Annotated in this window: 212 protein-coding genes and 9 tRNA genes (1 of these 221 only partly in view); 90 read left to right on the top strand and 131 right to left on the bottom strand. The window is 66.2% G+C overall.

Going from position 1 to position 227,097, the window contains the following annotated elements:
• Window positions 1-37: 37 nt before the first annotated feature.
• Window positions 38-247: a cold-shock protein gene (locus ABR323_RS14850; RefSeq protein WP_135274436.1), complete on the bottom strand. Its 210-nt coding sequence runs from the start codon at window positions 245-247 to the stop codon at window positions 38-40.
• A 235-nt stretch (window positions 248-482) separates the two neighbouring features.
• On the opposite strand from ABR323_RS14850, the gene ABR323_RS14855 reads away from it, so the two are divergent.
• The 3 genes from ABR323_RS14855 (at window position 483) to arsC (ending at window position 2,583) form a co-directional block, all read left to right on the top strand.
• Window positions 483-968, top strand: coding sequence for a DUF456 domain-containing protein (locus tag ABR323_RS14855; protein ID WP_439449873.1), 486 nt, complete (start codon window positions 483-485; stop codon window positions 966-968).
• A 119-nt stretch (window positions 969-1,087) separates the two neighbouring features.
• Window positions 1,088-2,242 carry a phospholipase A gene (locus tag ABR323_RS14860; protein ID WP_439449874.1) on the top strand — a complete coding sequence of 385 codons (1,155 nt, stop codon included), beginning with the start codon at window positions 1,088-1,090 and terminating at the stop codon, window positions 2,240-2,242.
• The gene (gene arsC / locus ABR323_RS14865; RefSeq protein WP_439449875.1) at window positions 2,242-2,583 is read left to right on the top strand and encodes an arsenate reductase (glutaredoxin); all 342 of its coding nucleotides are present in this window, start codon (window positions 2,242-2,244) and stop codon (window positions 2,581-2,583) included. The genes ABR323_RS14860 and arsC overlap by 1 nt, the downstream gene beginning before the upstream one ends.
• Before the next feature lie 71 nt (window positions 2,584-2,654).
• Here the strand turns inward: arsC and ABR323_RS14870 are convergent, their stop codons facing one another.
• The 4 genes from ABR323_RS14870 to ABR323_RS14885 form a co-directional block, all read right to left on the bottom strand.
• A complete protein-coding gene (locus ABR323_RS14870; protein WP_439449876.1) occupies window positions 2,655-3,290 on the bottom strand; it encodes a glutathione S-transferase family protein in 636 nt (211 codons plus the stop codon).
• A gap of 57 nt (window positions 3,291-3,347) precedes the next feature.
• Entirely contained in the window at window positions 3,348-3,683 is a 336-nt protein-coding gene (locus ABR323_RS14875) for a hypothetical protein (RefSeq protein WP_439449877.1), read from the bottom strand.
• 75 nt (window positions 3,684-3,758) lie between these two features.
• Window positions 3,759-4,154 carry a hypothetical protein gene (locus ABR323_RS14880; protein WP_439449878.1) on the bottom strand — a complete coding sequence of 132 codons (396 nt, stop codon included), beginning with the start codon at window positions 4,152-4,154 and terminating at the stop codon, window positions 3,759-3,761.
• A gap of 117 nt (window positions 4,155-4,271) precedes the next feature.
• Window positions 4,272-5,789, bottom strand: a complete 1,518-nt coding sequence (locus ABR323_RS14885; RefSeq protein ID WP_439449879.1) for a fumarate hydratase — start codon at window positions 5,787-5,789, stop codon at window positions 4,272-4,274.
• A gap of 117 nt (window positions 5,790-5,906) precedes the next feature.
• On the opposite strand from ABR323_RS14885, the gene ABR323_RS14890 reads away from it, so the two are divergent.
• The 5 genes from ABR323_RS14890 to ABR323_RS14910 all read left to right on the top strand — a co-directional run bounded on the left by ABR323_RS14890 (window position 5,907) and on the right by ABR323_RS14910 (window position 10,898).
• Complete coding sequence (locus tag ABR323_RS14890; protein ID WP_439449880.1) at window positions 5,907-6,803, top strand: RNA polymerase sigma-70 factor; 897 nt, start codon at window positions 5,907-5,909, stop codon at window positions 6,801-6,803.
• 36 nt (window positions 6,804-6,839) lie between these two features.
• Window positions 6,840-7,289, top strand: coding sequence for a carboxymuconolactone decarboxylase family protein (locus tag ABR323_RS14895; protein WP_135274445.1), 450 nt, complete (start codon window positions 6,840-6,842; stop codon window positions 7,287-7,289).
• Between the two features lie 208 nt (window positions 7,290-7,497).
• Entirely contained in the window at window positions 7,498-9,369 is a 1,872-nt protein-coding gene (locus tag ABR323_RS14900) for an ABC transporter ATP-binding protein (protein ID WP_439449881.1), read from the top strand.
• Between the two features lie 80 nt (window positions 9,370-9,449).
• Window positions 9,450-10,229, top strand: coding sequence for a ferredoxin--NADP reductase (locus tag ABR323_RS14905; protein ID WP_439449882.1), 780 nt, complete (start codon window positions 9,450-9,452; stop codon window positions 10,227-10,229).
• A 135-nt stretch (window positions 10,230-10,364) separates the two neighbouring features.
• Window positions 10,365-10,898 carry a TlpA disulfide reductase family protein gene (locus ABR323_RS14910; protein ID WP_135274516.1) on the top strand — a complete coding sequence of 178 codons (534 nt, stop codon included), beginning with the start codon at window positions 10,365-10,367 and terminating at the stop codon, window positions 10,896-10,898.
• Window positions 10,899-10,928: 30 nt separating this feature from the next.
• Here ABR323_RS14910 and ABR323_RS14915 read toward each other — a convergent pair whose 3' ends face one another.
• Complete coding sequence (locus ABR323_RS14915; protein WP_439449883.1) at window positions 10,929-11,408, bottom strand: glutathione peroxidase; 480 nt, start codon at window positions 11,406-11,408, stop codon at window positions 10,929-10,931.
• Window positions 11,409-11,538: 130 nt separating this feature from the next.
• Here ABR323_RS14915 and ABR323_RS14920 point away from each other — a divergent pair, with 130 nt between their 5' ends.
• Window positions 11,539-13,707 carry a M3 family metallopeptidase gene (locus ABR323_RS14920; protein WP_439449884.1) on the top strand — a complete coding sequence of 723 codons (2,169 nt, stop codon included), beginning with the start codon at window positions 11,539-11,541 and terminating at the stop codon, window positions 13,705-13,707.
• A 240-nt stretch (window positions 13,708-13,947) separates the two neighbouring features.
• On the opposite strand, the gene cfa is transcribed toward ABR323_RS14920, so the two are convergent.
• Genes cfa through ABR323_RS14935 form a run of 3 tightly spaced genes read right to left on the bottom strand, consistent with a single transcriptional unit; the run spans window position 13,948 to window position 16,304 of the window.
• Window positions 13,948-15,063: a cyclopropane fatty acyl phospholipid synthase gene (gene cfa, locus ABR323_RS14925; RefSeq protein WP_439449885.1), complete on the bottom strand. Its 1,116-nt coding sequence runs from the start codon at window positions 15,061-15,063 to the stop codon at window positions 13,948-13,950.
• A 19-nt stretch (window positions 15,064-15,082) separates the two neighbouring features.
• Window positions 15,083-15,964 carry a DUF3298 domain-containing protein gene (locus tag ABR323_RS14930; RefSeq protein WP_439449886.1) on the bottom strand — a complete coding sequence of 294 codons (882 nt, stop codon included), beginning with the start codon at window positions 15,962-15,964 and terminating at the stop codon, window positions 15,083-15,085.
• Between the two features lie 37 nt (window positions 15,965-16,001).
• Entirely contained in the window at window positions 16,002-16,304 is a 303-nt protein-coding gene (locus ABR323_RS14935) for a GNAT family N-acetyltransferase (RefSeq protein ID WP_006377679.1), read from the bottom strand.
• 209 nt (window positions 16,305-16,513) lie between these two features.
• On the opposite strand from ABR323_RS14935, the gene ABR323_RS14940 reads away from it, so the two are divergent.
• Window positions 16,514-16,675, top strand: coding sequence for a hypothetical protein (locus tag ABR323_RS14940; protein ID WP_167796827.1), 162 nt, complete (start codon window positions 16,514-16,516; stop codon window positions 16,673-16,675).
• Between the two features lie 43 nt (window positions 16,676-16,718).
• On the opposite strand, the gene ABR323_RS14945 is transcribed toward ABR323_RS14940, so the two are convergent.
• Window positions 16,719-17,345 (bottom strand): rhomboid family intramembrane serine protease, encoded by a 627-nt coding sequence (locus ABR323_RS14945; RefSeq protein ID WP_135274452.1) that lies wholly within the window; start codon window positions 17,343-17,345, stop codon window positions 16,719-16,721.
• Between the two features lie 7 nt (window positions 17,346-17,352).
• Window positions 17,353-18,918 (bottom strand): POT-type proton-dependent oligopeptide transporter, encoded by a 1,566-nt coding sequence (locus ABR323_RS14950; RefSeq protein WP_135274453.1) that lies wholly within the window; start codon window positions 18,916-18,918, stop codon window positions 17,353-17,355.
• 162 nt (window positions 18,919-19,080) lie between these two features.
• Between ABR323_RS14950 and ABR323_RS14955 the strand changes: the two genes are divergently transcribed.
• On the top strand, window positions 19,081-19,923 hold the full coding sequence (locus ABR323_RS14955) for an endonuclease/exonuclease/phosphatase family protein (protein WP_439449887.1): 843 nt from the start codon (window positions 19,081-19,083) through the stop codon (window positions 19,921-19,923).
• 130 nt (window positions 19,924-20,053) lie between these two features.
• Here the strand turns inward: ABR323_RS14955 and ABR323_RS14960 are convergent, their stop codons facing one another.
• A complete protein-coding gene (locus tag ABR323_RS14960) occupies window positions 20,054-20,665 on the bottom strand; it encodes a superoxide dismutase (protein ID WP_135274455.1) in 612 nt (203 codons plus the stop codon).
• 218 nt (window positions 20,666-20,883) lie between these two features.
• On the opposite strand from ABR323_RS14960, the gene ABR323_RS14965 reads away from it, so the two are divergent.
• Both ABR323_RS14965 and ABR323_RS14970 read left to right on the top strand, forming a co-directional pair.
• The gene (locus ABR323_RS14965; RefSeq protein WP_135274456.1) at window positions 20,884-21,333 is read left to right on the top strand and encodes a ribonuclease domain-containing protein; all 450 of its coding nucleotides are present in this window, start codon (window positions 20,884-20,886) and stop codon (window positions 21,331-21,333) included.
• The gene (locus tag ABR323_RS14970) at window positions 21,333-21,746 is read left to right on the top strand and encodes a barstar family protein (protein WP_135274457.1); all 414 of its coding nucleotides are present in this window, start codon (window positions 21,333-21,335) and stop codon (window positions 21,744-21,746) included. Before ABR323_RS14965 ends, ABR323_RS14970 begins: the two co-directional genes overlap by 1 nt.
• A 226-nt stretch (window positions 21,747-21,972) precedes the next feature.
• Here ABR323_RS14970 and ABR323_RS14975 read toward each other — a convergent pair whose 3' ends face one another.
• Together ABR323_RS14975 and ABR323_RS14980 are read right to left on the bottom strand one after the other, a co-directional pair.
• Window positions 21,973-23,739 (bottom strand): hypothetical protein, encoded by a 1,767-nt coding sequence (locus tag ABR323_RS14975; RefSeq protein WP_439449888.1) that lies wholly within the window; start codon window positions 23,737-23,739, stop codon window positions 21,973-21,975.
• Window positions 23,740-23,749: 10 nt separating this feature from the next.
• Window positions 23,750-24,349: an NfuA family Fe-S biogenesis protein gene (locus ABR323_RS14980; protein ID WP_006377738.1), complete on the bottom strand. Its 600-nt coding sequence runs from the start codon at window positions 24,347-24,349 to the stop codon at window positions 23,750-23,752.
• 90 nt (window positions 24,350-24,439) lie between these two features.
• Between ABR323_RS14980 and ABR323_RS14985 the strand changes: the two genes are divergently transcribed.
• The 3 genes from ABR323_RS14985 to zupT all read left to right on the top strand — a co-directional run bounded on the left by ABR323_RS14985 (window position 24,440) and on the right by zupT (window position 26,111).
• Window positions 24,440-24,790: a 4a-hydroxytetrahydrobiopterin dehydratase gene (locus ABR323_RS14985; RefSeq protein ID WP_439449889.1), complete on the top strand. Its 351-nt coding sequence runs from the start codon at window positions 24,440-24,442 to the stop codon at window positions 24,788-24,790.
• Window positions 24,787-25,203 (top strand): energy transducer TonB, encoded by a 417-nt coding sequence (locus ABR323_RS14990; protein ID WP_135274459.1) that lies wholly within the window; start codon window positions 24,787-24,789, stop codon window positions 25,201-25,203. The genes ABR323_RS14985 and ABR323_RS14990 overlap by 4 nt, the downstream gene beginning before the upstream one ends.
• Before the next feature lie 98 nt (window positions 25,204-25,301).
• Window positions 25,302-26,111, top strand: a complete 810-nt coding sequence (gene zupT / locus ABR323_RS14995) for a zinc transporter ZupT (RefSeq protein WP_135274460.1) — start codon at window positions 25,302-25,304, stop codon at window positions 26,109-26,111.
• 114 nt (window positions 26,112-26,225) lie between these two features.
• Here zupT and ABR323_RS15000 read toward each other — a convergent pair whose 3' ends face one another.
• The gene (locus ABR323_RS15000) at window positions 26,226-27,200 is read right to left on the bottom strand and encodes an RluA family pseudouridine synthase (RefSeq protein ID WP_439449890.1); all 975 of its coding nucleotides are present in this window, start codon (window positions 27,198-27,200) and stop codon (window positions 26,226-26,228) included.
• A gap of 407 nt (window positions 27,201-27,607) precedes the next feature.
• Between ABR323_RS15000 and ABR323_RS15005 the strand changes: the two genes are divergently transcribed.
• A complete protein-coding gene (locus tag ABR323_RS15005) occupies window positions 27,608-30,883 on the top strand; it encodes an Rne/Rng family ribonuclease (protein ID WP_439449891.1) in 3,276 nt (1,091 codons plus the stop codon).
• A gap of 179 nt (window positions 30,884-31,062) precedes the next feature.
• Here the strand turns inward: ABR323_RS15005 and ABR323_RS15010 are convergent, their stop codons facing one another.
• From ABR323_RS15010 to ABR323_RS15055, 10 genes are all read right to left on the bottom strand, one after another.
• Window positions 31,063-31,950, bottom strand: a complete 888-nt coding sequence (locus ABR323_RS15010) for an endonuclease/exonuclease/phosphatase family protein (RefSeq protein ID WP_439449892.1) — start codon at window positions 31,948-31,950, stop codon at window positions 31,063-31,065.
• Between the two features lie 2 nt (window positions 31,951-31,952).
• Window positions 31,953-35,120, bottom strand: a complete 3,168-nt coding sequence (locus tag ABR323_RS15015; protein ID WP_439449893.1) for a discoidin domain-containing protein — start codon at window positions 35,118-35,120, stop codon at window positions 31,953-31,955.
• Window positions 35,117-35,953 (bottom strand): carbohydrate ABC transporter permease, encoded by an 837-nt coding sequence (locus tag ABR323_RS15020; protein WP_006378064.1) that lies wholly within the window; start codon window positions 35,951-35,953, stop codon window positions 35,117-35,119. Before ABR323_RS15020 ends, ABR323_RS15015 begins: the two co-directional genes overlap by 4 nt.
• Window positions 35,950-36,831, bottom strand: a complete 882-nt coding sequence (locus ABR323_RS15025) for a carbohydrate ABC transporter permease (protein WP_006378065.1) — start codon at window positions 36,829-36,831, stop codon at window positions 35,950-35,952. The genes ABR323_RS15020 and ABR323_RS15025 overlap by 4 nt, the downstream gene beginning before the upstream one ends.
• Window positions 36,828-38,168 carry a sugar ABC transporter substrate-binding protein gene (locus tag ABR323_RS15030; RefSeq protein WP_439449894.1) on the bottom strand — a complete coding sequence of 447 codons (1,341 nt, stop codon included), beginning with the start codon at window positions 38,166-38,168 and terminating at the stop codon, window positions 36,828-36,830. Before ABR323_RS15030 ends, ABR323_RS15025 begins: the two co-directional genes overlap by 4 nt.
• A gap of 4 nt (window positions 38,169-38,172) precedes the next feature.
• A complete protein-coding gene (locus ABR323_RS15035) occupies window positions 38,173-39,777 on the bottom strand; it encodes a glucoamylase family protein (RefSeq protein WP_439449895.1) in 1,605 nt (534 codons plus the stop codon).
• A gap of 251 nt (window positions 39,778-40,028) precedes the next feature.
• Window positions 40,029-43,109, bottom strand: a complete 3,081-nt coding sequence (locus ABR323_RS15040) for a TonB-dependent receptor (RefSeq protein ID WP_439449896.1) — start codon at window positions 43,107-43,109, stop codon at window positions 40,029-40,031.
• 75 nt (window positions 43,110-43,184) lie between these two features.
• Window positions 43,185-44,222: a LacI family DNA-binding transcriptional regulator gene (locus ABR323_RS15045; protein WP_135274469.1), complete on the bottom strand. Its 1,038-nt coding sequence runs from the start codon at window positions 44,220-44,222 to the stop codon at window positions 43,185-43,187.
• A gap of 148 nt (window positions 44,223-44,370) precedes the next feature.
• Window positions 44,371-44,646: a BolA family protein gene (locus ABR323_RS15050; RefSeq protein WP_439449897.1), complete on the bottom strand. Its 276-nt coding sequence runs from the start codon at window positions 44,644-44,646 to the stop codon at window positions 44,371-44,373.
• The gene (locus ABR323_RS15055; RefSeq protein ID WP_032129789.1) at window positions 44,643-44,942 is read right to left on the bottom strand and encodes a YciI family protein; all 300 of its coding nucleotides are present in this window, start codon (window positions 44,940-44,942) and stop codon (window positions 44,643-44,645) included. The genes ABR323_RS15050 and ABR323_RS15055 overlap by 4 nt, the downstream gene beginning before the upstream one ends.
• A 361-nt stretch (window positions 44,943-45,303) precedes the next feature.
• Between ABR323_RS15055 and ABR323_RS15060 the strand changes: the two genes are divergently transcribed.
• Genes ABR323_RS15060 through ABR323_RS15070 form a run of 3 tightly spaced genes read left to right on the top strand, consistent with a single transcriptional unit; the run spans window position 45,304 to window position 48,797 of the window.
• Complete coding sequence (locus ABR323_RS15060; protein WP_439449898.1) at window positions 45,304-46,209, top strand: segregation and condensation protein A; 906 nt, start codon at window positions 45,304-45,306, stop codon at window positions 46,207-46,209.
• Window positions 46,210-46,222: 13 nt separating this feature from the next.
• The gene (gene scpB / locus ABR323_RS15065) at window positions 46,223-47,098 is read left to right on the top strand and encodes an SMC-Scp complex subunit ScpB (protein WP_135274472.1); all 876 of its coding nucleotides are present in this window, start codon (window positions 46,223-46,225) and stop codon (window positions 47,096-47,098) included.
• Window positions 47,091-48,797, top strand: coding sequence for a pseudouridine synthase (locus ABR323_RS15070; protein ID WP_439449899.1), 1,707 nt, complete (start codon window positions 47,091-47,093; stop codon window positions 48,795-48,797). The genes scpB and ABR323_RS15070 overlap by 8 nt, the downstream gene beginning before the upstream one ends.
• A 125-nt stretch (window positions 48,798-48,922) precedes the next feature.
• Here the strand turns inward: ABR323_RS15070 and ABR323_RS15075 are convergent, their stop codons facing one another.
• Complete coding sequence (locus ABR323_RS15075; RefSeq protein ID WP_439449900.1) at window positions 48,923-49,711, bottom strand: AraC family transcriptional regulator; 789 nt, start codon at window positions 49,709-49,711, stop codon at window positions 48,923-48,925.
• A 90-nt stretch (window positions 49,712-49,801) separates the two neighbouring features.
• Here ABR323_RS15075 and ABR323_RS15080 point away from each other — a divergent pair, with 90 nt between their 5' ends.
• Window positions 49,802-50,929 carry an MFS transporter gene (locus ABR323_RS15080; protein WP_439449901.1) on the top strand — a complete coding sequence of 376 codons (1,128 nt, stop codon included), beginning with the start codon at window positions 49,802-49,804 and terminating at the stop codon, window positions 50,927-50,929.
• Between the two features lie 139 nt (window positions 50,930-51,068).
• Here ABR323_RS15080 and ABR323_RS15085 read toward each other — a convergent pair whose 3' ends face one another.
• Window positions 51,069-51,476, bottom strand: coding sequence for a hypothetical protein (locus tag ABR323_RS15085; protein WP_135274476.1), 408 nt, complete (start codon window positions 51,474-51,476; stop codon window positions 51,069-51,071).
• Between the two features lie 354 nt (window positions 51,477-51,830).
• Between ABR323_RS15085 and ABR323_RS15090 the strand changes: the two genes are divergently transcribed.
• Window positions 51,831-52,124: a hypothetical protein gene (locus ABR323_RS15090; protein ID WP_135274477.1), complete on the top strand. Its 294-nt coding sequence runs from the start codon at window positions 51,831-51,833 to the stop codon at window positions 52,122-52,124.
• Here ABR323_RS15090 and ABR323_RS15095 read toward each other — a convergent pair.
• The 3 genes from ABR323_RS15095 to ABR323_RS15105 form a co-directional block, all read right to left on the bottom strand.
• Entirely contained in the window at window positions 52,111-52,545 is a 435-nt protein-coding gene (locus ABR323_RS15095; protein ID WP_135274478.1) for a hypothetical protein, read from the bottom strand. The genes ABR323_RS15090 and ABR323_RS15095 overlap by 14 nt on opposite strands.
• Window positions 52,546-52,635: 90 nt before the next feature.
• On the bottom strand, window positions 52,636-53,442 hold the full coding sequence (locus ABR323_RS15100; RefSeq protein WP_135274479.1) for an amidohydrolase: 807 nt from the start codon (window positions 53,440-53,442) through the stop codon (window positions 52,636-52,638).
• A 14-nt stretch (window positions 53,443-53,456) separates the two neighbouring features.
• On the bottom strand, window positions 53,457-54,605 hold the full coding sequence (locus ABR323_RS15105; RefSeq protein WP_439449902.1) for a pyridoxal phosphate-dependent aminotransferase: 1,149 nt from the start codon (window positions 54,603-54,605) through the stop codon (window positions 53,457-53,459).
• 102 nt (window positions 54,606-54,707) lie between these two features.
• Here ABR323_RS15105 and ccmA point away from each other — a divergent pair, with 102 nt between their 5' ends.
• From ccmA to ABR323_RS15160, 11 genes are all read left to right on the top strand, one after another.
• A complete protein-coding gene (ccmA, locus tag ABR323_RS15110; RefSeq protein WP_430544049.1) occupies window positions 54,708-55,451 on the top strand; it encodes a heme ABC exporter ATP-binding protein CcmA in 744 nt (247 codons plus the stop codon).
• Window positions 55,448-56,143 (top strand): heme exporter protein CcmB, encoded by a 696-nt coding sequence (gene ccmB / locus ABR323_RS15115; RefSeq protein WP_439449903.1) that lies wholly within the window; start codon window positions 55,448-55,450, stop codon window positions 56,141-56,143. Before ccmA ends, ccmB begins: the two co-directional genes overlap by 4 nt.
• Before the next feature lie 43 nt (window positions 56,144-56,186).
• Window positions 56,187-56,957: a heme ABC transporter permease CcmC gene (ccmC, locus tag ABR323_RS15120; protein WP_135274482.1), complete on the top strand. Its 771-nt coding sequence runs from the start codon at window positions 56,187-56,189 to the stop codon at window positions 56,955-56,957.
• Window positions 56,954-57,142 carry a heme exporter protein CcmD gene (ccmD, locus tag ABR323_RS15125; protein WP_019660476.1) on the top strand — a complete coding sequence of 63 codons (189 nt, stop codon included), beginning with the start codon at window positions 56,954-56,956 and terminating at the stop codon, window positions 57,140-57,142. Before ccmC ends, ccmD begins: the two co-directional genes overlap by 4 nt.
• Complete coding sequence (ccmE, locus tag ABR323_RS15130; protein ID WP_135274483.1) at window positions 57,139-57,600, top strand: cytochrome c maturation protein CcmE; 462 nt, start codon at window positions 57,139-57,141, stop codon at window positions 57,598-57,600. The genes ccmD and ccmE overlap by 4 nt, the downstream gene beginning before the upstream one ends.
• Window positions 57,601-59,520, top strand: coding sequence for a heme lyase CcmF/NrfE family subunit (locus tag ABR323_RS15135; protein ID WP_439449904.1), 1,920 nt, complete (start codon window positions 57,601-57,603; stop codon window positions 59,518-59,520). It abuts the gene before it with no gap.
• Window positions 59,521-59,528: 8 nt separating this feature from the next.
• Window positions 59,529-60,146 (top strand): DsbE family thiol:disulfide interchange protein, encoded by a 618-nt coding sequence (locus ABR323_RS15140; protein ID WP_093999914.1) that lies wholly within the window; start codon window positions 59,529-59,531, stop codon window positions 60,144-60,146.
• Between the two features lie 4 nt (window positions 60,147-60,150).
• Window positions 60,151-60,600 carry a cytochrome c-type biogenesis protein gene (locus tag ABR323_RS15145; RefSeq protein WP_439449905.1) on the top strand — a complete coding sequence of 150 codons (450 nt, stop codon included), beginning with the start codon at window positions 60,151-60,153 and terminating at the stop codon, window positions 60,598-60,600.
• The gene (locus tag ABR323_RS15150) at window positions 60,594-61,583 is read left to right on the top strand and encodes a tetratricopeptide repeat protein (RefSeq protein ID WP_439449906.1); all 990 of its coding nucleotides are present in this window, start codon (window positions 60,594-60,596) and stop codon (window positions 61,581-61,583) included. Before ABR323_RS15145 ends, ABR323_RS15150 begins: the two co-directional genes overlap by 7 nt.
• 185 nt (window positions 61,584-61,768) lie before the next feature.
• Window positions 61,769-62,881 (top strand): homoserine O-acetyltransferase MetX, encoded by a 1,113-nt coding sequence (gene metX / locus ABR323_RS15155; protein ID WP_439449907.1) that lies wholly within the window; start codon window positions 61,769-61,771, stop codon window positions 62,879-62,881.
• Entirely contained in the window at window positions 62,882-63,226 is a 345-nt protein-coding gene (locus ABR323_RS15160) for a DUF1294 domain-containing protein (protein WP_135274489.1), read from the top strand.
• An 86-nt stretch (window positions 63,227-63,312) separates the two neighbouring features.
• Here ABR323_RS15160 and cydC read toward each other — a convergent pair whose 3' ends face one another.
• Entirely contained in the window at window positions 63,313-64,986 is a 1,674-nt protein-coding gene (gene cydC, locus ABR323_RS15165) for a thiol reductant ABC exporter subunit CydC (protein WP_439449908.1), read from the bottom strand.
• On the bottom strand, window positions 64,983-66,728 hold the full coding sequence (gene cydD, locus ABR323_RS15170) for a thiol reductant ABC exporter subunit CydD (RefSeq protein ID WP_439449909.1): 1,746 nt from the start codon (window positions 66,726-66,728) through the stop codon (window positions 64,983-64,985). The genes cydC and cydD overlap by 4 nt, the downstream gene beginning before the upstream one ends.
• A gap of 228 nt (window positions 66,729-66,956) precedes the next feature.
• Between cydD and ABR323_RS15175 the strand changes: the two genes are divergently transcribed.
• The 10 genes from ABR323_RS15175 (at window position 66,957) to pgaD (ending at window position 77,620) form a co-directional block, all read left to right on the top strand.
• Window positions 66,957-68,540 (top strand): cytochrome ubiquinol oxidase subunit I, encoded by a 1,584-nt coding sequence (locus ABR323_RS15175; protein ID WP_439449910.1) that lies wholly within the window; start codon window positions 66,957-66,959, stop codon window positions 68,538-68,540.
• Between the two features lie 15 nt (window positions 68,541-68,555).
• Window positions 68,556-69,710 carry a cytochrome d ubiquinol oxidase subunit II gene (cydB, locus tag ABR323_RS15180; RefSeq protein WP_439449911.1) on the top strand — a complete coding sequence of 385 codons (1,155 nt, stop codon included), beginning with the start codon at window positions 68,556-68,558 and terminating at the stop codon, window positions 69,708-69,710.
• 58 nt (window positions 69,711-69,768) lie between these two features.
• Window positions 69,769-69,882, top strand: coding sequence for a cytochrome bd-I oxidase subunit CydX (gene cydX, locus ABR323_RS15185; RefSeq protein ID WP_135274494.1), 114 nt, complete (start codon window positions 69,769-69,771; stop codon window positions 69,880-69,882).
• Between the two features lie 56 nt (window positions 69,883-69,938).
• A tRNA-Pro gene (locus ABR323_RS15190) sits at window positions 69,939-70,015 on the top strand.
• A 140-nt stretch (window positions 70,016-70,155) separates the two neighbouring features.
• Window positions 70,156-70,232 (top strand) — tRNA-Pro (locus tag ABR323_RS15195).
• A gap of 202 nt (window positions 70,233-70,434) precedes the next feature.
• Window positions 70,435-71,640 (top strand): CynX/NimT family MFS transporter, encoded by a 1,206-nt coding sequence (locus tag ABR323_RS15200; RefSeq protein WP_439449912.1) that lies wholly within the window; start codon window positions 70,435-70,437, stop codon window positions 71,638-71,640.
• Window positions 71,641-71,979: 339 nt separating this feature from the next.
• Complete coding sequence (gene pgaA / locus ABR323_RS15205; RefSeq protein WP_439449913.1) at window positions 71,980-74,007, top strand: poly-beta-1,6 N-acetyl-D-glucosamine export porin PgaA; 2,028 nt, start codon at window positions 71,980-71,982, stop codon at window positions 74,005-74,007.
• A gap of 1 nt (window position 74,008) precedes the next feature.
• On the top strand, window positions 74,009-75,895 hold the full coding sequence (gene pgaB, locus ABR323_RS15210) for a poly-beta-1,6-N-acetyl-D-glucosamine N-deacetylase PgaB (protein WP_439449914.1): 1,887 nt from the start codon (window positions 74,009-74,011) through the stop codon (window positions 75,893-75,895).
• Window position 75,896: 1 nt separating this feature from the next.
• Window positions 75,897-77,153 (top strand): poly-beta-1,6-N-acetyl-D-glucosamine synthase, encoded by a 1,257-nt coding sequence (gene pgaC / locus ABR323_RS15215; protein WP_439449915.1) that lies wholly within the window; start codon window positions 75,897-75,899, stop codon window positions 77,151-77,153.
• On the top strand, window positions 77,150-77,620 hold the full coding sequence (pgaD, locus tag ABR323_RS15220; RefSeq protein WP_135274499.1) for a poly-beta-1,6-N-acetyl-D-glucosamine biosynthesis protein PgaD: 471 nt from the start codon (window positions 77,150-77,152) through the stop codon (window positions 77,618-77,620). The genes pgaC and pgaD overlap by 4 nt, the downstream gene beginning before the upstream one ends.
• 140 nt (window positions 77,621-77,760) lie before the next feature.
• Here the strand turns inward: pgaD and ABR323_RS15225 are convergent, their stop codons facing one another.
• From ABR323_RS15225 to ABR323_RS15275, 11 genes are all read right to left on the bottom strand, one after another.
• Window positions 77,761-79,032, bottom strand: a complete 1,272-nt coding sequence (locus tag ABR323_RS15225; protein ID WP_439449916.1) for a glutamate-5-semialdehyde dehydrogenase — start codon at window positions 79,030-79,032, stop codon at window positions 77,761-77,763.
• Entirely contained in the window at window positions 79,029-80,186 is a 1,158-nt protein-coding gene (gene proB / locus ABR323_RS15230; RefSeq protein WP_439449917.1) for a glutamate 5-kinase, read from the bottom strand. The genes ABR323_RS15225 and proB overlap by 4 nt, the downstream gene beginning before the upstream one ends.
• Before the next feature lie 10 nt (window positions 80,187-80,196).
• Window positions 80,197-80,460 (bottom strand): YciI family protein, encoded by a 264-nt coding sequence (locus tag ABR323_RS15235; protein ID WP_135274502.1) that lies wholly within the window; start codon window positions 80,458-80,460, stop codon window positions 80,197-80,199.
• Entirely contained in the window at window positions 80,460-81,755 is a 1,296-nt protein-coding gene (gene argH / locus ABR323_RS15240; protein WP_439449918.1) for an argininosuccinate lyase, read from the bottom strand. Before argH ends, ABR323_RS15235 begins: the two co-directional genes overlap by 1 nt.
• A gap of 20 nt (window positions 81,756-81,775) precedes the next feature.
• A complete protein-coding gene (gene argC / locus ABR323_RS15245) occupies window positions 81,776-82,729 on the bottom strand; it encodes an N-acetyl-gamma-glutamyl-phosphate reductase (protein WP_135274503.1) in 954 nt (317 codons plus the stop codon).
• On the bottom strand, window positions 82,726-83,325 hold the full coding sequence (locus ABR323_RS15250) for a GNAT family N-acetyltransferase (protein WP_126927502.1): 600 nt from the start codon (window positions 83,323-83,325) through the stop codon (window positions 82,726-82,728). The genes argC and ABR323_RS15250 overlap by 4 nt, the downstream gene beginning before the upstream one ends.
• A gap of 5 nt (window positions 83,326-83,330) precedes the next feature.
• Window positions 83,331-84,659, bottom strand: a complete 1,329-nt coding sequence (locus ABR323_RS15255) for an acetylglutamate kinase (RefSeq protein WP_439449919.1) — start codon at window positions 84,657-84,659, stop codon at window positions 83,331-83,333.
• A 74-nt stretch (window positions 84,660-84,733) separates the two neighbouring features.
• Entirely contained in the window at window positions 84,734-85,822 is a 1,089-nt protein-coding gene (locus tag ABR323_RS15260) for an acetylornithine deacetylase (protein WP_439449920.1), read from the bottom strand.
• An 87-nt stretch (window positions 85,823-85,909) separates the two neighbouring features.
• Entirely contained in the window at window positions 85,910-87,106 is a 1,197-nt protein-coding gene (locus ABR323_RS15265) for an argininosuccinate synthase (RefSeq protein ID WP_439449921.1), read from the bottom strand.
• 117 nt (window positions 87,107-87,223) lie between these two features.
• Window positions 87,224-88,234, bottom strand: coding sequence for an N-acetylornithine carbamoyltransferase (locus tag ABR323_RS15270; protein ID WP_108769376.1), 1,011 nt, complete (start codon window positions 88,232-88,234; stop codon window positions 87,224-87,226).
• A 334-nt stretch (window positions 88,235-88,568) separates the two neighbouring features.
• Window positions 88,569-89,138, bottom strand: a complete 570-nt coding sequence (locus ABR323_RS15275) for a hypothetical protein (protein WP_135274517.1) — start codon at window positions 89,136-89,138, stop codon at window positions 88,569-88,571.
• 188 nt (window positions 89,139-89,326) lie between these two features.
• Between ABR323_RS15275 and cysS the strand changes: the two genes are divergently transcribed.
• The 3 genes from cysS to ABR323_RS15290 are packed head-to-tail and all read left to right on the top strand — an operon-like array spanning window position 89,327 to window position 92,454.
• Complete coding sequence (cysS, locus tag ABR323_RS15280) at window positions 89,327-90,703, top strand: cysteine--tRNA ligase (RefSeq protein WP_135274510.1); 1,377 nt, start codon at window positions 89,327-89,329, stop codon at window positions 90,701-90,703.
• A gap of 54 nt (window positions 90,704-90,757) precedes the next feature.
• Complete coding sequence (locus tag ABR323_RS15285; protein ID WP_135274511.1) at window positions 90,758-91,210, top strand: SufE family protein; 453 nt, start codon at window positions 90,758-90,760, stop codon at window positions 91,208-91,210.
• Complete coding sequence (locus ABR323_RS15290; protein WP_135274512.1) at window positions 91,207-92,454, top strand: MFS transporter; 1,248 nt, start codon at window positions 91,207-91,209, stop codon at window positions 92,452-92,454. The genes ABR323_RS15285 and ABR323_RS15290 overlap by 4 nt, the downstream gene beginning before the upstream one ends.
• 145 nt (window positions 92,455-92,599) lie before the next feature.
• On the opposite strand, the gene dksA is transcribed toward ABR323_RS15290, so the two are convergent.
• Entirely contained in the window at window positions 92,600-93,829 is a 1,230-nt protein-coding gene (dksA, locus tag ABR323_RS15295; RefSeq protein ID WP_439449922.1) for an RNA polymerase-binding protein DksA, read from the bottom strand.
• A 271-nt stretch (window positions 93,830-94,100) separates the two neighbouring features.
• On the opposite strand from dksA, the gene yidD reads away from it, so the two are divergent.
• Genes yidD through ABR323_RS15310 form a run of 3 tightly spaced genes read left to right on the top strand, consistent with a single transcriptional unit; the run spans window position 94,101 to window position 96,551 of the window.
• Entirely contained in the window at window positions 94,101-94,355 is a 255-nt protein-coding gene (yidD, locus tag ABR323_RS15300; RefSeq protein ID WP_005414016.1) for a membrane protein insertion efficiency factor YidD, read from the top strand.
• Window position 94,356: 1 nt separating this feature from the next.
• Window positions 94,357-95,703, top strand: a complete 1,347-nt coding sequence (locus ABR323_RS15305; protein WP_439449923.1) for a dihydroorotase — start codon at window positions 94,357-94,359, stop codon at window positions 95,701-95,703.
• Window positions 95,703-96,551 carry a M23 family metallopeptidase gene (locus ABR323_RS15310; RefSeq protein ID WP_439449924.1) on the top strand — a complete coding sequence of 283 codons (849 nt, stop codon included), beginning with the start codon at window positions 95,703-95,705 and terminating at the stop codon, window positions 96,549-96,551. Before ABR323_RS15305 ends, ABR323_RS15310 begins: the two co-directional genes overlap by 1 nt.
• 104 nt (window positions 96,552-96,655) lie before the next feature.
• Here ABR323_RS15310 and ABR323_RS15315 read toward each other — a convergent pair whose 3' ends face one another.
• From ABR323_RS15315 to efp, 5 genes are all read right to left on the bottom strand, one after another.
• A complete protein-coding gene (locus ABR323_RS15315; RefSeq protein WP_439449925.1) occupies window positions 96,656-97,360 on the bottom strand; it encodes a squalene/phytoene synthase family protein in 705 nt (234 codons plus the stop codon).
• An 11-nt stretch (window positions 97,361-97,371) separates the two neighbouring features.
• Window positions 97,372-98,067 (bottom strand): phosphoglycolate phosphatase, encoded by a 696-nt coding sequence (locus ABR323_RS15320; protein WP_439449926.1) that lies wholly within the window; start codon window positions 98,065-98,067, stop codon window positions 97,372-97,374.
• Entirely contained in the window at window positions 98,064-98,780 is a 717-nt protein-coding gene (gene ubiG / locus ABR323_RS15325; protein WP_439449927.1) for a bifunctional 2-polyprenyl-6-hydroxyphenol methylase/3-demethylubiquinol 3-O-methyltransferase UbiG, read from the bottom strand. The genes ABR323_RS15320 and ubiG overlap by 4 nt, the downstream gene beginning before the upstream one ends.
• Before the next feature lie 23 nt (window positions 98,781-98,803).
• The gene (locus ABR323_RS15330) at window positions 98,804-100,147 is read right to left on the bottom strand and encodes a TRZ/ATZ family hydrolase (RefSeq protein ID WP_439449928.1); all 1,344 of its coding nucleotides are present in this window, start codon (window positions 100,145-100,147) and stop codon (window positions 98,804-98,806) included.
• Between the two features lie 201 nt (window positions 100,148-100,348).
• Complete coding sequence (gene efp / locus ABR323_RS15335; RefSeq protein WP_135274522.1) at window positions 100,349-100,915, bottom strand: elongation factor P; 567 nt, start codon at window positions 100,913-100,915, stop codon at window positions 100,349-100,351.
• Window positions 100,916-101,012: 97 nt separating this feature from the next.
• On the opposite strand from efp, the gene epmB reads away from it, so the two are divergent.
• Window positions 101,013-102,053, top strand: a complete 1,041-nt coding sequence (epmB, locus tag ABR323_RS15340; RefSeq protein ID WP_439449929.1) for an EF-P beta-lysylation protein EpmB — start codon at window positions 101,013-101,015, stop codon at window positions 102,051-102,053.
• Window positions 102,054-102,121: 68 nt separating this feature from the next.
• On the opposite strand, the gene ABR323_RS15345 is transcribed toward epmB, so the two are convergent.
• The 3 genes from ABR323_RS15345 to ABR323_RS15355 form a co-directional block, all read right to left on the bottom strand.
• Window positions 102,122-104,248, bottom strand: a complete 2,127-nt coding sequence (locus tag ABR323_RS15345) for a putative bifunctional diguanylate cyclase/phosphodiesterase (RefSeq protein WP_439449930.1) — start codon at window positions 104,246-104,248, stop codon at window positions 102,122-102,124.
• Window positions 104,245-105,147: a phosphate/phosphite/phosphonate ABC transporter substrate-binding protein gene (locus ABR323_RS15350; protein WP_430544050.1), complete on the bottom strand. Its 903-nt coding sequence runs from the start codon at window positions 105,145-105,147 to the stop codon at window positions 104,245-104,247. The genes ABR323_RS15345 and ABR323_RS15350 overlap by 4 nt, the downstream gene beginning before the upstream one ends.
• A gap of 76 nt (window positions 105,148-105,223) precedes the next feature.
• Window positions 105,224-105,994, bottom strand: a complete 771-nt coding sequence (locus ABR323_RS15355) for an RNA methyltransferase (protein ID WP_135274526.1) — start codon at window positions 105,992-105,994, stop codon at window positions 105,224-105,226.
• Window positions 105,995-106,114: 120 nt separating this feature from the next.
• Between ABR323_RS15355 and ABR323_RS15360 the strand changes: the two genes are divergently transcribed.
• Window positions 106,115-106,942, top strand: coding sequence for an inositol monophosphatase family protein (locus ABR323_RS15360; RefSeq protein ID WP_439449931.1), 828 nt, complete (start codon window positions 106,115-106,117; stop codon window positions 106,940-106,942).
• A 245-nt stretch (window positions 106,943-107,187) separates the two neighbouring features.
• On the opposite strand, the gene htpX is transcribed toward ABR323_RS15360, so the two are convergent.
• Entirely contained in the window at window positions 107,188-108,054 is an 867-nt protein-coding gene (gene htpX / locus ABR323_RS15365; protein ID WP_439449932.1) for a protease HtpX, read from the bottom strand.
• Window positions 108,055-108,147: 93 nt separating this feature from the next.
• On the opposite strand from htpX, the gene gluQRS reads away from it, so the two are divergent.
• The 3 genes from gluQRS to phaR all read left to right on the top strand — a co-directional run bounded on the left by gluQRS (window position 108,148) and on the right by phaR (window position 110,570).
• Complete coding sequence (gene gluQRS / locus ABR323_RS15370; protein ID WP_439449933.1) at window positions 108,148-109,083, top strand: tRNA glutamyl-Q(34) synthetase GluQRS; 936 nt, start codon at window positions 108,148-108,150, stop codon at window positions 109,081-109,083.
• Between the two features lie 17 nt (window positions 109,084-109,100).
• Window positions 109,101-109,841, top strand: coding sequence for a beta-ketoacyl-ACP reductase (locus ABR323_RS15375; RefSeq protein WP_439449934.1), 741 nt, complete (start codon window positions 109,101-109,103; stop codon window positions 109,839-109,841).
• Window positions 109,842-110,024: 183 nt separating this feature from the next.
• A complete protein-coding gene (phaR, locus tag ABR323_RS15380; protein WP_439450015.1) occupies window positions 110,025-110,570 on the top strand; it encodes a polyhydroxyalkanoate synthesis repressor PhaR in 546 nt (181 codons plus the stop codon).
• A gap of 74 nt (window positions 110,571-110,644) precedes the next feature.
• Here phaR and ABR323_RS15385 read toward each other — a convergent pair whose 3' ends face one another.
• From ABR323_RS15385 to ABR323_RS15410, 6 genes are all read right to left on the bottom strand, one after another.
• Window positions 110,645-111,598: a TraB/GumN family protein gene (locus ABR323_RS15385; protein ID WP_439449935.1), complete on the bottom strand. Its 954-nt coding sequence runs from the start codon at window positions 111,596-111,598 to the stop codon at window positions 110,645-110,647.
• Window positions 111,599-111,600: 2 nt separating this feature from the next.
• The gene (locus ABR323_RS15390) at window positions 111,601-112,530 is read right to left on the bottom strand and encodes a DUF1684 domain-containing protein (RefSeq protein ID WP_439449936.1); all 930 of its coding nucleotides are present in this window, start codon (window positions 112,528-112,530) and stop codon (window positions 111,601-111,603) included.
• An 11-nt stretch (window positions 112,531-112,541) separates the two neighbouring features.
• On the bottom strand, window positions 112,542-114,446 hold the full coding sequence (gene mutL / locus ABR323_RS15395; protein ID WP_439449937.1) for a DNA mismatch repair endonuclease MutL: 1,905 nt from the start codon (window positions 114,444-114,446) through the stop codon (window positions 112,542-112,544).
• 98 nt (window positions 114,447-114,544) lie between these two features.
• Window positions 114,545-116,119, bottom strand: coding sequence for an N-acetylmuramoyl-L-alanine amidase (locus ABR323_RS15400; protein WP_439449938.1), 1,575 nt, complete (start codon window positions 116,117-116,119; stop codon window positions 114,545-114,547).
• 82 nt (window positions 116,120-116,201) lie between these two features.
• A complete protein-coding gene (gene tsaE / locus ABR323_RS15405; RefSeq protein WP_439449939.1) occupies window positions 116,202-116,684 on the bottom strand; it encodes a tRNA (adenosine(37)-N6)-threonylcarbamoyltransferase complex ATPase subunit type 1 TsaE in 483 nt (160 codons plus the stop codon).
• Window positions 116,681-118,165 carry an NAD(P)H-hydrate dehydratase gene (locus ABR323_RS15410; RefSeq protein WP_439449940.1) on the bottom strand — a complete coding sequence of 495 codons (1,485 nt, stop codon included), beginning with the start codon at window positions 118,163-118,165 and terminating at the stop codon, window positions 116,681-116,683. Before ABR323_RS15410 ends, tsaE begins: the two co-directional genes overlap by 4 nt.
• Before the next feature lie 23 nt (window positions 118,166-118,188).
• On the opposite strand from ABR323_RS15410, the gene queG reads away from it, so the two are divergent.
• Both queG and xseA read left to right on the top strand, forming a co-directional pair.
• The gene (queG, locus tag ABR323_RS15415) at window positions 118,189-119,259 is read left to right on the top strand and encodes a tRNA epoxyqueuosine(34) reductase QueG (RefSeq protein ID WP_439449941.1); all 1,071 of its coding nucleotides are present in this window, start codon (window positions 118,189-118,191) and stop codon (window positions 119,257-119,259) included.
• A gap of 44 nt (window positions 119,260-119,303) precedes the next feature.
• Entirely contained in the window at window positions 119,304-120,635 is a 1,332-nt protein-coding gene (xseA, locus tag ABR323_RS15420) for an exodeoxyribonuclease VII large subunit (protein WP_439449942.1), read from the top strand.
• Window positions 120,636-120,815: 180 nt separating this feature from the next.
• Here the strand turns inward: xseA and ABR323_RS15425 are convergent, their stop codons facing one another.
• Window positions 120,816-121,712 (bottom strand): M48 family metallopeptidase, encoded by an 897-nt coding sequence (locus ABR323_RS15425; RefSeq protein ID WP_439449943.1) that lies wholly within the window; start codon window positions 121,710-121,712, stop codon window positions 120,816-120,818.
• Window positions 121,713-121,800: 88 nt separating this feature from the next.
• A complete protein-coding gene (locus ABR323_RS15430) occupies window positions 121,801-123,687 on the bottom strand; it encodes a formylglycine-generating enzyme family protein (protein ID WP_439449944.1) in 1,887 nt (628 codons plus the stop codon).
• Between the two features lie 84 nt (window positions 123,688-123,771).
• On the opposite strand from ABR323_RS15430, the gene rnd reads away from it, so the two are divergent.
• Both rnd and ABR323_RS15440 read left to right on the top strand, forming a co-directional pair.
• Window positions 123,772-124,851, top strand: a complete 1,080-nt coding sequence (rnd, locus tag ABR323_RS15435) for a ribonuclease D (RefSeq protein ID WP_439449945.1) — start codon at window positions 123,772-123,774, stop codon at window positions 124,849-124,851.
• A 418-nt stretch (window positions 124,852-125,269) separates the two neighbouring features.
• On the top strand, window positions 125,270-126,325 hold the full coding sequence (locus ABR323_RS15440; RefSeq protein ID WP_439449946.1) for a serine hydrolase domain-containing protein: 1,056 nt from the start codon (window positions 125,270-125,272) through the stop codon (window positions 126,323-126,325).
• Between the two features lie 146 nt (window positions 126,326-126,471).
• Here the strand turns inward: ABR323_RS15440 and ABR323_RS15445 are convergent, their stop codons facing one another.
• Together ABR323_RS15445 and ABR323_RS15450 are read right to left on the bottom strand one after the other, a co-directional pair.
• On the bottom strand, window positions 126,472-128,802 hold the full coding sequence (locus ABR323_RS15445) for a TonB-dependent receptor (protein WP_135274542.1): 2,331 nt from the start codon (window positions 128,800-128,802) through the stop codon (window positions 126,472-126,474).
• A 222-nt stretch (window positions 128,803-129,024) separates the two neighbouring features.
• On the bottom strand, window positions 129,025-129,603 hold the full coding sequence (locus ABR323_RS15450; protein ID WP_439449947.1) for a TetR/AcrR family transcriptional regulator: 579 nt from the start codon (window positions 129,601-129,603) through the stop codon (window positions 129,025-129,027).
• Between the two features lie 102 nt (window positions 129,604-129,705).
• Here ABR323_RS15450 and ABR323_RS15455 point away from each other — a divergent pair, with 102 nt between their 5' ends.
• The 5 genes from ABR323_RS15455 to ABR323_RS15475 all read left to right on the top strand — a co-directional run bounded on the left by ABR323_RS15455 (window position 129,706) and on the right by ABR323_RS15475 (window position 134,313).
• Window positions 129,706-130,761 (top strand): sugar phosphate isomerase/epimerase family protein, encoded by a 1,056-nt coding sequence (locus ABR323_RS15455; RefSeq protein WP_439449948.1) that lies wholly within the window; start codon window positions 129,706-129,708, stop codon window positions 130,759-130,761.
• Between the two features lie 21 nt (window positions 130,762-130,782).
• Complete coding sequence (locus ABR323_RS15460; RefSeq protein WP_135274545.1) at window positions 130,783-131,676, top strand: alpha/beta fold hydrolase; 894 nt, start codon at window positions 130,783-130,785, stop codon at window positions 131,674-131,676.
• Window positions 131,666-132,592: an alpha/beta hydrolase gene (locus ABR323_RS15465; protein ID WP_439449949.1), complete on the top strand. Its 927-nt coding sequence runs from the start codon at window positions 131,666-131,668 to the stop codon at window positions 132,590-132,592. The genes ABR323_RS15460 and ABR323_RS15465 overlap by 11 nt, the downstream gene beginning before the upstream one ends.
• 87 nt (window positions 132,593-132,679) lie before the next feature.
• A tRNA-Ala gene (locus tag ABR323_RS15470) sits at window positions 132,680-132,755 on the top strand.
• Between the two features lie 409 nt (window positions 132,756-133,164).
• Window positions 133,165-134,313 carry an acyltransferase family protein gene (locus ABR323_RS15475; RefSeq protein WP_439449950.1) on the top strand — a complete coding sequence of 383 codons (1,149 nt, stop codon included), beginning with the start codon at window positions 133,165-133,167 and terminating at the stop codon, window positions 134,311-134,313.
• 174 nt (window positions 134,314-134,487) lie between these two features.
• Here ABR323_RS15475 and ABR323_RS15480 read toward each other — a convergent pair whose 3' ends face one another.
• Complete coding sequence (locus ABR323_RS15480; protein ID WP_439449951.1) at window positions 134,488-134,661, bottom strand: hypothetical protein; 174 nt, start codon at window positions 134,659-134,661, stop codon at window positions 134,488-134,490.
• A 104-nt stretch (window positions 134,662-134,765) separates the two neighbouring features.
• Entirely contained in the window at window positions 134,766-135,521 is a 756-nt protein-coding gene (locus ABR323_RS15485) for a hypothetical protein (protein ID WP_439449952.1), read from the bottom strand.
• Between the two features lie 128 nt (window positions 135,522-135,649).
• Here ABR323_RS15485 and ABR323_RS15490 point away from each other — a divergent pair, with 128 nt between their 5' ends.
• A complete protein-coding gene (locus ABR323_RS15490) occupies window positions 135,650-136,135 on the top strand; it encodes a hypothetical protein (RefSeq protein ID WP_439449953.1) in 486 nt (161 codons plus the stop codon).
• Between the two features lie 6 nt (window positions 136,136-136,141).
• On the opposite strand, the gene ABR323_RS15495 is transcribed toward ABR323_RS15490, so the two are convergent.
• Window positions 136,142-136,903, bottom strand: coding sequence for an SDR family oxidoreductase (locus tag ABR323_RS15495; RefSeq protein ID WP_439449954.1), 762 nt, complete (start codon window positions 136,901-136,903; stop codon window positions 136,142-136,144).
• A gap of 132 nt (window positions 136,904-137,035) precedes the next feature.
• Between ABR323_RS15495 and ABR323_RS15500 the strand changes: the two genes are divergently transcribed.
• Window positions 137,036-137,878, top strand: coding sequence for a bifunctional transcriptional activator/DNA repair enzyme AdaA (locus ABR323_RS15500; RefSeq protein ID WP_439449955.1), 843 nt, complete (start codon window positions 137,036-137,038; stop codon window positions 137,876-137,878).
• 73 nt (window positions 137,879-137,951) lie between these two features.
• Here ABR323_RS15500 and ABR323_RS15505 read toward each other — a convergent pair whose 3' ends face one another.
• On the bottom strand, window positions 137,952-138,977 hold the full coding sequence (locus ABR323_RS15505; protein ID WP_135274551.1) for an NADP-dependent oxidoreductase: 1,026 nt from the start codon (window positions 138,975-138,977) through the stop codon (window positions 137,952-137,954).
• A 333-nt stretch (window positions 138,978-139,310) separates the two neighbouring features.
• Here ABR323_RS15505 and ABR323_RS15510 point away from each other — a divergent pair.
• The 7 genes from ABR323_RS15510 to dxs all read left to right on the top strand — a co-directional run bounded on the left by ABR323_RS15510 (window position 139,311) and on the right by dxs (window position 145,750).
• Window positions 139,311-139,386 (top strand) — tRNA-Phe (locus ABR323_RS15510).
• Window positions 139,387-139,459: 73 nt separating this feature from the next.
• Window positions 139,460-139,535: transfer RNA gene (locus tag ABR323_RS15515), tRNA-Phe, on the top strand.
• Between the two features lie 241 nt (window positions 139,536-139,776).
• Entirely contained in the window at window positions 139,777-140,328 is a 552-nt protein-coding gene (locus ABR323_RS15520; RefSeq protein ID WP_439449956.1) for a lipocalin family protein, read from the top strand.
• A gap of 162 nt (window positions 140,329-140,490) precedes the next feature.
• The gene (locus ABR323_RS15525; protein WP_135274553.1) at window positions 140,491-140,967 is read left to right on the top strand and encodes an LEA type 2 family protein; all 477 of its coding nucleotides are present in this window, start codon (window positions 140,491-140,493) and stop codon (window positions 140,965-140,967) included.
• A 65-nt stretch (window positions 140,968-141,032) separates the two neighbouring features.
• Window positions 141,033-142,823, top strand: a complete 1,791-nt coding sequence (locus ABR323_RS15530) for an acyl-CoA dehydrogenase C-terminal domain-containing protein (RefSeq protein WP_439449957.1) — start codon at window positions 141,033-141,035, stop codon at window positions 142,821-142,823.
• Window positions 142,824-143,071: 248 nt separating this feature from the next.
• Window positions 143,072-143,737: an HNH endonuclease gene (locus ABR323_RS15535; RefSeq protein ID WP_006380400.1), complete on the top strand. Its 666-nt coding sequence runs from the start codon at window positions 143,072-143,074 to the stop codon at window positions 143,735-143,737.
• A gap of 105 nt (window positions 143,738-143,842) precedes the next feature.
• The gene (gene dxs, locus ABR323_RS15540) at window positions 143,843-145,750 is read left to right on the top strand and encodes a 1-deoxy-D-xylulose-5-phosphate synthase (protein ID WP_439450016.1); all 1,908 of its coding nucleotides are present in this window, start codon (window positions 143,843-143,845) and stop codon (window positions 145,748-145,750) included.
• Window positions 145,751-146,107: 357 nt separating this feature from the next.
• Here dxs and ABR323_RS15545 read toward each other — a convergent pair whose 3' ends face one another.
• The 3 genes from ABR323_RS15545 to ABR323_RS15555 form a co-directional block, all read right to left on the bottom strand.
• Window positions 146,108-146,311 (bottom strand): hypothetical protein, encoded by a 204-nt coding sequence (locus ABR323_RS15545; protein ID WP_005417823.1) that lies wholly within the window; start codon window positions 146,309-146,311, stop codon window positions 146,108-146,110.
• Between the two features lie 168 nt (window positions 146,312-146,479).
• Entirely contained in the window at window positions 146,480-147,040 is a 561-nt protein-coding gene (locus ABR323_RS15550) for a DUF3011 domain-containing protein (protein ID WP_439449958.1), read from the bottom strand.
• Window positions 147,041-147,173: 133 nt separating this feature from the next.
• Entirely contained in the window at window positions 147,174-147,377 is a 204-nt protein-coding gene (locus ABR323_RS15555; protein ID WP_135274557.1) for a hypothetical protein, read from the bottom strand.
• A 396-nt stretch (window positions 147,378-147,773) separates the two neighbouring features.
• Here ABR323_RS15555 and ABR323_RS15560 point away from each other — a divergent pair, with 396 nt between their 5' ends.
• From ABR323_RS15560 to ABR323_RS15575, 4 genes are all read left to right on the top strand, one after another.
• Window positions 147,774-148,064: a hypothetical protein gene (locus ABR323_RS15560; protein WP_439449959.1), complete on the top strand. Its 291-nt coding sequence runs from the start codon at window positions 147,774-147,776 to the stop codon at window positions 148,062-148,064.
• 12 nt (window positions 148,065-148,076) lie between these two features.
• On the top strand, window positions 148,077-148,310 hold the full coding sequence (locus tag ABR323_RS15565; RefSeq protein ID WP_439449960.1) for a DUF1653 domain-containing protein: 234 nt from the start codon (window positions 148,077-148,079) through the stop codon (window positions 148,308-148,310).
• A gap of 85 nt (window positions 148,311-148,395) precedes the next feature.
• Complete coding sequence (locus ABR323_RS15570; RefSeq protein WP_439449961.1) at window positions 148,396-148,968, top strand: TetR/AcrR family transcriptional regulator; 573 nt, start codon at window positions 148,396-148,398, stop codon at window positions 148,966-148,968.
• Window positions 148,969-148,981: 13 nt separating this feature from the next.
• Window positions 148,982-149,314, top strand: coding sequence for an SMR family transporter (locus ABR323_RS15575; RefSeq protein WP_135274561.1), 333 nt, complete (start codon window positions 148,982-148,984; stop codon window positions 149,312-149,314).
• A gap of 22 nt (window positions 149,315-149,336) precedes the next feature.
• Here the strand turns inward: ABR323_RS15575 and ABR323_RS15580 are convergent, their stop codons facing one another.
• Window positions 149,337-149,510: a DUF1328 domain-containing protein gene (locus ABR323_RS15580; RefSeq protein WP_006380555.1), complete on the bottom strand. Its 174-nt coding sequence runs from the start codon at window positions 149,508-149,510 to the stop codon at window positions 149,337-149,339.
• A gap of 94 nt (window positions 149,511-149,604) precedes the next feature.
• Window positions 149,605-150,246, bottom strand: a complete 642-nt coding sequence (locus tag ABR323_RS15585; protein WP_439449962.1) for a LysE family translocator — start codon at window positions 150,244-150,246, stop codon at window positions 149,605-149,607.
• A 155-nt stretch (window positions 150,247-150,401) separates the two neighbouring features.
• On the opposite strand from ABR323_RS15585, the gene ABR323_RS15590 reads away from it, so the two are divergent.
• Window positions 150,402-151,094 carry an aspartate/glutamate racemase family protein gene (locus ABR323_RS15590; RefSeq protein WP_439449963.1) on the top strand — a complete coding sequence of 231 codons (693 nt, stop codon included), beginning with the start codon at window positions 150,402-150,404 and terminating at the stop codon, window positions 151,092-151,094.
• A gap of 24 nt (window positions 151,095-151,118) precedes the next feature.
• Here the strand turns inward: ABR323_RS15590 and ABR323_RS15595 are convergent, their stop codons facing one another.
• Window positions 151,119-151,514 carry a hypothetical protein gene (locus ABR323_RS15595; protein WP_439449964.1) on the bottom strand — a complete coding sequence of 132 codons (396 nt, stop codon included), beginning with the start codon at window positions 151,512-151,514 and terminating at the stop codon, window positions 151,119-151,121.
• A 240-nt stretch (window positions 151,515-151,754) separates the two neighbouring features.
• Between ABR323_RS15595 and ABR323_RS15600 the strand changes: the two genes are divergently transcribed.
• A complete protein-coding gene (locus ABR323_RS15600) occupies window positions 151,755-152,264 on the top strand; it encodes a DUF3011 domain-containing protein (protein ID WP_439449965.1) in 510 nt (169 codons plus the stop codon).
• 85 nt (window positions 152,265-152,349) lie between these two features.
• On the top strand, window positions 152,350-152,787 hold the full coding sequence (locus ABR323_RS15605; RefSeq protein WP_439449966.1) for a GNAT family N-acetyltransferase: 438 nt from the start codon (window positions 152,350-152,352) through the stop codon (window positions 152,785-152,787).
• A gap of 68 nt (window positions 152,788-152,855) precedes the next feature.
• Here the strand turns inward: ABR323_RS15605 and ABR323_RS15610 are convergent.
• The 9 genes from ABR323_RS15610 to thrS form a co-directional block, all read right to left on the bottom strand.
• Window positions 152,856-152,932 (bottom strand) — tRNA-Pro (locus ABR323_RS15610).
• 68 nt (window positions 152,933-153,000) lie between these two features.
• Window positions 153,001-153,357 carry a MerR family transcriptional regulator gene (locus ABR323_RS15615; RefSeq protein ID WP_005410431.1) on the bottom strand — a complete coding sequence of 119 codons (357 nt, stop codon included), beginning with the start codon at window positions 153,355-153,357 and terminating at the stop codon, window positions 153,001-153,003.
• Complete coding sequence (locus ABR323_RS15620; protein WP_005410432.1) at window positions 153,338-153,637, bottom strand: integration host factor subunit alpha; 300 nt, start codon at window positions 153,635-153,637, stop codon at window positions 153,338-153,340. The genes ABR323_RS15615 and ABR323_RS15620 overlap by 20 nt, the downstream gene beginning before the upstream one ends.
• Before the next feature lie 27 nt (window positions 153,638-153,664).
• Window positions 153,665-156,061, bottom strand: a complete 2,397-nt coding sequence (pheT, locus tag ABR323_RS15625) for a phenylalanine--tRNA ligase subunit beta (RefSeq protein WP_439449967.1) — start codon at window positions 156,059-156,061, stop codon at window positions 153,665-153,667.
• Window positions 156,062-156,182: 121 nt separating this feature from the next.
• Complete coding sequence (locus tag ABR323_RS15630; protein ID WP_135274569.1) at window positions 156,183-157,178, bottom strand: phenylalanine--tRNA ligase subunit alpha; 996 nt, start codon at window positions 157,176-157,178, stop codon at window positions 156,183-156,185.
• A gap of 193 nt (window positions 157,179-157,371) precedes the next feature.
• On the bottom strand, window positions 157,372-157,731 hold the full coding sequence (rplT, locus tag ABR323_RS15635; protein WP_006380762.1) for a 50S ribosomal protein L20: 360 nt from the start codon (window positions 157,729-157,731) through the stop codon (window positions 157,372-157,374).
• Between the two features lie 11 nt (window positions 157,732-157,742).
• A complete protein-coding gene (rpmI, locus tag ABR323_RS15640; protein WP_002811096.1) occupies window positions 157,743-157,940 on the bottom strand; it encodes a 50S ribosomal protein L35 in 198 nt (65 codons plus the stop codon).
• Between the two features lie 284 nt (window positions 157,941-158,224).
• Entirely contained in the window at window positions 158,225-158,767 is a 543-nt protein-coding gene (infC, locus tag ABR323_RS15645) for a translation initiation factor IF-3 (protein ID WP_089236282.1), read from the bottom strand.
• 49 nt (window positions 158,768-158,816) lie between these two features.
• Window positions 158,817-160,718: a threonine--tRNA ligase gene (gene thrS / locus ABR323_RS15650; RefSeq protein WP_439449968.1), complete on the bottom strand. Its 1,902-nt coding sequence runs from the start codon at window positions 160,716-160,718 to the stop codon at window positions 158,817-158,819.
• 429 nt (window positions 160,719-161,147) lie between these two features.
• Here thrS and ABR323_RS15655 point away from each other — a divergent pair, with 429 nt between their 5' ends.
• Genes ABR323_RS15655 through ABR323_RS15665 form a run of 3 tightly spaced genes read left to right on the top strand, consistent with a single transcriptional unit; the run spans window position 161,148 to window position 163,277 of the window.
• On the top strand, window positions 161,148-161,444 hold the full coding sequence (locus tag ABR323_RS15655) for a hypothetical protein (RefSeq protein WP_135274571.1): 297 nt from the start codon (window positions 161,148-161,150) through the stop codon (window positions 161,442-161,444).
• The gene (locus ABR323_RS15660; RefSeq protein WP_135274572.1) at window positions 161,444-161,707 is read left to right on the top strand and encodes a hypothetical protein; all 264 of its coding nucleotides are present in this window, start codon (window positions 161,444-161,446) and stop codon (window positions 161,705-161,707) included. Before ABR323_RS15655 ends, ABR323_RS15660 begins: the two co-directional genes overlap by 1 nt.
• 10 nt (window positions 161,708-161,717) lie before the next feature.
• A complete protein-coding gene (locus ABR323_RS15665; RefSeq protein ID WP_439449969.1) occupies window positions 161,718-163,277 on the top strand; it encodes a PepSY-associated TM helix domain-containing protein in 1,560 nt (519 codons plus the stop codon).
• 36 nt (window positions 163,278-163,313) lie between these two features.
• On the opposite strand, the gene ABR323_RS15670 is transcribed toward ABR323_RS15665, so the two are convergent.
• Window positions 163,314-164,504 (bottom strand): glycoside hydrolase family 18 protein, encoded by a 1,191-nt coding sequence (locus tag ABR323_RS15670; protein ID WP_439449970.1) that lies wholly within the window; start codon window positions 164,502-164,504, stop codon window positions 163,314-163,316.
• Between the two features lie 205 nt (window positions 164,505-164,709).
• On the opposite strand from ABR323_RS15670, the gene ABR323_RS15675 reads away from it, so the two are divergent.
• Window positions 164,710-165,717 (top strand): hypothetical protein, encoded by a 1,008-nt coding sequence (locus ABR323_RS15675; RefSeq protein WP_439449971.1) that lies wholly within the window; start codon window positions 164,710-164,712, stop codon window positions 165,715-165,717.
• A 142-nt stretch (window positions 165,718-165,859) separates the two neighbouring features.
• Here the strand turns inward: ABR323_RS15675 and pnp are convergent, their stop codons facing one another.
• The 27 genes from pnp to ABR323_RS15810 all read right to left on the bottom strand — a co-directional run bounded on the left by pnp (window position 165,860) and on the right by ABR323_RS15810 (window position 193,677).
• The gene (pnp, locus tag ABR323_RS15680) at window positions 165,860-167,968 is read right to left on the bottom strand and encodes a polyribonucleotide nucleotidyltransferase (RefSeq protein ID WP_135274576.1); all 2,109 of its coding nucleotides are present in this window, start codon (window positions 167,966-167,968) and stop codon (window positions 165,860-165,862) included.
• Window positions 167,969-168,119: 151 nt separating this feature from the next.
• Window positions 168,120-168,380, bottom strand: coding sequence for a 30S ribosomal protein S15 (gene rpsO, locus ABR323_RS15685; RefSeq protein ID WP_005410445.1), 261 nt, complete (start codon window positions 168,378-168,380; stop codon window positions 168,120-168,122).
• Between the two features lie 173 nt (window positions 168,381-168,553).
• A complete protein-coding gene (gene truB, locus ABR323_RS15690; RefSeq protein WP_135274577.1) occupies window positions 168,554-169,462 on the bottom strand; it encodes a tRNA pseudouridine(55) synthase TruB in 909 nt (302 codons plus the stop codon).
• A gap of 86 nt (window positions 169,463-169,548) precedes the next feature.
• Window positions 169,549-169,932 carry a 30S ribosome-binding factor RbfA gene (gene rbfA / locus ABR323_RS15695; RefSeq protein WP_012511702.1) on the bottom strand — a complete coding sequence of 128 codons (384 nt, stop codon included), beginning with the start codon at window positions 169,930-169,932 and terminating at the stop codon, window positions 169,549-169,551.
• Between the two features lie 124 nt (window positions 169,933-170,056).
• Window positions 170,057-172,708, bottom strand: a complete 2,652-nt coding sequence (infB, locus tag ABR323_RS15700) for a translation initiation factor IF-2 (protein ID WP_439449972.1) — start codon at window positions 172,706-172,708, stop codon at window positions 170,057-170,059.
• Window positions 172,709-172,800: 92 nt separating this feature from the next.
• On the bottom strand, window positions 172,801-174,312 hold the full coding sequence (nusA, locus tag ABR323_RS15705) for a transcription termination factor NusA (protein ID WP_135274579.1): 1,512 nt from the start codon (window positions 174,310-174,312) through the stop codon (window positions 172,801-172,803).
• 4 nt (window positions 174,313-174,316) lie between these two features.
• Complete coding sequence (gene rimP, locus ABR323_RS15710) at window positions 174,317-174,907, bottom strand: ribosome maturation factor RimP (protein WP_006381060.1); 591 nt, start codon at window positions 174,905-174,907, stop codon at window positions 174,317-174,319.
• 379 nt (window positions 174,908-175,286) lie between these two features.
• Window positions 175,287-175,363: transfer RNA gene (locus ABR323_RS15715), tRNA-Met, on the bottom strand.
• Window positions 175,364-175,445: 82 nt separating this feature from the next.
• Window positions 175,446-175,522 (bottom strand) — tRNA-Met (locus tag ABR323_RS15720).
• 128 nt (window positions 175,523-175,650) lie between these two features.
• Window positions 175,651-177,111, bottom strand: coding sequence for an NADH-quinone oxidoreductase subunit NuoN (gene nuoN / locus ABR323_RS15725; RefSeq protein WP_135274580.1), 1,461 nt, complete (start codon window positions 177,109-177,111; stop codon window positions 175,651-175,653).
• Window positions 177,112-177,126: 15 nt separating this feature from the next.
• Window positions 177,127-178,635: an NADH-quinone oxidoreductase subunit M gene (locus tag ABR323_RS15730; RefSeq protein WP_135274581.1), complete on the bottom strand. Its 1,509-nt coding sequence runs from the start codon at window positions 178,633-178,635 to the stop codon at window positions 177,127-177,129.
• A 23-nt stretch (window positions 178,636-178,658) separates the two neighbouring features.
• Window positions 178,659-180,827, bottom strand: a complete 2,169-nt coding sequence (nuoL, locus tag ABR323_RS15735) for an NADH-quinone oxidoreductase subunit L (protein ID WP_439449973.1) — start codon at window positions 180,825-180,827, stop codon at window positions 178,659-178,661.
• 7 nt (window positions 180,828-180,834) lie between these two features.
• Window positions 180,835-181,140 (bottom strand): NADH-quinone oxidoreductase subunit NuoK, encoded by a 306-nt coding sequence (nuoK, locus tag ABR323_RS15740; protein ID WP_006381125.1) that lies wholly within the window; start codon window positions 181,138-181,140, stop codon window positions 180,835-180,837.
• Complete coding sequence (locus tag ABR323_RS15745; RefSeq protein WP_135274583.1) at window positions 181,137-181,793, bottom strand: NADH-quinone oxidoreductase subunit J; 657 nt, start codon at window positions 181,791-181,793, stop codon at window positions 181,137-181,139. The genes nuoK and ABR323_RS15745 overlap by 4 nt, the downstream gene beginning before the upstream one ends.
• A 9-nt stretch (window positions 181,794-181,802) precedes the next feature.
• Window positions 181,803-182,291: an NADH-quinone oxidoreductase subunit NuoI gene (gene nuoI, locus ABR323_RS15750; protein WP_006381128.1), complete on the bottom strand. Its 489-nt coding sequence runs from the start codon at window positions 182,289-182,291 to the stop codon at window positions 181,803-181,805.
• 3 nt (window positions 182,292-182,294) lie between these two features.
• Window positions 182,295-183,389: an NADH-quinone oxidoreductase subunit NuoH gene (nuoH, locus tag ABR323_RS15755; RefSeq protein WP_135274584.1), complete on the bottom strand. Its 1,095-nt coding sequence runs from the start codon at window positions 183,387-183,389 to the stop codon at window positions 182,295-182,297.
• Window positions 183,386-185,620, bottom strand: a complete 2,235-nt coding sequence (gene nuoG, locus ABR323_RS15760) for an NADH-quinone oxidoreductase subunit NuoG (protein ID WP_439449974.1) — start codon at window positions 185,618-185,620, stop codon at window positions 183,386-183,388. The genes nuoH and nuoG overlap by 4 nt, the downstream gene beginning before the upstream one ends.
• Window positions 185,617-186,957: an NADH-quinone oxidoreductase subunit NuoF gene (gene nuoF, locus ABR323_RS15765; protein ID WP_012511708.1), complete on the bottom strand. Its 1,341-nt coding sequence runs from the start codon at window positions 186,955-186,957 to the stop codon at window positions 185,617-185,619. Before nuoF ends, nuoG begins: the two co-directional genes overlap by 4 nt.
• Before the next feature lie 4 nt (window positions 186,958-186,961).
• Window positions 186,962-187,489, bottom strand: coding sequence for an NADH-quinone oxidoreductase subunit NuoE (gene nuoE, locus ABR323_RS15770; protein ID WP_012511709.1), 528 nt, complete (start codon window positions 187,487-187,489; stop codon window positions 186,962-186,964).
• A gap of 97 nt (window positions 187,490-187,586) precedes the next feature.
• Window positions 187,587-188,894, bottom strand: coding sequence for an NADH-quinone oxidoreductase subunit D (locus ABR323_RS15775; RefSeq protein WP_100435050.1), 1,308 nt, complete (start codon window positions 188,892-188,894; stop codon window positions 187,587-187,589).
• On the bottom strand, window positions 188,891-189,640 hold the full coding sequence (locus ABR323_RS15780) for an NADH-quinone oxidoreductase subunit C (protein ID WP_006381134.1): 750 nt from the start codon (window positions 189,638-189,640) through the stop codon (window positions 188,891-188,893). Before ABR323_RS15780 ends, ABR323_RS15775 begins: the two co-directional genes overlap by 4 nt.
• 33 nt (window positions 189,641-189,673) lie before the next feature.
• A complete protein-coding gene (locus ABR323_RS15785) occupies window positions 189,674-190,228 on the bottom strand; it encodes a NuoB/complex I 20 kDa subunit family protein (protein ID WP_005410463.1) in 555 nt (184 codons plus the stop codon).
• Complete coding sequence (locus ABR323_RS15790) at window positions 190,219-190,575, bottom strand: NADH-quinone oxidoreductase subunit A (RefSeq protein ID WP_005414075.1); 357 nt, start codon at window positions 190,573-190,575, stop codon at window positions 190,219-190,221. Before ABR323_RS15790 ends, ABR323_RS15785 begins: the two co-directional genes overlap by 10 nt.
• Before the next feature lie 111 nt (window positions 190,576-190,686).
• Window positions 190,687-190,771 (bottom strand) — tRNA-Leu (locus tag ABR323_RS15795).
• 51 nt (window positions 190,772-190,822) lie between these two features.
• Window positions 190,823-191,260, bottom strand: coding sequence for a preprotein translocase subunit SecG (gene secG / locus ABR323_RS15800; RefSeq protein WP_439449975.1), 438 nt, complete (start codon window positions 191,258-191,260; stop codon window positions 190,823-190,825).
• Window positions 191,261-191,291: 31 nt separating this feature from the next.
• A complete protein-coding gene (gene tpiA / locus ABR323_RS15805; protein ID WP_439449976.1) occupies window positions 191,292-192,047 on the bottom strand; it encodes a triose-phosphate isomerase in 756 nt (251 codons plus the stop codon).
• A 694-nt stretch (window positions 192,048-192,741) separates the two neighbouring features.
• Window positions 192,742-193,677, bottom strand: a complete 936-nt coding sequence (locus tag ABR323_RS15810; RefSeq protein ID WP_439449977.1) for an isopenicillin N synthase family dioxygenase — start codon at window positions 193,675-193,677, stop codon at window positions 192,742-192,744.
• Window positions 193,678-193,872: 195 nt separating this feature from the next.
• On the opposite strand from ABR323_RS15810, the gene ABR323_RS15815 reads away from it, so the two are divergent.
• Genes ABR323_RS15815 through ABR323_RS15825 form a run of 3 tightly spaced genes read left to right on the top strand, consistent with a single transcriptional unit; the run spans window position 193,873 to window position 197,765 of the window.
• A complete protein-coding gene (locus tag ABR323_RS15815; protein WP_439449978.1) occupies window positions 193,873-195,750 on the top strand; it encodes a DUF3413 domain-containing protein in 1,878 nt (625 codons plus the stop codon).
• 19 nt (window positions 195,751-195,769) lie between these two features.
• Window positions 195,770-196,915, top strand: a complete 1,146-nt coding sequence (locus ABR323_RS15820) for a glycosyltransferase family 4 protein (protein ID WP_135274594.1) — start codon at window positions 195,770-195,772, stop codon at window positions 196,913-196,915.
• Window positions 196,908-197,765, top strand: a complete 858-nt coding sequence (locus ABR323_RS15825; protein WP_439449979.1) for a polysaccharide deacetylase family protein — start codon at window positions 196,908-196,910, stop codon at window positions 197,763-197,765. Before ABR323_RS15820 ends, ABR323_RS15825 begins: the two co-directional genes overlap by 8 nt.
• Before the next feature lie 75 nt (window positions 197,766-197,840).
• Here ABR323_RS15825 and glmM read toward each other — a convergent pair whose 3' ends face one another.
• From glmM to trpB, 5 genes are all read right to left on the bottom strand, one after another.
• A complete protein-coding gene (glmM, locus tag ABR323_RS15830; protein ID WP_135274596.1) occupies window positions 197,841-199,202 on the bottom strand; it encodes a phosphoglucosamine mutase in 1,362 nt (453 codons plus the stop codon).
• Window positions 199,202-200,077, bottom strand: a complete 876-nt coding sequence (gene accD, locus ABR323_RS15835; RefSeq protein ID WP_439449980.1) for an acetyl-CoA carboxylase, carboxyltransferase subunit beta — start codon at window positions 200,075-200,077, stop codon at window positions 199,202-199,204. The genes glmM and accD overlap by 1 nt, the downstream gene beginning before the upstream one ends.
• Before the next feature lie 260 nt (window positions 200,078-200,337).
• Window positions 200,338-201,147 (bottom strand): tryptophan synthase subunit alpha, encoded by an 810-nt coding sequence (gene trpA / locus ABR323_RS15840; RefSeq protein ID WP_439449981.1) that lies wholly within the window; start codon window positions 201,145-201,147, stop codon window positions 200,338-200,340.
• A 1-nt stretch (window position 201,148) separates the two neighbouring features.
• The gene (locus ABR323_RS15845) at window positions 201,149-201,829 is read right to left on the bottom strand and encodes a hypothetical protein (protein ID WP_439449982.1); all 681 of its coding nucleotides are present in this window, start codon (window positions 201,827-201,829) and stop codon (window positions 201,149-201,151) included.
• Complete coding sequence (gene trpB, locus ABR323_RS15850) at window positions 201,826-203,043, bottom strand: tryptophan synthase subunit beta (RefSeq protein ID WP_439449983.1); 1,218 nt, start codon at window positions 203,041-203,043, stop codon at window positions 201,826-201,828. The genes ABR323_RS15845 and trpB overlap by 4 nt, the downstream gene beginning before the upstream one ends.
• Before the next feature lie 97 nt (window positions 203,044-203,140).
• On the opposite strand from trpB, the gene ABR323_RS15855 reads away from it, so the two are divergent.
• Entirely contained in the window at window positions 203,141-204,028 is an 888-nt protein-coding gene (locus ABR323_RS15855; protein ID WP_439449984.1) for a LysR family transcriptional regulator, read from the top strand.
• 77 nt (window positions 204,029-204,105) lie between these two features.
• Here ABR323_RS15855 and ABR323_RS15860 read toward each other — a convergent pair whose 3' ends face one another.
• From ABR323_RS15860 to prmB, 14 genes are all read right to left on the bottom strand, one after another.
• On the bottom strand, window positions 204,106-205,215 hold the full coding sequence (locus ABR323_RS15860) for a toxic anion resistance protein (protein ID WP_439449985.1): 1,110 nt from the start codon (window positions 205,213-205,215) through the stop codon (window positions 204,106-204,108).
• A gap of 44 nt (window positions 205,216-205,259) precedes the next feature.
• The gene (locus ABR323_RS15865; protein ID WP_439449986.1) at window positions 205,260-205,967 is read right to left on the bottom strand and encodes a hypothetical protein; all 708 of its coding nucleotides are present in this window, start codon (window positions 205,965-205,967) and stop codon (window positions 205,260-205,262) included.
• Window positions 205,964-211,354 (bottom strand): DNA repair ATPase, encoded by a 5,391-nt coding sequence (locus ABR323_RS15870; protein WP_439449987.1) that lies wholly within the window; start codon window positions 211,352-211,354, stop codon window positions 205,964-205,966. The genes ABR323_RS15865 and ABR323_RS15870 overlap by 4 nt, the downstream gene beginning before the upstream one ends.
• Window positions 211,355-211,435: 81 nt before the next feature.
• The gene (locus ABR323_RS15875; RefSeq protein ID WP_439449988.1) at window positions 211,436-213,454 is read right to left on the bottom strand and encodes a hypothetical protein; all 2,019 of its coding nucleotides are present in this window, start codon (window positions 213,452-213,454) and stop codon (window positions 211,436-211,438) included.
• Window positions 213,451-214,125, bottom strand: coding sequence for a hypothetical protein (locus tag ABR323_RS15880; protein WP_439449989.1), 675 nt, complete (start codon window positions 214,123-214,125; stop codon window positions 213,451-213,453). The genes ABR323_RS15875 and ABR323_RS15880 overlap by 4 nt, the downstream gene beginning before the upstream one ends.
• 167 nt (window positions 214,126-214,292) lie before the next feature.
• Entirely contained in the window at window positions 214,293-214,949 is a 657-nt protein-coding gene (locus ABR323_RS15885; protein WP_135274607.1) for a phosphoribosylanthranilate isomerase, read from the bottom strand.
• On the bottom strand, window positions 214,946-215,716 hold the full coding sequence (gene truA, locus ABR323_RS15890) for a tRNA pseudouridine(38-40) synthase TruA (RefSeq protein ID WP_439449990.1): 771 nt from the start codon (window positions 215,714-215,716) through the stop codon (window positions 214,946-214,948). The genes ABR323_RS15885 and truA overlap by 4 nt, the downstream gene beginning before the upstream one ends.
• Window positions 215,717-215,748: 32 nt before the next feature.
• A complete protein-coding gene (locus ABR323_RS15895; protein WP_439450017.1) occupies window positions 215,749-216,111 on the bottom strand; it encodes a VOC family protein in 363 nt (120 codons plus the stop codon).
• Between the two features lie 26 nt (window positions 216,112-216,137).
• A complete protein-coding gene (locus ABR323_RS15900) occupies window positions 216,138-218,183 on the bottom strand; it encodes a FimV/HubP family polar landmark protein (RefSeq protein ID WP_439449991.1) in 2,046 nt (681 codons plus the stop codon).
• 167 nt (window positions 218,184-218,350) lie between these two features.
• Window positions 218,351-219,379, bottom strand: coding sequence for an aspartate-semialdehyde dehydrogenase (locus ABR323_RS15905; protein ID WP_135274611.1), 1,029 nt, complete (start codon window positions 219,377-219,379; stop codon window positions 218,351-218,353).
• A gap of 92 nt (window positions 219,380-219,471) precedes the next feature.
• Complete coding sequence (locus ABR323_RS15910; protein WP_439449992.1) at window positions 219,472-220,509, bottom strand: 2-hydroxyacid dehydrogenase; 1,038 nt, start codon at window positions 220,507-220,509, stop codon at window positions 219,472-219,474.
• Complete coding sequence (aroC, locus tag ABR323_RS15915; RefSeq protein WP_439449993.1) at window positions 220,502-221,605, bottom strand: chorismate synthase; 1,104 nt, start codon at window positions 221,603-221,605, stop codon at window positions 220,502-220,504. The genes ABR323_RS15910 and aroC overlap by 8 nt, the downstream gene beginning before the upstream one ends.
• Window positions 221,595-222,050, bottom strand: a complete 456-nt coding sequence (locus ABR323_RS15920) for a hypothetical protein (protein ID WP_135274614.1) — start codon at window positions 222,048-222,050, stop codon at window positions 221,595-221,597. The genes aroC and ABR323_RS15920 overlap by 11 nt, the downstream gene beginning before the upstream one ends.
• Window positions 222,051-222,102: 52 nt before the next feature.
• Window positions 222,103-223,029, bottom strand: coding sequence for a 50S ribosomal protein L3 N(5)-glutamine methyltransferase (gene prmB / locus ABR323_RS15925; protein WP_439449994.1), 927 nt, complete (start codon window positions 223,027-223,029; stop codon window positions 222,103-222,105).
• Between the two features lie 122 nt (window positions 223,030-223,151).
• Here prmB and ABR323_RS15930 point away from each other — a divergent pair, with 122 nt between their 5' ends.
• On the top strand, window positions 223,152-223,802 hold the full coding sequence (locus ABR323_RS15930; protein ID WP_439449995.1) for an SCO family protein: 651 nt from the start codon (window positions 223,152-223,154) through the stop codon (window positions 223,800-223,802).
• Window positions 223,799-224,641 (top strand): archaetidylserine decarboxylase, encoded by an 843-nt coding sequence (gene asd / locus ABR323_RS15935; RefSeq protein ID WP_135274617.1) that lies wholly within the window; start codon window positions 223,799-223,801, stop codon window positions 224,639-224,641. The genes ABR323_RS15930 and asd overlap by 4 nt, the downstream gene beginning before the upstream one ends.
• Before the next feature lie 91 nt (window positions 224,642-224,732).
• On the opposite strand, the gene ABR323_RS15940 is transcribed toward asd, so the two are convergent.
• The gene (locus ABR323_RS15940; RefSeq protein WP_439449996.1) at window positions 224,733-225,080 is read right to left on the bottom strand and encodes a ribonuclease E inhibitor RraB; all 348 of its coding nucleotides are present in this window, start codon (window positions 225,078-225,080) and stop codon (window positions 224,733-224,735) included.
• 24 nt (window positions 225,081-225,104) lie between these two features.
• Entirely contained in the window at window positions 225,105-226,709 is a 1,605-nt protein-coding gene (locus tag ABR323_RS15945; RefSeq protein WP_071228772.1) for a transglycosylase SLT domain-containing protein, read from the bottom strand.
• Between the two features lie 122 nt (window positions 226,710-226,831).
• Here ABR323_RS15945 and ABR323_RS15950 point away from each other — a divergent pair, with 122 nt between their 5' ends.
• Window positions 226,832-227,097: the 5' end (the start) of a helicase HerA-like domain-containing protein gene (locus tag ABR323_RS15950; RefSeq protein ID WP_439449997.1), read on the top strand. It continues 1,240 nt past the right edge of the window; the window shows 266 of its 1,506 coding nt (coding positions 1-266); it begins with the start codon at window positions 226,832-226,834; the stop codon falls past the right edge of the window.

Genomic DNA, 227,097 nt, shown 5'->3' on the forward strand with positions numbered 1-227,097 from the left:
TTGCGCGGGCCTTTTTCATGCCGACTGGCGGCCTGTATTACACCGGCTGTACCTTGTCAGCCTGCAGACCCTTCTGGCCCTGCACGACTTCAAAGCTCACAGCCTGGCCTTCCTTGAGGCTCTTGAAGCCCTGGGTCTCGATGGCACGGAAGTGCACGAACACGTCCTCGCCATTCTGCCGGCTGATGAAGCCGAAGCCCTTCGCATCATTGAACCACTTAACGGTACCGTTCTCGCGCTCAGCCATCTCACTAACTCCCTTTGACTCTCTCTTGTTGTTGGAAACGCCTGTTGGGCGGCTGACAAGCAAGGGGGAAGCGAGGTGCATCGATGCAGCGGATCGGGAAGATCTTGCTTCATCAGGCCACGATCCACGGTGACCTTGCCAAGCTCAGCGACTGCAACTTAACCCGCCCAAAACGAAAAATCAACTGGCAAAATCTTTCACTGTCAACCCCAAAACGGCGACCATACGGGACAGCATGGGACTCTCATTCATCTTATATCTGCTAGCGGTCATTTTTGTCCTGATCGGCATCGCCGGGATCATCCTGCCGGCCCTGCCTGGCATCCCGCTGGTGTTCATCGGCCTGCTGCTGGCGGCCTGGGCCGACGGCTTCGCGCACGTCGGCTGGCCCACGCTCGTGGCTCTGGGCGTACTGACCCTGCTGTCTCTGCTGGCCGACGTGCTGGCCACCGTGGTCGGCGCGCAGCGGGTCGGCGCCAGTCGCAAGGCGTTGTGGGGCACCTTCGTCGGCAGCATCGTCGGCATGTTCTTCATGCCGATCGGCCTGTTCGCAGGGCCATTGATCGGCGCGCTGCTGGGCGAGTACTGGCATACCCGTGAACTGGGCCGGTCAACCAAGGTCGGTCTGGCCACCTGGCTCGGCATCCTGCTGGGCCTGGCGCTGAAACTGGCCGTGGTGATCGCGATGCTGGGCCTGTTCGCCTTCGCCTGGTTCCTGTGACCGCCGCCGCCTTCACGCCCCGCGCACGCGGTGGCCGTGCATAAACCGTGGGGGCTGGCCGCGATGCGGTACAGCCGCCACACTGTGCGATTCCCGTCTTCACCGAAGGGCCTGCTGCAATGACCCTCCCCACGCTGTTTCCCCGTCTCGCACCGCTGGCGCTGGCCCTGGCCAGTGCCCCGCTGGCTGCGCAGGAGTTCGCGCCCGGCGCCGACACCTCGCCGGCCGCCTGTGCGGCCATCAACACCGACGCCGCGCGCCTGGCCTGTTATGACCGTCTGTTCGCGCACACCCCGCAGGCCACGGCCGCTGCCGACGCCGCTGCCGAAGCCGCCGCACTGGCACGCCGCGAAGAGCGCCAGACCGCGCGCGTAAGCCAGGGCGAGGAAAAACTACGCGAGCGGGTCAGCGACCTGTTCCGTCCGGCAGCACCGGACAGCGCGCTGGCCAACGCTGGCCGCGGATCGCTGCTGGACAGCCGCTGGGAACTGGCCGAAGACTCCAAGCTGGGCCCGTTCCAGTTGCGCGCCTACAAGCCGGTGTACCTGCTGCCCGCCTTCTGGACCAGCGACCGCAACACCACGCCGCATTCGCCGAACCCGGCCAACACAGTCACCACCCCGCAGGTGCTGGACAGCGCCGAGCTGAAGTTCCAGATCAGCTTCAAGACCAAGATTGCCGAGAACCTGTTCGGCGACAACGGCGATGTCTGGGCCGGCTACACCCAGAGCTCGCGCTGGCAGGCCTACAACGGCGAGGATTCGCGCCCGTTCCGCGAAACCAACTACGAGCCGGAAGTAATGATGGTGTTCCGCAACGGCTACTCGATCGGTGGCTGGCGCGGGCGCATGACCGGCATCGCCCTGAACCACCAGTCCAATGGCCGCGCTGATCCGCTGTCGCGCAGCTGGAACCGGGTGATGCTCAACATCGGCCTGGATCGCGAGAACTGGGCACTGGTACTGCGCCCGTGGTACCGCATTCCGGAGACCCGCAGCGACGACAACAATCCGGACATCGAGGACTACATGGGCCGCGGTGATGCGACCCTGACCTGGAACCGCAACGGCCACGAGGTCTCGCTGATGGCGCGCCATTCGTTGCGCACCGGCAGCCGCTCGCACGGTGCCCTGCAGCTGGATTACGGCTTCCCGATCAGCAACCTGCTGCGCGGCCATGTGCAGGTCTTCGACGGCTACGGCGAAAGCCTGATCGACTACAACCACAAGGCTACCTACGTGGGCGTGGGCGTGTCCCTGCTGGAGTGGTTCTGATGCAGGTGACGATCTGGCACAACCCGGCCTGCAGCAATTCACGCGGCGCACTGAAGCTGATCCGTGATGCAGGCTTCGAGCCGGAGGTGATCGAGTACCTGGGCGCCCCACCCGACGTGGCCACGCTGCGCCAGGTGCTGCTCGAATCGGGCCTGAGCGCGCGGGAGCTGGTGCGCAGCAAGGAAGCGCAGTTCGCCGAACTGGGCCTGGAAGATTCGGACGAGGGCACGCTGCTGGCCGCGATGGCCGAACACCCGCGGCTGATCAACCGCCCCGTGGTGCGCACGGCCAAGGGCACACGGCTGTGCCGCCCACCGGAAACGGTGCTGGAGATCCTGTAACGGAAAAGGGGACGGAGGGGATCAAGTCGTTTGTGCACAAACGACTTGATCCCCTCCGTCCCCTTTTCTGGTTATCGCCAGTCGGTGATGCCTTCGCGGCGGTACACCTCGGCGAACGCCGGGCGTGCCTTCATTGTGGTGGCATGCGCCTTGAGCACCGACCAGGTGTCGCTGGGCTTCGGCATGTTGCGCGACCAGCGCATCAGCATCACCAGCATGTAGTCAACCACGCAGGGCGTGGCGCCCAGCAGGTAGGGACCGTGCGCCTGCAGGTGCGTGGCGGCATGCTGCCAGGCCGCTTCCAGCCGCTGACGTGCCATCTCGCGGCTCGCCTCGATATTCGCCTCGCCCGCCACCTCATGCGGGTAGAACCAGGCACGATAGGCCGGCTGCAGCGTATTGGCACACCAGAACATCCAGCGGTAGGCATCGGCACGTTGCGGTGTACCTACCGGGGGCAGCAGGTTGGCTTCCGGATGGCGATCGGCCAGGTACAACGCAATGGCCGCCGCTTCGGTCAGTACCAAGCCATCGATCATCAGCGTCGGCACCACACCGGCCGGATTCAGTGCCAGGTACTCCGCCGACTTCTGCTCGCGCGCGTCAAAATCCAGCAGTACCAGTTCATGCTCGATGCCCAGCTCGATCAGCAGCCAGTGCACCACCAGCGCGGCGGTACTGGTTGAACCATACAGCGTGGTGCTCATGCGCGGATCCTGTGTGGATGGATCGGCCGATTATGCGCCCACACGGGCTGTCGCTGCTCAGCCGCAACTGCTCATGCAGGTATCGCGGCTTTCGCTACAGGACATGATCGGTGTGCGGATCGCGCAGTCGTGCGTCTTCAGTTCACAGGAGCGCCGCAGTTCGGGATTGGCAACGTCCTTGCAGCGCTTGTCCGGCGCCGGCACCATCTGTTGTTCACAGCTGAAGTCGCTGCTGCCGATGCTGCCCTTCGCCATGCAGCTGCGGTAGCTGGCCTGGCACTGCATGCGGCACTGCGAGGAGGCGGAGAAATCCGCACCTTCGTAGGACGACGTTGTGCTGCAGCCGGCCAGGACCAGCAGGAACACAGCCGCGAGGGATCGATGCAGGCGCATGCGCACATCCTAGTGCAGGGGGTGTGTCGACCCTAGCAGACCACGGTTGCTCCTGCATGCACCGGTGCGCCCCGATCAGTACACGGGAATACCGGTGTCGGTGCGGACTTCATTCACGGTGCCGCCGCAGGAGAGGAGGCACTGGGCATAAGGAGCACTGCATGAAGGAAGCGCCGGGGGACCACAGTAGTTGCCGGCACCGTTGCCTCCTTCGCAGTTGTGCCGCTGCTTGTCGTCGGCGATACCACTGCAACGGCTGATGATCCGGCTCTTCTCGCGTTCGCAGCTCCGCTGTTCCGACTCGCCGCGGGCGCGGTTGTGGAAGTCGCACGTCGCCTTCCGGCTCTCGCAGACCGACGCGCAGATCTTCCCCGCTTCGTGGGTTGGCGGTTCAACGAAGTAACGCGGCCCGCAGGCGTTGCACGCCAGCGCAGCGACCAGCAACACGAAAACACGCGACCACTTCAGCACGATGGACTCCCTTCCAATGCGTCAGCCAGCACGTTAGCAGAGCACGTCGCCCACGGGCAGGCCGCATACAACAACGGCGCCACGAGGGCGCCGTTGTCCGAACTGGAACGGGAGCAGTTACTCCACCACCACCGGAATCTTGCCGATGCGGGCCTGCCATTCGCGCGGGCCGGTCTTGTGCACCGATTCACCGGTGGAGTCGACCGCCACCGTCACCGGCATGTCTTCCACGGTGAACTCGTAGATCGCTTCCATGCCCAGGTCAGCGAAGCCGACGACCTTGGCCGCCTTGATCGCCTTGGACACCAGGTAGGCCGAACCACCGACGGCCATCAGGTAGGCCGACTTGTGCTTCTTGATCGCCTCGATTGCCGCCGGGCCGCGCTCGGCCTTGCCGACCATGCCCAGCAGGCCGGTTTCGCTCAGCACCTGTTCGGTGAACTTGTCCATGCGGGTCGCGGTGGTCGGACCGGCCGGGCCCACCACTTCGTCGCGCACCGGATCGACCGGGCCCACGTAGTAGATGAAGCGACCCTTCAGATCGACCGGCAGCGCCTCGCCCTTGTTGAGCATGTCGACCATGCGCTTGTGCGCGGCATCACGGCCGGTCAGCAGCTTGCCGTTGAGCAGCAGGGTCTGGCCCGGCTTCCAGTTGGCCACGTCTTCCGGCGTGATCGTGTCCAGGTCCACGCGGGTGCCCTTGGACGCGTCGTAGGTCAGCTTCGGCCAGTCTTCCAGCGACGGCGGGTCCAGCATCACCGCGCCGCTGCCATCCAGAGTGAAGTGCGCATGGCGGGTGGCCGCGCAGTTCGGAATCATCGCCACCGGCAGGTTGGCCGCGTGGGTCGGGTAGTCGTTGATCTTGATGTCGAGCACCGTGGTCAGGCCACCCAGGCCCTGCGCACCGATGCCCAGCGCGTTGACCTTCTCGTACAGCTCCAGGCGCAGCTCTTCGATGCGGTTGGACGCACCACGGGCCTGCAGTTCGGTGATGTCGATCGGCTCCATCAGCGCTTCCTTGGCCAGCAGCATCGCCTTTTCGGCAGTGCCACCGATGCCGATGCCGAGCATGCCCGGCGGGCACCAGCCGGCGCCCATGGTCGGCACGGTCTTCAGCACCCAGTCGACGATGGAGTCGGACGGGTTGAGCATCGCGAACTTGGTCTTCGCTTCCGAACCACCACCCTTGGCGGCGACGATGACGTCGACGGTGTTGCCCGGCACCACCTTGACGTTGACCACGCCCGGAGTGTTGTCCTTGGTATTGATGCGCTTGCCGGCCGGATCGGCCAGCACCGAGGCGCGCAGCTTGTTGTCCGGGTACAGGTAGGCGCGACGGATGCCCTCGTTGGCCATGTCCTCAACACCCATGGTGGCGTCATCCCAACGCACGTCCATGCCGATTTCCAGGAACACGGTGACGATGCCGGTGTCCTGGCAGATCGGACGGTGGCCTTCGGCGCACATCCGCGAATTGATCAGGATCTGTGCGATCGCCTCCTTCGCGGCCGGCGACTCCTCGCGCTCGTAGGCGGCGGCAAGGTTCTTGATGTAGTCGACCGGGTGGTAGTACGAGATGTACTGCAGCGCGTCGGCGACGGACTGGATGAGGTCTTCCTGCTTGATCGATGTCACGGATTGCTCGCTTGCTGAAGGCTGGCGGGGTAATCCGCTCATTTTACCCCCTCTGCCACCGGGGGTGCCGTTGTACATTCGTGTCACGTCCCTGCCCGCTGCGGCGTCCTTGCCCACATGAACGCCGAAATTGCCTTCCAGACCCACCGCCCGCGCCTGATGGCCCTGGCCTACCGATTGCTCGGCAGCCGCGCCGACGCCGAAGACGTGGTCCAGGATGCCTGGCTGCGCTGGTCCGGCGCCGACCCGGCGGCCGTCCGCGACCCCGAGGCGTGGCTGGTCACCACCACCACCCGGTTGGGCCTGGACCGGCTGCGCGCGGCCAAGCGCGAGCGCGTGCACTACGTAGGGCCGTGGCTGGCCGAGCCGCTGGCGGTCACCCTTGAACCCGATCCGGCGCCTGGCCCGGCGCAGCTGCATGCGCTGGCCGACGATGTCTCGGTGGCCTTCCTTACACTGCTCGAACAGCTCGGCCCCGAAGAGCGAGCCGCCTTCCTGCTGAAGGAGGCGTTCGACCACGACTACCGCGAAATCGCCGACCTGATCGGCCACAGCGAGGCCAACTGCCGGCAGCTGGTGCACCGCGCCCGGCAGCGCCTGCAGGCCGGACGACCGCGCTTCAACGCCGACGCCAGCCAGCACCGGCAGTTGCTCACCCGCTTCATGGACGCCTCGCAGCGCGGCGACAGCGAGGCGATCCAGGCGCTGCTGCACGCCAACGCGCTGCTGGTCTCCGACGGTGGCGGCGTGGTTACCGCGGCCATCCGCCCGCTGCTGGGCGCCGAGCGTATCGGCCGCCTGTTCTGGGCCATCGCCCGCCGCGGTGCGGCACATCCGGCGCAGCTGGGCTATGTCAACGGCGAGCCGGCGATCCTGCGCTTCCAGGGCGATCGCCTGCACTCGATCACCACCATCGAAGTGGTCGATGGCCGCATCGCCAACGTGTACAGCCTGCTGAATCCGGAAAAGTTGCCGGACGTTGTCACGCGCGGCGACGCTGCGGCGTCCTTGTGATGAAAGGCGGCCATCGTGGCCGCCGTGGAGCTGAAGATGTCCAACCATGCCTCTCCCCGCGTTCCCTATACCCGCCTGGCTGCCGAGGCCTTCAAGGGCCTGCTGGCCACCAGCAAGGCGGTGCACGAAAGCTCGATCGACCCGACGTTGATGGAGCTGCTGTTCCTGCGTGTTTCCCAGCTCAATGGCTGCGGCTACTGCATGGACATGCACGCCACCACGCTGCGCAAAGGCGGCATCGAGCCGCGCAAGCTGGACACCCTGCCCGCCTGGCACGAAAGCCGCTTCTTCGATGCCCGCGAGCGTGCGGCGCTGGGCTGGGCCGAGGCACTGACCCGGCTGACCGACGGTGCGCCGTCGCAGGCCGCGTTCGATGCACTGGCACCGCACTTCGATGAGAAGGGCATCAGTGACCTGAGCATGGGTATTGCGGTGATCAATGCCTGGAACCGGCTGGGCGCGGGGCTGCTGCCGCCGCTGCCGTAAAGGTGCCCCACCCGATCGCCACGATCTGCGGTAGATCCACGCCATGCGTGGATGGGCCGGGCCGGATCCCTTCGCTTCGCGAAGGGCTCTGACCCGATGTAGGTCGCTGGGGTCAGAGCCCTTTGCCGCGCAAAGGGATCTGACCCCGGTGCCGGCCACACGGCTGCACTGACCCCATCTGCACGTATCAGGCGCGCACAATACGGGCATGCCTGCTACCCCCACCGCTGGCGCTGCCGCCGCGAAGAAACCCAGCCTGCGCCAGCGCTTCAAGGCGATGCGCAACCTGCCGCCGTTCCTGCGCATGGTCTGGAAGACCAGCCCCGCGCTCACCCTCGCCAGCCTTGGGCTGCGCCTGATCCGTGCGCTGCTGCCAGTGGCGATGCTGTACGTCGGCAAGCTGATCATCGACAGTGCCCTGCACCTGAGCCAGCACGATGCCGGCTTCCCGCCGCTGGGCGAGGCGCTGTCGAGCGGCGTGCTCAATCCGCTGCTGGGCCTGCTGGCGCTGGAGCTCGGCCTGGCCATCGCCTCGGACCTGCTCGGCCGGCTGGTCAGCTACGCCGATGCCCTGCTCTCGGAACTGTTCGCCAACGTCACCAGCATCCGGCTGATGGAACACGCGGCAACGCTGGATCTGGAGGACTTCGAGGACCCGGACCTGCAGGACAAGCTGGACCGTGCGCGGCGCCAGACCATGGGCCGGATGAACCTGATGAGCCAGCTGTTCGGCCAGGTCCAGGATGCGATCACCGTGGCCAGTCTGGCCATCGGCCTGCTGGTGTACGCGCCGTGGCTGATCCTGCTGCTGGTGCTGGCGCTGGTGCCGGCCTTCATCGGCGAATCGCACTTCAACGCGGCTGGCTACAGCCTCAACTTCCAGTGGACCCCCGAACGCCGCCAGCTCGACTACCTGCGCCAGCTCGGTGCCAGCGTGGAAACGGCCAAGGAAGTGAAGATCTACAACCTGCATCGCTTCCTGGTGGAACGCTATCGCAGGCTGTCGGTGGCGCTGTTCCAGGCCAACCGAGCGCTGGCCCGGCGCCGCGCGTTCTGGGGCACGCTGCTGGCCGCGCTGGGCACGCTGGGGTACTACACCGCCTACGCCTACATCGCGTGGCGCACGGTGCGCGGCGACTTCTCGATCGGCGACCTGACCTTTCTCGCCGGCAGCTTCCTGCGCCTGCGCCAGCTGTTGGAGGGCCTGCTGATCGGCTTCTCGCAGGTGGCCAGCCAGGCGCTGTACCTGGACGACCTGTTCTCGTTCTTCCAGATCCAGCCGGAAATCCATTCGCGCGAGGGTGCGGTCCGGGTGCCACAGCCGATCCGCCAGGGCTTCGTGTTCGAGAACGTCGGTTTCCGCTACCCCGACGCCGAGCACTGGGCTGTCCGCCATCTCGACTTCCAGCTGCAGGCCGGCGAAGTGCTGGCTCTGGTCGGCGAGAACGGAGCGGGCAAGACCACGCTGGTGAAGCTGCTGGCGCGGCTCTACGAACCGGACGAAGGCCGCATCCTGCTCGATGGCCGCGACCTGCGCGATTACGACCTGGACGACCTGCGCGCCAACCTTGGGGTGATCTTCCAGGACTTCGTGCGCTACAACCTCAGCGCCGGCGAGAACATCGGCGTCGGTCAGGTCGAGGCAATGGACGACCAGTCACGTATCGCTGACGCCGCACGGCGCGGCATGGCCGAGGAAGTGATCGACGACCTGCCCGGCGGCTACGACCAGTTGATCGGCCGCCGCTTCAAGCAGGGCGTGGACCTGTCCGGCGGCCAATGGCAGAAGATCGCCATCGCCCGCGCATGGATGCGCAATGCGCAGGTGATGATCCTGGATGAGCCAACTGCGGCGCTGGATGCGCGCAGTGAGTTCGAGGTGTTCCAGCGGTTCAGGGAACTGGCGGATAATCGCACCGCAGTGCTGATTTCCCACCGTTTTTCCTCGGTACGCATGGCTGATCGCATCCTGGTGCTGGCCGATGGACGGATCGAGGCCAGTGGCACCCACGCGCAGCTGATGGCGCAGGGCGGCCGTTATGCCGAGCTGTTCGAGCTGCAGGCGGCCGGTTACCGCTGAGAACGCCTCTCGTTCCGCCCAATGAGAACTTGTCTCATTTGAGATAGAATCACCCCCGACGACTTTCGATAGATACGCTCATGTCCTCCGCTTTTGGCGCCGAAACGGTGCTTGAGGTCCGTCACTGGACCGATGCCTACTTCAGCTTCACCCTCACCCGCGACAGCGGTTTCCGCTTCGAGAACGGCCAGTTCGTGATGATCGGCCTGGAAACCGAGGCGCGGCCGCTGCTGCGTGCGTATTCCATCGCCAGCGCCAACTGGGAAGAGCATCTGGAGTTCTTCAGCATCAAGGTGCAGGACGGCCCGCTGACTTCGCGCCTGCAGCACATCAAGCCGGGCGACAAAGTGCTGGTCGGCAAGAAGCCCACCGGTACCCTGCTGATCAGCGACCTGCATCCGGGCAAGAACCTGTACCTGCTGGGCACCGGCACCGGCATGGCACCGTGGCTGTCGGTGATCAAGGATCCGGAAACCTACGAGCGCTTCGAGAAGGTGATCCTGTGCCACGGCGTGCGCTACGAAAAGGACCTGGCCTACCGCGACTATTTCGAGAAGGAACTGCGTGAGCACGAGTTCCTCGGCGAGATGGTGGGCGACAAGTTGCTGTACTACCCGGCCGTCACCCGCGAGCCGTTCGCCAACCAGGGCCGCCTGACCCAGCTGATGGAAAGCGGCGAGATGCAGCGCACGCTCGGCCTGCCCGAGCTGAACCCGGAGAACGACCGCGCGATGATCTGCGGCAGCCCGCAGATGCTGGCCGACCTGCGCAGCGTGCTCGATGCCCGTGGCTTCCAGGTCTCGCCGCGCATCGGCCAGCCGGGCCACTACGTGTTCGAGCGCGCGTTCGTCGAGAAGTAAGACGTGGGGCAACCGCCCCACCCTTTTTACGCGGCCTGTTGCGTACCTTGCGTATTACCGGCATCGTCCTCCTCACAGGGGCCGATGGCCCTGCTGGGGAATTCACGGATGATGAACACATGGATCCCGCACTGGATGCGGGCCTTGGCAATTGCCAGCCTGCTGCTGGCGGCCGTTCCGGCATGGGCCGCGCCGCCCGCCCGCGGCGAAGTGCCGCCGCAGGCGCTGGGCAACGACCGCAAGGGCAATCCGGTCAATCTGGCCGAGCAGCGCGGCAAGGTGGTGATCGTGACCTTCTGGGCCTCCTGGTGCGGGCCCTGCCGCAAGGAACTGCCGATCCTGGCCCATCTGCAGCAGGTGGTCGGCGAGGACGCATTGAAGGTCTATGCGGTCAACTGGGGCGAACCGCGACTGGAAGTCAGCCGCCTGATCCGCCAGCGTGACTGGCCAAAGCTGGAATACCTGCATGATCCCGGCGGCGCGCTTGCCGAGCAGTTCGGCATCGTTGCCGTACCCCACATGTTCGTCGTCGGCCGCGATGGCACCATCGCTCACGCGCACCGTGGCTACAGCGAGGCCAGCCTGCCGAAGATCCTGGAACAGGTGATCGAAGCACTGCCCGAAGATGTGCGCAACCGCCAAGCAGGAGCGGCGGCGCTGGGGCGCTGAGCACAGGCACCCGGCACGAACGGCGGCATGTCACAGCAGCGCTTCGATCTCTTCGCGCAGCTGCTTCGGCTTGGTGGTGGGCGCATGACGCGACACCACCCGTCCCTGGCGATCGACCAGGAACTTGCTGAAATTCCACTTGATGCGGGCACTGCCGAGCAGGCCACGCTTCTCGCGTGACAGCCATGCCCACAGCGGATCCGCACCCTCGCCGTTGACCTCGATCTTCTCCGACAGCGGAAAGCTGACCGGGTAGTCCAGCGAACAGAACTGGCGGATCTGCGCAGCGTCACCCGGCTCCTGCGCGCCAAACTGGTTGCACGGGAAGCCGATCACCATCAGCCCGCGTTCGCGGTAGTCCTGCCACAGCTGTTCCAGCCCGGTGTACTGCGGGGTGAAGCCACAGCGACTGGCGACATTGACCAGCAGCAACGGGTGGCCCTGGTACCGGGCCAGCGCCTGCGGCTGGCCGTCGAGGTCACGGAAGCTGAAATCGTAGGCGGTGGTCATGGCGACGGGCCTTGGAGGGTCGTTGCATGGTACCCGGGCCCGGCTTCGGCAACATGCCTTTTGACACAAGTGCAGCCGCGCCGGACCGGGTTACCCTCGGGCCCTTGTTTGCCTTACCGGAGCTACTACCTTGACCACTCGCCTTGCCCTTGCCGTGGCCATGACCCTCGGCCTTGCCCTGCCCGCCTACTCGGCCGGTGCCGCCACCCCGGCTGCCAGCAGCGCCGCGCAGCAGGCCAACCCGTTCTTCGCCGACAGCCCGCTGCCGCTGCACTTCCCGCAGTTCGACAAGATCAAGGACAGCGACTTCGCCCCGGCCTTCGACGCCGGTATGGCGCAGCAGCTGAAGGAAGTGGAGGCCATCGCCAACACCAAGGCCAAGCCGACCTTCGACAACACCATCATCGCCCTGGAAAAGAGCGGTGACACCCTGGACCGTGCGACCACCGTGTTCTTCAGCCTGGTCGGCGCCGATACCAACGACACCCGCAAGAAGCTGCAGGCCGACTACTCGGCGAAGTTCGCCGCGCACAGCGATGCGATCGCGCTGAACGGCAAGCTGTTCGCGCGCATCCAGGCACTGTATGACAGCCGCACTACCCTGGGCCTGGACGCAGAAGGCGTGCGCCTGGTCGAGAAGTACTACGACAACTACGTGCGCGCCGGCGCCAAGCTGTCCGAGGCCGACAAGGCCAAGCTGAAGGAAATGAACGCCGAGCTGGCCAACCTGGGCACCAAGTTCAGCCAGAACGTGCAGTCGGAAGTGAACGCCTCGGCGATCACCGTCGACGACGTCAAGGAGCTGGACGGCCTGTCCAAGGAGCAGATCGCTGCCGCCGCCGAAGCCGCCAAGGCCCGTGGCCTGGACGGCAAGTACGTGATCACCCTGCTCAACACCACCGGCCAGCCGCCGCTGACCAACCTGGCCAACCGCGCCCTGCGCCAGAAGATCTACGAAGCCTCCACCACCCGTGGCAGCCGTGGCGGTGAGTTCGACAACACCGCGCTGGTGTCGCGCATCATGCAGCTGCGTGCCGACAAGGCCAAGCTGATGGGCTTCCCGAACTTCGCCGCCTACAACCTGACCAACCAGACCGCCAAGACCCCCGAAGCGGTCAATGCGATGCTGGGCAAGCTGGCCCCGGCCGCCGTGGCCAACGCCAAGCGCGAAGCCGCCGACCTGCAGGCGATGATCGACAAGGAACAGAAGGCCGCACGCAAGCCGACCTTCCAGCTGGAACCGTGGGACTGGGCCTTCTACAGCGAGAAGGTGCGCCAGGCCAAGTACAACTTCGACGAGTCGCAGCTGAAGCCGTACTTTGAAATGAAGAACGTGCTGGAGAACGGCGTGTTCTACGCGGCTGGCCAGGAATTCGGCCTGACCTTCAAGCAGCGTACCGACCTGCCGGTCTACCACGATGACGTCACCGTCTACGACGTGTTCGACGCTGACGGCAGCCAGCTGGCGATCTTCATCTTCGACCCGTATGCACGCGCCTCCAAGCGCGGCGGTGCGTGGATGAACTCCTACGTCTCGCAGTCCAAGCTGACCGGCTTCAAGCCGGTGGTGGCCAACCACCTGAACATCCCGAAGCCGCCGGCGGGCCAGCCGACCCTGCTGACCTGGGATGAGGTGAACACCACCTTCCACGAGTTCGGCCACGCCCTGCACGGCATGTTCTCCAACGTGAAGTACCCGTACTTCTCGGGCACCTCGGTGCCGCGTGACTTCGTCGAGTTCCCCTCGCAGGTCAATGAAATGTGGTCGGACAACCCCGCCATCCTGAAGAACTACGCCAAGCACTACCAGAACGGTTCGGCGATGCCGCAGGCGCTGCTGGACAAGGTGCTGGCCGCGGCCAAGTTCAACCAGGGCTTTGCCACCACCGAATACCTGGGCGCAGCCATGCTTGACCAGCGCTGGCACCAGATCGGCCCGGACCAGGTGCCGGCCGCCAAGGACGTGATGGCCTTCGAGCGCGCCGCGCTGGAGAAGGACGGCATCTACTACGCGCCGGTTCCGCCGCGCTACAAGACGCCGTACTTCAGCCACATCATGGGCGGCTACTCGGCCGGCTACTACGCCTACATCTGGTCGGAAGTGCTCGACGCCAACACCCAGAAGTGGTTCAACGACAATGGCGGCCTGAGCCGCAAGAACGGCGACCACTTCCGCGCGACCCTGCTGTCCAAGGGTGGCAGTGTGGATGCGATGCAGCTGTTCCGCGATTTCGCCGGCCACGAGCCGCAGATCGAACCGCTGCTGGAAAAGCGTGGCCTGACCGGCACCGGCAACTGATCGGCAATGCAGTAGCCTGAAACGAAAACCGCCCGGGAAACCGGGCGGTTTTTTTGTTGGGTCATCCACGCATGGCGTGGATCTACTCGTCCATGCATCGCGTGGATCCATCCATCCACGCATGGCGTGGATCTACCCGTCCACGCATCGCGCGGATCCGTCCATCCAGGCATCGCGCGGATCCACCATACGATTGCGTGGTCGCAGTAGATCCACGCCATGCGTGGATGCTCTTCCGGATCAGCGCGGCGCCACGTACCCACCCGGCACGCCTTCCGGCGACAGCACCAGCTGCCACAACTGCGCATGCCGGCAACGGAAGGTCGCCATCGACCCGGCCAGGTAGAAACGCCACATGCGGCGGAAATGCTCGTCGTAACCCGCGTCCAGCCGTGGCCACGCTGCTTCCACATTGCGCCGCCAGGCCTGCAGGGTCAGGTCGTAGTCGGTGCCGAAGTTGTGCCAATCCTCCAGCACGAAACGTCCTTCGAATGCCTTGCTGATCTGCACCGCCGACGGCAGCATCGAATTGGGGAAGATGTAGCGCGCGATCCACGGATCAGTGCGATGCCGCGAGATGTTGGTGCCGATGCTGTGCAACAGCAGCAGGCCGCGCGGCGACAGGCAGCGCCTGGCCACCTCGAAGAAACTGGCGTAGTTCTTGTCGCCGACGTGCTCGAACATGCCGATCGAGAAGATCGCATCGAACGGTTCGTCCAGTTCGCGGTAGTCCTGCAGGCGGATCTCGATCGGCAGGCCAGCGCACAGGTCGCGTGCGAACTCGGCCTGTTCCTGCGAGATGGTCACGCCGACGCCGCTGACGCCGTAACGCTCGGCAGCGAACTTCAGGGCTTCGCCCCAGCCACAGCCGATGTCCAGCACGCGCTGCCCAGGGCGCAGGCCCAGCTTGCGACAGACCAGGTCCAGCTTGGCTTCCTGCGCGGCGTCGAGATCATCGGCATTGCGCCAATAACCGCAGCTGTAGACCAGGCGCTGACCGAGCATGGCCTGGTAGAGATCGTTGCCGAGGTCGTAGTGGCGGCGACCGACTTCGTAGCTGCCCTGCCCGACCTGCAGGTTGAACAGGCGCGCCTTCAGCGCGTCGGCCACTTCGCGCCAACCGTGCACCCGTTCGTCCAGGTGCGCCTGCATCAGGTGGACGAGGAACTCGTCGAGGACGTTGGCATCCCACCAGCCGTCCATGTAGCTCTCGCCGAGGCCGAGCGAGCCGTGCGCCATGACCCGCGCAAAGAAGCGCGGGTCATGCACCTGGATATCCTGTGGCTGGGTACCACCGATGCGGACCCCGGCTTCCTGCAGCAGGCCGGTAACCCGCTCCTGCAACCCTGTATCCACGCCACCTCCTCGACTGCGGTCAACCGCGTGCGAACAGCGCCACGTAGTCCTTGGCCACGTGTGGCAACAGCACCGCCGCCGGTACGTCGGCGGTCTGGGTGCCGTCCGAGTATGGACCCACCTGGTACGGCGGGAAAACAAAGCGCAGCGCGGTGATCTGCCCCTTGTCGTCGGTCAGCGGCTGGAACTGGCTGAAATTGTCGGCCTGCGGTCCGGTACCGTCGGCGATCATGCGCGATGCGTTGCGCAGCGATTCCTGCAGCTGGGCAGGGTCCATGTCCTCGCCGCTGAGCCGCGTGGCCACGCGTTCGCGCAGCTGGTCGGCGACGAAATCGCTGATCGCCTTCCAGCCCTTGGCATCGACCACCAGCTTGTCGGCACTGAGCATCTGCTGCTGCGCCGGCAGCCACACGAAGCGCGCAACCAGCGGTTCACCGTGGGCGCCACCGGTGTAGCGGCTGCCATCGGCACTGACCACCACCAGCTGCGGGGTTTCCAGCAGCTTCTCGAAACTCAGCGACAGCTCGTAGGGCATGGTCGGCTTGTCATTGCCCAGCCCGTCCAGCGCCTGCTGCAGGTCGCCGCGTGCACTGGTGGCGTAGCTCTGCAGCGCGCGTGCCAGGCCGGGGTAACGGTCGATGCCGGCCGGATAGCTGATGCCGACCACTTCGCGCTCGTTGTTCTCGATCACATCGCGCAGGTCCAGCGGCGCTTCCGTGGCCGGCGTTTCACCCGCAGCAGTGGCCTCGGCGGCAGGCGCCGCGTCGGTCGCCGGTGCCGGCTCGCTCTCACGCTGGCAACCGGCCAGCAACAGCACGCCCACCACGCCGGCCAGCACGCTGCCGTGCAGCGGCCGGTTGTTTCCAATCTTCATCGGGATCCCCTGTTCATGTTTGTACATCATCGCCTGCCATGGCTGAAGCGTGACCCGCTGGCATTCAGCCAACGAGCAGATCGTGATACTCCTCATGCCGCTGCAGGAAGGCCTCGGCATACGAACACGCCGGCACCACCTTGTACTTCTGTTCGCGGGCGAAACGCAGCGCGACGCGGGTCAACTCACCGGCGATGCCACGACCGGCGATCGGCTCGGGCACTTCGGTGTGGGTGATGACCATGCGCCTGCGCTTGATCTGGTAGTCGAGCACCGCCAGCTGTCCTCGCACGCGGGCGGTGAAGCGGTGGCTGGCCAGATCGTGTTCGACCTCATAGGCCAGACCGGGGGGCGTGACCGAAGCCATGGAACTGTCTCCTGCGACGACTGCGTGGATGGTGCGCAGCCGGGCGCCATGATCGCGTGAAGCCTGAACAGGGGCAAGTCCGATCCATTCACGTCAGTTTCCGACCCTCAAGCTGGAGGGCGGCCGGCCGCTATCGCCTGTGGAGGGGTACGGCCACGCTGGCACGACCCTTGCGACCGTTGACCATGCGCACCACCGCGGAGGCTCTCATGCACCCCAGCGATACCCATTCCGATACCGACCGCGCCCTGCTGGAGGGCCTGCTGCAACTGGCGGTGGAAGGGCAAACCGAAGACCAGGATTTCCAGCGCATCGGCGAGGAAGTGTTCTCGCGCCTGCTGGACACCTACGGACGGCAGACCACGGCCTGAACCGGCTGGGGCGGATCGATGCCGATCCGCCCCGTTCCCCGCCTCAACCGCCGCCGAGGCGGAAGGTCGGGTTGGAGAGTTCGCGCAGGAAATGGCTGAAGATGCTCGGCTGCATGGCCAGCATGAAGATCACGCCGAACGCCGCGCCGGCCAGGTGAGCACTATGGTTGATGCGGTCGCCGCCCCGCTTGTCCATCCAGATGCTGTAGCCGACATAGAACGCGGCATAGACGATGGCCGGTGCCGGGATGAAGAACACCAGGATGATCGACCACGGCTTGATCAGGATGAAGGCGAACAGCACCGCCGACACTGCCCCGGATGCACCAAGGCTGAGGTAGTTCGGGTTCTTCTGGTTCTTCAGGTAGCTGGGCAGGATCGAAACCACCAGCGCACCGATATAGAACGCCGGATAGGTCAGGTAGCTGCCGGTCAGCTGCACCATCACGCTCTCGATGAATCCCCCGAAGAAGAACAGGGTGATCATGTTGAAGATCAGGTGCGACCAGTCGGCGTGGATGAAGCCATAGGTCACCAGCCGGTCGTACTGGCGGTGACGGTCGATGGCCGGCGGCCACAGGATCAGGCGGTCGGCCAGCTTGCGGTTGTTGAACGCCATCCACGAAAGGATGGCGGTGACGGCGATCAACAGCAGATTGACGGGGGTCATGTCAGGCTCAGGCGCTACGGTAGTTGTCGACCATACGATAGCGTTTCGCATACCAACCGAAGGCCAACGCCGCGATGAAAGCGAAACCGGCGAAGAAGAACATCAGGAACGCCGCCTCGCTCAGGCCTGTCCCGGCGATCTGGTGGGTCACCGTGTCGTTGCGCACGGCGGCGTTGGACAGCAGCACCCACAGGTTGCCGATGGTGGTGGTCAGGTTCCAGAAGCTCATCACCACGCCCTTCATGGCCTGCGGCGCCTGGCTGTAGGCGAACTCCAGGCCGGTGGCCGAAACCAGCACCTCACCGAAGGTCAGCAGTGCGTACGGCAGCATCTGCCAGAAGATCGACATCGCGTTGCCACCGTCCATCACCACCTGGATGCCACCGACCACGATCCAGGCCAGGCCGCTGAAGGCGATACCGGCGGTCATGCGGCGCAGCGCGGTCGGCTCGAAGCCGAAGCGGCGCAGGGCCGGGTACAGCACCAGGTTGTTGAACGGAATCAGGATCATCACCAGCAGCGGGTTCAGCGCCTGCATCTGCGAGGCGGTGAACCAGCTCGGCATCTGCATCTGCTGGCCCTGCAGCACCCAGGTCGAGGCCTTCTGGTCGAACAGCGAGAAGAACGGGGTGGTCAGCGCGAAGATGACCAGCACGCGCAGCACCGAGCGCACGCCCTCAACGGCTTCGGCCGGATGCTGGCCGCGGGCGCGGTCCAGCTGCAGCCAGGTACCACCACCGATGCCTGCCAGGATCGACACCAGCGCCAGGCACAGGCAGATCACGATGCCGAGCGAACCGACCAGGCCGAACGAGGCTGCCGCCAGCACCAGACCGAGCACGGCGATCACCAGGCCCGGACGGCCCTGACCTGCCACGCGCGCGGTCAGCGCGGTACGCACCACGTTGGCGAACGAATGCGGATCCTTCGGAGGCAGCGGCACCAGCACGTAGCGCTTGCGGCCCAGCCAGAACACGAAGGTGGCGATGAACATCAGGATGCCCGGGATACCGAACGCCCACTGCGGGCCCCAGTTCTTGAGCACCAGCGGGATCAGCAGCGAGGCGAACAGCGAGCCGAAATTGATGATCCAGTAGAAGGCGTCGAAGACGAGCTTGGCCAGGTGCTTGTTGCCCTGGTCGAACTGATCGCCCATGAACGAGGCCACCAGCGGCTTGATGCCGCCAGCACCGAGCGCGATCAGGCCCAGGCCAAGGAAGAAGCCTTCGCGGCTGTTCTCGAACAGCGCCAGGCACAGGTGGCCGGCGCAGTAGACCAGGCTGAACCAGAGGATGGTGTGGTACTTGCCGAAGAACTTGTCGGCCAGCCAGCCACCGAGCAGCGGGAAGAAATACACGCCGATCATGAAGCTGTGCATGATGTCCTTGGCTTCACCGGCACGGCCTTCGGCAGTGATTTCCTGCAGAAGCAGCGAGGTGATCAGGAACTGCACCAGGATGTTGCGCATCCCGTAGAAACTGAACCGCTCGCAGGCCTCATTGCCGATGATGTACGGGATCTGGCGCGGCATCTTTCCCTGGCCGGCGATGGGGGCAACTGCGTCGTGGCTCATCCTGTAAGGCATTCCTGCAAAGCGAAAGGCGCAAGATTACCGGAAGCAGGGCTTGCGAAGCACGCTGCAGGGCTGCATGACAACGGTGCCAATCCATGGCAGACACCGCATGCCATGCCGGAAGTCACGGAACCTGCACGACAAAAGCGTAAACTTATCGTTATGCGCCCCCCTGCCCTCGCCCCCCTCCTGCTCGCTTGCCTTGCGCTGCTGGCATGGCAGGCGCAGGCGCGACCACAGGCACCGGCTGCCGCCTCCAGCGATGGCGAGCCACGGCAACTGACTGTGGCCGCGCTGGAACTGCCCAGCCGCGACGACGCACAGTGGAAGCTGCGCCGCGAACAGGTCGCCCAGCTGTTGACCGAACTGCAGCCGGACGTGATCTCGGTGCAGCAGGTGCTGCAGCAACAGGGCCGCAACCCGGCCTGCTGGCTGGCCAGCCGTCTGCGCTACAGCTGCGACTTCGTTACCGCCGACCCGCCCAGCCAACCGCTGCGGCACGGCAACGCGATGCTGACCCGGTTACCGGTCAGCGAGGACGGCGTGACCCTGCTGCACCCGCCCGGTACATTCAGCGCGGCCGGCATGATGCGGCTGGCACTGGGCCAGGCACGGGTGAATGTCTATGTGGCGCGGCTGCGGCCGGACCCGGACGATGCCATTGCGCGCCAGCACCAGACCAGCGACCTGATGACCTGGATCGGCGCGACCGCCGAGGGCATGCCGAGCCTGATCGCCGGCGACTTCTCGGCCAATACGGTGGAACTGGTGCGCAGCACGCCGGGGTTCCAACCGGCCCGACGCAACCCTGGCGGCCGTCCCGAGGCTGCGGCCAGTGGCGGCGGAGCCAGTGGCCATGGCCTGGACGTGCTGTTCCAGGTCAAGCACTTCGGCGGCATCCGCCAGCAGCCGATCCTGCTGCCGGCCGACGGCGACCTGCCCGGCCTGAGGCTGGGCGTGATGGCCACCCTGCGCCTGCAGGGTGATACGGCCACGGCCGAATAGGTAGTGCCGGCCGCTGGCCGGCTCCCCGGCACCATACGGTTGCCGGCCAGCGGCCGGCACTACCCAATGAATGCTGCAACAGAAAAGGCCGGGGTTTCCCCCGGCCTTTCAATTCAACCTGTCGCTGAAATCAGGCGATCGCTTCCTGGTAACGGCGCTCGACTTCGTTCCAGTCGATGACGTTGAAGAACGCGCCGATGTATTCCGGGCGACGGTTCTGGTACTTCAGGTAGTACGCGTGTTCCCACACGTCCAGGCCGAGGATGGGGGTGTTGCCTTCCATCAGCGGGCTGTCCTGGTTGCCGGTGCTCTCGACCACGACCTTCTTGTCCGGGGTCACGCTCAGCCACGCCCAGCCGCTGCCGAAACGGGTCAGCGCGGCCTTGGTGAAGGCATCCTTGAACTTGTCGAAGCCGCCCAGGTCCTTGTCGATGGCCTTGGCCACGTCGCCCACCGGGTTGCCGCCAGCATTCGGAGCCATCACGGTCCAGAACAGCGAGTGGTTGGCATGGCCACCACCGTTGTTGCGCACCGGACCCTGCAGGTTCTCCGGCAGCGACTTCAGCTTCTTCACCAGCACTTCGACCGGCAGGTCAGCGTACTCGGTGCCTTCCAGCGCCGCGTTGACGTTGTTGATGTAGGTCTGGTGATGCTTGGTGTGATGGATTTCCATCGTCGCCGCATCGATATGCGGTTCCAGCGCGTCGTAGGCGTAGGACAGCTTGGGCAGGGTATAGGCCATGATGCATCTCCTGATTGCGAGGGCACCCGACGGTGTCGGGCGTTGCGCGGTGAATGATGGGGACAGAGCGCCAGATTACCAAGGGGGATGTAAAGGAAATTGCGTCCTGCCAGTGAGCACGACGGCAATTGTTACGCAGCGGTGACGCAGCGTCCTCCTCATGCACGGTGCAGCGCGCAGGCGCTAAAGTGCATGTACCACCCTCGCCAGTCCTGCCCATGCGCAACCCCCGGCTGCTGATCACCGCCATCGCCCTGCTCGTGCTCGGCCTGGTCGTCAACCATTTCATGCAGCGGCCTCCGGCGCCGCAGTTCGCACCGGACCTGCAAAGCGCGCCCGCGGCACGTGCTCCGACTGCACGCAGCAGCGATGACAGTGGCCTGCCGGCCTTCCTGCCCGCCGAAGCACGACAGACCATCGCCCTGATCCAGCGCGGCGGCCCGTTCCCGCACCGTCAGGACGGCAGTACGTTCGGCAACCGCGAGCAGCAACTGCCGCAACGGGCGCGCGGCTATTACCGCGAATACACCGTCGACACTCCCGGCGCACGCACCCGTGGCGCGCGCCGCATCGTTACCGGCGGTGATCCGCCCGAGGCGTGGTATTACACCGACGACCACTATGCGTCGTTCCGCAGCTTCAGCGTACCGGCCAAGGGAGCGCAGTGATGAGCCATGATGATTTCGGCCTCGGCCTGCATGACATCAACAATGCAGGCGTCTACGCCATCGACAGCGAAGATATCGATGCGCTGGCCGCAGCAATGCGCGATGCCGGCCTGAAAGTGATCCGCATCGACCTGGATGGGGTGATCGACAAGCGCACCCTGCTTGCCCGCCTGGCGGCGCAGCTGGATTTCCCGGCGGGTTTCGGCGGCAACTGGGATGCGCTGTCGGACAATCTGCGCGACCTGCAGTGGCTGCCGGCCACCGGCTATGCGCTGTTCCTGGCCGATGTGGATGCCCTGCGCGCCGGTGCAGGCAAGGAGTTCGACACGCTGCTGGACATCCTTGACGAAGCCAGCCGCGACTGGGTCGGCCGCGACGTGCCGTTCTGGGTGTTCCTGTCGCAGAGCGCGTAAGGTCACTGCCGTGTTAGAGGCCGACCTTGGTCGGCATGGGCGTGTCCCCGCCTGGATCATCCACGCATGGCGTGGATCTACCCGGCGCAGCTGGATGCACAGGACCACGCCCGGCGAGCGCCCGTCGCGGCATGCACACCCCCGCCCGGCATGGCCCGGCGCTACCCGGGACCAATCGGTAGATCCACGCCATGCGTGGATGAGGGCAGACGCGGGCAGCGCCGCTTCACCGGCTGCCGTTATCTTCCTGCAGCTCTTTCTTGAACGGGATGTCCGGCGGCGGTCGCGCCACCGCCGGCTGGTCCTGCATGTTCGGGTTGGTCAGGCCACAGCCACCACCGGCCTGCAGGATCGAGATCACGCAGGATATTTTCGTGCTGGTGCCCGGCAGTGGGATCTCCATCGCCTTGACACCCTTGCGCACCCATTCGGCCAGCAGCGACTCCTGCGGCACCCAGTACTTGTCGAACGAGGTGGGCGTGTAGTCGTACGGCGGACGCTTCAACCACTTGCCGGACTGGGCAATGCGCTCCTTGCTCCAGCCATCATTGGCGCCACCGGGCGCGCCGCGCTCGGCAGGCCCCTCGCCCTGCTGACCCGGCACGCGCGCGCTGCCATCGGCATTGAACAGGCCCGCGCCCTTGCCCGCGTTGCTTGCCTGGCTGGCGCCGTTGCTGGCCCCATCCCGATTGCGGCTGGAAGCCCCCCAGTCATCGCCCTTGGCAGGCGTGGCCCAGTTGCCCGGGTTGGGCGCGGGGCGCGCCCCAGCCTGGGCCGGCGTCGTGCTGGACGCTGCTGGACGCGCAGCGGTGCTGCTTGCAGTCGCCACATTGCCACTTGCGGCTGACGCGGGCGTTGCCGCCGGGGCGCTGCCACTGGCGGCTGAAGCGGCGGCCACCGGTGCCGACGCCACCTCGCGCTCGCGTACCGGCACATCGCGTCCGGTAGCGGCACGCACGCTCGGCTCGCGGCCAGGCACCGTCGCCATCCGCACCTGCGGATCCACAACGGCCTGCACTTCGCGCTCGCGCACCTGGAGGTCCCGCTGCGGCACGCGCACCTGCACCTCGGCCGTGCGCAGCGGCTGCGGCGCAACCGCCGCGTCGACCGTACTGACTTCGCGCTCCTGCACCTGGATCTCGCGCAACTGGGGCGACCGCACCGCAACTTGAGGCGCCCGCACCGGCATGGGCGTCGGCGCAGCCTGCACTGGCTGCACGCTGCGCTCGCGTACCGTGGGCGCGGTGTCGCGCGGCACGATGCTGACCTCGGTGCGCGGCACGCTGACCGGTGGCACCACGAAATCGGTGCTGGCCTGGGCCACTTCGGTGGCCTGCACCGGCGACGGCGGCGGCGCGGCAACCGGTGCGGGTTCGGTTTCAGCAGGCGGCGGTGGGACGTTCGCAGTCGGGGCCGACGCCGGCGTGGACGCCTGGGCGGCCGCTGTCGCAGGACGCGGCTCGGGCGCCGTCGCTGCGCCGGCCTGCTGGCCTGCCACAACCCGGCCGGCCGGTGCTGCCGCGGCGGCTTCGGCGCCCGGCTGATCGCCGCCGCCCTCCTGACTCGCACGCCCTACGAATTCCACCTGCGTGCGCTCACCTTCGGCGCCCTCTGCTTTCGGCTCAGTGGTGCGGATCACCGCGACCCACAACAACAATACGAAGAACAACAGGTGCAGCAGCGCGCTGACCAGCGCAGACGTCCAGCGCATCCAGCGCTGATCACGCGGTGCCGCATCCCAGTCCTGCCAGAACAGGCGGCGCAGTGCCTGCCAAGGGGACAACGCAGGCAGTCGCCCAGACGGGCCGGGCAGCGGACGTGGCAGCAATACCGCGATGATGTCGCGGGCATGCAACGGCCTTGGCAACGGGCCGAGCGTGCGCAGCCACAGCGCCCAGCCGTATGGCAGGCGCGTGGTCTTCTCGAGGACGGCACGTGGCTGCTGGCGCGCCAGCAGCAGGTCGATGAGTTGCTCGGCCCGGGTCAGAGGCACGCGTCAGCGATCAGGCGGCGTTGCCGCGAGGGATGTACGGCGCGTGGCCACTGTCGTGGTCGGTCGCGTCACGTACTGCGGTCACGCCCGGCACGCGGCCCATCAGGGTTTTCTCGATGCCCTGCTTGAGGGTGACATCGGCCATGCCACAGCCCTGGCAGCCGCCACCGAAGCGCAGCAGCACCACGCCTTCGGCCGACACTTCCTGCACCGCCACCTTGCCGCCATGCGACGCCAGCTGCGGGTTGATTTCGTTTTCCACCACCCAGTGCACGCGCTCCACCAGCGAGGCGGCATCACCCGGCGCTTCGCCCTTGATGCGTGGTGCCTTGATGGTCAGCTGCTGGGCGCCTGCAGTGCCGGCGACGATGTCGATCTCGGCACCGTCCAGCCAGCCCACGCTGGCTGCATCGACGTAGAGGGTGAAGCCGTCGCAGTCCACCGCCCACTCGTCACCGAGCAGGTCGCTCGGCTCGGCGAACTCCAGCCGGGCATCGGCGCGCGGGGTACCAGGATCGACCGCGCTCAGGCGCACGCCCATGCCGGGCGCGCCCTCGCGTTCGATCAGCTTGCGGAAATGGGTCTGGGCAGTGTCGGAGATCTGGATCATCAGGCTATTCTAGCCAAGTAAGCGTCAGCCGCTCATTCGGTTTATACACCGTCCGGCGCATTGTTCAGTCAACACGAGGTGGAGATTCCCATGGCCGACCTGATTCCGCTGGCCCAGGCCCGTTGCGTGCCGCGCAAAGGCAGCGACCACAAGCTCGGCGAAGCCCGCCTGGCCGAACTGATGCCACAGATTCCCGGCTGGGAGCTGAGCGAGGGGGGACAGGCGCTGCTGCGCACCTTCCGCTTCAAGAACTACTACGCCACCATGGCCTTCGTGAACGCGCTGGCCTGGATTGCCCACCACGAGGACCATCACCCGGACCTGGGCGTGCACTACGACCGCGCGGTCGTGCGCTTCTCCACCCACGACGTGGGCGGCCTGAGCGAGAACGACTTCATCTGCGCGGCCAAGACTTCGGCCCTGACGGAGCAACTGCCATGAACGTACGTTTGCTGAGCCTGTCCCTGATCGCTGCGACCGGCCTGGCCGGCTGTGGCCCGTCCGAACCGCCGGCACCGCCACCGCCGCCACCCACCGAAGTGGCCGCAGTGAAGACGCCGCCGCCGCAGTACCCGCTCGAGCTTGCCTGCATGGGCGTAGGCGGGACCAGTACCTTCAAGGTGACCATCGGTACCGACGGCAAGCCGAGCGAGGTCGCGCTGTTGACCGGGGCCGGCAACCCGCAGCTGGACGAACTGGCCAAGACCGCGGTGCAGGGCTGGCAGTTCAACGCCGCCACCCGCAATGGCCAGCCGGTGCCGGCCACCATCCAGGTGCCGGTCAGCTTCAACCCGCCGCAGCCGAAGCCGGACCAGTGCTTCGCGATCGAAGAGCGCCTGCGCAGCGGGGGCTGATCGCCCGCCCTCCGACGAGGCCAGCCGACGCCCGCCTCGCCCTTGCCGCCCCGGCCCCGCCCGGGGCGGTTGTCTGTTGACCAGGACCGCGTCGGTAGATGCTGCAGATTCCCCCCGAAAACATCTGGATCGCGCTGGCGGTCACTCTCGCCGCCGGCCTGGCCACGTCCATTGGCAGCCTGCTGGTGCTGTTCTCGCGTCGGCCCAATCCACGCCTGCTCGCCTTCGGCCTGGCCTTCGCCGGCGGCGCAATGGTCTATGTGTCGCTGTCGGAGATCCTCAACAAGTCCATTGCTTCATTCGCGTTGGCGTATGGCGAGCGCACCGGCTTCACCTACGGCACCCTGGCATTCCTGCTGGGCGTGGTGACGATCGTGCTGATCGACCACTTCATTCCCAACCCGCACGACAGCCTGGACAAGCAGGACCCCGCGTTCCGCGAGAACAGCCGCGAGTACCTGAAGCGGGTTGCCCTGCTGACCTCGATCGCGATCACCGCGCACAATTTCCCGGAAGGCCTGGCAACGTTCTTTGCGACCCTGGAAAGCCCATCGGTGGGCATGCCGCTGGCCTTCGCCATCGCCATCCACAACATTCCCGAGGGCATCGCGATCGCGGTGCCGGTGTACTTCGCCACCCAGAACAAGCTCTACGCGTTCACCGCCAGCCTGTTGTCGGGCCTGGCCGAGCCGGTGGGCGCGGCGATCGGCTATGTGCTGCTGTCCGGCTCGTTGTCACATGCAACGTTCGGCTGGGTGTTCGGGCTGATCGCAGGGGTGATGGTGTTCCTGGCGCTGGATGAGCTGCTGCCGGCGGCCAAGCGCTATGCCAAGGGCCACGAGACGGTTTACGGTCTGGTGGCGGGCATGGGAACGCTGGCGATCAGCCTGGTGCTGTTCAAGTGGTGAGGGCCCCCGAAGGGCGCATCCACGCATGGCGTGGATCTACCGGACCCAGGTAGCGCCAGGCCATGCCTGGCGACAATTCTTCCAGCATCCGCCGGGCACGGCCCAGCGCTATCTTCAGCGAAGCCGGTCCAGCGCCTCGACCAGCTCTTCAGCCAGCGGCGCGTTCAGTACATACGGCGTCTTCCCCGCGTCCAGTGCGAACTCCAGCGACGCCGCATGCAGGAACAGGCGCTTCAGCCCGATCTGCTCACGAAGTCGCTTGTTGACGGCCGGATCGCCGTATTTATCGTCACCAGCGACCGAATGCCCCAGGTGCTGGGCATGCACGCGGATCTGATGGGTGCGGCCGGTCTCGATACGCACCTCGCAGTACGAATGGCCACCGCGGCGCTCCAGCACCCGGAAGTGGCTGATCGACTCCTTGCCGATCGCGTTGACCTGCACGTGGCGCTCGCCGCCCTGGCGCAACCCTACGTGCAGTGGCGCGTCGACTGTCATCACGCCGTCGGGCATTCGCCCGGCCAACAGGGTCAGGTAGCGCTTGCGGATGCCGGCGCCGTGGTCCTCACGCAGCAGCGCCTGCAGCTCGCTCAGGGCCGAACGCTTCTTGGCCACGATCAGCAGGCCCGACGTGTCGCGATCCAACCGGTGGACCAGCTCCAGGGTCTGGCCCGGACGGAGCGCGCGCAGGGTCTCGATGGCGCCGAAACTGATGCCGCTGCCGCCGTGGCTGGCCACGCCGGAGGGCTTGTTCAGGGCCAGCAGGCGGGCATCCTCGAAGACGATGGCCTGTTCCAGGCGGCGCATGAACGCCTCCGGCGGACCGGCTTTGTCTCCTTCCTCACTGAGACGGACCGGCGGTATCCGCACCTCGTCGCCCGCTTCCAGCTTGCGTTCGGCCTTGGCGCGGCCGCCATTCACCCGTACCTGGCCGCTGCGCACCAGCTTGTACACCAGACTGCGAGGGGCGCCTTTCAGCTGGCCGAGCAGGAAGTTGTCCAGGCGCTGGCCAGCGCGGTCGGCGGGAACGGTGATCATGCGCACGGAAGGCTTGTCGCCAGCGGGCTTGGTAGGGTCTTGGGCGGTCATCAGGCTGTTTATTCTGTTACACTCGGGGGGCGATATAAGGGATTGATTTCGTTGGAAGTTACTCAGGGCCAGAAGCCCAGCTTCCGACGAATCCGGCACAGTGCGCGACCACCGCCCGCGGGGCGGCCATGTTAGCGGCTCACCGGCCTTCCCGGCCATCGCCGGATGTCTGACACACAACCGTGCTGAACATGTCCCGCGTGGCGCTCCAGCCTGGCTGACAGCTGCCTGCGGCCTGTAACACCCCAAAACCCATAAGAGTGAAGCGCTCCCGCGGCCTGCCGTGGTGTCGTAGCGCTGGAAACCCAAGCCGCCCTCCCCGCGCTTGCGCGAATGGGCGGCGAACCGTGTCCAGAGGCGAAACCCCATGGCGTTCCGCGCGGTAGCCGCTTGCGAGGAACGCAACAATGAAGCGAATGCTGATCAACGCCACGCAGGCTGAAGAGCTGCGTGTTGCCATCGTGGATGGCCAGTCGTTGTATGACATCGACATCGAACAGCCGTCGAAGGAACAGAAGAAGTCCAACATCTACAAGGGCCGGATCTTCCGCATCGAGCCCTCGCTGGAAGCGGCCTTCGTTGAATACGGTGGCGGCCGCCATGGCTTCCTGCCGCTGAAGGAAATCTCCCGCGACTACTTCCAGGCCGGTGTCGACCACAACAAGGCCGGTATCCGCGAGCTGTTGAAGGAAGGCCAGGAGATCGTTGTCCAGGTCGACAAGGAAGAGCGTGGCAACAAGGGCGCCGCCCTGACCACGTTCATCTCGCTGGCCGGCCGTTACATGGTGCTGATGCCGAACTCGCCCAGCGCCGGCGGTGTCTCCCGTCGCATCGAGGGCGAAGACCGGGCCGCCCTGAAGGACGCCCTGGACAAGCTGAACATCCCCGATGAAATGGGCGTGATCATCCGTACCGCCGGCGTCGGCCGCGATGCGGAAGAACTGCAGTGGGACCTCGATTACCTGCTGAACGTCTGGCGTGCGATCGCCGAAGCTGCGCTGAGCAAGCCGGCCCCGTTCCTGATCTACCAGGAATCGCGCCTGATCGTGCGCGCCCTGCGTGACTACCTGCGCGCCGACATCGGCGAGATCCTGGTGGACACCGAGGAGATGTACGAGCACGCCAAGGAGTTCATGCAGCAGGTGATGCCGCAGACCCTGCGCAAGCTCAAGCACTACAAGGACGACATCCCGCTGTTCAACCGCTTCCAGATCGAATCGCAGATCGAAGGCGCCTACGAGCGCAACGTGCGCCTGCCGTCGGGCGGCTCGATCGTGGTCGACCAGACCGAAGCCCTGACTGCGGTCGACGTGAACTCCTCGCGCGCCACCAAGGGCAGCGACATCGAGGACACCGCGTTCCAGACCAACCTGGAAGCGGCTGAGGAAGTGGCCCGCCAGCTGCGCCTGCGCGACCTGGGCGGCCTGGTGGTGATCGATTTCATCGACATGGCCTCCAACAAGCACCAGCGCGAGGTCGAGAACCGCCTCGCCAACGCACTGAAGTACGACCGTGCGCGCGTGCAGGTCGGCCGAATCTCGCGCTTCGGCCTGCTGGAAATGAGCCGCCAGCGTCTGCGCCCGAGCCTGGGGGAATCCAGCCAGATCGTCTGCCCGCGCTGCGATGGCCATGGCCGCATGCGCAGCGTGGAATCGTTGTCGCTGTCGATCATCCGCGTCGCTGAAGAGCATGCGATGAAGGAGAACACCGGGCAGGTGCTGGTACAGGCCCCGGTGGAGATCGCCAATTACCTGCTGAATGAAAAGCGCAGCGCCCTGCGCGAGATCGAACAGCGCCATGAAACGCCGATCGTGATCGTCGCCGATGAGCAGCTGCATACCCCGCACTACACCGTCACCCGCCTGCGCGACAACGAGCTGGGCGAGGAAAGCGGCCGACCGAGCTACCAGCGCGGCACCCCGCGCAAGCTGCCGGTGCACGCGCTGACCAAGGGCCAGCTGAACATCCCGCCGCCGATGGTGACCCAGGTCAAGCACAACTCCCCCGCCCCGGTGCGTGAGGAAGTGGAGCCGGCCGCGGCACCCGCACCGGCACCGGTTGCGGCCGTTGCCCCGGCTGCGGCCGCCAGCGGCGGCGTCGTCGGTTGGCTGAAGCGCATCTTCGGTGGCGAACCGGCCCCGGCCGCTGCTCCGGCACCCGCCGCCCGTCAGCCGCAGCAGGATGGCGGCCGTCGTGACCGCAACAAGGATCGCAACAAGGACCGCAAGGACCGTCGCGAGGACAGCCGTGGCAACGGCGGCAATGGCAATGCGCAGCAGCAGAAGGACGGCGGCAACCGCAAGGATCGCGGCGAGCAGCGCAAGGACGGCCGCCAGGGTGGCAACGGCGGCAATCCGGCCAACGGCAATGCCCAGCAGCCGCAGCAGGGTAAGCAGAAGGATCAGCAGAAGGACGGTCAGCAGCAGCCGCAGCAGCAGAACAAGCCGCGCAACGAGCCGCAGGCCCAGAACCCACAGCAGCCGAAGCTGAAGCAGCCCCGGCAGCCGCGTCCGCAGCAGGACGGCGACAAGCCGGCCGAGAAGCCGCAGCGCAGCGCCGCCGAAGCAGCTACCGAGGTGGCAACCGCCGCCGCGGTGACCGCGACGGCTGTCGTGGCCAACACCGTGACCGCGCAGGAAGCCACCGCACCGGTTGCACCGATTGCCGCCGCCGCTCCGGTGGACGCTGCACCGGTGGTCGAGACCGCTCTTGCCTCAACCACTGAGACAGAGGCCGCTGTCGTGACCGCTGAAGAGGCCACGACCGATGCCACGGGCGACCAGACGGGCGAAGGCGCGAGCCGTCGTCGTCGAGGCCGTCGTGGTGGCCGCCGCCGCCGTCGCGGTGGCGCCGAGAACGCCACCGGCAGCGACGCCCTGGGCGACGATCAGGACGACGGTGACGACGGCGATGACGCCGACGGCACTGAGCCGAACCTCGACAACGCAGGTGAAATCGCTCCGGCCGCTGCCACTCAGCCTGCACGTTCGCAGCCGGAGTTCGACTTCGATGACGAAGCCGAACCGGCCGCCGTCGAAGCCGGGAAGCCGGTTCGTGCCGCCGCAGCCGTCGCCGCCGCGCCGGTCGCAGTGGTGAGCAGCGCTGTGGTCGAAGCCGCCGCACCGGTCGTGGCGGAAGTGGCCCCGATCGAAGCTGCTGCGAAGACCGAAGCGGTGTCCTCGCCGGTGCAGACCAGCATGCTCGATGCCATCGACGCCGCGACCCCGGCCCAGCCGGTAGCCGCTGCCGCGCCGGTGATCGAAGCCATTGCGCCGGTGACCGAAGCAAAGCCGGTCGCGGTTGAAGCAACCCCGGCGGTTGAAGTCGCTCCGGTGATCGAAGCCAAGCCGGTGGCCGTTGAGACTGCGCCGGTGGTTGAAGCCAAGCCGGCGATCGTTGAAGCTGCTCCGGTGGTAGAAGCCAAGCCGGTGGCCGTTGAGGCTACGCCGGTGGTTGAAGCCAAGCCGGTCGTCGAGCCCATCGTGGTCGCCGAACAGCCGGTCGCTCCGGTGGCGGTGGAAGCCGCGCCGATCGAAGCCGCTGCCCCGGTCGCCGAAGCGGCGGTGACGCCGTCGATCGACCCGGTCGCCGATGGCCATGCCGACGCTGCCGCCCAGGCTGCAGAAGCCAAGGCCGATGAAGAAGACGAAGAGGCCGCCAAGCGCACGCCGCCGGCGAACTGATCGCTCTTTGATCGCGTGAAAACGAAACGGCGGGGATCGATGATCCCCGCCGTTTTTTATTTGTGCGTTTGGTGCTGGCTTCGCTTTGGTAGAGGCCAACCTTGGTTGGCGCCGTTGATTGAGTGCATGCGGCAGCGCCCGTGCCAACCAAGGTTGGCAGCTACCGGAGCGTGTCTGCGTCAGGGTTTCGGCGCGAACTGCAGGCGGGTCCACACACCGTAATGATCCGAGGCCCAGCGCCCGCTGTCGTCGGGCTGGTCGAACAGGATCTTCGCCTCACGCGCCACCATTTCATCCTGCTGGAAGAAGATGTGGTCGATCCGCGACGGCGCCTGGTAGTAGTGGCGGTTGAGCGTACTGACCCCAGCCAGGTCGGTGTTGACGTGTACGCTGCCGTAGCTGTCGCCATAGTGACTGCGCAGTTCGCTCAGGTCACCTGCATCCACCAGTGCATTGAAATCGCCGGCGATCACCACCGGTGCCCCGGCAGACGTCGCAGTGATGAAGCGCAGCAGATCCTCGACCTGGGTACGACGGATGCGCTGCCCATTCTCATCGCTGCGTTCGTTGAGATGCGTGGCATAGATGTTGACCGGCTTGCCATCGACGTCGATGCGCAGGTGAGCGACGGTGCGATAGTCGTCCAACGGCAGCAGCAGATGATCACCCTGGGCGAGGATCGGCCGCCGGGTCAGCAGCGCATTGCCGTAGCGCTTGGGTGCACCGACCGGATCGGTGGACACGAACACGTACTTGTAGCCGAGCTGGCTGGCCAGCCACTGCGCCTGGTTGCGCACGGTGCGCCGCTGGATCACCTCCTGCAGGGCAATCGCATCGGGCTGCAGGCGCTTGAGCTCGGCCAGGATGGTGCGGCGGCGGCTCGGCCAGTCTTCGCGGTCATGGTGCAGGTTGAAGGTGACCATGCTCATGCCCGGCGCACTGGCAACGTCGGGCGCTGCGGTCGCGGCAGCCGGTTCGGCCGCCATCATCACACCCGGCAATGCCAATGCAATTGCCAGCCCCAGGGCACGCACCAACGTGCGCACCCTCGCCCCCTGCAGCTTCATTGCTACTGTCCCTTGCGTTCGGCGCGGCGCACCGCGCTCGGCACTTCAATCTCGACCCGCGCCGGCAACTGGTGCACGTGCAGTTCCTTGTTGACCCATTCGGCCGCTTCGCCGTTGATGGTCGCCTCACCCGGTTCACCGGCGTAAGGCCACGGCAGCACGACGCCACCGACCGGCGGCACCAGGCCTGGCTGCAGCTCAAGCACCAGCTGCTTGTCGCTGCGCTGCAGACGGTAGTTCAGCTGTCCCTGCGGGGTACGCAGACCCTGCACGGCAATGCCTTCGCCCTGCAACCACGCGCTCGGCACGCCGGCGGCCAGCACCAGCGCTTCGTCCATGTCGCGGTTATAAGCGAACATGTCCAGGGCCGAGCGCACGAAGTCCGAGGCCACCCACGCGTGCGGCAGGTCACCGACGAAGAACGGCTTGCGCGGCGTGCGCGAGACCACCTCAGCCCACTGGTTCCAGGCCTGCGGCGCGCGGTCCTTGAAGAAGAACTCGGTGGCCTGCCAGGCGCGGTCGCGCCAGCCCAGGCGCACGAACGCGGCCACGTTGCGCCACTCGTACGGGGTGTAGTCCTTCCACTCGCGCTTGCCGTCACGACGGGCAACGAACTCGTTCCAGTAGCGCTCGAAGGTCGCATCCAAGGCCTGCTGCGGCAGCCGGCCCTGCTCACCGCCCGGGGCCAGCGCAATGGTGGTCGAGGTCGCGTCGAAGTCGCCCAGCTCGGCCGAGCCTGGGAGATAGTCGATGTTGTGCTGCTGCATCGCGGACAGCAGCGACGCCTGCAGATCATCACGGAACTGGTCGCGCGATTCGGCGATCTGCATCGCCTCGACCTTGCCCAGCTGGGTCGCCAGCAGCGCCGCGTCCTTGTAGCCGCGCAGTGCCCAGAAGTTGTCCCAGTACGAATGCATCGGCTTGGCCGAATAGCCCTCGTGGCTGATCGAGGCGGGCATCATGCCGTAGAAGGCCGGATTGCGTGCACGGTTCTCTTCGGTCCGTTCGCTGGCGCGCAGCTGCTCCATGTAGCCGTAGGCGCCCTGCACATGCGGCCACATCAGCTCGGTGAAAGTGCTGTCGCCGGTGTAGCGTCCGTACTCGGAAATGCTGTAGATCAGCTCACCATGGCTGTCGTTTTCCGGCACCGGATCGCTGCCGCGTGCATCGACGCAGCACGGCACCTTGCCGTTCTCGAACTGATACGGCGCATACCAGTTGATGTAGTCACGCACGGCATCGCTGCGGCCCATGCGCAACAGGCCCTCGGAGATCATCGCGCCATCGCGGATCCAACTGCGCGCATACGATCGCGTGCCCGGCTGCAGGCGCGGACCAACGCGCGAGATCAGCATGTGTGCGACCGCGGTGCGCAGAGTATCAACCAGTGCCTGGCCGGCGGCGGGCACCTGCAGCGAGACCACACCCAGCTTCTTTCGCCACAGTTCGGCCACCTGCGCCTGCGCCTTGGCCACGTCCAGTGCCTGCGGCGCCCAGCCACCGGTCTGCGGCAGCACCACCGCCACTTCACGGCTCTGGCCCGGCTCCAGCTTGAACGTGTACATGAGCGCACCCGACGCCATGCCGGTGCTGTCCTTCACCGCCGTGGTGGCCGGATACTTCCCCTCCGCCAGATGCATCGCATCCAGCTTGCTGTCGAAGGAACTGGCGAAGCGCGCGTCCGGCACCTGCAGCGGATAGATGCGCGGCTCGCCGTTGACGCGCACCAGCTGTTCGCCAACATCCAACGCCTCGATGCGGCTGAAGCCACCGACGGTATTGAGGAACTGGGTAGGCGGGTTGACCTGCCAGGGACGGATCGCCAGCGCCAGGGTGTACTCGTGCGCGACCTTGTCCGGGTTGCTGAGTCGATAGCGACCGATCAGCTGCGCGCGCTCGGGAGTGCCCTGCACGAAACTGGTCACCGCCAGCCCGGCCTTCTCATGCACCCAGTCGACGTTGGCGATCGGCAGGTAGTGATCCTGCAGCGATTGGGTGATAGCCACCTTGGACCAGTCCAGCAGCTTGCCGTCGAGACGGATGAACGGTTCGATGCTGAAGCTGCCTTTCGCAGGCTCCAGTGCACCATCCTCGCTGATCAGCGCCTGCTCCTGGCCGCCATCGAGACCCAGCAGCGTCCAGTAGGGTTGCTCGCCCACGTAAGCGCGCGGCAGCGAACCCCGCGGCAGGTCGGCAGCCACCGAAGACAGGAACGCATTCGGGGTCGCGGCGAAAGCCAAGGGCTTGAGCGCGATATCACGGATGCCGTAACGCCAGTTCGGGCCGTCCTGCAGATCGAAGCGCACGTAGCGCGCGTCGGTATCCGGCAGTGCCAGCCAGTCGCGGCCACCGGCACCACTGATGACTTCGCGCACGGTGCGCCAGTCCCGGCCATCCTCGGACGTGCGCACGGTGTAGCGGCGGGCCTCCAGGTTCGGCAACCAGTCGATCACCGCGCCACCGATCTCGCGGCTTTTGTGCAGGTCCAGGCTGATGGTCTGCTGCTTGACCCCGCCGCTGATCCAGAAGGTATCGCTCTTGCCATCGATCATGCGGTCCTGCAGCGCCATCGCGGTATCGGCGATCACCGACGGCACCAGCGCCGAATCATCCTGCGGCGGCAGGCCCTGCAGGGTCAGCTTGTCGAAGCACACCGTGCCGCGCCCACCGACTTTGCTGTAGAGGGTGAACTCCACTGCGGCGCTGCGCGACATCTCCTTCTCGGGCGACGGGCCCCAGGCCTTGTCGATCTGGCGGCGGCGGTACTCCACCGGTGTCCACGCCTTGGGGAAAGCATAGCCGGGACGGTTGACCCACCAGACGTTGTCGCCGCTGGCGTCGATCAACTTGAACTGCAGGTCGTTGCCCGGTGAATCGCCGCGCAGCTGGAAACCGAAGCGGTAATTGACCGGGTACTCGATGTTCAGCGCGCGGCGGATGCCGACGTAGCCGGAGACATCATGGAAGTCATAGTCCAGGCACAGTGCACGACCACCGCCGGCACCGCTGACCGGCCGCAGCGAACCACTGACCTGATCGGACAGCACCAGCTTCCACGCGCTGCTGTCATCGAAGTCGTCCAGCACCTTGGGCGCCGGCAGCGCCGGTGGTGCGGCGATCGCCAGGGAGGTCCACAACAGGCCCAATCCAACGGCGATCGCTCGCTTCATCCCTTGACGCTCCCCAGCAACAGACCTTGGATGTAGTACCGCTGCAGCACCAGGAACAGCGCCAGCACCGGAACCACGGTGACCACCGCGCCAGCCATCATCATTTCCACGTCCATGATGTGCTCGCGCGAGAGGGTGGCCAGCGCCACCGGCAAAGTGTAGTGCTCCTGATCGGTCAGCACGATCAACGGCCACATGAAATCGTTCCATGCGCCCATGAAGGTGAAGATGGCCAGGGTCACCAGCACCGGCTTGAGCATCGGCAGCACGATCTGGAAGAAGATGCGCAGCTCCCCTGCCCCGTCAATGCGCGCCGCTTCCAGCAGTTCGTCCGGAATCGAACGCGCGTACTGGCGCACCAGGAAGATGCCGAACACGCTGGCCAGCGCCGGCACGATCACACCACCGAAGCTGTTGACCAGGCCCAGCTGCTTCATCAGCAGGAACAGCGGCAGCATCGCTACCTGTGCCGGGATCACCAGCGCCGCCATCAGCACCTGGAACAGGCGCTCGCGGCCGACGAAGTTCAGCTTGGCGAAGGCATAGCCGGCCATCGTGTTGAGCAGCAGCGAACCCAGGGTGATGCCAACCGATACCAGCAGGCTGTTGGCGAAGTTGCCGCCCATGCCGGTGCGCGCGAACAACTCATGGTAGTTGCGCGTGGTGATGCTGGAAGGCAGCAGCGGCGGCGGGAAGTGGGTGGCCTCGCCCTGCGGCATGAACGACACCGAGAGCATCCACAGCAGCGGTGCCAGGCTGACCAGGGCCAGCACCAGCAACGCACCATTGATCAACCACGGGTACCAGCGCGACTGGCCGATTTCACGACTCATACCAACTGCCTCTTGCGGCCGAAACGCAGCATCACGGTGGTCACCGCCAGGATGATCAGGAACAGCAGGAACGCCACTGCGGAGGCGCGTCCCAGGTTCCACCACTTGAAGCCTTCCTCGAACATGAAATACAGCACGCTGACGGTGCTCTGCAGTGGGTCGCCGCGGGTCATCACGTAGGGCTCGGCGAACAGCTGGAAGTAGCCGGACACGGTAATCACCCCGACCACCAGCAGCACCGGGCCAAGCATCGGCAGGGTGATGTGCAGGAACTGCTTCCAGCGCGAGGCGCCGTCGATGCGGGCGGCCTCGTACAGGTCATGCGGGATCGCCTGCAGGCCGGCCAGGAATATCACCATGTTGTAGCCGAAGTTCTTCCACACCGCGAACAGCATGATGGTCGGCATCGCCCAGTTGGGATCACCCAGCCAGTCGATCGGGCTGATGCCCAGATGCCCCAGGCCGTAGTTCACCAGGCCATAGCTGGTATGGAACAGGTAGCGCCAGATCACTGCCACCGCCACCAGCGTGGTCACCACCGGCGCGAACAGCGCGGTGCGGAACAGCGCCTTGAAGCGCGCGGCCGGTGCGTTGAGCAGCATCGCCGCGCCCAGCGACACGCCGATCGACAACGGCACGCCGATCAGCACGAAATAGGTGGTGTTCCACAGCGACTTCCAGAACATCGGTGTCTGCAGCAGATCGATGTAGTTGCCGAGGCCGACGAAGCGCAGGTTGCTGCTGTCGGCCAGGGCATACAGATCGAAGTCGGTCACGCTCAGCGCCAGCGCCGAAGCCACCGGCAGGCCGAAGAACATGCCCAGCACGATCAGCGAGGGGCCGGCGAAGATCCAGCCGGCAAGCGAAGTACGTTTCATTGCGCGCTCCCGGCGGCCACGGCACTGCTCGATTGCGGCGACGGCACGCGCTGCTGCAGGCGTTGTTGTTCATGCATCCAGCGGCGCTTGGCCAGCACCTTGTCCACGCGCTGGTCCAGTTCTTCCACGGCCTTGTCCTGCGGCAGGCCACCGCGCACCACCTTCTCGGTGACGATGCGCATTTCCTGCACGATGCGCTCCCATTCAAGCACCTTCGGGGTCGGTTTGACCCGCTCCAGCTGGTCACGGAAGGCAGCGGCCAGCGGATCGTTGGCCAGCGACGGCGCACTCCAGGTGCTGCGGCGTGGCGGCAGGTCGCCGATGATCGAATGGAAGCGCGCCTGGATCTCCGGCCGCGACAGGAACTCGATCAGCTTCCAGGAGGCTTCCTTCTGCTGCGACTTGCGGAAGATCACCAGACTGGTGCCCCCGGCAATACCGGCACCCGGACCGTCCGGACCCGGCAGCGCAGCGGTACCCCACTGCCCTTCCAGTTCCTTGGGCTGCAGCTTCTTGAACTCGCGGATGTTCCAGGGGCCGGAGATATAGAACACGTTGAAGCCACGGAAGAACTCGTCCCAGACGTTGGAGATCTGCGTCTCGGACATCTTCGGCGCCCAGCCCTGCTCGAACATGTTGGCGTAGAAGGCCAGCGTGCGGCGGAACCCGGGGCTGGCGAAATTGCCACGGGTGTCATCATCGCGCAGCAGCGGATCGGGCTGCTGCAGCGCCAGCGACAGCTGCTGCTCGAATTCGTTGATCGGCATCAGCACCGCATAGCGGTTCGGACCCTGCATGCGCTTGATCGCCGCCATCTGTTCGTCCCACTCCTGCCAGGTGCGCGGCGGGTGGTCGTAGCCGGCCTTGGCCAGCAGATCCTTGCGGTAGTAGATCAGGCGGGTATCGACGTACCACGGCACACCGACCAGCTCGCCGTGGATCACGTTGGTATCCCAGATGCCCTGGAAGTAATCCTTCGGGTCGACCACGGCGGAACGCTGCACGAACGGCTGCAACGGCGTCAGCGCATCAAGCTCGGCGAACTCCGGTACCCAGGTGTTGCCGAGCTGGCATACATCGGGCAGGCCGTCGGCGGCGAACGCAGTCAGCAGCTTCTCGTGTGCGGCCGTCCACGGGATGTTCTGCACATCCACCTTGATGCCCGGATTCTCGGCTTCGAATTCGTGGATCAGTTCGCTGACCACCTCCGCCTCGCGGCCCATCGCCCAGAAACGTACGGTGGTGGTGCCCGGTTCGGTACGGGCGCAGCCGGCCACGGCCAATGCGGCCAGGGCAGGCAGCGCCCAGCGGCGCAGGCGGTCGATCCAGTTCGGCATCGGGTTACTTGCCCTGGCCTGTGGTGCGGTTGGCATTGTTCTTCTGTTCCTGCGCGGCAGCCGCGCGTGATTCGGCGATACCCACCGCGCGTGCCGCCGCGGCCTTTTCGTCTTTCTGCAGTTCCAGCGGCTGGAACGAGCCTTCCGGCGCCAGCCAGCCACCACTGAACCCGGCCCGCTCCAGTCCCTTGCGGATGTACGGATTCTTCTTCATCACTTCCCACACGAAATCATTCCGGTAGTTGGCGATCATGGTCAGGATCGGGCCCTGGTCGATGGCGATGTAGTCGCTGGCGACCCAACCGCGATCCGGCACCAGGCGGCCGGTCTTGATCGGGATGTCGTAGTTGAAGCTGGGGTTGAACGAATCCAGGAAGCCGTAGCTGGAATAGATGTAGTCGCCAAAGCGCTTGTGCATCTCCAGCGTGGCCGGGATCACCTGCTCGGGGGCGAACACCACCGACGCGATCGCAGCGGTGGGAGCGATGGTGCCGTCATCGAAGTTCTCGCGCAGGCCGGCGCCGCGCGAGGAGTAATGGCGGAACTGGCGCTGCTCGCCGCGATAGTCCTGGGTGGTGTTCTGCGGTCCGTCGCTGGCGGTCAGACCCCACACGTTCTCGCCGTACTCCTTCCATTGCATCGGGTTGGCGATGGCGTACTCGCGCTGGGCCAGTGCGGCCGAGCGGCTGTTGAGGAAGTAGGTGCTGCCACGCTCGCGCATGTACGCGTCCTGGATGTCGCGGAAGTCGATCCAGACGTGGCTGTACTGGTGGCCGAACAGCGGGCCGAAGGACAGGTATTCCTGGCCCTGGTAGACGCCCCAGTCATTGTCGTAGGTTCGTGTCCACACGGTCCACGCATCCGGGCTGACCGGATGCGTCGGCGAGCCCAGGGCGAGGATGTAGACCATCATCGCCTCGTTGTAGCCCATCCAGTCGTGGTCGATGAAGCCGCTCTCGGGGAACCAGCCCATCGAGATCAGCGGCGCACGCTGCTGCAGCCACGGCCAGTCGACCTTCTTGTACAGGGTGTCGGCGATCTGCCGGATCTCCTTCTCGCGCGGATCGTCGCCGTCGTAGTACGACTGCGCGAACAGCACGCCCATCATCAGCAGCGCGGTATCCACCGAGGACAATTCGACCCAGCTGTCGTAGCGACGGCCTTCCTGCATGTCCAGGAAGTGGTAGTAGAAACCCTTGTAGCCGGCCTTGCCGGTGCGTTGCGGGCCCATCGGCACGTCGCGGAAGAACTTCAGCGTAGTCAGCGTGCGCTCGATCGCCTGGTTGCGGCTGACCCAGCCGTTCTCGATGCCGATCGGATAGGCGGTCAGCGCGAAGCCCACCGAAGCAATGCTGGCGAACGGCCGCGACGGATAACGATCCGGGGTCAGGCCGTTGATTTCATTGGTGGTGTCCCAGAAGAACTGGAAGGTACGGCGCTCGATGTCATCGAACAGCGGCGGCAGCACCGGTTTCATCGGCCGCGGCGGTGCGTCGGCCTCGATCAGGATCACCGGCGGCCGCGGTTTTGCAGGCTCCTGCGCGGCCGGTTTGCAGGCTGCAATGGCCAGGGTCATCGCAGCGGCGGTCATCAGGTGGCGTGCCTGCATGGCGCGGTTCCTCCGGTGGGCTGATCGATCCAAGAGCATAACGTCCAATGACCTGAAATCGTTTACAAAATGCGGTCTGAAAAAACCACGAAATCGTGGTTCATGACACCGCGATCATTGCCCACGCCGCTGCCCCCTGCCCGGCAGCGGCGTGGGCAATGGACCGGCCCGGGGCCGGCCATTGCCGTTTTCACGCGCCCGATGCCGCCGACGGAGCGGTGGCATCGGGATGTTGCGTCGAGCGGTTCCGCTTAGAAGCGGAAGCCCACCTCAGCCTTGACCTGGCGCGGAGTACCGATGATGTCGCCGGTCTCGTTGTAGCTGACCAGCAGCTTGCCATCGCTCTTCACGTAGTTCAGGTTCGAGAAGTTGTCGAAGTTGAGCACGTTGATGATGTCGATACGCGCGTACAGCTCGGTATCGCCGGCCAGCTTGAAGGTCTTGGTCGCCTGCAGGTCGAGCGAACGGTAGCCGAAGATCTTGCCACCGAGCAGGAAGTGGCCATTGCCCGACGGTGTACCGGCAGCCGGGGTCGGCATGCAGTTCGAATTGCCGGCCTGGGCGATGCAGGACCAGTCGTTGCCCGGGGTCGGCGTGGCCAGGGTCAGCTTGCCACCAAAGGTGATGCCCCAGAAGCCGTCATACGAGCCGGTGACCACCAGGCGGTGGCGCGGCGCGCCGTTGGACTTGATGGTCGGGTACTCACCAATGGTGCCGCGATCGAACGAGTAGTGCTCGTTGATGTTGCGGTTGTGGCGCGCATTGGTCCAGGTGTAGGCGATCGAGGTACCCCAGCCGCTTTCCTTGCTGTAAGGCTTCTGTGCCGACAGCAGGATCTGGGTGGAGCGGGTCTTGATGCCCTGCTGGCCGATGATCAGGCTGCCAAAGCCCGGGATGTTGCAGCCCCACGGCTGACCGTAGGTCGGCTCATCAGCGCCGCACAGCATCTGGTTGTCGAAGAAGTTGCCGTTGTTGAAGCGGTTGCCCAGGGTGAAGGCGAAGCCATCATAGGTCAGCGTGCGCGAGATCGTCGCATCGGTCAGCCACTCGCCAAACTGATTGCTCATGCCCAGGCTGAACTGGTCCGCGTAGGGCACCTTCATGTTGTTGTTCAGCATATCGACTTCCATGCCTTCGTTGCTGGTGGAACCCAGCAGCGCCTGCACGTTCTCGATGCCGTTCAGCAGGTTCGGGTTCCAGTCGAAACACGGGGTCTGGCCGTACATGCAGCTGCCGGTAGCCGGGTTGCGGAAGAACACGGTCGGCTGCGGCAGCGCCAGCTTCGTGGTTTCCAGCGCGAGGTTGTCGAACAGGTCGCGATCATAGGACCGGCCGGCGCCACCATGGAACACGTGCCGTTCGTCGGCATTGACGTCATACGAGAAGCCCAGGCGCGGCTGCCATGCATTCTTGAAATTCTTGCGATTGTGCCCGGTGCTGATGTAGTCGTTGACGTTCAAACCACTGAGCGCCAGCGTCTGCGCATAGGTCTGACCCGGGGGTGCGTGCCTGTCCTGCGAGAACAGTGCGTTCACAACCTCCGGCGGGGTCACGAAATCGGTATAGACCGGGTTCTTTTCGTAATCCCAGCGCAGGCCGATGTTCAGCTGCAGGTGGTCGTTGACCTGCCAGTCGTCCTGGATGAACAGACCGATCTGCTTCACCTTGGCGCGCACTTCAGACTGCACGCCGGTGACACCGGTGCTGGCCTTGGTGAACTGCGCCTTGTAAGGGGTACCGGACGCGAAGGCAGGGTTGTCGATGGTGTAGAAGAACTGCGGATTGATCTGCGCCGCGTCGGAGGCATACAGATCGATCTGCTTGTACTTGGCGCCCATCTTGATGGTGTGGTCGCCGGCCCACTGCAGGCCATCCAGAGTCAGGTTGTCTTCAATCGCCCAGCCCTTCTGGCCCTTCACCTGCGAGGCGAACGCATCGGCTGCGCCCACCTGGACGAGGGTCTTTTCCTGCGGGGTGTTCCGGTTCTTGTCACCGAAGTCCGGCGCGGTGTAGATGATGCCGTTGCCGTAGGTCAGCGGCAGCGGGTTGTTGAAGGACTCTTCATGGGTAACCATCAACTCGTTGTAGAAACGCTCGCCGCTGTGGTTCCAGCGCAGCGCGTAACGGCGGTCGGTGTTGTCCACGACCTTGCCGTGCACCTTCGCGGTCTGGCCGCTGAACTGCTGCTGGGTTTCGTCACGGTCCTGGAAGGTCAGTTCGATGCGATCGTTGTCGGTCGGCTCGAAATCGATCTTGGCGAAGATCAGGTCCTGCTGGAACGGCTGGCTGGCCGGGCCAAGGCCTGCTGCACCGTCAGCGGGCAGATTGGCGGCCGACGGAGTGACGGCACCATCCGGCGCGATGGTCACCGGCAGGTCGAAGCGCTTGGCTTCATAGGTGACGAAGAAGTGGGCCTTGTCCTTGATGATCGGGCCACCCAGCGCGAAGCCGTATTCCTTCTCGGCAGAATCTTCCTTGCTCTTACCCGGCTGGCGTTCGGCCGGGGTCATCGCACGCATGCTCTCGTTGGTGTAACGGTAGAAGGTCTCACCCTTGAACTCGTTGGTACCCGACTTGGTCGCGGCGGTGATCGCGGCACTGGAGACCTGGCCGTACTCGGCCTTGTAGTTGCCGGTGATGACCTTGTATTCGCCGATGGCCAGCTGCGGGAACGGATTGCCGGCGCTGCCGGACTGGCCGGAGATGCCGCCGCCCTTGACGTAGCTCTTCTGGCCCACGCCATCGATGTAGACGTTGGTGCCATCGGAGTTGGTCGCGCCGCCACGCAGCGAGGTGTTGCCCTTGGCATCGCGGGTGAAGATCATGCCCGGCACCGCGTCAGCGAACTCCAGGAAGTTGCGCGAGACCTGCGGGGTGGTCTGGATCTGCTGCAGACTGACGGTCTTGCCGACTTCCGAGGTGCGCACTTCCTGCAGCAGGGTCGGCGCGACGACGTTGACGGTGTCCAGGTTGGTGGCTGCGGTCGTACCCGGGGTGCTGCTGGCAGCGCCGGCGAAGTTCAGGGTAGCGGTCGAGGCCACGGTGACGGTGACCTTCTGGGTCTGGCCATTGGCGACCACGTTGTAGGTGCCGGGGTCCAGGCCCATCAGCGAGTAGCTGCCATCGGCACGCACGCTGCCGCGACGGACGGTGCCGGTGGCCACGTTGGTGGCAGTGACTTCGGCGCCGGCCTGGGCGCCGGATACCTGGCCGCGCAGGCTGGCATTGGCCGACTGCGCCATGACGTTCGGAGCAGCGGCCAGCATCAGGCAGCTGACCAGTGCGGTGCTCAGCAGCCGGCGTGCCGGCGTGCGGAAGGTGGTGTGCATCATCAACTCAATCTCCGGGTGGCGGTGACCGCTCGCGCGGTCCCTGCGATCAATCAAAAAGAAGGAACGCCTCTGGCTTCAATGGCCCGATGGCGGAGTGGTGGAATCGCGAACTATCAAGCGGGGAACCAGGGTCTGCTTGTCCCCTGTCCCGTCCGTGGAGGTGCCGTCCATCAACTGCAGCAGGCGCGTCATGGCCCGATCGCCGAGTTCGGCGATGCTGACCTGCATGGTGGTCAGCGACGGGTGCACGAAACGCGCCAGTGGAATGTCATCGAAACCCGCCAGCGCGACATCGGACGGGACCTGGACACCGGCCTGCGTGAACGCATACAGGCAGCCCAGGGCCATCATGTCGTTGGCGGCGAACACGGCATCGGGCAGCGCTCCGGCTGCCAGCAACTCCTGACCGGCGCGATGACCGGAAGCTTCGTCGAAATCACCGGGAAGCTCGATGCCTTCGGCGCCACTGCCAAAAGCCGCCAGCGCGTCACGGAAGCCGCGCAGGCGCTCGCGCGCGTCGAAGTTGAGATCCGGGCCAGAAATGAAAGCGATGCGGCGGTGGCCAGCGTCGAGCAGATGGCGGGTCATCGCCATTGCACCGGCATGGTCGTCGATGCTCAGCACCGGGTGGTCCTGCCCGGGCAGATAGGTGTTGATCAACACCGTCGGCAATGACTGCGGCAGGTTGTCGGTCAGGAAACCGGGGCTCTCGGCATAGGGCGAGAGCACCAGCAGGCCGTCGACGCGGCCGCGCATGGCGCGCAGGGCCGCACCCTGCTGTTCCTGGTCACCGTGATAGCTGGACACCAGCAGGTGCTGGCGACGGCTACGGGCGACGTTGTCGATGCCACGCATCAGTTCGGAGAAGAATTCGCCGTACAGATCCGGCAGCACCACACCCACCGTATTGGTGCGGCGGCTGCTCAGGCTGCGGGCGGCGGCGTGCGGGGTGTAACGCAGCCGTGCGGCCACCTCCAGCACAAGCTGGCGGACCGGTTCGGCGACATTTTCATGCCCGTTGAGCGCGCGGGAAACCGTGGCCACGGAGACCCGGGCTTCGCGTGCGACGTCTTTGATTGTGATAGCTGCCTTGTTCACGAAGCCGCCCTCCACGGCTTGGACCTACCAGCATTGGCGCGGAATGTAAGCGTTTCCATCTGGGCTTGTAAACAGTCCGTTAGGCGAATGTCCCGAAATGGACATAGAAATCTGTCTGTGCCGCCCCCTGCGGGGACCGGCCAGGACAGCGTGGGACAAGGGCTCAGCCCTGTTCTGACGGTGTCAGCGCACGGATGGACAGCGCATGGATGTCGGTATCCATCATCGCCCCCAATGCGGCGTAGACCGCGCGGTGCCGGGCCAGTGGCCCCAGTCCAGCGAAGCGTTCGCTGACCACATGCACGTTGAAATGGCCGCGACCGTCGCGGGCACCGGCATGGCCAGCGTGGCGATGGCTGTCGTCCTCGATCTCGAGCACGCTCGGGGCCAGTGCTTGCTGCAGTGCATCACGCATCCGCACGATCCGTTCCGCGTTCACGGCAGCACCTTGCGGAACGGGCGTACCTGCACGCGTGTGTAGACGCCGGCGGCCACGTACGGGTCGGCGTCGGCCCAGGCCTGGGCCTGCAGCAGCGACTCGAACTGCGCGATCACCACCGAACCACTGAAACCAGCCGGGCCCGGGTCTTCACTGTCCACCGCCGGGCACGGCCCGGCCAGCAGCAGGCGCCCCTCGTCGCGCAGCGCGTGCAGGCGCGCCAGGTGTTCCGGCCGCGCCTGCAGCCGTTGTGCCAGTACATCCTGGCCGTCATATCCTTCAATCACATACCACACCGGCATTTCCTCGCTTGCGTTGTCGGTCCGCTGATTCTAGCCAATGCGCCCCCTGTCCCGGCCCCGACTGGACACTGGCTCGGCAAAGGCTTACCCTAGACTCCATTGCACGTGGCTGGATGCAGCAGCCCGTCGGTTTTTGCGGCCAACGCAGCCCCCGACGACCGTCCCGCTGTTTCAATGGGGCCACGTAGACGACCTCCCCGTAGTTCCGTCGCTGCCGTTTCCTGCGGCGCGTCCTGCTGTTTGATATGTGTGGAAGCGCGCCGATCCCGGCGTGTCTGGTGCCCTGGGGCTCCGTGGCGTTGGCCCGGTGAATCCGGTGCCGCGACTGGTCCGTTGCAATCCTGATGTCCATTAGATGACTTCCGAACTCGCGCTCGACGCGAACCCGCCAACCCGGCCGCCCGCCCCCCAGCAGCAGGAAATGCCGCTGGCCGTGGTGCATGGGCAACCGGTCCTGCAGATTCCGCAGGACCTGTACATCCCGCCAGATGCGCTGGAAGTCATCCTGGATGCTTTTGAAGGCCCGCTGGACCTGCTGCTGTACCTGATCCGCCGGCAGAACCTGGACGTGCTGGACATTCCCGTGGCCGAGATCACCCGGCAGTACGTGGAATACATCACCGTGATGCACGAGCTTCGTTTCGAGCTGGCGGCCGAGTACCTGGTGATGGCCGCGATCCTGGCCGAGGTGAAGTCGCGCATGCTGCTGCCGCGCCCGGTCAGTGAGGAAGGCGATGAAGCCGACCCACGCGCCGAGCTGGTGCGCCGGCTGCAGGAGTACGAACGTTTCAAGCAGGCTGCCGAGGACATCGACGCCCTGCCCCGCCAGGACCGCGATACCAGCCTGGCCCATGCCTTCATGCCCGAACGGGCGACGGTGAAACTGCCGCCGCCGGTCGACCTGAAGGAAATGCTGATGGCCCTGCACGACGTGCTCAAGCGCGCCGAGCTGTTCACCGGCCACGCGATCAAGCGTGAGGCCTTGAGCGTGAGGCAGCGCATGGGCGAAGTACTCAGCCGGCTCGAGGACGGCAAGTTCTATCGTTTTGAAGGGTTGTTCACCGCTGAAGAAGGCAAGCTGGGCGTGCTGGTCACGTTCCTGGCAGTGCTGGAACTGGCCAAGGAGCAGCTGCTGGACATCGTCCAGGAAGAGCCGCTGGCGCCGATCTATGTGAAATCCCTGGCCGCCGGCAACACCAACGCCCCGCTGCAGTTCAGCAGCGAGTTCGACGACAACGACGCCGCCAATGCAAACGAGTGAGCGCTGACTGCCGATGGATCAATCGCTGATCGACCGCATTGTCGAAGGTGCGCTGCTGGCCTCCAGCCAGCCGCTTACCCTGGCCCAGCTGAAAGACCTGTTCCCGGAAGAGGAACCGGCACCGCCGGGCAGCATCGAACGCGCACTGGAACGCCTGCGCGAGGCCTGCGAAGGCCGCGGGGTGGAACTGGTCGAGGTCGCCTCCGGCTTCCGCTACCAGGTCACCGGCGAAGTGCATGCCTGGATCAGCCGGCTGTGGACCGAGCGCAAGACCCGCTACACCCGTGCCACGCTGGAAACCCTGGCGCTGATTGCCTACCGGCAGCCGATCACCCGCGGCGAGATTGAACAGGTGCGTGGCGTGGCGGTCAGCAGCAACATCATCCAGGCACTGGAAGAACGCGAGTGGATCCGCGTGGTCGGCCACCGCGACGTGCCCGGCAAGCCGGCGCTGTTCGGCACCACCAAAGGCTTCCTGGACTACTTCGGCCTGAAGCGGTTGGACGAACTGCCCCCGCTGTCGGAACTGAAAGACCTGGGCGAGCTGGACCCGCAACTGGCCCTGGATCGCGATGCACCGGCCGTGGCCGGTGCCGATGGCCCGGATATCTCGGCCGGCGCCGAAAGCGCTGCCGCAAACGATGACGCCGGCCTGGCCGGCAGTGACACCCCCGATTCCGCCGATGCGCCCCCTGCATCGGCCTCCGATGAGCAAGCACCTTCGCCCCTCGATGATGGGCACCCCGATTCCGCGCCGGGCGAGCGCGCGGTGCCAGTGAACGAACGCGAAGACAACGCCGTCGCGATGACGACCGTGGCTGTTGACCAAGCCGATTCCGAACCAGAGGCCGACCCCGAAACCGTCGGCCGGAGCAAAACTGATGAGTGACACCCCTCGCAAGCTGTCGTTGAACAAGCTCTCGCTCAAGCGCGAAGCCACCTCCGAACAGTTCAAATTGGAAGAACGCCTGCACAAGGTACTGGCCCAGGCCGGCCTCGGCTCGCGCCGTGCGCTGGAACAGCGCATCGCCGAAGGCCTGGTCAAGGTCAACGGTGAAGTCGCGCAGACCGGCATGTCGGTCAAGAGCGGCGACAAGATCGAACTGGACGGCCGCGGCTTCGTCGCCACCGCCCTGGCCGAGCCGTCGCGCGTGCTGGTCTATAACAAGCCGGAAGGCGAAGTGACCACCCGCGAAGACCCCGAGGGCCGCCCGACCGTGTTCGAGTCGCTGCCGCCGCTGAAGGGCGCGCGCTGGATCGCGGTCGGCCGCCTGGACATCAACACCACCGGCCTGCTGCTGGCCACCACCGACGGTGAGCTGGCCAACGCCATGATGCACCCGTCGTTCGAGGTCGAGCGCGAGTACGTGGTGCGCGTGCGTGCCCCGGAAGGCGAAGAGAAGGTCTCCGACGCCATCATCGACCGCCTCAGCCGCGGCGTGGCGCTGGAAGACGGCCCGGCCAAGTTCGACGAGATCGAACGCATCGGCGGTACCGATTCGCACGACTGGTTCCGCGTCGTGGTGAAGGAAGGCCGCAACCGTGAAGTTCGCCGTCTGTGGGAATCGCAGGGCTGCCAGGTCAGCCGCCTGAAGCGCACCCGCTACGGCAAGGTCACCCTGCCGCGCGAACTGGCCCGAGGCCATTCGGTGGAACTGGGCAGCACCCAGGTCGAGGCCCTGCGTGCACAGCTGAAGCTGGAAGAAGGTGCACCGTCGGCACTGACCCTGCAGCCGGTGATCGGCCAGCGTCGCGCCGCCAAGACCACCGTACGCGTGCGCGAAGGTGGCCGTGGCAACGCCTACGTCAACGGCCACAACACCGCCGATGAAGGTCGCGAGCTGCGTCGTTTCGACAACGTCCGCGAAGACCGTGGCCGTGGCCGCGGTGGCAAGGGCGGCGGCTTCAAGGGTGGCCTGACGGTCAGCGGTGAAGCTGCAGCCAAGCAGTCGCAGAAGCCGTTCAAGCAGCGCGCGCCGAAAAATGATCGCTCGCTGCCGGAAGGCAACCCGGCCGCGTTCCGTACCTGGTACGTGCCGGATGGTGTCAGCACCGGCCCGAGCGGCCACCGCAATGCCGGTCCAGGTGCACGTGGCCCCGGCGCACGGGGTCCGGGCGCAGGCGGCCAGGGCCGTCCGTACGGCAAGCCGAAGGGTCCGGGCGCGGGTGCCGGTGGCGGCCAGGGCCGTGGCGGCTTCGGCGGTGAAGGCCGAGGTGGCGCCGGTGGTGCTGGCGGCCAGGGTCGTCCGGCCGGCGCGGGCAACCGCTCGCAGGGCCAGGGCAACAAGCATCCGTACGGCCATCCGGGCAACGCCCCGAGCTTCCCGTCCGATCATGCCAACCCGGGCTTCAGCCCTTATGGCAGCCCCCGTCCGGCCGGCAATGGCCGCCCGGGTGGTAACCCCAATGCACGTCCGGGCGGCAATCGTGGCGCAGGTGGCCCCGGCGGCCCCGGTGGCAACCGCGGCCCGGGTGGCCCCGGCGGCAATCGTGGTCCCGGCGGCCCGGGTGGCAACCGTGGCCCGGGTGGCCCCGGCGGCAATCGTGGTCCGGGCGGCCCGCGCCGCAGCGGCCCGCGCGGCGGCTGATCGCCCGCGCGACTGAAACAAGAGACCCCGGCTCCGGCCGGGGTTTTTCGTTTCCGTACAGAAAAAGGGGACGGAGGGGATTAAGTCGCTTTTGCCGTATTTGGTGCCAGAGGGTCAGAAGCGACTTAATCCCCTCCATCCCCTTTTGCGTGTCGCTGGAAGGCGGCGGGTGTGGTGCCGGCCATGCTGCGGAAGAAGGCGATGAACGGGCTCTCGGCGGAGAAGCCGGTGTCCTGCGCCACGTGCGCGACGCGGTGGCCGAGCAGCAGCAGCTCCATCGCCCGCATCAGGCGCCATTGCTGACGCCAGGCCTGGTAGCCCATCCCGGTATCGCGTTGCATCAGCCGGCCGACAGTACGCACGCTCAAGCCCGCGCGTGCGGCCAGCTCCCCCAGTTCGGGTGGCAGCTGTTCGGCCAGTGGCAGGCAACGCGCGATGCGCGGATCGCGCGGTAGCGGCAGATCCATCGGCGCCACCGGTGCCTCAGCGATCTCCAGCACGCACAGCGCCAGCTGATGGTGCGCGCGCGGCGCCTGCCAGTCGTGGTCGAACGGCGCCTGCGCGATCGGCTCCAGCAATGCCTGCAGCAACGGACCGACGCCGATGATCGACGGCTGCTGCGGCAACCGGGCCGACAACACGGCATCGAAGTACAGCGAACGGTAGTCGACCGCCTGGCGCATCTGCGCGCGATGGCGCAGCCCGCCCGGAATCCACGCCGCGCGCGCGGGCGGCAGCAGGCTGATGCGATCACCGTAGGTGAGGCGCGTGCAGCCCTGTCGGGTGTACAGCAGCTGCGCGCGTGCATGCTGGTGCCAACCCGAGTCGTGATCCGCCAGTGAGGCCGCGATCCCCAGCACCGGGGCGCTCCAGGCATCGGCGTCGAAGTACGCGTCCGGCTGCAACCAGGCCATGTCTGATTTCATGTATTCAATGACAGAACAGACAGAGTGCGCCATCGCGGACGCGACCACAATGCGCGGCCCTGTTCCCGGAGCGCCCGCATGTCGCGCCGCCTGCTGTTGCTCACCATTGCACTGCTGATGTTTCCGCAGTTGGCACAGACCCTGTACAGCCCGGCCCTGGCCGATCTGGCCGAACGCTTCACCTTGCCACCCAGTGCCGCCAGTCAGGCGATGAGCCTGTATCTGTTCGGCTTCGCCGTCGGCGTGCTGCTGTGGGGACGCTTGGCCGACCGTATCGGTCGTCGGCCCGCGCTGCTCGGTGGCCTCGGCGTCTTCGCAGTGGCCGCATTGGGCGGCCTGATGGCCGGCAGTTTCAGCCAGGTCCTGCTGGCCCAGGCACTGGCCGCGGTCGGCGCAGCCGCAGCATCGGTAGTGACCCAGACCGTGCTGCGCGATCATCTGCAGGGACCGGCGCTGGCGCAGGCATTCTCCTGGATCGGCATGGCCCTGGCCCTGAGCCCGGCCATCGGTCTTGCGCTGGGCACGCTACTGGTCACGGCCAATGGCTACGCCGGTGTGCAGACCGGCCTGCTGCTGATCGCCGCACTGCTGGTGGTCGCGTGCCTTGCAGTGCTGCACGAGAGCCGCCCTGCCCAGGTTGGGCATACGCCGCTGCTTCCGTTGCTGCGGCAACTGCTGTGTGATCGCTGGATCTGGTCGCAGGCGCTGTTGGTGATGGCCTTCAACGTGGCGATGTACAGCTGGTATGCACTCGGTCCCTTCGTGTTTGCCCGCCAACAATGGCCGGCCAGTTGGTTCGGTGCCAGCGGCGCCGTGCTGGCGCTGGGTTCAGCGCTGGGCGCATGGGGCAATGGCCGCCTGCTGCGTGCGGGCATTGCTTCGGCCACGCGCATCCGCATGGCCTCGATGCTCGTTCTTGTCGGCGGCGTGCTTGCCGCGCTGCTGCATGACCATCCCGCCGTGGTGGTCGCAATGCTGCCGGTAGTGGCGGGGTTCGGCCTGGCCATCCCCAACGTGCTCGGCCAGGCCCTGCGCGGGTATCCGCACTGCCTCGGCAGTGCCGGCGCACTGTTCGGCCTGCTCTACTACCTGTTGATCGGTGTGGCGATGGCGTTGGTCGGTGCACTGCAGCTACTGGCACCGCCCCTCATCGTCTGCGGGCTGTTGGCCTTGTGGCTGCAGCGGCCTCGCTGCCGGGCCGCCTGACACAAGATCCGGTTTTCGTCCCTAAGGAGGTAACGCCGCACCCCGTTCCAGGATGCGAAGCACATTGCCAAGCAATGCCTCCGGATGCCGGCAGAGGCCCCGGGGAGTTTCCCCAGGACCCGGATGAGCGGACAGCCGGTTACTGGACGTTGATCACTTCATCCATCGGCGCGAGGAAGTTGCCAGGGCTGTTGCGCGACGCCGAGATCACATAGGTTCCGGGTGTTGCGATGGTCGCGGTGCAATGGCGGATCGGCGTGGTGTTGCCACCGTCGTAATTGTCATTGGTACGGCACAGGAACTGACCATTGGCATAGACCGAGAAATTGCTCGTTCCATCCACCTGGCCACCGCCCGTGATGTAGATCTCCGACGGCGAGCCGGCCACGCGCGGCAGGGTTCCAATCTCGAACCTGGCTGTTACCGGATGCGGCAACAGGCTTGGGCAGGACACAACGATTCCGCTGTCGGACAGGCAGACTTCGGCGTGGGCGATGGCGGGCGTGGCGATGAGGGCCACGAGCAGCAAGGACGTTCTGAACTCCATTCCAGCGTCTCCAATGATCCCAGCACAATCGCTGGGATGTCCCTGTTATTCATTGCAGGGTTACTGCAAAGTCATGGAAACGTGAATGCATTGCGCACCTGCGGCGTCGGATGGCAGCAGGATCCTCTCTGGGCGGGGCGTTGCACGCCTTCGCTGCCGTTGGCACCGATCCCTTCCCGATGACTTCATGTCGATGCAGGATGCCTACCGCCGCGCGGCACTTTTCCTGCCGCGTCTCGACGTTCACAACTTGGGTTAGGAATTGCTGCAAACGGGGGGCAATGTGCGCTACGCCCAGAATTCACATCAAGGTGCTGGCTATCTTGCGCGCTCTCCCCGACGAAGCAGATGCCCATGATCACGATCACCGCAGACCAGGCCCGCGCCAATGCCGATGCCGCCAAACGCCCGATCGAACAGTTCTACCGCGATCTCGATCACTCGATCCAGATCGGCTCGGAGAATGGCCGCCGCTATATCGTGTTCGGCTTCAGTCAGGTGATGGCCAGCGAGCAGGTCGTCGACGGCGTGGTCACCCAACTGCTGAAGAATGGTTTCGGTGTCGAACGATTGCTGAGCGACGCCGAGCAGCACTACATCCGCATCAACTGGGAGGGTGCACAGCCGCCGCAGCTCAACGCCGGCTGAGAGTGAATGCGGTGCCGTCCACGCCCAGGTCCCACCCTCGGCCAGTCCCCGAGAGCGCCAGCGAGATATCGCCCTTGGTCATCGCCTGCGCGGTACCCGCCCGTTTGGCACCGGCGTGCACGCCGACAGAGGCGTAGGTACCCAACAGCTGATCGACACTCATCGCACCGGTGAAGCTGCCACGGCCACGGGTGATCTTCGACTTGCCAACGGTCAGGCCGCCCCCCTTCATCCTGATGCGCACCGGCATGCTCGCGCCGTTGCCGCAGGTGACCGTGCCGGTGCCGGAGGCGGTCTTGTAGATCAGCGACCAACCGGACAGGTTGTAGCGCAGCTCGCAGTCAAGATTGCCAGCCGCCTGCGCGGCCGGGGCGAGCGATGCGGCGGCCAGGGCCAGCAGCAGGCCGAAGATTGATTTCATGGCAGGACGTCCGGAACGATCGATTCGGTCAGCGAATGCGGCAGCGCGCCAGCGCCATGGACGCGGGCGCGAATGAAGGCGCGACAGCGCTCAGGCCGGCTCGTCCAGGTGGAACGCGTCGGCATCCAGCATGGCCGGAAAACGCGCACGATGCGCGGCCAGCGCTTCGGCCGAGATGGTGGTGGTCACCACCTGCTCGCGCTCGCGGATTTCCACCTGCGGCTGGCCAAGGAAATCCAACACCGCGCTGTCGCCAGCGTAATGCAGCTGGTTGCCGTCAACGCCAACGCGGTTGACCGCGGCGACGAAGCACAGGTTCTCGATCGCACGTGCACGCAGCAGGGTCTTCCATGCATAGGCACGGGCCGAGGGCCAGTTGGCGACGAAGATCTGCAGGTCGAAATCCATCTGCCCGGCCCGCTCCACGTTGTAGCGGTTGCGGCAGAACACCGGAAAACGCAGGTCGTAGCAGACCTGCGGATTGATCCGCCAGCCCTTCCATTCCACGGACAGGCGATCGCGGCCGGCGGCATAGCGCTCGTGTTCACCGCCGTAGCGGAACAGGTGGCGCTTGTCGTAGTACTGCAGATCGCCATCGGGCGTAGCGAACAGCAGGCGGTTGTAGACGCCCTCGCCATCACGCAACTGCACACTGCCGATCACGGCTGCATCCAGCACCTGCGCCTGTTCGCGCACCCAGGCCACGGTCGGGCCATCCATGCCTTCGGCCTGCGCGATCGCTTCATTGGAGAAACCACTGGTAAAGGTCTCCGGCAGGATCACTAGGTCGGTGCTGCCCGCCAGCGGTGCCAGCAGCGCGCCGTAGTGGGCACGGTTGCCGGCCGGGTCGTGCCAGCGGGTGTCGCCCTGGACGAGGGAAATACGCAGGTCCTGCATGTCCACTCCTTCGCTCACAGCAGGCGCAGGCGTTCGATCGCCGCGTCCATGGTCGCTTCATTCTTGGCGAAGCACAGGCGCACCAGGCGCTGGCCGGCCGGCGGGTTCTCGTAGAACGGCGACAGCGGAATGGCGGTGACGCCCTTCTCGATGGTCAGCCACTTCACGAACTCATGATCCGGCAGGTCACTGATGGCCGAGTAGTCGACCAGCTGGAAGTAGCCGCCCGGCACCGGCAACGCCTTCAGGCGGGTGCCGGCCAGCTGTTCGCGGAAGCGGTCACGCTTGGCCTGGTAGAACGCGCCCAGCTCCAGGTGATGCTCCGGCTCGTCGCGGATCATTGCGGCGAAACCGTACTGAGCCGGGCCGAAACTGGTGAAGGTGTTGTACTGGTGCACCTTGCGGAACTCGGCGGTCAGCGCTGGCGGTGCGATCGCATAGCCGATCTTCCAGCCGGTGCAGTGGTAGGTCTTGCCGAAGCTGGAGATCACAAACGCGCGCTCGCGCAGTTCCGGATAGCGCAGTGCCGATTCGTGGCGGCGGCCATCGTAGATGATGTGCTCGTAGACCTCATCGGAGATCAGGTAGATCTGCGTGCCACGCAGCAGCTCGGTCAGTGCCTGCATGTCCTGCGCCGACAGCATCGCGCCGGACGGGTTGTGCGGGGTGTTGACGATCAGCATGCGGGTACGCGGGGTAATCGCTGCACGCACGCGGTCCCAATCGACGGCGAACGTCTGCGGATCCAGCGCAACATGCACGGCCTTGGCACCGGCCAGGTCGATCGCCGGCTCATAGCAGTCGTAGGCCGGGTCGAGCACGATCACTTCTTCACCGGCACGCACTACCGCGTGGATGGCATTGAAGATGGCCTCGGTGCCGCCGCTGGTGACGGTAATCTCACTGTCCGCATCGACCTTCGCGCCATAGCAGTCCAGCGCCTTCTGCGCGATGGCCTGGCGCAGCGGTGCCACACCGGTCATCGGCGGGTACTGGTTGAGGCCGGCGGCCATCGCCTTGGCGGTTTCGTCAATCAGTCGCTGCGGCGCAGAGAAATCCGGGAACCCCTGGCCGAGGTTGACCGCGCCGTGTTCGGCGGCGAGCTGGGACATCACGGTGAAGATCGTGGTACCGACCTTGGGCAGCTTGGTGTTCGGTTGCATCGGCCTGGGCTGTGGAGGAACAAGGCCTGAAAGTGTACGAAATCCCGACCGTGCCTGCGGCACCGACGGTAGCGCCGGGTCATACCCGGCGGCTCTTTGCACATGCCGCACCGATCACAGGCCGCGCTGCGCGCTCGCCGGGCGCGGCCCAGCGCTACCGGGACGGGTTTCGCCGCTACAATTGCCACCGCACTCCGGCATGAAGACCCCTGCCCCTTGAACACCCCTGCATTGCTGGCCGCCAGCGGCCTGAGCTTCTCCCGCAATGACGAGCCGGTGTTCGGCCCGCTGGACTTCCATGTGGACGCTGGCGAAGCCCTGCTGGTACAGGGCGGCAATGGCGCCGGCAAGACCACCCTGCTGCGCGTGCTGGCCGGCCTGGCCCGGCCCGGTGCCGGGCAGGTGCGCATCGACGGCAAGCCGGCCAGCAATGCCGAGCGCGCGCGCTATGTGGCCTACCTCAGCCATCTACCGGCCTTGAAGCCGGATCTGGACACGCTGGAGAACCTGCACTTCCTGTGCGGCCTGCACGGGCGCCGCGCGCGCCAGATGCCGGGCAACGCGCTGGCCATCGTCGGCCTGGCCGGCTACGAGGACACCCTCGTTCGGCACCTGTCCGCCGGGCAGAAGCGACGACTGGCACTGGCCCGCATCTGGCTGTCGCCGGCACCGCTGTGGCTGCTCGACGAACCCTATGCCAACCTCGACCTGGAGGGCATCACCCTGGTCAACCGGATGATTTCGGCGCACCTGCGCGCCGGTGGCGCTGCGCTGGTCACCACTCATGGCGCCTACGCCGCCCCGCCGGTACGTACCCGCCAGCTCGACCTCGGCGGTGCCGCATGATCGCGCCGGGTACCGAACCGGGCCTGTGGCAGACCGCAGGCGCCCTGCTCAAGCGTGACCTGCGCCTGCTCTGGCGCCGTCGCGGCGATGCCCTGCAGCCGCTGCTGTTCGCGGTGCTGGTGGTGGTGCTGTTCGCGCTGGCCCAAGGACGCGAGCCACAACTGCTGGCTGCCACCGCCGGTGCGGTGCTGTGGCTGGCCGTTCTGCTGGCGGGCCAGCTCTCGCTGGATTCGCTGTTCCGTTCCGACGCAGAAGACGGCTCGCTGGAACAATGGCTGCTGGCACCGGTGCCGCTGGCCTGGCTGGTGCTGGTGCGCGTGCTGCTGCATTGGGCCACCACGGCGCTGCCGCTGATCGTGGTCAGCCCGCTGCTGGCGGAAATGCTGCATCTGCCGCATGACCAGCTGCCGATGCTGCTGGCATCGTTGCTGCTGGGAACGCCGTTGCTGAGTCTGATCGGTGGCGTGGTCGCCGCACTGACCGTAGGCATCCGGCGCTCTGGTATTCTCGTGGCGTTGCTGTCGTTGCCGCTGTATGTGCCGGTGCTGGTATTCGGCGCAGGCAGTCTGGCGGCAGCCGGACGCGGACAGGATCCGGTCGGTGCGCTGCTGATGCTGGGCGCCGGCCTGCTGGCCGCGCTGGTACTGGCGCCGCTGGCCACCGCCGCTGCAATACGTATTTCTCTGAGTTGACCGAGCTGAGAGCCAATCCACCCCTGCTGGATAGCCACCACGCATGAATCCGATTGTCCGCTGGTTCCACCAACTCGGCTCGCCCCCCACGTTCGACCGATTCGCTGCCCGCTGGTCGCGGGTGTTCTATCTTGCGGCGGTGCCGGTGCTGCTGGTCGGCATGTGGCAGGCGCTGCTGGTGGTACCGCCGGAAGCCAAACAGCTGGACAGCTTCCGTATCCTCTACATCCACGTGCCCAGTGCCTGGATGAGCCTGTTCGTGTTCGCGCTGATGGCGCTGTATGCCGCCATTGCCCTGATCTGGCGGATCAAAGTCTGCGAAATCCTGGCCATGGCCTGCGCGCCGATGGGCGCCGGCTTCACCCTGATCACCCTGTTGACCGGCAGCATCTGGGGCAAGGGCACCTGGGGCACCTGGTGGGACTGGGACCCGCGCATGACCAGCGAACTGGTCCTGCTGTTCCTGTACCTGGGCGTGATCGGCCTGTACCACGCCATCGAAGATCGTCGCAGCGCCGCGCGCGCGGCCGGCCTGCTGGCCATCGTCGGTGTCAGCCTGCTGCCGGTCATCCGCTATTCGGTGGACTGGTGGGGCGGCCTGCACCAGCGCCAGTCGATCAACGTGTTCGGTGAATCGGCAATCAGCAGCGCGATGATCGCGCCCCTGTGGTGGATGGTGATCGGCACCAAATTCTGGTTCGCCGGTTCGGTGCTGGCCAAGGCTCGTGCCGACAATCTTGACCGCGAGGCTGGCAAGGCCTGGGTCGGCGGCCGCGCGGATGCAGTACGCCCGGCCGGGGAGGCCCAATCATGACCCACCTGCCCTATGTGATCGGCGCCTACGCCGTGTTCGTGCTGGTGCTCGGTGCCGATGCCATCGGTTCGTGGCTGCGCCTGCGCGTGGCACGCCGGTTGGCCCTGGCACGCCAGCAGCGGCAGCAGACCCGCGCCGGCCGGCAGGACGCCGCGACCCCGCTGTCCACGGAGCTGGAACGATGACCCCGGTACAACGCCGTCGTCTGGTCTGGGTACTGCTGGCCCTGCTCGCCTCCGGGCTGGCCACCGCGCTGGTGGCGATGGCGCTGGAACGCAACATCGCCTACCTCTACACGCCTTCGGAAGTGCTGCGCGGCGATGTCGATGCGCAGTCACGCTTCCGCCTTGGCGGCATGGTGGTGAAGGGTTCTTTCAATCGCCCGGTCGGCTCGCTGGAAGCGCGCTTCGAAGTGACCGATGGCGATGCGCAGCTGGCGGTGACCACCGCGCGGATCCTGCCGGACATGTTCGCCGAAGGCACCGCAGTGGTCGCCAGCGGCCGCCTGCAGGATGGGACCTTCGTCGCCGACGAAGTGCTGGCCAAGCACGATGAAAAGTATGTGCCGAAGGAAGTGGCCGACAAGATGGGCGATGCCCACCGCAAGCATGATGTGCCGGTGACGGCACCCGAGGTGCGCTGAGTGTTGCCCGAACTGGGTCAGATCCTGCTGTTGTGCGCGTTGCTGGCCTCATTGCTGCAGACCGGCCTGCCACTGGTCGGCGCGCATCGCAGCAACCCGGCGTGGATGGCCGTGGCACGACCGGCTGCGTTCGCACAGCTGCTGCTGCTCGCCGGCGCCTTCGCGGTGCTGACCGCCGCGTTCGTGCAAAAGGACTTCTCGGTGCGCTACGTGGCCGAGAACTCCAATTCGCTGCTGCCGATGATCTACCGCTACTCGGCGGTCTGGGGTGCACACGAGGGCTCGTTGCTGATGTGGGCGCTGGTGCTGGCCTTGTGGACCGGTGCCGTTGCGCTGTTCTCGCGCCACCTGCCCGCGCAGGTACAGGCACGCGTGCTGGCGGTGATGGGCCTGGTCAGCGTCGGCTTCCTCGCTTTCCTGATCTTCACTTCCAACCCATTCCTGCGCCTGAACCCGGCGCCGCTGGAAGGCCGCGACCTCAACCCGCTGCTGCAGGACCCAGGGCTGATCATCCACCCGCCGATGCTGTACATCGGTTACGTGGGCTTCGCCGTTCCGTTCGCATTCGCCGTGGCGGCTTTGCTGGAAGGTCGCGTCGACGCACGCTGGCTGCGCTGGACGCGGCCGTGGACCAACGTCGCCTGGGGCTTCCTGACCCTGGGCATCGCGCTGGGCAGCTGGTGGGCCTACTACGAGCTGGGCTGGGGTGGCTGGTGGTTCTGGGACCCGGTGGAGAACGCCAGCTTCATGCCATGGCTGGTCGGCGCAGCACTGATCCACTCGCAGGCCGTCACTGAAAAGCGCGGCACCTTCGGCAGCTGGACCCTGCTGCTGGCCATCGCCGCATTCGCGCTGTCGCTGCTGGGCACCTTCCTGGTGCGCTCCGGCGTGCTGACCAGCGTGCATTCGTTCGCGGCCGATCCGTCGCGTGGCCTGTTCATCCTGGTGTTCCTGTCGGTGCTGATCGGCGGCAGCCTGCTGTTGTACGCGCTGCGTGCCAGCCAACTCAGCGTGGACGCCGATGATCCACGCCGCGGCTTCACCGCCACCTCGCGCGAGACCCTGCTGCTGGCCAACAACCTGCTGCTGGCCAGCGCCTGCGCCATGGTGCTGCTCGGCACGCTGTATCCGTTGCTGGCCGATGCGCTGTCGCTGGGCAAGATCTCGGTCGGCCCGCCCTACTTCGGCAGCCTGTTCCTGCTGCTGATGGCGCCGATGATCCTGCTGCTGCCGTTCGGCCCGCTGGTGAAGTGGCAGCGCGACCAGCCCTCGCGCTCGTTCGCGCTGCTGGCACCCTGGCTGGGGCTGGCGGTGCTGCTGGGCGCGCTGGCCTGGTGGCAGGCGCCGCAGAACGGCTGGAAGGCCGGTCTCGGCGTTGCCGCGGCGGCCTGGGTCGGGCTGGGTACTGCCCGCTTCGTCTGGCAGCGCCTGCGCGGCAATGGCCGCTTCACCGCCGAAATGCTCGGCATGATCGTCGCCCACGCCGGCATCGCCGTGTTCCTGGCGGGTGCTTTGCTGGTGGAAGCACTGAACGTGCAGCGCGAAGTGGCGTTGGCGCCTGGCCAGCAGGTGGTGGTCGGCCGCCACGAGGTGCGCTTCGAAGGCGTGGACCATCGCGAAGGTCCCAATTTCATCGCCGACCGCGGTCACCTGCGGGTGTTCCGCAACGGCCGCGAGCTGGCGCTGCTGCATCCGGAGAAGCGCCAGTACGCCAGCGGTGGCCAGGTGATGACCGAAGCCGGCATCGATGCACGCATCGATGGTGACGTCTACGTGGCATTGGGCGAGCCGCTGGGCAACAATGCATGGGCGGTCCGGGTGCACATCAAGCCGTTCGTGCGCTGGATCTGGCTGGGCGCGCTGCTGATGGCCCTGGGCGGATTCATCACCGCCGCCGACCGCCGTTTCCGTCGTCCGTAGGAGTTTCCATGTCCGAGTCCCCCGCCCCGCGCCCCTCCCGCCCGCTGCCGCCGGTAGCCATCGTGATCGGCGTGCTGTTCTTCTTCGGCCTGCTTGGGCTGATGATCTACGGGGTGATGAAATCGGGAGACCCGCAGCGCGATGTGCTGCCGTCGGCCCTGATCGACAAGCCGGCGCCGGCGTTCGCGCTGCCGGTGCTGCACGATCCGGAAATGATCGTGCACAGCGACGACCTGCGCGGCGCGCCCTATCTGCTGAATGTGTGGGGCAGCTGGTGCGCGGCCTGCCGCGAAGAACACCCGGTGCTGACCCGGTTCGCCGAGAGCAAGCGTGTTCGCGTGATCGGCTACAACTGGAAGGACGACCCGACCGATGCACTGCACTGGCTGGAACAGCTGGGCAACCCGTTCATGGTCGTGCTCAGCGACGTGGAAGGCCGCACCGCGATCGACTGGGGCGTGACCGCTGCGCCGGAAACCTTCCTGGTCGATGGCAGCGGCATCGTTCGCTGGAAGTACAGTGGCGCGATGACCCAACGCGTGGTCGACGAGAAGTTGATCCCGGCACTGGAAAAGATCGAGAAGGCCCAGGGCAATGCCGGCAGCACCCTGCATACGGCGCCCTGAGCCGATGCGCTGGCTGTTGGCGCTGCTGCTTCTGATGCTGCCGCTGGCCGTGCTGGCGCAGCAGCCGTTGCACGATCCGCAGCCACTGCAGTTCCGCGATAGCGCTGAGGAACGCCGCTTCCATGACCTGGCCGCGCAGCTGCGCTGCGTGCAGTGCCAGAACCAGTCGCTGGCCGATTCCAATGCACAGATCGCCCAGGACCTGCGCCGTGAAGTGTTGCAGCTGATGCAGCAGGGCCACGAGGACGCACAGATCAAGCAGTTCCTGGTCGCCCGTTACGGTGAGTTCGTGCTCTACCAGCCACCGTTGCAGCCGGGCACCTGGCTGCTGTGGGGCGGTCCCCTGCTGGTGCTCGGCGCCGGTGCACTGGTGGTGCTGGGCATTGTCCGCCGCCGTGGTCGTGCGGTTGGTGCCGCACCGGCCGGCAAGGCCGATGAAGGAGACGGATGGTGAGCCATTGGCTGCCGGTGCTGGCCGGTCTGGTTGCTGCGCTCATGGCAGCGCTGGTGCTGTGGCCGCTGCGCCACCATGGGCGCCGCGGTTTGGTGGTGGGCGTGTTCGCACTGGGTGTGGCCGGCGCCTGCCTGTACCTGCTGGTCGGTGACCCGCGTGCAGCACAGGTGCAACCGGCGCCATCGGTGGCGACGCTGCGCGACGGCGTGCAGGCCCTGCAGGATGCCTTGAAGCGCGACCCGCAGCGAGCCGATGGCTGGGCGTTGCTGGGCCGGTCGCAGGCCGAACTTGGCAACTTCGCAGCCGCAGCGGACGCCTTCGCACGTGCCGCCGCGCTCGCCCCGGAAGACCCCGGCGTGCTGGTGGAAGCCGCGCAGGCGCGCGCGCAGGCGGATGCCGGCAAACAGTTCGATGACACCGCGATGGCCTGGTTGCAGCAGGCGCGTGCACAGGCACCCGATGCCGAGCGCGCCAGCTGGCTGCTGGGCATCGCCCTGCGCCAGCGCGGGAAAAATGCCGAGGCTGCCGACGTCTGGAGCGGCCTGCTGCCACGCCTGGAACCGGGGGCCGCGCAGGCACTGCAGGCACAGATCGCCATCGCGCGCGAAGCCGCCGGCCAGGCGCCCGATGCTGCCGCTGCGACGCCACCGGCACTGCTGCAGGTGCGCGTGCAGCTGCCTGCGCTGGAGAACGCCGAGTGGCCCGCCAGCACCCAGGTATTCGTGCTGGCGCGGGCCGCGGGTGGGCCGCCGATGCCGGTGGCCGCTCGCAAGCTGCCGTTGGCCGGTTTCCCCGCCACGGTCGGGCTGGGCGACGCTGACAGCCCGATGGCGACCGCACCGCTGTCGGCACACCGCGAAGTGGAAGTGCTGGCACGCATCTCGCGCACCGGCAGCGCCAACCGCAGCGAAGACGACCTGCAGAGCCTACCGGTGAAGGTGAGCCTGCCGCATGAGGGCGTGGTGGAGCTGCGGTTTCCGTAACGGTCTACCGCTGCGCTCGCCGGGCATGGCCCGGCGCTACCTGCACGCGCACCTTCGGTAGCGCCGGGCCATGCCCGGCGGATGCGCGCTCGGCTCTACAGTAGATCCACGCCATGCGTGGATACCGGCGCCGATGGAAACCAGCGTGTCGCCAGCTCCACATGCGGCCCCGCTAGAATGCCCACATGACCGAATTCATTCCGCCCGGCACCCGCTTCCACGCCCTGCCCTCGCCGTTCCCGTTCAAGCGCGGCGGCGCCCTGCACGGCGCGCGCGTGGCCTATGAAACCTGGGGAACACTGGCCGCCGACGCCAGCAACGCGATCCTGATCGTGACCGGCCTCTCGCCGGATGCACATGCGGCAGCCAACGACGCCAACCCGGCCCCGGGCTGGTGGGAAGGCATGGTCGGCCCCGGCAAGGCGATCGATACCGACCGCTGGTTCGTGGTCTGCGTGAACTCGCTGGGCAGCTGCAAGGGTTCGACCGGCCCAGCCTCGATCAACCCCGCCAGCGGCGAACCGTATCGCCTCGATTTCCCCGAGCTGTCGATCGAAGACGGCGCACGCGCCGCCATCGAAGTGGTGCATGCACTGGGCATCGAGCAACTGGCCTGCGTGGTCGGCAATTCAATGGGTGGCATGACCGCGTTGGCCGTGCTGATGCTGCAACCGGGCATCGCACGCAGCCACGTCAACATTTCCGGCAGTGCGCAGGCGCTGCCGTTCTCGATCGCGATCCGTTCGCTGCAGCGCGAAGCGATCCGCCTTGATCCGCGCTGGAACGGCGGCCACTACGATGACGATGCGTACCCGGAATCAGGGATGCGCATGGCACGCAAGCTGGGTGTGATCACCTACCGTTCGGCGCTGGAATGGGATGGCCGCTTCGGCCGTGTGCGGCTGGATTCAGACCAGACCGATGACGATCCGTTCGGCCTCGAATTCCAGGTGGAAAGCTACCTGGAAGGCCACGCACGACGCTTCGTGCGCTTCTTCGATCCGAACTGCTACCTCTACCTGAGCCGCTCGATGGACTGGTTCGACCTGGCCGAGTATGCCGACGGCGACGTGCTGGCCGGACTGGCGAAAATCCGCGTTGAGAAGGCGCTGGCAATCGGTGCCAACACCGACATCCTGTTCCCGGTGCAGCAGCAGCAACAGGTGGCCAACGGCCTGCGCACCGGCGGCGCCGATGCGCACTTCATCGGACTGGAATCGCCACAGGGGCACGACGCCTTCCTTGTCGATTTCGAGCGTTTCGGCCCCGCCGTGCGCGGCTTTCTCGACGCGCTGTAGGTGGCATGGCGGCGTAATCTCGCGCTGGCCGCGTTCGGCGCGTTGATCGCGCTGATGATCAGCGGCGTGCTGCCGCTGTGGCTGGGGGGCTGGTGCCTGTTGGCCAGCGCGGTGTCGTTCGGCCTGTACGGCCACGACAAGCGCGCGGCGCAACGAAAGCAGTGGCGCATTCCCGAGCGCACATTGCAATTGCTGGCCTTTGCCGGCGGTTGGCCGGGCGCACTGCTGGGCCAGGCGCTGTTCCGTCACAAGCACCGCAAGGCTTCGTTCCAATGGGTGTTCTGGCTGTGCGTGCTGGCCAACGTGGCCTCGATCGCGGTGATGCTGCGCGAGTTCTCGCGGTAACCGCCCGCCGGGCATGGCCCGGCGCTACCGTAGATCCACGCCATGCGTGGATGTGCCGGCCAGCGGCCGGCGCTACCGTATGGTCGTCACGCTTCGCGGATCAAAACCCCATCACGCAACCGGTACTGCGCATCAACCACGCCTTCAGGCAGATCATCGTGGGTGATCATCAGCAGGCTGCGCCCGTCCAGCAGCGCGGAAAGGTCATGCAGCAACGCACGTGCGGTATCTACGTCCAGCCCTTCGGTCGGCTCGTCCAGCAGCAGGATCGGCGCATTGCGCAGCAGCGCGCGCGCCAGCGCCAGACGACGTGCCTGGCCGGCCGACATGGTCGCGCCGTTCTCGCCGACCCAGGTCTGCAGGCCGCCGTTGCGCTCGGCCCATTCGCCCAGGCGCACGCGACGCAGCACCGCCCACAACGCCCCGTCGCTGGCATCGGGATCACCCAGCCGCAGGTTCTCCGCCACACTGCCGGCAAACACCGGCGCGTTCTGCGGCAGCCACGCCAGTTGCCGGTGCCAGTCGGCCTGGGCGAAATCACGCAGGTCGCGGCCGCCGTAGGTCAGCCGTCCCTGTTGCGGATCCCATAGACGCAGCAGCAGGCTCGACAGCGTGGTCTTGCCACTGCCGCTGTCGCCGCGAATCGCAATGCGCTCGCCCGGCGCCAGGGTCAGCTGCAGGCCGGACAGCACCGGACGCGCGGCACCCGGCCACTGGAAATGCACGTCATCCCAATGCACGCGCGCGGCCTGCGGCACCGCCTGCGGTGCCTGCGGATCCTCCACCGTCGGCGGTTGCTCGACGATGGCCTGCAGGCGATCAGCGGCGATGCGCCCGGACTGTAGCGATTGCCAGGCCAGGCCCATGCCGGCCCACAGCTCGATCAGCGCCACGGTCAGGAACACCAGCCCCGCCGCCATTTCCGGCGCGATGCGCTGCTGTTCGGCCGCATGCAGGGCCAATGCCAGCATCGCCACCAGGCCCAGCCCGGCGACCAGCCCATGCAGGGTCGAGGCCGCGATCAGGCGCCAGCGCCGACGGCGATCCCGCGAAGCCAGCTGCTTGGCCGCCACGCGTACCTTCAACTGCCACGCTGCATCGGCGTGCAGCGCGGCCAGATCACCCGCGCCTTCCAACCCTTCGAAGGCCGCGGTACGCAGCGCGGCGCGATGTGCGGCGCGGTCGGCCTCCTCATCGTCGCGACCACGTACGCCCAGCCACGGCACACCGAAGGCGATCAGCAGCGCCAGCAGCGCCAGCAATACCGCCGCCGACGGCAGGATCACAGCAGCCGAGGCGATCGCCACCAGCGTCAGCGCGCCCAATGCCACCAGCGGCCCGATCGCACGCACCAGCAGCCCATCCACCTCATTGATATCACCCAGCAGGCGTGCCAGCAGTTCGCCGGTACGCGTAGCCCCCAGCCGCGCCGGTGCGAGCGGCAGCGCGCGGCGGAAGAACCACACGCGCAGGTCGCGGGCAATGCGCAGGGTGGCATCGTGGCCAACCAGCTTTTCGAAGTAGCGCGACACGATGCGCGCCATGGTCAGGCCACGGACGCCGGCCGAGGGCGAAAAGAAGTTGAAGCCCTGTGCCAGCCCTGCCGCACCGGCCAGCGCAGCGGCGGTCAGGAAGCCGCCGGACAGGCCCAGCAGCGCGGTGCCGGCCAGCATCGTGATCCACAGCAGCAGCACGGTCAGCAGCAGGCGCGGCCGATGGCGCAGGAACACCGCACGCAGCGAATCAGGCGAACGGCTCATGCGCGCACCGCTTGTGCCGGCTCAACCAGGCGGCCTTCCGGCAACAACAGGCAACGGTCGGCCCAGGCGATCACCGCCGGGCTGTGAGTGGCGACCACCACGCTGCGGCCGCGTGCATAGGCAGCCAGGCTGCGCAGCAGCGCCGCTTCGGTGTCGGCATCAAGGAACGCGGTGGGTTCATCCAGCAGCAGCACCTGCGGGTCGCGCAGCAGCAGGCGGGCCAGGCCGATGCGGCGTGCTTCGCCACCGGACAGCCCGAAGCCGCGTTCGCCGATCACCGTATCCAGTCCCTGTGGCAGGCGCTGCGCGAACTGCAGCACCTGCGAGGCCTCGGCCACTGCGCGCAGCCGCGCATCGCTGGCGCCGGGATCGGCCAGGCGCAGGTTGTCAGCGATGCTGCCGTGGAACAGGTACGGCCGCTGGCTGGCATAGGCCACCTGCACGCCGGGGCGCAGCTGCAGCTTGCCCGCACGCGGCGGCAACCATCCGGCCAGTGCTTCCAGCAGCGTGCTCTTGCCGGATCCACTGGGGCCGACCAGGGCCAGACGCTGGCCCGGTTCCAGCAGCACATCCAGATCCTGCAGCACGTCGTGCGGCGCACCCAGCGGGCGCAGCACCAGGCCCTGCGCCTGCAGCGGCGGCAACGCGGCCTCAGCCGGCTCCACCGCCAGTGGCGCACTCTCGTTTTCGATCAGGCCCTGCTCTTCCGGCAACGACTGCAGCAGACGTTCAACCTCGGCCGCTGCTGCCAGTGCATTGGCACGGTCGTGGTAGTGCGCGGCCAGCCGCCGCAGCGGCGCGTAGAACTCCGGCGCCAGCAGCAGGCAGAACAGGCCGGCGCCCAGCGTCGGCACCGCTGCATGCAGCGACATCAGGCCCAGGTAGCTCAGGCCCAGGTACAACGCGACCATCGCCACGCTTACCGAGGCGAAGAATTCCAGCACCGTGGACGACAGGAAGGCGATGCGCAGCACCTTCATCGTGCGCAGGCGCACACCTTCAGCGGCGGCCTCGATGCCTTCCAGTTCAGCCTCGCCGCGGCCATAGATGCGCAGCAGGCCCAAGCCCTTGATGCGGTCGGCGAAGTGACCGCTCATCCGCGCCAGCTCGCCCAGCTGCGCACGGCCGGCGGCTTCAGCACCCCAGCCCACCAGCATCATGAAGAACGGCACCAGCGGTGCGGTGAACAGCAGGATCAGCGCCACCACCCAGTCCACCCAGGCCACCGCGGCCAGGATCAGCAGCGGCACCACCACCACTTCGGTGCGCACCGGCAGGAAACCGCTGTAGTAGCTTTCAATCGCATCGCCGTGATGCAGCATCAGTTCGCCCAGCTCGCCGGTGCGGCGCTGGCGCAGCCACAGCGGTCCGTGGCCAAGCAAGCGCGCGAACACACGCTCGCGCAGCGCCAACCGCGCGGCATCGGCCACGTCACCGGCAGCCGCCTGGGTGGCGCTGCCCAGCAGCGTGCGCAGCACCAGAATCACCGCCAGTCCAGCGAGCACGGGCAGGCCCGACGCCAGCGGTGCGCGTTCCACCAGCACCTGCTGCACGAGCCAGGCGATGGCGGCGGCCTGGCCGATCAGCAGCGCGCCAGACAGGCTGATGCACAGCGCTGCCAACCGCTGGCGACCTCGAGCGGACCGCGCAAGATCGGCCAGCCATGCGGTGCGGGCACGCCGCTGGCGAGTCGTTTCGGCTTCCGTAGAAAGGCCGTCAGGGGTCGTTTCGGCAGCGCTCAAGGGGTCTTCACGGGCAACAGGGGAGACACGGCATTGTAGGCGCAGGCAACAGCCTCCCCCTGCGGCCGGCGGTCGCAGTCTTCATCGGGTTGGCATACGATCCTCCTGAATACCCATTCATACATTGATCTGGATCAAGGCTGTTTGAAGTAGTCGGTCACATCATTCACCCCGTAGACCACCCTTCCCGCCACCTGCAACGGCACTATCCAACGAGGTAGCCAGGCCATGATTGATCAGACAGTCGTAGAACTGTCGCGGCTGCAATTCGCTCTGACCGCGATGTACCACTTCCTATTCGTCCCGCTCACGCTTGGCCTGTCCTTCATGGTGGCCATCATGGAGAGCGTGTACGTCATGACCCGCAAGCAGGTCTGGCGGCAGATGACCCTGTTCTGGGGCACCCTGTTCGGCATCAACTTCGCCATCGGCGTGGCCACCGGCCTGGTGATGGAATTCCAGTTCGGCATGAACTGGTCGTATTACAGCCACTACGTAGGCGACATCTTCGGTGCGCCGCTGGCGATCGAAGGCCTGATGGCGTTCTTCCTGGAAGCGACCTTCATCGGTCTGTTCTTCTTCGGCTGGAAGCGCCTGACCCCGGTCAAGCACCTCACCGTGACCTGGCTGATGGCGCTGGGCACCAACCTGTCGGCAGTGTGGATCCTGATCGCCAACGGCTGGATGCAGAACCCGACCGGTGCGGTGTTCAATCCGGAAACGATGCGCATGGAAGTGGTCGACTTCGCTGCGGTGCTGCTGAACCCGGTGGCCCAGGCCAAGTTCGTGCATACCGTCAGTGCCGGCTACGTGACCGGTGCGATCTTCGTGATGTCGATCAGCGCCCTGTACCTGCTGCGTGGCAAGTACAAGGACATGGCCCGTCGCTCGTTCGCGGTGGCCGCAGCCTTCGGCCTGCTGTCGTCGCTGTCGGTGGTGGTGCTCGGTGACGAGAGCGGTTACGCCGCCAGCGAACACCAGAAGATGAAGCTGGCCGCGATCGAAGCGATGTGGGAAACCGAGCGTGCGCCGGCCGACTTCACCGCTTTCGGCATTCCCAACCAGGAAACCCACACCAACGACTACGCGATCAAGATCCCGTACCTGATGGGACTGATCGCCACCCGATCGCTGGACCAGCCGATTCCGGGCATCCTGGAACTGGTGGAACGTGCCGAGCATCGTATCCGTGGCGGCCAGATCGCCTATGGCGCACTGGAGCGGGTGAAGAAGGACAAGAACGACCTCGAAGCGCGCGAGATGTTTGATCGCCACTGGCAGGACCTGGGCCATGGCCTGCTGCTGAAGCGCTACCGCGAGGACATCCTCAACGCGACGCCGGAGGAAATCTCCAAGGCCGCGATGGATACCGTGCCGCGCGTGGCACCGCTGTTCTGGACCTTCCGCATCATGGCCGGGCTGGGCTTCTACCTGATCGCCTTCTTCGCGCTGGCCTTCTACTACTCGTGCCGCAACAACTTCCAGGACAAGCGCTGGTTCCTCAAGCTGGCCGTGTGGTCGCTGCCGGCACCGTGGATCGCGATCGAATGCGGTTGGTTCGTCGCCGAGTACGGCCGCCAGCCGTGGGCGGTGGATGGCGTGCTGCCCACCTTCTACGCCGCATCGGGCCTGGCACTGCATGAAATCCTGACCACGCTGGCGGTATTCACCGGGCTGTACACAGTGCTGCTGGTCATCGAGATCAAGCTGATGCTGAAGGCGATCCGCAAGGGTCCGGACGACATCCTGCCCACGCTGCAGGCCAATATCCGACCCGCTTCCCCCAATGCAGTCGCCCCCGGCCAGGCCTGAGGCAGGAGAATCCAGATGGAATTCATTGCACTTGATTACACCACGCTCCGCGTGATCTGGTGGCTGCTGCTCGGCATCCTGCTGATCGGCTGGGCGGTGATGGATGGTTTCGACCTCGGCGTCGGCACGCTGCTGCCGTTCGTGGCCAAGACCGATGAAGAACGCCGGTTGGTGATCAACACCGTCGGCCCGGTGTGGGAAGGCAACCAGGTCTGGCTGGTGCTGGGTGGTGGCGCGATCTTCGCCGCGTGGCCGCCGCTGTACGCGGTCAGCTTCTCCGGCTTCTACCTGGCGGTGTTTGCGATGCTGTTCGGGCTGATCCTGCGCCCGGTCGGCTTCAAGTACCGCAGCAAGCTGCCGTCCAAGCGCTGGCGCGACAACTGGGACCGCGTGCTGTTCATCGGCGGCCTGCTGCCGGGCCTGATCGCTGGCGTCGCCGTCGGCAACGTGCTGCTGGGTGTGCCGTTCCACTTCGATGACACCCTGCGCGTGACCTACACCGGTTCGTTCTTCGGCCTGCTCACGCCGTTCGCGCTCATCGCCGGCCTGATCAGCGTGGCCATGCTGGTATCGCATGGTGCGGCCATGCTGGTGATCAAGACCGACGGCCCGGTGGCAGAACGCGCTGCGCGTTATGGCAGCGTCGCCGCCATCATCAGCTTCGTGCTGTTCGCCGTCGCCGGTGCCTGGGTGGCCTTCGGCCTGCCGGGTTATCAGATCACCTCGCAGGTGGTCACCGACGGCCCGACCAACCCGCTGCTGAAGACCGCAGCACTGGGCACCGCCGCTGGCGGCTGGCTGCGCAACTACAGCTCCATGCCGGCCACCCTGGTGTTCCCGGTGCTGGGCCTGCTGGGTGCGTTGGCCAGTGCGGTGCTGCTGCGTGCACGTCGCGGCGGCCTGGCCTTCATCGCCTCGGGTGCCTCGATTGCCGGCATCATCCTGACCGTCGGCTTTGCGATCTTCCCGTTCCTGCTGCCGTCCTCCAGCCAGCCCACCTCCAGCCTGACCGTCTGGGACAGCTCGTCCAGCCACCTCACGCTGTGGGTGATGCTGCTGGCCACGGCCATCTTCCTGCCGATCATCATTGCCTACACCACCTGGGTGTACCGCGTGCTGAAGGGCAAGACGACGGTCGAGGAAATGGGCGACAACCCCAACGCGTATTGATTGCTTGAACGTGTGCCGACCAACGGTCGGCACCTACCCGGAATGAAGGAGAGTAAGCATGTGGTATTTCGCCTGGATTCTCGGCGCCGGACTGGCCTCGGTCGTAGCCATCCTCAACGGGATGTGGTTCGAAGCGCGCGAAAGCGCCCGCGCCGGCAACGACGTGCAGTGAAACTGTAAAAAAGAGTTGCCGATACGGCCTTCACACCGTATCCTTGGCGGCTCCTTCGGGGTGTAGCTCAGTCTGGTAGAGCGCTACGTTCGGGACGTAGAGGTCGCAGGTTCGAATCCTGTCTCCCCGACCACTCAAGTGGTCGCATTGAAGCCTGGTGAAGTCCTCCAGGCTTTTTTGTTCCCTGAAGTGGCACTGCTTCGGCAGTGTGAAGGAAACGGCACCAACCCCTTGCCGCCATCGGGGTTGATTGCTAGAATAGGCGGCTCCCTTCGGGGTGTAGCTCAGTCTGGTAGAGCGCTACGTTCGGGACGTAGAGGTCGCAGGTTCGAATCCTGTCTCCCCGACCACTTCGGTGGTCACCAAGAAGCCTGGAAGACATCACTGTCCTCCGGGTTTTTTTGTGCCTGCGGCCCGGGACCGGCTCGGCTGGCGGCAACGCCACTGGCCAGCCACGTACAATGGCCGCCACCCCCACCTGCCGCTTCGGCGTAGACCGATGCCGGCGCTGCATGCCACCACGTCAGCATGCGACACCTGCAAGGACCACCGATGAGTTCCTCCACTTCCGATTCGCCGTCGCTGCTGCACGGCCGCGTGCTCGCCTTCGCTGCGATCCTGCTGGCGGCAGTCAACCTGCGCACCGCCGTCACCTCCATCACCCCGCTGCTGGATGTGCTGGGCCAGCAGTTTGGTTTCGGCACCACCATGACCGGCGTGCTGGGCATGCTGCCGACCGCCTCCTTCGCACTGTTCGGCGTGGCCACGCCGGCACTGGCGCGGCGCCTGGGCCTGGAACGCACCACCCTGCTGGCGATGGTGATGGCGATGGCCGGCCTGCTGCTGCGCTCCAGCGCCGGCAACGTCGGCACGTTGCTGCTCGGTTCGGTGGTGGCACTGGCTGGCATGGGCATCGGCAACGTGGTGGTGCCGCCGCTGGTGAAGCGTTACTTCGCCAACAAGGTCGGCACCATGAGCACGCTTTACATCAGCGTGCTGCAGCTGGGCACGATGATGCCCGCGCTACTGGCAGTACCGGTGGCCAACGCAGCCGGCTGGCGGGTGTCGCTGGGCATGTGGGCGCTGCTGGCACTGGCGGCGAGCCTGCCCTGGCTGCTGCTGGCGCGCCGTGCGCCCAAGCCGGTGCTGGATGCCAACGATCCCACCGCGCAACCGCATGGCAAGGTCTGGCGCACGTCGCTGGGCTGGAGCATGACGCTGATGTTCGGCATGACCTCGCTGATGACCTATTCGATGTTCACCTGGCTGCCGCGCATCGTGGTCGAGGCCGGTGGCACGCCCGCGTTCGGCGGCGTGATGGTGGCCGTGTTCTCGGCACTGGGCCTGCTGCCGTCGCTGGTCATCCCGTCGATGGCGGTGCGCCTGCAGAACCCGTTCCCGCTGGTGCTGATCGGCTTCTTCTCGTTCGTGATCGCCTTCACCGGCCTGCTGCTGGCCCCCATGAAGGCGCCGCTGCTGTGGGCCTGCCTGCTCGGCGTCGGTCCGTCCACCTTCCCGCTGGCGCTGACCCTGATCAACCTGCGCACCCGCACCCCCACCGGCTCAGCGGCGCTGTCCGGCTTCATGCAAGGCGTGGGCTACAGCTTCAGCTGCCTGGGGCCGTTCCTGGTCGGCTGGCTGCACACCGTCAGCGACGGCTGGACCATCCCATTCAGCTTCCTGTTCGGTTGCGCCGCCCTGATGCTGTGCGCTTCCTGGGTGGCCTGCAAGCCGCGCAAGCTGGAAGACCTCTGGTAACCACGGGGCCACCCGACGGCCCCGCCTACCGCTCGTCAGCCCGCCGATGGATTTTGACGCCGGGCTGACAATTCCGGGCGGATAGTGCCCACGAATGCCCATCTTTGCCGCGTGTCGGCATCGGGCATGGGGGCGGCAGCGCCGCCCAGGCCACCACTCGGTGCGCGGGGGACTCTCGTTTCAGACAAGACATTGCAGGTCGCTGTCCTGGTTCTACCCATCCCTGCTGGATGGGAGTGCTCGAGGGGAGTGACGCAGGCCACGGCCATCCCAAAATCTGGCATGTGATGTGCGTCACATTTTTCAGGTTGTCTGGTTCGGAAGCCAAGGGGGTCCCCAATGGTTGTCCACCGCCGGCTGGCGCTCTGCGTCGGCCTTGCCTGTACCGCCCTGGCCTGGGCCAGCAGCGCTGCCCCGCCCGACCGCGAGGCGGCCCTGGCCGAGATCGGCCGCTACCGCGACCAGGCCCGCTGGCTGGATGCCCTCGGCGCGATCGAGCGCGCCAGCCAGCAGCAGCCCAACGACGACCTGCTGTTCAAGCTGCGCGTACTCACGCTGGGCGACATCGGCAATGCCTGGCGCGCCTGGGAGCTGTACCAGCAGCGCCCGCAGCTGTTCGACGCTGCACAGAAGCAACGCATCGAAGCCGACTACGTGGCCAAGCGGGTGGTCTGGAGCCTGGCCTACAGCAGCAGCGAAGACAGCCGGCTGGAAGAGGCCGAATCCACCCTGACCCGCATGCAGCGCTATCTCGGCAGCGAAGGCACGCCGTCCGCACAGGCGCCGCTGCGCGTCCGCATGGATCGGCTGATCCTGCTCAACCGGCTCGGCCGCCATGCGCAGGTACGCGAGGAAGCACGGGCGCTGCAGGCCGAAGGCCACACCCTGCCCGACTATGTGCTGCCTTCTGTAGGCGATTCACTGATGGGTACCCTGCATCCGGAAGAAGCCATTCCGGTGCTGCAGGCAGCCGTGGCCGGTGATCCCACGCGCGACGCCTCACATTCGGAGCTGGCCTACGCCTACCTGGAAAGCGAACAGCAGGAAAAGGCCGTCGACCTGTTGCAGGCGTGGCGTGACAAGGAACCTGCCTGGCGCTGGAGCAACGGGAAGTCGCCGTATCCAAACTGGTCGCGCTATGAAGCCGACCTCAACCTGGCGATGGTGCGCGCCTACAGCGGCGACCTGCCCACCGCGCAGCGCGATCTGGAATCGATGGTCGACATCGCACCGGGCAACGGCGGCCTGCAGAGCGCGCTGGGCAGCGTCTACATGATGCGCGGCTGGCCACGCAGGGCACTGCAACGGCAACAGATGGCGCATGCGCTGGACCCACGCGACATCGAGCCGCGGCTGGGCATGCAGGAAGCCTACGTCGCCCTGCAGCGCGATGACCTGGCGCGACCGCTGCACGACGATCTGCTCGCACGCTACCCCACCCAGCCCGCCGTCGAACGCATGGATCAGGCCTGGCGCGCACATCGCGGTTGGCAGCTGAAGGCATGGACCGACATCGGACGCAGTTCCGGCGGTGGTGGCACCTCGCCACTGGGCAACGACGACCGCCGCTATGGCATGGAAGTCCAGACACCCGTACTCGACGATCGCTGGCGGCTGTTCGCCTTCGCCGACCGGCGCTCGGTCGATTTCCAGGATCAGCGTATCGACCCGCTGTGGCTGGGCGCCGGCGCGCGTTACCGCTTTGGCCGGCTGGATGTAGAGGCCGCGGTGCTGCGTGCCAATGACCATATCGGCGATACCGGCCTGCGCGCCAGCGTGGGCTGGCAGTTCAACGACTACTGGCATGCCGGACTGATTGCCGCACGCAATGATCCGGAGGCGTCGATGCAGGCGCGCGCTGCCGGCATCACCGCCGACAGCGTCAGCGCGCAGGTCGACTATCGGCGCAGCGAACGCACGCACTGGATGTTCGGCGCCAGCCGCTTCCGTTACGACGATGGCAACCATCGCGAACTGTTCAGCACCGGCCTTGAACAGCGCCTGCTGACCCGCCCACGGTGGCTGATCGATGGCCTGGCCAGTGCCTACACCAGTCGTGGCAGCCGCGACGATGCGCCCTACTTCAACCCGAAGCGCGACCGCATGGTCGAGATCGGACTGCGCATCGACCAGCAGTTGTGGCGCCACTACGAACGTCACTTCCGCCACCGGCTGACGGTCTCGCTGGGCGACTACTGGCAGGACCGCTTCGGCAGTGCACTGGTGCCGTCGGTGTCCTACATGCACGAGTGGCAGCTGGGCCAGGGCCGCGTGTTCGAGTATGGCGCGCGCTGGTCGCGGCCGGTCTACGACGGCCATCGCGAACGCCATATCGGTTTCGAAGCCGCACTGCGCTGGGGAGACTGACATGGCCCGCATCCTGCGACTGATCGTGCTCCTGCTGCTGTCGGCTGCGCCGCCGGCCTTCGCGCAGCAGGCCCTGCATCTCGATGCCATCGACAACGGCCTGCTGATCCTCAGCTACCACGACATCCGCGACCAGGTCGCGGCCAAGGGGGATGCCGATGCCTATGCGGTGAGCACGCAGAACTTCGCCGCCCATCTGGACTGGCTGGGGGCACACGGCTACCACCCGGTGTCGCTGTCGCAGGTGATCGACGCTTCCCAGGGACGCGCCACGTTGCCACCGAAACCGGTACTGCTGACCTTCGATGACGGCCTGCGCAGCGTCTACGACAAGGCCTTCCCGCTGCTACGGGCCTACCGCTATCCGGCGCTGGTGGCGGTGATCACGGACTACGTGGACATGGCACCGGGCCGCACCATCGATTACGGCTACCGCCCGTTCGGCCGCGACGACTTCATCACCTGGGCACAGCTGAAGCAGATGCACGACAGCGGCCTGATCGAGGTGGCCAGCCATACCGACGACCTGCACCACGGGGTGCTTGCCAACCCGCAGGGAAATTCCACCCCTGCAGCCGTGACCCGCATCTACCACCCGGCCACGCACAGCTACGAGAGCGAGGCGCAGTACGCGCAACGCCTGCGCGCCGATCTCTCGCGCAGCGTGCAGCGCATCGAGCAGCACCTGGGCGTTCGCCCGCGCGCCATCGTCTGGCCGTACGCCGCCTACAACCAGATGAGCAACGACATCGCCGAACAGCTGGGCATGCCGGTGTCCTTCGATCTGGAGGGCCGCAGCACGCCGGTGGCCAGCGACCTGCATGGCCTGGCGCGCTTCCTGGTCAGCGACAACCCGACCGTGGAGGGGCTGGCCTACGAGCTGCGCCGCGACGTCGCGCTCGATGGCATCCGTGCCCTGCAGATCGACCTGGATGATGTGTACGACCCCGACCCCGCGCAGCAGGCGCGCAATCTGGACGCGCTGATCGAGCGGGTCAAGCGCATCGCACCGACGCACGTCTACCTGCAGGCGTTCGCCGACCCGGACGGCAACAACACCGCCGATGCACTGTACTTTCCCAACCGCCACATGCCGATGCGCGCGGACCTGTTCAGCCGCGTTGCCTGGCAGCTGAAATCGCGCGCAGGGGTGAAGGTCTACGCATGGCTGCCGGTGCTCGGCTTCGAGCTGCCCGACCCGGCGCAGCGCAAAGCGCTGGCGATCCGCAATGGCGATGCCGATGGCATGTACCGGCTGGATTTCACCAACCCGGAAGCACGCCAGATCATGCTCGACCTCTACGAGGATCTGGCGGTCAATTCCTACTTCGAGGGATTGCTGTTCCATGATGATGGCTACCTGCGCGATACCGAGTTGCCCGCACTGGCCGCAGGCAGCGATGGCAGCGCGCGTACGCAGGCATTGATCGACTTCACCCTGGCACTGCGCAACAGCGCGCAGCGCTGGCGACCGAAGCTGGCCACGGTGCGCAACCTGTACGCCGAACCGGTGCTGCGCCCGCAGAGCGAAGCCTGGTTCGCGCAGCGCCTGGACCTGTTCAACAAGGCCTACGACCAGACCGCACTGATGGCGATGCCGTGGATGGAAGGCAGCAAGCACCCCGAACGCTGGCTGGACCAGCTGCTGGCGGCGGTACGTGCACACGACCCACAGCTGCAGCACACCCTGTTCGAACTGCAGACCGTCGATTGGCGCAGCGGACAGCCGATTCCCGCCGAGCGCCTGCGCGCGCAGATCCGCCAGCTGCAGGCGCAGGGCGTGCACCACTTCGCCTGGTACCCGGATGACTTCATCGCCGACCAGCCTTCCACCCGCGATGCCCGCGCGGCGATGTCCGCCGGCAACTTCCCGTACCCGGAGAAGTGACATGGACATGCACCCGTTGCTGCAGGTCCTGTTCCAGTTCGCCTTCTACTATCCGATGGTGATGGCGTTTTTCTGGATGTCCGGTGGGTTGTACTACTACTTCCGCCGTGAAAGGCATTCGCGGCCACGAAATGATCCGCCGTTGATGGTTGATCCACCGTTCGCCAGCCTGCTGATTCCCTGCCACAACGAATCGGAAAATCTGGACGACACGCTCGGTGCGGCACTGGCGCAGCGCTACCCGGCCAACTACGAGGTGATCGCCATCGATGACGGCAGCAGCGACGACACCGGTGCGCGGCTGGACGCTCTGGCGGCAAAGCACCCACGGCTGCGCGTTCTGCACCTGGACCGCAACCTGGGCAAGGCCAATGCGCTGCGCATGGGCGCACTCGCCGCGCGCTCGGAATACCTGGTGTGCATCGACGGCGATGCAATGCTGGAGGAGCACGCGCTGCACTGGATGATCTGGCACCTGGTCAGCGGCAACCGGGTCGGCGCGGTGACCGGCAACCCGCGCATCCGCAACCGCTCCACCCTGCTCGGACGCCTGCAGGTAGCCGAGTTCTCCTCGATCATCGGCATGATCAAGCGCGCGCAGCGGGTGTACGGGCGCATTTTCACCATTTCCGGCGTGATCGCCGGTTTCCGCCGTACCGCCCTGCACCAGGTCGGCTGGTGGTCGGACGACATGGTGACCGAAGACATCGACATCAGCTGGCGCCTGCAGCGCGCGCACTGGGACATCCGCTACGAGCCCAACGCCCTGTGCTTCATCCTGATGCCCGAAACGCTGAAGGGGCTCTGGCGGCAGCGACTGCGCTGGGCGCAGGGTGGCGTGGAGGTGATGCTGCGCCATGCCCGCTCGCTGCTGCACTGGAAGGAGCGGCGCATGTGGGGCGTGCTGCTGGAGTATGTGCTGAGCGTGATCTGGGCCTACACCATGCTGTTCATCGTGGTGCTGTGGGCGCTGGACAAGTTCTTCGAAATGCCGCCGCAACTGCATATCGCCAGCCTGCTGCCACAGTGGCATGGCGTGATATTGGCGCTGGTCTGCCTGCTGCAGTTCGCCAGCAGCCTGATCATCGACCGACGTTACGAAACACAGATAGGACGCAACTACTTCTGGGTCATCTGGTACCCGATGGCGTACTGGCTGATCAGCCTTTCCACCACCCTGGTGGCGCTTCCAAAGACCCTGCTGCGCCGTCGCAGCAAGCGCGCCACCTGGACCAGCCCTGACCGGGGGATCCGATGAACACTCAACATCCATCCAACCGCTTCGATTCACGGATGATCCGCAAGCCGCATCACCAGCCACGCTTCCAGCGCACTGCATGGGGTTTCGTCACCCTGGCGTTCTGGGGCTTCTACTTCTACCTGTGGGCCCCTCTGGTAACCCTGGTGTCATGGCTGGTCGGCGGGCAGCTGGCGTGGCAGCAGCTGTACGAACGACAGAGCCAGTTCGATCCGTATGTACTGGTGGCGTTGCCACTGATGCTGCTGTGCGCCAGCGTGCTGCTGATCGGCTGGGCCGAATACAACCGCGCTCGCTTCCGCGGCCACGACCGGCGCCTGCCGCGGCCGCTGGCCAGCCTCAACGAAGTGGCCGCCGACCTCGGGGCCAGCACCGGGCTGGCCGAGCGGCTGCTGGGCTGCAAGGCCGCCACCCTGCACATGGATGATCACGCACGGCCGATCGGCATCCGCCGCGAGGTGGTGTAGCCCGACAACCCGGTGGGTGCCGACCTTGGTCGGCGCTTGCTTTGGTAGATGCCGACCTTGGTCGGCGCTTGGGCCTGGTGAGTGCCGACCTTGGTCGGCACTGGGCTTTACCGCGAAGAGCATCCACGCATGGCGTGGATCTACTTGCGCGTCTGCCCTTCACCGCGCACTACGAAGCGTTCGACGGTGAGTGCCTCCAGGCCCATCGGACCGTACGCATGCAGGCGCGTGGTGGAGATGCCGATCTCGCTGCCCAGGCCCAGCTGGCCGCCATCGGAGAAGCGCGAGGAGGCATTGACCATCACCACCGCCGAACGCAGTGCGTTGACGAAACGCTCGGCGTTGCCGGCGTCCTCGGTGGCGATCACTTCGGTATGGTCGGACGTGTAGGCACGGATGTGCGCGACGGCCGCATCGAGGTCGTCGACCACACGCACGGCCAGCACCAGATCGAGGAACTCTGCAGCATAGTCGTCCTCGGTGGCCAGCCGGCTGCCCGGCAGCAGCGGCTGTGCCAGCGCATCGGCGCGCAGCTGCACGCCGCGCTCGGCAAGCGCCTGCGCCGCGCGGGGCAGGAACGCATCGGCCACGCCGCGGTGCACCAGCAGTGTCTCCAGCGAATTGCAGGCCGACGGACGGCTGCATTTTCCGTCCACCAGCAGATCGATGGCTTTGCCGAGGTCGGCACTGGCATCCACGAACAGATGGCAGACGCCCTTGTAGTGCTTGATCACCGGCACCCGCGCATGCTCGGCAACGAAACGAATCAGGCCTTCACCACCGCGCGGAATCGCCAGGTCGATCAGTTCGTGCAGCTGCAGCAGCTCCAGCATCGCTTCGCGGCGCAGGTCGGTCAGCACGGTCACTGCAGCCGGCGGAACACCATTGGCCTTCAGGGCACCGGCCAGCGCCTGGGCGATGGCGGTGTTGGAGTGGATCGCTTCGGAACCACCGCGCAGGATCACGCCATTGCCGGCCTTCAGGCACAGCGCGGCCGCTTCGGCAGTCACGTTCGGGCGCGCCTCGTAGATCATCGCGATCACGCCCAGCGGCACGCGCACCTTCTGCACGCGGATGCCGTTCGGACGGACGTCATCGCGGGTCACCTGGCCGACCGGGTCGGGCAGTGCCGCCACCTCGCGCACGGCCTCGGCCATGGCGAACAGGCGTGCCGGGTCCAGCGCCAGGCGGTCGAGCATGGCACTGCCAATGCCCTTCTCGCGCGCGGCGGCGAGGTCGCGCGCGTTGCCGGCCAGGATCAGCCCGGCATTCACTTCCAGTGCCTGCGCCATGGCCAACAGCAGCGTGCGGCGGGCCGCGCTGTCGAGCCCGGCAATCACCTGGGCCGCCTCACGGCAGGCGCGCGCCTGCGCTTCGATATCGCTCATCGGAATGTCCTGCAGTGGGTTCATGGCAACACCAGATCGTCACGGTGGACGACAGCGCCGCCGTAGTTGTAGCCGAGCACAGCCTGGATATCGCGGGTGTGGCGACCGACGATGCGGCGTACATCGTCGGCCGCGTACTGACTCACGCCACGAGCGACACAGACCTTGCCGGCATCTGTATGCCAGCACACCTGCACCATGTCGCCGCGACGGAATGTGCCCTCGGCGCCGATGATGCCACCAGGCAGCAGCGAAGCGCCTTTCTCGCGCATCGCCTGCGCTGCACCGGCATCAACCAGGATGGCGCCTTCGGCCAGCGGTGCGTGCCGCAGCCAGTGCTTGCGTGCGGCCTCGCGACTGCGCGCGGCGTGGATGCGGGTGCCGAACAGGCGATCCTGCGCCAGCGCACGCACCACGTCGCCGCTGCGGCCATTGAACAGATAGGTTTCGATGCCAAGGCGCCCGGCCTTGGCTGCTGCTTCCAGCTTGGTCCGCATGCCACCGGTACCGGCGCGTGAGCCGGCGCCGCCGGCCATCGCCAGCACCTCGTCACTCAGTTCCGGCACATCGTGCAACGGCCTCGCGTCGGCCACGCTACGCGGGTCGGCGCTGTACAGACCATCGATGTCGGTGGCGATGAACAGCGCATCAGCATCGACCAGCGCCGCCACGGTGGCGGCCAGATTGTCGTTGTCGCCGAGCTTGAGCTCGTCCACCGACACGGTGTCGTTCTCGTTGACCACCGGCAACGCGCCCAGGCGCAGCAGCTCGCTCAGCGTGGCGCGTGCGTTGAGGTAGCGGCGGCGGTTGCGCAGGTCGTCGTGGGTCAGCAGCACCTGCGCGACGGGGCGCTCGAAGAAGCGCTGCCAGAGCCCGATCAGCTGTGCCTGGCCGAGCGCGGCCAGCGCCTGCCGCGCCGCCATCGCCGCGCCGGGCTCATCGGCCCGCGGCAGGATCGCGCGCCCGGCAGCGACCGCGCCGGACGACACGATCACCACCTCGCGCCCGGCCAGCACATTGGCCGAGACAAACTGCGCCAGGCCCAGCGCGTGACGCGGCGACAGGCCACCGCCATCGGCGGCCAGCAGGCTGCTGCCGACCTTGAGCACGGCGCGCCGCCACGGCGGCAGCGCTTGTTCGGGGAACGGCGAAGCGACGTGGGCGGCGTGCAGGGTCATCAGGTGCGCCTCAGCGGGTGTTCCATTCGTGCACGGTCAAGTCGGAGGCCTGCATCGTCACCAGCGGATCGGTGGCGACGATGGCCTGTGCCTGCGCCAGGCTCTCAACGTTGCACAACACATAGGCACCACCACTGCCATCGGCGAAACCGCCGGTCAGCTGCAGCTTGCCCTCGGCCTGCAGCGCATCGAGGAAATCACGGTGCGGCTGCACCGCTGCATCGTTGAAGTCCGGCCGGCGCATGGCCAGCACCAGGTACACGGTGGAGGCCATCAGGACAGCGCCTGCCAGCGTGCGCGCAGTTCGTCCAGGCGCAGATCAGCGGCCGAACCCGGCGATACGCGTGCGGCCAGGCTGCCTTCCGGGGTACGTCCCTGCCCTGCACTGTCGGCACCCGCCGCGGCGGCCTTGTAGGCCTCGCGGAACGGCACACCGGCCACGGCGGCTTCGACAGCCACGTCGGTGGCATACATGCCCGAGTCGATCGCTGCACGCAGCCTGTCGTCACGCCACTCCAGATTGGCCAGCAGCGCCGGCAGCAGCTCCAGCGCGGCCAGGCCACGGCCGAAGCCGTGGAAGATGGCGCCCTTGGACGACTGCAGGTCGCGGTGGTAGCCCGACGGCAACGACAGCAGCTGCTCGATCTCGGTGCGCGCGGCGGCGACGCTGGCGTGGGTTGCGCGCATCAGCTCGATCACATCCGGGTTGCGCTTGTTGGGCATGATCGAGCTGCCGGTGGTGTACTGCGCCGGCAGCGCGACGAAACCGAACTCGGCGCTGGTGAACAGCGACAGGTCCCAGGCAATGCGACGCAGGTCCAGGGTGGCGCCACCCAGCGCTTCCAGCGCGGCCAGCTCGAACTTGCCGCGCGACAGCTGTGCATAGATCGGCGAGATCTGCATGCGCGCGAAACCGAGCGCGGCCGTGGTGTGCTCGCGGTCCAGCGGCAGGTTCACGCCGTAGCCGGCGGCAGTGCCGAGCGGGTTGGCGTCGACCAGCGCATGGGTGTCGCGGGCACGGATGGCGTTGTCGATGAAGGCCTCGGCCCAGCCGGCCCACCACATGCCCGCAGAGGACACCACGGCGCGCTGGATGTGGGTATAGCCGGGAATCGGCAGGTCCTTCTCGGCCTGCGCGCGGTCCAGCGCGACCTTGGCCACGTCGGCGCTGAGCTGGGCCACGCGCAGCAGCTTCTCCTTCAGCCACAAGCGGGTGGCGACCAGGATCTGGTCGTTGCGGCTGCGACCGGTGTGGATCTTGCGGCCGGCGTCGCCGAGGCGTTCAGTCAGGCGCGCTTCGATCGCCGAGTGACCATCTTCGTACTGCGTATCCAGCACGAAGCGGCCTTCGCGGAAGTCCTGCGCCAGGATCTCCAGTTCGCGCAGCAGGCCGGCCAGCTCATCGGCGCTGAGGATGCCGATGTGCTGCAGCCCCTGCGCATGCGCGGCGCTGGCGGCGATGTCATGCAGGAAAAACTCGCGGTCGAGGATCACGTCGTCGCCGGCGAGGAAGGTCTGGATCTGTGCGTCGACAGCGACGCCGGGCTTCTGCCAAAGAAAGTCTGCCATGGGGGCTCCGGAATACGTGTTCAGTGCGGGATCGACGTCAGTTCGTCGATGCCCAGCGCGAGATTGAGGTTCTGCATGGCCTGGGTGGCCGCGCCCTTCAGCAGGTTGTCCAGGGTCGCCACCACCACGACCCGCTTGCCGCCCGGGGCCAGCGTGAAACCACCGACCTGGGCACCGTGACGACCGGCGATGCGGCTGACCCACGGCGCTTCATCCACTACCTCGATGAGTGCTTCCCCGGCATAGGCCTGCTGGAAGCGCTCGACGATCTGCTCGCGGGTCTGCACCCGGTTCAGCCAGAGGTTGGCGGTAAGCGTGATGCCACGGAAATGCGGCGCGACATGCGGCATGAATTCAACCGCCACGCCCAGCTGCACCGACACCTCGCGCTCGTGCACGTGGTTGGTCAGTGCATACGGCATCAGGTTGTCGGCCAGCAGTTCGACGTTGTTCTTGTCCGACGGCGTGGTACCGGCACCGGAGTAGCCGGATACACCGAAGCACTGCGGCGGACCGGCCAGCAGGTCCAGCAGCGGGTGCACCGCCAGCTGCATCGCCGTGGCATAGCAGCCCGGGTTGCTGATGTGCTTCTGGCCGTTGTAACGGCCGCGGGTCAGCTCCGGCAGGCCGTAGTACCAGCCGGTGTCGAAACGGTAATCGGCCGAAAGATCGACGATCACGGTCTCCGGCTTCACCGCTTCCAGTGCAGCCACGAACGGTGCGGCCAGGCCATTGGGCAGCGCCAGGATCACCGCATCCACGCCCTTGGCGGCTACCGCATCGGCGTCCAGGTTCTCGTACTGCAGCTCGCCCTGGAATTCCGGATGGTGGTCGGACAGGCGCTGCCCGGCGCGCTCGCGCGACGACACGAAGGCCAGTTTCAGGCGCGGGTGGGCGGCCACCAGCTTGATCAGCTCGGCGCCGGTATGGCCGCGGGCACCGACGATGCCCAGGGTGAAGGTCGAATCGTTCATGCGTGACTGTCCAGGCGGTACTGCAGGTGGCGCTTCACGCCCTGCCATTCCGCGTCGATGATGGAAAAGATGACGGTGTCACGCGGCGTGCCATCGGCGTGCCGCCGATGGTTGCGCAGCACGCCATCCTGCTTGGCGCCCAACCGCGCGATGGCCGTGCGCGATGCGAAGTTGAACCAGCTGGTTTCGAACACCACGCTCAGGCACTCCAGCCGCTCGAAGGCATGGCTGAGCAGCATCAGCTTGCTCTCCGAATTGACCCCGGTGCGCTGCACCGATTCGTCATACCAGGTGTAGCCGATGCTCAGGCGCGGCACGTCCGGCTGCAGATCGTAGTAGCGGGTGGTGCCGACGATCTGGTCGTTGGCATCGAACACCACGAACGGCAGCACCTTGCCTTCGGCCTGCGCCTGCAGCGCTGCCTGCACGTAGCCGGTCATGGTTTTCGCATCCGGAACCTGGGTGTACCAGAGCTTTGACAACGAACCGTCGCCCAATGCCCCGCGCAGGCCATCGATATGGCTCATCTGCAGCGGCTCCAGCCGCGCATGCGCGCCGGCCAGCGTGGGAACCCGTGTCCAATCAGCATGATTCATCGCGTTCAGCCCTCCAGGCTCGGCGCTCGCACGCCGCAGTGGTCGACATAGGTCCTGATGCGGTCGATGCCATCGGCACCGTACCAGAACACTTTCCAGTGACCCTGCTTGTAGCAGCCATCGGATTCAGCGTAGTAGAAATGGTTGATCGGGTTGCCGTTGCGCGAACGCCAGAACAGCTGCGGCGTTTCCTCACGCATCACATTCCAGACCGCGCGGCCCAGGCCTTCGCCCTGCGCATCATCAAGCACCGCGAACTTGTCCAGGTACACACCCTCGGCTTCGTCGGTAAGGATCACCGCCGTGCGGTAGTTCTCGCTGACGTAGGCGCGCAGCAGCGTGGTCTTCTGGAAATAGTCCGGCACCAGGGTGCGGCCGAAGCTCGATTCGATCAGCTGCTTCAAGCGCGGCAGGTCCAGTTGCTCCCATGCCGTGGCGCGCAGCACCTTCTCACCCTTGCGTACCAGCGTGCCCGAACCCTTGTGGGTGAACAGTTCCTTGGCCAGGTCGGCCGGGCGGGTGATCGACACCGACGATTCCAGCGGCAGGCGGTCGAGCAGATCCTTGATCTGTTCGATCTTCACCTTCATGCCGCCGTGGATCCACGGCTGCGCGATCAGGTGGTCGTACTCGGTGGACAGGTTGATCGAGTCGATCACGTTGCCCTGCTCGTCCAGCAGGCCGCCGGTGCCGGTCAGGAAGATGATCTTGTACGGCTGCAGTTCCTGCACCAGTTCGTTGGCGGCGAAGTCGGCGTTGACGTTGAGGATCTGGCCGCCCGCGGTCTCACCCAGGCTGGTGATGACCGGGATAGAACCGGCGCGCAGGCTGGCTTCGATCGGCGCCAGGTTGACCTTCTTCACCTCGCCGACCAGGCCATAGGTCTGCACATCCAGATACTCGGCTTCGAACACGCCACCGGTAATCGAGGTCGCGCGCGCACCATTCTGCTGCAGCGCTTCGACCAGGCGCAGATTGGACTGCTGGAACACCCGGCGCACGATCGCCAACGCTTCCGGCGAGGTCACGCGCAGGCCGTTGACGGTCTGCTTCTCGATGCCGGCCGCCGAGAGCTCGGCGTCCAGCTGCGGGCCAGCACCATGCAGCACGATCGGGGTCAGGCCGACTTCCTGCAGGAACGACAGCGACGAGGTCAGCGCATCAAGATCGTCGCGCAGCACCGCCCCACCCACCTTGACCACGGCAAAACGCTTGGCGTCCAGCTGTGAAAAGCGCTTGAGGTACTGGCTGATCTCCTTCGCGCTGGCCATGCTGGAAAGCAGGCGCACGATGGTCTGGCGGGTCTGGCGGTGGGGCTGGAGGGCAGGAGACATTTCGGTTTCGTCACAGGCGGCGGTCGCCGCGTTGCAGGTCCGCCGCGCACAGGCGCGACGGCGTTGTCTGTGGATCAGGCGCCGGCGGCGATGATCCGGTGTACGGCGTCGGTGTAGCGCTGCAGCTGGTCCAGGGTCACGAACTCATCGGCCGTATGGGCCTGGGCGATGTCGCCGGGGCCGAACACCAGCGTGGTATAGCCACCGGCGGAGAACAGCGACGCCTCGGTCCAGAAGTCCACGGCGTTGCCGATCGGCAGGTCCAGCGCATCGGCCACATCGCGCGCCAGCAGGCGGCGGTTTTCGGCTTCGGCGATGTCTCCGGCCGGCAGGCTGGGGCCGCGGAAGGTCTCGGTGAACAGCGACGCTTCCGGTTCAGCGAAACCGGCGAAGGTCGCCAGCAGGCCGTCGATATCCATCGACGGCAGCGGTCGGAAGCCGAAGCGCACTTCGGCGGCCGGCGCGATCATGTTGGCCTTGATCCCGCCTTCGACGCGGCCGATGTTGAAGCGCAGGCCGGTCAGGCCGCCGAAGCGTGCCGAGGCCAGCGATTCCACGTGGTCCAGCGCGCGGTTGCCCCAGCGCATCGCCTGGTGCAACGCACTGGCGGCGGCATCCTGCTTGCCGGAGGCGTGCCCGGCACGGCCGGCGAACTGCATCAGCACCGAGCTGATGCCACGGTGTGCCAGCACGGCCTCGCTCATGGTCGGCTCGGCCACCAGCACGGCTTCGTACGGCAGGCCACGGGCCAGGAACGCGGCGATGCAGCGCGGATCGTTGGCTTCCTCGTCGCTGGAGAACAGGAACGCGGCATCACCCTCACTGGCGTTCGCGGCCGCCACCAGTGCAGCGGCCGCGCCCTTGATGTCACACACGCCCAGGCCGACCACGCGGTCGTCCAGGCGGCGCATCACGTGCGGGTCGGCACTCCAGTGCGGTGAGTCCGGCACCGTGTCCAGATGCACGTTGAACAGGTACTTCGGCGTCCCGCGCACGGCGTACAGGCTGACCGCACCGGCACCGTGGTCGATCACCTCGACGTTGAAGCCGGGCAGGTTCGCGCGCAGGTAATCGAAGATGCCACCGGTGGTGATCGCACGCGGCGGGTTGCGGGTGTCGAAGGACACCAGGGCCTGCAGGTGATCGAGCGTCTGTTCAAGCATGAATCAACAATCCTGGTAGTGCCGGCCGCTGGCCGGCAACGATGTCAATGGCAAGTGCCGGCCAGCGGCCGGCACTACCGTCACAGATCAACCGCGGTTGACCTGCGCATAGACGGTCGAGCTCATGCCGAACAGCTTGATGAAGCCCTCAGCCTCCTCCACGCCCCAGTCGGCCGACTGCGCGTAGGTGGCACCCTTGGTGTTGAGCAGGTGCGGCGACTTCACCGCCACCGCATCGACGCGGCCGCCACGGGTTTCCAGCACCACTTCACCATTGACCTTGGCCTGCGAGGACTTCAGGAAGGCCTCGATGTCGGTCTTCAGCGGGTCGTGGTAGAAGCCTTCGTACACCAGCTCCACCCACTTGCGCGCCACGTCCGGCTTGAAGCGGTTCTGCTGCTTGGTCAGCACGGCATCTTCCAGCGCGCGGTGCGCGGCCAGCAGCGAGACCAGGCCCGGGGCCTCGAACACGATGCGGCCCTTCAGGCCGATCACGGTGTCGCCGGTATACACGCCGCGGCCAACGCCATAGGGGGCGAACAGCTTGTTGAGCTGGGCCAGGATCTGCTCACCCGGCAGGGCCTTGCCGTCCAACTCGACCGCTTCACCTTCAACGAACTTCAGGGTGACCGTCAGTGCCTGCTCCGGCCACTCGGCGCGCGGCGCGCACCAGCCACGTGCGCCTTCGCCCGGGGCTTCCCAACGGTCGATCTCGCCGCCGGACATGGTCAGGCCCAGCAGGTTCTCGTTGATGGTGTAGGCCTGCTGCTTGGCACGCACGCCGAAGCCACGCTCTTCCAGGTACTTCTGCTCGTAGGCGCGGGTCTGGGTGTGTTCCTTCTGGATCTCGCGGATCGGCGCGATGATCTGGTAGTCACCCAGCGCCTTCACGGCCAGGTCGAAACGGACCTGGTCGTTGCCCATGCCGGTGCAGCCGTGGGCGATGATGTTGGTGCCCAGTTCGGCGGCACGCTTCAGCGCGGCATCGACGATCAGATAGCGGTCGGACACCAGCAGCGGGTACTGGCCCTGGTAGCCTTCGCCGGCCCACACGAACGGCTTGACGAAGCCTTCCCAGATGGCCGGGCCACCGTTGACGGTGACGTGGCTGGTCACGCCCAGCTCGGCCGCGCGCTTCTCGATGAAATCGCGCTCGTCATCATCCACGCCGCCGGTGTCGGCGAACACGGTGTGCACGTTGTAGCCGCGCTCCTGCAGGTACGGCACGCAGAAGCTGGTATCAAGGCCGCCGGAGAAGGCGAGAACGACGTCTTTGTTGCTCATGGGGATCAGGTCCACTTGGGGATGGGAATTCGGTAGAGCCGACCGTTGGTCGGCTGGAATGTTGGATGCGCTGCTGCGGGAGCAGCCGACCAACGGTCGGCTCTACCCTTGTTTGATTCAGCGCCCGGCAACGGCGGCCATGATTGCCTTCTGCACGTGCAGGCGGTTCTCGGCTTCGTTGATGGCGATGCACTGCGGCGAATCCATCACGCCATCGGTGGCCTTCACATTGCGGCGCAGCGGCAGGCAGTGGCTGAATACACCGTTGTTGGTCAGTGCCATCTTCCGCTCGTCCACGATGAAGTGCTTGAACTGGTCGCGGATCGGCTTTTCCGGTTCCCAGTTGCCGAAGAACGGCAGCGCGCCCCAGCTCTTGGCGTAGACCACGTCGGCACCGGCGTAGGCGCTGTCGATGTCATGGCTGATCTTCAGCGAACCGCCGCTCTCGGCGACGTTCTGCTCGGCCCAGCCCATGTAGCGGTCGTCCAGGATGTAGTCGGCGGTCGGGCACAGCAGGGTCACGTCCATGCCCATGCGGGTGGCGATGGTCAGCGCCGAGTTCGCCACTGCGGTATTCAGCGGCTTGGGATGGTAGGTCCAGGTCAACACGTACTTCTTGCCCCGCAGGTCCTGGGTGCCGAAGTGTTCCTGCAGGGCCATCACGTGAGCCAGTTCCTGGCACGGGTGGGTGATGGTCTCCATGTTGATGACCGGCACCGGCGAGTACTTCGCAAAGCTGTTGAGGACGATGTCCTGGCGGTCGTAGGCCCAGTCCTGGAACTTGGGGAACGCACGCACGGCGATGATGTCGCAGTAACGGCCCAGCACCTTGGCCACTTCAGCGATGTGTTCTTCGGTATCGCCGTCCATCACCGTGCCGAGGTTGAACTCGATCGGCCACGCATCCTTGCCCGGCTGCAGCACCACCGCGTGGGCACCCAGCTGGAACGCGCCCAGTTCGAAGCTGGTGCGGGTGCGCATGGACGGATTGAAGAACACCAGCGCGATCGACTTGCCCTTGAGCTGGTCGCCGAGCTTGTTGCGCTTGAACAGCGCGGCCTGGGTCAGCAGCGCGTCAAGATCGCTGCGGCTCCAGTCCTGGGTGTTCAGGAAGTGCTTGGGGGACATCATCTTTCCTTGCGTGGCAGCGCCGGGTTCGACGCGGTGGAAGGGAAAAGCAGGAAGCAAAGGTGGAGCTAAATGGTTGCAGTTGCAGCTTTCAGAACATGCATTTTTGAAGCGCGGAAACGAAAAAACCCAGCCGGCGGGCTGGGTTTTTTTCGGACGAACAGCAAAAAGCTCCGGTTACCCAGCGAGGATGTGGGGTTCCGGTCGACGCGCACGCGAGGTCATGCCAGACGCCTGTCGGGCTGCGCTGCTGTCGTGCTGGAAGTCGGTGAGCTTCATGGTCGATTATCTTTGCATGCGGCCGGGACCGGCGCAAGGGGCCAGGGTCGCAGAATCAGGGATTGCTGGCAGTGCCCTGCTCCGGGCCGATCCAAGGAGTGATCGACACCCGGATCTTGAGCCGGTTGCCGGGGTCTTCCGGCAGCCGCGAGCGGTACTTGGTGCCCTTGTAGACGTAGTCCACGTCATAGGCGATGGGCCGGCGGAACTCACGCCCGACCGGCACGATACGGCAGTCACGGGTCAGCATCGGGCCATTGTTGGCCGGGGCGGGAGCCGGGGCCGGCGTCTCCGCCGCTGCCTCCTCGGAACCCTCCTCGTCGCTGCGCTTGAACATCGAGCGCACCGAATCCCAGAAGCGGCTGATCCGGCCCTTGTCTTCGGCGGGTTCCTCGCCGGTCACGTTGACCGGGGCCAGGGTGCGGGTCGAGATCGGCTCGCAATGCTCCTCGGTGCGGGTCGCGCGCAGGGTCTGGAACACCGGCTCGACGTTCAGCACCTGGGCATAGTCGAACTTCACGTTCTCCACGATCACCACCCGGTTGCGGGGCTCGGCCTCCTGTGCCTGGACCACGGCGGGCAACGCCGACAGGCAGGCCAGGGTCAGCAACACGGTCGATTTCATTGGCGACGGGAGCAGGGACACGGCAATAGTGTAGGCAGTGGCGAGCGCGAGGGGCTGAACATTACCCGTCCGCGCCGCTTCTGCCCACCCCACCTTGGGCGGGCTTCAGGTCCACCGGTGGCAGCGCGTCGCCCCAAAGGGGCCCGACACGTTCTAAAATCGCAGGCTTGTCCCCCAGACACCGCCCCATGACCCTGCGCCTGCACAACAACCTGACCCGCCAGCTCGAACCGTTCACCCCGCTCGACCCGGCCTGTCCGACCCTGTATGTGTGCGGCCCGACGGTCTACAACTACGTGCACATCGGCAACGCCCGTGGCCCGGTGGTGTTCGGCGTGCTGGCCGACCTGCTGCGGCGGCGCTTCGGCGCCCTGCGCTACGCCCGCAACATCACCGACGTGGACGACAAGATCAACAACGCAGCGCGCGAACAGGGGGTGCCGATCAGCACCATCACCGACCGTTTCGCCGCCGCCTACCGTGAAGACATGGCCGCGCTGGGCGTGGCCCCGCCGGACATCGAACCGGAAGTGACCGCGCACATCCCGCAGATCATCACCATGATCGGGCAGCTGATCGCCAGCGGCCACGCTTACCCGGCCGAGGGCCACGTGCTGTTCGCGGTCAGCAGCTTCGAAGGTTACGGCAAGCTCTCGCGCCGCGATCCCGAGGAAATGCTGGCCGGGGCCCGCGTCGACGTCGCCCCGTACAAGCGCGACCCCGGTGATTTCGTGCTGTGGAAGCCATCCAGCGATGACCTGCCTGGCTGGGAATCGCCGTGGGGCCGTGGCCGCCCCGGCTGGCACATCGAATGCTCGGCCATGGCGGCCGCCCACCTGGGCGAGACCATCGACATCCATGCCGGCGGCGTCGATCTGCAGTTCCCGCACCACGAGAACGAGTTGGCGCAGAGCGAATGCGCGCATGGCGGCAAGATCTTCGCCCGCTTCTGGCTGCACAACGGCATGCTCAACTTCGGCGGCACCAAGATGAGCAAGTCGATCGGCAACATCGAGCGCGTGCACGATCTGGTGCGTCAGCATCCACCGGAAGCGCTGCGTCTGGCCCTGCTGTCGGCGCACTACCGCCAGCCGTTGGAATGGTCCGACGCGCTCATCGAGCAGTCGGTTCGTACCCTGGACCGTCTGTACGGCACCCTGCGCGAGCTGGCGCCGGTCGAGGCGACCGTGGCGATCCCGGCTACGGTCGAGGCGACCCTGGATGACGATCTGAACACCCCGCAGGCACTGGCCGAAGTGGCCCGCATCGCCGCCGACGCCCGCCGTGCCACCGACCCAGCCGAACAGGCGCGCCTGAAGGGCGAACTGCTCGGTGCCGGCCTGGCACTGGGCCTGCTGCAGGCCGATCCTGCGCAGTGGTTCGGCACCGCTGCCGGCGATGATGGCGACGATGCGCGCATCCAAGGCCTGATCGACGCGCGTGCCGCCGCCAAGCAGGCACGTGATTTCGCCCGTTCCGACGCCATCCGCGACCAGCTGGCCGCCGAAGGCATCGTGCTGGAAGACACCCCGCAGGGCGTGCGCTGGTCGCGCAAGCGCGGCTGACCTGCCCTGCCCCGTGGCCGGCCCGCCGGCCACGCTCCCACTGTAGAGACTGTTGTGACCGACTCCCCGTTTCCGCTTGAACCCACCGCCGCCGAGGCCCAGGCCGCCATCGCCGAGGAATTCGGCTTCTTCGGTGACTGGTCCGAGCGCTACCAGTACCTGATCGACCTCGGCCGCAAACTGCCGGTGTTTCCGGAAGAATGGAAAACCGAAGAGCACCGCCTGCTCGGTTGCCAGTCGATGGTCTGGATCGTGCCGGAAGGCAACACGCAGTCGCTGCGCTTCCACGCCATCAGCGATTCGGCCATCGTTTCCGGCCTGATCTTCCTGGCCCTGCGCGTGTACTCCGGGCGCTCGGCGCAGGAGATCCTCGATACCGAGCCCAGCTACATCCAGGACATCGGCCTGGCCCGCCACCTGTCGCCGACCCGCAGCAACGGCGTGGCGGCGATGCTCGCCTTCATCCGCGAGACCGCGCAGGCGCAGCTGCAGCGCGAACGCTCGTGAGCGAGCCTGGCACAGCCGAAGACACCGCGCTGGGCCTGCTGTCCCGGCCCGGTTTCGCCAGGCTGCTGGCATACCGTATCTTCGCGATGCTGTCCTACCAGGTGGTCGCGGTCACCGTCGGCTGGCATATCTACGAAGTCACCCGCAATCCGTTTTCGCTGGGCCTGATCGGCCTGGCCGAGGTCTTGCCGTTCTTCTGCGTGGCCCCGTTCGCCGGCTACCTGGTTGACCACCTGCCACGCCGCCGGCTGGGCATGGTCGCCTGTTCCGGGCTGATCGCCACGGCCATCGTGCTGACCAGCGTGGCCATGGGCTGGCTGCCGATCGACGGCGTGTGGCCGATCTATGCCGCCATCGCGCTGACCGGCATGGTCCGCGCCTTCCTGTCGCCGATCTACAACGCACTGTTCGCCCGCGTACTGGCCCGCGATCAGTTCGCGCGTGGCGCCGGGCTTGGCGCAGTGGTGTTCCAGGCCGGCATGATCGCCGGTCCGGCACTGGGTGGCGTACTGGTCGGTTTCGGCGGCAAGGGCCTGTCCTATGCAGTAGCGACCGTTTTCGCGGCGGTAGCGATGGGCTGCCTGGCCACACTGAAGGTGGAGGAGCCGGTGCATTCCGGCCCCGCTGCGCCGATCTTCAAGAGTATCGCCGAAGGCGCACGCTTCGTGGTTGGCAACCGGATCATGGTCGGCGCGATGGCGCTGGACATGTTCTCGGTGCTGCTGGGGGGTGTGGTGGCGATGCTGCCGGCGTTCCTGCATGAGATCCTGCATCATGGCCCGGAAGGCCTCGGCATCCTGCGCGCGATGCCGGCCGTAGGTTCGGTGTGCGTGGGCCTTTGGCTGGCGCGCCATCCCCTGCACCGCAATGCCGGGCGCGTGCTGCTGTTCGCGGTAGCGGGCTTCGGCCTGTGCGTGATCGGCTTCGGGCTGTCGCAGCACTTCTGGCTGTCGGCGCTGATCCTGCTGTTCTATGGGGCCTTCGACGGCGTCTCGGTGGTGATCCGCTCGACCATCCTGCAGCTGGCCACGCCTGAGGAAATGCGCGGGCGGGTATCGTCGATCAACGGCATCTTCATCAGTTCCTCCAACGAGCTCGGCGCGTTCTATGCCGGCACGATGGCCAAGGTTCTGGGGCTGGTGCCTGCGGTGGTGCTGGGTGGGTTCGCGGTACTGAGCGTGGCCGGGATCACGGCATGGAAGAACCCGACGTTGCGGAAGTTGAATCTGCGCGACCTGCAGTGACCGCGGCGGCGCGGCAGGGACCGGCGCAGCGTGGCGCCCGGTAGATCCACGCCATGCGTGGATTAATGTTTCCGGACCTGGGAACCACCCAACAAAAAACCCGGCCGAGGCCGGGTTTTCTGCATGACCAGACAACGATCAGGAATCAGTCGCCCTGCTGCTTCTGCAGGTGCTCCCAACGCTCCTGGGCGTCGATGGTGCGCTCGGCGGTGAGGCGCGCTTCCAGGCGCTCCAGGCCGATTTCTTCACCGGTGTCCACGCAGTAACCATAGTCGCCCGCTTCCAGGCGCTTCAGGGTGCTGTCGATCTTGCCGATCAGCTTGCGGTAGCGGTCACGGGTGCGCAGTTCCAGCGAGTTCTCGGTCTCGCGGGTCGCACGCTCGGCTTCGTCGCCGATGTCACGCACTTCCTCGCGCAGGTTCTCGATGGTCTGCTTGGATTCCTCCACCAGGTCCGCACGCCAGTTCTGCAGGCGCTGGCGGAAGTATTCCTGCTGCAGCGGGCTCATGTATTCCTCTTCCGAGGACGGCTTGTAGCCAGCTGGCAGGATCGGGCGGCCAGTGGCCTCATCGGTCTTGTATTCGACCACCTTGTACTTGCTGCGCGGGGCCGGTGCGGCCGAGCGGGCGGCGACGGCCACAGCAACCTTGCCGACAGGACGCGGCACGGTCTTCGGGGCGGAATCAGATTTCACGGCGGTTTTGGCAGGCGATTTCGAAACGGGCACGGGATTCTTGGATTGCGGGGCGGTCGATGCTGCAGAAGCGGCGGCCGGGGCCGGCTTGGAGGCCGGTTGGGCTGCTGCTACTGCCGCGGTCTTGGCCGGGACAGACTTGGCCGGAGCCGGCTTCACAGCTGGCTTCGGTGCGGACTTCACTACGGGGGCCGGGGTCGGCTTTACGGCCGGCGCGGCGACATTCTTGGCAACTTTCTTTACAGCAGCAGGCTTGGCTGCCGGTTTGGCCGAAGCAGCCTTCTTGGCCGCAGGCTTGGCAACCGGAGGAGCCACACCCTTCTTCACCACTGCCTTCGGCGCTGGCTTGACTGCGGCCTTCTTCACCACCGGCTTGGCGACGGCCTTCTTCACCGGCGCAGCCTTGCTGGCAGTCTTCTTCACCACCGGCGCCTTCTTGCTGGCAGCCGCAGGCTTGGCCTTGGCGGGCGCAGCGGCCTTCTTCGCCACCGGCTTGGTTGCCTTCACCGGCGCTTTCTTTGCGGTGGCCTTCCTGGCCGCCGGTTGCGAGGACGCCGCCTTGGTCACCGGCTTGCTGGCCGGCTTCTTGGCAACGGGCTTTGCCGCCAACTTCTTCACAACAGGCTTGGCGGTTTTCTTGGCGGCCGTTACGGCCTTCTTTGCAGTTTTTTTAGCAGCCACGAAACGCTCTTCCTTGGATTCCCCGGGGCCCGGGAAAGCGGGCCTTTATAGCCTACCCGACCCGCAGCAGCAACCTCGGTGGCCCGCTCCATTCAGTCCAGGAGACAACGGCCCAAGGTGCGGTCCGACCAACACGGACCGCCCTGCGCGGTACGGAACCTGTCCGGCACCTGGAGGGTGCCGCGAGCGGTCGCAGGCCATTGGCGACATGCGACCAACGGCCCATCCTGCACAAATGCGGCCTTCATGCCAACTGGCATAAGATGACTGGGTGATCTCGCGCCTGCTCATCGCCCTGCTGCGCTTCTACAAGCGCTTCATCAGCCCCCTGCTGGGGCCACGCTGCCGTTTCGTACCCAGTTGCTCTGAATACGCGATGGAAGCGATCTCGCGCCATGGCCCGCTGCGTGGCAGCTGGCTGGCGGCGCGGCGGCTGGGCCGCTGCCATCCGTTCCATCCTGGTGGCTTCGATCCAGTGCCGGAATCTCCCAACGCCCCCTCTTGCCGTTGCACAGGAAAACACTGACATGTCCTCCACGCTCATCACCAACGCCCGCCTGGTCAACGAAGGCCGCACCTTCGATGGCGACCTGCGCATCGAGAACGGCCGCATCGCGCAGATCGGCAACGGGTTGACGCCGCGCGAAGGCGAGCAGGTGGTGGACGCGGCCGGGCGCTGGCTGCTGCCGGGCATGATCGATGACCAGGTGCACTTCCGCGAGCCGGGCCTGACCCACAAGGGCGACATCGCCAGCGAATCGGCTGCGGCCGTGGCCGGCGGCCTGACCAGCTTCATGGACATGCCCAACACCAACCCGCCGACCCTGGATTCGACCATTCTCGAAGCCAAGTACGAGCTGGCGCGCGGCCGTGCCTGGGCCAACTACGGTTTCTACCATGGCGCCAGCAATGACAACCTGGAGGCCATCCGTGCGCTGGACCCGAAGAAGGCCCCCGGCGTGAAGGTGTTCATGGGCGCTTCCACCGGCAACATGCTGGTCGACAATCCGGAAACGCTGGACGCGATCTTCCGCGAATGCCCGACGCCGATCATCACGCACTGCGAAGACACGCCGATGATCGATGCCAACCTGAAAGCCTTCCAGGAAAAGTACGGCGACGCGCTGACCCCGGACATGCATCCGGACATCCGTTCGCGCGAGGCCTGCATCAAGTCGACCCGGCTGGCAATGTCGCTGGCGCGCAAGCACGGCACCCGCCTGCATGTGCTGCACATCTCCACCGCCGACGAGCTGGCGTTGTTCGAGAAGGGCCCGCTTATCCGCGCCGACGGCAGCCGCAAGCAGATCACCGCCGAAACCTGCGTGCACTTCCTGCACTTCGCGCGCCCGGACTATGCGACCAAGGGCAACCTGATCAAATGCAACCCGGCGATCAAGGAAGTTTCCGACCGCGAAGCAATCACCGCTGCGCTGGCCGACGACGTGCTGGACGTGCTGGCTACCGACCACGCCCCGCATACCTGGGAAGAGAAGCAGAAGCCTTACGCGCAGGCACCGTCCGGCCTGCCGCTGGTGCAGTACGCGCTGGTGGCCGCGCTGGAGCGCGTGCACGAAGGCAAGCTGACCCGCGAGCAGGTGGTGCAGAAGTTCGCGCATGCGCCGGCGCAGCTGTTCGACGTCGAGGAGCGCGGCTTCCTGCGCGAGGGTTACTTCGCCGACCTGGTGCTGGTCGAGGACGTGCCGTTCACGGTCAAGCGCGAGGACGTGCTGTCCAAGTGCGGCTGGTCGCCGTTTGAAGGCACCACCTTCCGTTCGCGCATCGCCTCCACCTGGGTCAACGGCCAGTTGGTGTGGGACGGCAGCAAGCTGGTGGGGCAGCCTGCCGGCCAGCGCATGACCTACGACCGCTGATGCGCAGGGTACTTCTGTTCGGAGCGCTGCTGCTGGCCGCGCCCCTGTACATCGCATCGTCGGCGCAGGCACAGGATGGCATCGGCAGCCTGATCGACAGTCGCGTGGTGTTTCCCGCCAGCGCATCGCAGGGTGCGCTGGTGATCGGCAAGGTGCCTGCTGGCAGCCGCGTGCAGTACGCCGGCCGCCAGCTGCGGGTAAGCGGCTATGGCAGCGTGGTGTTCGGCATCGGCCGCGACGAGAAGGGACCATTGCGCGTGCAGGTGCAGCGCCCCGATGGTGGCAGCGAGACGGCGACCATTGCGGTGACCCCGCGCGACTGGCCCACCGAGCGGGTCAACGGCGTACCGCCGAAAACGGTCAATCCGCCACCGGCGATTGCCGAGCGGATCAAGCGCGAACAGGCGCAGGTGATCGCCGCGCGTGCCCGCGATGACGACCGTACCGACTTCACCCAGACCTTCATCTGGCCGGTGCAGGGCCGCATCAGCGGTCGCTTCGGCAATGCGCGCGTATACAACGGGCAGCCCGGCGCCGGTCATTCCGGCATGGACATCGCGGTGCCCACCGGCACGCCGGTGAAGGCTCCGGCTGCCGGCATCGTCACCTTCGCCGGACCGGACCTGTACCTGACCGGTGGCACGCTGCTGCTCGACCACGGTTTCGGGGTCAGTTCCAACTTCCTGCACCTGTCGCGCATCGACGTGAAGGTGGGTGATCGCGTCGAACAGGGCCAGGTGATCGCCGCGGTCGGCGCCACAGGTCGTGCCACCGGCCCGCACCTGCACTGGGGCATGAACTGGTTCGACACCCGTATCGACCCGTTGCTGGTGCTGGAGCGCAAATAACGCGCGCAATGCGCTTTGGTGGGTGCCGACCTTGGTCGGCACAATCCCTCAGAGCGTGCGGACCAATGTCCGCACCCACCAGAGGCAGTCAGCAGGGCGATCGTTCAACCGCGTGCAGCCCACCACACGCGCAGCAGGGTGCGCACAGGAGTCGCTTCAATCGGTTTGCCTGCGGCCTGCGCGGCCACGCGTGCACGCGCCAGGCTGGACCACACGCGGCGCGGGCGCGGACCGGGCACGCGGGTGCCCCACCCCTTCAACAGCTGCTGCGCCCAGCGCTGCGCGGCGGTGCTGGCATCACCGTCCAGCAGGCTGCGTGGCACACCGGCCACGCCGGCATCCTGCAGGCGCTGGGCCAGGGTCTGCAGCTGCACCGCACGGCCGGCGCCAGTACGCGGCTTGTCGGCGAACAGCGCCGCTTCCACCGCTGCGACAGCTTCTGCGTAGTTGGCCAGCGCCTGCTCGGCACCGGCGGCGTCCAACGCCACAGTGCGCGCTTCGACCAGATCCGGCAGCGATTCTGCCAGCTGCGCCCATGGCGCATGCACCGGCTCCAGCAGACGGCCCAGCGGATGGCGCGAACGATGCGCCGCCCAGCTGCGCAGCTCCTCGCCCCACCACGCCAGCTTGGCGTCGGCCGGCAACGGGTCGCCGCTGGCGTTGAGCATGTCGTCGAATTCCTGCAGCAGCGCGAACCACGCGACCGCGATATCACGGTGTGATTCGGCCACGAACGGGGCGGCCACCGACCATTCCGGCCAACGGCTGCGCCACTTGTCGAGGAAACTGTCCAGCGCGGTACTGCTCACTACGTGATTCCTTACGGCTGGGCCGGGGCTGCCGGCCGGGTCGGCCAGAGACTGGCCCGTTGCAGAAGTTCGGCGTTCTCGACCAGCACGTCGGCCTGCCAGGCCAGCGGGTCGTCACTGTGCAGGCGGTAGCCCCACAGGGCCGCCACCGACGGCATGTTGGCTGCGCGGGCGGCAACAATGTCGCGCTCGTCGTCGCCCACGTATACGCAGTCTTCGGCGGCGATGCCGATGGACTGCGCGGCGTGCAGCAGCGGCAGCGGGTGCGGCTTGCGCTCGGCCAGGCTGTCACCGCCCACCAGCACCGCGCAGCGCTGCTGCCAGCCATGCTGCGGCAGGATCAACCGCGCCAGGTATTCCGGCTTGTTGGTGACGATGCCCCACACCGTTCCAGCTTCATCCAGCGCGGCGAGCATGCCGGCCACGCCGTCGAACAGCACCGCGTGCTGGCCGATCTGCGCCTCATAGCGCTGCAGGAACTCGGGAATCAGGGCATCGCGTTCGAGGGCGTCCAGCTCAGGGAAGGCCACCGATACCATTGCCCGCGAGCCTTTGGAAACCACCGGGCGCAGCAGCGCCGGATCAACCGGCGCGCGGCCGCGCTCAGCCAGCATGGCGTCGAGCGTCGCAACGAAGTCCGGTGCACTGTCGAGCAGGGTACCGTCCAGATCGAACAGCACGGCACGCGGGAACACGCCCTTGGTCACGGCGCCTTGACCGCGTGTGCCAGGTAGTTGATGTCGGTGCGGCTGCTCAGACGCGCGCGGTTGCGCCAAGGCTCGTAGGCCATGCCGCTGACATCGGACAGCTGCAGGTCGGCCTCGCGCAGCCAGCGTGCCAGCTCGGCCGGCTTGATGAATTCCTGGTAGTGGTGGGTGCCCTTGGGCAGCAACCGCGCCACGTACTCCGCCCCCACGATCGCTACCGCGAAGGCGGCGGCGGTGCGGTTGATGGTCGACAGGAACAGGTGGCCACCCGGCTTCAGCAGGCGCTTGCAGGCCTCGATGATCGCGCCCGGATCCGGCACGTGCTCAAGCATTTCCATGCAGGTCACTACATCGAAGCTGCCCGGCTGCTCGGCGGCCAGATCCTCGGCAGCCTGCAGCCGGTAGTCGACCTTCGCACCGCTTTCCAGCGCATGCAGGCGCGCAACCTTGACCAGCTCAGGAGCCAGGTCGATGGCGGTGACGTCGGCGCCGGCCTGGGCCAGCGCTTCGCTCAGCAGACCACCGCCGCAGCCGATATCCAGCACCCGCGCACCGCGCAGCGGCACGCGGTCGGCCACGTACTGCAAGCGTACCGGATTCAGGGCGTGCAGCGGCTTCTGCGGGCCATCAGCGTCCCACCAGCGGTTGGCCAGTGCGGCGAACTTGTCCAGCTCGGCCTGATCGAAATTGGAGGAAGCGTGGGGGGCAGTCATGGGGAGTCCTTGCAGCGCCGGGTTCAGGCGCGGATATGACGGATGCGCTCGCGCCACTGGCGCGCGTTGGCGATGATGCCGGGCAGATCCATGCCGACCAGCTCACGCTGCACCAGCTTCGGCTTGCCGGCGATCCAGACGTCGCTGACCTGCTGGCGGCCGGTGGCGTACACCAGCTGCGACAGCACGTTGTGCAGCGGCTGGGTTTCCAGCGCGGACAGGTCGACGCAGACCAGATCGGCCTGCTTGCCGACTTCGATCGAACCGATGCGGTCACCAAAGCCCAGTGCGCGGGCGCCACCCAGGGTGGACGCGCGCAGCGTGGTCGCCGCGTCCAGCGCGGTGGCATCGTCGGCCACGGCCTTGGCCAGGATCGCCGCGGTGCGGTTCTCGCTGAACATGTCCAGGTCGTTGTTGCTGGCGCAGCCATCGGTACCGATGGCAAGGTTCACGCCGGCACGCTGCAGAGCGCAGGCCGGGCAGAAACCGGACGCCAGTTTCAGGTTCGATTCCGGGCAGTGCACCACGCTGACGCCACGCTCGGCGCACAGGTGGATCTCCGCCTCGGTCAGCTGGGTCATGTGCACCGCGATCAGGCGGTCGTTGACCAGGCCGAGGCGATCCAGCCGCGCCAGCGGACGCTGGCCGTGCAGCTTGATCGAATCGGTGATTTCCTGCGCGGTTTCATGGGTATGCAGATGCACCTGCATGTCCAGCTGGTCGGACAGCATCCGCACCCGCTCGAAGTTGGCATCGTTGACGGTGTAAGGCGCATGCGGCGCGAACGCGGTGCCGATCAGCGGATCGGTGCGCCACTGGTCGTGCAGTTCACCGGCCTTGGCAAAGTACTCGTCGTCGGTCTTGGCCCAGGCGGTGGGGAAATCGATGATGACCGCGCCGACCAGCGCGCGGAAACCGTGCTTCTTGTAGACAGCGGCCTGCACATCGCCGAAGAAATAGTTCTCGTTGGCGCAGGTGGTGCCGCCACGCAGCATCTCGGCGATGGCCAGGGTGGTGCCGTCGGCGACGAATTCGGGGCCGATCACCGCCGCTTCCACCGGCCAGATGTGCTGCTGCAGCCAGGTCATCAGCGGCAGGTCGTCGGCGACGCCGCGCAGCAGGGTCATCGGGTTGTGCGTGTGCGCGTTGACCAGGCCCGGCATCAGCACCGCTTCCGGACGGCTGACCACCTGCGTGGCGCGGAACCGTGCGCGCGCCTCGGCACGCGGCAGGATGGCAACGATCTCGCTGCCACGCACGACAACGGCATGGTCTTCCAGCACCACCGCATGCGGCTCGATCGGAACGACATAACCGGCTTCGATGAGCAGGTCGCAGGCTTCGGGGAGGTGCGGGTTATCGCTCATGCGGGCTCACTGGCTGGGGGGCGGCGAGATACTTCTGGGGAGACACGCCCCTGAGTCAGGGGCTGCCGCGAAGCGGCGGGGTCTGGAGACCCGTGAAGCGGGGCCCATGATCTGCCGAAGCAGATCATGGGAGCGCCAGCGCGAATGCGCTGGCACGTACCCGGCCAGCGGCCGGCACTACGGTAATCCGGCTGCGCCGGATTACTTGACGCGCGCGGAGTATTCGCCCGAACGGGTGTCGACCTTGACGATTTCATCCTGGTTGACGAACAGCGGCACGCGGACCACGGCGCCGGTTTCCAGGGTGGCCGGCTTGCCGCCGCCGCCCGAGGTGTCGCCACGGACGCCCGGATCGGTCTGGGTGATCTTCAGTTCAACGAAGTTCGGCGGCTGCACGAAGATCGGCGAACCGTTGAACAGGGTGACGATGCAGGACTCTTCACCCTTCAGCCACTTCTCGGCGCCGCCCATGCCAGCCTTGTCGGCCTGGACCTGCTCGAAGGTTTCCGGGTCCATGAAGTGCCAGTACTCGCCGTCGCTGTACATGTAGTCCATGTTGGTATCGACCACATCGGCAACTTCCACGTCGTCGGTCGCCTTCATGGTCATTTCCACGGTCCGGCCCGACTTGATGAAGCGATAGCGCACGCGGGTGAAGGCCTGGCCCTTGCCCGGCTTGATGAACTCGGTCTCGGAGATGACGGCCGGTTCATTGTTGACCAGGATCTTCATCCCGTTCTTGACATCGTTCATGCCCGCAGTGGCCATGCTCAAGCTCCTCAAATGGCGAAACCGCCGCGCGTGCGGCGAGCCGGATAGAATGGAAAGCCCACCGGAACCCCGGCGGGCAACTGTTTATGTGTCCATGATAACCGCAGGCCCCCTGTCCATGCAGCTTTCCGCCTTCCCCCGGACCCCGTCGCCAGGGGCGCCCGCACGCTGGCAGCAGCTCTGGCGCCAGGCGCTGCGCGACCCGCACGCCCTGCTGGCCCGGCTGCAGCTGGACCCGGCCGCGCTGGGCGTATCGGACGACGCCATGGCCCAGTTCGCGCTGCGCGTGCCAGAGGGCTTCGTTGCCCGCATGCGCACGGGCGATGCGGCCGACCCGCTGCTGCGCCAGGTGCTGCCGGTCAACGAAGAAATGCGCCCGGTCCCCGGGTTCAGCTTCGACGCGGTGGGCGACGGCGCGGCAAAGAAGGCCACTGGCGTCATCCAGAAGTATCGCGGTCGCGCCCTGCTGGTTGCCACCGGCAGTTGCGCGATCAACTGCCGCTATTGCTTCCGCCGCCACTTCGACTATGGCGCGGAAAACGCCGCCAAGGGTGGCTGGCAGGAAGCCGTGGCGGCCATCGCGGCCGACCCGGACATCGACGAGGTGATCCTGTCCGGCGGCGATCCACTGTCGCTGGCCACGCACAAGCTGGTCGAGCTGACCGACGCCCTGCGCGCGGTCCCGCACATTCGCCGACTGCGCATCCACACCCGCCTGCCGATCGTGCTGCCTGAACGTGTGGACGAGGAGCTGCTGGCCTGGCTGGGCAACCTGCCCTGGCCGCTGGCGATCGTCGTCCATGCCAACCATGCCAATGAATTCGATGCCAGCGTGGACACCGCGATGGCGCGCCTGCGCGGCATCGGCGCGCAGCTGCTGAACCAGGCGGTGCTGCTGCGTGGGGTCAACGACAGCGTGCAGGCCCTGCAGGACCTGAGCGAGCGCAGTTTCGCCGCCGGCGTACTGCCCTACTACCTGCACCAGCTGGACCGGGTCGAGGGCGTGGCCCACTTCGAAGTGGACGACACCCGGGCCAAGGCGCTGATTGCCGGCCTGACCGCACGCCTGTCCGGTTACCTGATCCCCAAGCTGGTGCGCGAACTGCCCGGCGACCCGAGCAAGCGTCCGGTGTAACGGTAGATCCACGCCATGCGTGGATGGGCTTGCCTACAGAAGCATCCACGCATGGCGTGGATCTACTGTCAGGCGCCCGATTCGATCATCCGCACCACTTCGGTTGCAGTAACCGGGTGGCTCAACCGATAGCCCTGGCCGAGGTCGCAGCCGCGCTGGGCCAGCAGCTCGAACTGCGCCTCCTGCTCGATGCCTTCGGCCACCACCGTGATGCCCAGCGCGTGGGCCATCGCGATGATCGCCGTGGTCAGCGCCAGATCATCCGGATCGCGCTGCATGTCGGCCACGAAGCTCTTGTCGATCTTCACGCCATCGACCGGCACCTGGCGCAGATGGCTAAGGCCGGAGAAGCCGGTACCAAAATCGTCCAGCCAGACCTTCACACCGGTGCGGTGCAGCTTGTCCAGCAGCTGCGCAGCGACCATCTCGTCGCCGATCACGGCGGTTTCGGTCAGCTCCAGATGCAGGCGCGACGCCGGCAGCCCGGACTCATGCAGGCACTGTGCGACCAGTGCCGGCAGTTCGCCACCGCGCAGCTGCCGTGGCGACACATTGACCGATACGAACAGGTCGTCCCCGGCCGCCCCGCGCGGCCACTGCGAGGCTTCCATGCAGGCTGCGCGCAGCACCTTCGGGCCGATGATCTCGATCAACCCGCTCTGCTCGGCCACCTCGATGAACACCGACGGCGGGATCGTGCCCAGGGTCGGGTGTTGCCAGCGCAGCAGCACTTCGACACCCACCATGCGGCGGTCGCGCATGCGGAAGATCGGCTGGTAGGCCAGGCGCAGCTCGCCACGCTCCCAGGCCCCGCGCAGCTCCTGCTCCATGTGCACGCGGCGCTCGACCGCATGGTCCATCGCGCGGCTGTAGTAGCGATAGCAGTTCTTGCCGGCCATCTTCGCCTGGTACATGGCGATGTCGCCGTTCTTCAGCAGGGTGGTCGCATCGGCGGCATCGTCGGGGAACAGGGTCACGCCGATCGAAGTGCCCAGGAACAGTTCCCTGCCCTGCACCACCAGCGGCTTGCCCAGCTCGCGCACCAGCACTTCGGCCAGCAGCCGCGCATTGGCAGCCATGTCCCCGTCGCCGACCAGGATCACGAACTCGTCGCCGCCGAAGCGCGCCAGCAACGCCTCATCGCCGCCGGCCTCGGTCACCGCGCGGCCGATGCGCTGCGCGAACTGCAGCAAGGCCTCGTCGCCCGCCTCGTGGCCGAGGGTATCGTTGACCCGCTTGAAGTCGTCGATGTCGGCGAACAGCAGGCCCAGCCGATGGTTGGAGGCACGCGCGGCCATCAGCCGGTGATCCAGCGCCTCACGGAACGCCAGCCGGTTGGTCAACCCGGTCAGTGCATCGGTATACGCCATGCGCCGCACTTCGCGATCATGGCGGGCGATCGCATCACGCATGCTGGCGAAGCCGCGGACCAGCTCACCCACCTCGTCATCGCGGCTGTTTTCCGCCAGCGGCGCCTGGTAGTCCCCTGCTTCAATACGGCGTGCCGCTGCAGCCAGATCACGGATCGGCGCCACCAGGGTGCGCTGCACGTAGAGGATCACCACCACGCCGATCACCACCAGCAGCCCCAGCATCAACAGCAACCAGCCCAGGTGGCGGCTGCCGACCTGCTGCAGGCGCTCTCCGAGCGTGGCGTTGGCCGCCTGTTCGCGCTGCTGCACCTCGTCCAGCGCCATGCCGACGCGGACGCCACCGATGCGCTGGTTGCCGACCATGATCGGCATCGCATTGTCGAGTACCTTCGGCGATTCCTGCACCACCAGGGTCCGCGCGGCCACGGCCTTGGGCGCCAGCGGGTCGGCCATGGGCTGCCCGAAACCAGCGACCTCGACCGTACCGTCATGCACCAGCCTGCCATGGTCGTCGAACACCAGTACATAGCGCACTACCTGCTGGCGGGCGGTGTTGCGCACCAGCGCGCCGACCTGGTCCAGGTCGCGGTAGTACAGCGGATTGGCCAGCGCATCAGACAACTCGCGCGCCATCGCCTCGCCACGACTGCGCACGCCGCGGTCGAACAGTTCATGGATGACGCTGCCACTGAGGTTACGCACCTCACTCTGCATTGCTGTCTGCCGCCCCAGCAGTACCGCCAGGATCGCCACGACCACGATCATCGCCCCGCCCATCGCGAGCAGGAACCGGACCTGCATTCCCGAGCCGAGCCACTTCATTCCACTTCCATCCGCACGCGCGTCAATCCTTGTTTCAATTCATCCAGCCGCTGCTGCGCATGCGCATCGACGCGGTGGAAACCGGAAGTGCCAAAAAACCGATGCAACGCCCCCTGCGCCTGCGGGTCACTGGCTGCCTGCAGCAGCACTTGCTGCAGGCGGTCACGCACCTTCGGATCGAGGTCGGCGCGCACCATCTCCACCGCACGCGGGTACGGCTCAGTACGCAGCAGTTCGCGGAAGTCACGCCGGAACGCCGCCGGCACCCGCCGTTCGTCATTCCAGTCCACGCTGCTCACCGCCCCCACATCCGCCATGCCCTTGTGCACGTAGGTGGCGATGTTCAACTCGCTGCGCGCGAACACATAGCCCACGCTGTCCCGGCCCGGCATGTCCCAGACCCCGGCCAGGATCTGTGGCGACAGCCCGTCCTGCAGCAGGGTCATCACCGGCACCAGGTAGGCACTGGTGGACGCGGTGTTCTGCAAGGCCATGCGATGGCCGCGCAGATCCTGCACGCGCTGGATCGGGCTGTCGCTGCGCACGAAGAACACCGTCTGGTATTCACGTACGCCATTGCGCTCGGTCAACAGCAGCGGACGAGCGCCACTGCGCTGGCCCAGCGCCATGGCCGCGCCCGATGTTTCGGTGACCCAGTCGACCCGTCCCCGGCGCAGATAGCTGGCCATCTGCTGGGGATCGCGCGCCATCAGGATCCTCCCTTCCTTGATGCCGACGTCGTGCATGCGTGCCACCACGTAGTCCAGCAGTGGCTGCAGCTGCTCGTAATGGGCCTTGGGATCATCGCTGATCCGGCCCAGCACCAGCACCGGGTCCGGTGCTGCACGCACCGTCCCGGCCAGCAGGACCATGGCCAGGCTCAGCAGTCCCCCCTGCATTGCCTTTCGAAGACCTGACACAGGCTTCATCCCCCCTGGGTATCCGGACAGACTACCCGAAAAAATGAGAACGCCGTCAGCTGCCCTTGTTGCCTGCCTGGGCCAACCGCGCCATGCGCTGGGTGTCGGCCAGGATGCCGCGCAGCAGACGCACTTCCTGCTCGCTCGGCTCGCTGCGCAGGAACAGGCGGCGCAGCTTGCGCATCGCCGATTCCGGCGCGCGGCCCTTGTGGAAATCGATCTCGTCCAGAGTGTCGCCAAGCTGGGCGAAGAAGCTCTCCATCTGCTCATGGCTGGCCACCTGTTCGTGGGCGCCTGTTCCGGGCTCAACGACCGGCTGTGCGCCCAGCAGCTGCATGCGGGTTTCATAGGCCAGCACCTGTACCGCCGCCGCCAGGTTGAGCGAACTGAACTCCGGATCGGACGGGATGTGTACCGCCGCGTGGCACAGCTGCAGCTCTTCGTTGGTCAGCCCGGTGCGCTCGCGGCCGAACACCAGCGCGACCTCGGCACCTTCGCTGGCCTTGGCCACCGCGCGGGCAGCGGCGTCGGCCGGCAGGTATTCCTCCAGCTGGACGCGGCGCGCACGGGCCGTGCAGCCCAGCACCAGACGGCAGTCGGCCACGGCCTCGGCCAGGGTGGCCACCACCGGGGCGTCACCGAGTACGTCTTCGGCGCCGGCCGAGCGGCGGAACGCCTCCTCGTCCAATGGCTTTTCGGGGGCGACCAGCACCAGGCGGGCCAGGCCCATGGTCTTCAGGGCACGGGCGGCAGCACCCATGTTGCCGGGGTGCTGGGTACCGACCAGGACGAATCGGAGGCGGGTAGCGACGGGAAACTGGGACATGAACAGGGAAAATGTCGAGCTGGACGAAGACCAATGGTAAACTGTGCGGCCGGCCACTGCGCCGGACCTGCTCTTTTCCCCCGCCAGCCCTTCTCTTCTGCCTTTCCGGGAGCCCACACCATGCAGAAACCCGCCGTAACCGTCATGGTCAAGGCCGCCCGACTCGCCGGCAACGTCCTGTTGCGCAACATCAACAAGCTCGAGGCGCTGAATGTGGTGCAGAAGGGCCGGATGGACTACGCCAGCGAAGTCGATGCGGACGCGGAAAAGGTCATCGTCAAGGAGCTCAAGCGCGCCTACCCCGAGTACGGCATCTTCGGCGAAGAAGGTGGCGTGCAGAGCGAGCGTCGCCACATGTGGGTCATCGACCCGCTCGATGGCACCAGCAACTACCTGCGCGGCGTACCGCACTACTGCGTGTCGATCGCCCTGGTCGAGAACGGCGAGCCGACCGATGCGGTCATCTTCGACCCGCTGCGCAATGAACTGTTCACCGCCAGCCGTGGCGCAGGTGCCGTGCTGAACGACCGCCGCATCCGCGTGGCCGACCGCAAGGATCTGGAAGGCACCATGATCCACACCGGCTTTGCCCCGCGTGAGCGTGCCCGTGCCGGCGCTCAGCTGAAGTCGGTCGACACCCTGCTGGTCCAGGCCGAAGACATCCGCCGCACTGGTTCGGCCGCGCTGGACCTGGCCTACGTGGCCTGTGGCCGCGCCGATGCCTACTTCGAAGCCGGCGTGAAGGCATGGGACATCGCCGCAGGCCTTCTGCTGGTGCGCGAAGCCGGCGGCAAGGTCTGTGACTTCAAGGGCGCAACCCTGGGCCGCATGGACAACCGTGGCCCGGACAATCACCAGATCGTGGCCGGCAACCTGAAGGTGGCCGAGGCGCTGCAGAAGGTGCTGGTGAACACCGGCTACGCGGCGGAGTTCGACGCGAAGTTCTGAGTTTCTGCGTAAAGCGGTTCACTGAAACGGCACCTGCGAGGGTGCCGTTTTCGTTTGCGCGCCCATGCATCGGTAGCGCCGGGCCATGCCCGGCGGAACCCGGTAGATCCACGCCACGCGTGGATGCTGTTGATCTTGATCCTGATCTTCCGGTCCACCGGGCATGGCCCGGCGCTACCGATGCGCGCACATGAAAACGCCCGGCACAAGGCCGGGCGTTCGTGTTTCCAGGTTCAGCCCGACGCTTACGCCGCCGTCGAAGCCCGCAGCGCGGCAATACGCTCTTCCAGCGGCGGGTGGCTCATGAACAGCTTCTTCGCGGTCGAACCGGCAATACCGAAGGCGGCGATCTGCGTCGGCAGCGTGCTCTGGCCGTGGTTGAGCTGCAGGCGCTCCAGCGCCGAGATCATCTTCTGGCGGCCCGCCAGCGAGGCACCACCGGCATCGGCGCGGAACTCACGGTGGCGCGAGAACCACATCGAGATCATGGTGGCGAACAGGCCGAACACCATCTCCAGCACGAACACGATGATGTAGTAGGCGAAGCCGCGGCCGCCGCCTTCGCGGTTGCCCGACAGCGCACTGTCGATGATGCCGCCGACCACGCGGGCCAGCACGATCACGAAAGTATTCAGCACGCCCTGCAGCAGCGCCATGGTGATCATGTCACCGTTGGCGACGTGGGCGATCTCGTGGCCCAGCACCGCTTCGGCCTCGTCTTCGCTCATGTTGTGCAGCAGGCCGGTGGACACCGCCACCAGCGCGTTGTTGCGGTTGGCGCCAGTGGCGAAGGCATTGATCTCCGGGCCTTCGTACACGGCCACTTCGGGCATGCCGATGCCGGCCGCCTTGGCCTGGCGCTCGACGGTGGCCAGCAGCCAGCGCTCGGTCTGGTTGCGCGGCTCGGTGATCACCACCGCACCGGTGGAGCGCTTGGCCATCCACTTGGACAGCAGCAGCGAGATGAAGGAGCCACCAAAACCGAAGATCGCAGCCATGACCAGCAGGCCACTCATCTGGTTTGAGTTGACCCCCAGCAGCGACATTACGATGCTGGCCAGGATCAGGACCGCGAGATTGGTCGCCAGGAACAGGGCTATACGGGTGAACATGGGAAATTCCGGCTCGGAAGGGGTCGATATCGATCAATTTGCGGTGCGGTCAGCTTGAATTCAAGCGCCAACCTGACCGACGATTCAGCCTGCATGATCGCCAACGTTCCCTGCGGCCGCTTCGCGCCCTCGCCGACCGGCCTGCTCCACCCCGGATCCCTGCTCGCCGCCTTCGGCAGCTGGCTGCTCGCGCGCCATCACGGCGGAGTGTGGCGGCTGCGCATCGAAGACGTCGATCCACCGCGCACCGTGCCCGGTGCCGCCGAGTCACAACTGCAGGCACTGGCCGCGTTCGGCCTGGTCCACGATGGCCCGATCCTGTGGCAGAGCACCCGCGGCGAGGCCTACCAGGCTGCGCTGGATGTGCTGCTCGCCAGCGGCCAGGCCTTCGTCTGTCACTGCAGCCGCAGCGACCTGGCCACCAGCGGCGGCATCCATCATCGCTGCGTCGCCCGGCAACCGCGACCGGACCCCGCCGTCCGCTTCCGCGTGCCCTCGGGCAGCATCGTGCACTTCGATGATGGCCTGCGCGGCCCGCAGCTGCAGGACGTGCACGCCGAGGTCGGCGACTTCGTGCTGCGTCGTGCCGATGGCTGCTGGGCCTACCAGCTGGCGGTGGTGGTGGATGACGCCGCGCAGGGGGTGACCGAAGTAGTGCGCGGCGCCGATCTGCTCGACTCCACCGCGCGGCAGATCCTGCTGCAGCAGGCATTGGGGCTAACGGTGCCGCGCTACTGGCACCTGCCGCTGCTGCTGGATGCGCCGGGCCACAAACTGTCAAAGTCGCTGGCGGCGCTGCCGGTGGACAGTTCGCGCCCGCTGCCAGTGCTGCGCCAGCTCTGGCAGTTGCTCGGCCAGGCACCCGAGGCGCTGGAACCTGCGCACGATCTGGACGCGCTGCTGGCCGCCGCACAACAGGCCTTCAACCCCGCCCGGCTCCCACGCGCTGACATCCTGATTGGAGCGGGCCTGCCGCCCGCCGGCGCACTTTCCGCGCCGATGTTGCAGAATCCCCTTTCCCCCACCTGATTCCCGGACAGCATTCCATGACATCTCGCGTCGCACTGGTCACCGGCGGAACCGGCGGCATCGGTACCGCCATCTGCCAACGCCTGGCCGACCAGGGCCACCGGGTCGCCACCAATTACCGCGACGAAGCCAAGGCCCGTGCCTGGCTGCAGTCGATGACCGAACGCGGCTACAACGTGTCGATCTTCCCGGGCGATGTCTCCGATCCGGACAGCGCCGAAGCCCTGATCCGCGCCGTCGAGGCCGAGCTGGGCCCGGTCGAGATCCTGGTCAACAACGCCGGCATCACCCGCGACACGACATTCCATCGCATGCGCGCGGACCAGTGGCACGATGTCATCAACACCAACCTCAACTCGGTGTTCAACGTCACCCGCCCGGTCATCGAGGGCATGCGTCGGCGCGGCTGGGGCCGGGTCATCCAGATCAGCTCGATCAACGGCCTGAAGGGCCAGTACGGCCAGGCCAACTACGCGGCGGCCAAGGCCGGCATGCACGGCTTCACCATCTCGCTGGCGCGCGAGAACGCAGGCTTCGGCATCACCGTCAACACCATTTCGCCCGGCTACGTCGCCACCGACATGGTGATGGCCGTGCCCGAGGAAGTGCGCGCCAAGATCATCGCCGACATCCCCACCGGGCGCCTGGGCAAGCCGGAAGAAATCGCCTACGGCGTGTCCTTCCTGGTGGCCGAAGAGGCCTCGTGGATCACCGGCAGCAACCTGGACATCAACGGCGGCCACCATATGGGTTGGTGAGCCGCGCAGCGCACCGCGGCAGTATCCGCTGGCGGCCCCTGCCGAGAGTCATGCTGCGCAGCACGCAAACCCTTGTTGCGCAACATGATCGCCCCTGAAAGCCAAGCCTGGCGGGGGCTGAGGCGGTTGCAACGGCTGCTGCACTGCGCCATGCTGCGCGTCTACTGTGACGAGTACCGCTTCATGGCTGCGACCCGCATCATCAAGAAGTATCCGAACCGCCGTCTCTACGACACCGAGATCTCCAGCTACATCACCATAGAGGATGTGCGCCAGCTCATTCTCGACGGCGAAGACTTCGAAGTCCGCGACGCCAAGAGTGGCGACGACCTCACGCGATCGGTCCTGCTGCAGATCATCGCCGACCAGGAACAGGACGGCGAGCCGATGCTGTCCACCCAGCTGCTCAGCCAGCTGATCCGTTTCTACGGCGATTCCCTGCAGGGTTTCATGGGCAATTACCTGGAGCGCAGCATGCAGGTCTTCCTCGACCAGCAGCAGCAGTTCCGCCAGCAGATGGGCAACCTGCTGGGCCAGACCCCCTGGGCGATGATGAACCAGCTGACCGAGCGCAACCTGGAGTTGTGGCAGGAATTCCAGCGCAACATGGGCACCGGTTTCGGCGGCCCGCGCCCGGGCGGTACCGGAACGGGAACGGGCACCGGCACTGGTACCGGCAACAAGCCGAACGAACCGGGCACCGGCACCGGCGGCAAGACCCGCCGCTGAGCTGCGGCATCGGCTGATACGAAAACGGCGCGCCCCTGGCGCGCCGTTTTGTTTGGCATCGTGCCAACGATACGTCAGCGTTTCGCCTTGCACCCCGTGCATACGCGCTCGACCTTGTAGCCCTTCGCCTTCAGCTTCTCGACCACGCCGTCGTTGCCCAGCAGGTGCAGCGTACCGACCACCACCAGCGTGCCGCCCTGCCCGGCCTGCAGGTACGGCAGCAGCTTCGGCACCCAGGCGTCATTACGGCCGGTGTTGATGCGCTGGTACAGCTGCGGATACTGCTGGCGCATTTCCGCCGCCATCCGGCTCCACAGCACGCGCTCATCACCGCGGCGCCACGCGTCGTGCAGCTGACGCGCCTGCTCGTCGCCCTTGCCGGCCTGGTCCAGGGCTTCGGACAACATCTGCCGCTGTTCCTGCACCGTCATGCCATCCAGCATGCCAATCTGGGTGTCGATGTCTTCCAGGCCGGCGGTCTTGCGGCCGGTCTTCTGTGCGCGTTCCATGAAGTGGCGATCCAGGCCCAGCGCCGGGTCCAGCCCCATCTTCTGCATCTGCCCGACTGAAATGCTCAGGCCGACGAACCACGGCTTCATGCCCTGCATCTGTGCCAGCGGCAGCTTGTTCTCGGCAGCGAACGCCTGCAGCTTCTGCCAGGTGGCGGCATCAAGATCGCGCTTGAGCTCGCTGCCATCGGTGCGCACCGCGGCCTGCACCATGCGGCTGGCCAGCTGCGGCGACTGCATGTCTTCCGGCGAAAGCTCGAACACGACCCGCTGCGAGGCCTCGAACGCCTGTTCGACATCGGGCGACAACGGGTAGTCCTGCGGCTTCAGCAGATGGAAGGAGCCGAGCAGGTAGAGGCGCGAGTCGCCCGGGCCGGTCACTTTCCACAGCAACGGCACCGGCGGCTTGGCGGCAGCAACAGCACCTTCAACCGCTGGCGCATTGCGCGCCGACACCAGCGGCGTGATCGCAAGGGCCGTCAGCAGCAGCGTGGCACGGAACAGATGTTTGATCGGCATGGTCAGCCGTCTCCTTCAGGCAGGTGGTAGGCCTTCTCGCCCGCTTCCACACGCAGGTCGAGCCGGTTTTCCGGCGGCGCCAGCGGACAGGTCGCATAGGCGGTGAACGCACACGGCGGGTTGTAGGCGTGATTGAAATCGATGCGTACCGCGCCGTCGGCGCTGGGCGCATCAGTGTCCAGGTAGCGGCCGGCCGGGTAGCTGCCGCGGCCGCTGGTGCGGTCGGCGAAGATCAGGAACAGCGGCTGCCCGGCGGCACCAATCGCCTCCAGCCGCCATACGCGCCCATCGCGTTCGAATTCAACCGCGCCGGCATTGGGCATCTCGGTGGTCAGGCCGGTGATGTCGACGATCGGCAGGGTCTTGCCCGGCGGGTGCGCGATGAAGCGCGCCTGCACCTGCCAGCCCGGACCACCGGGCCAGTACTCCAGGCCGGCGAAATCGCGGCGTGCCGGCGCATCGGCGTGCTTGACCCGCAGCGCATCGCGCGGACCGCGGCGGATGATGCCCAGCTGCCCCTTGCCACCATCGAAGGCCAGCAGGGTCGGCTGCGGATCCTTGTCTGTGTCGATGCGGATGCGGCCGCGTACTGGCTGGCCATCATGACTGACATCGACACCGGCTTCAGGGGTGAACCACCATTGGCTGCCTTCGCGGCGCAGCAGGCCCAGCTTGTCCGGGCCGACTGTCAGACGGATGCCATTGGTAGCGCCGCTGCCGACGAAGTGGGATCTGTTCTGCAGCCAGTGCAGGCCCACCAGGGCCGTCCAGCCATCGGGCCGGGTCAGGTCCTGATAACGCGCTACGCGCCACTGCTGCTGCGCGGCGGCATAGGCAGGATCTTCAGCAACGGCCGGTACCGGCGGCGTCGCCGGGCTGCAGGCGGCCAACAACAAGGCGGCCAGCAGGCCGCCCATTCCCCGATAACGCATCGATGCTCCCCTCAACGTCCGCGCAGGAACCAGCGGTCGATCTCCGCCAGCGAAAAACGGGCCCAGGTCGGTCGGCCGTGGTTGCACTGGCCGGACCGCTCGGTGATTTCCATGTCGCGCAGCAGCGCGTTCATTTCCGGCACGGTCAACCGCCGGTTGGCACGCACCGCACCGTGGCAGGCCATCGTCGACAGCAGCTCGTCACGTGCCGTTGCCACGCGGCGGCTCTGGCCATGCTCACGCAGGTCGGTCAGTACGTCGCGCAGCAGGCCTTCCGGTTCGGCGTGTGCCAGCAGTGCCGGGATACTGCGCACATGCAGTGAGCCGGGGCCAGCGCGGGTCACCTCGAAGCCGAGTGCGGCCAGTGTCTCAGCCTCGCTCTCGGCGGTATCGGCCTCGCGCTCGCCCACCGCCAGCGTGATCGGCACCAGCATCGGCTGTGACTGCAGGCCGATGCCATCGTGCGCGTTCTTCAGCCGCTCGTAGCCGATGCGCTCGTGCGCCGCATGCATGTCGACCACGATCAGGCCTTCCGCATTCTCGGCCAGGATGTAGATGCCGTGCAGCTGCGCGATCGCATAGCCCAGTGGCGGCACGCCAGCGTCGGCGCTGGTGACCGGCAGTCCGTTCTCGGTGGGCATCGGTGGCAGCGCGGCACCACGTTCGGCGCCACCCGGTGCGGCATACAGCGCGGCATAGGCCGCCGGTGCATCAGCCACCTGCAGGCCCAACGGCTGCTGCGGGCGCCACCCCGACAATCCACCGCCGCCACCACTCGAACCAGCACCCGGCGCAGCACCGCGCACCAGTCCGAAACCGGAGGCACCCGCGCTCGATGCCATCGATGCCGTGGCCGCATCCACCGGATGCACGGCGCCAGCACCGATCTCCTGCGCCGACATGCCGGCACGGGTATCGGCCAGCGCATCCTTCAGCGTGCGGTAGACGAAGTCATGGACCAGGCGCGAATCACGGAAACGCACTTCATGCTTGGCCGGATGCACATTGACGTCGACACGGGTCGGATCCAGCTCAAGGAACAGCACATAAGCCGGTTGACGGCCGTGGTACAGCACGTCGCCGTAGGCCATCTTCACCGCGTGGGCGACGCTGCGGTCGCGCACCGAACGGCCGTTGACGTACAGGTACTGCTGGTCGGCGCTGGCCCGCGAATAATGGGGCTGCGCGATCCAGCCGTGCAGGCGCAGCCCGGCACCGCTGTGATCCACGCGCACAGCCTGGCTGGCGAAGTCCTCGCCCAGTGTTTCAGCCAATCGTGTATCGGAGTACAGATCGCCCGGCTTGTAACGGCGTGACGCCTTGCCATTGTGCGACACCCGCAGCTCGACATCCGGCCGCGCCAGTGCCAGCGAACGCAGCCACTCTTCGATATGGCCCAGCTCGGTGCGCTCGGCGCGCAGGAACTTGCGCCGTGCCGGCACGTTGTAGAACAGCTCGCGCACTTCCACCGTGGTGCCCGGCGCATGCGCACGCGGGGTCACCTCGCCGATCTTGCCGCCTTCGATCTGCAGCGCCGAGCCATGCTCGTCATGGGCGCGACGCGAGGACAGGGTGAAGCGGCTGACCGAGGCGATCGACGGCAGTGCTTCGCCGCGGAAGCCCAGCGTGGCCACCGATTCGAGGTCGTCCAGATCGGCGATCTTGCTGGTGGCATGCCGCGATACCGCCAGTGGCAACTGCTCGGGCGCGATGCCACTGCCGTTGTCGCGGATGCGGATCAGGCGTACACCGCCCTCTTCAAGATCGATATCAACGCGGCTGGCGCCGGCATCGATCGCGTTCTCGACCAGTTCCTTGACCACCGACGCTGGCCGTTCGACCACTTCGCCGGCAGCGATCTGGTTGATCAGGATGTCCGGCAATGGCCGGATCGGGCGCGGACCGGGCGCGCTCATGGGACGGAGTGGGCAGCAGACTTCATGGGGCGATGATAGCGGAGCCGCACGTCCGCCGGGCATGGCCCGGCGCTACCCTATGCAATGCGTACCACGGGTTACTTGCTGCCGCCGGCCATCGTGCCGGCAGCATCGATCTCGGCCTGGGCGCGGGCGGCATACAGCGTGCCCGGCGGCGGCTGGCGGCTGAAGAAGGTATGCACGCCGTCCAGCACGGCACCGGCGATCTTGCGCTGGTAGGCCGGATCGATCAGGCGACGCTCTTCATCCGGGTTGGAGATGAACGCGGTTTCCACCAGCATCGCCGGCATGTCCGAAGTGCGCAGCACCGCGAAGTTGGCGCGCTCGATGTTCGGCTTGTGGTTGTTGCCGATCCGCTTCAGACCACCCAGCACGTGGCCAGCCGCATCCTCGGACGCCTTCATGTAGCCGCTCTGGGCCAGGTCCAGCAGCACGTTGGCCAAGGTGCCCTCGGTCTGCTGCAGGCGCACGCCACCGACCAGGTCAGCGGCGTTTTCCTTGTCCGCCAGCCAGCGGGCGCGCTGCGAAGAGGCGCCCTTGGTCGACAGCACATATACCGACGAACCGGTGGCCGAGCGGTTCTCGGCCGCGTCGGCGTGGATCGAAATGAAGATGTCGGCCTTGTTCGCACGCGCCTTCTGCGCGCGCATCGGCAGCGGAATGAACACATCGCTGTCGCGGGTCAGGTAGGCCTTCAGGCCCGGCGTCGCATTGACCTGGCGGGCCAGTTCACGCGCCACGGCCAGGGTCACATCCTTCTCGCGCTTGCCGGTCGGTCCGATTGCGCCCGGATCCTGGCCGCCGTGACCGGGATCGATCGCCACCACCAGATGACGCATGCCAGCCTGCATGCGGATGCGCGATGCATCGCTGGGCATGACCGGGCGCGGCGGCACAACCGTCGTCTGTACCGGTGCCGGTGCGGGGGCCGCCGGTGGCGGGTTGGTCACTACCGCAGCCGTGCGCTGGCCAGCGAGGATCGCAGCCGGCGAGGATGAAGGCGTGCTGCTGGCGGTGGTACCGGCGGCAGCGACCTGGGCCGGTGCTGTGGACGGTGCCGGCGTCGGCGTAGCCGGTGCGGCAGCCGCCGCACTGGCCTGCTGTTGCACCTGTGCCGTCAGCAGTGCAGTGGCACGCGCGGCGTCGGAACGCGACTGCATGCTTTCCGCCGGCGTCGGCGTCGGCGCCGGTGCGGCGGCCGGTGCTGGCGGTGCAACGGTCGGCGTTGCCGCCGGGCGGCTGGCGGCCACGGCCGGGCCATCACCCGGCCATTCGATCACCAGCTTGGATTCATTGCCCTCGCGCTGCATCTGCGGGCGGAACGGTGCCACGGATTCAGCAAGGTCGAAAACGACACGGAAAGTGCCTGGTACCGGCTGTCCAGTGCGCACGGCCGTGACCACACCCTGCGCCGCCGGCATCTTCAGGTTGCGAATGGCGCTGGAATCCGGGAAATCCACTACCAGCCGGTTCGGACCCGCCAACGACAAGGTCTTGTAGCCACCGCTGCCCACCAGCGAGATCTCGGCACGGGTGCCGGTGGCACCCGTATTCAGCAGGACCTGGCGGACTTCGCCGGCCCACGCACTGACGCTCGCCAGACTCAGTCCGACGGCGGCACAGATGGCAATGAGACGGTTCCCCGGGCGCATGGCTCAGGATTCAATCACCGCGCTGAACGGAATGCAACACCTTTTTCCTTAATAATCCGTAACCTGCCGGTGTTTGTTCTCGTCAGCCGACAGAAATGACCTGCAAGTCGCCTCCATCAGGAAGCCGTTCCAGCCATTCATGTCCTGCATCGCTGACCCCAGTGAGACGAACGCGCCGCCCTTGCCCCTCGATTTCCAGGGCAACCACCAGGTCAGTGGGTGGCAGCGCGCCGGCACCCCGCTCGGGCCATTCGACCAGCCACAGCACCGCACTACCCTCGTCCAGGCCGAGAAAATCCAGTTCACCGGCCTGACCGATGCGATACAGGTCCAGGTGCCACGCCTCGCCACCACTGGCCAGCGGATAGCGCTCGACCAGGGTATAGGTCGGGCTGCGGATCGCCCCCTGTACGCCCAGCGCGCGCAGCAATGCGCGGGCGGTGGTGGACTTGCCGGCACCCAGGTCGCCGCGCAGTTCGATCAGTGCCTGCGGCGGCCGGGTCGCCGCCAGCCACTGCCCGAGCAGTTCGGTGGCATCGCTGTCGGCAAGGAAGAAATCAGTCATGGAGAAAGTTCCGGGTTGGCCAGTCGCCGCAAGGGCGCCAGCAGATCTGTAGGAAGCAGGCCGCGCATTCCATCGGCGGCAGCGACGTCGCCGGCGAGCGCATGCAGCAGCGCGCCAGCGGCGGCGGCTTCGAAAGCGGTCAGGCCTTGCGCGCGCAGGCTGGCGATGATGCCGGTCAGCAGGTCACCCATGCCACCAACGGCCATGCCGGGATTACCGGCGGCAATCAGTCGTGGCCGCTGCCCAGGCGCAGCGACGATGCTGCCGGCCCCTTTCAGCACCACCACCGCGTGGAAACGTTCGGCCAGCGCCTGTGCACAGGTGTAGCGGTCAGCCTGGATGTCAGACGTGCTGCAGCCGAGCAGGCGCGCGGCCTCGCCCGGATGCGGAGTGAGGATGGCGTCCGGCAGCGCACGCGGATCCTGCGCCAGCAGGTTCAGGGCATCGGCGTCGACCACCAGCGGCCTGGCACTGGCCAGCACCCGCATAAACAGCGCGCGTGCCCACTCGTCCTGGCCCAGGCCGGGGCCGATCGCCACCACTTTGGCCTTGTCCAGCAGTGCCGGCAGCACATCGCCATCTTCCAGCGCGTGGGTCATCGCCTCCGGCAGGCGCGCCAGCATCGGGCCGACATGGTCGCGGCGGGTGCCGAGGCTGATCAGGCCCGCGCCCGCCCGCAGCGCCGCTTCGGCTGCCATTGCGATGGCGCCGCCGCTGCCGTGGTTGCCGCCCACGCACAGCACGTGCCCGGATTCGCCCTTGTGGGTATTGGCGCGGCGCGGCGGCAGCAGGGCCGGCAAGCGAGCCTGGGTCCAGTGCTCTGCGGCGGGTGACACGCCCTGCCATGCGGCCGCAGGCAGCTGCAGCGGCGCCAGCGCCTTCCGCCCGCAATGATCCAGCGCATCGCCGGTATACAGCCCGCGATGCGGCACGATGAACTGCAGGGTCAAAGCGGCCTTCACCGCCACGCCCGGTACGGCACCGCGATCGGCATCGACGCCACTGGGGACGTCCAGCGCCAATACCGGTGCCGCCTGCGCGTTGAGCGCGACAATCAGCGCCTGCGCCACGCCTTCCGGCGCGCGATCGAAGCCCAGACCGAACAGGGCATCAACCCAGATATCGGCCTCGGGCAGCACGCCGTCGAAATCGGTGATGGTGCCGCCGTCGGACTTGAATTCCGATGCTGCACGCTGTGCCAGCACGGTTGACGGCGACTTCCCCGGCAAGGCGATCACCATCACCTCGCGCCCGGCCTGCAGCGCGTGACGGGCCAGCACATGGCCATCGCCGCCGTTGTTGCCCGCACCGACCACCACGCCGATCCGCTGTGCCTGCGGCCAATGCTGGAGCAGGCGCTGCCAGGCGGCCTGGCCGGCCTGCGCCATCAGGCCCCAACCGCCCTCGGCGGCCAGCACCGAGGCCTGCGCATCGAGCGCACGCGCGGCAGCGGAATCGAAAAGATCGGCAAGGTTGGCCATGCAGGGATTTTATACTGGTGCACATGTTCCCCGCCCCCACCCCTGTCGATCCGGCCCAGGCCGTGCAGCGCATCCGCGAGCTGGCCCGTGCACATGGCTTCCAGCGCTGCGGCATCGCCGGCATCGAGCTGGGCGAGGATGAAGCACACCTGGCCGACTGGTTGGGCCAGGGCCTGTACGGCACGATGGACTGGATGGCGCGCCACGGCACCCTGCGCGCACGCCCGGCCGAACTGCTGCCCGGCACCGTACGGGTGATCTCGGTAGGCATGGACTACAGCCACAAGGACGACACCGAAGCCTGGGCGACCCTGGCCGACCCGGGCCGCGCCTACGTGGCCCGTTACGCCCTGGGCCGCGACTACCACAAGCTGATGCGCAACCGCCTGCAGAAGCTGGCCACGCAGATCAACGACGAAGTAGCGCCACTGGGCTACCGCGTGTTCGTCGATTCCGCCCCCGTGCTGGAACGCGCACTGGCCCGCAACGCTGGGCTCGGCTGGATCGGCAAGCACACCTGCCTGATAGACCGCCATGGCGGTTCCTGGTTCTTCATCGGCGAGATCTACATCGACATCCCGTTGCCGATCGATGCGCCGGCCACTGCGCACTGCGGCACGTGTACGCGCTGTATCGATGTCTGCCCGACCCAGGCCATTACCGGCCCCCAGCGGCTGGACGCGCGGCGCTGTATTTCCTACCTGACCATCGAGCACGACGGTGCCATCCCTGAAGAGATGCGCCCGTTGATCGGCAACCGCATCTACGGCTGCGACGACTGCCAGCTGGTCTGCCCCTGGAACAAGTTCGCCAAGCGCACCGACGAAGCCGATTTCCGCGCGCGCAACAACCTCGATACCGCGCGCCTGGACCAGCTGTTCGCCTGGGATGAAGCCGAGTTCCTGCGCCGTACCGAAGGCAGTCCGATCCGGCGCAGCGGCCATGAGCGCTGGCTGCGCAACATCGCCGTGGCGCTGGGCAATGCACCGTCCTCGGCCGAAGCGTTGGCCGCGTTGCAGACCCGCGTCGGCGATCCCTCGCCGCTGGTGCGCGAGCACGTGCAGTGGGCGCTGGGCCAGCACACGGCGCGCTGACGTGCGATCCTGAGCCCCCGTTCCGCCCGCAGCACGCCGTTCCCATGCAGCCACGCAACAACGACATCCTCACCCCCAGCCAGCTCAACACCCTGGCCCGAGACCTGCTGGAAGGCAGCTTCCCGGCGATCTGGGTCGAGGCCGAGCTGGGCAGCGTGGCGCGTCCTTCCTCCGGGCACCTCTATTTCACCCTGAAGGACGCGCGCGCGCAGTTGCGTGCGGCGATGTTCCGGATGAAGGCGCAGTACCTGAAGTTCGTGCCGCGCGAAGGCATGCGCGTGCTGGTGCGTGGCAAGGTGACCCTGTACGACGCCCGTGGCGAGTACCAGATGGTGCTGGACCACATGGAAGAAGCCGGCGAAGGTGCGCTGCGCCGCGCCTTCGAGGAGCTGAAGGCACGCCTGGAGGCAGAAGGCCTGTTCGACCCGGCGCGCAAGCGGCCGATGCCGGTGCATGTGCAGCGCCTGGCGGTGATTACCTCGCCCACGGGTGCTGCCGTGCGCGACGTACTGAGCGTGCTTGGCCGCCGCTTCCCGCTGCTGGAAGTGGACCTGCTGCCGACCCTGGTACAGGGCAGCAGCGCTGCCGCGCAGATCACCCGGCTGCTGCAGGCCGCCGATGCCAGCGGCCGCTACGACGTGATCCTGTTGACGCGCGGTGGCGGGTCACTGGAAGACCTGTGGGCGTTCAACGATGAAGCACTGGCCCGTGCGATCGCTGCCAGCGGCACCCCGGTGGTGTCGGCGGTGGGTCATGAGACCGACTTCAGCCTGAGCGACTTTGCCGCCGATCTGCGCGCGCCGACGCCATCAGTGGCCGCCGAACTACTGGTTCCGGACCAGCGCGAACTGGCCCTGCGCCTGCGCCGCACGGCGGCGCGCATGGTGCAGCTGCAACGGCATGCGATGCAGCAGGCCATGCAGCGAGCCGACCGGGCCCTGCTGCGTCTGAACGCGCAGAGCCCGCAGGCCCGGCTGGACCTGCTGCGCCGTCGCCAGCTGGATCTGGGCCGTCGCCTGCATGCCGCCTTCAACCAGCAGCGGGAACGCCGTGCCGCACGCTTGCGCCATGCAGCCGCGGTACTGCGCGGTCACCATCCGCAGCGCCAGCTCGACGCGATGCAGCGCCGACTGGCTGCCCTGCGTGGGCGGCCGCAGGCGGCGATGCAGCGCCGACTGGACCGCGATGCGCTGCGCCTGCGCGGGCTGGCGCGTTCACTGGAAGCGGTCAGCCCGCTGGCGACCGTGGCCCGTGGCTACAGCATCCTTACCCGCAGTGACGATGGCACGCTGGTTCGCCAGATCGATCAGGTACAGCCCGGTGACGCACTGCAGGCCCGCGTTGGCGATGGCGTGATCGACGTGCAGGTCAAGTAGAGGGTTGTTCGGCAGGCTGCGCCCAGTTTCCCGCTGGCCAGTAGATCCACGCCATGCGTGGACGAATCTCCATCGAAATCGAATACTTCGAACTGAGATCGAAAAACATCCACGCATGGCGTGGATCTACTGCAGATCGCGGAGATCTGTCGAAGGCGGGGTGCAGCCTGCCGAACAACCCTACTTTGCCTGCTCGCAGAACGTCTGCCGGTACTCGAGGGCCTTCGGCATCAGCGCCTGCAGGTTCTGGATGCGGGTGCCCGGATTGGGGTGGGTCGAGGAAAACTCCGGCGGCGACTGGCCACCGCTGGCCTGGCCCATGCGTTGCCACAGCGGCACTGCCTCGCGCGGATCGAAGCAGGCCGCCGCCGCCAGCATCAGCCCCACTTCGTCAGCCTGGGTCTCGTGGCTGCGCGCGTACGGCAGCAGGTAGCCGTAGCCCATCGCCGACATCATCATCTGTTGCTGCTGCGCGTCCATGCCGCTGGCCGCGCCGGCCACCTGCCCGATCTGGGTCAGCTTCTGCTGGGCCATGCGCTGTGCACCATGCCGCAACAGCGCATGGGCGATTTCATGGCCCATCACCACCGCCATCGCATCGCGAGTGCGCGCCACCGGCACCAGGCCCGTGTAGACCGCCATCTTGCCGCCCGGCAGGCAGAACGCATTGGCCTGCTCGGAGGGAATCACGTTCACTTCCCACTGGAAATCCCGCGCGAAATGCGCCGGCTGCACGCCATGCTCCTGCGCCAGCGCGGTCTCCACCACTTCGACCTTGGCGATCAGCCGCTGGGCGATGTCACGCACATCGCGCGCGATCGGCGCATTCGGGTCCATCGGCCGTTCCTGCGACAGGATCTGCTGGTAGGCCTGCAGCCCCAGCGCGGTCTCCTGGCGCGCATCCAGGCTGCTGTCGATCATCACCTTCTCGCCGGTGTAGGGATCGACCGTTCGATTGGAAAACCAGTAGAACGCGGCGTAGCCGGCGGCCAGCAGCAGCACCCACCAACGGATGTTGCCGAACAGGCCGCGCCGCTGCGGGCCCTGCGGCGAGCGGGAAAAGGGATCGTTGCTCATTGGGAGATCTTCCAGCAGCCCCGCCGGCCGGCGGGTACGGCGCAATCTTAGTGCGCCGATGTCCGTCGCGGGTGAAGCCGGATGCCGATCAGATGCCCCGCACCAGGCGGAAGCCGATACGTGCGTTGGTGGTGTCCGAGTCCTGCGATTGCCGCCAGGCGGCGCGGGTCTGCTCCGGCGCGTTGGCCCAGTTGCCGCCACGGATCACGCGTGCCCGGCAGCCCGGGTTGAACCAGGCCGCGCCATCGGAGGGTGCACGCCGGTAGCTGGCATGCCAGCAATCAGCCACCCACTCGCTGAGATTGCCGCCCATGTCGTGCAGGCCGAACGCATTGGCCCGGAAGCTGGCCACCGGTGCCGGTCCCCACCAGCCGTCGCCATAGCCGACGAAGGCGTTGTGCCAGTGTCGCCCGGACGGCGACACGTCCTTGCTGCCGGTGAAGTTGCCGCTGCCCGGCGGCGGTATGCCGGCATCGCCCCACGGATAGCGGCCGCTGCTGCCACCACGCAGCGCGTACTCGAACTCAGCCTCACTGGGCAGCCGATAGCTGCGACCGGTCTGCTCGGACAACCATGCCGCATAGTTCTCGGCATCGCGGATGCTGACGTGCATCACCGGCGAATTGGCCATCGCGCGGCCACCGTCGTAGTCCGAACGCCAGTCCACGCCGCTACGGCGGATGAAATTGCCGCTGCGCTCGTCATAGACCACCGAATGGCCGCGACGGGTCGCGCGTGGCCGCGCGTTGGTCGCCTTCACGTAGCGCTCGAAATCGCCCACTGTGACCTCGGTGATCGCCATCGCGAAGCCGCGATCGAAACGCACGTAATGCGAGGGCCGCTCGGAATCAGCGGAGCCCGGCTCCGCATCACCGGCGCCCATCTGGAAACCGCCATGCGGGACCACCACCATCTGCGGGCCGCGTCCCCCGTCGCGCATCGCATCGCTGAACACCTGGCCCGGACGGAAACTACCGTAGTGCGTGGCCAGGTCGATGCGCTCACGCAGCTGGGCCACCACCGTGTCACCCGGCAGGGCGATGCGCAGGGCTTCGCCCAGCTTCTCGCGCGCCGGCTTCAGGCCCTGCGGCGAGGTCAGGTCACGCAGGCCATCGTCACGCAGCTGCAGCAGCACGGCCGCGCGGATCTGCTCGATGCGCTCGAACGCATCGGCGATGGTCGGCGACGAGTCGCGGACCTTGCTGGCCTCGGCCAGCCAGGTGCCGGCGCTGGCGAAATCACGTGCGCGCGCAGCCTCTTCGGCGCGGCGGATCAGCCCGCTCTCGGCTGCCGCCAACCCCTGCCGCGCACGGCTGTTGTGTTCGTCCAGCGCCAGCGCCTCACGGAAATTCCCAATGGCACCGTCACCGTCCTCGCCAATCCGGTCGGCGCGCAGATCATCTTCGCCGGCACGGTTGTAGGCCACCACGCGCTGCGCGTTTTCGACCCGGCCCTGCAGCGCGCGCACCTTCTCGTCCTTGGGCGCCAGGGTCAGCAGCACCAGCGCCTGGCGGCTGGCTTCTGCCAATGCCTCGCGCTGCTTCAGCGGCCGCACCAGCAGCGCATCGGCCTGCTGCTGCAGGCGCTGTCGGGCGCGCTGCAGGCCCAGTCGCGCCTGGCGGTCATCCGGATCTTCTTCCTGAACGGCCAGCCACAGTGGGATGGCCGCGTCGGCATCCTCGTACAACCGGCCATCGGCGTACGCCTGCGCGGCGGCACGCCGCAACTGCGCCAGGCTGCGGCCCTGCCGGTCCACCCGTGGTGGCGTCCACTGCTGCACGTCCTCGGCGGCATCCTCGCCGGCGATGGTCACCCTGCCCCGGGCCTCCTGCGGGCTGTCATCGGCGCCCTTGTCCGCAGCCGCACGCACCTCACCGGCAGGCGTCCGGTCCGCCGCCGCGGGGGGCGACGGCGTGCAACCGGCCAAGGCCACGACCAGGGCGGTGCACAGCACGGACGACAGCGGAAAACGCAAGCGGGATCTCCTTCGGCACGGACGCGGACCGACGTTAGGCTATTCTCCCCTGCCTGAGCAAACCCGAGTAGTAGGCCCTGACCCGTGGCAATCTGGATCACCACCCCCGACGAGCTGGATGCGTACTTCCAGCAGCGCCCCTCCCGCATCGGCCTGGACACCGAATTCATCCGTGAACGCACCTTCTGGCCGCAGCTGGCCCTAGTACAGATGGCGGTCGGCCAGGACATCCTGCTGATCGACCCGCTGATTCCCGGCATGACCGAGGCGCTGGCGCCGTGGCTGGCCGATGAATCGATCGTCAAGGTAATGCACAGCGCCAGCGAAGACCTGGTCGCCTTCAAGTGGGCATGCGGCGTGCTGCCGCGTCCGCTGTTCGACACCCAGATTGGCGCGTCGCTGGCCGGCATCGGTGGCGGCATGGGCTACCAGAAGCTGGTCGCGGAAATCACCGGAGTGGCGCTGGCCAAGGGCGAGACCCGCTCGGACTGGATGCGCCGGCCGCTGTCGGAGTCTCAACTGCAGTACGCCGCAGACGATGTCGAGCACCTGTTCGCGATGCATGACGCCATCGACGCCAAACTGCAGGCTCTGGGGCGTCAGCAGTGGCTGCACGACGACGGCGAGCGCCTGCTGGCCAGCGTCGCCAACGACGACGACCGCTGGCCGCACCTGGCGATGCGCTCGGCGCAGTTCCTTGATGCCGCCGCCCAGCACCGCCTGCTGCGCCTGCTGCGCTGGCGTGATGTGCAGGCGCGCAGCAGCGACCGACCGCGCAGCTGGATCCTGGACAACGAACTGGCCGCCACCCTGGCGCGCACGCCACCGGCCAATGCCGCCGCGCTGGGTGCGTTGTTCGAACAGTTCCCGAAGGCACCGCGCAAGCTGGCGGATGCGGTGTGGCAGGCACTGGATACGCCGCTGGCCGATGAGGCCGAGGCACCGCTGGCGCTGCCGGCCAACGACAGCAACAAGCAGGCCCTGAAGAAGCTGCAGGACGCGGTCGCCGAGCGCAGCCGCGAACTGGGCCTGCCAGATGGCGTGCTGGCCTCGCGCAAGCACCTGGAAAGCTATCTGGAACGTCGTCAGTGGCCCGCCGCATTGGCCGGCTGGCGCCAGCAGGAGCTGGAACCGGTACTGGCACCGCTGCTGCCCACCCGGTAAGCCCGCCGTCTCGTCGCGCGCCAGCATCGCGCCGCATTGAGTGCTGCTTCGCCGGCAGGAAGGTACGGCGCTGATCACAATGCATGAGCCTACGTGCAGCGATCCTGTACGTACGGCAACGTGATCGCGACGAGCGGTTCATCAACATGACCGCAGGCACATTTGTCTGCATTGGGGACGTGCAAGAGTGAATCGCACGCCAACCCACACGCCTGATCAAGGCGGTGCCGGAGGCGCATCCCGCAGGGCCAACGCCGTCGGTGCCGGTCCTGCCCACGCTGCTGCGCAAAGGACTCCCATGCACACGATCATCTCCCAACGGACCGCAGCTTCTCCCCCCCGCGCCGTGCGCCACCTGCACCGCTGGCTGTGCCTCTCACTCCTGTGCTTTGTCGCCAGTGCCAGCGCGGCTGACGACTTGCAGACACGTATCGAACAGGCCATGCAGTGCACGGCAACGCCGGCACTGGCTGTACTGGTGATCCGCGACGGCAGGATCGCCGAGCAGGCCGTAAGCGGTCTGCGCCGCAACGATGGCAAGGTCGCCGCCGGCACCGCCGACAGCTGGATGATCGGTTCGACCGGCAAGCCGATCACCGTTGCGATGGTCGCGCGTCTTGTCGAGCAGGGCGTGTTGAAGTGGGACACACCGCTGTCGACATTGCTTCCGGATCTGGCTTCGACGATGCAGCCGGCCTACCGCAATGTCACGCTGGTGCAGTTGCTGTCGCACCGGGCAGGTCTACCGGAAAACCTCACCGACGGCGTCGCACTGGATGCCTTCTTCACCGACAAACGCCCCCTGCCCGTGCAGCGCGAGGCGTACATCAAGGCTGCGCTGGCAGAAGCGCCGCTGCACGCGCCCGGCACTGAATTTGCCTATAGCAACAGCGGCTTCCTGATTGCGGCAGTGATCGCCGAACGCGCCACTGGCAAAGACGTGGAAACACTGATCCAGCGCGAGGTATTCCAGCCCCTGCAGATGACCGGTGCCGGATTCGGAGCAACCCCCGCCGGGCAGCCGCTGGGCCATCGCGGCGGCAAGCCGGTCACCACCGCGCCGCAGAAGTCAGATGATGGCGTGCCACCGATCTACACCGCCGCCGGCAATCTGCACATGCGGCTGCAGGATCTGGCACTGTTCGCCATCGATCAGCTCGCCGGCAGCCACGGCAAGGGCACGCTGCTGACACCGGCCTCCTACGCGCTGATGCAGGCCGCGCAGCCCGGCAGCCCCTCAGGCCTGGACTGGGGCGTACAGCGCTCCATCGCCGGCCGACAGGGTCCGGTTCTGGTGCACGGCGGCTCCGATGGCAACTGGTTGGCGTGGGTGGTGCTGTTCCCCGGGCAGAACAGTGGCGTGATCGCCATCGCCAACGCTGCCGAAGACATGGGCGCGGACAAAGCCACCATGGGCGTTCTCGGCGGATTGTTCGCCGAACTGGCGCCTGTCGCTGTACCTGCTGCCAAGTAGTTCTGCCATGACGCGCTGAATCTGGCAGGCGTCACATCAAGCTTCAACGCATGCCCCGCAAAGACAAACGCCCTGCACAGGCAGGGCGTTTGTTGGTAACTGCAACTGCATTGGCCGGTACCGCATGCGGTACCGGTTGCAGCGCATTACCAGTTCATGTTCAGCGAGACGCCAACGGTGCGCGGCTCGTTGTAGACCGCGGCCATGTAGTTCTCGATCACACCCTTGAGGTTCTTCTCGTTGGTGATGTTGCGCGCGAACAGCGCCACTTCGTAGGCACCGTAGTTGCCCGAGTAGCCGATCTTCAGGCCACCCTCGAAGTCACCCTTGGAGTTGAACTCCTTGCTGTCGTACAGCACGAAGCTGGTGTAACCCTGCTTGTTCCAGTCGGTGGACACGAACATGGTGCCAGCGTCGCTGACCGGGAAGTCGTAGCGGGCGGCCAGGTTGACGTTGTACTTCGGCGCGTTCGGCAGCGGGTTGCCATCGATCTGGGCGAAGGTGTTGGCACCGACCTTGATGGTCGGGTCGCCGACGGTGCAGACCACCTGGCCGTTGAGGCCGCAGACCTGCGCGTACACACGCTTGTCCTTGATCTCGCTGTGCAGCAGGCTCAGGCCGGCGCTCAGGGTCAGGTTCGGGATCGGGCGCAGTTCCATGTCGGCTTCGAAGCCGTAGGCCTTGGCCTTGTCGGCGTTGAACAGCACGCCGTTGCCGTCCGAATCATTGCCGTTGAGCTGGATGTCGTTGACGGTGTAGGTGAACGCGGTGGCGTTCAGGCGCAGGCGGTTGTCCCACAGGCTGCTCTTCACGCCCGCTTCCCAGGACAGGATCGTCTCGGAATCGGCAGTGGTGAAGTCGGCATTGAACACCGCCGAACGGCCCTGGATGGTCGGGCCGCGGAAGCCGCGCGCAACCTTGGCGTAGACGCTCACGTTCGGGGTGAACTGATACATCGCGCTCAGGTCCCAGCTCGGCGTGGTATCGGACATCTTGACGTCGGTGCGGCCCTTGTAGGTGACCGCGCCGGCGGCGGTATCGGCGGTCTTCAGCAGACGGGTGTGCTTCTCATCCTTGGTCTGGCGCAGGCCGGCGGTGACGGTGAACTTGTCGGTGAAGGCGTAGCTCAGCTGGCCGAAACCGGCCCACGAGGTGTTCTTGTTGCGCAGGCGCACCCAGTTGTTCGGGTTGCGGGCCGCACCCTGCAGGAACCACGCGCGCTGGTAGAAGTCGGTGGTGTCGCTGCCGTTGAAGTAGAACGCACCGGCCTGCCACTGCAGGGCGCTGTCGTCATGGCTGGCCAGGCGGAATTCCTGGGTCCACTGGTCCAGATCGCGGATGCGGCCCATCGACTGGCCGTAGCCGTTCGGCACGCCGTTGACCGGGAAGTTCACCGCGGCACCGCCGTCGGTGTCGCCGCGGCTGTAGCCGGAGGTGGTTTCGTAGGCAGTGATCGAGGTGAAGTCGATCGCGCCGAAGTCATAGCGCGCCTTCACCGAACCACCGTAGGTCTTGTACGCCTGCGGGTTGTTGTCGGCTTCGTCGTAGGCGACCTTGTCGCGCGGCACGTCGGTCTTGTTCGAACCCTTGGTCAGCGCGCTGCGCAGGAACAGGGTCGAGGTGCCTTCGTAGTCGCGGGCGTGGGCCGAGGCCAGGATCGAGAACTGGTCGCTCGGGGTCAGCAGCAGCTGCGCACGCACGTTGCGGTCGTCGAAGCCGCCCATGGCGTTCTTCTTCGGGCTGACCGTGCCGTCCGCGCTCGGGCCCTTGTAGGTGTTGTCGACGTAGTCGTCGCGGTGCTGGTACAGGGCCGACACGCGGAACGAGGCGATGTCGTTGATCGGTCCGCCGAAGCCGCCGTCGATCGACACGCTGTTGTAGGTCGCATAGCTGGCGCTGACGCGGCCGCTGTATTCCTGGGTCGGCTTCAAGGTGTCGAACTTGACGATGCCGGCGGTGGTGTTGCGGCCGAACAGCGAGCCCTGCGGGCCGCGCAGCACTTCCACCTGGTCCACGTCATAGACCGGGTTGGACTTCAGCACCACGTGTTCCAGCACCACGTCGTCCTGGATGATCGACACCGGCTGCGAGGCACCCAGGTAGAAGTCGATATTGCCCAGGCCGCGGATGTAGAAGCGCGGGAAGATGCGGCCGGTGGTGGTTTCCGCATACAGGCTCGGCACGCGACCGGACAGCGCCAGCAGGGTGTCGTCGCCGCCGGCGGTGAAGTCGCGCATGCGCTCACCCTGCACAACGCCGACCGAAACCGGCACTTCCTGCAGGTTCTGCTCGCGGTGTTCGGCGGTTACGGTGATGGTGTCCAGGCCGGTCGGGGTCGGCGCGCTGTCCTGCGCGGCGGCGCCGAAGCTGGCAGCCAGGGCCAGGCCAGCACAGGCCAGCGCCAGCGGGTGGCGGCGGAAGGAAACGAAGGAAGACGACGTACCCGACAGGCGGCGGGAATCGGTATGGGAGGGCATGGAATGCTCTGAGGAGGCGTCCGTGCGGCCTGCGCGGGCCGGGCGGCAAATAGGAGGATGACTGCGCAAGTCATCATTATCTCCCAAATTGTTACGATTTCGTTGCGCGAAAGGGGACGGAGGGGAATAAGGCGTATTCGGCACAGTGCTGGGCCTCCACGCGCAGTATGCGGAGCGATCCGCCACGCATGCCAGAAACGACTTAATCCCCTCCGTCCCCTTTTACAGCGGGCTCAACGCCACATCGACCATCGCCAGCAACCGCTCACGGCTGATGCCGTCACGGGCCTGCACCGAAATGCCATGCAGCACCGTGGCGAAATGATCGCCCAGCGCCTGCACCGTTGCCCCCTCAGACAGTTCGCCGTCGGCCTGGGCCTGCTGCAGGCGCGCAATGATCGATGCCGTTCGCTGGCGGCGATGGCTGGCCAGCCAATCCCGCACGCCTTCGCCATCCGGCGACACGCTGCTGGCCGAAGACACCACCAGGCAACCATGCGGGCGCCCGCGCCGGGTGTAGGTCAGCACGGCATCACGCAGCATGCCGCCGATCGCATCGCGCAGTGACGCCTGCTCCAGCGCGCGCGGCGCAAAGCCACCCTCGCCATCCTCGTACAGCGCCACCGCTTCGCGGAACAGCTGCTCCTTGCTGCCGAACGCGGCGTAGATGCGCGCCGAAGCAATGCCAAGCTCTTCGACCAGAGCCGACATCGAGGTGCCCTCATAGCCGTGCTGCCAGAACAGCAACATCGCCTTGCGCAATGCCTGGTCCCTGTCGAATTCGCGCGGTCGCCCTGCCATCTGCCCTGCCTGCACTGGTGAGGCGCGCAGTGTAACGCGGGTGTTGACCACCGCGCGGGCCGCGCCTATTCTTTGTCGACCGACAAACAATTGGAGCAACACATGCAAACCCTCAAGGGCCCCAGCCTGCACCTGGCGCAGTTCGCTGGCGACCAGGCCCCGTTCAACTCACTCGCCGGCATTGCCGAGTGGGCCGCCGGCCATGGTTTCAAGGCGCTGCAGATTCCCGCTTGGGATGCACGCCTGTTCGACCTGGCCACCGCCGCCGACAGCCAGGACTATTGCGATGACATTCGCGGCACCCTGGCCGAGCACGGCCTGCAGGTCAGTGAGCTGACCACCCACATCCTCGGCCAGCTGGTCGCCGTGCATCCGGCCTACGACGAGCTCTGCGATGGCTTCGCACCCGAGGCACTGCGCGGCAATCCGAAGGCCCGCAGCGAATGGGCGCAGCAGCAGCTGCACCTGGCCGCCCGTGCGTCGCGCCGTCTCGGCCTGCAGGACATGGGCACCTTCTCCGGCTCGTTCGCATGGCCGTATCTGTTCCCGTTCCCGCAGCGCCCGCCGGGCCTGATCGACGCAGCGTTCGATGAACTGGCACGTCGCTGGCGGCCGATTCTCGATACCTGCGAGGACAACGGCATCAACCTCTGCTACGAGATCCACCCCAGCGAAGACCTGCACGACGGCACCAGTTTCGAGCGCTTCTACGAACGCGTAGGCCAGCATGATCGCTGCCGCATCCTGTTCGATCCCAGCCACTTCGTGCTGCAGCAGCTGGACTACCTGCAGTACCTGGACATCTACCACCCGCTGATCCGCATGTTCCATGTCAAGGACGCCGAATTCCGCCCCAACGGGCGCCAGGGCATCTACGGTGGCTACGCCGACTGGACCGAGCGTGCCGGCCGTTTCCGCTCGCTGGGCGATGGCCAGGTCGATTTCAAGTCGATCTTCTCCAAGCTGGCCCAGTACGACTACGCCGGCTGGGCAACGCTGGAATGGGAGTGCTGCCTGAAGGACCAGGAAGCCGGTGCGCGCGAAGGTGCCGCCTTCATCCGTGACCACATCATCCCGGTCACCGACAAGATCTTCGACGACTTCGCCGGTGCACCGATCAGCACCGCACAGATGCAGCACATGCTCGGCATCGCCTGAGCCCCAACGGAGCATTCCCCCATGACGTCTTCCCTTTCCGCTGGCGCTGCCGGCGACGCGTCCCTGCGCCACCATTACCTGCGCATCGATGGCCAGCGCGTGCATTGCGTGTCTGCCGGCCACGGTGAGCCGGTGCTGCTGATTCCAGGCTGGCCGCAGACCTGGTACGCCTGGCGCCACGTGCTGCACGCATTGGCCGAGGCCGGTTTCGAAGCGATCGCGGTCGATCCGCCGGGCATCGGCGAATCCGATCGTCCCGCCCATGGCTACGATACCGGCAGTGCCGCCGCTGTACTGCACCAGACCATGCAGGCCCTCGGCCACGAACGCTACCAGGTGGTCGGCCATGACATCGGCATGTGGATCGCCTACGCACTGGCCAGCGACCAGCCGCAGGCCGTGCGTCAGCTGGCAGTCACCGAGGCGGTGATTCCCGGCCTGGCGCCCGAGCCGGGCATCTTCGCCGCACCGGCTGACAACATCTTCCTCTGGCACTTCATGTTCAACCAGGTGGCCGACCTGCCCGAGGCACTCATCACCGGCCGCGAACGCGCCTACCTGGAATTCATGTTCGACCGCTGGTCGTACCGGCGCGATGCAGTGGCTGCCGATACCTACATTGCCGCTTACAGCCGTCCGGGCGCATTGCGCGCCGGCTTCGCCTGGTACCGCGCGATTCCGGAAACGATCCGCCAGAACAAGCTGCGCGCACAGCGCCGGCTGCCGATGCCGGTGCTGGCGATCGGCGCCGAGCATGCAACCGGCGATGCACCGATGCTGACCCTGCAACCGCATGCCGATGATGTGCGCGGCAGCATCGTGCCGGGCTGCGGCCACTTCATCATGGAAGAAGCACCGCAGGCGTTCCTGGCACAGCTGCTGCCCTTCCTGCAGGAGGCACGCCATGCAGCTTGAACCGGCACTGCAGCAGTTCGTCGACGCCGTCGCGGCCCATCCGCTGCCGGAGGACCTGCGTGAACTGCGGGCGATCAGCGAGAGCGCGCTGCCACAACTGCAGGGCGCACCGGAGCCGGTTGCGCATGTGATCGAACACACGGTGATCGCACGCGACGGGCATGCGCTGGACGTCCGCTTCTACACACCGGAAGGATTGCCCGACGAACCAGCGCCGGCACTGCTGTTCGCTCACGGTGGCGGCTGGTTCCAGTGCTCGCTGGCGGTCTATGACGGCCCCTGCCGTGCGCTGGCCAATGCCGGTGGCTGCGTGATCGTCGCCGTCGGCTACCGGCTGGCGCCGGAGCACCCGTTCCCGGTGCCGCTGCACGACATCGCCGACGCCTGGCAATGGCTGCAGGCCAATGCGGATCGCCTCGGTCTGGACCCACAGCGGCTGGCGATCGGGGGCGACAGTGCCGGTGGCAATCTCGCCGCCGCCTGCTGCCTGCTGTTGCGTGAGATCGGCCTGCCGCAGCCGCGCCACCAGCTGCTGCTGTACCCAGCACTGGATGCCGGCATGGGCTCCGGCTCTTACAGCGAGTACGCCAGTGGGTATTACCTCAGTGCCGAACTGATGCAGCGTTGCTGGCAGGCTTACCTGGGTGACATGGATACGCCGCCCGCACTGGCCTCGCCAGCCCTTGCAACGGACCTGCGTGGTCTGGCACCCGCCTCCGTGCTCAGCTGCGAGCACGACCCGCTACGTGATGAGGCCGAACAGTACGCCGCACGCCTGCAGTCTGCGAACGTGGCGTGCACGCTGGAGCGGTTGCCGGGAATGATCCATGCCTGCATCCATCTGCACGGGGTAACTGTCTCCACCGACGTGGCAGTACAGCGCGCGGGCGCTCACCTGCGTCAGGCACTGGCCTGAACAAGCAGGGGGTGGCGGGGCCAACCCCGCCACCCCGCGGGCCGCTTGGCAAGCCCCACAGGCGGCGCTACACTGAAACCCTGCCGTGGGGCCATAGCTCAGCTGGGAGAGCGCGTCGTTCGCAATGACGAGGTCAGGAGTTCGATCCTCCTTGGCTCCACCACTATTCAGTGCGGCAACGCACTCAGAAGGCCGGAACTCCTGAAATAACAGGGCTTCCGGCCTTTTTCGTTGCACGGTGCAGACCGGTCCAATGCGTTGCAGCTGGTGAAACGGTGGGGGCTATCTGGAGATATCTCCGGCAGGCAGCGGCTGGTGACGGATGAAATTCGCTTCGATGGGAAGGTGAAGCACCTGCCGCCAGGGGTCTACCCTGAAGTGCCGCCGCGACCGAGGCCCGCATGGGGTTCAAACATTCAGCGCGAACGCGTTCGTGCCCCTGACTGCCCGGCAGTGAGAACGGCAGCCAATTTCCGGCGAGCCAATGTCCCAGACTCCAGGAAATGCCACCACTTTGGTTCAGCGGCAAGTTAAAATATCGTCAGCCATAACGCCATGGAAGACGCATCCAAATGAAGCAGAACTCTCTGGGCGACTACAAGCTTGACGTGATCCAGGCTCTGCGTGGAATCGCCGCCTTGCTGGTCGTTTTTTACCACGGAGTGGGCTATCAGCCGCAGTCCAAGGAACCGGGCATCGAGCACGTCTTCTCAATGATCGGCGCTTCAGGCGTGGATCTTTTCTTCATGATCTCCGGGTTCATCATGGTCTATGCCACGCGCAGTGCGGCAGGCGGCTTCGATGACGCGGCGGGCTTTCTGATCAAGCGGGTGGCCAGGGTGTTCCCGGTCTACCTTGTTGCGACCGCACTGTATGTGCCGATGATGCTTGCAATGGGCAACCATGTCGGCCACATCGACATCATGACCCAACCCAGCCAGATCCTGCGGTCAGTGCTGATGATTCCAACCAATTTCGGCTCCAAGGCCCCCTACTTTGGTGGCTCCGTGCTACACGTTGGCTGGACGATCAATTATGAAGTCTACTTCTACGCTTTGTTTGCCCTCTCCATGTTGTTCGGGCGCCTGCGCTGGATCGCACTGACTGCAATTGCGGTAGCTCTGTTGCTGGCGTTTCCCATGCTGGTGTCGAGCCCGTCCCTGGATGCCTACGTCGACTACGGGTTCCATGGGGTACTCAACTTTGCCACCAACCCCATGCTCTGGGAGTTCTTCATTGGCGTTGTGATCGGCAGGATCTACCTCACCAGTTTCACCATCTCGAAGACAACGGCATTCCTGCTCGCTACGGTGGCCCTGTCGGTTCTGGTCTGGTTCCTTATCAACAACGTGTCTCCGAAGTTCGGACTCACCGGCTGGGGCATTCCATATGCGGTTCTGCTGTTCGTGCTGGCCATCGGAAGCAAAACCATGGAGATCCAATGGCCCCGATCTCTGGTCTGGACCGGCAACGTCTCGTTCTCCCTCTACCTGGTACACCCCTTTGTCATACACCCCGCATATCAATTGTTCTGGGGTGAATCGACGGCCAGCTTCATGAACAATGTGTGGTTCATGCTGATGCTGGCCAGCCTCTCGTTGGCACTGGCCGCCGTGTCGCATCGATATCTCGAAGCGGGTCTCAGCGAGTGGGTCAGGAAGCGGGCGCTGTCTGCCTACGCCGCATTCTACAAGCCAGCAGCAATCCTAAAGGCGTCCTGAGTACTTGGTAGAGTCCACGCGACTCTTCTCAGACTCCTCTGGGTTGCGTTGATCTCCAAACCATTGCAGCACAGAGACTTCACCCAACGCTGCAGTTTCGGTTGGCTCCACCACTATTCAGAAGAACCCGTAGATCTCCGTGATCTGCGGGTTTTTTCTTTTCAGCGCCGCCACTCAGGCCGGCTCCTCGCCACCGTCCTTGCGCTGCGGGCTGCGTGAGTGCGAATCGCGTACCTGTTGATCGCGCTGCCCCGGCCGCTGCTTGGCCACATCGTCCTGCTTCTGGTCCTGGCGGCTTTCCTGGATACCCTGCTTCAGATCGCCCTGGTCGTTGTCGCGCTCACTCATCGAACACTCCTTCGCCGGTGGAGTCCGACGTCGGCTCCACGCTAGAGCGCATCGGGTAAGCCGCAGGTCAGTCCGGCGCGAACACCGTGTGCAGCCGGCCCGCCTCAGGCTTCCACGCAGCTGCGCACGCTGAACATGCGGCCGCATGCACTGCACGGCGCCCGCCCGAAAGCCAGCCCCAGCAGCCGCACGGCTTCGTGATCGCCATCGTGCAGGGCCTGCTGCAGCAACCACTGCTCCGCCAAGTTCACCGGCGCTCCCGCCTGCAGCGGGGTGCGAGCCGCGGGCGGCCCGTGAACCGGGTCCTCGTGGCACAGATAGGGAGCCTCCTGGTCGAACTCGGCATACAGATCGGCACCGCAGCCGTCGCACTCGCCGACCAGCTCGCCTTCCTCCAACCGATCCAGATGCAGTGACCACGCTTTCTCGCCCTTCAACCCGAGCCAGGCCTGACGCAGCGCGCGCCGTGCACCCAGCCACTCATCCTCGTCTGTCACCGGCAGGCTCAAGCGGGCCTCCACCGCTTCGATTAATGCCTCGATCGTGGTCGAACATGGCCGCAGCCCCGGATCGTCCAGCACCGAGCCAGCCACGATGGCCCCGGCCAGCAGCAGGGGACCATCCGCATCGAAGCGATCCGGCTGCCGGGCAATCCCCAGCAACACCGGCAGCGCCGCATGGCTGGCCGGATACACCGTGCCCTGGTGGCATAGATGGGACCACAGTTCCCCCCAGTCCTGCTGGTGCGCCGCATCCTGCAGGGCGACCATCAACTGACCGGCTTCACCTGCGTGGCCGTACGCCGCCTGCAATGCAGACCAGTCGATATCGCGCGCATTCGCGGTGTGGAGCGGGGCCATGCACGATCCTGATCATCAACGGTCGTGCAAAGCATGCTCCATCTTGCCATCGGCAACCAGCGCCCCTGGTTTGCCGCGAGGCATGCGTCGTGCCCAGAATCTACGGCAACATGCCTACCGGTTACGCCATGCCCTCTTCTGCCCAGCACGCAGCCCACGTCGTGCCGATGCTCCTCAATGCGAGCGACGGCAGCATCCAGCTCGGCAACCTGCCGACGTTGATCAGCCCCACCCTCTCACTGGAGGAGGCACGCATCGCCTTCGTCACGCTGATGCATGGCGAGCGCGATGTCGGCACCGGCTATCATTGGCTCAGCCTGCACCGGCTCAGTCTGGGCGGTGCGCCCGCTGGCATCAGCCTGTGCTTCCACGGGCAACAGCTGGACATGGTGACGATGGGTGTCAGTCTGCCCGGTGCGACGCTGGAAGACGGCTGGCCGACCCAGGCGGCCATCGACGTCGAAGTCGCCTTCATGAAGCGCACGCTCAGCGCGGCGCTGGGGCGCAAGCTGGCCGGCGGCCACGCCCGCTTCGACTGGGGCGAGGCCTGGGCCCGTTTCGATCCGAAGGGCTTCATGGCCAGCAGCGGCATCTGCTACCGGCCACGTCGGTGACCCCGCTCAGGTACGGGTGATCGACACCCCGCCCTCCACGCGCATCGCGGTACCGGTAACGAAACTGCTTTCATCGCTGGCCAGGAACAACGCCGCATTGGCGATCTCCTCCGGCTCGGCCAAGCGCTTGAGCGCATGCAGCGAGCGCACGAAGTCACGTGCATCACCGGTGGGCGCCGCCTGCCGGCCCATCTCGGTATCGGTACCACCGGGCAGCAGCACATTGCTGCGCACGCCGCGCGCACCGTACTCGGCGGCAATCACCTGGCTCAGGCCGATCAACCCGGCCTTGCTCGACGCATAGGCGGCCATGCCCGGGAATCCCACGGTATGGCCGACGAAGGTGCCGACAAACACCAGCGAGCCACCACCGCGCGCCAACAGCGCCGGCAACTGCGCACGCGCCGCATGGAAGGCCGCATCGAGGTTGGTGGTCATCACCTCACGCCAGGCGTCCACCGGGAACTCCGCCGCCGGCACGCCCGGACCGAGCATGCCGGCATTGTTGAAGGCGATGTCCAGGCCGCCGAATGCTTGCTGGGCCAGTTCCACCAGTGCCGGTGCCGTGGCCGGATCGGCCACGTCGGCCGCATGCACCACCACCTCTCCGCCAGCAACACGGATCTGCTCGGCCAGTTCGTGCAGCGGCTGCGACCGACGTGCATTGAGCACCAGCTTCGCCCCTTCGGCGGCAAAGCGCAGCGCGCTGGCGCGGCCAATGCCGGCGCTGGCACCGGTGATGAGAGCGATTTTGTTATTCAGGCGCATGGTCGCTGTTCCAGCTATGGAGTAGCCACCACGATGCCTTGCACCTGAACCGCCGACACTCCGTTTCCGGGCCCCGCGTACAGGTGCAGGAAACGGAGTTTCCACCTCCCCCGCACGTGCCAGAATCGCGCCATGGACAGCACTGCCACCACCGTCATCGATGCCCGCATTGAACGGGTCTGCCGCCACCTGCAGACCAGCCTTGACGAGCCTACGCTGCAGGAGCTGGCGGACATTGCCGGCTGCAGCCCGACCCGGCTGCACCGGCTGTTCAAGCTGGCCACCGGATTGACCCCGAAGCAGTACGCTGCGGCCCTGCGCGCCGACCGCCTGCGCACCGGGCTTCAGCAGCAGGAACGCATCACCGACGCCTTCCACGATGCCGGCTTCGGCTCCAGCGGGCGCTTCTACGAGAACGCACCGAAGTTGCTGGGCATGACGCCGAAGCAATGGCGTGCCGGTGGTCGCGGCGAAGTCATCCACTTCGCGCTTGCCCAGAGCTCGCTGGGCAGCGTGCTGGTGGCCAGCAGTGCCACCGGCGTGGTCGCGATCCTGCTCGGCGACGATCCGGAGTCGCTGCTGCAGTCACTGCAGCAACGCTTCCGCCAGGCCGAGCTGGTGGGTGCCGACAGCGGCTATGAGCAGCTGGTGGCACAGGTGGTCGGCCTGGTCGAGGATCCCTTGCGGGGCGCCACCTTGCCACTGGATATCCGCGGCACCGCCTTCCAGCAGCGGGTGTGGCAGGCACTGCAGCAGATCCCGCTTGGACAGACGGCATCGTATGCGGATATTGCCGCACGCATCGGCGCTCCCCGCTCAAGCCGTGCCGTAGCACGCGCATGCGCCAGCAACCCGCTGGCGGTGGCAGTGCCCTGCCACCGGGTCGTACGCCGCGACGGTGACCTGTCCGGCTACGCCTGGGGCGTTGCGCGCAAGCTCGAACTGCTGCGCCGGGAAAAGGCCTCGACTGCCTGAAGTGGGTGCCGACCTTGGTCGGCACGCCCAGCTTCTGGTAGGTGCCGACCTTGGTCGGCACACCGCCAAGCCCTCAATCCAGCTTCACCACCAGCTTGCCGAAGTTGCGCCCCTGCAACAGCCCGAAGAACGCCTCCGGCGCATTCTCCAGCCCTTCCACCACATCCTCGCGGTACTGGATGCGCCCACCGCGCAGCCACTGCGGCATCTCGCGTTCAAAGTCCGGCCACAGATGGTTGAAGTCGTGAACGATGAAGCCGCGCACGGTCAGGCGCTGGCGCAGGATCTGGCTGAACAGTGCCGGCAAGCGGTCCGGGCCAGGCTGCTCGACGCCGCGCTCGTTGTAGGTGGCAATGGTTCCGCACACCGGAATGCGGGCGAAGTCGTTGAGCAGCGGCAGCACTGCATCCAGCACGTGCCCGCCCACGTTTTCGAAATACACGTCGATACCCGCGGGAACCGCTGCGCGCAGCTGCCCGGCGAAATCAGCAGCGCGATGATCCAGTGCGACATCCACGCCCAATGTCTGCAGGTAAGCGCGCTTGGCTTCGCCACCGGCGATGGCGACCACGCGCGCACCCTGCAGCTTGGCCAGCTGGGCCACGGTCGCGCCGACCGGCCCGGTCGCCGCGGCCACCACCAGTGTCTCGCCTGGCTTCAGGCGGGCGATTTCATGCAGGCTGGAATAGGCGGTGAAGCCGGGCATGCCATACACGCCCAGCGCCGTACTCAGCGGCAGCCCGGCCGGATCCAGCCGACGTCCCAGTGCCTTGGCCGGCAGTACCGCGTGGGTCTGCCAGCCACCCGGCGCCAACACCAGCTCACCTGCGGCCACGCCCTCGGCATTGGACTGCAGCACCTCGGCCACGGTCTGGCCTTCCATCACCGCCCCCACTGCCACCGGCGCAGCGTACGACGGGCCCTCGTCCATGCGTCCACGCATGTACGGGTCCAGCGACAGGTAGCGGTTACGCAGCAGCACCTGGCCATCTGCCAGTGCCGGCAGCGCGGCCTGCTCCAGGCGGAAGTTGGCTGCACTCGGCGCGCCCTGCGGGCGCGACGCCAGCACGATGCGGGAGGTGGTCGAGGAATCGGACATGCCAGGTCTCTGCTGTTGCCAGCATCAGGAAAGGACTGCCGACACTACGCCGCGGCGATCCCCGATGGCGGCCACGAAAACAGCGTTCCATTGCCCGGACCCGCGCGGGTCCGGCGCAGCCCTTGCCTTTGCAGCTTTGGCGATCTCGGCGACCTGCTGATTTCCATCGCAGACGATGATCGACTGGCCCCTCCCTGCCCCACAACAGAGGATCAAGCACTTGCGAGGGCGTAGACGGCAATGTGAAGATTTTTTGCCAGAATGCTTGCCGAAGGCCGCGGACCTCCGTAATATACGCGTCCTTGGCAGCGACCTCGCTGCAACGAAATACGTGGCCGAGTAGCTCAGTTGGTAGAGCAGGGGATTGAAAATCCCCGTGTCGGCGGTTCGATTCCGTCTTCGGCCACCACTTTCGAAGGCCTGCAGAAATGCGGGTCTTTTTTTTCCGGAAACCGGGTTTGATCACGGTTGCCGCACAATTTGGCCGAGTAGCTCAGTTGGTAGAGCAGGGGATTGAAAATCCCCGTGTCGGCGGTTCGATTCCGTCTTCGGCCACCATCTTCAGAGACCTGCAGAAATGCAGGTCTTTTTTTTGGCTGCGGCCTGCCATCCACGCATGGCGTGGATCTAGCACTGACGCCCTCCGCCATCCACGCACGGCATGGATCTAGCACTGATGCCTTCAGCCATCCACGCATGGCGTGGATACATGCCAGCCCACCGCTGCCTGGTTGACGAAACATTTACATCGCCGCGCGCCGTGCCACCTACGCTCCAGACTCCTGCCTGGAGCCTGCCGATGCATCTGCGCCCCGCCCTGCTCGCCTGCCTGCTGCTGGCCGCGCTGCCGGTGATCGCCGCCGAGCCGGTGCGCGCGGTCGACACACTGGATATCGACCGTTACGCCGGCCAGTGGCACGAGATCGCACATCTTCCGGTGTCGTTCCAGAAGCAGTGCGTCGGCGAGATCACCGCCAACTATGGGCTGCGCCGCGATGGCCGCATCAGCGTCACCAATGCCTGCCGCAACGGTGACGGCGAACGCGTAGTGGCCGAAGGCGTGGCACGCCCGGTGGCCGGCCACCCCGGGCAACTACAGGTGCGCTTCGTTCCCGACTGGCTGAGCTGGGTGCCCCTGGTCTGGGCCGACTACTGGGTGCTGGCACTGGACCCGGACTACCAGTGGGCATTGGTCGGCGAACCCGATCGGAAATACCTGTGGATCCTTTCGCGCCTACCGGAAATGGATCGCAGCCGGTTCGAACAATTGAAAGCCAAAGCTGAAGCGATGGGCTACGACCTCAAGCCGCTGCGCCTGATGGCCCCGCTGCGCGACACTCCCGCCGACTGAACCGCCCCGCATCCGGCGCACCACACGCGCCCGATCCAGCGCCACGCACGCCCGGCCGCCATCTTCACGCGCTACCCTCTGCGATGGGTCGCCACAGGCGATCCAAACGACCATACGCCGTAGTATGCTTATCCAACGCACCCCTCCAGAGGACTTGCGCCCATGCTCCACCGCTTCCGTACCGCCTTGATCGTCCTGTGCACCCTCGCCCTTGTTGCCTGCAACAACGGCATCGTCAAGCGTGTTTCGGAACCGGCGGCCAGCCTGCAGCAGTTGACCGTGCGTGCCGACGGCAACTGGACCGTAGCCCTGCGCCTGCAGAACTACAGCTCAATGCCGATGACCTTCGATGACGTCACCCTGGCCCTGACCGTCGGCGACACTGAAGCCGGCACCCTGCAGGCCAAGCCGGGCATCTCCATCGGCGGCACCTCCGCCGACGTCATCAATGTCGACCTCGTGCCCAGTTCGGCCGCGCGCCTGGTGGTGGCCGACGCGCTGGCCGGCAACCGCACCCTGGCCTACGGCCTGAAGGGAACGGTGGCAGCCACGCCGCAGGAAAAGAAGCAGCGCAGCTTCGACATCAGCAGCCGCAGCACTCTCAACCAGGCGCCGGGCCTGCCGGGTGTGTTGCGCTGATCCCCGCCTTCCACTGTGGCGCCCCGCGCCACGCCCCCTGTCCCTGATCAAATCGAGACGCACCGATGAGCAGCTATACCGCCCCGCTTTCCGACCTCCGTTTTGGCCTGCATGACGTGCTCAAGGTCGAACCCCTGTTCGCCCGCCTGGGTTTCACCGACGCCACCGCCGACGTGGTCGATGCCGTGCTGGAAGAAGCCGGGCGCTTCAGCGCCACCGTGCTGGCCCCGCTCAACAGCGTCGGCGACGAGATCGGCTGCGTGCTTGATCAGGCCAGCGGTGAAGTAACCACGCCGCCCGGCTTCAAGCAGGCTTACGACCAGTTCGTCGATGGCGGCTGGACCGGCCTGACCGCCTCGCCGGAGCTGGGCGGCCAGGGCCTGCCGCACACCCTGGGCGTGCCGCTCAACGAAATGATCAACGCCGCCAATCTGGCGTGGGGCAACTTCCCGCTGCTCTCGCACGGTGCCATTGAAGCGCTGAAGCAGCACGGTGAGGCCTGGCAGCACGAGGCGTTCCTGAAGCCGCTGATCGAGGGCCGCTGGACCGGCACCATGTGCCTGACCGAACCGCACTGCGGCACCGACCTGGGCCTGCTCAAGACCAAGGCCGAGCCGAATGCCGACGGCAGCTATTCGATCACCGGCACCAAGATCTTCATTACCGCCGGCGAGCACGACCTGACCGGCAACATCGTGCACTTGGTGCTGGCCAAGCTGCCTGACGCGCCCCCGGGCGCCAAGGGCATCTCGCTGTTTGTCACCCCCAAGTTCAAGGTCGACCGCGACGGCAATGTCGGTGAGCGCAATGCGCTGCGCTGCGGCTCCATCGAACACAAGATGGGCATCAAGGGTTCGGTCACCTGCGTGATGAACTTCGATGGTGCGCAGGGTTATCTGGTCGGCCAGCCGCACAAGGGCCTGCAGGCGATGTTCACCATGATGAACACCGCGCGCCTGGGCGTCGGCCTGCAGGGCATCGGCCTGTCCGAGCGTGCCTACCAGAACGCGCTCAAGTACAGCCGTGAGCGACTGCAATCGCGCGCCCTGAGCGGTGCCAAGCTCCCGGACAAGCCGGCCGACCCGATCCTGGTGCACCCGGACGTGCGCCGCATGCTGCTGACCATCAAGTCGCTGGTGGAAGGCAGCCGCCTGCTGGCCCTGCACGCGGCCACCCTGATCGACGTTGCCCACCACGCAGAAGATGCCGGCGAGCGTGAGCGCGCCGATACCCTGGTGAGCTTCCTGACCCCGATTTCCAAGGCCTGCCAGACCGAATGGGGCATCGAGAACACCTACAACGCACTGCAGTGCTTCGGCGGCCACGGCTACATCCGCGAACACGGCATGGAACAGCTTGCCCGCGATGCGCGCATCACCACGCTGTATGAAGGCACCACCGGCATCCAGGCGCTGGACCTGATCGGCCGCAAGACTGCGTCCAGCCAAGGCGCCGGCCTGAAGCTGATGCTGGCCGAGATCGAAGCCTTCGCCAAAGCCAATGAAGGCAACGAAAGCCTGGCCGAGTTCATCGGCCCGCTGCGCGCCAAGGCCGCCGAGTGGGGCAAGCTGACGATGGACGTGCTGCAGCGTTCGGCCGCCAACCCGGACGAACTGGGCGCAGCCAGCTACGACTACCTGTTCTATTCGGGTTACGTGGTGCTGGCCTACTGGTGGGCGCGCAGCGTGGCCGCCGCCGATGCCAGCGCGCACGGCGCAGCATTCGCTCAGGGCAAGCGCGAGACCGCACGGTTCTACTTCACCCGCGTGCTGCCGCGCACCCTCAGCCACGCCGCCGCCATCCAGGCCGGTGCCGCCCCGCTGATGGCAATGGACGACGAACGCTTCGGCGCCTGAGCCATCCCGCCAGTAGATCCACGCCATGCGTGGATGAGGGGTCAGAGCCCTTTCCTGCGGAAAGGGATCCGACCCCGATCTGGCAACCGCGCGACCATCCATCTGGAGAAAAGCCCCCCTTTGTTAAGGGGGGCGCACCGACAGGTGCGGGGGATAGGAGGAATGCGCGGACCTGAATCTTGCGATTTGGGTATCGCCCTCCAGGCGATACCCAAATCGCAATGATTCAGGTATAAGCTGTTCTCCCGATGGAGACAGACACTACACGCTTGGGTCTGATCGAAGCCGGAGCCCCGATTTCTGCTCCGGGCGCCGAAGCATCGCCCAACGCCACGACGCTGCATCGCCCCGGTTCGGTCCGGCTGCTCTCGCTTGATGCCCACGGACGCGTACTGGACTGGATCACCTGGCAGGATGCCGCCTGCCTCTATGCCCGCGAAGCGGTGGCCTGGACCCTCGGCGATCCCTGCCTGCATATCCACGGCGGCATCAACCGCTTCAGCGGCCTGCAGAGCGGCATGGACCTGCACCCGATCATCGCCGCCCGCGGCCACGCCCGCTCCCGCGCGATCGACCCCACGCCGAACCTGACCAACCCGGCCCTGTTCGCCCGCGACGCCCACCTGTGCATGTACTGCGGCCAGCAGTTCGGCCGCCCCACACTCACCCGCGACCACGTCATGCCATTGTCCAAGGGCGGCCTGGATTGCTGGGAAAACGTGGTCACTGCCTGCTTCCACTGCAACTCGCGCAAGAGCGACCGCACCCCACAACAGGCCGGCATGCCACTGCTGGCGGTGCCCTACCGGCCCAGCTGGATCGAGCATCTGATCCTGTCCAACCGCAACATCCTGGCCGACCAGATGGCCTTCCTGAAGGCGCAATTGCCCAAGCGGTCAAAACTGAGCACCTGAATCGCCGAAAATGCAACCCTCACCGTCCTGTCACGGGCGGCGGCGTTTGCTTGCCCCACCCCCGTTTGAGGGCGAAAATGGGCGTTCAGAACAAGTGCGAACATGATGATCGACTCTGCCCGCTATCCCCGCCTCGCGCGCATCCAGACACCGGATGACCTGCGCACGTTCGACGAATCCGAATTGACGGCGGTCGCCGATGAACTGCGCGCCTACCTGATTGAATCGGTAGGCAAGAGCGGCGGCCACTTCGCCGCCGGCCTGGGCGTGATCGAACTCACCGTGGCCCTGCACTACCTGTACCAGACCCCGGTCGATCAACTGGTCTGGGACGTTGGTCACCAGACCTACCCGCACAAGATCCTCACCGGTCGCCGCGACGAGATCCACACCGTCAAGCAGAAGGACGGCGTTGCGCCGTTCCCCAAGCGCGAAGAAAGCGAGTACGACACCTTCGGCGTCGGCCACTCTTCCACCTCGATCTCGGCCGCGCTCGGCATGGCCATCGCCCGCCAGTCCGAAGGCGACGACCGCAAGGTCGTGGCGGTGATCGGTGACGGCGCGATGACTGCAGGCATGGCGTTCGAGGCGCTGATGCACGCCGGCGGCATGGAGCCCGAGCCGAACCTGCTGGTGATCCTCAACGACAACAACATGTCGATCTCCGAAGCGGTTGGCGGCCTGACCAAGATGCTCGGCCGCGCCACCGGCAGCCGCACGCTCAACGCACTGCGCGAGGGCGGCAAGAAGATCCTGGGCGACAAGAAGAACAATCCCGCGCGCTTCGTGAAGCGCTGGGAAGAGCACTGGAAGGGCATGTTCGTGCCCTCCACGATGTTCGAGGAAATGGGCTTCCACTACACCGGTCCAATCGACGGCCACGACCTGCCGGCGCTGCTGTCCGCATTGAAGACGCTGCGCGCCTCCAAGGGTCCGAAACTGCTGCACGTGATGACCACCAAGGGCAAGGGCTACGAGCCGGCCGAAGGCGACCAGATCGGTTACCACGCGGTGGGCCCGTTCGATCCGGACAAGGGCCTGGTGGCCAAGGCCGGCGCCAAGAAGCCGACCTTCACCGATGTATTCAGCGACTGGCTGTGCGATGCCGCCGCCGCAGAACCGCGCCTGTACGGCATCACTCCGGCGATGCGCGAAGGCTCCGGCCTGGTGCGTTTCAGCAAGGAATACCCGCAGCGCTATTTCGATGTGGCGATTGCCGAGCAGCACGCAGTCACTCTCGCCGCCGGCATGGCCACCCAGGGCGGCAAGCCGGTGGTGGCGATCTATTCCACCTTCCTGCAGCGTGCGTACGACCAGCTGGTGCATGACGTGGCCATCCAGGACCTGGACGTGCTGTTCGCGATCGACCGCGCTGGCGTGGTCGGCCCCGACGGCGCGACCCACGCCGGCAACCTCGACCTGAGCTTCCTGCGCTGCGTGCCGAACCTGGTGGTGATGGCACCGTCCAACGAAGCCGAGTGCCGGCAGATGCTCAGCACCGGTCTGCAGCACCCGGGCCCGGCCGCCGTGCGCTACCCGCGTGGTACCGGCACCGGCGTTGCTGCCGGTACCGACCTGTCCACCCTGCCGATCGGCAAGGGCGAGCTGCGCCTGCAGGGCAGCCGCGTCGCACTGCTGGCCTTTGGCAGTACCGTGGCCGCGGCCGAACAGGTCGGCCGCGAACTGGGCCTGAGCGTGGTCAACATGCGCTTCATCAAGCCACTGGACCGCGAACTGGTGGTGGCCGTGGCCGCGCAGCACGAAGGTCTGGTGACGATCGAAGACAACGTGGTGGCCGGCGGTGCCGGTTCCGGCGTCGGTGAGCTGCTAAACGCCGAAGGCGTGCTGCGCCCGATCCTGCACCTGGGCCTGCCCGACAGCTACCAGCACCACGCCAGCCGCGAGGATCTGCTGGCCGAGGCGGGTATCGATGCAGCCGGCATCCGTGCGGCAGTGCTCAAGCGCTGGCCGCAGTTGGCAACAGGGACCCCGCCGCTCAGCGCGGCGGGCTGAGGCCGATCATCACTCCGTGGATCCACGCATGGCGTGGATCTACTGTGGGACAGAGACGGATCCACGTCACGCGTGGAATCAGATGCAAAGTAGATCCACGCCATGCGTGGATGCAGATGCAAAGTAGATTCACGCCATGCGTGGATGCAGATGCAAAGCAGAGCCACGCCATGCGTGGAATCAGATGCAAAGTAGAGCCACGCCATGCGTGGAATCAGATGCAAAGTAGAGCCACGCCATGCGTGGAATCAGATGCAAAGTAGAGCCACGCCATGCGTGGATGCAGATGCAAAGTAGATCCACGACATGCGTGGATAGCGGGCTCCGGAAAAATGATCTGGCCGGGAACCCCAACCCTCAGCCGTAGCTGACCGCCTCTACGAACGCACCACTGGCCTCCACGCGCACCGCAGCGCGCTGCCCGGTATCGACAAAGTGCAGGCGTGCGAGGGTTTCGGCGAAGTCGTAGGCGCGGGCGCCATCGCGGAACTCGATCGGCTCGGGCCTGTCCGGGTGCAGCACGCGCCATTGGCGCTGTTCGCATTGCAGGCGGATCAACATGCGGCTCACTCCTTGAGGCAGCGTATCGACGTTGGCGGTACGACCGCACCGGTTACGGCGCGGATTGTCGTTGCAATTCAGGAACGCCCGAGGGCGCCCTGATCGCAGAAGATACGTTGTTCAAAATGTGATCTGTATCAGATTATTCTGATTTTCGCGGGAGTTCGCTCAGTTCACCTGGAACTGGCCCCGGCAGCCGTCGCTGACCCAGATGCCGCGACGGTCCCAACCCCAGGTCTGGCCTTCGATGCAGGCGCTGCGCGAATCCTGGCGGACCATGCGCACGCCACGGCGGATACGGGCTTCGCAATACTCCTGGCGGTGGCCATTGGAATGACAGGTGACGACTTCACCACCGCCCCAACCGTTCCCATTGCCATTGCCCCACCCGCCGCCATTGCCCCAACCACCACCGCGGCGGTATTCGCCGACAAACTCGGCCCGGCAGCCCCGGGTGACCCAGACCCCGTAGCGGGACTGCCCCCAGGTCTCACCCTCGACACACGGCGAACCCGACAATTGGCGGATCATCCGCGCCCGACCTTCCAAGCGGCACTCGTTGCTGCGGTTCTTGATCGATTCGCAGCGCACGATGCCACTGCCTTCGCGACCGCCATAGCGGTCATCGTCATAACCGTAGCCATAGCTCTGCGCCTGTGCGCCACCCGCGGCGGCCAGCATCGGCAACAGGGTGCAGGCCAGGGTGCGCCAGGGGAGTGCCTTGCCCATCGATGTCTCCAGATGAATACGATGGCGCAAGCATCAGTGATTCCCACCGCGTCGCACAGGGGTCGCGCAACGGCGGTTTTTTCCCCATTCAAACAACTCAACCGTCGCTGACCGAAGCACCGTGGGCAGCGTCTCATCCCACGATGAGCGCATCCACGGCGTTGCCAAGCGCCTCGACCCGCACCCGGCTGGGCTGGCCGGTACGCCGGTGGTGCTCCAGGGCCAGTGCAGCGGCCGCGTCGAACGCGTCGGCACCGCGCGCATAGTGGGAGGCGTCATGCGCGTGCGGGTCCAGCACGGACCAGTGCTGCGGGTTGCATCGGACAGTAAAGACCATGGAAGACTCCTGAGGGTCGAAGGTTCATCGGCAGGTCGCCCCGCCAGCACCCCTTCAGGCTAGCCATCGGCTCAGGAATGGCCTATCAGATTTGTACGAAAATGCCTCGGCATCTGGTCGGCAGCTCCCCCGCCCTCACATCGCTGAGCTCGTTTAGCGAATTTATTTCGTGATCCTTGTCACGGAGTCAACCCGGCTTCACACTATCGTCACCAACAGGGGCCCCTTCCACATGCGCACCTTCTTTTTCCAGCAGCGGTCAACGCTTCTGAAGTTCTACTTCGTGGCCAGCTATGTTGTGCTGATCGAGGAACTGATCCGCGCCGTCGTGTTCTGAGTGCTTGCTGCCGAGTTATTTGCGGCAGACACTGTCGCTTTAGGCACGGATCCAGCCCAATGAAGGCGTTTCTTCTGATTCCCGCCCTGATGCTCCTGGCCGCTTGCGCCAGCCAGGACAAGGCGGCTGCGCGCGCTGACGCGGCAGCGGCAGCAGCTGCGCCGGCCACCCCGATAGTGGGCGGTGATCGCGACGCCCACGGCTGCATCGGCTCGGCCGGCTACCAGTGGTGCGAGCACAGCCAGCGTTGCGAACGCCCCTGGGAACTGGCGCAGGCACAGGGCCTGGCCAATACCGCCGAGGCCATCGATGCCTACTGCGCGAAGCCGGCCAGCCCGGCCCGCAAGTGAGCGGCTGGCACCATGGCTGAGCTGAGCCCACTACCAACCCTCGCACCGGGCCGCTACCGCCATTTCAAGGGCGGCGACTACGAGGTGATCGATATCGTCCGCAGCAGCGAGACCCTGGAACCGCTGGTGCTGTATCGCGCCCTCTATGGCCAGGGCGGCCTGTGGGTACGGCCGTACCCGATGTTCGTTGAACAGGTCCCCGGCGAACACGGGCCGCAACCACGTTTTGCGCGGATCTACGGTTGATGGGATGCTGCCGGCCGCGGCCGGCGGCCCTGCGCCGCATCACGCCTGCGCTACAATCGTACCGTCCAGTCGGTTTCTTTCCATCATGTCCGCATCCCCCTCCCGCTCGCGCCGCAAGGCGCCCGACAGCGTGCGCCAGTCACTGTTGCAGGCCACCATTGCAGTGATCGGCCGTGATGGCCTCGCCGCGTTGACCGTGCAGGACGTCGCCCACGCCGCCGGGGTCAGCAAGGGCGCGCTGTTCCACCACTTCAGCAGCAAGCAGGCGCTGGTCGATGAGGCCATCGGCGCACTCATCGGCGACTTCGAAGCACGCGTGCGCGCCCTGCTGCTGGAAAACGCCCCCGGCCATGGCTGCTTCAGTCGTGCCTATGTGCAGGCCAACTTCGAGCACCTGCTGCAGCAGGAAGAAGACAACGACATCGGCCTGACCCTGGGCAATCTGATGGAGCCGGCCCTGCTCGCGCACTGGCGTACCTGGAAGCGCGCGATGCTGGCTGAATTCCCTGACGAAGCCAATGATGCACGGCTGTATGCCGCGCGCTGTGCCGCCGACGGGTACTGGGCCACCGCCTATGGTCGGCCGCTGGACGAAGAGGAACGCCTCAACGCGCTGGCCATGGCCGAGCAGGCCCTGAAGCTGTGCGACCCGTTGTGAGCCGGAGCCTGTGATGAGCCCCTACGTCTATCTCGCTGCCGCGATCGTGCTGGAAGTGATCGCCACCTCGCTGTTGAAGGCGTCCGATGGCATGAGCCGGCTGGCGCCGACACTCGGGGCACTGGTGGGCTACGGCCTGTGCTTCTACCTGCTGTCGGTGACGATGAAGTCGATACCGACCGGCATCGCCTATGCGATCTGGTCAGGCGTCGGCATCGTGCTGATCTCGCTGATCGGGCTGGTGGTCTTCAAGCAGCGCCTTGATGCTCCGGCGCTGATCGGCATCGGGCTGATCTGCGCAGGCGTGCTGGTGATCAACCTGTTCTCGCACAGCAGCGCACATTGAGCACGCTGCTGCGCGATCAACGCTAGCTGACCTTCTTGGCCACGGTCATGCCGAGCAGGAACAGCACCACCGCGATGATGATGCCGGCCCAGAACAGGAACTTGGCGATGCCGACCGCTGCACCGGCGATGCCGCCGAAGCCGAGCACGCCTGCGATGACGCCGATGATGGCGAAGATGATGGCCCACTTGATCATGTCAAACCTTTCCCCACGGGGACTGCGTACTGGATGATCAGGCTAGGCCGAGGCCGATGCGGCAGTCGTGAACAGGCCGCGTGCGCGGCGTGAATCAGCGCGGGCGGAAGCGCAGCAGCGCCACGGCGAAGGCCAGGAACACACTGCCCACCAGCCGCTCGAACCAGCGCCGTGCGAAGGGCCTGGCCAACCAGCGGCGCAGGCCATGGCCACCAGCGGCATACATCACATACCAGAACAGTTCGCAGGCAGCGAAGGTGGTGACCAGCACGCTGTACTGCAACGCCTGGCCGCGCGCGGGATCGACGAACTGGGGCAGGAACGCCGCAGCAAACAGCAGCAGCTTGGGGTTGCTGAGGCCCACCAGAAGGCCGCCACGGAACACCGTCCACGCACCGTGCACAGGTGTCGTCGGCAGGGCGGTATCGGTCGTCACCGGCGGTGCGGGCCGGCAGCTGTCGCGCCACGCCTTCAGGCCCAGCCACGCCAGATAGGCCACGCCCAGGTAGCGCAGCACGTCGAACAGCATCGGCGAGGAATGCAGCAGCGCGCTCAAGCCGGCGGCGGACGCAGCCAGCACCAGCAACATTGCCAGCAGGCAACCGGCCATCGCCGGCACGCTGCCGCGGAAACCCAGGCCCACGCTGCGGCCAAGGATGTGCAGCATGTTCGGGCCAGGTGTACCGCACAACACGAAGACCGTGGCCAGGAACCACCACCAGGTATGCAGGGCCATTTCTTCAATTGCTCCAGGAAACCCCGCCAGCTTAAGCGGTTGCCACCACCAGCGGCACATACAGCGCGGCGTGGATATGACGGTCACAGATGGTACCTGCGGTGCCTGCCCCTCCCATCTGTGCTGCAATGGCATGTCCTCGCACGGAACCCGGCATGAAGACCCTTGGCCTGATCGGCGGCATGAGCTGGGAAAGCTCGGCTCAGTACTACCGGCTCATCAACGAAGAAGTACGCCATCGCCTCGGTGGCGCGCATTCGGCGCAGCTGCTGTTGTGGTCGGTGGACTTTGCCGGCATCAAGCAGCTGCAGCACGACGGCGACTGGGATGCACTGGGCGGGCACATGGTCGATGCCGCCCAGCGGCTGCAGGCCGGCGGTGCAGATCTGCTGCTGATCTGCACCAACACGATGCACAAGCTGACCGACCGTATCGAGGCCGCCTGCGCATTGCCGCTGCTGCATATCGCCGACCCCACCGCCCAGGCCATCGTGCAGTCGGGCGCACGCAGGATCGGCCTGCTCGGCACCGCCTTCACCATGGAGCAGGACTTCTACCGCGGCCGGCTGCAGGATCGCTTCGGCCTGGAGGTACTGGTACCCGATGCCGATGATCGTCGCAGCGTGCACGACATCATCTACCAGGAACTGATTGCCGGCGTGATCTGCGAGCGCTCGCGGCAGGTCTACGCCGACGTGATCGCGCGCCTGGTCGGACGCGGTGCCGAGGCGATCATCCTCGGTTGCACCGAGATCATGCTGCTGGTGCGGCCGGAAGACAGCGCAGTGCCGCTGTTCGATACCACTGCCCTGCATGCGCTGGCAGCCGTGGACGCTGCGCTGGCGTGAATCGATGCGCGCCGGCGCGCGGAATCAGTCCGCGCCCTGCACTTCCAGCGCGGTGATCAGCCACTCGACCACCGCCGTTGAATCGCACAGGAAGAAGATGGCATCGCCGGAACGCGCTTCGGTAAGCAGGCGATAGACGGTAATCGCCACCGCCGACTGGTTGGCGATGAACACTTCCGGGCTGCGCGGCCCTTCACTGTGGCCGGCAACCGCGTGCAGCGCTTTGCGCGCGGCCACGGTGGCAGCCGGGTCCGCGCTGCGGGTCAGTTCCGGCCCGCGCAGGCCCCAGGCGATGAACACATGCTTGCCCTTGAACGTGGTGTCCAGGACCCGCACCTCGGCGCCGCCTGCGTCGGCCGAGCGATGAATGACGGTACTGCTGATCAACGCAACCCCCTGTGGTCGTCGTGGTCCGCGCATCGTCCCCCACAGGCCGCCCACATGCCAGTGGCAACAGCCACAGGCTGTGCCGACAGGCGTGGGGAACCTGTAAGAAGGTGTAAACCGATGCGATCGGATGTGCAGCGATGATACGGGATGTAAGCCTCTGCATGGGCCCGCGCGCACTACTAAACCCCTACTGAGCCACCTTCGGAACGAAGCGTTCCGGCAGCCTCGGGCTGGGCCATTCTTGCCGCCCGACCCCACCCGAGCCTGCACATGACCCACCGCCTGCTGCTGACGATCACCAGCACCTCCCTCGCCCTGTTGCTGGCCGCCACCACGGTAGCCGCACAGGATTACGACGCCGATCACATTCCGGCGCTGCGCTGCGAATCGCAGTTCAACAAGACCCAGCAATGCCCCATCGATGGCCGCATGCGCCTGGCCAGGCAGCTGTCGGTGACCCGTTGCGTGCAGGACCAGAACTGGGGCCAGAGCCGGGGCATGCTGTGGGTAACCGACGGCTGCCGCGCCGAGTTCGTCGCCGACGAACACGGCCGCTGGCCGGGACGTGGCCGAGGCCGTGATCGCGACAACGAGGGCGAACGCCTGGTCTGCGAGTCCTACGAGAACAAGGACAAGGAGTGCCGCGTTCGCGTGCGCCACAAGGTACGTCTGGTCAAGCAGAAGTCGGTGACGACCTGCATCGAGGACCGCAACTGGGGCTGGGACCGCCGTGGCGTGTGGGTCAGCGACGGCTGCCGCGCCGAGTTCCGTGTGTATTGAGTGCCGAGAACGCACTGGCTTCAGCGAGTGCGGGTACGACTGCCGCAGAGCCGATAGACTGGGCCCTGCTGCCAGGAGCCCGACCATGCCCGCTTCATCCGCGTTGCGCGTCCGCGAAGCGACGCCAACCGATGCCCCTGCACTGATCGCACTCGACAGCGTGGCGGCAATCGACCGTCGCCGGGCAGAACAGATTGGCCAGTGGCTGGCGCAGGGCAGCGTGCATGTTGCCGAGCAGGACCGCGACGTCGTCGGCTACCTGGTGATCCATCACCACTTCTTCGGCGAAGCCTTCGTCGAGATGCTGATGGTGGCGCGTGAGCGGCGCGGCCAGGGTATCGGCGCCACTCTGCTGCGGCACGCAATCGCGTGGCACGGTGGCGGCAAGCTGTTCACCTCGACCAATGCCTCCAACCTCGGCATGCAGCGCCTGCTTGCTGCCAACGGCTTCGTGGGCAGCGGCATTGTGCATGGGCTGGACGAGGGCGATCCGGAACTGATCTATCGCTTCGCTGAAGATTGATCATCGGCATCTTCAGCGCGCACAAAAAAGCCCACGCATTGCTGCGCAGGCTTCTTGATTCATCACAGTGGTCGGGACGGCCGGATTCGAACCGACGACCCTCTGCCCCCCAGGCAGATGCGCTACCAGGCTGCGCTACGCCCCGACTGATGCTGCGATGTGCCCGCCAGTGCGGCGGGCCGTGAAGTATAGCGGATTACGATGGAAATGGGATCAGCGGCGCAACAACTGCAGCACTTCTTCCAGCTCCATGCGCACCTGCTTGATGATCTGGTTGCTCAGCGCCGATTCCTCGCGGGCATCGGGACCGTCCAGACGCAGGCGTGCACCACCGATGGTGTAGCCCTGTTCGTACAGCAGGCTGCGGATCTGCCGCACCATCAGCACGTCATGGCGCTGGTAGTAGCGGCGGTTGCCTCGGCGCTTGGCCGGCTCAAGGCTGGGAAACTCGGTTTCCCAGTAGCGCAGGACGTGCGGCTTGACGTCGCACAGCTCGCTGACTTCACCGATGGTGAAGTAGCGCTTGGCCGGGATCGGCGGTAGTTCGCGGTTACTGCCCGGATCCAGCATAAGCTTCCACCCTCTCCTTGAGCTTCTGGCCCGGACGGAAGGTGACCACCGTACGGGCGGAAATCGGAATTTCCTCGCCGGTCTTGGGGTTGCGACCCGGGCGCTGGTTCTTGCGCCGCAGATCGAAATTACCGAAGCCCGACAGCTTCACCTGACGTCCCTGTTCCAATGCTTCACGCAGCACATCGAAAAACGCGTCGACGAATTCCTTGGCTTCCCGCTTGTTCAGACCGACTTCGTCGAACAGCTTTTCCGCCATCTCCGCCTTGGTCAATGCCATTGCCTGCTACCCCCGAGTGCTGCCCGCTCAGCCGCGGATCCGGGCGTGGTGTTCACGCTCGATGGCGGTGACCGCCTCGGCCACCACCGCATCCACGTCGCGGTCCGTCAGAGTGCGCGACTTGTCCTGCAAAATCAAGCCCATAGCGAGACTCTTGAATCCCGGCTCGACGCCCTGGCCGACATAGCGGTCGAACAGGTTCAGGTCGCGCAGCAGCGGACCGGCGGCCTGGCGGACGGTGGCCGCCAGATCGGCCCAGGCCACCTGTTCAGGCACCAGGAACGCGAGGTCGCGACGCACCGCCGGGAAGCGCGACAGCTCGCCGGCACGCGGCAGGCGACGGGCGGTCAGCGGCTCCAGGTCCAGCTCGAAGGCGTAGACGTCGGCTTCAATGTCCATCGCCCTGGTCAGGCGCGGGTGGATCTGGCCGATCCAGCCGATCGACACGCCATCGCGGAACACCTCGGCCGAACGCGCCGGGTGGCCGTAGGCGCGGGCCGACGGACGGAACTCCAGCTGCGCGCCACTGGCGGCCGCCAGCGATTCCAGGTCGCCCTTCAGGTCATGGAAATCGACCTTGCGGGTCGGCAGGCCCCACTGCACCGCCTGCGCATCGCCGCACACCGCAGCGGCCACGCGCGGGGTTTCCAGCGGTGCCGGCCGGCTTTCGCCGGGCGACGCGTCTCCGGCCTGCTGGGCGAACACGCGGCCGAGCTCGAACAGGCGCACGCGGCCCAACTGGCGGGCCGCGTTGCGGCCCAGCGTGGCGACCAGGCCCGGGAGCAGCGACGGGCGCATCACCGCCAGTTCGGCCGACAGCGGGTTGGCCAGCGGCACCAGGCCGTCGCGCAGCTGCCACTGGGTCAGCAGTGCGTCGTCGACGAAGGCGAAATTGACGGTTTCCTGCTGGTCACGGGCGATCAGCTGACGGCGCACGCTCAGTGCATCCAGCTGCGTCTCGCTCGGCATCGCCACGCGCGAGGCACCGCCCGGCAGCGTGGTCGGGATCTGCTCGTAGCCATGGATGCGGGCCAACTCTTCGATCAGGTCTTCTTCGATGGCGATGTCGAAGCGGCGGCTCGGCGCTACCACCTGCCAGCCGTCGGCGGTGACAACCACGTCCATGCCCAGCGCGCGCAGGATGCGCTCGACTTCGGCATCGTCGATGGTGATGCCGAGCACACGGGTGATGCGGGTGCGGCGCAGCACGATCGTCGCCGGCTGCGGCAGGTCGTCGGCACGCACGGCCTCGGTGACCGGCGCCGGGGTACCGCCGGCCAGGTCCAGCACCAGGCGGGCGGCGTACTCGATGGCGGTTCGCGGCAGCGCCGGGTCGACACCACGCTCGAAGCGGTGGCCGGCATCTGTGTGCAGGCCCAGCTTGCGGCCTCGGCCCATGATCGCGGCCGGGGCGAAGTGCGCGGCTTCCAGGAACACGGTGGTGGTGGCGTCGGTGACGCGGGTGTCGAAGCCGCCCATCAGGCCGGCCAGGCCGACCGCACGATCGGCGTCGGTGACCACCAGGAAGCTGTCGTCCAGCGCAGCATCGCGGCCGTCCAGCAGCTTCAGCGTCTCGCCCGCGCGCGAACGGCGCACGGCGATGCTGCCCTGCAGGGTGCCGAGGTCGTAGGCGTGCATCGGCTGGCCCAGTTCCAGCATCACGTACTGGGTGATGTCGACCAGCAGCGAGACCGGACGCACGCCACTGCGACGCAGGCGCTCGGCCATCCACAGCGGGGTCTTGGCAGCAGCGTTGACGCCTTCGATGACGCGGCCCAGGTAACGCGGCGCTTCGGCGCCGGCATCAAGCTGGATGGCCAGCTCACGGCTGCCGACCGCCGGAATGGCGTCGGCCGCGAAATCCAGTACTTCACTGCGGGTCGCGGCGGCAACGTCATAGGCGATGCCGCGCAGGCTGAAGCAGTCGGCGCGGTTCGGGGTCAACTTGATTTCGATGCTGGCGTCCGGCAGGCCCAGGTACTCGACCAGAGTCTGGCCAACGGGAGCATCGTCTGGCAGCTCCAGCAGGCCGGAGGCATCGTCGTCCAAGCCGAGTTCCTTGGCCGAGCACAGCATGCCGTTGGATTCGACGCCGCGCAGCTTGGCCGGCTTGATCTTCAGTTCGCCGATCTGCGCACCGACCATCGCCAGCGGTGCAACCAGGCCCGGGCGCGCGTTCGGTGCGCCGCAGACGATCTGCAGCAGCTCGCCCTGCCCGGCATCAACCCTGCACACCTGCAGGCGATCGGCTTCCGGGTGGCGCACGGCCTCGACGATGCGTGCCACGACGACGTGATCGAGACCTTCGCCCAGCGCGGTCACCTCTTCCACTTCCAGGCCGATCGCGGTCAGCACCGCGCTCAGTTCATCGCGCGAAGCGCGGGTCGGGACGTGGCTGCGCAGCCAGTTTTCGGAGAATTTCATGGTGTCACCCTGGTGGGAGGCGTGCCTCCCGTTGCGGTTTTTGTGGTCACCCAGCGCATGCGCAAGGAGGCGTCCATCCAGAAAAGCAGCCGAGCATGGCTCGGCTCTACACGGTTGCGGCTTACGCGAACTGTTTCAGGAACCGCACGTCGTTCTCGAAGAACGCGCGCAGGTCGTTGACGCCGTAGCGCAGCATCGCGAAGCGCTCCACGCCCATGCCGAAGGCAAACCCGGTGTAGCGCTCCGGATCGATGCCAACGTTGCGCAGTACGTTCGGATGAACCATGCCGCAGCCCAGCACTTCCAACCAGCGGGTGCTGCCATCGGGCTGCTGCCAGGCGATGTCCACCTCTGCGCCGGGCTCAACGAACGGGAAGTAGCTGGGACGGAAGCGCATCTCGAAATCGCGCTCGAAGAAGGCGCGCACGAACTCGGCCAGCGTGCCCTTCAGGTCGGCGAAGGTCGAATGCTCGTCGACCAGCAGGCCTTCGACCTGATGGAACATCGGCGAATGGGTCTGGTCGCTGTCGCTGCGGTACACCTTGCCGGCGGCGATCATGCGCAGCGGCGGCGCGTGGTCGCCCATGTAGCGCACCTGCACACCGGAGGTATGCGTGCGCAGCAGGCGGCCATCGCCGAAGTAGAAGGTGTCGTGCATGGCGCGCGCCGGGTGGTGCGGCGGGAAATTCAGCGCCTCGAAGTTGTGCCAGTCATCCTCGATCTCCGGCCCTTCCGACAGCTCATAGCCCAGCCGGCCGAAGATGCCGGTGATGCGCTCCAGAGTGCGGGTGATCGGATGCAGGCCAGCGCGCTCGCCATTGCGACCCGGCAGGGTGATGTCGATCGATTCGGCCGTCAGGCGCGCATCCAGTGCGGCATCTTCCAGCACCGCCTTGCGCTCGCCCAGTGCATGACTTACTGCATCGCGGGCCTGGTTGATGGCTTCACCGGCAGCCTTGCGCTCGTCAGCCGGCAACGCGCCGAGCTGCTTGAGCTGCGAGGTGATGCTGCCGCTCTTGCCAAGCAGGGCCACGCGCAGCTGTTCCAGCACGTCGGGGCTCTGTGCGGCGGCCACATCGGCCAGCGCCTGGGTGGTGAGGGATTGGATGTCGCTCATGGGGGGCCGGAACTCCAGTCGATCTGCCATCGCGATGCGCGAAGGGCCGACCCCTGTCGCCACCGCCGTCCCCGCGCTGCCGCTGTGGCCACGCCGGGACCCAAAAAAGAATGGGGAAGGACTTGCGCCCTTCCCCATGCATTGCCTTGACCTGACACCGTCCCGAGGGAACGGTTACGGCATCGGGAAGGACTTATGCCGCCAGCGCGCCCTTGGCCTTTTCGGCCAGCGCGGTAAAGCCGGCTGCGTCGTGCACGGCGATGTCAGCCAGGACCTTGCGATCCAGGGTGATGCCGGCCTTCAGCAGACCGTTCATGAAGCGGCTGTAGCTCAGGCCATTGATGCGGGCAGCCGCATTGATGCGGGTGATCCACAGCGAACGGAAATTGCGCTTCTTCTGCTTACGGCCGATGTAGGCGTACTGCTGTGCCTTGATGACCGCCTGCTTGGCGACGCGGAAGACCTTGCGACGGGCGTTGTAATAGCCCTTCGCCAGATCAAGGATTTTCTTGTGGCGGCGACGCGCCTGTACGCCACGCTTAACTCGTGCCATTTTTCAGTTCCTCAGAGGTAAGGGAGCATGCGGTCCAGACGGCCTGCGTCTTCTGCGCGGACATGATTCGTCTGACGCAGGTTACGCTTCCGCTTGGTCGCTTTCTTCGTGAGGATGTGGCTACGGTTGGCGTGGCCGCACTTGTACTTGCCCGAGGCGGTCTTGCGGAAACGCTTGGCCGCCGCCCGGTTGGTCTTGATCTTGGGCATTGCAATGTCCTTGATGGGATATGACCCTGGTTTCTGACTGATCTGGCGGCGGCCTGGGCCGCTCTTTCCGTCCTGCCATGATCGGCGTACGACCCGTCCTGGGTGGGTCGAGCCGGGCATGATACAGGCAAACCGGGGCCATCACCAGCCCCTGCAGCCCTTTTCACGCAAGACGTCACGCCACAGGCAGCCGCGCTGCCCGCACAAAGGCAAAAGGGCGCCAACGGCGCCCTTTCACCTTTCCATTCAGCCGCCAGGCGCCCCGAAAGGCAGCCCGTCAGGCCTCAGGTTTTCTTCTTCGGCGCGATCATCATCACCATCTGACGCCCTTCCAGGCGCGGACGGGATTCGATGACGATGTCCTCGCCCAGATCACCCTCGATCCGGCTGGCCATCTCGCGACCCAGTTCCTGATGGCTCATTTCACGGCCACGGAAACGGATGTTGACCTTGATCTTGTCGCCTTCTTCAAGGAAACCGCGCATCTTGCGCAGCTTGATCTGGTAGTCGCCCTCGTCCGTGACCGGACGGAACTTCACTTCCTTGATCTCGACCTGCTTGGTCTTCTTCTTGGCCTCGCTGGCCTTCTTCTGCGCTTCGAACTTGAACTTGCCGAAGTCCATGATCTTGCAGACCGGCGGGTCGGCCTGCGGCTGGATCTCGACCAGGTCCAGACCTTCATCTTCGGCCATGGACAACGCTTCGTCACGCGTCAACACGCCGATCATTTCTCCGTCACTGCCGATCACGCGGACGCGCGGCACACGGATTTCCTGATTCTTGCGGTTCTGTTTGTTGTCAGGGGTACTGATATTGCGATCTCCCAAGGGTGTCGAACCCGGCCCGGGCGCCAATGCGCACGGGCCGGACCTTTGCTTACGCGCCCTCGGCCTGGAGCCGCTCGATGAAGGCCTGGAGGCTCATGCTGCCGAGATCTTCGCCAGAACGCGTACGCACCGCCACAGCGCCGTTTTCCTTCTCGCGGTCACCAATGACCAGCAGGTACGGCACGCGCTGCAGCGTGTGCTCGCGAATCTTATAGCCGATCTTCTCGTTACGCAAATCCGCGCTGACGCGGAAGCCTTGATCCGCAAGGGTTTTGGTCACGCCCGAGACGTATTCAGCCTGGGCGTCGGTGATATTGGCCACCACCACCTGGGTCGGAGCCAGCCAGGCCGGGAACTGACCGGCGTGGTGCTCGATCAGGATGCCCAGGAAGCGCTCCATCGAGCCGACGATGGCGCGGTGCAGCATGACCGGATGCTTCTTCTGGCTGTTCTCGTCCACGTACTCGGCGCCCAGACGGCCCGGCATCATGAAGTCGACCTGCATCGTGCCCAGCTGCCAGGTACGGCCGATCGCGTCCTTCAGGTGGTACTCGATCTTCGGGCCGTAGAAGGCGCCCTCGCCCGGCAGCTCCTGCCATTCCACGCCACAGGCGGACAGCGCCGAACGCAGCGCGCCTTCGGCCTTGTCCCAGGTGGCGTCGTCGCCCAGGCGCGATTCCGGACGCAGCGCGATCTTGATCTGGATCTCATCGAAGCCGAAGTGCTGGTAGACCGCCAGCGCCTGCTGGTGGAACGCGTTCACTTCCGACTCGATCTGGTTTTCCGTGCAGAACACATGGCCATCGTCCTGGGTGAAACCACGCACGCGCAGGATGCCGTGCAGCGCGCCGGACGGCTCGTTGCGGTGGCAGGAACCGAACTCACCGTAGCGGATCGGCAGGTCGCGGTAGCTGTGCAGGCCCTGGTTGAACACCTGGATGTGGCCCGGGCAGTTCATCGGCTTGAGCGCGTAGGTGCGCTTCTCCGACTCGGTGAAGAACATGTTGTCCTTGAAATTGTCCCAGTGGCCGGACTGCTTCCACAGCGTCACGTCCAACACCTGCGGACAACGCACCTCGCCGTAGCCGGTATTGCGGTAGACCTTGCGCATGTACTGCTCGACCACCTGCCACAGCGCCCAGCCCTTCGGGTGCCAGAACACCATGCCCGGCGCTTCTTCCTGCAGGTGGAACAGGTCCTGCTGCTTGCCGATGCGGCGGTGGTCGCGCATTTCCGCTTCTTCGATGCGCTTGATGTACGCCTCGAGCTGCTTCTTGTCCGCCCAGGCGGTGCCGTAGATGCGCTGCAGCTGCTCGTTCTTGGCATCGCCACGCCAGTAGGCGCCGGAGATGCGGGTCAGCTTGAAGGCCTTCAGGAAGCGCGTGTTCGGCACGTGCGGGCCACGGCACATGTCCACGTATTCCTGGTGGTAGTACATGCCCATCGCCTGGATGTCGTCGGACATGTCCTCGATCAGGCGCAGCTTGTAGTCCTCGCCGCGAGCCTTGAAGATTTCGACAACCTCGGCGCGCGGCGTCACCTTCTTGATGACGTCGTAGTCCTGGGCGATCAGCTCGCCCATGCGCTTCTCGATCGCCGCCATGTCATCCGGGGTGAACGGGCGCTCGGAGTAGATGTCGTAGTAGAAGCCCTCGGCGATCACCGGGCCGATCACCATCTTCACGTCCGGGTACAGCTGCTTGACGGCATGGCCGACCAGGTGGGCGCAGGAGTGGCGGATGATCTCCACGCCCTCCTCGTCCTTGGCGGTGATGATGCGGAGGCTGGCATCGTGATCGATGACGTCACTGGCATCGACCAGCACGCCGTCGACGGCACCGGCAATGGTGGCCTTGGCCAGGCCAGCGCCGATCGACTGGGCGATCTCCATGACGCTGACGGGATTTTCGAATTCGCGGCGGCTGCCGTCGGGAAGGGTAATGTTGATCATCGCATTGGCTTCGTGCGGGGCCCGCGCGGGCGGGCTGGAAAGCGGTTCCGGGCCAGCGCCCGGGCAATAAAAAAGCGCCGCGAGGGCGCCGGGAACTCGGGCCTTCGGGGGCAGGTCAACAGTGGGCGGTGTTAGTGCTCATGTCGCACGCTCGGCCGGCGCTGGGCGCGGGCCACCTTGTTCCAGTCAGAATTCAACAATGATCTTAAACCAGCGCACGGCAAAGCCCAAGGGCTACCGTACGGCCCGCTGAATGGGCTTCGCTGGCGGCGTCAAATTGCAATGATTACCATGTCGGCGCAGGCCGCCCCCGTGCCGCCTGCCCGCTTTCCCCCAGGACCCTGTGATGCGCCACCCGCTCCGACCGGCTCCCGCCGGCCCCGCCCGTGCCCCGCGTTCGCCCGCCCGCTGCCGCGCCGGTTGCCCGCAATGATCACCGTCGGCCTTTCCACGCTTGGTTTCTGCAGCCTGGGCATGCTGGCAGCAGTGTTCTCGGCGCTGGCGTTCTATGCCGCCTCGCCGCACTGCCGCTGGCCGCGCCTGCGCCGCGCCGGTCGCCTCGGGCGGCAGATCGGCCTGGTCGCGGCCGCTGCCGCACTGTGGCTGTGGATGGCCGAGCTCGGCTTTGCCGCCGGCCTGGTGGCGATGCTGTGCACCTGGATGCTGGCGGCGATGCTGCTGCCGGCACTGGCCGCCTGGCATCGCCCCGGCACGGAGTCGCCCTGATGTGGCCGCGCGCCCTGGCCGGCATTGTTGCCGGCTTCTTCCTGGCCGCCGCGGCGACCGGCCTGCTGGCCTGGCTGCCGCCCGGCCCCTGGCAACGCGCACTGGTACCGACCCTGATCGCTTTCATCCCGTTGTGGATGCTGGCCGCCCTGTGGGCATTCAGCTTCCGCAGCGCGTTGCGCGCCTGGCTGGTGCTGGCGGGCAGTGCCGCCGTCGGCTTCGCCACGCTCGGGCTGCTGCGCCTCACCGGCGCGGTGCTATGAGACCCATCCCATGAAGTTCAGTTCGCAGACGCTGCGCACATTCACCACCCTGCACACCTGGGTCGGCCTGGTTGCCGGCTTTGGCCTGTTCGTAGCCTTCTACGCGGGTGCACTGACCCTGTTCCATCACGACCTGCCGCTGTGGCAGACCCCGGGTGCGGCCACCGCACTGCCGGCCGGGCTGGACGATGCGCAATACCTTCTGGAGGACGTGCTGGCCGCGCATCCGGAAGCGCGCCGCCATATCGGCATGACCTTCCCCGGCGCCGAGCACCCGCAACCGCTGGCGTACTGGCAGGCCGACGACGGCAGCTGGCGCTACGCCTGGCCAGGGCAGATCGCCGGCAGCCCGACGCCGCCGCAGACCGGGCTGGCCGAACTGGTCAACGAACTGCACTACAGCCTGGGGCTGCCGGTGGCCGGCATCTACGTCATGGGCATTGTCAGCCTGCTGTATGGCATGGCCCTGCTCAGCGGCCTGGTGATCCACCTGCCGAAGCTGTTCGGCGATCTGTTCGCGCTGCGCCCCGGACGCAACCTGAAGCAGTTGTGGCAGGACGCGCACAACGTGATCGGCGTGCTCAGCCTGCCCTTCCACCTGATGTTCGCGGTGACCGGCGCCCTGCTCTGCCTGGTGTTCGTGCAGATGGCCCTGCTCAACCCGTTGATCTACGACGGCAAGGCGCTGCAGGCAGTGCCCACGGCAATGGACACCGCACCGGTACGCGAGGCCACCGGCATACCGGCACCACCGGGCAGCCTGCGCGTGTTGCATGCACGTGCACTGGAGGTCGCGCGGGCACAGGGCGTGGCCAGCTTCGAGCCGGCCTACCTGAAGCTGGCCAACGCCGGCGACGCCAACGCCACCATCGAGATCACCGGTGAATCCAGTGGCACGCTCGGCCCGCTCGGCGCCGTGGCGCTGGATGTGGCCACCGGCAACGTTCTGGCTTCTCAACTGCCGGGTCAGCGCGACGCCAACCACGCCACGCTCAGCGCGGCCTATGCACTGCACTTCGGCGAGTTCGGCAACGGCGTGGTGGTCTGGCTGTACTTCCTGCTCGGCCTCGGCGGCGCCTTCCTGTTCTACTCGGGCAACCTGTTGTGGATCGAATCGCGACGCAAACGCCGCCAACCACAGCAGCCGCGCGCCGGAGTGAACATGGCGCGGGCCACGGTCGGCGTCTGCATCGGCCTGTGCGTGGCGATCTCGGTCGCGTTCGTCGCCGCACTGGTGCTGGAGCGCCTGGCCCCGTCTGCGGTCGACCCTGGCATCCGCTGGGCCTGTTTCGGCAGCTGGGTAGTCTGTGCGCTGTGGGCAGCGCTGCGACGCCCTGCGCAGGCCGCACGCGAGCTGCTGTGGGCAGCGGCGATCAGTACCGCGCTGGTTCCGGTCGTGCACGGCGCGCTCAATGGTGACTGGCTGTGGCGTGCCGCTGCGCGTGGCCATTGGCCGCTGTTCTGGGTCGATGCGATCGCGCTGGCCATGGCCTTCGGCTTCGCCCGCCTGGCGGTGGCCAGCCAGCGCCGTGCCCGCCATGGCGATCCGAACAGCGTCTGGGCTAATTGAGCATCCGCCGGGCATGGCCCGGCGCTACCGAAGCGGTCAATCGCCGATGCGGGCCTTCTGCCACGGGCCCAGCATCGCGTTGAGCAGGCTGGCCTGCTCGTCGTCGCCGGTCAGTTCCCACATGAAGACGCCCGCCAGGCCCTGCTCGCGGGCGAACTGCGCACGCAGGCCGATCGAACGCGGGTCTTCATAGCTGATGAAGATCTTCTGCCCGGCGTTGTACAGCCATGGACTCTGCGCTTGCGGCTGCCAGTGTTTCGTCCAACCCGGCTGGTCGAGATAGCGCGCCTTGATCACCCGCCAGTCACCGGCATCGGCCGGCGCACTGTAGGACTGGTACAGACCATCCGGGGCATCTCCGGTGACCTTGAAGCCGCGCCCGTAGAACGGCACGCCCAGCACCAGTTTGTCGGCAGGCACACCGTGCTCGCGGTAGTACTGCACCGCGCCGGCCACGTTGTTCCAGCGCCGCAGCTCCGGCGCCAGCGGGTCGGCGGGCACTTCGTGCAGCGGCGCGTTGAAGGTCGATACCGCCGAGAAGCCGGTGCCCATGTCGTAGCTCATCAGGTTGATGAAATCGAACACCTTGGCCAGCGCCGGCAGATCGTAGCTCGCCGCCGGATCGTAGGGACCATCGGTCTGCAGGCGCCCGGCGGCCAGCGCGGCGGTCAGCAGCATCGGCCGCCCCACCTTGCGACCACGCGCATCAAGGGCCACGCGGAAGGCCTGGGCAAGCCGGGTCAGGTTGGCGCGATCCTGCGGGCGGTGTGCCAGCTCCTTCGGTCCACCACTGACCGGGAACTCCCAGTCGATGTCCACGCCATCGAAGCTGCCGGCGTGGCGATCGAAGAACAGCGTCATGCATGAATCGACCAGGCGCCTGCGGCTGGCCTCGGTCAGCGCTGCATCGGAGAATCCCCCCGCGCCCCAGCCACCGATCGAGATCAGCGTACGCAGATGTGGGTGCGCCTTTTTCAGCTCAGCCAGTGCGGCGAAATTCTTCGGCGCTTCCGGACCGATCGTGCAGCGACCGTCCTCGATGGTGGAGAACGCGTAGTACAGGTGGGTGAGGCGCTCGGCCGGAATGCTCGACACCGGGTAGCGCTCGGCCGAACCACCGGGGTAGTAGGCACCGAAGATCGGTGGCTGCGCGGGCGCCGCATGCACGGCAATGGGCAAGGCACCGGCAATCAGCACGGCAAGGACAGCCACGGTCTGGCGGAACATGGGATCTCCCGGTTCGAAGGCGCAGCCACGTTAGCAAACGGATGGGGCTGTGGGACGGATGTCGCGGCATGTCGTCCCATGGACAGGCGCCGGCCGCCGCAATCTGCCACGGGCCTGGCCGACCCGCATCGAAAGCGCGTCGCTGCAGGACAACATGCGACCCGCCTGGGCTATGGTGTCGCTGGATTTTCACCGGCACACGGACATGACCGCAGACCACGATGCAGACAGCGAGCTGCTTGACGACGAGACCCTGGAAAAACTGCAGGCACTGGAAGCGCGCGCCTATGCGGCGTTCGACGAGGGCGATCTGATCGATGCAGCCGACCTGTTCGGCGAGCTCATCGAACGGACGCCTTGCATCCCCCACCTGCATTACATGCGCGGGCTGGCATACAAGTACCTGCGTGACTGGCCGGCATCGCTGCGGGACAACCTTCGCTCTGAACAGTTGCGCGAGACGTTCGACCAGGCCACGGCGTGGAATGCCGGGATCGCCGCCAGCGGCGCCAGTGATTGGGCGGAAGCGCGCAGGCAGTGGAACCGATGCGGCATCGCCGTGCCGGAAGGTGAAGGCCCGATCGACGGCAATTTCGGCGTCGCCTGCGTGCGCCTGAATCCGTGGTCAAGCGGCGAAACCGTCTACATGCGCCGGCTGGACCCGGTGCGTGCACGGGTAGAGAACGTCCCCCTGCCCGAGAGCGGATTCCGCTTCGGCGACATCGTGCTGCATGACGGCGCCTCCACGGGCAAACGCATCTACGGCGAGCACGAGGTACCGGTGTTCAACGCCATGCAACGCCTGCAGCAATCGGACATGGCCACCTATGCGGTATTCGTGCAGTGCGACGCGGCCGAAGACATCGCCGCGCTGCGTCAGCTGAGCCTGCCTGGCATCGGCCTGATCGAGGACTGGACCCACTCGGTGCGCCACCTGTGCCTGCGCTGCAGCTATGGCACGCCGCACCTGCATGGCGATGGCGATGGCGATGGCGATGGCGACGCAGACAACGATGACGGCTGGGAACGCGAACGCAATCTGGGCATTGCTGCACAGGGCCGGGCCGCGGTGGAGAAACTGATGGCGGTGTGGACCAAGGCCGGCGCTGGCCGCGTGCTGGATGCAATCGAACAACGCGAGCACCCGTTGCAGGATCCGGAGCCGGGCCAGGTGTGGTGGCTGGGGGAAGAGAACGAGGACGAGGCCCCGTAGAGGCGAACTTGCTCGACTGGAGCGTGAGGACCAACGGTCCTCACCCACAGAATTGCAGGCAAAGAAAAAGCGGGCCGAAGCCCGCTTTTTCATTCCAGCGATATCGGGATGTGTGTCAACCAAGGTTGACACCTACCGTCGATTATTCGGCGCTGGCGGCCTCGCCTTCTTCCACGGCCTTCATCGACAGGCGGATACGGCCCTGCTTGTCGACTTCCAGCACCTTGACCTTGACCACATCGCCTTCCTTCAGCACGTCGCCGACCTTCTCGACGCGGTCGCTGGAGATCTGCGACACGTGCACCAGGCCGTCCTTGCCCGGCAGGATGGTGACGAACGCACCGAAGTCCATGATCTTGGCGACCTTGCCTTCGTAGATGCGGCCCGGCTCGACGTCCGAGGTGATCTGCTCGATGCGGGCCTTGGCAGCCTGCGCAGCGATGGCATTGACCGAAGCGATGACGATGGTGCCGTCATCCTGGATGTCGATCTGGGTGCCGGTTTCCTTGGTGATGGCCTGGATGGTCGAACCACCCTTGCCGATCACTTCGCGGATCTTGTCCGGGTGGATCTTGATGGTCAGCAGGCGCGGCGCGTAGTCCGACAGCTCCTCACGCGGAGCGGTCAGGCCGTGGGCCATTTCGCCCAGGATGTGCAGACGGCCAGCCTTGGCCTGCTGCAGAGCCTGCTTCATGATCTCTTCGGTGATGCCTTCGATCTTGATGTCCATCTGCAGGGCGGAGATGCCCTCAGCGGTACCGGCCACCTTGAAGTCCATGTCGCCCAGGTGATCTTCGTCACCCAGGATGTCGGACAGGACGACGAAGCGATCGCCTTCCTTGACCAGGCCCATGGCGATGCCGGCAACCGGCGCCTTCACCGGCACGCCGGCGTCCATCAGGGCCAGCGACGAACCGCAGACCGAAGCCATCGACGAGGAACCGTTCGACTCGGTGATTTCCGAGACCACGCGGATGGTGTACGGGAAGGCTTCCAGCGACGGCATCACTGCCAGCACGCCGCGCTTGGCCAGACGGCCGTGACCGATCTCGCGACGCTTCGGGCCCATCATGCGGCCGGTCTCACCCACCGAGTACGGGGGGAAGTTGTAGTGGAACAGGAAGTTTTCCTTGTACTCACCGGAGACGGCATCGATGACCTGGCCATCACGGGCGGTGCCCAGGGTGATGGTCACGATGGCCTGGGTCTCACCACGGGTGAACAGCGAGGAACCGTGGGTACGCGGCAGGACGCTGGTCTTCACGGCGATCGGGCGGACGGTGTCCAGCGCACGGCCGTCGATGCGGACCTTGGTGTCCAGCACCGAGTTGCGCATGGTGCTGTATTCCAGCTCGCCGAATTCCTTCGACAGCTCGGCCGGGTTCCAGCCTTCGGCGGCCACGCGGCCAGCCAGGGATTCGACAACGTCCTTCTTGATCGCCGAGATGGCGTCACGACGCTGCAGCTTGTCGCGCACCTGGAAGGCTTCGCCCAGACGCGGGCCGATCGCTTCCTGCACGGCGCTGATCAGGGCGACGTTCTTGGCCGGGGCTTCCCAGGTCGACGGCTTGGTGCCGGCTTCGACGGTCAGCTCGTTGATGGCGTTGATGACCTTCTGCATTTCGCGGTGACCGAAGGTCACAGCGCCCAGCATCACGTCTTCGGACAGCAGTGCGGCTTCGGATTCCACCATCAGCACGGCATTGGCGGTACCGGCGACAACCAGCTCCAGCTCCGAATCCTTCAGTTCGGTCACGGTCGGGTTGAGGATGTACTCGCCGTTCTTGTAACCGACCTTGGCGGCGGCGATCGGACCCTTGAACGGGGTACCGGCCAGCGACAGCGCAGCCGAGGCACCGATCAGGGCAGCGATGTCACCATCGATGTCCGGGTTCAGCGACATCACCGTGGCGATGATCTGGACTTCGTTCTTGTAGTCTTCCGGGAACAGCGGACGGATCGGACGATCGATCAGGCGCGAGATCAGGGTTTCCTTCTCGGTCGCGCGGCCTTCGCGCTTGAAGAAGCCACCCGGGATGCGGCCACCGGCGTAGAACTTCTCCTGATAGTCGCAGGTCAGCGGGAAGAAGTCCTGGCCCTCACGCGCGCTCTTGGCGGCAACGGCGGAGACCAGCAGCACGGTGTCGTCGAACTTGACGATGACGGCGCCACCGGCCTGGCGGGCGATTTCGCCAGTCTCAAGCGTGACGGTGTGCTTGCCGTACTGGAAGGTTTTGGTGATTTTTGCCACGGATGGATGTCCTTGGGGATGCTGTCTGCGAATTGGACCGTCGGCGACCCTTGCCGCCAGCGGGTGACCGGATCGTTCCGGCCTGAATCGGGGATTGCGGTGCTACAAAACAAAACCGCGGCGCATCGCTGCGCCGCGGGGGATTCGTTGCTTAGCGACGCAGGCCAAGCTTCTCGATCAGGGCCTTGTAACGTTCGACGTCCTTCTTCTTCAGGTAGTCGAGCAGGCTGCGACGGCGGTTGACCATCTGCAGCAGGCCGCGGCGGCTGTGGTGGTCCTTCTTGTGGGTCTTGAAGTGGCCGGTCAGCAGTTCGATGCGGGCAGTCAGCAGTGCAACCTGGACTTCCGGGGAGCCGGTGTCAGCCGAGCTGCGCTTGTTGTCTTCAATGACCTTCTGGGTGTCGATCGACATATCTTTTTTCTCAGTGATGCGTGGCCGGCAGGAACGCGCTTCGCGCACCGCCAGGCTCGCCGTGGACTACGAGGATGAAACCTGCGCGAGGCAGGCTGCCGGAAAACGGCCGCGAAATTGTAACGGCCAGGGGGCTCCGGGACAAGGTCCGGGGCTGAACCGGCCGGCCCCGGTCAGAGGTTGAAACGGCGCTGCGGGGCCAGCAGGCCACTGTCGTCCACCTGGCCCAAGCCCTGGACAACAGCGTCCGGACCATACACGGCCACCAGGCCGCGCGGCCAGGACGGGTCGCGCTGGCGCTGGCCGACGCAGAACCGGTGGACCTGGTCAGCATCGAGCTCGACCCGCGGGTATTCAGTCAGGCCGGCCGCCAGCGGCAGCAGCAGCGCGTCCATGCCCGCCTCGTCGCCCGCCTCGACCATCGCCCGCAACTGATCCAGGGTGACCATCGCCGGCTCGCGGAATGGCTCGACCCACAGCCGGCGCAGCGCACTGATGTGGGCGCCGCAGCCCAGGCTTTCGCCCAGGTCGCGGGCCAGGCTGCGGATGTAGGTGCCCGAGCCGCAGGTCACGCGCAGGCGCAACCGCTCAGGCTGCTGCTCCAGCACCTCGATGGCGTGCACCTGGACCTCGCGTTCGGGCGCCTCGATGGCATCACCGCGACGGGCCTTCACATACAACGGTTCACCGCCCTGCTTGAGCGCCGAGTAGATCGGGGCACGCTGGCGGATGTTACCGGTCAGCGGCACCAGTGCGGCCTGCAGGGCCTCGGGACTGATCTGCGGCACCGGGCGCTGCAGCAACACCTGGCCTTCAGCGTCGTCGGTATCGGTGGTCTGGCCCAGCACGATCTCGGCGTCATAGGCCTTGGCCGAACCCAGCAGCAGGCCAGCGATCTTGGTCGCCTCGCCGAAGCACAGCGGCAACAGGCCGGTAGCCAGTGGGTCGAGGCTGCCGGTGTGGCCCCCCTTCTCGGCGCGGAACAGGCGGCGGGCCACCTGCAGGGCGGCGTTGGAGCTCATGCCGGCCGACTTGTCGAGCAGCAGGATGCCATCCAGGCGACGGAACTGAATTCGGGTCATGACAGGTACGGGTAGCGCCGGGCCATGCCCGGCGAGCGCGCAGCGCGGCGCGGAAAGAGCAACGCCGGGCATGGCCCGGCGCTACGTTATTCGTCGTCGCCTTCGCGACGCTTCTCCGCGGCCAGCGTATCGGGCAGGTCGCGCAGGATGTTGTCGATATGCTCACCGCGATCGACCGAGTCGTCGTAGTGGAAATGCAGCTCCGGCACGTGACGCAGCTTCATCGCCCGGGCCAGATCCATGCGCAGGCGGTAGCCCAGCTCCTTCAGGCCGGCGACGGCTTCAGCCGAGCGCTCGGGCATCAGTGCGGTGACGAACACCTTGGCATGGGCCATGTCGCGGGTGATTTCCACGTCGGACACGCTCACCGAGGGCAACCCATGCTCGCGCACAGCGTTGTGCACCAGGGTGCCGAGTTCACGGCGCAGCTGGGCGGAGACACGGTCGGTTCGATGGAAAGTCTTGGGCACGAGAGGCTCTTGGTTCAGTTGTCGCCCGACCAACGGTCGGGCGCTACATCTACAGGGTACCCGACCGTTGATCGGGTTCTACAGCATGGTAGGGCCCGACCGTTGGTCGGGCCACCGCACAACATTACAGGGTGCGCGGCACTTCGATACGCTCGAAGCACTCGATCTGGTCACCCGGCTTGACGTCGTTGTAAGCCTTCACCGCGATACCGCATTCGGTACCGTTGCGGACTTCCTCGACGTTTTCCTTGAAGCGACGCAGCGATTCCAGCTCGCCTTCGAAGATCACCACGCTGTCGCGCAGGACGCGGATCGGCTTGTTGCGCTTGACCACGCCCTCGATGACCATCGAACCGGCGACGGCACCCAGCTTGGAGCTGCGGAAGACGTCGCGGACCTCGGCGATACCGATGATCTCTTCGCGGATCTCCACGCCCAGCAGACCGGAGGCCACCTGCTTCACCTGATCGATCACGTCATAGATGATCGAGAAGTAACGCAGGTCCACGCCATTGGATTCGATGATGCGGCGGGCCGAAGCGTCCGCACGCACGTTGAAGCCGATGACGGTGGCCTTCGAAGCAGCCGCCGAATTGGCGTCCGATTCGGTGATGCCGCCCACGCCGGAGTGGATCACGTTGATGCGGATGTCTTCGTTGGACAGCGCAACCAGTGCCTGGCTCAGAGCCTGCACCGAACCCTGCACGTCGGCCTTGATGACCAGGTTGAGGACCTGCTGGCCCTCGCCCTTGCCCAGGGTCGCCATGATGTCTTCCATGCGGCTGCCCGCAGTGGCAACCAGGCGCGATTCACGGCGCTTGGTCTCACGCTGCTGGGCAACGTCCTTGGCCAGGCGCTCGTCGTCGACGACGACGAAGTCGTCACCGGCTTCCGGCACGCCGGACAGGCCCAGGACCTGCACCGGGATGGACGGGCCGGCGAATTCCGGCTGCTTGCCGGTTTCGTCGAACAGCGCACGCACGCGGCCGTACTGGATGCCGCACACCAGGTAATCGCCCTTCTTCAGGCGGCCCTGCTGCACCAGCACGGTTGCGACCGGGCCACGGCCCTTGTCCAGCGAGGATTCGATGACCACACCGTTGGCACGGCCCTCATCGACGGCCTTCAGTTCCAGCAGTTCGGCCTGTACCGACACGGCGTCCAGCAGATCGTCGATGCCCAGACCAGTCTTGGCCGAGATTTCAACCATCTGGATGTCACCACCGAAGTCTTCTGCCACAACCTGCTCGGACAGCAGTTCGTTCTTGACCCGCATCGGGTCGGCGCCCGACTTGTCGATCTTGTTGATGGCCACGATCAGCGGCACACCTGCCGAACGGGCGTGCTGGATCGCTTCCTTCGTCTGCGGCATGACGCCGTCGTCGGCTGCGACCACCAGCACCACGATGTCGGTCAGCTTGGCACCGCGGGCACGCATCGAGGTAAACGCGGCGTGGCCCGGGGTATCGAGGAAGCTGATGACGCCCTTCGGCGTATCGACGTGATAGGCACCGATGTGCTGGGTGATGCCGCCGGCCTCGCCAGTGGCGACCTTGGTACGGCGGATGTAATCCAGCAGCGAGGTCTTGCCGTGGTCGACGTGGCCCATGATGGTGACCACCGGCGGACGCTGCACGGCTTCGCCGCGGTTCTCGCCTGCAGAGGCGAGCAGTGCGTCTTCGGCATCGTTGTCGTTGGCACGGATGGCCTTGTGGCCCAGCTCTTCGGTGACCAGCGCAGCAGTGTCATGGTCGATGGACTGGGTGATGGTCGCCATCACGCCCATCTTGAACAGCGCCTTGACCACCTCGCCGCCCTTCAGCGCGAGCTTCTGCGCCAGGTCGGCCACGGTGATGGTCTCGCCGATCGCCACTTCACGCACGACCGGTGCGGTCGGACGTTCGAAGCCGTGCGGACCGGCGTTGTTGCCACCACGCGACATGTCGCGACGGCCGCCGGCCTGGTTCCGGCTGCCCGGACGGCCACGGTTGTTGCTGTTGTTGCTGTTGCCACGACGCGCACGGTCGGCCGCCGACAGATGCATCTGCCCGGCGAAGCGGTCGCCCGGGCCACGCTCGTTGCGCGGCGCACTGCGGTTGTTGCGGTCGTCGCTGCGCGGCGGCGGCGGCGGCGCACCACGCGGCGCAGCCGGGGCTGCGGCCGGGGCACGCGGCGGGCGCGGCGCGGTTTCGTCGATCGGAGCGCGCACCTTGGGCTTGCTGGCAGCCAGCGCCTCGGCCGCCTTGGCGGCAACCGCAGCTTCCTCGGCCGCCTTCTTCTCTGCTTCGGCACGTTCCTTCGCCGCGACTTCTTCCTCGCGGGCGCGGACGATGGCCTCGTCACGCAGGCGATCCTTCTCGGCCAGCGCCTGCTGCTCGGCAAGGTTGCGCGCACGCGACTCTTCCAGCTTGCGCAGGATGTCGGCGCGCTCTTCGTCCGGCGTCATGGCACGCGCACCATCCTTGACGTAGGTACGCTTCTGGCGCACCTCGACGTTCACGGTCGTCTTGCTGCGACCGGAATTGACCGTCACTTCCTGCTGCTTCCGGCGGTTGAGCGTGATCTTCTTTGCAGACTGATCGGTCTCTTCCGGGGCCTGCTCGGGCTTGCCGTGTGAACGACGAAGGAAGCCCAGGAGCTTCACCTTCTCAGAGCTGGTCACGACCTGGTCGGGACCGCTGAACTTCATGCCGGCACCGGCCAGCTGTTCCAGCAGTTTTTCGACCGGCGTGTTGACCAGTTCGGCAAGCTTGCGGATGGTGGTTTGCTGCGACATTCGGATCCTATGATCTTGTGGGCGCCCCCCCGCATCTGGAGGTGGCGCGGATTCTACGCCCTGATCGGCTCAGGGCCCTGTTCATTGCCGGCTCATTCGCCGCGTTCCAGTCGGGCGATTTCCTCGGCACGCGCGGCCAGGATCAGCGCAGCGGCGCGCGCCTGGTCCAGCCCTTCGATGCCGAAGTCCATGACCTCGTCGGCGGCCAGGTCGGACAACTCCTCGCTGGTACGCACGCCGTGGCCGGCCAGCGCATACGCGGTGGCTTCGTCCATGCCCTTCAGGGACAGCAGGTCCTGCGCCGGCTGGCCGTCTTCAAGGCCTTCCTCGACTGCCAGGGCCTCATTGAGCAGCGCATCGCGGGCACGAGCGCGCAGCTCTTCGACGATGTCTTCGTCGAAACCTTCCACGGCCAGCAGTTCGCCGACCGGGACATAAGCGATTTCCTCGACGGTGCCGAAGCCTTCGCTGACCAGGATGCCGGCGATTTCCTCGTCCACTTCCAGCTTGTCCATGAACAGCTGGCGGGCCGAAGCCTGCTCGGCCTCCGACTTGGCGGTGACCTGGTCCTGGGTCATCACGTTGAGCTGCCAGCCGGTCAGACGGCTGGCCAGGCGCACGTTCTGGCCGCCCTTGCCGATGGCCTGGGCCAGGCGGTCTTCAGCGACGGCCAGATCCATCGAGTGCTTGTCTTCATCGACGATGATCGACTGCACTTCGGCCGGCGCCATCGCGTTGATGACGAAGTTGGCCGGGCTGTCGTTCCACAGCACGATGTCCACGCGCTCGCCATTGAGCTCGTTCGACACGGCCTGCACGCGCGAACCGCGCATGCCGATGCAGGCACCGATCGGATCGGTGCGGGTGTCGTGGGCGAGCACCGCGATCTTGGCGCGATCGCCCGGATCACGGGCGCAGGCCTTGATTTCCACCAAGCCCTGGCCGACTTCCGGCACTTCCAGCTTGAACAGCTCGATCATGAATTCCGGGGCGGCACGGCTGATGAACAGCTGCGGGCCACGCGGTTCCGAGCGCACTTCGGCCAGGTAGCCGCGCACGCGGTCACCGGCGCGCAGCACGTCGCGCGGAATGCCCTTGTCCTTCGGAATGAAGCCTTCGGCGTTGCCGCCCAGGTCGACATAGATGTTGCCGCGCTCGGCACGCTTGACCACACCGGTGATCAACTCGCCGACGCGATCCTTCCACGCATCGACCACCTGCTGGCGTTCGGCTTCGCGCACGCGCTGCACGATCACCTGCTTGGCAGCCTGGGCGGCGATACGACCGAAATCCGGGTTTTCAATCTGTTCTTCGATGTAGTCGCCGACGTCCACGCCTTCGGCTTCATCGACGGCATCCATCAGACGGATCTGGCGATCCGGCGATTCCATGACCACATCATCGGCCACCACTTCCCAGCGGCGGAAGGTTTCGTAGCTGCCATCCTTGTGGTCGATGACCACGCGGGTCAGCACTTCCTCGTCGGGATAGCGCTTCTTCGCTGCCGAGGCCAGCGCGGCCTCGATGGCATCGAAGATCACTTCACGCGGCACGCCCTTCTCGTTGGCGACTGCGTCGACTACCAGCAACAGTTCCTTGCTCATTGGCTCACTCCGCGCGCGGCTTCTTTGCCGCCGGCTCGTTGGAAGAAGAATTCGTTTTCGGCTTCGGACGCTTCGGTGCCGGACCGGTCGGCTTGCTCGGGGCCAGCCCCAGCGCGACCCAGTCGGGCATGATCCGTGCCTTGTCGATGTTGTCCGCCGACACGACCACTTCGGCCTTGTCGACGATGAAGGTGATGGCGCCTGCGGCTTCGTCGATAGCCTCGATGCGGCCCTGCAGGCGACGACGGTTGTCCTGCGGCAGTTTCAGGGTGACCTTGGCCGATTCGCCAAGGTGACGGCCGAACTGCTCCAGGTTGAACAGTGGACGATCGACACCCGGCGAAGACACTTCCAGCGTGTAGTTGCCGCTGATCGGGTCTTCGACGTCCATCTGTGCCGACACTTCGCGGCTGACCCGCTCGCAGTCGTCGACATTGATGATGCGCTCCGGCTGCTCAGCCAGCGGCACGTCGATGTAAAGGCGCAGGGTCGCACCGCCGGGGGCCGGCAGATATTCAACGCCCAGCAGCTCCAGGCCCAGCGACACAACGGTCGGGGCGAGCAGATTCGCGATGTCGGTTGCCTTGTCGCTCACAGCCTGCCTTGATCTCTTGGTTGGGTGCCGGCCTTGGCCAGCGTGGAAACATGACACCCCGAAAACGACGAAGGGCCCGCTGGGCCCCTTTTCCGGAAAGACTCCGGTGACTGGATTCCGGTTGCAACGCGCTGCGTAAGCGCACTGCGGCCCTCCTTGCGGGTGAATCTCCCAGGGGGAGCGTCGCCTTCAGGGGTACTTCTAGGCCGCTGATGATAGCCCCTGCACCGCTCTGGTGCAAGGCTTGGACGGCCTTTGAACCTGTCGCTGCGCATGGCCCGGCGGCGCCCACCTGCGCTCCGTCCGATCGCGCAACGACCAACGGAAACTCCAAAGAAAAACGCCCTCGAAGCAGGACTTCGAAGGCGATCTCTTTACTTGGTAGCGGGGGCAGGATTTGAACCTGCGACCTTCGGGTTATGAGCCCGACGAGCTGCCAGACTGCTCCACCCCGCATCAGAAGCGGAATTATGAGGGATAACTTCAAAACATGCAAGCTTTCTCTCATTCATCAAACCGGTTGGCGCCGATATGAAGTTGGTAGCGGGGGCAGGATTTGAACCTGCGACCTTCGGGTTATGAGCCCGACGAGCTGCCAGACTGCTCCACCCCGCACCGGAAGTGTTTGAACTGCTGCCCCTCTCTGGCGAGGGAGGCGCTCCGCAACGATGTTCTGGCTGAACCGCTGCAGTGACAACTCAAGCTGCGTATATTACACGAATCGCGCAGCTTTGTGTCAACTTTTATGCAATATGCGCAAATGCCTTCTGGCACCAGACCATGATCGGGTTCCAGGCCAGGCCCAGCGCCAGCAGCGCCAGGGAGTTCACGCCCAGCACCAGGCCCAGCACGCGGTCGTTGCTGCGCGGCATGGCCTCGCCCACCGGCTCATCGAAGTACATGACCTTGATGACGCGCAGGTAGTAGAAGCAGCCGACCACTGCACACAGCACGCCCAGGATGGCCAGCCACAGCAGGCCGCCATTGATGGCTGCGCCCAGAACGGCCAGCTTGGTCCAGAAGCCCAGGAACGGCGGGATGCCGGCCAGCGACGCCATGATGCACAGCACCAGGCCGGCCATCCACGGGTTGCGGGCGTTCAGGCCCTTGAAGTCTTCGATGTTCTCGGCTTCGAAGCCCGCACGCGACAGCGCGATGATCGCACCGAAGGCGGCGGTGGACATGATCGCGTAGGCCAGTGCATAGAACAGCGCGGCGGCATAGCCCTGCGAACCACCACCAGCAATGCCCATCAGCAGGAAGCCGATATGGGAGACGGTGGAGAACGCCAGCATGCGCTTGAGGTTGCTCTGCGCGATGGCCATCAGGTTGCCGATGACCAGCGAGACCGCGGCCAGGCCGGCAATCAGCAGCTGCAGTTCGGTCGACAGCGGACCGACGCCCATCTCCAGCAGGCGGTAGGCCATGCCGAACGCGGCCAGCTTCGGCGCCGAGCTGATGAACAGTGCGATCGGCGCCGGAGCACCCTGGTACACGTCCGGCAGCCACATGTGGAACGGCGCGGCACCCAGCTTGAAGGCGACGCCGGCGATCATGAACACCGCACCGGTAATCAGCAGCACGCGCTCTTCCGAGTGCGGGATGGCTTCACGGATCACGTCCAGGTGCAGGCTGCCGGTGGCGCCGTAGATCAGCGACATGCCGTACAGCAGCAGGCCCGAGGCCAGCGAACCCAGCACGATGTACTTCATCGCCGCTTCCGAGGCCAGGCCGTTCTCACGGTTGCTGGCGACCAGCGCGTAGGAGCACAGCGCGAGCAGTTCCAGGCCCAGGTAGACCATCAGCAGGCTTCCGGCCGAGACCAGGATCATCATGCCGGCGGTGCCGAACAGGATCAGCACCGGGATCTCGCCCTGGAACAGGTTGCGGTCACGCAGGTAACGCCAGCCGTAGACCAGGGTCAGGCCGCTGAGCAGCACGATCCCGGTCTTCATCACGTCCGCGGCGGTATCGCGCACGAACATGCCATGGAAGACCTCCCCCTGCCCGCCCACACCGGTGGCCAGCATGAACAGCACCACGGCCAGCGCAGCGAGCGAGAACAGGTGAGTGACGAGCTTGTTCCGGTTGCTGACGAACAGGTCGAGGATCATCAGGGCGAAGGCGCTGCCGATCAGCACCAGCTCGGGAGCGAGCGGTGGCAGGTCAGCGGCGGTCAATGGCAGCAGCGGCGAGGTGGTCATCATCAAATCCTGGAATTACAGCAGCTTGCTGGATGCGATCTGCATCGCCAGCTTCGCGATCGAGGGCTCCATCAGGTCGGTCAGCGGCTTGGGGTAGATGCCCAGGGCCAGCACGCCGATGGCAAACACGCCCAGCACCAGCCATTCGCGGCCGTTGATGTCCTTCAGTTCGGCAACATGGCTGTTGGCCACTTCGCCGAAGAAGATGCGCTTGTACAGCCACAGGGTGTAGGCGGCGCCGATGATCAGGGTGGTGGCCGCGCCCAGCGCGATCCACGGATTGCGCTGGAAGGCCGCGAGGATGACCATGAACTCGCCGACGAAACCGCTGGTGCCCGGCAGGCCGGCATTGGCCATGAAGAACAGCATGGCGAAGGTCGCAAACCAGGGCATCACGTTGACCACGCCGCCGTAATCGGCGATGCGGCGGCTGTGCATGCGGTCGTACAGCACGCCCACGCTGGAGAACATCGCGCCGGACACGAAGCCGTGCGAGATCATCTGCACCATGGCGCCCTGCAGACCCAGGCGGGCCGCATCGGCGTTGCCGGCTTCACGCACCAGCCACAGCGCGATGAAGGTGCCGAGGGTGACGAAGCCCATGTGTGCGATCGACGAATAAGCGATCAGCTTCTTCATGTCGTCCTGCACCAGCGCGACCAGGCCGACGTAGATCACCGCGATCAGCGACAGCGCGATCACCAGCCAGGCCCATTCCTGCGACGCGTCCGGGACGATCGGCAGGTTGAAACGCAGGAAGCCGTAGCCACCGATCTTCAGGGCGATGGCGGCCAGGATCACCGAACCGGCGGTCGGCGCTTCCACGTGGGCATCCGGCAGCCAGGTGTGGACCGGGAACATCGGCACCTTGACCGCGAAGGCGATCAGGAACGCGAAGAAGATCCAGGTCTGTTCCTTGGCCGACAGCGGCAGCGCGTACAGGTCGGCCAGCTGGAAGCTGCCGCCCTTCATGTACAGGTAGATCAGTGCCACCAGCATCAGCACCGAGCCGAGGAAGGTGTACAGGAAGAACTTCAGCGCGGCATAGATGCGACGCGGACCGCCCCAGACGCCGATGATCAGGAACATCGGGATCAGCATCGCCTCGAAGAACACGTAGAACAGCATCGCGTCCGTAGCCGAGAAGATACCGACCGTGACGCCTTCCAGGATCAGGAAGGCGGCCACGTACTGGTTGACGCGCTTGTCGATGGCGCTCCAGGCGCCGATCAGGGCAAGCACGCTGACCAGGGTGGTCAGCAGGATCAGCGCCACGGCGATGCCGTCCACGCCCAGGTTGTAGCCGATCTTGTACGCCGGGATCCAGGCATGGGTCTCGACGAACTGCAGACCGTCGACCCCCGCGTTGTAGCCGCTCAGCAGCGAGAGGCTCGCCACGAACGTCAGTACCGCTACGCCCAGCGACGCCCAGCGGGCGGTCTGTGCATCACGGATTGCAAGGATCAGGGCACCACCGATGATCGGCAGCCAGATGAGGACACTGAGTAGAGGCCAGTTCGACACGTCTTCTTATTCCGTACAGGTCATCAACGCAGGTAATGCATCAGCACGCCCAGGAGGGCAATCAGGCCGATGATCATCGCGAAGGCGTAGTGATAGAGGAAACCGGATTGGGTACGACGCAGCACACCGGCTGCGACGTCCACAACACGTGCCGAGAGATTGACCACGCCGTCGACGATGTTGCTGTCGATCCAGCGCGAGACCTTGCCCAGCTTGACGCTGCCACCGGCAAAGCCATCGATCCACAGCTTGTCGAAGCCGTACTTGTTTTCCAGCACCGACACCAGCGGGGCGAAGGTCTTGCGCGCCTTGCCCGACAGGTCCGGCTTCCACAGGTAGAACAGCGCGGCCAGCAGGAAGCCTGCCAGGGTCAGCCAGAACGGCGGCAGCATCATGCCGTGCAGCGCGAACGCCACCGGACCATGGAACTCTTCGCCCAGGAACGCAACGGTGTTCTTGGCCGGATCGTAGAAGTCCACGACACCGGTGAAGAACGTCTGCGCCTGGCCCTTGATCGCCGCGTGGGCATGGTGACCCGCCCAGTCGGTGCCATGCAGCATCGGACCGATGCTGAAGAAACCGATGGCGATCGAGGGGATGGCCAGCAGGATCAGCGGCAGGGTCACCACCCACGGGGTTTCGTGCGGCTCATGCGGACCGTGGCCATGGCCGTGGTCGTCATGCGCATCGCCGTGGTGGGCATCAGCATGGTGGGCGTCGGCGGCGTGGTGGTCGTCATGACCATGATCGTCATGTGCGTCGCGGAAGCGCTCCTTGCCGTGGAAGGTCAGGAACAGCAGGCGGAAGCTGTAGAAGCTGGTCACCAGCACGCCACCCAGCACAGCCCAGTAGCCATAGGTGGCCACCCAGCTGTTCTGCATGTGTGCGTGGATCTCGGCTGCCTCGATGATGGTGTCCTTCGAGTAGAAGCCGGAGAAGAACGGCGTACCAACCAGGGCCAGCGTACCGATCCACATGGTGACGAAGGTGATCGGCATGTACTTGCGCAGGCCGCCCATCTTGCGCATGTCCTGCTCGTGGTGCATCGCGATGATGACCGAGCCGGCACCCAGGAACAGCAGCGCCTTGAAGAAGGCGTGGGTCATCAGGTGGAACACGGCGGCCGAGTAGGCCGACACGCCCAGCGCAACCGTCATGTAGCCCAGCTGCGACAGCGTGGAGTACGCAACAACGCGCTTGATGTCGTTCTGCACGATGCCGATCAGGCCGGTGAAGAACGCGGTGGTGGCACCGATGAACAGGATGAAGTTCAACGCGGTCTGCGACAGCTCGAACAGCGGCGACATGCGGGTGACCATGAAGATACCGGCGGTCACCATCGTCGCGGCGTGGATCAGTGCCGAGATCGGGGTCGGGCCTTCCATCGAATCCGGCAGCCACACGTGCAGCGGAACCTGGGCCGACTTGCCCATGGCACCGATGAACAGGCAGATGCAGATGACGGTGGCGATCGACCAGATCACCGGCTCGTTCAGCAGCTGCATGCCGAACATGGTGCCGTCCCAGATCTGCAGCTGGGCGCGCGGGTCAGCCAGCATGCCGGCCTGCGAGAACACCTGCGAGTAATCCAGGGTACCGAACACCCACAGCACGCCGGCGATGCCCAGCAGGAAGCCGAAGTCACCGACGCGGTTGACCAGGAACGCCTTCATGTTGGCGAAGATCGCGGTCGGGCGCTTGAACCAGAAGCCGATCAGCAGGTACGACACCAGGCCCACCGCTTCCCAGCCGAAGAACAGCTGCAGGAAGTTGTTGCTCATCACCAGGGTGAGCATCGAGAAGGTGAACAGCGAGATGTAGCTGAAGAACCGCTGGTAGCCCGGGTCGTCCTGCATGTAGCCGATCGTGTAGATGTGGACCAGCAGCGACACGAAGGTCACCACCACCATCATCATCGCGGTCAGCTTGTCGACCATGAAGCCGACGTGGGCCGAGTACTGGCCAACTTCGAAGAACGTGTAGATGTTCTGGTTGAACGGCTGCGCACCGCCCCACAGCAGCTGGTAGAGCGTGTACATCGACAGCCCGCAGGCCACCGCGACGCCGAGGATGGTGATGGTCTGTGCGCCGAAGCGCTTGACCTGGCGACCGAACAGGCCGGCGATGATGCTGCCGAACAGCGGTGCAAGCACCACTGCGATCAACAGACTCTTGGAGAGAGTGATTTCCATCTGTGGATCAGCCCTTCAACGAATCGACTTCGCCGACATTGATCGTGCGTCGGGTACGGAACAGGGTCACCAGGATCGCCAGGCCGATGGCGGCTTCCGCGGCGGCGACGGTCAGGATGAAGAACACGAACAGCTGGCCGGACGGATCGCCCAGCTGACGCGAGAACGCGACGAAATTGACGTTCACCGACAGCAGCATCAGTTCGATCGACATCAGCAGGACGATGACGTTCTTCCGGTTGAGGAAGATGCCGGCCAGGCTGATGGCGAACAGCACCGCGCCCAGCGCAAGCATGTGGCCAAGGGTAATCACGGCTGGGTCTCCTCGCCGGTGGCCGGCTTGCTGTTGCTGTGCACGACCGGCACTTCGGCGCCCATCTTGACCATGCGCAGGCGCTGGTCGGCCTTGACCATGGTCTGCTCACCCGGGTTCTGGCTCTTCACGCCGGTACGGCGGCGCAGGGTCAGCATCACGGCGGCAACCACGGCCACGGTCAGGATGACCGCAGCGAACTCGAACGGCAGCAGGTATTCGGTGAACAGCGTACGGGCCAGCCAGGTGACGTTGGAGCTGTCGGCGGCGAGCGCGGCGGCGTTGTCGGCCGGGAACGGGGTGACCGCCCTGCCCTTCACGCCGATCAGGATCAGCATCTGCACCAGCATCGCCACGGCAACGATGAGACCGACCGGCAGGTAGCGCACCCAGCCCTCACGCATCTTGGTGGGATCGATGTCGAGCATCATCACCACGAACAGGAACAGCACCATCACCGCGCCGACATACACCAGCACCAGTGCCACACCGAGGAACTCGGCGCCGACCAGCAGCCAGACGCAGGCGATGGAGAAGAAGGTCAGCACCAGGCACAGAACGGCGTGCACCGGATTGCGCACGCTGATCACCGCACCGGCCGAAACCGTTGCCGCGATGGCGAAGACCCAGAAAGCGATATTTACCCAATCCATCTCTCGACCTCAGCGGTAAGCGGCATCGGCGGCACGACGCTCGGCGATCTCGGACTCGAGACGGTCGCCCAGGGCCAGCAGCTGCGGCTTGGTAACGATGTTTTCGCCACGATTCTCGAAGTGGTACTCGAGGATGTGGGTTTCGACGATCGAGTCCACCGGGCAGCTTTCTTCACAGAAGCCGCAGAAGATGCACTTGAACAGATCGATGTCGTAGCGGGTGGTACGGCGGGTGCCGTCCTCGCGCTTGGCCGAGTCGATGGTGATGGCCAGCGCCGGGCACACCGCTTCGCACAGCTTGCAGGCGATGCAGCGCTCTTCACCGTTGGGATAACGGCGCAGCGCGTGCAGGCCACGGAAGCGCGGCGACTGCGGGAACTTCTCCATCGGGTACATCATCGTGTACTTGGGCTTGAAGCTGTACTTCAGCGTCAGCCAAAGGCCGCCCAGCAGTTCGAGCAGCAGCAGGCTCTTGAAGTAATGGGTAATCCTGTTCATCACTTAGACGCCCTTTTGAATCACGCCGAAGAACACCATGACGGCGGTAACCGCGATCCACAGAATGGCCAGCGGAATGAAGACCTTCCAACCCAGGCGCATGATCTGGTCATAGCGGAAGCGCGGGAAGCTGGCACGGAACCAGATGTAGGCACTGGCGAAGAAGAACACCTTGACGAACAGCCACGGTGCACCGCCCTTCCAGATCCAGTCGACCAGCGGCGAGATATCGCCCGGGTTGACCCAGCCCTGGATCGGGCTCAGCCAGCCGCCGAGGAAGAAGATCGAGATCAGGAAGCTGATCAGGATCATGTTCGCGTATTCGGCCAGGAAGAACAGGGCGAAGGCACCGCCCGAGTACTCGACCATGTGGCCAGCCACGATTTCCGATTCGCCTTCCACCACGTCGAACGGCGCGCGGTTGGTTTCCGCCACGCCCGACACCCAGTAGATGACGAACAGCGGGAACAGCGGGACCAGGAACCAGTCGAAGAAACCGGAATTACCGGCCTGCGCCATCACGATGTTGCTCAGGTTCAGGCTGCCCGACGCGATCATCACGCCGACCAGGGCGAAGCCCATGGCGATTTCGTAGCTGATCATCTGCGCCGAGGCGCGCATCGCACCCAGGAACGCGTACTTCGAGTTGGATGCCCAACCGGCCAGGATGATGCCGTAGATGCCCAGCGAGGTCATCGCCAGCAGGTACAGCAGGCCGGCGTTGGCGTTGGACAGCACGATCTGCGAATCGAAGGGCACCACCGACCAGGCAGCGAACGCCGGGGCCAGGGTGATCAGCGGCGCGAGCAGGAAGATCGCCTTGTTGGCGCTGCTCGGCTGCAGGACTTCCTTGAACAGCAGCTTGAAGACGTCGGCGAAGGCCTGGAAGATGCCCATGCCCACGTACATCGGGCCGTGGCGGACGTGCATCCAGCCGATCAGCTTGCGTTCCCAGACCACATAGAAGGCCACCGAGATGATCACCGGGACGGTGATCACCAGGATCTTCAGGATGATCCAGATCAGCGCGCCGATATCACCGAGGCCCAGCAGCCACTGGTGCAGCGGGTCGACCGCGTTCAACAGCAATTCGTTCATGCAGCCACCACCGTTACGCGAGCGGCACCCAGCGGCGCGGTCGCGCCGTGGCCCGATTCAATCCAGACCGAACCCGCAGCGACGCGGGCGTCGACCACCACCGGCAGAGTGGCCTTGCCGGCATCGGTGCCGACCTTGGCCATCTGCCCATCCTGCAGCTGCAGGCGAGCGGCATCTTCAGCGTTGAGCACGATGCGCGGGGCGTTGTTGAGCGGATGCGACTGCAGCGCCGGCGCACGACGGACCACCGCATCGGTGCGGTAGATCGCGGCGGTCGAAGCTACTTCCAGGCCTTCGCTGGCAACCACCGGCTGCGCCGAAGCGGCAACGGTGACCGACACCGGGGCCAGGCTGGCGCGCAGGCCGGCCAGGTCGATGAACTCGAATCCGGCCAGGGCCAGGTCGCCGCCCAGGGCGCGCAGCACGCGCCAGCCTTCACGCGCCTCGCCCGGCAGCTTGCCGCCGGCACGGGCCGACTGCTCGCGACCATCGAGGTTGGTCAGGGTGGCGTCGATTTCCGGCAGCGCACCGATCGGCAGGATCACGTCGGCCACATCACGGGTGGAGACGCAGGCGAACTGGCTGAAGGCCACCACCTTGGCACCGACCAGCGCCTTGCGCGCAGCAGGTGCATCGGCGAAGTCCAGGCCCGGCTCCAGGCCGTACACCACGTAGGCCTGGCGCGGCTGCGCCAGCATCGCGGCGACGTCCTTGCCGGCCGGCAGCACGCCGGCGCGGGTCAGACCAACGGCGTTGGCGCCCTGTGGGATGCGGCACAGCTTGGCACCGGTAGCGGCAGCGAAGTCACGCGCGGCGGCGCGGATCGCGGCAGCCTGCGGGTGGTTTTCGGCGATGCCACCGACGATCAGCACGGTGTTGTTGCCGCCCTGCACTGCCGAACGCAGCTCGGCGTTGGCCAGCGCGTCGACGAACTGCGACGGTGCGACGATCTGCTTGCCGGCAACGCTGAAGGCAAAGTCGAAGTCCACCGGATTGACGACGTGGATCTTCGCGCCGTTGGTGGTCTGCGCCTTGCGCAGGCGGGCGTGCAGCAGCGGCAGTTCGTGGCGGATGTTGCTGCCCAGAACGACGATGCGGTCGGCGCCTTCGATCTCGGCCAGCGGCAGGCCGAACACTTCGGCGGTTGCGGCATCGGAGAAATCGCGGTTGTTGATGCGGTGGTCGATGTTGCTCGAGCCCAGGCCCTTGGCCAGGCGGGCCAGCAGCGCGCCTTCCTCGTTGGAGGTGGACGGATGCACCAGCACGCCCAGGTTGTCGCCCTGGTTGGCCTTGAGGATCTCGGCGGCCGCGGCCAGGCCTTCAGCCCAGCTCACTTCCTTCCACTCGCCATTGACCTTGCGCAGCGGCTTGACCGCACGGTCTTCGCTGTACAGCCCCTGGTGCGAGTAGCGGTCACGGTCGGACAGCCAGCACTCGTTCACGGCTTCGTTGTCGCGCGGCACGGTGCGCAGCACTTCGCCGCGACGCACGTGCAGGAACAGGTTCGAACCCATCGCGTCGTGGTAGCCCAGCGATTCGCGGGCGGTCAATTCCCACGGGCGGGCGCGGAACTGGAACACCTTGTTGGTCAGCGCGCCGACCGGGCAGACGTCGACGACGTTGCCGGACAGCTCGGTGGTCAGCGGCTTGCCGTCGAAGGTACCGATCTGCAGGTTTTCACCGCGGTACATGCCACCCAGTTCGTAGGTACCGGCAACATCGGCAGTGAAGCGGACGCAGCGGGTGCACTGGATGCAGCGGGTCATCTCGGTGGCGACCAGCGGACCCATGTCCTCGTCCGGCACCACGCGCTTGCGTTCGTTGAAGCGGCTGACCGAACGGCCATAGCCCAGCGACACGTCCTGCAGCTCGCACTCACCGCCCTGATCGCAGATCGGGCAGTCCAGCGGGTGGTTGATGAGCAGGAACTCCATCACCGAACGCTGGAACTTGAGCGCCTTCTCACTACGGGTGGCGACCTTCATGCCGTCCATCACCGGGGTGGCGCAGGCCGGCGCCGGCTTCGGCGACTTCTCCACGTCCACCAGGCACATGCGGCAGTTGGCAGCGATCGGCAGCTTCTCGTGGTAGCAGAAGCGCGGAATCGAAATGCCGGCCTTGTCGGCCGCCTGGATGATCATCGAACCCTTGGGCACGACCAGCGACTTGCCATCGATTTCGATGGTCACGTGATCCGGTGGCACGCTCGGGTTTACGGGTTGCGCGCTCATGCGGCGGCTGCCTCCACCTTCTTGCCGTCAACCATCGAATGACCGTTGACGATGTAGTACTCGAATTCGTCCCAGAACTGGCGCAGGAAACCCTGGATGGGCCATGCAGCCGCTTCACCGAACGCACAGATGGTGTGGCCTTCGATCTGGCCGGCCACGGCCTTCAGCTGGTGCAGGTCTTCCATCGTGGCCTTGCCGGCGACGATGCGCTCCAGCACACGGTGCATCCAACCGGTACCTTCACGGCACGGGGTGCACTGGCCACAGGATTCCTTGTGGAAGAACTGGCTGATGCGGCAGGCGAACTTGACGCAGCAGACGCTGTCGTCGAGCACCACGATCGCCCCCGAACCCAGGCCGGAGCCCAGCGCACGGATGGTGTCGTAGTCCATCGGCAGGTCCTTCAGCTCTGCCGCGGTCAGCACCGGCATCGACACGCCGCCCGGGATCGCGCCCTTCAGCGTGCGGCCCGGACGCAGGCCGCCGGCCATCTGCAGCAGGTCATGGAAGGTGGTGCCCAGCGGCACTTCGAAGTTGCCACCGTTCTGCACGCAGCCGGACACCGAGAAGCACTTCGGGCCGCCGTTGGCGGTCAGGCTCAGGCCCTTGAACCACTCCGGACCGTTGCGGATGATCGCCGGCACCGAACCGTAGGTTTCGGTGTTGTTGATCGTCGACGGCTTGCCGTAGAGGCCAAAGTTGGCCGGGAACGGCGGCTTGTAACGCGGCTGGCCCTTCTTGCCTTCCAGCGACTCCATCAGTGCGGTTTCTTCGCCGCAGATGTACGCGCCGGCGCCCAGCGCACCGTAGATGTCGATGTCCACGCCCGAGCCCATCACGTTCTTGCCCAGCCAGCCGTTTGCATAGGCATCGGCCAGGGCCTGTTCGAAGTGCTCGAACGGCTCGTGGTGGAACTCACCGCGCAGGTAGTTGTAGCCCACGGTCGAACCGGTGGCGTAGCAGGCGATCGCCATGCCCTCCACCACCGAATGCGGGTTGTAGCGCAGGATGTCGCGATCCTTGCAGGTGCCCGGCTCGGATTCGTCCGAGTTGCAGAGGATGTACTTCTGCATGTTGCCCTTGGGCATGAAGGACCACTTCAGGCCGGTCGGGAAGCCCGCGCCACCGCGGCCACGCAGGCCCGATGCCTTGACCATCTCGATGACCTGCTCCGGCGGGATCTTCTCTTCGAGGATCTTGCGCAGGGCGGCATAGCCACCGGTCTTCAGGTAGCTTTCGTACGACCACGGGGTGTCGTAATGCAGGGTGGTATAGACCACCTGGTGCGGCAGCGGCGCGGGGCCGACCGGACCCTTGGATTCGTGGTGATGTGCCATGCCTTTACTCCAGCCCGTCCAGCAGCTCGTCGACCTTTTCCAGGGTCAGACGCTCATGGTAGTGACCGTTGATGACCATCATCGGTGCGCCACCGCAGCCAGCGAGGCACTCTTCCTCGCGCTTGAGGTAGACGCGGCCGTCCGCGGTGGATTCACCGTGCTTGATGCCCAGCTTCTTCTCGCAATGGCGCACGATGTCCTCGGCGCCATTGAGCCAGCAGCTGATGTTGGTGCAGATGGCCACGTTGTTGCGGCCCACCTTCTCGGTCTCGAACATCGAGTAGAAGCTGGCGACCTCGTATGCCCACACCGGCGGCAGGTCGAGATACTTGGCCACGCCGGCGATCAGCTCGTCGGTCAACCAGCCCTCGTTCTGCTCCTGGGCCGCATGCAGGCCCTGCAGCACGGCAGAGCGCTTGCGGTCCGGCGGGAACTTGGACAGCCAGTGATCGATGTGAGCGCGGGTCTTGTCGCTCAGCACCACCATCGGGTCGACGTCGCGCGCCGCCTCGAAATTACCTGTCGCCTTCATCGGCCGACCTCAGCGAAATGCATAACGTGAAATTGCAGAAACTGCGGCGCCGGCTTGCGCCGGCTGCCTGCAGCGGGCGTTGGCGTGGCGGACGGCATTACCGGTCAACCTCGCCGAACACCAGATCGTAGGTACCGATCATCGCCACCACGTCGGCCAGCATGTGGCCGCGCACGATCGAATCGATCGAGGACAGGTGGGCGAAGCCCGGCGCACGCAGGTGCACGCGGAACGGCTTGTTGGCGCCATCGGAGACCAGGTAGCAGCCGAACTCGCCCTTGGGCGCTTCCACTGCCGCGTAGGTTTCGCCGGCCGGCACGCAATAGCCTTCGCTGAACAGCTTGAAGTGGTGGATCAGCGCTTCCATGTCGTCCTTCATGTCCTCGCGCTTGGGCGGAGCGACCTTGAAGTTCTTGACCATGACCAGGCCCGGGTTGGCCTTCAGCCACGCCACGCACTGCTTGATGATGCGGTTGGACTCGCGCATTTCGGCGATGCGGACCAGGTAACGGTCGTAGCAGTCGCCTTCCTTGCCCAGCGGGATGTCGAAATCGACGGCATCGTACTTGGCATACGGACGCTTCTTGCGCAGGTCCCAGGCGATGCCCGAGCCGCGCAGCATCACGCCGGTCATGCCCCACTGGTGGGCCAGCTCCGGGGTCACCACGCCGATGCCAACCGTACGCTGCTTCCAGATACGGTTGTCGGTCAGCAGGGTTTCGTATTCGTCGACGCGACCCGGGAATTCATTGGTGAAATTCTCCAGGAAGTCCAGCAGCGAACCTTCGCGGGCAGCGTTGAGGTTCTTCAGGGCCTTGCCCTTGTGCCAGCGCGATTCCTTGTACTTCGGCATGTGGTCCGGCAGGTCGCGGTAGACACCGCCCGGACGGTAGTACGCCGCATGCATGCGCGCGCCGGAAACCGCTTCATAGCAGTCCATCAGCTCTTCGCGCTCGCGGAAGGCGTACAGCATCACCGCCATCGCACCCAGGTCGAGCGCGTTGGAACCCAGCCACATCAGGTGGTTCAGGATGCGGGTGATTTCATCGAACAGGGTGCGGATGTACTGCGCGCGCTCCGGCGCCTCGATGCCCATCAGGGTCTCGATCGAGCGCACGTAGGCGTGCTCGTTGCACATCATCGACACGTAATCCAGGCGATCCATGTAACCGATCGACTGGTTGAACGGCTTGGACTCGGCCAGTTTTTCGGTGCCACGGTGCAGCAGACCCACGTGCGGGTCGGCGCGCATGATGGTTTCGCCGTCCATTTCCAGGATCAGGCGCAGCACGCCATGCGCGGCCGGATGCTGCGGGCCGAAGTTCATGGTGTAGTTGCGGATTTCCTGCCGGCTCTCGGCCGGGCTGCTGGCGAACGCTTCGCCGGCCTGGTGTACGTGGCTCACTTCACTGCCTCCTGCGCGCGCTCACCTTCTGCGGTCTGCAGGCGGGCGTCGTCGCGGATCACGCGCGGCACGCCGACACGCGGCTCCACCGAGGTGACCGGTTCGTAGATCACGCGCTTCTTTTCTTCGTCGTAGCGGACTTCGACATTGCCGATCAGCGGGAAGTCCTTGCGGAACGGATGGCCGACGAAACCGTAGTCGGTCAGGATCCGGCGCAGGTCCGGGTGGCCTTCGAAGATCACGCCGTACAGATCGAACGCTTCACGCTCGAACCAGTTCAGGCCCGGCCAGATGCCGGTCAGCGAGGACACCACCGGCAGCCCTTCGTCAGGTGCGAAGCAGCGCAGGTGCATCATCAGATTGTGCTGGTACGAACGCAGCTGGGCGACCACGGCAAAACGCTGGGTCGGCATGTGCTGCGGGCGGGCACCGTCGGCGCCGTTTTCCTCGGTGGGGAACTCACCCCACGCGAAGCGGCCCTGGGCCTTGCCTTCGACGCCACGGCTGAAGCCCTGCGAGGACACGTCAGCGGTGTCCCATTCGTCGGAGCCATAACCGAGGTAGTCGACGCCGCAGAGATCCACGGCCTGTTCGAAACCAAACTCGTCACGCAGCGCCAGGGCGGTGGCGTGCCACTCGGCGGCAGGCACTTCCAGCGTCACTTCGCCGCGGGGTTCGACCACGATGACCTTCGCACCTGCGAAACGTGCGGAGAGTCGGTCGATGAAGGATGCTTGCTCTGCCATGGGGGCTTGGCGCGCTCTTGTCAGGTGAAGGGGTCAGCGGGCGATGGTCTGTGTACGCCAGATCTTCTTCTGCAGCTGCAGGATCCCGTACACCAGCGCCTCGGCGGTCGGCGGGCAACCCGGGACATAGACGTCCACCGGCACCACGCGATCACAGCCGCGCACCACAGAATAGGAGTAGTGGTAGTAACCACCGCCGTTGGCGCAGCTGCCCATCGAGATGACCCACTTCGGGTCCGGCATCTGGTCATAGACCTTGCGCAGCGCCGGGGCCATCTTGTTGACCAGGGTGCCCGCCACGATCATCACGTCGGACTGGCGCGGCGACGGGCGGAACACCACGCCGTAGCGGTCAAGGTCCAGGCGCGCGGCACCGGCATGCATCATCTCGACCGCGCAGCAGGCCAGACCAAAGGTCATCGGCCACATCGAACCGGTACGCGCCCAGTTCAGCAATGCGTCGACGCTGGTGGTGACGAAGCCCTTTTCCAACAGCGGGTTGTCGCCTTCCGGCCGCAGGATGTCATCAACCCGGCCTTCCGGCGTCGGGTTGTTCATGAGCCCATCGAGAGTCTGAATCACTCCCATTCCAGCGCTCCCTTCTTCCAGACGTAAATGAAACCGAGGAACAGCATGCCGACGAACAGGCCCATGGTGACGAGCGAACGCGCGCCCAATTCCATGAAGACCTGGGTCCACGGCACGATGAAGATGATTTCCAGGTCGAAGACGATGAACTGGATCGCGATCAGGTAGTAGCGCACGTCGAACTTCATGCGCGCGTCTTCGAAGGCTTCGAAGCCGCACTCATACGGCGACAGCTTTTCCAGATCGGGGCGGCGGGGACCGAGGAATCGGCCAACCAGCATCAGCGTAATGCCAATACCGGTGGCAACGATCAGAAACAGCAGAGACGGCAAATATTCGGCCAGCACAGCGATTCTCTCTTGCCTCTGCCGCTGCGCCTGCAGGCGCTTTGGCATGGGGGAGTGGACGGGAATCTGCCTGGCGCCTTGCGCGCCAGACGAACCCGCTTTACTTACAAATGGTGCCCAAGAGGGGACTCGAACCCCTACGACCTAAGTCGCTACCACCTCAAGGTAGTGCGTCTACCAATTCCGCCACCTGGGCAAACGATCACATCAGACTATCTTCCCGATGCGCCGCGTATTGTAACCGGCTTCAGTGTTTCTGGGAGCCTTCCGAAGGCTTTTCTTCACCAGAAACCGAAGATTCCGCCTGAGCCGGCACATTCGCGGCCGGAACCGGGGCTGCCGGGACCGCATCGGCCTTCGGAACGGCCGGCAATTCACCCGCCGGGGCCGCCGGAGCGGTCGCCACCGGGGCGGACATCAGGCCCAGATCCTGCTCGGCCGCCGGGCGGCTGCCGTGACCGGCATACCAGGCCATGAAGAGGCTGATGCCGAAGAACACAACCGCCAGCCACTTGGTCGACTTGGACAGGAAGTTCGAAGCGCCGCGCGCACCGAACACCGTACCCGAGGCACCGGCGCCAAAGCCCGAACCCGCCGCCGCACCCGAACCACGCTGCATCAGGATCAGCGCGATCATGGCCACAGCGACCAGCACGTAGACGACATTGAGGATCAACATCAGCATTGAAAACCGCCCTCGGACAATACTTCTAGGATTAGTTCGCGGCCGCCGCCCTTGCGATGGCCAGGAAGTCCGCGGCCACCAGGGAGGCGCCACCGACCAGCCCACCATCGACATCCGGCTGCGCGAACAGTTCCCCGGCATTGTCGGGCTTCACGCTACCGCCGTAAACAATGGGCAGTGAATCAGCAATTCTAGCATCGATGCGCGCCACTTCGCCACGAATGAACGCGTGCACCTGCTGCGCCTGCTCCTTGCTGGCGGTGCGGCCGGTACCGATGGCCCAGACCGGCTCATAGGCGACCACGGCCTTTGCGAAACCGGCCGCACCGACCAGCTCCAGCACCGGCGCCAGCTGGCTGGCGATGACCGCCTCGGTCTGCCCGGCCTCGCGCTGCTCCAGGGTCTCGCCCACGCACAGCACCGGCACCAGACCGGCATGCTGGGCGGCGGCGAACTTGCGCGCGACCAGCTCGCTGCTTTCGTGGTGGTACTGGCGGCGCTCGGAATGGCCGACCAGGCCATAGCGGGCACCGACCTCGACCAGCATCGCCGCACAGACCTCACCGGTGTAGGCCCCCTTCTCATTACTGCTCACGTCCTGTGCGCCGAAGGCCAGGCCGGTTTCGCCGAAGTCCTCGACCAGCTCACCCAGGTAGGGCAGCGGCGGCAGGATCACCACGTCCACCCCGTCCAGCGGCAGCCCGGCGGCCACCTGCCCCAGCAGTTCATTGGCGAATTGACGGCTGCCATGCAGCTTCCAGTTTCCGGCGACGATCTTGCGGCGCATGAGCGGGTGGCTCCTGTGTGAAATCAGCCGGTCATGATACCCGTTGCGGCAAAAATCCGTTTCCTTGTAAGCGGTTACATGGATTTTCAGCCAACGACGCAGCCCCTCGTGGCGGGGTGGGGTTGGTCGCGGAGAGCCCCGGCTGGATTTGTGGGGTCGGCCGGGCGGGTGGGACTGGCGAGGGACGCCGTGGACCCGTCCATGGGGGCTTGGCCGCGGCATCCATGCCGCGGACACCCTCGCCAGCCCCACCCGCCCGTCCCCTGACACATTGCGGCGGTTCCGGCCGCCACGGAAAGAAAAAAGAAGAGCAAGAGCAAAAGCGGCATTTCCGGTGCCCCCCTACCCCACTTCGATCTGACAGATCTCATCCACGCATGGCGTGGATCTACCGTGTCGACCAAGGTCGACACCCACCAACCGTCACCGGGAAACTGTCTGGGGTGGGGCGGTGTGGGCTGGCAGGACCGTTGGCGCCATGGATGGCGCCATCGAGCCCCCAGGGATGGGTTTACGGCGTGTCCTGCCAGCCCACACCGCCCCGCCCAACCCACAGAAACCCAGAGCCGCTTTGGCTTTGGCTTTGGCCTCGGCGGGTGCAGGGTGCAACCCTGCCGAACACCCTCCGCTGTGCTCGCCGGCATGGCCCGGCGCTACCCGTAATGAAAAAGCCGCCTTTCGGCGGCTTTCTCATTTACTTCAGCTTGATCTCGCGCAGGCGTTCTTCGAGGAAGCCATGGGCGGTGATCGGCTCCGGGTACCGGCTCGGGTTTTCCGGGGTGATGCACGAGGGCAGCACGTCGATCAGGAAGTCCGGGTTCGGGTGCAGGAAGAACGGCACCGAGTAACGCGGCTGGCGGGCCAGCTCACCCGGAGGGTTGACCACACGATGGATGGTCGAGGGATACACGTGGTTGGTCAGGCGCTGCAGCATGTCGCCGATGTTGACCACGATGGTGTCCGCGTCCGAGGTAAACGGCACCCAGTCACCCTCATGCGACTGCACTTCCAGGCCAGCAGCGCTTGCGCCCACCAACAGGGTGATGAAGTTGATGTCGCCATGTGCACCGGCACGTACGTTCGGGATGTCGTCGGTGGTGATCGGCGGGTAATGGATCGGGCGCAGGATCGAGTTGCCGAAGTTGGTCTTGTCGGCGAAGAAAGTCTCCGGCAGGCCGATGTGCAGGGCCAGCGCCGACAGCACGCGCGAACCCAGGTTGTCCAGCGCCTGGTACAGGCCGTAACCGCGCTCACGGAAGCCCTCGACCTCGGTCGGCCACAGGTTCGGCGCCATCACGTCACGGTACTTGGAGCCGTCGGCGATCTCGCGACCGATGTGCCAGAACTCCTTCAGGTCGAAGTGCTTGGAACCCTTGGCGGTTTCCACGCCGAACGGAGTGTAGCCGCGAGCGCCGCCGCTGCCGGCCACGTGGTACTTGCGCTTGACTTCATCCGGCAGGGCAAAGAAGGCCTTGAAGGCACCGTAGGCGGCGTCGATGTCGGCCTGCGGGATGCCGTGGTTGCGGATGCCCGCGAATCCCCATTGGCGGTAGGCCGCGCCCAGCTCGGCCACGAAGGCTTCGCGGTCGCTGTCGAAACGGGTGATATCGAGGGTCGGGATCTGGCTCACAGCGGTTCCTGGCTTGTCGTTGGGTCTGAACGGGCCAGCGCATTCATGGCCCGCCTGAACATTGTGACAGATCGCCCGGCGAACGCGACTCGATACAAGGAAACAAACCGATACAATGCGCGACCCGAGCACATTTAACGATTCAATCACGTTGGTGCCGTGCGCTTCTTCCACCCACCTGAACCCGCCCGCACCATGCCCACCGTTCCCGTCGACACTGCACCCCCAGCAGATACCGCCCGCCGCTGGCGTCGGCTGGCGTGGTGGTCGCTGTTCGTGGCCGGAAACGCGATCCTGGCCGCGGCCATCACCCTTGGGAACGTGCCGCTGGCCGACAATCCTGGTGGCGCAATCGGCCTGGTTTACCTGTCCGTGGCCTTGCCCGGCCATCTCCTGGCATTCGGTGCGCTGGCCGGTCTGTTGCCGCTGCTGCTGGGCCTTTGGCCGCGCAGCGCACGCACTCTGAGTGTCAGTGCCGTGCTGCTGCAGGGCCTGTGGCTGTGCCTGCTGCTGGTCGATGCCAAGGTTTTCACACTGTATCGCTTCCACCTCAATGCCATGGTGGTGAACATGGTGTTCGGTGGCGCGCTGCACGATCAGGTGGCGCTGTCCTGGAAAACCTGGCTGCAGGCTGGCCTGCTGGTGTCCGCCATCTTCACGGCCGAGGGCCTGCTGGCCTGGGCCTGCTGGAAGCTGCTGCCGGCCCTGCCCCGCCGGCGCACGGTGCTGCAGGCCTGGTCGGTGGTCGCGCTGCTGATGGCCGGTGGTCAGGTCGCCACGGCCTACTACGACGCCCGTGGCGACCGCGATGTGATTGCGCAGTGGAACTACCTGCCGTGGGCACAGCCGATCACCGCCAAGAGCTTCATGCGCAGGCTTGGCGTGGTCAGCGAACAGCAGGCCGGCCTGCCCGATCCGCGCCACGCCCAGCTGCTGTATCCGCTGCAGCCACTGCGCTGCCAGAATCCGCACCGCCCCAACGTGCTGATGGTGGTGCTGGAGTCGCTGCGCCACGACGCCCTGACCCCCCAGCTGATGCCCAATGCCTCGGCGCTGGCACAGCTTTCGCGCGTATACGACCATCACTTCAGCACCGGCAATGCCACCCGCTATGGCCTGTTCGGCCTGCTCTACGGCCTGCCTGGCGGCTACTGGCAGAGCATGCTCGACGAGCAGCGCGGTTCGCAGCTGTTCCAGGTGCTGGGCCAACAGGGCTACGACCTGCACCTGTATGGCAGTGCGCCGCTTTACAGCCCCGAATTCGACCGCACGGCTTTCGCCGACGTGCGCGACCAGCTGCATCAGGGCCCATCCGCTCTGACGCCTGACAGGCGTGATGCGGCCATCGTCGCCGCGCTGCAGAAAGACATCCGCACCAGCCAGGCCGCGCAGCACCCGTGGTTCGGCTTCGTGTTCCTCGACTCCACACACGCCGGCTACCACCTGCCCGACAGCTACCCGCCGGTGGCCACACCGATGGCCAAGGAGATCGACTTCCTGAAATTCGGCCCGGACCATGACCCGACGCCAGAGCTCAACCGCTACCGCACTGCCGTGCACTACGCCGACAGCGTGCTCGGCTCGCTGCTGGAGGACCTGCGAGCACAGGGCCTGGAGCAGGACACCATCGTGCTGGTCACCGGTGACCATGCCGAAGAATTCAACGACCTCAAGCTGAACTACTGGGGCCACAACGGCAACTTCTCCGACTACCAGCTGCAGGTGCCGTTCGTGCTGCATTGGCCGGGCCAGGCCAGCGGCCATGAAACCCGGACCAGCTCCCACGAAGACTGGGTGCCCACCCTGATGCGCCACGCGCTGGGCTGCGAGAACGCGCTGACCGATTTCAGCACCGGCCAGGACCTGCTGGCCGAACCCGCCGGCGAACGTGCACTGGTGGTGGAAAGCTGGTCGCAACGTGCGGTCCGCCACGGCGACGCCATCTACGTGTTCGACAAATTCGGCAACGCAACCGCGCTTGACCTTCACTATCGCCCGCTGCCGCAGCAGGTCCCGGACGCCGCCGCCGTCCGCTCCGCATGGGAAGCACTGACCCGCTTCCGCAACCGCTGACCCTCAAGGATCATCCTGCATGTACCGTCCGTTGCGCATCCTGCATACCGAAGCCGCCAAGGGAATGGGCGGGCAGGAGATCTACATCTTCCGCCACATGCAGGTGATGCGTGCACGCGGCCATGATGTGTCGCTGCTGTGCCAGCCGGACGCACGGCTGGCCAAACTGGCGCGGGATGACGGCTTCACCGTGCACACATTGCGAATGGGCGGGCTCGCCCGCCTGCTGCGCGGTATCTGGTCGGTGTCACGGCTGGTGCGCCGCGAGCGCTACGACGTGGTCAATACCACCAGCCGCCGTGATGCGTTGATCGCCGCTGCCGGTGCGCGCCTGGGCGGTACGCCGCTGGTGGTGCGCTCGCGCCATCTGATGAGCCCGGTCAACTCACTGCTGACCTATACCAGGCTGCCGCACCGGGTGCTGACGGTCAGCAGCTTCGTCAAGCAACTGCTGGCCGATCGTGGCATACCGGCTGAACACATCGGCATCGTGCCACCGATCGCAGTGCCGCCGCGCTGGAGCGACATGCGGCTGGAAAATCCCTGGCAGCGCCTGCAGGAGGTCCGCGCCGAAGTCCGCGCCGAGCTCGGCTTCGGCGAGCAGGACATCGTGGTCGGCTGCGTGGCCGTGCTGCGCGAGCCCAAGGGCCATGCCGACCTGCTGCAGGCAATGGTGCCATTGTGCAAGGCCAACCCGGACCTGCACCTGGTCATCGTCGGCGATGGCCAACAGGTGATGGAGCGACTGCAGGCGCTGTGCGCCGAGCATGGAGTGCAGCCGCAGGTGCACCTGCTGGGCTACCGCGATGGCGCCTGTCGCCTGATGGCCGGCTTCGACATCTTCGCCCTCGCCTCGCACAAGGAAGCAGCCGGTACCGTATTCCTGGAAGCGGCCTATGTCGGCGTACCCATCGTGGCTACCCGGGTCGGCGGCGTGCCGGAAATGGTGGTTGATGGCAGCAATGCGATCCTCACCCGCCTGGGCGACAATGCAGCCCTGACCGGCGCCCTGCGCCTGCTGGTGGACGACCCGCAACGGCGTCGGCAGATGGGCCGCGCCGGCTGGGACTGGATGCACAGCGCGCACCGCTTCACCCCGGATGGTCACGGTGAGACCACCGAACACTATTACCACCAGTGGCTGAAGGAGCTGGGACATGGCTGATGCCCGAACCGTACCGGTGCTGATGCACCATCACGTCAGCCCTTCACCCGGCATGATCACGGTGTCGCCGGAAAACTTCGAAAGCCAGATCGCCTGGCTGGCCGACAACGGCTGGACGTCGCTGACGCTGGACCAGTACGCCGGCTTCCTCGCCGGCGAGCCGGTACCGCGCAAGTCGATCGTGATCACCTTCGACGACGGCTACCTGGACAACTGGGTGTATGCGCATCCGATCCTGCAGAAATACGACATGCACGCGGTGGTGTTCGTGGTCACCGGGTGGATGGGCGAAGGCCCGGAACGTCCGCATGCAGGCATCGAAGGGGCAGCGCTGCCAGCCACGCCGGACCACCGTGGCTGCGAAGCGGCGATCTACGAGCAGGACCGCAGCGACGATGTGATGATGCGCTGGAGCGAAGCCCGCGCCAGCATTGCCGCCGGCACCTTCGAAGTGCATTGCCACACCCACACCCACACCCGCTGGCTGCGCCGCAATGACCTCGATCGCGCACAGCGCCGCGCAGGCCTGAGCCACGATCTGGCCGTTTCGCGCGAGGTCCTGCAGGACAAGCTGGGCGAGGTATCGGACACGCTGTGCTGGCCGTATGGCGATTTCGACCAGGACCATATCGAGGTGGCCCGCGAGCATGGCTTCCGCTATCTGCACACCACCCATCCTTTCGGCCGCAACGTGATCGGTGGCGACCCCGAGCGCATCTACCGGTTCGCCATCCGCAACCGGCCGGCCAGCTGGCTGCGCAAGCGCATCAGGCTGAGCTACAACCCGCTGATCGGGCCGTTGTTCAATGGCTTCAAGGCGCGGCAGAAGAAGATGCTGCCGGGGCCCTGAGCAGAGCGTGCAGCAGCCGCGAAAATGAAAACGCCCCGGCTTGCCGGGGCGTTTTCATTGCAATGACAAGCTGCCTCAGCTGGCGGCCGCGCGTACGGCGGCAGACAGGCGATCAAGCGTGTCCTGCATCAGCGTCGCGTCATCGGCCTCGACCGTGACCCGCACCACCGGCTCGGTTCCGGAAGGGCGCAGGAACGCACGGCCACGACCGGCCACCGCCTGCTGCGCGTCAGCGAGCGCGGACTGCACGCTTTCAGCCTGCACCGTGGCCTTGGCCGAGACATTGCCCAGCCGCACGTTGACCGTCTTCTGCGGCACCCGCACCAGCCCCTTCAGTGCCTGGCGCAGGGTCTGGCCGTTGTTGCGCAGCGCCACCAGCACCTGCAGCGCGCTGACGATGCCATCGCCCGTGGTCGCCCGATCCAGGCACAGCAGGTGTCCCGACGCTTCGCCGCCGAGCACGCCGCCGCCTTCGATCAATGCCTGGTGCACGTAGCGGTCACCGACGTTGCTGCGCTGGAACGGAATCTGCAGATCGGCGAAGGCCTTCTCCACACCGTAGTTGCTCATCAGCGTACCGACCACCGGGCCGCGCAGGCGGCCTTCGTCCTTCCATGCACGCGCCAGGATGTACAGCAGGTCATCACCATCGACCGGATTACCCTGGTCGTCGGCCATCAGCACGCGGTCGCCGTCGCCGTCGAAGGCAATGCCGAGATCGGCACGGGTCTCGCGCACCTTGGCGGCCAGGTTGTCGATATGGGTGGAACCGACGCCGGCGTTGATGTTGACGCCGTTGGGTTCAGCACCGATACCGATCACTTCCGCACCCAGCTCACGGAACAGCAGCGGTGCGATCTGGTAAGTGGCCCCATGCGCGCAGTCCAGGACCAGGCGCACGCCACGCAGGTCGAATGCACGCGGCACGCTGGCCTTGCAGAACTCGATGTAGCGGCCAACCGCCTCACGTGCGCGCGAGGCCTTGCCCAGCTTCTCCGATTCCGCGGTGGTGAACGGGACATCCAGCGCTGCTTCCAGCGCCAGCTCGGTGGCATCGTCGAGCTTCTCGCCCTGGGCGGAGAAGAACTTGATGCCGTTGTCGTAATGCGGGTTGTGCGAAGCACTGATGACGATGCCGGCATCCACGCCCAGCGTGCGGGTCAGGAATGCCACGGCCGGGGTGGGCATCGGCCCCAGCAGCTGCACGTCGGCGCCGGCGGCGACCAGTCCAGCTTCCAGCGCCGCTTCGAACATGTAGCCGGAGATGCGGGTGTCCTTGCCGATGATCACGATCGGCCGGCGCCCATCCTCGCCACGCTGGGCAACCAGCACGCGGCCCAGGGCGTTGCCCAGGCGAAGCACGAAGTCGGCTGAGATCACCCCCTGACCGACCCGCCCACGGATGCCATCAGTACCGAAGTACTTGCGGCTTCCCATCACGCCACCTCCGGCGCCGGCTGACGGCCCAGCATCGCCAGCAGATCGGCGAGACGGTCGCGCATTTCACGGCGGTCGCAGATCTGGTCAATGGCGCCGTGCTCGAGCAGGAACTCCGAACGCTGGAAGCCTTCCGGCAGCTTCTCGCGCACGGTCTGTTCGATCACGCGCGGGCCGGCGAAGCCGATCAATGCGTGCGGCTCGGCAATGTTGATGTCGCCCAGCATCGCAAACGATGCCGACACGCCGCCGGTGGTCGGGTGGGTCAGCACTGAGATGAACGGCAGGCCCGCTTCACGCAGCTTGCCCAGCGCCGCCGAGGTCTTGGCCATCTGCATCAACGAGAACAGGCCTTCCTGCATGCGCGCGCCGCCACTCTGCGAGAAGCACACGTAGGGAGCACCGATCTCGACCGCGGTTTCGGCAGCCAGCGCGAAACGCTCACCCACCACCGAGCCCATCGACCCGCCCATGAAGGCGAAGTCGAACGACGAGGCCACCAGCGCACGGCCCTTGAGCAGGCCCCGCATGGCGATCAGCGCGTCGTATTCGCCGGTGTTCTTCTGCGCGATCTTGATGCGCTCGCTGTACTTCTTCTGGTCCTTGAACTTGAGCAGGTCGGTTGGGCCCAGGCGCGCAGCGATCTCGGTGGTGCTGTCGGCGTCGAACAACGCCGCCAGACGCGCACGTGCACGGATCGCCATGTGGTGGCCGCACTTCGGGCAGACCTCCAGGTTCTCTTCCAGCTCCGGCCGGTACAACGCGCTGCCGCAGTTGCTGCACTTTTCCCACAGGCCCTCGGGGACGCTGCGCTTCTTGCTGGGGGTGTTGTCGGTGCGGATGCCGGACGGCATCAACTTGCTGAGCCAACTCATGCGGGAGGACACTTCCGTTCAGGGCGGCCCAAGGGCCGCAAAGGCGGACAGTCTAGCTCCGCTTTCCCTGCCCGTGCACCCCCTGCACCACCGGCCGAAGGCTGGAAAAACCATGCTGGGACGTACGTTTAGGTGCTGGGTCATGCCGGCCGCTGGCCGGCAGCCACTATGTGCAGACCGATGGGTAGTGCCGGCCGCTGGCCGGCAGCCCTTGCACGCGGGCGGGTACGGAGGATGCCGGCCAGCGGCCGGCACTACCGCTACGCGTCCAGCGCCTGCCGCAGCGGGGCAAGGAAGGCGCCGGCACGCTGCGCGGCCTCCTCCGCCGAGCCCGCTTCGGCCAGAGCAGCCACCAGCGCACTGCCGACCACCACGCCATCGGCCTGGCGGGCCATGGCCGCGGCACTGGCCGCATCCTTGATGCCGAAGCCCGCCACCACCGGCACCGTGGCGCGCGCGCGCAGAGCCTGCAGCCGTGCGCTTGCTGCATCACTGTCCAGCCGCTCGGAGGCACCAGTGACACCGGCGAAGCTGACGTAATAGAGGTAGCCACGCGCCAATGCCAGCAGCTTGTCGGCGCGCGCCTCGCTGGTGGTCGGCGAGGCCAGCAGCACCAGTGCCAGGCCCGCCGCATCAAAGGCCTGCTGCGCTTCCCCGGCCTCTTCCGGCGGCAGGTCGACCAGCAGCACACCGTCGACGCCGGCGTCCACGGCGGCCTTGGCAAACGCCGCGTAACCATGGATCTCCACCGGGTTCAGGTAGCCCATCAGTACCACCGGGGTCTGCGCATCGCGCTCGCGGAACTGCGCTACGGCCTGCAGCACGTAGCGGCTGCCGGCCCCACGTGCCAGCGCGCGCTCGGAGCTGCGCTGGATGGTCGGACCGTCGGCCATCGGGTCGGAGAACGGCACGCCCAGTTCAATCACATCGGCACCGGCATCGACCAGCGCATGCATCACCGGCACGGTCGCCTCCAGCGAAGGATCACCGGCGGTGATGAAAGGGATCAGCGCCTTGCGCTGTAGTGCGCGCAGGCGCTGGAAACAGGCATCGAGTCGGGAAACAGGCATCTCAGGCACATCCTTCAATCAGTTCGATTGCATCGCTGGTCCCCCAGTACATCCGGGTGACCTTCCCTTCAAACAGTTCCAAGCGGATACCCAGGTCCGAACCCGGGTCCTGCCAGGTGAGGTACTCGCCCTGGTCACCGTCATACGCATGCGGGCTGGACACCGGTGGTTTCGGGAACTGGGCGACGGCCTGGGCACGGGTCATGCCGATGCGCACGCCGAACGGCCCCGGCTGTTCAACCGGCAGTTCCGGGTCATCGCCCGGCTTCAGATCAAAACGGACCACGCGGTCGTCGTCGGTCATCATCGACACGCCCGGCGGCAGCCCCTTGCCGTCGTAGTACTCGCAGTCGCCTTCGAAGAATTCTTTGGCGCCCTGCGCCTTCCAGGGGCCCAGTGACTTCAGGTCACCCATATGCTGGCCAACCAGCACGTCACCGGCGTGGTCCAGCGCCACCGACGCCACCGCCGGCGCGTCATCGCTGTTTGTCCCCTCTTCGGAGGGGGGATCGACGATGGGCGTACGCGCCATCGGGTCGAGGTCATCGTTGGCGGCCGCCCGCTGCGCAGGCTGCGAGGTGGCCTTGGCGGCCGGTGCCAGCACCGGCGGTTCCGGTGGTTGGCATGCAGCCAGGCCGAGCGCCAGCAGCAGCACGCCGCTGTTTCGCAGCAGCGAACTCACAGCACCAGCCCTTCGCGCGCGGCGATGGTATGCACGTCCTTGTCGCCACGGCCGGACAGGTTGCACAGCACGACCTGGTCGCGCGGACGCTCGCGCGCCAGCTTCATCGCCTGCGCCAACGCATGGCTGGATTCCAGCGCCGGCAGGATGCCCTCGGTATGCGCCAGCAGATGGAACGCCTGCAACGCCTCGTCATCGGTGATGCCGAGGTAGCGCGCGCGACCGCTGTCAGCCAGGAACGCGTGCTCCGGGCCGACGCCCGGATAGTCCAGGCCGGCTGACACCGAATGGGTTTCGATGATCTGGCCGTCGTCGTCGCACAGCACATAGGTGCGGTTGCCGTGCAGTACGCCCGGGCGGCCGGCGGCAATCGACGCGGCGTGGCGACCGGTGTGAATGCCATCGCCGGCCGCTTCGGCGCCGACGATCTCGACCTGGCGGTCATTGAGGAAGGCATGGAACAGGCCGATGGCGTTGCTGCCGCCGCCCACGCAGGCGGTGATCGCATCGGGCAGGCGACCGTACTCGGCCAGCATCTGCTCGCGCGCTTCGCGGCCGACGATGGCGTTGAAGTCACGCACCATGCGCGGGTACGGGTCCGGGCCGGCCACGGTACCGATGATGTAGAAGGTGTCCTGCACGTTGGTCACCCAGTCGCGCATGGCTTCGTTGAGCGCGTCCTTCAGGGTGGCCGAGCCGGAGGTGACCGGCACCACCGTGGCACCGAGCAGCTTCATGCGGTAGACGTTGATCTTCTGCCGCTCGATGTCGGTGGCGCCCATGTACACCACGCATTCCAGGCCCAGCCGTGCGGCGACAGTGGCACTGGCCACGCCATGCTGGCCTGCGCCGGTCTCGGCGATGATGCGCTTCTTGCCCATCCGCGCCGCCAACAGGGCCTGGCCGATGGTGTTGTTGATCTTGTGCGCGCCGGTGTGGTTCAGGTCCTCGCGCTTGAGCAGAATCTGCGCGCCGCCGACATGGTCGCTCAGGCGCTGCGCGTGGTAGATCGGGCTCGGCCGTCCCACGTAATGGGCCAGGTCGCGGTCATAGGCCAGCTGGAACGCGGGGTCCTGGCGGGCCTGGTCATAGGCCTGGGCCAGCTCCTGCAGCGGGCCGACCAGAGTTTCGGCGACGAAGCTGCCGCCGTAGCGGCCAAAGTGGCCCTGGGCATCCGGGAAGGCGTGGTAGTCGGCAATGGGGGAGGCAGACATGGAAGCGACCGCTGGTTCGAGACAGGTGGATACTCTAGCGCACGGGTCGTGACCGGAATATCGATATTATCTGGCATATATCGTCAGGAAATCTCACATGAGCAACTCCCTGCTGCCGCCGCTGAATGCCCTGCGTGCCTTCGAGGCCACCGCCCGCCTGGGCGGCGTGGGCCGTGCCGCTCAGGCCCTGCACGTGACCCACGGTGCGATCAGCCGGCAGCTGAAGCTGCTGGAGGACCACCTGGGGCTGCCGTTGTTCCAGCGCGCCGGTCGCGGGCTGCGCCTGACCGAGGCCGGGCAACGCCTGCAAGCGGCCTGCGGAGAGGCCTTTGCCGGCATCGAGCAGTGCGTGCGCGAACTGCGTCAGCCGGCGCGTTCACCAGCATTGGTGCTGGGCTGCAGCGGCAGCGTGCTGGCGCGCTGGATGATTCCACGCCTGCCCGCGCTGCAGGCCGCCCTGCCCGGGGTGAACCTGCAATGGTCGGCGCAGGATGGCGCCTTCACCGAGGCGCAGGCGGCGCTGGATGCGGTCCTGTTGTTGGCCCAGGGCCCGTGGCCGCGTGGCTGGCAGGTGCGCGAACTGGCCCCGGAACGGGTGGGCGTGGTCGTGGCGCCATCGCACCCGGCCGCCCAACGGCTGCGCCATGTGCCGCCTTCGGCGCTGCTGCGGGAGACGTTGCTGCACACCAGCTCGCGGCCGCAGGCGTGGCCGTCCTGGGCACAGGCGCAGGGGCTGGACCCGGCGCAGCTGCAGATGGGCACCGGATTCGAGCATCTGTACTACCTGCTGGAAGCCGCCGTTGCGGGGCTGGGCCCGGCGATCGCGCCAGAGCCACTGGTGGCCGAGGACCTGGCCGCGGGCCGGTTGGTCGCACCCTGGGGATTTGCCGCCACCGGCGGCTTCTGGGTGCTGGCGCGGTCGGACGGGCCAGCCGATGCACGCGTGGATGCACTGGCCGAGTGGCTGGGCCAACAACTCCGCTGACAACGAAAAAGGGGACGGAGGGAATCAAGTCGTATGAGGCGTATACGACTTAATCCCCTCCGTCCCCTTTTTTCACTTCAGGGTGCCGTCGGTGCAGCCAGCCGCTGCTGCAGATCCTCGCGCAGGCGCGACAGCTCCACTTCCGCCTGCTGCCGTTGCTGCATCCCTTCACGATGGATGCTGCGCACTTCTTCCACCGTGGCGATCAGCTGGTCGTGCACATGGCGCAGCGTGGCCACGTCGATCACCCCACGCTGGTTGCTGCGTGCGGTATCCACCGATGCCTGTCGCAGCAGGTCGGCATTGCGGCGCATCAGCTCGTTGGTGGCATCGTCGATGGCCGTGGACAGTTCGACCGCCGCCTTCTGTTCGCCCAGCGAGAGCTGGATGGCGAACTGGCGCTTCCACGACGGGATGGTGATATCGCGGACGGTATTGAACTTCTCGATCAGCTGCAGCGCGTTGGCCTGGATCAGGCGGATCATCGGCAGTGACTGGTCGGCAGCGTGCTGCATCAGCTGCAGGTCGGACACGCGCTTTTCGATCAGCCTGATCGCGTTGTCGATCTCGCCCTGGCGGATGCGCTGCTGTGGATCATCACTCCCCTGCCCGGCCATCTGTTCGGCCTGCAGTTCGGCCAGCCGTTGCTTGCCGGCAGCGGCATACAGGCCCAGTGCATGGCGTTCTTCACGAACGATGTCGTGCATGCGATCGAACTCGCCCACGCGCTTGCCCATCAACGCCTGCTGCACGCCCACATCACCCAGCAACTGCTCGATCTGCGCATTGGTGTCGCTGAACTTCTGCACCAGCTCGCCCTTGGATGCACGCAGGCGATCAATCAGGCTGCCAATCACCGGCACCTTCGAACGCTGCGCAAAGCCATCCAGTTTCAGGCTGCGTGCGATACGCACCACTTCGCCCAGTTTCTCGCCACTGGCATCCAGGTCTCGGTTGCGCACCTGGTCCAGCAACTGGCTGGAGAACGCCGCAGTTCGCGTGGCCGCTTCGCGTCCGAAGACCTGCAGGTTGCCCGGGCGCAGATCGTCCAGCTCCATGCGGATCTCGGCAATGCGCGGCAGATCCTCGCGTACCAGGCCCAGGGCCTGCAGTGCGCCCTCATCGAGCGGAGCGGCGGTGGTCGAGCCGGGCACGAGGCTACCGGGGGTCTGGCTGTCCTGGGTCATCGGGCAGTCTCCTTGCAGTTGGGTAAGCGGCAGCGGCGGCCGGCTCAGGGCAGTCTAGCCTGAGCCGCCGCAACCTCGTCATCGATCTGTGCATGCAGCGTGGCGGCCTTCCCGGCCAAGGTGGCGCCCGCAGCGGTCCGGTCCGCCAGTGCGGCCTGTCGCCAGGCCGGCAGCAGGACATCGTGGATGCGCGCGAAGCGTTGCAGCAGCACGCTGTCCTGATCCTGCAGCAGCTGCCATTGGCCGGCCTCGAGACGGCGCATCGTCGCCAGCCGGCGAAGGTGATCCAGCCGTTGCGACAGTGTGGCCTGGCCGGCGGCATCCAGCTGCGTCAACCGCGACGCGGCCAGCTCGGCCCAGGCATCCAGCGCTGCTGACGCCGCTGCACTTTCAACGATGGCCATGGCTCGCAGCTGCATGTGTTGTTGCAGGTGCCGGGCCTGCTCATGCGCCTGCAGGGCCAGCACGCCCAGCTGCGACTGCAGCGCACGCCCTTCCGCCTCACGGTCGACATCGCGCCCCAGCAGACGGCCCCACCAGCTTTCCTGTCGGCGGATCTGCGCAGGATTTCCGGCCTGGAGTGCCAGGGCAATGCGCGCCAGCGCCGCCACCAGCGCTTCGCCCGCGACCGGCGGCACCATTGCCGCCCGCTGGCCCAGTGCCTGCAGCAGCGGCGTACCGTAATCGGCAAGCACGGCGACATCGGCCGTGTCCGGCAGCATCGGTGACGGCAGTGGCGTCTGCACGGTCACGGCAACGGCGGCGGCTTCGGTGCCGGTGCTGGAATGTCTTCGATGTCCTGCGACGGCAATGATTCACCGTAGAAGTGGCGCATCAGGGCTTCGTCCAGTGCGCGCTCTTCCGGCGTCGTGGCGCGGCGTACCCGTGCACGCTGCGGCACTGCGGCGCTGGGCCCGCCGCGCTCGACCTGCTGCCGTGCCCAACCGGCGAATGCGGCCAGGGTCTGCGACACCTGTGCCTGCTGCGCCTGCGATGCCGCCAGCAGTTCGACCAGAGGGGCCAGGCCGGCCTGCAGGTCTTCAGCCAGGAGCGTGGCCGACCTGCTGGGGGCCGCCGCGACGGGTACCGGCGCGGCGGGCACCGCACGCGCTTCGGAAAGCCGCTGCAGAGCATCCAGCAGTGCCGGCCACGGTGCAGGGTCTGCAACGGCCGCCACTTCCGGCGCGGCCGGTGGCACCTGCAATGCATTGGCAATGTCGGCCAGCTGCGCAACCACGCGCCCGCCGACATCGCTGTCGTCGGCACCCATCGCCTTGTTGCGCAGGAAATCGCGCTTGATCTGCGCCCAGCGCTGCGCCTGCACGTCGTCCAACACACCGCGCAGTTCGGCCAGCTTCAACAGATTTTCTTCGGCACCGGTGGTCAGCAGCTGTGCCTCGCCCAGGTAGTGGTCGGCGATCAGCTGCTGCAGCTCGTCATCGTTCATCACCGGCGAGATCTTCTCCGCCAGCTTGTTCATGTTGCGGTAGCTGCCCTGCAGGCGGAACGGCGGCTCGGTGCGGTAACGATCGTCCTGCGCGGCACTGGCGATGTACTGCTGGTTGACCCGGTAGACCACGTCGCGCACGCGCAGCATGCGCTGCAGAGTGGTGGTGATCTCGTTGATCTCGGCACCGCTGTAAGCGTGACTGAGGCCATTGGTGGACACGTCCTTGCCCATCGCACGATCGACCAGCAGGTACAGATCGGCCATCTCGCGCGTGGCCAGTGGTGCCAGCACCGGGTTGGAGGTGAGGCTGTTCTCGATGTAGCTGAGGGTGAACGCCGCTTCCATGCCGCCGAGCACGTCGCCGAGGTTGTAGATGTCGGCACGGTTGGCCAGCATGTCCGGAATCTTGAACACCTCGCCGGATTCGGTATATGGGTTGCCGGCCATCACCACGCAGAACTTCTTGCCGCGCATGTCGTAGGTGCGGGTGCGGCCACGCCAGACGCCTTCGATGCGGCGGGTGCCATCGCACAGGGAAATGAACTTCTGCAGGAACTCGGGATGGGTGTGCTGGATGTCGTCGACATACAGCATGGTGTTGTTGCCCATCTCAAGAGCGAGATTGAGCTTTTCCAGTTCCTGCCGCGACGTCGCATCGGGTGCCTGCGCGGGATCCAGTGACCGCACCTCATGGCCGAGCGCAGGGCCATTGATCTTCATGAAGACCAGGCCAAGACGGTGCGCCACGTACTCCATCAGCGTGGTTTTGCCGTAGCCCGGCGGCGAGATCATCATCAGCAGGCCCATCAGGTCGCTGCGCTTGTTCTCGCCCACCGTGCCCATCTGCTTGGCCAGGTTGTCGCCGATCACGCCCAGATAGACATCGTTGATCAGCTTGTTGCGCACGAACGAGGACAACGGCCGCGCCTTGAACTCGGACAGCCGCAGCGTCCCGCGCTCGCGGCCGATGATGCCCTGGCGCACGGCCTGGTAGGCGTGGAAGGCCGGCACGAACTCGCGCAGGTGCTGCTGCAGGCGTGTCAGGAAGTCGTCGAGCGAGAGCGGCAGTACGCCATTGCTGATGCGTGCATGTTCACCGAGCAGCCCGGCGACCTCCACCCGCAACGCGGCATCGCTGGCCCGGCTACGCAGCTGCCGCTGCACCAGCAGCAGTGCCGCCGCCTCATCGACATAGCCGGCATGCATGGCATGCGCTGGCATCCGCGCCAGCGCACGCAGCCATTGCCCGGCCAACGCCCAACGCGCAGCCAGTGGATCCTGGCTGCGCTGCAGCGCGCTTTCAACCGCCTCGCGTTGACCGGCCTGCTCCAGCTGTTGCGCAAGCCCCTCCAGCAAGACCAGCGCGTGGCGGCTGCTGTTGAACACGGGGTCGCCGCCAGCCAGTTCCTCGCCCAGGTAGGCCGCTGATGCAGCGGCGGCAGCGGCGTCAAACGGCAACGAGTGGGACTGGGCGTAAGCCAGAATTGCCTCGCCCATCTCCTCGCGCAATGCCTGCCGTCCTTCATCGGAACCGAACAGGCGTGCCAGCGCTTCGGCACCGGTCTGGCGCGCCGGCCACTGCGCCACGGCCTCACCGCGCTGCTCGGCCGCCCAGAACAACAGGGCCAGTGCGCGCGCCTGCGGCGCGTGTCGCAGGCTGCCAGCGGCCTGCTGCAGGGGCAACAGCGCGCGCAGGATCAAGGCCGCATCGTGATCATGGATGCCACGCTCGTACCCCTCACGGTAGCGCGGCGCGGCAAACCCACGCACGCGCTGATCCAGCAGTTCGGGGTTGGCAACTTCGTGCTGCAGCGTGGCCAGATCGAGACCGTCGCGGCCATCCTGCGCGGCCATCAGCAGGCAGCCGGCCAGATATTCACCGCGGTACAGCGTGGGTGATTCCGAATCCAGCGTCACCGGCCAGAACGGCTTCAGCGCATCCAGTTCCGGATCATGCAGGGTCTCGAGGAAATCGGTACCGGTCAGGTGAATGGCCAGGCTGTCACCGCGCGGCAGCAGCGTGAGATCCAGCGCCTGGGTGTTCACGCTGAAGCGATGCCGCGGCCCCAGCCGCACCACGTTGCCACCGGCTTCATACAGATCGCTGCGATCACGCAACTGGCGCACCGCCTGGTCGCGCACGCCCTTCAGGCGTGCCTCGATGTCGTCGGCCTTGACGTTGTCGCGCAGCGCGCGCAGGCGCTCGGCCAGCTCCCGCAGCTTGAGGATCAGCGGATCGCCTGCGAAGAACGCATTGAGTTCATCGGGGGTGGCGAAACGCTCGGCACGCTTGGCCAGGCCGTCGAGGATGCGGTTGGCGGCGTCCAGGACCGAACGCGCCTTGCGCTGGCGATCATCCAGCAACGCCTGCTTGTGCGTGTCAAAGGCCTCGACCAGTTCCTCGCGCTTGCTGAGGATGTCGCCAAGGAACTGTTCGTGCTCACCGAATTGGCTTTCCAGCTCCTCCAGCTGCACCAGCAGCCGCGACAGCTGTTCGTCGGCACGCTCAGGGTCGGTGGACAGCGCCAGTGCGCTGGTGATCGATTGCGAGAACAGCGCGAACTGTGCGGCGAACTGGGCCACGGCCTCGGCCGAGCCCAGCGACCTGCGGCGCTGATCAGCGCGCGCACGTGCCTGATTGAGACGGCCGTACAACACCGAGATCGACTCGACCACGCGGGTTCGGGCAGTGGCATCGTCCACCTTCAGGCCGGCCATCAACTCGGACAGCATGTCCAGGTCGGCAGCCATGCTGCGCAGCCCTTCCAGCTGCTCGTCCAGCTGGCGCGCACTCTGCGCCTGCTGTGCGCTCTCATCCAGTGCCTGCAGGCGGCTGGCCAGCGGTGCCAGCGCAGCGTCTTCGGCCAGGAAGCCGCCGGTGGCGGCACCAACACGGTCCTGCGCCTCCACCAGCTCGGCAGCCATTGCGTCGATGCGCGCGGTGTCGATGTAACGCAGCTCGCGGATGGTCAGCAGCCGTCCGCGCAGTGCGGTGATCGCATTGAGTGCCTCGACGAAGGCCTGCACTTCATTCCAGTTCTGCGGCTGCAGGCGGCCCAGCAAGGCTTTGTGCGCGGCCTCCGCCTCGACCATCGCCTGCGACGACTGCTGGCGGATCGACTGCACCTTCTCGTACTCGTCCAGCACCGATTCGCCGGTGGCGCTGATCTGCCGGAGCAGCGCCTCGGCACCATCGCAGGCATCGTCGCCCAGCCAGTGGTGCGCGTCGAACAGGCGCCGGGTATCGGCCACCAGGCGCTGGTAGCGCTGTACCGACACGTCCTGGCCATCAATCCCGCGTGCCAGGTTGAACAGGTTGGAGATGCCACGTACCAGTTCGGCGTTGCCGATGCGCCCCATGAAGGTGTTGCCGGGCGGTCGGCTGGCGGCGAATTCGTCGCTGCTGAACGGGGTCTGCCAGACCTGCATCGGGTGGATGCGGGTTGGTTCGTTGCCTTCGGCATGGAACAGCACCATGCGCCCGTCCTGCAGGAAGGCGTAGCCATGGCCGAACACCGGATTCTGCAGTACGCGCTGGATGGTGTTGTAGACGAACAATGCCGAGCGACCGCCTTCACGCTCGTAGAAGATGTAGAGCACATCTTCGCCGTTGGGTGAGCGGATGCTGCGCTTGAACTGCATGCCGGCCATCGAGGCGTCGAACGCCTTGTGTTCGCCGCCCTGCAGGTAATAGCCCCCCGGGAAGATCACGCCATGGTCTTCGGGCAGCTGCACGCAGGCCTGCACGATGGCATCGTTGCGCACGATATCGCCGGTCAGCGTGTTGTAGATCAGGCCACGCCACGCCGTCTCGCGATACGGCAGCACCTTCAGCAGTACCAGCGAGCCCACCCGCGCGAACTCGAACTGGGCGTCGTCCAGCGACTGCGTGCTGTCCTCCACCGGCTCGCTGTAGATGCCCTGCCCGGTCTCGGTGTTGTTCTCGACCTTGATCGTCAGGTCGCCACCGGTGGTCTCGACGAACAGGGTATCGAGGATGTTCAGGTGCGAATGGCGGCCACTGACCGCCAGGTCGCGGGTGGCCTTGGTCCACTCGAAATCGAATGGCGGCGGCAGTGCGATGTCGCGCTCGCCGCGTGCGTCCAGATAGGTCAACTCGCCATCGCGCGAAAGCGCCCAGCGGAACACGCGCACATCGCTGCTGCGCTCGCCGATCTGGAACGAGGCGAGCAACTTGTCACCGACCACGATCAGCTGCAGCAGGCGCGCGTGCTTGTAGTAGGCATACAGCTCGTTGAAGTCGTGCACGAAGCCCGGCTGATCGAGGAAGCTGCCCTTCAGCTCCAGCGCGGCGACGTCGTAGCCATCGCTGCCCTGCACCAACCGGTACAGGCCGAACACGTCCTCGATGCGGGTCTGGGTCTTGAGCCCGATGAACACGTTGTAGCCGAACAGCAGGCGGTCCGGCCCCACCTGCACGATATCGCGGCCGACGCAGTTGTTCTCGCTGCGGATGCGGAAGCGACCGGCCACCTCCAGGCGGCTGTCGCCGAACTCGGCCAGGCGCTGGCGGTTGAGCTGTTCGGCAACGGCCTGCAGCCGCTGGCCCTGATCTTCAAGCCGGCGGCGCAGCACTTCATAGGCGCCGCCCTGGGCGACGGCCTGGTCGACGGTATCGCCGGCACCCTGGGCTGCAGAGGGCTCGGCGGTCGGTGTGGTTTCAGACATCAGCAGGTTTCCGGCTCACGGACGGCCGGCCATCGAAACGGCCGGCACGGTGGGCGATGGCACGCGCCATCGCCGGGGGGATCAGCGTGCGCTGTCGACCACGGGGGTGGCGGTGACAGGCACGCTCTGCACGTCCTCGGCGATCTGCCGCGGTGCGCTGTCGGTCACGTTGACCCCCAGGTAACGCTGCATCAGCTCCTGCACGATCGGGCTCTTGCCGGCGAAGCCTTCAATCGACTTGCCCAGCGAGACCGCCTTGATCAGGTTCTCGAACATGCCGCCGTCGCCACCCACCAGATCGATGTCGGCGTTGCGCAGTGCGCTGGCGATGACGCCGGCGTTCTCGCGCGAGACTTCCTTGCCGGCTTCGATCGAGGCCAGGGCCTGCTTCAGGCTGTTGTCCAGCATCATGCGGAACTCTTCGTGGCCACGTGCCTGGTCGCTCAGCGAGGCGATGGCTTCGAACTTGCGGACCAGGCCTTCGGCCTCGGCCAGCAGCTTCTTCTGCACAACGCCCGCTTCGGCATTGCCCAGCGATTCGGTGGCGGTAGCGCGGGCCAGGCCCATCTTTTCTTCGCCCTGTGCCTGCGCCTGCAGCGTCTCGGCCAGCACGCGGGCTTCGTTGCTGCCCTGCTTCAGGTTGGCTTCGGCCTTGGCTTCGATCACCCGCGCTTCAGCGATACCCACCTTTTCGATGGCCAGTGCAGACGCTTCGCGCACCTGTGCTTCGGCCAGACCGGGTGCAGCCTGCTCGGCACGGAACGCATCGGCCAGCAGGCGCTTGGCTTCGGCCTGCTTGCCGGCGGCTTCGTGCTCGGCCTGGGCCAGCGTGGTCAGTTCAACCGCACGGTGCTTGGACGCGGTCTCGCGCGCCTGCGCTTCCTTCACTTCACGTACCAGCGACTCCTGCGCCTTCGCTTCGGCTTCCAGGATCAGCACCTGCTTCTGACGATCGGCCTCGGACACCTCGCGCACTTCCTTGATGCGCTCTTCTTCCTGCGCCACGGTCTTGTCGATGGAGATGCGTTCGCGGGTGATGTTGGCCACATCCATCTTGCCCTGCTCGACCACCTTGTCGCGCTCCACGCCCTGCAGCTGCACTTCACGGTCGGTGGTAACCTGCTCCAGCTGGCGCGCGCGCTCCACGCGCTCGGCCTCGATGGCGACCGCGCGTTGACGGTTCTGCTCGGCCACTTCCACTTCGCGCAGGCGGTTCTGGTCACGGATCTCGATCAGCTGCTGTGCTTCGATGCGCGCGTTCTCGGACAGCTGGCGCTGCTCTTCCTGCACCTTGGCCGTCTCGGCTTCCTCGCGCGCGCGAATGGTGTCGATCTCGCGCTTCTGCCGTGCTTCGGCCTCGGCCTGCTGGCGTTCCAGCGCCAGCAGCGCCTCGCGTGCTTCCACGTTCTTCTTGGTGATGGCCAGCTTCTCGTTCTGCTCCAGCTCGTTGGTCACCACGTTCTGTGCGGCGGTCAGCTCGGTGATCTTGCGGATGCCCTGTGCGTCGAGGATGTTGAACTGGTCCAGCAGCGATTTCGGGGTCTGTTCCAGATAGTCGATGGCCACGTCTTCCAGCACATAGCCGTTCAGATCGTTGCCGATCACCGCGATGATCTCATCGCGGAATTCCTGGCGCTTCTCGAACAGCTCAGTGAAGTCGAACTTCTTGCCCACCGTCTTCAGCGCTTCGGAGAACTTGGCATTGAACAGTTCATCCACAGCGTGCTTGTCCGAGGCCCGGTCAGCGCCGATGGCCTTGGCCACGCGCAGCACGTCAGCCTGGGTTTCGTTGACGCGCAGGTAGAAGGCCACGGCGATGTCGGCACGCATGTTGTCGCGGCAGATCAGGCCTTCCTTGCCGCGGCGGTCGATCTGCAGGGTGATCAGGCTGATCCGCATCAGCTCGGCGCGGTACAGCACCGGAATGATCAGGGCGCCGGTGAAGTGCACTTTCGGCGTGGAACTCATGTCGTTGACGATCAGGGCCACGCCCTGGTCGACCTTGCGGTAGAACGCCTTGAACAGGCCCGCCACACCGAGCAGGAGGACCAGAATGCCGCCCACGATGATGAGGAAGGGGAGCACGGATGCCAACGTCATTGATGATTCTCCTTGTTGCCCGGAAGCAGGTTGTCCTGGAAATCGAGGGCGATCGCGTCGGCGCGAACCACCCGGTAGTAATGCTGTGCGGCGATGTGCTCGACCAGCACGATGCGCTCACCACGCTGCAGTTCGATGTCGCTGCGGATCTGCAGTACCAGCCCTGCGCCCCCATCATCGACAGTGGCATGGCCGTGGCGGGTGTCCGCTCTGGGCGAGGCGACCACGCCAACGCGGCCCAGCAGCGAGGCCTGCGGCACGGGGCGCAGGCGTAGCAGGAAGCGGCGGATGGGGCGCAGCAGCAGCGCGGTGACCGGCACTGCCGGCAGCGGCGCAAGCACGGCCACCACGGTGCCCAGTGACCAGCGCAGCAGGTCGGGCAGCGGCAGCAGCAGGTACAGGTGGATGAAGTAGGTCAGGACCCAGGCGAACAGGCTCAGCAGGGTTATCACGACCATCAGCGGCACCCCGCCCAGCCCCCATCGTGCCAGCAGCGCGGACAGGCCCGTCAGGTCGGCATCGCCGCCGAGCGCGCCGTCGGCCCCTGCCTCGCCAAAACCGTCATCAACCAGGCCGAAGGCGGCTACGCCCCAGTACAGCACCGCCACCGCCAGCACGATGCTGTACGGGAGGGTGGGATACCCGAACACGACGGTGAGGAATTCCTGCATCGCTTGCCTTCCTGGGCTGGGGCGTCAGGCGCCCGTTCGGGACGCGCAGCGCGCGCCCCGTCGATCCCCGCGCCAGCCCTCATGGCAGGCGCGCTTGGGTCCATCCTATGTGAAGAATGCGTGCAGGCTCAAATCTGCGTGCGAATCGCCGCAAATGGTGACGCCAATCACTCGAGAACCGTGCAGTCCGCGCGACGCACTTCCTCGACGAAGGTGCGCATCTTGTAACCGTCCTTGATGCCCGGCTCCAGCTCGATGCCGCTGGAGACGTCCACGCCCCAGGGCAGGGTAGCCAGCACGGCGTCGTAGACGTTTTCCGGGTTCAGGCCGCCGGCCAACAGAAACGGCCGGTGCAGCCCGGTCGGGACGCGGCTCCAGTCGAAGGCCACGCCGGTACCGCCACCGCCGCCCGGCGCATGGCTGTCGAACAGGAAGCCGGCCGCGCTGGGGTAACGCAGCTGCAGGGTGCGGGCGTTGACCTCTTCACGCCCGCCCATGGCGATCGCCTTCAGGTACGGCATGTTGAAGCTGCGGCAGAAGCTCTCGTCTTCCTCACCGTGGAACTGCAGCAGGGTCGGCCGCACCGTGCGCAGCACTTCACGTACCTCTTCCTTGCTGTTGTTGCGGAACAGCGCCACCACGTCGACCATCGGCGCGATCGCCTGGCGCATCGCGCGGGCCTCGGCCGGGGCCACCCGGCGGCTGCTTTCACGGGCAAAGATGAAACCCACTGCGTCCACGCCCAGCTCACCGGCCAGGCGGACATCGCCGGCGCGGGTCATGCCACAGAACTTGATGCGCGTGCGGTAGTAGGAGCGGCTCATAGCGTGACCTCGGCGGGCAGATGCCAGTTGTCGGGGTACAGGGGCCCAAGGAACACCAGGCCCTGCGGCGGTGCGGTGGGACCGGCTACGGTGCGATCGCGCCCAGCCAGCAGTTCAGCGATCCATTCCACCGGTTTCTCGCCGCTGCCCACCAGGATCAACGAACCGACGATATTGCGGACCATGTGATGAAGGAATGCATTGCCCTGTACTGCGACCTCGATCACCTCGCCGTGGCGGCTGACCTGCAGCGACTGCAGTTCACGCCGTGCATGCCGCGCCTGGCACTGCACCGAGCGGAATGCATTGAAGTCATTCTCGCCAAGCAGGGCCTGCCCGGCAGTGTGCATGAGCGTTTCATCCAGCGCACGTCGCTCCCAGCTCAGGGTCTGCCGCTCCAGCGCCGGCCGCACCTCGCGGTTGAGCAGCCGATAGCGGTAGCGGCGCGCGCGTGCGGAGAAGCGGGCGTGGAAATCATCGGCGACCGGAACGCACCAGCGCACCGCGATCGAGCGCGGCAGGCGGGTGGTCGTGCCCAGCATCCAGGCGCGCGGGTCGCGCACCACGTCGGTATCGAAATGCACGACCTGGCATTGGCCATGTACGCCGGCATCGGTACGACCCGCACAGACCACCTGCAGCGGCGTATCCGCCACCGATGACAGGGCCTGTTCAAGACTGGCCTGCACGCTGGGGCCACCCTCGCCCAGGTTCTGCCAGCCTCGGAAATCGCTGCCGTCATACTCGACGCCAAGCGCGTAACGCATGTGCTACCTCGAAGTTTCGGAGGGGGTGACGCTCAGGCCGGGTCGCGCTCGGACCAGACCGCCAGTTCGTTGCCACCGGGCTCGACGAACTGGAAGCGGCTACCGCCGGGGAAAGAGAACACCGGGCGCACGATCGCACCGCCAGCATCACGCACGGCCGCTTCGACCGGCGCCAGTTGATCGGCATACAGCACCAGCAGCGGTGCACCACTCTCAGTGGCCCGCTGTGGCTGGCCGCGGAAGAATCCGCCCTGCAGGCGGCCGTCGTCGAAGGCGGTGTAATCGCTGCCGTAGTCGACGAATGACCAGCCAAACACCTTCTCGAAGAAAGCGCGGCTGGTGGCGGGATCGCTGGAGGCGAATTCGACGTAATCGATACGGTGCTCGCGGCTCATGGCACGGTCCTTGTCGGCAGGTTCGGTCACGGCAATCGCGCCAGCAGCTCGCGGGCCTGTGTCTGGCTGTGAGGATCGCCGCCTTCGGCGACTTCCAGCAGCAGGGTACGCGCCGTCTGTGCATCACCCAGGTCAAGATAGGCGATGGCCAGCTCCAGCCGTTCCTGGCCGGCACGTGGCGACCATCCAGCATCGCTGGCAGGCACAGCCTCCGTCGGTCCGACGTCATCGGGGTGCGCGTCATCGACACGGTCATGGTGGACGGCGTCGACCACGGCCTCGTGCGACTCCGCCGGCAGGTCGAATACGCCACGGAACTGCGGCTGTTGTTCGGCGTGCAGCGCATAGTCCGGCACCCCGACTTCGGCAGCGGGCGCCTGAACTACCGGTTCATCCGGGTGCTGTTCGACAACGAACCCGTCGTCATGCACGGACACCGGTTCGTCCCAGCGTGGCAGATCGGTCACTGCTGCAGGCAGCTCCACCACCTGTTCGGAGCGCAGCGTCTCATCCTGCCAGTCGGCCGGCGGAGCGTGGCCGGCCGTCGGTCCAGCATCTGCATCGCCCTGCGTTTCGGTTTCGGTAGCCCAGGCCGGCATCGCCGGCTCCTGGCGGCCCCCTTCAGCAACCACCGACGACCATGAAGACTGCTCGGCCAGGGTATCCAGCGCAGCACCGGCAGGTACCGCAGCGGCAAGCCCGGCGGCATCGTCTTCTTCACGCAGCGGCGGCAGGGGCGACGGCTTGCGACGGCGCAGCAGCCAGGCCGCAGCGGCCGCCAACAGCAACACCGGCAGCCCCAGCCAATACCACGGCGTTGCTGCGTCGCGTGCGCCCGGAGCCTGCGCCAGGCGCTGCTGCGCGGCGGCCAGATCATTGTCCTTCATGGCAATCAGCGATTGCTGCTGTTGCTTCAGTGCTTCCAGGTCGGCGACGCGCTGCTTCAGTTCGCCGATCTCGGCATCGCGGGTGGCGATGTCCTCACGCGCCTGGCGCAGTTGTTCGTTGCCCAGCATGTCACCCTCGCTGCCGGCAGCGGTGCCGGTGGTTGTGCCCGCATGCGCGGCGTCGGACGCCAGCGCCGGAGCGATCTCAAGTCGTGCCCCGTTGGCCGCAGCCGGGGAAGAATCGGTGGTCGCGACCGCCTTGGCAACCGGGGCAACCGTGCCCGCCGGTTGCGGCACGGTGCGCGCCTGTCGCCATTGCGCCACGTGCTCGCGCACCAGCGCGGCAGCCTCGGCGGCATCGACTGCCGCCAACGCATCGCTGCCCGGCATGCGCAGCACCGCGCCCTGCTTGAGCAGGTTCACGTTGCCACGAATGAAGGCTTCGGGATTGGCGCGCAGCAGGGCGATCATCGCGCGGTCGCGGCTGACCTGATTGCCTCGGGCAACTGCGCCTGCGATCTGAGACAGGGTCTGCCCACGCTGCACGGTAACGCTGCCATCGGCTGATGGCGCGGCGACCTGCGTGGCCGCTGCGCGCGGGCGTGCCGGTGCCGGTGCCGGTGCCGGTGCCGCAGCGGAAGCACGCACGGGCTCTGCCGCGCCTGCGGCTTCAGCCGCTGCAGGCTCAGGCGCTGCTTCACGCACGATGGTGTTGGACAGGGTGCCTGCAGGAGCAACGATCTCCGGTTCGGCCACGGCCAGTGCACTGGACGGAGCATCGACCAGCGCAGAGTACTCGCGCACCAGCCGACCCTGACCCCAGTCCGCTTCGATCAGGAAGCTCAGCGACGGGGTCTCGACCGGCGCCTGCGAGGTCACCCGCACCACCGCCCTGCCCTGCGTGTCGCGGGTCAGTTCGAACTGCAGTTCGCTGACCAGCCCGGTCGGCCGTTGCAGGCCTACGCGCTCGAAGGTAACCGGCGAAGCCAGCGCTACGCGCAGGTTTTCCAGCTCGGACGGGTCGGCCGAGACCACCGGGATTTCAGCCAGCAGGGGCTGGCCCGGCTTGGACAGGACACGGATGTCCCCCAAACCCAGGGCAAGCGCCGAACTGCTGGCCAGGGCCAGCAACGCGGCGGAAAGATAGCTGAGCGGACGTTTTGCGCCCTTGGCCCGTTTATTCATGGGCGACACTATAAAGCGTGCGGACCGGGGTCCGCACCCATATCGAGTCGAGCCCATGCTCGGCTGCACGGTCTGGTAGTGCCGGCCGCTGGCCGGCAAAGACGCACATCCCCCATCACGGCAATGCCGGCCAGCGGCCGGCACTACCGATGAGGCAACCGCGGTGATCAGCGCTGTTCGGCAGCGACCAGTTCGGCCAACTGCACGGCGTTCAGCGCTGCGCCCTTGCGCACGTTGTCCGACACGATCCACAGGTTCAGGCCGCGCGGATGCGACAGATCCTCACGGATGCGGCCGACGTACACCGCGTCGGTGCCCGAGGCGTGGGTGACCGGGGTCGGGTAACCACCGGCCTCGTGGCGATCAACCACTTCGATGCCCGGCGACTGCTCCAGCAGCGCGCGCGCTTCGGCGACGGTGACCTTGTCGCGGGTCTCGATCGCCACCGACTCGGAGTGGCCGTAGAACACCGGCACGCGCACTGCGGTCGGATTCACCAGGATGCTGTCGTCTCCGAGGATCTTGCGGGTCTCCCAGATCAGCTTCATCTCTTCCTTGGTGAAGCCGTTGTCCTGGAAATCATCGATGTGCGGGATCAGGTTGAAGGCGATCTGCACCGGGAAGCGCTGCGGGTCGATCTCCTGGAAGCTCAGCAGCTGGCCGGTCTGCTTGCCCAGCTCTTCGGTTGCCGAACGACCACCGCCGGACACCGACTGGTAGGTGGAGACGTTGATGCGCTCGATGCCGTACTTGCGGTGCAGCGGCGCCAGCGCCACCAGCATCTGCATGGTCGAGCAGTTCGGGTTGGCGATGATGCCGCGCGGACGGTTGGCGACCTGCTCCGGATTGACCTCGGACACCACCAGCGGCACGTCATCGTCGTAACGGAAGGCCGAGGAATTGTCGATCACCACCGCACCTGCCGCCGCGAACTTCGGCGCGTATTCCTTGGACACGCTGCCGCCAGCCGAGAACAGTGCGATCTCGACGCCGGTCGGATCGAAGGTGGCCAGGTCCTGGATCTTGACCTTCTGGCCGTTGAACTCGATCTCGCCGCCGGCCGAGCGCTCGGAGGCGAGGACGCTCAGGGTGCCGACCGGGAAATCACGCTCGGCCAGGATCGACAACATGGTCTCGCCAACCGCACCGGTGGCACCGACGACGGCGACGTGGAAACTGCGCTGTGCATTGCTCATGGGGGAAACTCTCACGAAAACGGGGATGGGGAAAAATCACGCACGACAGCTGGGTTCGGGGAACCTCCTCAAGCGGGATGCGCGGAGGTTCCCTATCGTTTCCCGGTTTTTTTGCCCAGAGTCACGCGCGCGGCCATCGCCGCGTCAGCGTTGATCGCGCTCGGCATGCGCGATGGGCTGCCGTCCAGGCCGAGCCCGGCAACCAGATTATCCACGGCCAGCTGTACCATCGCCGTGCGCGTAGCCAGCGACGCGCTGCCGATGTGCGGAGTCAGCACTACGTTGCGCAGCGCCAGCAGTTCCGGGCGCACCTTCGGCTCGCCTTCGTACACATCCAGGCCGGCTGCAGCGAGGCGGCCGCTGGCCAGTGCCTCGGCCAGCGCGATCTCATCGACCAGGCCACCTCGGGCGATGTTCACCAGCGTGGCCGACGGCTTCATCTTCGCCAGCGCCGCCGCATCGATCAGATGGTGCGAGGCCGCGGTATACGGCAGCACCAGCAACAGGTGGTCGGACTGCGCCAGCAGCGTATCCAGGTCCACATAGGTGGCGCCCACTTCCGCTTCGGTCGCGGCCGGAAGCTGCGAACGGTTGTGGTACAGCACCTTCATGCCGAAACCGTGCGCGCCGCGGCGGGCGACGCCCTGGCCGATGCGGCCCATGCCGAGGATGCCCAGCGTGCTGCCGTGGATGTCGGCACCGAGCATGGTCTGGAACGACCACTGCTGCCACTGCCCCTCGCGCAACCAGCGCTCGGATTCGGTGATGCGGCGCGCGGTGGCCATCAGCAGCGCGAAACCGAGATCGGCGGTGGTTTCAGTGAGAACGTCCGGGGTGTTGCTGGCGAGGATGCCGGCCGCACTGAGCGCGTCGACGTCCAGGTTGTTGTAGCCGACCCCGACATTGGCGATCACCTGCAGCTGCGTGGCATCGGCCAGCTGGGCCGCGCCGATGCGCTCGTTGAGGGTGATGATGGCGCCGTCGGCGCTGGCCAGCTGTTCGGCGATCTGGTCGGGCGTCCACGCGGTAACGGTATCGGTGGTGCGCAGCTGTACGCGATCGCGCAACGGCGCGATGGCCGCGTCGATCAGCGGCTGGCTCACCCATACCGTCGGCCGCGTATCAGCCATCGAACTGACCGGGAATACGCGGGGTGATGGTGCCGACATCGCCGCACTGCGCGCGATGGCGCAGCGCCTGGTCCATCAGCACCAGTGCCATCATCGCCTCGGCGATCGGCGTGGCGCGGATGCCAACGCAGGGATCGTGGCGACCGGTGGTGACCACCTCGACCACGTTGCCGGACGTGTCCAGCGACGGGCCAGGCAGGCGCAGGCTGGAAGTCGGCTTCAGCACGATCGAGGCGACCACCGGCTGGCCGGTGGAAATGCCGCCAAGGATGCCGCCGGCGTGATTGCTGGCAAAACCCTGCGGGGTCAGCAGGTCACGGTGTTCGGTGCCCTTCTGCACGGCGCTGGCGAAACCGTCGCCGATCTCCACGCCCTTGACCGCGTTGATGCTCATCAGCGCGGCGGCGAGGTCGCCGTCGAGCTTGCCGTAGATCGGCTCGCCCCAACCGGGCGGCACGTTGTCGGCGACCACGTCCACGCACGCGCCAACCGAATCACCGGACTTGCGCAGCGCATCCATGTACGCCTCCAGCTCCGGCACCTGCGCTGCATACGGCCAGAAGAACGGATTGTCTTCCACCGCCGACCAGTCGAAACCGGCCGGCGTGATCTCGCCCAACTGCGACAGGTAGCCACGCACGGTGACGCCGAAGCGCTCGGCCAGCCACTTCTTGGCGACCACACCGGCGGCCACGCGCATGGTGGTCTCGCGCGCCGAGGAACGGCCGCCGCCACGCGGGTCGCGGATGCCGTACTTGTGCCAGTAGCTGTAGTCGGCATGGCCCGGGCGGAACTGCTGGCCGATGTTGCTGTAATCCTTGCTGCGCTGATCCGTGTTGCGGATCAACAGCGCGATCGGGGTGCCGGTGGTCAGGCCCTCGTACACACCGGACAGGATCTCGATCTCATCGGCCTCGCGGCGCGCCGAGGTGTGCCGGCTCTTGCCGGTGGCACGGCGCTGCAGGTCGTGGGCGAACTCGGCCGCGTCCAGCGCCAGCCCCGGCGGGCAACCATCGATCACGCAGCCGATGGCCGGCCCGTGCGATTCGCCGAACGTGGTGACCGAAAACAGTTTGCCAAAGGTATTACTGGACATGGGAGACCGGGGGGATCGGGGGGATGGCGGGACCAGACAGCGCCGCGCGCAGCACCCGCGGCAGGTGTCGCGCGGCAACCAGCACCGGCAGCACCGTAAAACTCATCACGAACGCCATTGCACCCAGGCCCGTCGCATCACGCGACAAGCGGGTCCACAGCATCCACAGCGCAACCGCCGAGCCCAGCAGCAGGCCTGCGGCCAGCAACCGGGACAATCCACGCCGCCGTTGCAGGTCCGGCGTGGACATCACCGCGGCCAGAGTGACCGCCATGCCGCCCAGCAGACCGCTGGCGCCAAAGACAACGCCCTTGATGTGGTACCAGAGCTGTTCCCTCGGCGCTGCGGCATAGGTGCAGTTCATCGTATCGCCGGCATGACAGGCCACCCCGCTTTTCAGCGCGGCCAGCATGATGCCGACGGAAAACGGCAACAGCATCAGCATCGGCAACAGCAGGACCAGGTCGGTCCAGCAGATGCGCGACACCCTGGCCGTTCTATCGGGCATTGGCCAGCTCGGTGATGCGCGCGCTGTGCGCGATCAGCTCGCGGCATTCGACAGCGAAGATGCCCATCTGGCCAACCTTGAATTCGACCCAGGCGAAGTCGACTTCCGGCAGCAGCTTGATCAGGTGCTGCTCGGACTCGCCCACTTCACAGATCAGCAGGCCGTCTTCGCTCAGGTGCAGCGGCGCGTCACGCAGGATCTTCAGCACCAGGTCCAGGCCATCGTCGCCGGCACGCAGGCCCATCTCCGGCTCGTAGGAGTACTCCTGCGGCAGCGCATCGGTCTCGTCGTTGGTGACGTACGGCGGATTGGTGACGATCAGGTCGTAGTGGCGGCCGGTCAGGCCGTTGAACAGGTCCGACTTGAGCAGCGTGACGTTGTGCGCCTGCAGGCGCTCCTTGTTCTCTTCGGCCAGCGACAGCGCGTCATCGCTCAGGTCGACACCGTCCACCTCCCAGTTCGGGTAGTAGTGGCCCATGGCGATGGCGATGCAGCCCGACCCGGTGCACAGGTCCAGCGCGCGGCTGACATCGCGGCCGGCCAACCACGGCTCGAAGCCGCATTCGATCAGTTCGGCGATCGGCGAGCGCGGCACCAGGGCGCGCTTGTCGCTCTTGAAGCTCAAACCCGCAAACCAGGCTTCACCGGTCAGGTAAGCGGCCGGGATGCGTTCGTCGATACGACGCTGGAACAGGTCCAGCACGCGCAGCTTCTCCGCCTGCAGCAGGCGCGCCTGGCCATAGGCCGGGCCCAGATCGTGCGGCAGGTGCAGGCTGTGCAGCACCAGCTGGGTGGCCTCATCCAGCGCGTTGTCGTAGCTGTGCCCGAAGGTCAGTCCGGCTTCGTTGAAACGGCTGGTGCCGTAGCGGATCAGATCGATGATCGTGTGGAGTTCGGCGGCCGTTTCAGCGGTCATGGCGGTACTGCGGGCAAAGTGGCCCCCGATTATAGAGGCTGGCGCCCGCGGCGGCATCCGTTGCGGCAGAAACGATCGGGCCGCAGCCGGTATGATGGAGCCCACTTCGCGCGGGGGCTCCCATGTTCAATCGCAACGCCGGCATCATCCTGCTGATCGCCCTGGCGGCGGGTCTCGGCCTGCTGGCGGCCCAGCAGGTGTTTGCGCCGAAACCGCCGGCCAATGCCCCGGCCACCGAAGCGATCACCCTGTACCCGCATACCCGTGAACTGCCCGACTTCAACCTGGCCCAGTCCGACGGCACCCGCCTGATACCGGGTGAGCTGAAGGGCCACTGGACCCTGGTGTTCCTGGGCTTCACCTTCTGCCCCGACGTCTGCCCGACCACCCTGGCCGAGCTGGCCGCTGCCCAGAACCAGTGGGAGGCCCTGCCCGACAGCCTGCGCCCGCGCGTGCTGTTCATCTCGGTCGACCCGGATCGCGACAGCGCCACCCGCCTGGGCGAGTACGTGCACGGTTTCCACAAGGACACCCTGGCCGCCACCGCCGACATTCCCTCGCTGGAGCGCTTCGCCACCTCGCTGGGCTTCGTGTTCCAGAAGGTGCCGGGCAAGCACTTCGACGAGAACCCTGAGGATTACACCGTCGAGCATTCGGCCAGCCTGGCCGTGCTCGACCCGCAGGGCCGCCTTGCCGGCCTGGTGCGGCCCCCGTTCAACGCGCCGGCCATTGCCCGCGACCTGCAGAAGCTGACCGAGAAAACCGCCCCATGAGCCTCACCACCGCCCTGACGTACGCCCTGCCCCACCGCCTGCTGTCCTCGATGGCGCGTTCGCTGGCGTACTCGGACGATCCGCGCGTATCGCGCTGGCTGATCGACACGGTCACCCGCAAGTTCAACGTCAATCTGGACGAAGCGGCCAACCCAGACCCGCGCAGCTATGCGACCTTCAACCAGTTCTTCACCCGTGCGCTGAAGCCGGGCGCGCGCGTGGCCGATGCCGATCCGCGCAGCCTGGTGATGCCGGCCGATGGCCGCGTCAGCCAGCTGGGGAAGATCGAGGCCGGTCGCATCTTCCAGGCCAAGGGCCAATCGTTCACCGCTGCCGAACTGCTGGGCAGTGACGAGGACGCCAAGCCGTACAACGACGGTCTGTACGCCACCGTGTACCTGTCACCGCGCGACTACCACCGCGTGCACATGCCGTGGACCGGCACCCTGCGCGAAACCGTGCACGTGCCAGGCCGCCTGTTCAGCGTCGGTCCGGCCGCAGTGAAGGGCGTGCCGCGCCTGTTCGCACGCAACGAGCGCCTGGTCTGTCATTTCGACACCAGCTTCGGCCCGATGGTGAGCGTGATGGTCGGTGCCCTGCTGGTGTCCGGCGTGGAAACCGTGTGGAGCGGCGAGGAGATTCCGGCCTACGGTGATCGGATCACCCGCAAGGATTTCCGCGGCCAGGGCATCCAGCTGGAGCGCTTCGCCGAGATGGCACGCTTCAACTACGGCTCGACCGTGATCGTGCTACTGCCGCCGGGCGTGGCCGAGTTCGCTCCGCAGCTGGGCGCGGAAAGCCCGGTGCAGCTGGGCCAGGCGCTGGCGAAGCTGCGCTGAGACTTCGGTAGTGCCGGCCGCTGGCCGGCATCTCCGTTGATCCAACGCGTCGAGCATTGCCGGCCAGCGGCCGGCACTACCGGTACACGCCCTACTGCAGGGCCGGGGCCGGGCCGACGTCCATGCCGTCGTAGTCTTCCACGCCCTTTTCCGCGGCCAGGGCAGCGAACTCCTGGTTGCGGCGGTCCAGCGACGCTTCGTCGTGGATTTCCACGCGCTCCACATGCAGCACATGGAACGGCGCCCCGCCTTCTTCCGGCTCCTGCTCGAACAGTTCAACGAAGCTGTAGCCCTGCGCCTGCAGATGATCCGCCAGCGCCTGCAACGGCTCGGCCGTGGAGTGGACGAAGAAATACCCCCACAGCAACGGACCGTTGATGTCCCAGTCGGTGTTTTCGCGGAGGTTGGCGAACAGGTTGCGGGTGTCTTCGAGGTCCATGCGGGTTCCAGGGGTCGTGGGGGATTACTTGTCGCAGCCCTGCAGCTTCAGCGTCTGGCCGTGGCGCAGGCTGTAGGCCGGGGCCTTCAGGCCGTTGGCGCGGGCCAGGGTCGGCACGTCGCACTGGAACTTCGCGGCAATGGCGCCCAGGGTCTCACCCCGGCCCACCTTGTGGCTGCGCACCGGCTTCGGCCGCGCCGCCGGGCGCGGTGTGGCCACCGGAGCGACGGGCGTAGTCGGCACACTGGTGGACGCGGCGGCATCGGCCACCGGCACCACGCCACCCACGGCCACGCTGCCGGTGTAGCTGGCCGCGGTCGGGCGCTTGATCGCCGCGTTCAGATCGGCGGTGATCAGCGTGCGGGCGAGGTCGGCACGCGGGCCACTGACGCAGTTGCGCTGGTACAGGCCGGCGATGCGGGTGGTGGCGTTGATCAGCGTACCGGCCGGAATCCAGCCATCGGCTTCATAGCGCGGGTTGAGGTTTCGCAGCGCGCGCATGTAGCCATCGCGGGTGCCATGGCTGCCCAGGCAGATGGTCAGTTCGTAGATGGTGGTGGACTTGGCCAGGCGCAGCGTGGCGGGCTGCGCACTGATCTTCGGCAGTTCCACGCCGTACTGCTGCGGGTGCAGGAAGATCCAGGCCGCGGCGATCACCATCGGCACGTAGTCCTTGGTCTCACCAGGGAACTGGTTGTAGACGCTGTCGGTCCAGAAGCTCTGGCCACCGCTCTGCTTGAACACGCGTGCGGCACGGCCTTCGCCACCGTTGTAGGCGGCCACCGACATTTCCACGTTGTTGTTCAGTTCGCGCAGGCGCTCGTTGAGGTAGCTGGCACTGGCCTCGGCGGCGCTGCGCGCGTCGAAGCGGGTATCGAAGCCGGTGCCGTCCGGGCCGAGGCCGAAGCGGCGGCCGGTGGCCGGCATGAACTGCATCAGGCCGGCGGCGCCGGCGCGCGAGGACGCATGCACGCGGCCGTTGGATTCCTTGGCCATGATGCCGAACAGCAGCGCCTCGGGCAGGCCACGCTTCTCCCACTCCGGCCACATCACCGCACGCAGGTTCTGGTAGTTCTCGTAGCTGGTCAGCAGCGCCGGGCGCATGTCGGTCAGCCAACGGCGGATACCGGCCTGCACCGCCGGGTTGTACTCGACCATGGTGTCGAAGGCGTGCCGCTTGTCGTTCAGCAGTGCGGCCGCGCGGGCGGCCTCGGGCACGTCAGCAGTGAGCGGGCCGATATGGTCGGGGTCGGCTTCCAGTCGGTCGCCACCTTCATCGGCCACATCATCACTGGCAGCAGCATCGGCATCGTGCTTGAGCAGGCGCTTGTAGCTGGCCAGCAGGGTGCCCATCTGGCAGCCCTTCTGCTTCACGCAGTCGTTGAGGACATCTTCCATGTCCTCCAGCGCGGCGTCGGCCTCGTTGCTGCCTTTCGGGTCAGCATTGGCGACCAGCAGCAGCGCATCGCTGTAGCGCTTCTCGGCGGCGGTCATGCGCTGCTGCAGCGCATCCACCTTCACCTTGTCCCGGGCCGAGACCCGCTGTGCATGGGCATCGGGTGCCAGGGAAACCAGGCCGGCCAGGGCCAGCAGCGGCCAACCGCGGGAAATCAGGACAGGAACGGGCATTGATGGCACTGTGTGCGAAACAGGCAGGCAGAGTAGCGGCGCCGCCAAGGTCCGGGCAAGCGGACCTTCGGACCGTCACCGCCGGCGGTTAACATTGGGCTATTCACCACAAGGGCTGGACCATGGATCCGATTCTGCTCGGCAAAGGCATCACCGACGATGTTGCCGTCACCCTGCTGCCGAAACTGGGCAACCGTCACGGTCTGGTGGCCGGCGCTACTGGCACCGGCAAGACGGTGACCCTGATGACCCTGGCCGAGGGCTTCTCGCGGCTGGGCGTGCCGGTGTTCCTGGCCGATGTGAAGGGCGATGTGTCCGGTCTGGCCGTGCCCGGCACCGGTGCCGAGAACCTGCTGGCGCGTGCCGCCGAGATCGGCGTGGCCGACTA

The sequence above is a fragment of the Stenotrophomonas sp. ATs4 genome (assembly GCF_051861585.1).
GTDB classification, from domain to species: Bacteria; Pseudomonadota; Gammaproteobacteria; order Xanthomonadales; family Xanthomonadaceae; genus Stenotrophomonas; species Stenotrophomonas maltophilia_AS.

Bases quoted from the DNA above. Each gene is read 5' to 3' on its own strand.
- ABR323_RS14870 (WP_439449876.1), bottom strand. From the start codon at position 3,290: ATGAGCACCACGCTGTATGGTTCAACCAGTACCGCCGCGCTGGTGGTG.
- ABR323_RS15385 (WP_439449935.1), bottom strand. From the start codon at position 111,598: ATGCCGATCAAACATCTGTTCCGTGCCACGCTGCTGCTGACGGCCCTT.
- infB (WP_439449972.1), bottom strand. From the start codon at position 172,708: ATGTCGCAGCAAACCACCATCCGCAAGCTTGCCGAACTGGTCAACACG.
- nuoF (WP_012511708.1), bottom strand. From the start codon at position 186,957: ATGGCACATCACCACGAATCCAAGGGTCCGGTCGGCCCCGCGCCGCTG.
- ABR323_RS15450 (WP_439449947.1), bottom strand. From the start codon at position 129,603: ATGGCAGGGCGACCGCGCGAATTCGACAGGGACCAGGCATTGCGCAAG.
- ABR323_RS15855 (WP_439449984.1), top strand. From the start codon at position 203,141: ATGAGCAACTCCCTGCTGCCGCCGCTGAATGCCCTGCGTGCCTTCGAG.
- ABR323_RS15250 (WP_126927502.1), bottom strand. From the start codon at position 83,325: ATGAATCATGCTGATTGGACACGGGTTCCCACGCTGGCCGGCGCGCAT.
- ABR323_RS15265 (WP_439449921.1), bottom strand. From the start codon at position 87,106: ATGAGCAACAAAGACGTCGTTCTCGCCTTCTCCGGCGGCCTTGATACC.
- truB (WP_135274577.1), bottom strand. From the start codon at position 169,462: ATGACCCGAATTCAGTTCCGTCGCCTGGATGGCATCCTGCTGCTCGAC.
- ABR323_RS15345 (WP_439449930.1), bottom strand. From the start codon at position 104,248: ATGAAGTGGCTCGGCTCGGGAATGCAGGTCCGGTTCCTGCTCGCGATG.
- ABR323_RS15945 (WP_071228772.1), bottom strand. From the start codon at position 226,709: ATGCCCGTTCCTGTCCTGATTTCCCGCGGTTGGCCGCTGCTGGCCCTG.
- ABR323_RS15490 (WP_439449953.1), top strand. From the start codon at position 135,650: ATGCCCTCTTCTGCCCAGCACGCAGCCCACGTCGTGCCGATGCTCCTC.
- htpX (WP_439449932.1), bottom strand. From the start codon at position 108,054: ATGTTCACCCGTATAGCCCTGTTCCTGGCGACCAATCTCGCGGTCCTG.
- ABR323_RS15930 (WP_439449995.1), top strand. From the start codon at position 223,152: ATGTTCAATCGCAACGCCGGCATCATCCTGCTGATCGCCCTGGCGGCG.
- ABR323_RS15455 (WP_439449948.1), top strand. From the start codon at position 129,706: ATGCAAACCCTCAAGGGCCCCAGCCTGCACCTGGCGCAGTTCGCTGGC.
- ABR323_RS14930 (WP_439449886.1), bottom strand. From the start codon at position 15,964: ATGTACAAACATGAACAGGGGATCCCGATGAAGATTGGAAACAACCGG.
- pgaC (WP_439449915.1), top strand. From the start codon at position 75,897: ATGGACATGCACCCGTTGCTGCAGGTCCTGTTCCAGTTCGCCTTCTAC.
- ABR323_RS15655 (WP_135274571.1), top strand. From the start codon at position 161,148: ATGATCACCGTCGGCCTTTCCACGCTTGGTTTCTGCAGCCTGGGCATG.
- ccmC (WP_135274482.1), top strand. From the start codon at position 56,187: ATGAATCCGATTGTCCGCTGGTTCCACCAACTCGGCTCGCCCCCCACG.
- prmB (WP_439449994.1), bottom strand. From the start codon at position 223,029: ATGACCGCTGAAACGGCCGCCGAACTCCACACGATCATCGATCTGATC.
- ABR323_RS15400 (WP_439449938.1), bottom strand. From the start codon at position 116,119: ATGCGCCCGGGGAACCGTCTCATTGCCATCTGTGCCGCCGTCGGACTG.
- ABR323_RS15375 (WP_439449934.1), top strand. From the start codon at position 109,101: ATGACATCTCGCGTCGCACTGGTCACCGGCGGAACCGGCGGCATCGGT.
- ABR323_RS15025 (WP_006378065.1), bottom strand. From the start codon at position 36,831: ATGAAACGTACTTCGCTTGCCGGCTGGATCTTCGCCGGCCCCTCGCTG.
- dxs (WP_439450016.1), top strand. From the start codon at position 143,843: ATGATCGACTCTGCCCGCTATCCCCGCCTCGCGCGCATCCAGACACCG.
- thrS (WP_439449968.1), bottom strand. From the start codon at position 160,718: ATGATCAACATTACCCTTCCCGACGGCAGCCGCCGCGAATTCGAAAAT.
- ABR323_RS15330 (WP_439449928.1), bottom strand. From the start codon at position 100,147: ATGAGCGATAACCCGCACCTCCCCGAAGCCTGCGACCTGCTCATCGAA.
- ABR323_RS15095 (WP_135274478.1), bottom strand. From the start codon at position 52,545: ATGAAATCAATCTTCGGCCTGCTGCTGGCCCTGGCCGCCGCATCGCTC.
- ABR323_RS15880 (WP_439449989.1), bottom strand. From the start codon at position 214,125: ATGCAGGAATTCCTCACCGTCGTGTTCGGGTATCCCACCCTCCCGTAC.
- ABR323_RS15150 (WP_439449906.1), top strand. From the start codon at position 60,594: ATGGTGAGCCATTGGCTGCCGGTGCTGGCCGGTCTGGTTGCTGCGCTC.
- ABR323_RS15520 (WP_439449956.1), top strand. From the start codon at position 139,777: ATGCATCTGCGCCCCGCCCTGCTCGCCTGCCTGCTGCTGGCCGCGCTG.
- ABR323_RS14915 (WP_439449883.1), bottom strand. From the start codon at position 11,408: ATGACCACCGCCTACGATTTCAGCTTCCGTGACCTCGACGGCCAGCCG.
- scpB (WP_135274472.1), top strand. From the start codon at position 46,223: ATGGATCAATCGCTGATCGACCGCATTGTCGAAGGTGCGCTGCTGGCC.
- ABR323_RS15085 (WP_135274476.1), bottom strand. From the start codon at position 51,476: ATGGAGTTCAGAACGTCCTTGCTGCTCGTGGCCCTCATCGCCACGCCC.
- mutL (WP_439449937.1), bottom strand. From the start codon at position 114,446: ATGAGCGCGCCCGGTCCGCGCCCGATCCGGCCATTGCCGGACATCCTG.
- argC (WP_135274503.1), bottom strand. From the start codon at position 82,729: ATGAACGATTCGACCTTCACCCTGGGCATCGTCGGTGCCCGCGGCCAT.
- pgaB (WP_439449914.1), top strand. From the start codon at position 74,009: ATGGCCCGCATCCTGCGACTGATCGTGCTCCTGCTGCTGTCGGCTGCG.
- phaR (WP_439450015.1), top strand. From the start codon at position 110,025: ATGGCTGCGACCCGCATCATCAAGAAGTATCCGAACCGCCGTCTCTAC.
- zupT (WP_135274460.1), top strand. From the start codon at position 25,302: ATGCTGCAGATTCCCCCCGAAAACATCTGGATCGCGCTGGCGGTCACT.
- ABR323_RS14970 (WP_135274457.1), top strand. From the start codon at position 21,333: ATGAGCCATGATGATTTCGGCCTCGGCCTGCATGACATCAACAATGCA.
- ABR323_RS15010 (WP_439449892.1), bottom strand. From the start codon at position 31,950: ATGAAGCTGCAGGGGGCGAGGGTGCGCACGTTGGTGCGTGCCCTGGGG.
- asd (WP_135274617.1), top strand. From the start codon at position 223,799: ATGAGCCTCACCACCGCCCTGACGTACGCCCTGCCCCACCGCCTGCTG.
- ABR323_RS15080 (WP_439449901.1), top strand. From the start codon at position 49,802: ATGTCGCGCCGCCTGCTGTTGCTCACCATTGCACTGCTGATGTTTCCG.
- ABR323_RS14910 (WP_135274516.1), top strand. From the start codon at position 10,365: ATGCGGGCCTTGGCAATTGCCAGCCTGCTGCTGGCGGCCGTTCCGGCA.
- ABR323_RS15390 (WP_439449936.1), bottom strand. From the start codon at position 112,530: ATGCGTTATCGGGGAATGGGCGGCCTGCTGGCCGCCTTGTTGTTGGCC.
- argH (WP_439449918.1), bottom strand. From the start codon at position 81,755: ATGGCAGACTTTCTTTGGCAGAAGCCCGGCGTCGCTGTCGACGCACAG.
- ABR323_RS15860 (WP_439449985.1), bottom strand. From the start codon at position 205,215: ATGACCCAGGACAGCCAGACCCCCGGTAGCCTCGTGCCCGGCTCGACC.
- ABR323_RS15900 (WP_439449991.1), bottom strand. From the start codon at position 218,183: ATGAATAAACGGGCCAAGGGCGCAAAACGTCCGCTCAGCTATCTTTCC.
- tpiA (WP_439449976.1), bottom strand. From the start codon at position 192,047: ATGCGCCGCAAGATCGTCGCCGGAAACTGGAAGCTGCATGGCAGCCGT.
- ABR323_RS15015 (WP_439449893.1), bottom strand. From the start codon at position 35,120: ATGAAGCGAGCGATCGCCGTTGGATTGGGCCTGTTGTGGACCTCCCTG.
- rpmI (WP_002811096.1), bottom strand. From the start codon at position 157,940: ATGCCCAAGATCAAGACCAACCGGGCGGCGGCCAAGCGTTTCCGCAAG.
- trpB (WP_439449983.1), bottom strand. From the start codon at position 203,043: ATGTCTGCCTCCCCCATTGCCGACTACCACGCCTTCCCGGATGCCCAG.
- ABR323_RS15475 (WP_439449950.1), top strand. From the start codon at position 133,165: ATGAAGCAGAACTCTCTGGGCGACTACAAGCTTGACGTGATCCAGGCT.
- ABR323_RS14980 (WP_006377738.1), bottom strand. From the start codon at position 24,349: ATGATCCAGATCTCCGACACTGCCCAGACCCATTTCCGCAAGCTGATC.
- ABR323_RS15555 (WP_135274557.1), bottom strand. From the start codon at position 147,377: ATGGTCTTTACTGTCCGATGCAACCCGCAGCACTGGTCCGTGCTGGAC.
- ccmD (WP_019660476.1), top strand. From the start codon at position 56,954: ATGACCCACCTGCCCTATGTGATCGGCGCCTACGCCGTGTTCGTGCTG.
- ABR323_RS15005 (WP_439449891.1), top strand. From the start codon at position 27,608: ATGAAGCGAATGCTGATCAACGCCACGCAGGCTGAAGAGCTGCGTGTT.
- ABR323_RS14855 (WP_439449873.1), top strand. From the start codon at position 483: ATGGGACTCTCATTCATCTTATATCTGCTAGCGGTCATTTTTGTCCTG.
- ABR323_RS15605 (WP_439449966.1), top strand. From the start codon at position 152,350: ATGCCCGCTTCATCCGCGTTGCGCGTCCGCGAAGCGACGCCAACCGAT.
- ABR323_RS14860 (WP_439449874.1), top strand. From the start codon at position 1,088: ATGACCCTCCCCACGCTGTTTCCCCGTCTCGCACCGCTGGCGCTGGCC.
- ABR323_RS15360 (WP_439449931.1), top strand. From the start codon at position 106,115: ATGCAGAAACCCGCCGTAACCGTCATGGTCAAGGCCGCCCGACTCGCC.
- ABR323_RS14960 (WP_135274455.1), bottom strand. From the start codon at position 20,665: ATGGCCTATACCCTGCCCAAGCTGTCCTACGCCTACGACGCGCTGGAA.
- cysS (WP_135274510.1), top strand. From the start codon at position 89,327: ATGACCCTGCGCCTGCACAACAACCTGACCCGCCAGCTCGAACCGTTC.
- truA (WP_439449990.1), bottom strand. From the start codon at position 215,716: ATGCGTTACGCGCTTGGCGTCGAGTATGACGGCAGCGATTTCCGAGGC.
- queG (WP_439449941.1), top strand. From the start codon at position 118,189: ATGTTCCCCGCCCCCACCCCTGTCGATCCGGCCCAGGCCGTGCAGCGC.
- ABR323_RS15500 (WP_439449955.1), top strand. From the start codon at position 137,036: ATGGACAGCACTGCCACCACCGTCATCGATGCCCGCATTGAACGGGTC.
- ABR323_RS15815 (WP_439449978.1), top strand. From the start codon at position 193,873: ATGCCCACCGTTCCCGTCGACACTGCACCCCCAGCAGATACCGCCCGC.
- ABR323_RS15090 (WP_135274477.1), top strand. From the start codon at position 51,831: ATGATCACGATCACCGCAGACCAGGCCCGCGCCAATGCCGATGCCGCC.
- pgaD (WP_135274499.1), top strand. From the start codon at position 77,150: ATGAACACTCAACATCCATCCAACCGCTTCGATTCACGGATGATCCGC.
- ABR323_RS15425 (WP_439449943.1), bottom strand. From the start codon at position 121,712: ATGAGCAACGATCCCTTTTCCCGCTCGCCGCAGGGCCCGCAGCGGCGC.
- ABR323_RS15590 (WP_439449963.1), top strand. From the start codon at position 150,402: ATGAAGACCCTTGGCCTGATCGGCGGCATGAGCTGGGAAAGCTCGGCT.
- ABR323_RS15200 (WP_439449912.1), top strand. From the start codon at position 70,435: ATGAGTTCCTCCACTTCCGATTCGCCGTCGCTGCTGCACGGCCGCGTG.
- ABR323_RS14945 (WP_135274452.1), bottom strand. From the start codon at position 17,345: ATGACCCCCGTCAATCTGCTGTTGATCGCCGTCACCGCCATCCTTTCG.
- ABR323_RS14890 (WP_439449880.1), top strand. From the start codon at position 5,907: ATGAACGCCGAAATTGCCTTCCAGACCCACCGCCCGCGCCTGATGGCC.
- ABR323_RS14875 (WP_439449877.1), bottom strand. From the start codon at position 3,683: ATGCGCCTGCATCGATCCCTCGCGGCTGTGTTCCTGCTGGTCCTGGCC.
- secG (WP_439449975.1), bottom strand. From the start codon at position 191,260: ATGCTGATGTTGATCCTCAATGTCGTCTACGTGCTGGTCGCTGTGGCC.
- ABR323_RS15485 (WP_439449952.1), bottom strand. From the start codon at position 135,521: ATGGCCCCGCTCCACACCGCGAATGCGCGCGATATCGACTGGTCTGCA.
- ABR323_RS15885 (WP_135274607.1), bottom strand. From the start codon at position 214,949: ATGAGCCGCTCCTACTACCGCACGCGCATCAAGTTCTGTGGCATGACC.
- ABR323_RS15620 (WP_005410432.1), bottom strand. From the start codon at position 153,637: ATGGCATTGACCAAGGCGGAGATGGCGGAAAAGCTGTTCGACGAAGTC.
- ABR323_RS15255 (WP_439449919.1), bottom strand. From the start codon at position 84,659: ATGTCTCCTGCCCTCCAGCCCCACCGCCAGACCCGCCAGACCATCGTG.
- ABR323_RS14990 (WP_135274459.1), top strand. From the start codon at position 24,787: ATGAACGTACGTTTGCTGAGCCTGTCCCTGATCGCTGCGACCGGCCTG.
- ABR323_RS15225 (WP_439449916.1), bottom strand. From the start codon at position 79,032: ATGAACCCACTGCAGGACATTCCGATGAGCGATATCGAAGCGCAGGCG.
- ABR323_RS15060 (WP_439449898.1), top strand. From the start codon at position 45,304: ATGACTTCCGAACTCGCGCTCGACGCGAACCCGCCAACCCGGCCGCCC.
- ABR323_RS15275 (WP_135274517.1), bottom strand. From the start codon at position 89,138: ATGAAATCGACCGTGTTGCTGACCCTGGCCTGCCTGTCGGCGTTGCCC.
- ABR323_RS15875 (WP_439449988.1), bottom strand. From the start codon at position 213,454: ATGACGTTGGCATCCGTGCTCCCCTTCCTCATCATCGTGGGCGGCATT.
- arsC (WP_439449875.1), top strand. From the start codon at position 2,242: ATGCAGGTGACGATCTGGCACAACCCGGCCTGCAGCAATTCACGCGGC.
- cydC (WP_439449908.1), bottom strand. From the start codon at position 64,986: ATGAGCCGTTCGCCTGATTCGCTGCGTGCGGTGTTCCTGCGCCATCGG.
- aroC (WP_439449993.1), bottom strand. From the start codon at position 221,605: ATGTCCAGTAATACCTTTGGCAAACTGTTTTCGGTCACCACGTTCGGC.
- ABR323_RS15785 (WP_005410463.1), bottom strand. From the start codon at position 190,228: ATGGGAGTGATTCAGACTCTCGATGGGCTCATGAACAACCCGACGCCG.
- accD (WP_439449980.1), bottom strand. From the start codon at position 200,077: ATGAGTTGGCTCAGCAAGTTGATGCCGTCCGGCATCCGCACCGACAAC.
- rplT (WP_006380762.1), bottom strand. From the start codon at position 157,731: ATGGCACGAGTTAAGCGTGGCGTACAGGCGCGTCGCCGCCACAAGAAA.
- ABR323_RS15100 (WP_135274479.1), bottom strand. From the start codon at position 53,442: ATGCAGGACCTGCGTATTTCCCTCGTCCAGGGCGACACCCGCTGGCAC.
- ABR323_RS15545 (WP_005417823.1), bottom strand. From the start codon at position 146,311: ATGTTGATCCGCCTGCAATGCGAACAGCGCCAATGGCGCGTGCTGCAC.
- ABR323_RS15040 (WP_439449896.1), bottom strand. From the start codon at position 43,109: ATGATGCACACCACCTTCCGCACGCCGGCACGCCGGCTGCTGAGCACC.
- ABR323_RS15035 (WP_439449895.1), bottom strand. From the start codon at position 39,777: ATGCAGGCACGCCACCTGATGACCGCCGCTGCGATGACCCTGGCCATT.
- ABR323_RS15505 (WP_135274551.1), bottom strand. From the start codon at position 138,977: ATGTCCGATTCCTCGACCACCTCCCGCATCGTGCTGGCGTCGCGCCCG.
- nusA (WP_135274579.1), bottom strand. From the start codon at position 174,312: ATGAGCAAGGAACTGTTGCTGGTAGTCGACGCAGTCGCCAACGAGAAG.
- ABR323_RS15630 (WP_135274569.1), bottom strand. From the start codon at position 157,178: ATGAGCGACATCCAATCCCTCACCACCCAGGCGCTGGCCGATGTGGCC.
- ABR323_RS15535 (WP_006380400.1), top strand. From the start codon at position 143,072: ATGGAGACAGACACTACACGCTTGGGTCTGATCGAAGCCGGAGCCCCG.
- cydX (WP_135274494.1), top strand. From the start codon at position 69,769: ATGTGGTATTTCGCCTGGATTCTCGGCGCCGGACTGGCCTCGGTCGTA.
- tsaE (WP_439449939.1), bottom strand. From the start codon at position 116,684: ATGACTGATTTCTTCCTTGCCGACAGCGATGCCACCGAACTGCTCGGG.
- ABR323_RS15140 (WP_093999914.1), top strand. From the start codon at position 59,529: ATGTCCGAGTCCCCCGCCCCGCGCCCCTCCCGCCCGCTGCCGCCGGTA.
- ABR323_RS15235 (WP_135274502.1), bottom strand. From the start codon at position 80,460: ATGGCCTCCACCGTGTACCTGGTGCTGGCCATGCGCCGGCCGGACTTC.
- ABR323_RS15870 (WP_439449987.1), bottom strand. From the start codon at position 211,354: ATGTCTGAAACCACACCGACCGCCGAGCCCTCTGCAGCCCAGGGTGCC.
- ABR323_RS15020 (WP_006378064.1), bottom strand. From the start codon at position 35,953: ATGAGTCGTGAAATCGGCCAGTCGCGCTGGTACCCGTGGTTGATCAAT.
- ABR323_RS15615 (WP_005410431.1), bottom strand. From the start codon at position 153,357: ATGCTGGATCCGGGCAGTAACCGCGAACTACCGCCGATCCCGGCCAAG.
- ABR323_RS15350 (WP_430544050.1), bottom strand. From the start codon at position 105,147: ATGCAGGGGGGACTGCTGAGCCTGGCCATGGTCCTGCTGGCCGGGACG.
- ABR323_RS14940 (WP_167796827.1), top strand. From the start codon at position 16,514: ATGCACCCCAGCGATACCCATTCCGATACCGACCGCGCCCTGCTGGAG.
- ABR323_RS15175 (WP_439449910.1), top strand. From the start codon at position 66,957: ATGATTGATCAGACAGTCGTAGAACTGTCGCGGCTGCAATTCGCTCTG.
- ABR323_RS15910 (WP_439449992.1), bottom strand. From the start codon at position 220,509: ATGGCTGATACGCGGCCGACGGTATGGGTGAGCCAGCCGCTGATCGAC.
- ABR323_RS15550 (WP_439449958.1), bottom strand. From the start codon at position 147,040: ATGGGCAAGGCACTCCCCTGGCGCACCCTGGCCTGCACCCTGTTGCCG.
- nuoI (WP_006381128.1), bottom strand. From the start codon at position 182,291: ATGAACAGGATTACCCATTACTTCAAGAGCCTGCTGCTGCTCGAACTG.
- ABR323_RS15270 (WP_108769376.1), bottom strand. From the start codon at position 88,234: ATGTCCCCCAAGCACTTCCTGAACACCCAGGACTGGAGCCGCAGCGAT.
- ABR323_RS15445 (WP_135274542.1), bottom strand. From the start codon at position 128,802: ATGCCCTCCCATACCGATTCCCGCCGCCTGTCGGGTACGTCGTCTTCC.
- ABR323_RS15780 (WP_006381134.1), bottom strand. From the start codon at position 189,640: ATGGCAGAGCAAGCATCCTTCATCGACCGACTCTCCGCACGTTTCGCA.
- ABR323_RS15495 (WP_439449954.1), bottom strand. From the start codon at position 136,903: ATGCGCCTGAATAACAAAATCGCTCTCATCACCGGTGCCAGCGCCGGC.
- ABR323_RS15145 (WP_439449905.1), top strand. From the start codon at position 60,151: ATGCGCTGGCTGTTGGCGCTGCTGCTTCTGATGCTGCCGCTGGCCGTG.
- rpsO (WP_005410445.1), bottom strand. From the start codon at position 168,380: ATGTCGATCGACACCCAGAAGGTCATTGAAGACAACAAGCGCAGCTCG.
- ccmA (WP_430544049.1), top strand. From the start codon at position 54,708: ATGCCGCACCGATCACAGGCCGCGCTGCGCGCTCGCCGGGCGCGGCCC.
- xseA (WP_439449942.1), top strand. From the start codon at position 119,304: ATGCAGCCACGCAACAACGACATCCTCACCCCCAGCCAGCTCAACACC.
- gluQRS (WP_439449933.1), top strand. From the start codon at position 108,148: ATGATCGCCAACGTTCCCTGCGGCCGCTTCGCGCCCTCGCCGACCGGC.
- ABR323_RS15560 (WP_439449959.1), top strand. From the start codon at position 147,774: ATGAAGGCGTTTCTTCTGATTCCCGCCCTGATGCTCCTGGCCGCTTGC.
- ABR323_RS15480 (WP_439449951.1), bottom strand. From the start codon at position 134,661: ATGAGTGAGCGCGACAACGACCAGGGCGATCTGAAGCAGGGTATCCAG.
- pheT (WP_439449967.1), bottom strand. From the start codon at position 156,061: ATGAAATTCTCCGAAAACTGGCTGCGCAGCCACGTCCCGACCCGCGCT.
- ubiG (WP_439449927.1), bottom strand. From the start codon at position 98,780: ATGACTGCCCCCCACGCTTCCTCCAATTTCGATCAGGCCGAGCTGGAC.
- ccmB (WP_439449903.1), top strand. From the start codon at position 55,448: ATGATCGCGCCGGGTACCGAACCGGGCCTGTGGCAGACCGCAGGCGCC.
- ABR323_RS14955 (WP_439449887.1), top strand. From the start codon at position 19,081: ATGCGCCCCCCTGCCCTCGCCCCCCTCCTGCTCGCTTGCCTTGCGCTG.
- ABR323_RS15355 (WP_135274526.1), bottom strand. From the start codon at position 105,994: ATGTCCCAGTTTCCCGTCGCTACCCGCCTCCGATTCGTCCTGGTCGGT.
- ABR323_RS15580 (WP_006380555.1), bottom strand. From the start codon at position 149,510: ATGATCAAGTGGGCCATCATCTTCGCCATCATCGGCGTCATCGCAGGC.
- epmB (WP_439449929.1), top strand. From the start codon at position 101,013: ATGATAACCGCAGGCCCCCTGTCCATGCAGCTTTCCGCCTTCCCCCGG.
- ABR323_RS15895 (WP_439450017.1), bottom strand. From the start codon at position 216,111: ATGAGCCGCGAGCACCGTATCGATTACGTCGAATTCGCCTCCAGCGAT.
- ABR323_RS15030 (WP_439449894.1), bottom strand. From the start codon at position 38,168: ATGCCGAACTGGATCGACCGCCTGCGCCGCTGGGCGCTGCCTGCCCTG.
- ABR323_RS14935 (WP_006377679.1), bottom strand. From the start codon at position 16,304: ATGGCTTCGGTCACGCCCCCCGGTCTGGCCTATGAGGTCGAACACGAT.
- metX (WP_439449907.1), top strand. From the start codon at position 61,769: ATGACCGAATTCATTCCGCCCGGCACCCGCTTCCACGCCCTGCCCTCG.
- ABR323_RS14985 (WP_439449889.1), top strand. From the start codon at position 24,440: ATGGCCGACCTGATTCCGCTGGCCCAGGCCCGTTGCGTGCCGCGCAAA.
- nuoN (WP_135274580.1), bottom strand. From the start codon at position 177,111: ATGACCACCTCGCCGCTGCTGCCATTGACCGCCGCTGACCTGCCACCG.
- ABR323_RS15600 (WP_439449965.1), top strand. From the start codon at position 151,755: ATGACCCACCGCCTGCTGCTGACGATCACCAGCACCTCCCTCGCCCTG.
- nuoG (WP_439449974.1), bottom strand. From the start codon at position 185,620: ATGAGCGCGCAACCCGTAAACCCGAGCGTGCCACCGGATCACGTGACC.
- ABR323_RS14965 (WP_135274456.1), top strand. From the start codon at position 20,884: ATGCGCAACCCCCGGCTGCTGATCACCGCCATCGCCCTGCTCGTGCTC.
- ABR323_RS14895 (WP_135274445.1), top strand. From the start codon at position 6,840: ATGTCCAACCATGCCTCTCCCCGCGTTCCCTATACCCGCCTGGCTGCC.
- ABR323_RS15565 (WP_439449960.1), top strand. From the start codon at position 148,077: ATGGCTGAGCTGAGCCCACTACCAACCCTCGCACCGGGCCGCTACCGC.
- ABR323_RS15820 (WP_135274594.1), top strand. From the start codon at position 195,770: ATGTACCGTCCGTTGCGCATCCTGCATACCGAAGCCGCCAAGGGAATG.
- nuoL (WP_439449973.1), bottom strand. From the start codon at position 180,827: ATGGAAATCACTCTCTCCAAGAGTCTGTTGATCGCAGTGGTGCTTGCA.
- ABR323_RS15410 (WP_439449940.1), bottom strand. From the start codon at position 118,165: ATGGCCAACCTTGCCGATCTTTTCGATTCCGCTGCCGCGCGTGCGCTC.
- ABR323_RS15260 (WP_439449920.1), bottom strand. From the start codon at position 85,822: ATGCTTGAACAGACGCTCGATCACCTGCAGGCCCTGGTGTCCTTCGAC.
- nuoH (WP_135274584.1), bottom strand. From the start codon at position 183,389: ATGAACGAATTGCTGTTGAACGCGGTCGACCCGCTGCACCAGTGGCTG.
- ABR323_RS15585 (WP_439449962.1), bottom strand. From the start codon at position 150,246: ATGGCCCTGCATACCTGGTGGTGGTTCCTGGCCACGGTCTTCGTGTTG.
- ABR323_RS15575 (WP_135274561.1), top strand. From the start codon at position 148,982: ATGAGCCCCTACGTCTATCTCGCTGCCGCGATCGTGCTGGAAGTGATC.
- ABR323_RS15460 (WP_135274545.1), top strand. From the start codon at position 130,783: ATGACGTCTTCCCTTTCCGCTGGCGCTGCCGGCGACGCGTCCCTGCGC.
- ABR323_RS15745 (WP_135274583.1), bottom strand. From the start codon at position 181,793: ATGGATTGGGTAAATATCGCTTTCTGGGTCTTCGCCATCGCGGCAACG.
- ccmE (WP_135274483.1), top strand. From the start codon at position 57,139: ATGACCCCGGTACAACGCCGTCGTCTGGTCTGGGTACTGCTGGCCCTG.
- ABR323_RS15570 (WP_439449961.1), top strand. From the start codon at position 148,396: ATGTCCGCATCCCCCTCCCGCTCGCGCCGCAAGGCGCCCGACAGCGTG.
- glmM (WP_135274596.1), bottom strand. From the start codon at position 199,202: ATGGGAAGCCGCAAGTACTTCGGTACTGATGGCATCCGTGGGCGGGTC.
- cydB (WP_439449911.1), top strand. From the start codon at position 68,556: ATGGAATTCATTGCACTTGATTACACCACGCTCCGCGTGATCTGGTGG.
- ABR323_RS15660 (WP_135274572.1), top strand. From the start codon at position 161,444: ATGTGGCCGCGCGCCCTGGCCGGCATTGTTGCCGGCTTCTTCCTGGCC.
- ABR323_RS15070 (WP_439449899.1), top strand. From the start codon at position 47,091: ATGAGTGACACCCCTCGCAAGCTGTCGTTGAACAAGCTCTCGCTCAAG.
- ABR323_RS15920 (WP_135274614.1), bottom strand. From the start codon at position 222,050: ATGCTGATGCTGTTGCCGTTTTCCGTCGGCATCATGCTGGCCGCGCTG.
- ABR323_RS15465 (WP_439449949.1), top strand. From the start codon at position 131,666: ATGCAGCTTGAACCGGCACTGCAGCAGTTCGTCGACGCCGTCGCGGCC.
- ABR323_RS15530 (WP_439449957.1), top strand. From the start codon at position 141,033: ATGAGCAGCTATACCGCCCCGCTTTCCGACCTCCGTTTTGGCCTGCAT.
- ABR323_RS15595 (WP_439449964.1), bottom strand. From the start codon at position 151,514: ATGCGCGGACCACGACGACCACAGGGGGTTGCGTTGATCAGCAGTACC.
- ABR323_RS14950 (WP_135274453.1), bottom strand. From the start codon at position 18,918: ATGAGCCACGACGCAGTTGCCCCCATCGCCGGCCAGGGAAAGATGCCG.
- ABR323_RS15305 (WP_439449923.1), top strand. From the start codon at position 94,357: ATGTCCTCCACGCTCATCACCAACGCCCGCCTGGTCAACGAAGGCCGC.
- ABR323_RS15105 (WP_439449902.1), bottom strand. From the start codon at position 54,605: ATGCAACCGAACACCAAGCTGCCCAAGGTCGGTACCACGATCTTCACC.
- ABR323_RS14905 (WP_439449882.1), top strand. From the start codon at position 9,450: ATGTCCTCCGCTTTTGGCGCCGAAACGGTGCTTGAGGTCCGTCACTGG.
- proB (WP_439449917.1), bottom strand. From the start codon at position 80,186: ATGACCCTGCACGCCGCCCACGTCGCTTCGCCGTTCCCCGAACAAGCG.
- ABR323_RS14850 (WP_135274436.1), bottom strand. From the start codon at position 247: ATGGCTGAGCGCGAGAACGGTACCGTTAAGTGGTTCAATGATGCGAAG.
- ABR323_RS15825 (WP_439449979.1), top strand. From the start codon at position 196,908: ATGGCTGATGCCCGAACCGTACCGGTGCTGATGCACCATCACGTCAGC.
- ABR323_RS14900 (WP_439449881.1), top strand. From the start codon at position 7,498: ATGCCTGCTACCCCCACCGCTGGCGCTGCCGCCGCGAAGAAACCCAGC.
- ABR323_RS15905 (WP_135274611.1), bottom strand. From the start codon at position 219,379: ATGAGCAATGCACAGCGCAGTTTCCACGTCGCCGTCGTCGGTGCCACC.
- ABR323_RS15525 (WP_135274553.1), top strand. From the start codon at position 140,491: ATGCTCCACCGCTTCCGTACCGCCTTGATCGTCCTGTGCACCCTCGCC.
- nuoE (WP_012511709.1), bottom strand. From the start codon at position 187,489: ATGAAGGCGACAGGTAATTTCGAGGCGGCGCGCGACGTCGACCCGATG.
- ABR323_RS15675 (WP_439449971.1), top strand. From the start codon at position 164,710: ATGACCGCAGACCACGATGCAGACAGCGAGCTGCTTGACGACGAGACC.
- ABR323_RS15940 (WP_439449996.1), bottom strand. From the start codon at position 225,080: ATGGACCTCGAAGACACCCGCAACCTGTTCGCCAACCTCCGCGAAAAC.
- ABR323_RS15665 (WP_439449969.1), top strand. From the start codon at position 161,718: ATGAAGTTCAGTTCGCAGACGCTGCGCACATTCACCACCCTGCACACC.
- efp (WP_135274522.1), bottom strand. From the start codon at position 100,915: ATGGCCACTGCGGGCATGAACGATGTCAAGAACGGGATGAAGATCCTG.
- ABR323_RS15075 (WP_439449900.1), bottom strand. From the start codon at position 49,711: ATGGCCTGGTTGCAGCCGGACGCGTACTTCGACGCCGATGCCTGGAGC.
- ABR323_RS15310 (WP_439449924.1), top strand. From the start codon at position 95,703: ATGCGCAGGGTACTTCTGTTCGGAGCGCTGCTGCTGGCCGCGCCCCTG.
- pgaA (WP_439449913.1), top strand. From the start codon at position 71,980: ATGGTTGTCCACCGCCGGCTGGCGCTCTGCGTCGGCCTTGCCTGTACC.
- ABR323_RS15000 (WP_439449890.1), bottom strand. From the start codon at position 27,200: ATGACCGCCCAAGACCCTACCAAGCCCGCTGGCGACAAGCCTTCCGTG.
- trpA (WP_439449981.1), bottom strand. From the start codon at position 201,147: ATGCCTGTTTCCCGACTCGATGCCTGTTTCCAGCGCCTGCGCGCACTA.
- ABR323_RS15670 (WP_439449970.1), bottom strand. From the start codon at position 164,504: ATGTTCCGCCAGACCGTGGCTGTCCTTGCCGTGCTGATTGCCGGTGCC.